The 230,686-nt window shown below is 51.9% G+C and carries 208 protein-coding genes, 1 riboswitch and 1 other annotated feature (1 of these 210 cut by a window edge); of the genes, 86 read left to right on the forward strand and 122 right to left on the reverse strand.

Translation table 11 applies throughout. The annotated features are described in order from the left end of the window. Positions 1-80: 80 nt before the first annotated feature. Positions 81-653, reverse strand: coding sequence for a D-glycero-beta-D-manno-heptose 1,7-bisphosphate 7-phosphatase (gene gmhB / locus FEK47_RS12095; protein WP_097751265.1), 573 nt, complete (start codon positions 651-653; stop codon positions 81-83). A gap of 187 nt (positions 654-840) precedes the next feature. Between gmhB and metN the strand changes: the two genes are divergently transcribed. The 7 genes from metN (at position 841) to FEK47_RS12130 (ending at position 7,305) form a co-directional block, all read left to right on the forward strand. Then, a complete protein-coding gene (gene metN / locus FEK47_RS12100) occupies positions 841-1,872 on the forward strand; it encodes a methionine ABC transporter ATP-binding protein MetN (protein ID WP_000593990.1) in 1,032 nt (343 codons plus the stop codon). After that, positions 1,865-2,518, forward strand: a complete 654-nt coding sequence (locus FEK47_RS12105; RefSeq protein ID WP_001294600.1) for a methionine ABC transporter permease MetI — start codon at positions 1,865-1,867, stop codon at positions 2,516-2,518. Before metN ends, FEK47_RS12105 begins: the two co-directional genes overlap by 8 nt. Before the next feature lie 39 nt (positions 2,519-2,557). Continuing rightward, positions 2,558-3,373, forward strand: coding sequence for a methionine ABC transporter substrate-binding lipoprotein MetQ (metQ, locus tag FEK47_RS12110; protein WP_000874226.1), 816 nt, complete (start codon positions 2,558-2,560; stop codon positions 3,371-3,373). Between the two features lie 117 nt (positions 3,374-3,490). Continuing rightward, positions 3,491-3,895, forward strand: coding sequence for an Rcs stress response system protein RcsF (gene rcsF / locus FEK47_RS12115; protein ID WP_135486633.1), 405 nt, complete (start codon positions 3,491-3,493; stop codon positions 3,893-3,895). After that, positions 3,892-4,599: a tRNA (N6-threonylcarbamoyladenosine(37)-N6)-methyltransferase TrmO gene (gene tsaA / locus FEK47_RS12120; protein WP_135486634.1), complete on the forward strand. Its 708-nt coding sequence runs from the start codon at positions 3,892-3,894 to the stop codon at positions 4,597-4,599. The genes rcsF and tsaA overlap by 4 nt, the downstream gene beginning before the upstream one ends. Positions 4,600-4,709: 110 nt before the next feature. Beyond that, the gene (gene proS / locus FEK47_RS12125; protein WP_135486635.1) at positions 4,710-6,428 is read left to right on the forward strand and encodes a proline--tRNA ligase; all 1,719 of its coding nucleotides are present in this window, start codon (positions 4,710-4,712) and stop codon (positions 6,426-6,428) included. A gap of 52 nt (positions 6,429-6,480) precedes the next feature. Continuing rightward, positions 6,481-7,305, forward strand: a complete 825-nt coding sequence (locus FEK47_RS12130; RefSeq protein WP_135486636.1) for a YaeF family permuted papain-like enzyme — start codon at positions 6,481-6,483, stop codon at positions 7,303-7,305. 155 nt (positions 7,306-7,460) lie between these two features. On the opposite strand, the gene nlpE is transcribed toward FEK47_RS12130, so the two are convergent. From nlpE to FEK47_RS12145, 3 genes are read right to left on the reverse strand one after another with little or no spacing between them, the layout of a single operon-like run. Beyond that, the gene (nlpE, locus tag FEK47_RS12135) at positions 7,461-8,171 is read right to left on the reverse strand and encodes an envelope stress response activation lipoprotein NlpE (RefSeq protein WP_135486637.1); all 711 of its coding nucleotides are present in this window, start codon (positions 8,169-8,171) and stop codon (positions 7,461-7,463) included. A gap of 13 nt (positions 8,172-8,184) precedes the next feature. Next, on the reverse strand, positions 8,185-8,607 hold the full coding sequence (arfB, locus tag FEK47_RS12140) for an alternative ribosome rescue aminoacyl-tRNA hydrolase ArfB (RefSeq protein WP_135486638.1): 423 nt from the start codon (positions 8,605-8,607) through the stop codon (positions 8,185-8,187). Further along, on the reverse strand, positions 8,604-9,149 hold the full coding sequence (locus FEK47_RS12145; protein ID WP_001185282.1) for a YaeQ family protein: 546 nt from the start codon (positions 9,147-9,149) through the stop codon (positions 8,604-8,606). The genes arfB and FEK47_RS12145 overlap by 4 nt, the downstream gene beginning before the upstream one ends. A 165-nt stretch (positions 9,150-9,314) precedes the next feature. On the opposite strand from FEK47_RS12145, the gene FEK47_RS12150 reads away from it, so the two are divergent. Both FEK47_RS12150 and rof read left to right on the forward strand, forming a co-directional pair. After that, positions 9,315-9,515 (forward strand): YaeP family protein, encoded by a 201-nt coding sequence (locus FEK47_RS12150; RefSeq protein ID WP_000417058.1) that lies wholly within the window; start codon positions 9,315-9,317, stop codon positions 9,513-9,515. Then, positions 9,502-9,762 (forward strand): Rho-binding antiterminator, encoded by a 261-nt coding sequence (rof, locus tag FEK47_RS12155; RefSeq protein WP_000062312.1) that lies wholly within the window; start codon positions 9,502-9,504, stop codon positions 9,760-9,762. The genes FEK47_RS12150 and rof overlap by 14 nt, the downstream gene beginning before the upstream one ends. Positions 9,763-9,814: 52 nt before the next feature. Here the strand turns inward: rof and tilS are convergent, their stop codons facing one another. From tilS to rpsB, 20 genes are all read right to left on the reverse strand, one after another. Further along, the gene (gene tilS, locus FEK47_RS12160; RefSeq protein ID WP_135486639.1) at positions 9,815-11,110 is read right to left on the reverse strand and encodes a tRNA lysidine(34) synthetase TilS; all 1,296 of its coding nucleotides are present in this window, start codon (positions 11,108-11,110) and stop codon (positions 9,815-9,817) included. Positions 11,111-11,174: 64 nt separating this feature from the next. Further along, complete coding sequence (locus tag FEK47_RS12165) at positions 11,175-11,564, reverse strand: VOC family protein (RefSeq protein ID WP_130205038.1); 390 nt, start codon at positions 11,562-11,564, stop codon at positions 11,175-11,177. A gap of 164 nt (positions 11,565-11,728) precedes the next feature. Next, a complete protein-coding gene (locus FEK47_RS12170) occupies positions 11,729-11,983 on the reverse strand; it encodes a DUF4282 domain-containing protein (RefSeq protein ID WP_130205036.1) in 255 nt (84 codons plus the stop codon). A gap of 221 nt (positions 11,984-12,204) precedes the next feature. Then, the gene (accA, locus tag FEK47_RS12175) at positions 12,205-13,164 is read right to left on the reverse strand and encodes an acetyl-CoA carboxylase carboxyl transferase subunit alpha (RefSeq protein WP_000055746.1); all 960 of its coding nucleotides are present in this window, start codon (positions 13,162-13,164) and stop codon (positions 12,205-12,207) included. Positions 13,165-13,176: 12 nt separating this feature from the next. Then, positions 13,177-16,659: a DNA polymerase III subunit alpha gene (gene dnaE / locus FEK47_RS12180; protein WP_135406077.1), complete on the reverse strand. Its 3,483-nt coding sequence runs from the start codon at positions 16,657-16,659 to the stop codon at positions 13,177-13,179. Between the two features lie 36 nt (positions 16,660-16,695). Further along, positions 16,696-17,292 carry a ribonuclease HII gene (rnhB, locus tag FEK47_RS12185; RefSeq protein ID WP_135404112.1) on the reverse strand — a complete coding sequence of 199 codons (597 nt, stop codon included), beginning with the start codon at positions 17,290-17,292 and terminating at the stop codon, positions 16,696-16,698. Further along, the gene (lpxB, locus tag FEK47_RS12190; protein ID WP_130221597.1) at positions 17,289-18,437 is read right to left on the reverse strand and encodes a lipid-A-disaccharide synthase; all 1,149 of its coding nucleotides are present in this window, start codon (positions 18,435-18,437) and stop codon (positions 17,289-17,291) included. The genes rnhB and lpxB overlap by 4 nt, the downstream gene beginning before the upstream one ends. Continuing rightward, positions 18,437-19,225, reverse strand: a complete 789-nt coding sequence (gene lpxA, locus FEK47_RS12195; protein WP_000565966.1) for an acyl-ACP--UDP-N-acetylglucosamine O-acyltransferase — start codon at positions 19,223-19,225, stop codon at positions 18,437-18,439. The genes lpxB and lpxA overlap by 1 nt, the downstream gene beginning before the upstream one ends. A gap of 3 nt (positions 19,226-19,228) precedes the next feature. Beyond that, positions 19,229-19,684, reverse strand: a complete 456-nt coding sequence (gene fabZ / locus FEK47_RS12200; protein ID WP_000210739.1) for a 3-hydroxyacyl-ACP dehydratase FabZ — start codon at positions 19,682-19,684, stop codon at positions 19,229-19,231. Between the two features lie 104 nt (positions 19,685-19,788). Continuing rightward, a complete protein-coding gene (lpxD, locus tag FEK47_RS12205; protein WP_064524990.1) occupies positions 19,789-20,814 on the reverse strand; it encodes a UDP-3-O-(3-hydroxymyristoyl)glucosamine N-acyltransferase in 1,026 nt (341 codons plus the stop codon). A gap of 3 nt (positions 20,815-20,817) precedes the next feature. Then, on the reverse strand, positions 20,818-21,303 hold the full coding sequence (gene skp / locus FEK47_RS12210; RefSeq protein ID WP_000758958.1) for a molecular chaperone Skp: 486 nt from the start codon (positions 21,301-21,303) through the stop codon (positions 20,818-20,820). Positions 21,304-21,424: 121 nt separating this feature from the next. Continuing rightward, on the reverse strand, positions 21,425-23,857 hold the full coding sequence (gene bamA, locus FEK47_RS12215; protein ID WP_130217324.1) for an outer membrane protein assembly factor BamA: 2,433 nt from the start codon (positions 23,855-23,857) through the stop codon (positions 21,425-21,427). 29 nt (positions 23,858-23,886) lie between these two features. Then, positions 23,887-25,239: a sigma E protease regulator RseP gene (gene rseP / locus FEK47_RS12220; protein WP_130217326.1), complete on the reverse strand. Its 1,353-nt coding sequence runs from the start codon at positions 25,237-25,239 to the stop codon at positions 23,887-23,889. 11 nt (positions 25,240-25,250) lie between these two features. Beyond that, positions 25,251-26,108 carry a phosphatidate cytidylyltransferase gene (cdsA, locus tag FEK47_RS12225; RefSeq protein ID WP_130205024.1) on the reverse strand — a complete coding sequence of 286 codons (858 nt, stop codon included), beginning with the start codon at positions 26,106-26,108 and terminating at the stop codon, positions 25,251-25,253. Positions 26,109-26,120: 12 nt separating this feature from the next. Further along, the gene (gene ispU / locus FEK47_RS12230; RefSeq protein WP_112014149.1) at positions 26,121-26,879 is read right to left on the reverse strand and encodes a (2E,6E)-farnesyl-diphosphate-specific ditrans,polycis-undecaprenyl-diphosphate synthase; all 759 of its coding nucleotides are present in this window, start codon (positions 26,877-26,879) and stop codon (positions 26,121-26,123) included. Between the two features lie 188 nt (positions 26,880-27,067). Then, the gene (gene ispC, locus FEK47_RS12235) at positions 27,068-28,264 is read right to left on the reverse strand and encodes a 1-deoxy-D-xylulose-5-phosphate reductoisomerase (RefSeq protein WP_130217328.1); all 1,197 of its coding nucleotides are present in this window, start codon (positions 28,262-28,264) and stop codon (positions 27,068-27,070) included. A 91-nt stretch (positions 28,265-28,355) separates the two neighbouring features. Continuing rightward, positions 28,356-28,913, reverse strand: coding sequence for a ribosome recycling factor (gene frr / locus FEK47_RS12240; RefSeq protein ID WP_000622419.1), 558 nt, complete (start codon positions 28,911-28,913; stop codon positions 28,356-28,358). A gap of 291 nt (positions 28,914-29,204) precedes the next feature. Beyond that, positions 29,205-29,930: a UMP kinase gene (gene pyrH, locus FEK47_RS12245; RefSeq protein WP_000224573.1), complete on the reverse strand. Its 726-nt coding sequence runs from the start codon at positions 29,928-29,930 to the stop codon at positions 29,205-29,207. 146 nt (positions 29,931-30,076) lie between these two features. Continuing rightward, positions 30,077-30,928, reverse strand: a complete 852-nt coding sequence (gene tsf / locus FEK47_RS12250; protein WP_000818112.1) for a translation elongation factor Ts — start codon at positions 30,926-30,928, stop codon at positions 30,077-30,079. A gap of 258 nt (positions 30,929-31,186) precedes the next feature. Next, the gene (gene rpsB / locus FEK47_RS12255; protein ID WP_000246884.1) at positions 31,187-31,912 is read right to left on the reverse strand and encodes a 30S ribosomal protein S2; all 726 of its coding nucleotides are present in this window, start codon (positions 31,910-31,912) and stop codon (positions 31,187-31,189) included. A gap of 367 nt (positions 31,913-32,279) precedes the next feature. Between rpsB and map the strand changes: the two genes are divergently transcribed. The 5 genes from map to FEK47_RS12285 all read left to right on the forward strand — a co-directional run bounded on the left by map (position 32,280) and on the right by FEK47_RS12285 (position 38,195). Beyond that, a complete protein-coding gene (gene map / locus FEK47_RS12260; RefSeq protein ID WP_001018190.1) occupies positions 32,280-33,074 on the forward strand; it encodes a type I methionyl aminopeptidase in 795 nt (264 codons plus the stop codon). A 179-nt stretch (positions 33,075-33,253) separates the two neighbouring features. Beyond that, entirely contained in the window at positions 33,254-35,926 is a 2,673-nt protein-coding gene (gene glnD, locus FEK47_RS12265) for a bifunctional uridylyltransferase/uridylyl-removing protein GlnD (RefSeq protein WP_138183197.1), read from the forward strand. Positions 35,927-35,956: 30 nt separating this feature from the next. After that, positions 35,957-36,781, forward strand: a complete 825-nt coding sequence (dapD, locus tag FEK47_RS12270; protein WP_001186656.1) for a 2,3,4,5-tetrahydropyridine-2,6-dicarboxylate N-succinyltransferase — start codon at positions 35,957-35,959, stop codon at positions 36,779-36,781. Between the two features lie 53 nt (positions 36,782-36,834). Further along, entirely contained in the window at positions 36,835-37,647 is an 813-nt protein-coding gene (yaeI, locus tag FEK47_RS12275) for a phosphodiesterase YaeI (RefSeq protein ID WP_138183198.1), read from the forward strand. 161 nt (positions 37,648-37,808) lie between these two features. Continuing rightward, the gene (locus FEK47_RS12285; RefSeq protein ID WP_000272188.1) at positions 37,809-38,195 is read left to right on the forward strand and encodes a DUF3461 family protein; all 387 of its coding nucleotides are present in this window, start codon (positions 37,809-37,811) and stop codon (positions 38,193-38,195) included. Positions 38,196-38,283: 88 nt separating this feature from the next. Here FEK47_RS12285 and cdaR read toward each other — a convergent pair whose 3' ends face one another. The 3 genes from cdaR to dgt all read right to left on the reverse strand — a co-directional run bounded on the left by cdaR (position 38,284) and on the right by dgt (position 42,670). Continuing rightward, positions 38,284-39,441, reverse strand: coding sequence for a DNA-binding transcriptional regulator CdaR (gene cdaR / locus FEK47_RS12290; protein WP_130235962.1), 1,158 nt, complete (start codon positions 39,439-39,441; stop codon positions 38,284-38,286). 154 nt (positions 39,442-39,595) lie between these two features. Continuing rightward, positions 39,596-41,023 carry a serine endoprotease DegP gene (gene degP / locus FEK47_RS12295; protein ID WP_130205012.1) on the reverse strand — a complete coding sequence of 476 codons (1,428 nt, stop codon included), beginning with the start codon at positions 41,021-41,023 and terminating at the stop codon, positions 39,596-39,598. A 129-nt stretch (positions 41,024-41,152) separates the two neighbouring features. Then, positions 41,153-42,670, reverse strand: coding sequence for a dGTPase (gene dgt / locus FEK47_RS12300; protein WP_130257826.1), 1,518 nt, complete (start codon positions 42,668-42,670; stop codon positions 41,153-41,155). Between the two features lie 83 nt (positions 42,671-42,753). Between dgt and mtnN the strand changes: the two genes are divergently transcribed. The 3 genes from mtnN to FEK47_RS12315 are packed head-to-tail and all read left to right on the forward strand — an operon-like array spanning position 42,754 to position 44,906. Continuing rightward, positions 42,754-43,452 (forward strand): 5'-methylthioadenosine/S-adenosylhomocysteine nucleosidase, encoded by a 699-nt coding sequence (mtnN, locus tag FEK47_RS12305; RefSeq protein ID WP_135486642.1) that lies wholly within the window; start codon positions 42,754-42,756, stop codon positions 43,450-43,452. Next, positions 43,445-44,245, forward strand: coding sequence for a vitamin B12 ABC transporter substrate-binding protein BtuF (gene btuF / locus FEK47_RS12310; protein WP_135486643.1), 801 nt, complete (start codon positions 43,445-43,447; stop codon positions 44,243-44,245). Before mtnN ends, btuF begins: the two co-directional genes overlap by 8 nt. Before the next feature lie 37 nt (positions 44,246-44,282). Continuing rightward, entirely contained in the window at positions 44,283-44,906 is a 624-nt protein-coding gene (locus tag FEK47_RS12315) for a TRIC cation channel family protein (protein WP_064525034.1), read from the forward strand. Positions 44,907-44,952: 46 nt separating this feature from the next. Here the strand turns inward: FEK47_RS12315 and erpA are convergent, their stop codons facing one another. From erpA to FEK47_RS25420, 4 genes are read right to left on the reverse strand one after another with little or no spacing between them, the layout of a single operon-like run. Further along, the gene (gene erpA / locus FEK47_RS12320) at positions 44,953-45,297 is read right to left on the reverse strand and encodes an iron-sulfur cluster insertion protein ErpA (protein ID WP_001295564.1); all 345 of its coding nucleotides are present in this window, start codon (positions 45,295-45,297) and stop codon (positions 44,953-44,955) included. After that, a complete protein-coding gene (yadW, locus tag FEK47_RS12325; protein WP_120795373.1) occupies positions 45,290-45,355 on the reverse strand; it encodes a small protein YadW in 66 nt (21 codons plus the stop codon). Before yadW ends, erpA begins: the two co-directional genes overlap by 8 nt. 23 nt (positions 45,356-45,378) lie before the next feature. Then, positions 45,379-46,800 carry a H(+)/Cl(-) exchange transporter ClcA gene (gene clcA, locus FEK47_RS12330; protein ID WP_130217336.1) on the reverse strand — a complete coding sequence of 474 codons (1,422 nt, stop codon included), beginning with the start codon at positions 46,798-46,800 and terminating at the stop codon, positions 45,379-45,381. After that, positions 46,797-46,859 carry a hypothetical protein gene (locus tag FEK47_RS25420; protein ID WP_214430084.1) on the reverse strand — a complete coding sequence of 21 codons (63 nt, stop codon included), beginning with the start codon at positions 46,857-46,859 and terminating at the stop codon, positions 46,797-46,799. The genes clcA and FEK47_RS25420 overlap by 4 nt, the downstream gene beginning before the upstream one ends. Before the next feature lie 161 nt (positions 46,860-47,020). Here FEK47_RS25420 and hemL point away from each other — a divergent pair, with 161 nt between their 5' ends. Then, positions 47,021-48,301 (forward strand): glutamate-1-semialdehyde 2,1-aminomutase, encoded by a 1,281-nt coding sequence (hemL, locus tag FEK47_RS12335; protein WP_000045305.1) that lies wholly within the window; start codon positions 47,021-47,023, stop codon positions 48,299-48,301. 348 nt (positions 48,302-48,649) lie between these two features. On the opposite strand, the gene fhuB is transcribed toward hemL, so the two are convergent. The 6 genes from fhuB to hrpB all read right to left on the reverse strand — a co-directional run bounded on the left by fhuB (position 48,650) and on the right by hrpB (position 59,943). Next, the gene (gene fhuB, locus FEK47_RS12340; protein WP_130221603.1) at positions 48,650-50,632 is read right to left on the reverse strand and encodes a Fe(3+)-hydroxamate ABC transporter permease FhuB; all 1,983 of its coding nucleotides are present in this window, start codon (positions 50,630-50,632) and stop codon (positions 48,650-48,652) included. Then, positions 50,629-51,519, reverse strand: coding sequence for a Fe(3+)-hydroxamate ABC transporter substrate-binding protein FhuD (fhuD, locus tag FEK47_RS12345; protein ID WP_130217340.1), 891 nt, complete (start codon positions 51,517-51,519; stop codon positions 50,629-50,631). The genes fhuB and fhuD overlap by 4 nt, the downstream gene beginning before the upstream one ends. Then, positions 51,519-52,316 carry a Fe3+-hydroxamate ABC transporter ATP-binding protein FhuC gene (gene fhuC / locus FEK47_RS12350; RefSeq protein ID WP_001158929.1) on the reverse strand — a complete coding sequence of 266 codons (798 nt, stop codon included), beginning with the start codon at positions 52,314-52,316 and terminating at the stop codon, positions 51,519-51,521. Before fhuC ends, fhuD begins: the two co-directional genes overlap by 1 nt. 50 nt (positions 52,317-52,366) lie before the next feature. Beyond that, positions 52,367-54,610, reverse strand: a complete 2,244-nt coding sequence (fhuA, locus tag FEK47_RS12355; protein WP_135486649.1) for a ferrichrome porin FhuA — start codon at positions 54,608-54,610, stop codon at positions 52,367-52,369. Positions 54,611-54,828: 218 nt separating this feature from the next. Then, complete coding sequence (gene mrcB / locus FEK47_RS12360) at positions 54,829-57,351, reverse strand: bifunctional glycosyl transferase/transpeptidase (RefSeq protein ID WP_130257830.1); 2,523 nt, start codon at positions 57,349-57,351, stop codon at positions 54,829-54,831. Positions 57,352-57,513: 162 nt separating this feature from the next. Beyond that, the gene (hrpB, locus tag FEK47_RS12365) at positions 57,514-59,943 is read right to left on the reverse strand and encodes an ATP-dependent helicase HrpB (protein ID WP_135486650.1); all 2,430 of its coding nucleotides are present in this window, start codon (positions 59,941-59,943) and stop codon (positions 57,514-57,516) included. A 73-nt stretch (positions 59,944-60,016) separates the two neighbouring features. Between hrpB and thpR the strand changes: the two genes are divergently transcribed. From thpR to panC, 15 genes are all read left to right on the forward strand, one after another. Beyond that, positions 60,017-60,547 (forward strand): RNA 2',3'-cyclic phosphodiesterase, encoded by a 531-nt coding sequence (gene thpR / locus FEK47_RS12370; RefSeq protein ID WP_135486651.1) that lies wholly within the window; start codon positions 60,017-60,019, stop codon positions 60,545-60,547. 14 nt (positions 60,548-60,561) lie between these two features. Then, positions 60,562-61,266, forward strand: a complete 705-nt coding sequence (sfsA, locus tag FEK47_RS12375; protein WP_135486652.1) for a DNA/RNA nuclease SfsA — start codon at positions 60,562-60,564, stop codon at positions 61,264-61,266. A gap of 177 nt (positions 61,267-61,443) precedes the next feature. Next, positions 61,444-61,899, forward strand: coding sequence for an RNA polymerase-binding protein DksA (dksA, locus tag FEK47_RS12380; protein ID WP_001155227.1), 456 nt, complete (start codon positions 61,444-61,446; stop codon positions 61,897-61,899). A gap of 66 nt (positions 61,900-61,965) precedes the next feature. Further along, positions 61,966-62,862 carry a tRNA glutamyl-Q(34) synthetase GluQRS gene (gene gluQRS, locus FEK47_RS12385; protein WP_167854646.1) on the forward strand — a complete coding sequence of 299 codons (897 nt, stop codon included), beginning with the start codon at positions 61,966-61,968 and terminating at the stop codon, positions 62,860-62,862. 59 nt (positions 62,863-62,921) lie between these two features. Continuing rightward, positions 62,922-64,319 (forward strand): polynucleotide adenylyltransferase PcnB, encoded by a 1,398-nt coding sequence (gene pcnB / locus FEK47_RS12390; protein ID WP_205712856.1) that lies wholly within the window; start codon positions 62,922-62,924, stop codon positions 64,317-64,319. Continuing rightward, complete coding sequence (gene folK / locus FEK47_RS12395; RefSeq protein WP_135486654.1) at positions 64,316-64,795, forward strand: 2-amino-4-hydroxy-6-hydroxymethyldihydropteridine diphosphokinase; 480 nt, start codon at positions 64,316-64,318, stop codon at positions 64,793-64,795. Before pcnB ends, folK begins: the two co-directional genes overlap by 4 nt. 370 nt (positions 64,796-65,165) lie before the next feature. Beyond that, positions 65,166-65,756, forward strand: coding sequence for a fimbrial protein (locus FEK47_RS12400; protein ID WP_135486655.1), 591 nt, complete (start codon positions 65,166-65,168; stop codon positions 65,754-65,756). Positions 65,757-65,860: 104 nt separating this feature from the next. After that, the gene (locus tag FEK47_RS12405) at positions 65,861-66,601 is read left to right on the forward strand and encodes a fimbrial chaperone (protein ID WP_130217354.1); all 741 of its coding nucleotides are present in this window, start codon (positions 65,861-65,863) and stop codon (positions 66,599-66,601) included. Between the two features lie 34 nt (positions 66,602-66,635). Then, positions 66,636-69,236 (forward strand): Yad fimbria usher protein HtrE, encoded by a 2,601-nt coding sequence (gene htrE, locus FEK47_RS12410; RefSeq protein WP_135486656.1) that lies wholly within the window; start codon positions 66,636-66,638, stop codon positions 69,234-69,236. Positions 69,237-69,252: 16 nt separating this feature from the next. Then, positions 69,253-69,822, forward strand: a complete 570-nt coding sequence (locus tag FEK47_RS12415) for a fimbrial protein (RefSeq protein ID WP_135486657.1) — start codon at positions 69,253-69,255, stop codon at positions 69,820-69,822. 14 nt (positions 69,823-69,836) lie between these two features. Next, positions 69,837-70,439, forward strand: a complete 603-nt coding sequence (gene yadL / locus FEK47_RS12420) for a fimbrial-like protein YadL (protein WP_135486658.1) — start codon at positions 69,837-69,839, stop codon at positions 70,437-70,439. 26 nt (positions 70,440-70,465) lie between these two features. Further along, the gene (locus tag FEK47_RS12425; protein WP_135486659.1) at positions 70,466-71,062 is read left to right on the forward strand and encodes a fimbrial-like protein; all 597 of its coding nucleotides are present in this window, start codon (positions 70,466-70,468) and stop codon (positions 71,060-71,062) included. Positions 71,063-71,111: 49 nt separating this feature from the next. After that, positions 71,112-72,368, forward strand: a complete 1,257-nt coding sequence (locus FEK47_RS12430) for a fimbrial-like adhesin (protein WP_276609630.1) — start codon at positions 71,112-71,114, stop codon at positions 72,366-72,368. A gap of 112 nt (positions 72,369-72,480) precedes the next feature. After that, complete coding sequence (panB, locus tag FEK47_RS12435; RefSeq protein WP_130204969.1) at positions 72,481-73,275, forward strand: 3-methyl-2-oxobutanoate hydroxymethyltransferase; 795 nt, start codon at positions 72,481-72,483, stop codon at positions 73,273-73,275. Positions 73,276-73,286: 11 nt separating this feature from the next. After that, complete coding sequence (gene panC / locus FEK47_RS12440) at positions 73,287-74,138, forward strand: pantoate--beta-alanine ligase (protein ID WP_000905368.1); 852 nt, start codon at positions 73,287-73,289, stop codon at positions 74,136-74,138. A gap of 81 nt (positions 74,139-74,219) precedes the next feature. Here the strand turns inward: panC and FEK47_RS12445 are convergent, their stop codons facing one another. Further along, on the reverse strand, positions 74,220-74,447 hold the full coding sequence (locus tag FEK47_RS12445; protein WP_135486660.1) for a hypothetical protein: 228 nt from the start codon (positions 74,445-74,447) through the stop codon (positions 74,220-74,222). A 68-nt stretch (positions 74,448-74,515) separates the two neighbouring features. After that, positions 74,516-75,436, reverse strand: coding sequence for a recombination-promoting nuclease RpnC (gene rpnC / locus FEK47_RS12450; protein WP_135486661.1), 921 nt, complete (start codon positions 75,434-75,436; stop codon positions 74,516-74,518). Between the two features lie 273 nt (positions 75,437-75,709). Between rpnC and panD the strand changes: the two genes are divergently transcribed. Then, a complete protein-coding gene (panD, locus tag FEK47_RS12455; RefSeq protein WP_000621508.1) occupies positions 75,710-76,090 on the forward strand; it encodes an aspartate 1-decarboxylase in 381 nt (126 codons plus the stop codon). 3 nt (positions 76,091-76,093) lie between these two features. On the opposite strand, the gene FEK47_RS12460 is transcribed toward panD, so the two are convergent. From FEK47_RS12460 to FEK47_RS12475, 4 genes are all read right to left on the reverse strand, one after another. Continuing rightward, a complete protein-coding gene (locus FEK47_RS12460) occupies positions 76,094-77,320 on the reverse strand; it encodes a polysaccharide deacetylase family protein (protein WP_135404089.1) in 1,227 nt (408 codons plus the stop codon). A 56-nt stretch (positions 77,321-77,376) separates the two neighbouring features. Continuing rightward, a complete protein-coding gene (locus FEK47_RS12465) occupies positions 77,377-77,817 on the reverse strand; it encodes a PTS sugar transporter subunit IIA (protein ID WP_130204961.1) in 441 nt (146 codons plus the stop codon). A gap of 104 nt (positions 77,818-77,921) precedes the next feature. Beyond that, the gene (locus FEK47_RS12470) at positions 77,922-78,692 is read right to left on the reverse strand and encodes an ABC transporter permease (RefSeq protein ID WP_064525104.1); all 771 of its coding nucleotides are present in this window, start codon (positions 78,690-78,692) and stop codon (positions 77,922-77,924) included. Beyond that, on the reverse strand, positions 78,689-79,615 hold the full coding sequence (locus FEK47_RS12475; RefSeq protein WP_000150637.1) for an ABC transporter ATP-binding protein: 927 nt from the start codon (positions 79,613-79,615) through the stop codon (positions 78,689-78,691). The genes FEK47_RS12470 and FEK47_RS12475 overlap by 4 nt, the downstream gene beginning before the upstream one ends. Positions 79,616-79,723: 108 nt before the next feature. On the opposite strand from FEK47_RS12475, the gene can reads away from it, so the two are divergent. Next, a complete protein-coding gene (gene can, locus FEK47_RS12480) occupies positions 79,724-80,386 on the forward strand; it encodes a carbonate dehydratase (RefSeq protein WP_130204959.1) in 663 nt (220 codons plus the stop codon). A gap of 40 nt (positions 80,387-80,426) precedes the next feature. On the opposite strand, the gene hpt is transcribed toward can, so the two are convergent. Beyond that, the gene (gene hpt, locus FEK47_RS12485; RefSeq protein ID WP_000683335.1) at positions 80,427-80,963 is read right to left on the reverse strand and encodes a hypoxanthine phosphoribosyltransferase; all 537 of its coding nucleotides are present in this window, start codon (positions 80,961-80,963) and stop codon (positions 80,427-80,429) included. 205 nt (positions 80,964-81,168) lie between these two features. Here hpt and gcd point away from each other — a divergent pair, with 205 nt between their 5' ends. Then, entirely contained in the window at positions 81,169-83,559 is a 2,391-nt protein-coding gene (gene gcd, locus FEK47_RS12490) for a quinoprotein glucose dehydrogenase (protein WP_135486662.1), read from the forward strand. A 194-nt stretch (positions 83,560-83,753) separates the two neighbouring features. Here gcd and cueO read toward each other — a convergent pair whose 3' ends face one another. Then, entirely contained in the window at positions 83,754-85,304 is a 1,551-nt protein-coding gene (gene cueO, locus FEK47_RS12495; RefSeq protein WP_138183199.1) for a multicopper oxidase CueO, read from the reverse strand. 164 nt (positions 85,305-85,468) lie between these two features. Here cueO and FEK47_RS12500 point away from each other — a divergent pair, with 164 nt between their 5' ends. From FEK47_RS12500 to speD, 3 genes are all read left to right on the forward strand, one after another. Next, the gene (locus FEK47_RS12500; protein ID WP_000846617.1) at positions 85,469-85,816 is read left to right on the forward strand and encodes a YacC family pilotin-like protein; all 348 of its coding nucleotides are present in this window, start codon (positions 85,469-85,471) and stop codon (positions 85,814-85,816) included. Positions 85,817-85,920: 104 nt separating this feature from the next. Next, positions 85,921-86,787, forward strand: coding sequence for a polyamine aminopropyltransferase (gene speE, locus FEK47_RS12505; protein ID WP_135486663.1), 867 nt, complete (start codon positions 85,921-85,923; stop codon positions 86,785-86,787). Positions 86,788-86,802: 15 nt separating this feature from the next. After that, positions 86,803-87,597 carry an adenosylmethionine decarboxylase gene (gene speD / locus FEK47_RS12510; RefSeq protein ID WP_135486664.1) on the forward strand — a complete coding sequence of 265 codons (795 nt, stop codon included), beginning with the start codon at positions 86,803-86,805 and terminating at the stop codon, positions 87,595-87,597. Between the two features lie 37 nt (positions 87,598-87,634). Here speD and yacL read toward each other — a convergent pair whose 3' ends face one another. Both yacL and acnB read right to left on the reverse strand, forming a co-directional pair. Further along, positions 87,635-87,997 (reverse strand): protein YacL, encoded by a 363-nt coding sequence (gene yacL, locus FEK47_RS12515; protein WP_000384304.1) that lies wholly within the window; start codon positions 87,995-87,997, stop codon positions 87,635-87,637. A 174-nt stretch (positions 87,998-88,171) separates the two neighbouring features. Then, the gene (gene acnB / locus FEK47_RS12520) at positions 88,172-90,769 is read right to left on the reverse strand and encodes a bifunctional aconitate hydratase 2/2-methylisocitrate dehydratase (RefSeq protein WP_130221621.1); all 2,598 of its coding nucleotides are present in this window, start codon (positions 90,767-90,769) and stop codon (positions 88,172-88,174) included. A gap of 354 nt (positions 90,770-91,123) precedes the next feature. Between acnB and FEK47_RS12525 the strand changes: the two genes are divergently transcribed. Next, entirely contained in the window at positions 91,124-92,977 is a 1,854-nt protein-coding gene (locus tag FEK47_RS12525) for a DUF3300 domain-containing protein (protein ID WP_138183200.1), read from the forward strand. Positions 92,978-93,218: 241 nt separating this feature from the next. Here FEK47_RS12525 and lpdA read toward each other — a convergent pair whose 3' ends face one another. The 4 genes from lpdA to pdhR all read right to left on the reverse strand — a co-directional run bounded on the left by lpdA (position 93,219) and on the right by pdhR (position 100,463). Continuing rightward, positions 93,219-94,643: a dihydrolipoyl dehydrogenase gene (gene lpdA / locus FEK47_RS12530; RefSeq protein WP_130205068.1), complete on the reverse strand. Its 1,425-nt coding sequence runs from the start codon at positions 94,641-94,643 to the stop codon at positions 93,219-93,221. A 324-nt stretch (positions 94,644-94,967) separates the two neighbouring features. Next, complete coding sequence (aceF, locus tag FEK47_RS12535) at positions 94,968-96,860, reverse strand: pyruvate dehydrogenase complex dihydrolipoyllysine-residue acetyltransferase (RefSeq protein ID WP_135486665.1); 1,893 nt, start codon at positions 96,858-96,860, stop codon at positions 94,968-94,970. Between the two features lie 14 nt (positions 96,861-96,874). After that, positions 96,875-99,538, reverse strand: coding sequence for a pyruvate dehydrogenase (acetyl-transferring), homodimeric type (gene aceE, locus FEK47_RS12540; RefSeq protein WP_000003822.1), 2,664 nt, complete (start codon positions 99,536-99,538; stop codon positions 96,875-96,877). Between the two features lie 160 nt (positions 99,539-99,698). Next, positions 99,699-100,463, reverse strand: coding sequence for a pyruvate dehydrogenase complex transcriptional repressor PdhR (gene pdhR, locus FEK47_RS12545; protein ID WP_000331776.1), 765 nt, complete (start codon positions 100,461-100,463; stop codon positions 99,699-99,701). A gap of 540 nt (positions 100,464-101,003) precedes the next feature. On the opposite strand from pdhR, the gene aroP reads away from it, so the two are divergent. Continuing rightward, positions 101,004-102,377, forward strand: a complete 1,374-nt coding sequence (aroP, locus tag FEK47_RS12550) for an aromatic amino acid transporter AroP (protein ID WP_165383443.1) — start codon at positions 101,004-101,006, stop codon at positions 102,375-102,377. A gap of 42 nt (positions 102,378-102,419) precedes the next feature. Here the strand turns inward: aroP and ampE are convergent, their stop codons facing one another. Together ampE and ampD are read right to left on the reverse strand one after the other, a co-directional pair. Further along, a complete protein-coding gene (gene ampE / locus FEK47_RS12555; protein WP_130217388.1) occupies positions 102,420-103,274 on the reverse strand; it encodes a beta-lactamase regulator AmpE in 855 nt (284 codons plus the stop codon). Beyond that, positions 103,271-103,822: a 1,6-anhydro-N-acetylmuramyl-L-alanine amidase AmpD gene (gene ampD / locus FEK47_RS12560; protein ID WP_130217390.1), complete on the reverse strand. Its 552-nt coding sequence runs from the start codon at positions 103,820-103,822 to the stop codon at positions 103,271-103,273. Before ampD ends, ampE begins: the two co-directional genes overlap by 4 nt. A gap of 87 nt (positions 103,823-103,909) precedes the next feature. Here ampD and nadC point away from each other — a divergent pair, with 87 nt between their 5' ends. The 4 genes from nadC (at position 103,910) to hofC (ending at position 108,032) form a co-directional block, all read left to right on the forward strand. Further along, complete coding sequence (gene nadC, locus FEK47_RS12565) at positions 103,910-104,803, forward strand: carboxylating nicotinate-nucleotide diphosphorylase (RefSeq protein ID WP_130204942.1); 894 nt, start codon at positions 103,910-103,912, stop codon at positions 104,801-104,803. 201 nt (positions 104,804-105,004) lie between these two features. After that, positions 105,005-105,445 (forward strand): prepilin peptidase-dependent pilin, encoded by a 441-nt coding sequence (ppdD, locus tag FEK47_RS12570; protein ID WP_130204940.1) that lies wholly within the window; start codon positions 105,005-105,007, stop codon positions 105,443-105,445. 9 nt (positions 105,446-105,454) lie between these two features. Further along, positions 105,455-106,840: a type II secretion system protein GspE gene (gene gspE, locus FEK47_RS12575; protein WP_135486666.1), complete on the forward strand. Its 1,386-nt coding sequence runs from the start codon at positions 105,455-105,457 to the stop codon at positions 106,838-106,840. After that, positions 106,830-108,032 carry a protein transport protein HofC gene (hofC, locus tag FEK47_RS12580; protein WP_135486667.1) on the forward strand — a complete coding sequence of 401 codons (1,203 nt, stop codon included), beginning with the start codon at positions 106,830-106,832 and terminating at the stop codon, positions 108,030-108,032. The genes gspE and hofC overlap by 11 nt, the downstream gene beginning before the upstream one ends. 34 nt (positions 108,033-108,066) lie before the next feature. On the opposite strand, the gene guaC is transcribed toward hofC, so the two are convergent. Further along, positions 108,067-109,110 (reverse strand): GMP reductase, encoded by a 1,044-nt coding sequence (gene guaC, locus FEK47_RS12585; protein ID WP_135486668.1) that lies wholly within the window; start codon positions 109,108-109,110, stop codon positions 108,067-108,069. Between the two features lie 224 nt (positions 109,111-109,334). Between guaC and coaE the strand changes: the two genes are divergently transcribed. From coaE to yacG, 3 genes are read left to right on the forward strand one after another with little or no spacing between them, the layout of a single operon-like run. After that, positions 109,335-109,955 carry a dephospho-CoA kinase gene (gene coaE, locus FEK47_RS12590; protein WP_135486669.1) on the forward strand — a complete coding sequence of 207 codons (621 nt, stop codon included), beginning with the start codon at positions 109,335-109,337 and terminating at the stop codon, positions 109,953-109,955. Further along, complete coding sequence (gene zapD / locus FEK47_RS12595) at positions 109,955-110,698, forward strand: cell division protein ZapD (protein ID WP_135486670.1); 744 nt, start codon at positions 109,955-109,957, stop codon at positions 110,696-110,698. The genes coaE and zapD overlap by 1 nt, the downstream gene beginning before the upstream one ends. A gap of 9 nt (positions 110,699-110,707) precedes the next feature. After that, positions 110,708-110,905, forward strand: coding sequence for a DNA gyrase inhibitor YacG (yacG, locus tag FEK47_RS12600; protein WP_130257847.1), 198 nt, complete (start codon positions 110,708-110,710; stop codon positions 110,903-110,905). A 438-nt stretch (positions 110,906-111,343) separates the two neighbouring features. Here yacG and mutT read toward each other — a convergent pair whose 3' ends face one another. The 24 genes from mutT to leuO form a co-directional block, all read right to left on the reverse strand. Next, positions 111,344-111,742 (reverse strand): 8-oxo-dGTP diphosphatase MutT, encoded by a 399-nt coding sequence (mutT, locus tag FEK47_RS12605; RefSeq protein WP_135404080.1) that lies wholly within the window; start codon positions 111,740-111,742, stop codon positions 111,344-111,346. 59 nt (positions 111,743-111,801) lie between these two features. Further along, the gene (secA, locus tag FEK47_RS12610; RefSeq protein ID WP_130204928.1) at positions 111,802-114,507 is read right to left on the reverse strand and encodes a preprotein translocase subunit SecA; all 2,706 of its coding nucleotides are present in this window, start codon (positions 114,505-114,507) and stop codon (positions 111,802-111,804) included. Positions 114,508-114,568: 61 nt separating this feature from the next. Then, positions 114,569-115,081: a secA translation cis-regulator SecM gene (secM, locus tag FEK47_RS12615; RefSeq protein ID WP_135486671.1), complete on the reverse strand. Its 513-nt coding sequence runs from the start codon at positions 115,079-115,081 to the stop codon at positions 114,569-114,571. Positions 115,082-115,312: 231 nt separating this feature from the next. Then, positions 115,313-116,230, reverse strand: coding sequence for a UDP-3-O-acyl-N-acetylglucosamine deacetylase (lpxC, locus tag FEK47_RS12620; protein WP_000595482.1), 918 nt, complete (start codon positions 116,228-116,230; stop codon positions 115,313-115,315). A gap of 100 nt (positions 116,231-116,330) precedes the next feature. Continuing rightward, positions 116,331-117,482, reverse strand: a complete 1,152-nt coding sequence (gene ftsZ / locus FEK47_RS12625; protein WP_064525175.1) for a cell division protein FtsZ — start codon at positions 117,480-117,482, stop codon at positions 116,331-116,333. Between the two features lie 60 nt (positions 117,483-117,542). After that, positions 117,543-118,805 carry a cell division protein FtsA gene (ftsA, locus tag FEK47_RS12630; protein ID WP_000588474.1) on the reverse strand — a complete coding sequence of 421 codons (1,263 nt, stop codon included), beginning with the start codon at positions 118,803-118,805 and terminating at the stop codon, positions 117,543-117,545. Then, positions 118,802-119,632 carry a cell division protein FtsQ gene (gene ftsQ, locus FEK47_RS12635; RefSeq protein ID WP_000075731.1) on the reverse strand — a complete coding sequence of 277 codons (831 nt, stop codon included), beginning with the start codon at positions 119,630-119,632 and terminating at the stop codon, positions 118,802-118,804. The genes ftsA and ftsQ overlap by 4 nt, the downstream gene beginning before the upstream one ends. Position 119,633: 1 nt before the next feature. After that, positions 119,634-120,554 carry a D-alanine--D-alanine ligase gene (gene ddlB / locus FEK47_RS12640; protein WP_130204924.1) on the reverse strand — a complete coding sequence of 307 codons (921 nt, stop codon included), beginning with the start codon at positions 120,552-120,554 and terminating at the stop codon, positions 119,634-119,636. Next, complete coding sequence (gene murC, locus FEK47_RS12645; protein ID WP_130217412.1) at positions 120,547-122,022, reverse strand: UDP-N-acetylmuramate--L-alanine ligase; 1,476 nt, start codon at positions 122,020-122,022, stop codon at positions 120,547-120,549. The genes ddlB and murC overlap by 8 nt, the downstream gene beginning before the upstream one ends. A gap of 53 nt (positions 122,023-122,075) precedes the next feature. Beyond that, complete coding sequence (murG, locus tag FEK47_RS12650) at positions 122,076-123,143, reverse strand: undecaprenyldiphospho-muramoylpentapeptide beta-N-acetylglucosaminyltransferase (RefSeq protein ID WP_135486672.1); 1,068 nt, start codon at positions 123,141-123,143, stop codon at positions 122,076-122,078. Further along, entirely contained in the window at positions 123,140-124,384 is a 1,245-nt protein-coding gene (ftsW, locus tag FEK47_RS12655; RefSeq protein WP_089667471.1) for a cell division protein FtsW, read from the reverse strand. Before ftsW ends, murG begins: the two co-directional genes overlap by 4 nt. Beyond that, a complete protein-coding gene (gene murD, locus FEK47_RS12660; protein WP_130221632.1) occupies positions 124,384-125,700 on the reverse strand; it encodes a UDP-N-acetylmuramoyl-L-alanine--D-glutamate ligase in 1,317 nt (438 codons plus the stop codon). Before murD ends, ftsW begins: the two co-directional genes overlap by 1 nt. Positions 125,701-125,702: 2 nt before the next feature. Beyond that, positions 125,703-126,785, reverse strand: coding sequence for a phospho-N-acetylmuramoyl-pentapeptide-transferase (gene mraY / locus FEK47_RS12665; protein WP_000964122.1), 1,083 nt, complete (start codon positions 126,783-126,785; stop codon positions 125,703-125,705). Next, positions 126,779-128,137 carry a UDP-N-acetylmuramoyl-tripeptide--D-alanyl-D-alanine ligase gene (murF, locus tag FEK47_RS12670; protein WP_130221633.1) on the reverse strand — a complete coding sequence of 453 codons (1,359 nt, stop codon included), beginning with the start codon at positions 128,135-128,137 and terminating at the stop codon, positions 126,779-126,781. Before murF ends, mraY begins: the two co-directional genes overlap by 7 nt. Next, positions 128,134-129,621: a UDP-N-acetylmuramoyl-L-alanyl-D-glutamate--2,6-diaminopimelate ligase gene (gene murE / locus FEK47_RS12675; RefSeq protein WP_130217418.1), complete on the reverse strand. Its 1,488-nt coding sequence runs from the start codon at positions 129,619-129,621 to the stop codon at positions 128,134-128,136. The genes murF and murE overlap by 4 nt, the downstream gene beginning before the upstream one ends. Continuing rightward, positions 129,608-131,374, reverse strand: a complete 1,767-nt coding sequence (gene ftsI, locus FEK47_RS12680; protein ID WP_000642222.1) for a peptidoglycan glycosyltransferase FtsI — start codon at positions 131,372-131,374, stop codon at positions 129,608-129,610. Before ftsI ends, murE begins: the two co-directional genes overlap by 14 nt. Before the next feature lie 15 nt (positions 131,375-131,389). Beyond that, positions 131,390-131,755, reverse strand: a complete 366-nt coding sequence (gene ftsL / locus FEK47_RS12685) for a cell division protein FtsL (protein ID WP_000625658.1) — start codon at positions 131,753-131,755, stop codon at positions 131,390-131,392. Continuing rightward, positions 131,752-132,693, reverse strand: coding sequence for a 16S rRNA (cytosine(1402)-N(4))-methyltransferase RsmH (rsmH, locus tag FEK47_RS12690; protein ID WP_064525204.1), 942 nt, complete (start codon positions 132,691-132,693; stop codon positions 131,752-131,754). Before rsmH ends, ftsL begins: the two co-directional genes overlap by 4 nt. 1 nt (position 132,694) lies before the next feature. Beyond that, positions 132,695-133,153 carry a division/cell wall cluster transcriptional repressor MraZ gene (mraZ, locus tag FEK47_RS12695; RefSeq protein ID WP_135486673.1) on the reverse strand — a complete coding sequence of 153 codons (459 nt, stop codon included), beginning with the start codon at positions 133,151-133,153 and terminating at the stop codon, positions 132,695-132,697. Between the two features lie 599 nt (positions 133,154-133,752). Beyond that, a complete protein-coding gene (cra, locus tag FEK47_RS12700) occupies positions 133,753-134,757 on the reverse strand; it encodes a catabolite repressor/activator (protein WP_064525210.1) in 1,005 nt (334 codons plus the stop codon). Positions 134,758-134,838: 81 nt separating this feature from the next. After that, positions 134,839-134,925 (reverse strand): hypothetical protein, encoded by an 87-nt coding sequence (locus FEK47_RS12705; protein ID WP_032160836.1) that lies wholly within the window; start codon positions 134,923-134,925, stop codon positions 134,839-134,841. 11 nt (positions 134,926-134,936) lie between these two features. Continuing rightward, a complete protein-coding gene (ilvN, locus tag FEK47_RS12710) occupies positions 134,937-135,428 on the reverse strand; it encodes an acetolactate synthase small subunit (protein ID WP_001252744.1) in 492 nt (163 codons plus the stop codon). A 2-nt stretch (positions 135,429-135,430) separates the two neighbouring features. Further along, complete coding sequence (gene ilvI / locus FEK47_RS12715) at positions 135,431-137,155, reverse strand: acetolactate synthase 3 large subunit (protein ID WP_130204910.1); 1,725 nt, start codon at positions 137,153-137,155, stop codon at positions 135,431-135,433. Between the two features lie 317 nt (positions 137,156-137,472). Next, positions 137,473-138,417 carry a transcriptional regulator LeuO gene (leuO, locus tag FEK47_RS12720; RefSeq protein WP_138183201.1) on the reverse strand — a complete coding sequence of 315 codons (945 nt, stop codon included), beginning with the start codon at positions 138,415-138,417 and terminating at the stop codon, positions 137,473-137,475. A gap of 657 nt (positions 138,418-139,074) precedes the next feature. On the opposite strand from leuO, the gene leuL reads away from it, so the two are divergent. The 5 genes from leuL (at position 139,075) to leuD (ending at position 143,933) form a co-directional block, all read left to right on the forward strand. After that, positions 139,075-139,161: a leu operon leader peptide gene (leuL, locus tag FEK47_RS12725; RefSeq protein WP_001300467.1), complete on the forward strand. Its 87-nt coding sequence runs from the start codon at positions 139,075-139,077 to the stop codon at positions 139,159-139,161. Positions 139,162-139,251: 90 nt separating this feature from the next. Beyond that, complete coding sequence (gene leuA, locus FEK47_RS12730; RefSeq protein WP_135486674.1) at positions 139,252-140,823, forward strand: 2-isopropylmalate synthase; 1,572 nt, start codon at positions 139,252-139,254, stop codon at positions 140,821-140,823. Then, a complete protein-coding gene (gene leuB / locus FEK47_RS12735; RefSeq protein WP_000042349.1) occupies positions 140,823-141,914 on the forward strand; it encodes a 3-isopropylmalate dehydrogenase in 1,092 nt (363 codons plus the stop codon). Before leuA ends, leuB begins: the two co-directional genes overlap by 1 nt. A gap of 2 nt (positions 141,915-141,916) precedes the next feature. Beyond that, positions 141,917-143,317: a 3-isopropylmalate dehydratase large subunit gene (leuC, locus tag FEK47_RS12740; protein ID WP_001140645.1), complete on the forward strand. Its 1,401-nt coding sequence runs from the start codon at positions 141,917-141,919 to the stop codon at positions 143,315-143,317. A 10-nt stretch (positions 143,318-143,327) separates the two neighbouring features. Then, a complete protein-coding gene (leuD, locus tag FEK47_RS12745) occupies positions 143,328-143,933 on the forward strand; it encodes a 3-isopropylmalate dehydratase small subunit (protein WP_130221637.1) in 606 nt (201 codons plus the stop codon). A 107-nt stretch (positions 143,934-144,040) separates the two neighbouring features. On the opposite strand, the gene sgrT is transcribed toward leuD, so the two are convergent. After that, positions 144,041-144,172 carry a glucose uptake inhibitor SgrT gene (gene sgrT, locus FEK47_RS12750; RefSeq protein ID WP_130257853.1) on the reverse strand — a complete coding sequence of 44 codons (132 nt, stop codon included), beginning with the start codon at positions 144,170-144,172 and terminating at the stop codon, positions 144,041-144,043. An 88-nt stretch (positions 144,173-144,260) separates the two neighbouring features. Here sgrT and sgrR point away from each other — a divergent pair, with 88 nt between their 5' ends. The 4 genes from sgrR (at position 144,261) to thiQ (ending at position 149,331) form a co-directional block, all read left to right on the forward strand. Further along, on the forward strand, positions 144,261-145,916 hold the full coding sequence (gene sgrR / locus FEK47_RS12755) for a DNA-binding transcriptional regulator SgrR (RefSeq protein WP_135486675.1): 1,656 nt from the start codon (positions 144,261-144,263) through the stop codon (positions 145,914-145,916). A 33-nt stretch (positions 145,917-145,949) separates the two neighbouring features. Beyond that, positions 145,950-146,049, forward strand: a riboswitch (TPP riboswitch). Between the two features lie 30 nt (positions 146,050-146,079). After that, complete coding sequence (gene thiB / locus FEK47_RS12760; protein ID WP_135486676.1) at positions 146,080-147,063, forward strand: thiamine ABC transporter substrate binding subunit; 984 nt, start codon at positions 146,080-146,082, stop codon at positions 147,061-147,063. Beyond that, on the forward strand, positions 147,039-148,649 hold the full coding sequence (gene thiP, locus FEK47_RS12765) for a thiamine/thiamine pyrophosphate ABC transporter permease ThiP (protein ID WP_135486677.1): 1,611 nt from the start codon (positions 147,039-147,041) through the stop codon (positions 148,647-148,649). The genes thiB and thiP overlap by 25 nt, the downstream gene beginning before the upstream one ends. Continuing rightward, entirely contained in the window at positions 148,633-149,331 is a 699-nt protein-coding gene (gene thiQ / locus FEK47_RS12770; RefSeq protein WP_135486678.1) for a thiamine ABC transporter ATP-binding protein ThiQ, read from the forward strand. Before thiP ends, thiQ begins: the two co-directional genes overlap by 17 nt. Before the next feature lie 86 nt (positions 149,332-149,417). Here thiQ and FEK47_RS12775 read toward each other — a convergent pair whose 3' ends face one another. Continuing rightward, positions 149,418-150,182: a DedA family protein gene (locus FEK47_RS12775; RefSeq protein ID WP_130257856.1), complete on the reverse strand. Its 765-nt coding sequence runs from the start codon at positions 150,180-150,182 to the stop codon at positions 149,418-149,420. Positions 150,183-150,267: 85 nt separating this feature from the next. Then, positions 150,268-151,146: an arabinose operon transcriptional regulator AraC gene (araC, locus tag FEK47_RS12780; RefSeq protein ID WP_130217548.1), complete on the reverse strand. Its 879-nt coding sequence runs from the start codon at positions 151,144-151,146 to the stop codon at positions 150,268-150,270. 338 nt (positions 151,147-151,484) lie between these two features. On the opposite strand from araC, the gene araB reads away from it, so the two are divergent. From araB to rluA, 6 genes are all read left to right on the forward strand, one after another. Next, a complete protein-coding gene (araB, locus tag FEK47_RS12785) occupies positions 151,485-153,185 on the forward strand; it encodes a ribulokinase (protein ID WP_135486679.1) in 1,701 nt (566 codons plus the stop codon). A 10-nt stretch (positions 153,186-153,195) separates the two neighbouring features. Then, positions 153,196-154,698 (forward strand): L-arabinose isomerase, encoded by a 1,503-nt coding sequence (gene araA / locus FEK47_RS12790; RefSeq protein WP_000151734.1) that lies wholly within the window; start codon positions 153,196-153,198, stop codon positions 154,696-154,698. 284 nt (positions 154,699-154,982) lie between these two features. Continuing rightward, on the forward strand, positions 154,983-155,678 hold the full coding sequence (gene araD, locus FEK47_RS12795) for an L-ribulose-5-phosphate 4-epimerase (protein ID WP_000888658.1): 696 nt from the start codon (positions 154,983-154,985) through the stop codon (positions 155,676-155,678). Positions 155,679-155,752: 74 nt separating this feature from the next. Continuing rightward, a complete protein-coding gene (gene polB / locus FEK47_RS12800; RefSeq protein WP_138183202.1) occupies positions 155,753-158,104 on the forward strand; it encodes a DNA polymerase II in 2,352 nt (783 codons plus the stop codon). Positions 158,105-158,267: 163 nt separating this feature from the next. Beyond that, entirely contained in the window at positions 158,268-161,174 is a 2,907-nt protein-coding gene (rapA, locus tag FEK47_RS12805) for an RNA polymerase-associated protein RapA (protein WP_135486680.1), read from the forward strand. Between the two features lie 11 nt (positions 161,175-161,185). Next, on the forward strand, positions 161,186-161,845 hold the full coding sequence (gene rluA / locus FEK47_RS12810; protein ID WP_000525176.1) for a bifunctional tRNA pseudouridine(32) synthase/23S rRNA pseudouridine(746) synthase RluA: 660 nt from the start codon (positions 161,186-161,188) through the stop codon (positions 161,843-161,845). 117 nt (positions 161,846-161,962) lie between these two features. Here rluA and djlA read toward each other — a convergent pair whose 3' ends face one another. Further along, complete coding sequence (djlA, locus tag FEK47_RS12815; RefSeq protein WP_130204881.1) at positions 161,963-162,778, reverse strand: co-chaperone DjlA; 816 nt, start codon at positions 162,776-162,778, stop codon at positions 161,963-161,965. 254 nt (positions 162,779-163,032) lie between these two features. Here djlA and lptD point away from each other — a divergent pair, with 254 nt between their 5' ends. Genes lptD through apaH form a run of 6 tightly spaced genes read left to right on the forward strand, consistent with a single transcriptional unit; the run spans position 163,033 to position 169,765 of the window. Continuing rightward, the gene (gene lptD / locus FEK47_RS12820; protein WP_130217452.1) at positions 163,033-165,390 is read left to right on the forward strand and encodes an LPS assembly protein LptD; all 2,358 of its coding nucleotides are present in this window, start codon (positions 163,033-163,035) and stop codon (positions 165,388-165,390) included. 52 nt (positions 165,391-165,442) lie between these two features. Then, positions 165,443-166,729, forward strand: a complete 1,287-nt coding sequence (surA, locus tag FEK47_RS12825; RefSeq protein ID WP_000800488.1) for a peptidylprolyl isomerase SurA — start codon at positions 165,443-165,445, stop codon at positions 166,727-166,729. After that, positions 166,729-167,718 (forward strand): 4-hydroxythreonine-4-phosphate dehydrogenase PdxA, encoded by a 990-nt coding sequence (gene pdxA, locus FEK47_RS12830; protein ID WP_135486681.1) that lies wholly within the window; start codon positions 166,729-166,731, stop codon positions 167,716-167,718. The genes surA and pdxA overlap by 1 nt, the downstream gene beginning before the upstream one ends. After that, positions 167,715-168,536: a 16S rRNA (adenine(1518)-N(6)/adenine(1519)-N(6))-dimethyltransferase RsmA gene (gene rsmA, locus FEK47_RS12835; protein WP_130204875.1), complete on the forward strand. Its 822-nt coding sequence runs from the start codon at positions 167,715-167,717 to the stop codon at positions 168,534-168,536. The genes pdxA and rsmA overlap by 4 nt, the downstream gene beginning before the upstream one ends. A gap of 2 nt (positions 168,537-168,538) precedes the next feature. Next, positions 168,539-168,916, forward strand: a complete 378-nt coding sequence (apaG, locus tag FEK47_RS12840; RefSeq protein WP_000610906.1) for a Co2+/Mg2+ efflux protein ApaG — start codon at positions 168,539-168,541, stop codon at positions 168,914-168,916. A gap of 6 nt (positions 168,917-168,922) precedes the next feature. After that, positions 168,923-169,765: a bis(5'-nucleosyl)-tetraphosphatase (symmetrical) ApaH gene (apaH, locus tag FEK47_RS12845; RefSeq protein ID WP_135486682.1), complete on the forward strand. Its 843-nt coding sequence runs from the start codon at positions 168,923-168,925 to the stop codon at positions 169,763-169,765. Between the two features lie 77 nt (positions 169,766-169,842). Here apaH and folA read toward each other — a convergent pair whose 3' ends face one another. From folA to FEK47_RS12885, 8 genes are all read right to left on the reverse strand, one after another. Then, positions 169,843-170,322, reverse strand: coding sequence for a type 3 dihydrofolate reductase (gene folA, locus FEK47_RS12850; protein ID WP_135486683.1), 480 nt, complete (start codon positions 170,320-170,322; stop codon positions 169,843-169,845). A 190-nt stretch (positions 170,323-170,512) separates the two neighbouring features. After that, positions 170,513-172,375 (reverse strand): glutathione-regulated potassium-efflux system protein KefC, encoded by a 1,863-nt coding sequence (gene kefC / locus FEK47_RS12855; protein WP_135486684.1) that lies wholly within the window; start codon positions 172,373-172,375, stop codon positions 170,513-170,515. Beyond that, positions 172,368-172,898, reverse strand: a complete 531-nt coding sequence (gene kefF, locus FEK47_RS12860; protein WP_138183203.1) for a glutathione-regulated potassium-efflux system oxidoreductase KefF — start codon at positions 172,896-172,898, stop codon at positions 172,368-172,370. Before kefF ends, kefC begins: the two co-directional genes overlap by 8 nt. A 110-nt stretch (positions 172,899-173,008) precedes the next feature. Further along, complete coding sequence (locus FEK47_RS12865; protein WP_138183204.1) at positions 173,009-174,340, reverse strand: MFS transporter; 1,332 nt, start codon at positions 174,338-174,340, stop codon at positions 173,009-173,011. A gap of 58 nt (positions 174,341-174,398) precedes the next feature. Then, a complete protein-coding gene (gene fixX, locus FEK47_RS12870) occupies positions 174,399-174,686 on the reverse strand; it encodes a ferredoxin-like protein FixX (RefSeq protein WP_115738980.1) in 288 nt (95 codons plus the stop codon). Beyond that, positions 174,683-175,969 (reverse strand): FAD-dependent oxidoreductase, encoded by a 1,287-nt coding sequence (locus FEK47_RS12875; RefSeq protein WP_135486685.1) that lies wholly within the window; start codon positions 175,967-175,969, stop codon positions 174,683-174,685. Before FEK47_RS12875 ends, fixX begins: the two co-directional genes overlap by 4 nt. Positions 175,970-176,019: 50 nt before the next feature. After that, the gene (locus FEK47_RS12880; RefSeq protein WP_135486686.1) at positions 176,020-176,961 is read right to left on the reverse strand and encodes an electron transfer flavoprotein subunit alpha/FixB family protein; all 942 of its coding nucleotides are present in this window, start codon (positions 176,959-176,961) and stop codon (positions 176,020-176,022) included. Between the two features lie 14 nt (positions 176,962-176,975). Continuing rightward, on the reverse strand, positions 176,976-177,746 hold the full coding sequence (locus FEK47_RS12885) for an electron transfer flavoprotein FixA (protein WP_135486687.1): 771 nt from the start codon (positions 177,744-177,746) through the stop codon (positions 176,976-176,978). 472 nt (positions 177,747-178,218) lie between these two features. Between FEK47_RS12885 and caiT the strand changes: the two genes are divergently transcribed. From caiT to caiE, 6 genes are all read left to right on the forward strand, one after another. Beyond that, on the forward strand, positions 178,219-179,733 hold the full coding sequence (caiT, locus tag FEK47_RS12890) for an L-carnitine/gamma-butyrobetaine antiporter (protein ID WP_135523751.1): 1,515 nt from the start codon (positions 178,219-178,221) through the stop codon (positions 179,731-179,733). Positions 179,734-179,763: 30 nt separating this feature from the next. Then, positions 179,764-180,906, forward strand: coding sequence for a crotonobetainyl-CoA dehydrogenase (caiA, locus tag FEK47_RS12895; RefSeq protein ID WP_130204853.1), 1,143 nt, complete (start codon positions 179,764-179,766; stop codon positions 180,904-180,906). A gap of 128 nt (positions 180,907-181,034) precedes the next feature. Continuing rightward, a complete protein-coding gene (gene caiB, locus FEK47_RS12900) occupies positions 181,035-182,252 on the forward strand; it encodes an L-carnitine CoA-transferase (RefSeq protein WP_135486688.1) in 1,218 nt (405 codons plus the stop codon). A 72-nt stretch (positions 182,253-182,324) separates the two neighbouring features. Continuing rightward, positions 182,325-183,878, forward strand: coding sequence for a crotonobetaine/carnitine-CoA ligase (caiC, locus tag FEK47_RS12905; protein WP_135486689.1), 1,554 nt, complete (start codon positions 182,325-182,327; stop codon positions 183,876-183,878). A 109-nt stretch (positions 183,879-183,987) separates the two neighbouring features. Then, the gene (caiD, locus tag FEK47_RS12910; protein ID WP_130217476.1) at positions 183,988-184,773 is read left to right on the forward strand and encodes a crotonobetainyl-CoA hydratase; all 786 of its coding nucleotides are present in this window, start codon (positions 183,988-183,990) and stop codon (positions 184,771-184,773) included. A 5-nt stretch (positions 184,774-184,778) separates the two neighbouring features. After that, positions 184,779-185,369, forward strand: coding sequence for a carnitine operon protein CaiE (caiE, locus tag FEK47_RS12915; protein WP_135486690.1), 591 nt, complete (start codon positions 184,779-184,781; stop codon positions 185,367-185,369). Positions 185,370-185,487: 118 nt separating this feature from the next. Here the strand turns inward: caiE and caiF are convergent, their stop codons facing one another. The 12 genes from caiF to FEK47_RS12975 form a co-directional block, all read right to left on the reverse strand. Next, positions 185,488-185,883, reverse strand: a complete 396-nt coding sequence (gene caiF / locus FEK47_RS12920; RefSeq protein ID WP_130204845.1) for a carnitine metabolism transcriptional regulator CaiF — start codon at positions 185,881-185,883, stop codon at positions 185,488-185,490. Positions 185,884-186,142: 259 nt separating this feature from the next. Next, positions 186,143-189,364 (reverse strand): carbamoyl-phosphate synthase large subunit, encoded by a 3,222-nt coding sequence (gene carB, locus FEK47_RS12925; protein WP_130259612.1) that lies wholly within the window; start codon positions 189,362-189,364, stop codon positions 186,143-186,145. A 17-nt stretch (positions 189,365-189,381) separates the two neighbouring features. Beyond that, positions 189,382-190,530, reverse strand: coding sequence for a glutamine-hydrolyzing carbamoyl-phosphate synthase small subunit (gene carA / locus FEK47_RS12930; protein WP_001589662.1), 1,149 nt, complete (start codon positions 190,528-190,530; stop codon positions 189,382-189,384). A 455-nt stretch (positions 190,531-190,985) separates the two neighbouring features. Then, entirely contained in the window at positions 190,986-191,807 is an 822-nt protein-coding gene (gene dapB / locus FEK47_RS12935) for a 4-hydroxy-tetrahydrodipicolinate reductase (protein WP_135486691.1), read from the reverse strand. Positions 191,808-191,967: 160 nt separating this feature from the next. Next, positions 191,968-192,333, reverse strand: a complete 366-nt coding sequence (locus FEK47_RS12940) for a DUF805 domain-containing protein (protein WP_135486692.1) — start codon at positions 192,331-192,333, stop codon at positions 191,968-191,970. A gap of 22 nt (positions 192,334-192,355) precedes the next feature. Then, the gene (gene rihC, locus FEK47_RS12945; RefSeq protein ID WP_135486693.1) at positions 192,356-193,270 is read right to left on the reverse strand and encodes a ribonucleoside hydrolase RihC; all 915 of its coding nucleotides are present in this window, start codon (positions 193,268-193,270) and stop codon (positions 192,356-192,358) included. Between the two features lie 65 nt (positions 193,271-193,335). Next, positions 193,336-194,286, reverse strand: a complete 951-nt coding sequence (gene ispH / locus FEK47_RS12950; protein WP_001166403.1) for a 4-hydroxy-3-methylbut-2-enyl diphosphate reductase — start codon at positions 194,284-194,286, stop codon at positions 193,336-193,338. Between the two features lies 1 nt (position 194,287). Continuing rightward, positions 194,288-194,737 (reverse strand): FKBP-type peptidyl-prolyl cis-trans isomerase, encoded by a 450-nt coding sequence (gene fkpB / locus FEK47_RS12955; protein ID WP_000004655.1) that lies wholly within the window; start codon positions 194,735-194,737, stop codon positions 194,288-194,290. Between the two features lie 87 nt (positions 194,738-194,824). Next, positions 194,825-195,319 (reverse strand): signal peptidase II, encoded by a 495-nt coding sequence (gene lspA / locus FEK47_RS12960; protein WP_000083369.1) that lies wholly within the window; start codon positions 195,317-195,319, stop codon positions 194,825-194,827. Further along, positions 195,319-198,135: an isoleucine--tRNA ligase gene (gene ileS, locus FEK47_RS12965; protein WP_001286887.1), complete on the reverse strand. Its 2,817-nt coding sequence runs from the start codon at positions 198,133-198,135 to the stop codon at positions 195,319-195,321. Before ileS ends, lspA begins: the two co-directional genes overlap by 1 nt. A gap of 42 nt (positions 198,136-198,177) precedes the next feature. Then, positions 198,178-199,119 (reverse strand): bifunctional riboflavin kinase/FAD synthetase, encoded by a 942-nt coding sequence (gene ribF / locus FEK47_RS12970; RefSeq protein ID WP_138183205.1) that lies wholly within the window; start codon positions 199,117-199,119, stop codon positions 198,178-198,180. A 7-nt stretch (positions 199,120-199,126) separates the two neighbouring features. Beyond that, positions 199,127-199,345 carry a DUF2575 family protein gene (locus tag FEK47_RS12975; protein ID WP_064525381.1) on the reverse strand — a complete coding sequence of 73 codons (219 nt, stop codon included), beginning with the start codon at positions 199,343-199,345 and terminating at the stop codon, positions 199,127-199,129. Between the two features lie 102 nt (positions 199,346-199,447). On the opposite strand from FEK47_RS12975, the gene rpsT reads away from it, so the two are divergent. Continuing rightward, the gene (rpsT, locus tag FEK47_RS12980; protein WP_001274019.1) at positions 199,448-199,711 is read left to right on the forward strand and encodes a 30S ribosomal protein S20; all 264 of its coding nucleotides are present in this window, start codon (positions 199,448-199,450) and stop codon (positions 199,709-199,711) included. 92 nt (positions 199,712-199,803) lie between these two features. Here rpsT and nhaR read toward each other — a convergent pair whose 3' ends face one another. Both nhaR and nhaA read right to left on the reverse strand, forming a co-directional pair. Next, complete coding sequence (nhaR, locus tag FEK47_RS12985) at positions 199,804-200,709, reverse strand: transcriptional activator NhaR (RefSeq protein ID WP_135486694.1); 906 nt, start codon at positions 200,707-200,709, stop codon at positions 199,804-199,806. Positions 200,710-200,768: 59 nt separating this feature from the next. Next, positions 200,769-201,935 (reverse strand): Na+/H+ antiporter NhaA, encoded by a 1,167-nt coding sequence (gene nhaA / locus FEK47_RS12990; RefSeq protein ID WP_000681376.1) that lies wholly within the window; start codon positions 201,933-201,935, stop codon positions 200,769-200,771. 584 nt (positions 201,936-202,519) lie between these two features. On the opposite strand from nhaA, the gene mokC reads away from it, so the two are divergent. After that, positions 202,520-202,672, forward strand: coding sequence for a type I toxin-antitoxin system toxin MokC (gene mokC, locus FEK47_RS12995; protein ID WP_199852567.1), 153 nt, complete (start codon positions 202,520-202,522; stop codon positions 202,670-202,672). A 105-nt stretch (positions 202,673-202,777) separates the two neighbouring features. Here the strand turns inward: mokC and dnaJ are convergent, their stop codons facing one another. Continuing rightward, positions 202,778-203,908, reverse strand: coding sequence for a molecular chaperone DnaJ (dnaJ, locus tag FEK47_RS13000; RefSeq protein ID WP_001118464.1), 1,131 nt, complete (start codon positions 203,906-203,908; stop codon positions 202,778-202,780). 88 nt (positions 203,909-203,996) lie between these two features. After that, entirely contained in the window at positions 203,997-205,913 is a 1,917-nt protein-coding gene (dnaK, locus tag FEK47_RS13005) for a molecular chaperone DnaK (RefSeq protein ID WP_000516135.1), read from the reverse strand. A 374-nt stretch (positions 205,914-206,287) separates the two neighbouring features. Here dnaK and FEK47_RS13010 point away from each other — a divergent pair, with 374 nt between their 5' ends. The 3 genes from FEK47_RS13010 (at position 206,288) to satP (ending at position 208,146) form a co-directional block, all read left to right on the forward strand. Beyond that, entirely contained in the window at positions 206,288-206,692 is a 405-nt protein-coding gene (locus tag FEK47_RS13010; RefSeq protein WP_130221672.1) for a DUF2541 family protein, read from the forward strand. Positions 206,693-206,717: 25 nt separating this feature from the next. Then, positions 206,718-207,431, forward strand: a complete 714-nt coding sequence (msyB, locus tag FEK47_RS13015) for an acidic protein MsyB (protein WP_130217496.1) — start codon at positions 206,718-206,720, stop codon at positions 207,429-207,431. 148 nt (positions 207,432-207,579) lie between these two features. Then, entirely contained in the window at positions 207,580-208,146 is a 567-nt protein-coding gene (gene satP / locus FEK47_RS13020; protein ID WP_000528538.1) for an acetate uptake transporter, read from the forward strand. Positions 208,147-208,351: 205 nt separating this feature from the next. On the opposite strand, the gene mog is transcribed toward satP, so the two are convergent. Beyond that, the gene (gene mog / locus FEK47_RS13025) at positions 208,352-208,939 is read right to left on the reverse strand and encodes a molybdopterin adenylyltransferase (protein ID WP_130204821.1); all 588 of its coding nucleotides are present in this window, start codon (positions 208,937-208,939) and stop codon (positions 208,352-208,354) included. Positions 208,940-209,053: 114 nt separating this feature from the next. Further along, entirely contained in the window at positions 209,054-210,007 is a 954-nt protein-coding gene (gene tal, locus FEK47_RS13030; RefSeq protein ID WP_000130187.1) for a transaldolase, read from the reverse strand. 279 nt (positions 210,008-210,286) lie between these two features. Between tal and FEK47_RS13035 the strand changes: the two genes are divergently transcribed. Further along, entirely contained in the window at positions 210,287-211,717 is a 1,431-nt protein-coding gene (locus FEK47_RS13035) for a sodium:alanine symporter family protein (RefSeq protein ID WP_135486696.1), read from the forward strand. A gap of 69 nt (positions 211,718-211,786) precedes the next feature. After that, a complete protein-coding gene (yaaA, locus tag FEK47_RS13040; protein WP_130204817.1) occupies positions 211,787-212,563 on the forward strand; it encodes a peroxide stress protein YaaA in 777 nt (258 codons plus the stop codon). A 38-nt stretch (positions 212,564-212,601) separates the two neighbouring features. Here the strand turns inward: yaaA and FEK47_RS13045 are convergent, their stop codons facing one another. The 7 genes from FEK47_RS13045 to yjjY form a co-directional block, all read right to left on the reverse strand. Continuing rightward, positions 212,602-212,916, reverse strand: coding sequence for a DUF2502 domain-containing protein (locus FEK47_RS13045; protein ID WP_130217502.1), 315 nt, complete (start codon positions 212,914-212,916; stop codon positions 212,602-212,604). Positions 212,917-213,121: 205 nt separating this feature from the next. Next, positions 213,122-214,408: a threonine synthase gene (gene thrC / locus FEK47_RS13050; protein ID WP_130217504.1), complete on the reverse strand. Its 1,287-nt coding sequence runs from the start codon at positions 214,406-214,408 to the stop codon at positions 213,122-213,124. Continuing rightward, positions 214,409-215,341: a homoserine kinase gene (gene thrB / locus FEK47_RS13055; protein ID WP_135486697.1), complete on the reverse strand. Its 933-nt coding sequence runs from the start codon at positions 215,339-215,341 to the stop codon at positions 214,409-214,411. Between the two features lies 1 nt (position 215,342). Further along, positions 215,343-217,805 (reverse strand): bifunctional aspartate kinase/homoserine dehydrogenase I, encoded by a 2,463-nt coding sequence (thrA, locus tag FEK47_RS13060; RefSeq protein ID WP_130204809.1) that lies wholly within the window; start codon positions 217,803-217,805, stop codon positions 215,343-215,345. 25 nt (positions 217,806-217,830) lie between these two features. After that, positions 217,831-217,950 (reverse strand) — a sequence feature (Thr leader region). Further along, positions 217,886-217,951 carry a thr operon leader peptide gene (gene thrL, locus FEK47_RS13065; RefSeq protein WP_001386572.1) on the reverse strand — a complete coding sequence of 22 codons (66 nt, stop codon included), beginning with the start codon at positions 217,949-217,951 and terminating at the stop codon, positions 217,886-217,888. It overlaps the preceding feature by 65 nt. Before the next feature lie 213 nt (positions 217,952-218,164). Continuing rightward, positions 218,165-218,851, reverse strand: coding sequence for a tRNA/rRNA methyltransferase (locus tag FEK47_RS13070; RefSeq protein ID WP_135486698.1), 687 nt, complete (start codon positions 218,849-218,851; stop codon positions 218,165-218,167). A 399-nt stretch (positions 218,852-219,250) separates the two neighbouring features. Then, the gene (gene yjjY, locus FEK47_RS13075; protein WP_001303782.1) at positions 219,251-219,391 is read right to left on the reverse strand and encodes a protein YjjY; all 141 of its coding nucleotides are present in this window, start codon (positions 219,389-219,391) and stop codon (positions 219,251-219,253) included. A 95-nt stretch (positions 219,392-219,486) separates the two neighbouring features. Here yjjY and arcA point away from each other — a divergent pair, with 95 nt between their 5' ends. Continuing rightward, positions 219,487-220,203 (forward strand): two-component system response regulator ArcA, encoded by a 717-nt coding sequence (gene arcA / locus FEK47_RS13080; RefSeq protein ID WP_001194358.1) that lies wholly within the window; start codon positions 219,487-219,489, stop codon positions 220,201-220,203. 48 nt (positions 220,204-220,251) lie between these two features. Here the strand turns inward: arcA and creD are convergent, their stop codons facing one another. Genes creD through creA form a run of 4 tightly spaced genes read right to left on the reverse strand, consistent with a single transcriptional unit; the run spans position 220,252 to position 224,261 of the window. Continuing rightward, a complete protein-coding gene (gene creD / locus FEK47_RS13085) occupies positions 220,252-221,604 on the reverse strand; it encodes a cell envelope integrity protein CreD (protein WP_135404055.1) in 1,353 nt (450 codons plus the stop codon). A gap of 57 nt (positions 221,605-221,661) precedes the next feature. Then, a complete protein-coding gene (gene creC, locus FEK47_RS13090) occupies positions 221,662-223,086 on the reverse strand; it encodes a two-component system sensor histidine kinase CreC (RefSeq protein ID WP_138183206.1) in 1,425 nt (474 codons plus the stop codon). Then, the gene (creB, locus tag FEK47_RS13095; protein ID WP_130235878.1) at positions 223,086-223,775 is read right to left on the reverse strand and encodes a two-component system response regulator CreB; all 690 of its coding nucleotides are present in this window, start codon (positions 223,773-223,775) and stop codon (positions 223,086-223,088) included. Before creB ends, creC begins: the two co-directional genes overlap by 1 nt. Positions 223,776-223,787: 12 nt before the next feature. Beyond that, a complete protein-coding gene (gene creA / locus FEK47_RS13100; protein ID WP_000875488.1) occupies positions 223,788-224,261 on the reverse strand; it encodes a protein CreA in 474 nt (157 codons plus the stop codon). A gap of 210 nt (positions 224,262-224,471) precedes the next feature. Here creA and robA point away from each other — a divergent pair, with 210 nt between their 5' ends. Continuing rightward, positions 224,472-225,341, forward strand: coding sequence for an MDR efflux pump AcrAB transcriptional activator RobA (gene robA, locus FEK47_RS13105; RefSeq protein WP_130204798.1), 870 nt, complete (start codon positions 224,472-224,474; stop codon positions 225,339-225,341). Here robA and gpmB read toward each other — a convergent pair. After that, entirely contained in the window at positions 225,338-225,985 is a 648-nt protein-coding gene (gpmB, locus tag FEK47_RS13110) for a 2,3-diphosphoglycerate-dependent phosphoglycerate mutase GpmB (protein WP_059216559.1), read from the reverse strand. The two genes, robA and gpmB, sit on opposite strands and share 4 nt — an antisense overlap. Positions 225,986-226,035: 50 nt before the next feature. On the opposite strand from gpmB, the gene yjjX reads away from it, so the two are divergent. After that, complete coding sequence (gene yjjX, locus FEK47_RS13115) at positions 226,036-226,557, forward strand: inosine/xanthosine triphosphatase (protein WP_135385075.1); 522 nt, start codon at positions 226,036-226,038, stop codon at positions 226,555-226,557. 84 nt (positions 226,558-226,641) lie between these two features. On the opposite strand, the gene trpR is transcribed toward yjjX, so the two are convergent. Next, on the reverse strand, positions 226,642-226,968 hold the full coding sequence (trpR, locus tag FEK47_RS13120; RefSeq protein WP_064530383.1) for a trp operon repressor: 327 nt from the start codon (positions 226,966-226,968) through the stop codon (positions 226,642-226,644). A gap of 89 nt (positions 226,969-227,057) precedes the next feature. Further along, positions 227,058-228,995 carry a murein transglycosylase gene (gene sltY, locus FEK47_RS13125; RefSeq protein ID WP_135486699.1) on the reverse strand — a complete coding sequence of 646 codons (1,938 nt, stop codon included), beginning with the start codon at positions 228,993-228,995 and terminating at the stop codon, positions 227,058-227,060. Positions 228,996-229,330: 335 nt separating this feature from the next. Between sltY and ettA the strand changes: the two genes are divergently transcribed. Next, positions 229,331-230,686, forward strand: the 5' portion of a protein-coding gene (gene ettA / locus FEK47_RS13130; protein ID WP_000046754.1) for an energy-dependent translational throttle protein EttA. 312 nt of this gene lie beyond the right edge of the window; the window shows 1,356 of its 1,668 coding nt (coding positions 1-1,356); it begins with the start codon at positions 229,331-229,333; the stop codon falls past the right edge of the window.

The raw sequence follows: 230,686 nt of genomic DNA on the forward strand, positions 1-230,686 counted from the left end.
TGGAGGCGCATTATAGGGAGTCGGCTCAGGAAGACAAGCGGAAAAATGCATTTTTATTTCAACCGCTCATCTTTTAGTCATTACGCCGATTTTTGCTGCTTTTTTATCGCTTGCGGCAGGTCTGCCAGGCTATTTAACACCCAATCCGCCGCGTTTTCTGCTTCAGGCGTAATAGGTTTACCCGTACGCACCAGCACTTTTGTTCCCACGTTCGCCGCAGCCGCTGCCTGCATATCTTCTAATTTATCGCCCACCATATAAGAAGCGGCCATATCAATATGCAAATAATCGCGTGCTGACAAAAGCATCCCCGGATGTGGTTTGCGGCAATCGCAGACCTGGCGAAACTCTTCGACACTACCCTGCGGATGATGCGGGCAATAATAGATACCATCCAGATCGACATCTCGGTCCGCCAGCGACCAGTCCATCCACTCGGTCAGCGTTTCAAACTGTGCTTCAGTAAATTTACCGCGAGCAATGCCAGACTGGTTGGTTACTACCACCAGCGCAAAGCCCATTTTTTTTAGCTCGCGCATGGCGTCAATAACACCGTCGATAAATTCAAAGTTGTCGATCTCATGGACATAGCCGTGATCGACATTAATGGTGCCATCACGGTCAAGAAAAATTGCGGGTACGCTCTTCGCCACCTTTTATAGCTCCTTAATAAGGCATGTGACGCTAGTATCGCATGTTTCGACCAGCAAGAAAGTGCTCTTCGCATAAACCTGATTGATTTAGACGTCTGGATGCCTTAACATCCATTTCATTGACGGCTTTGCCCGTTCCAGGCATTCGAAATGCCACGACTAACTTAATGACGATAATAAATAATCAATGATAAAACTTTCGAATATCACCAAAGTGTTCCACCAGGGCACCCGCACCATCCAGGCGTTGAACAACGTCAGCCTGCATGTGCCAGCTGGACAAATTTATGGCGTTATCGGTGCCTCAGGCGCGGGTAAGAGTACGCTTATACGTTGTGTAAACCTGCTGGAGCGCCCAACCGAGGGTAGCGTGCTGGTCGATGGCCAGGAGCTGACCACGCTGTCAGAATCTGAGTTGACTAAAGCTCGCCGCCAGATTGGTATGATTTTCCAGCATTTTAACCTGCTCTCTTCGCGTACTGTTTTTGGCAACGTGGCTCTGCCGCTGGAGCTGGACAACACACCGAAAGACGAGATCAAACGTCGCGTGACGGAATTGCTGTCATTGGTTGGTCTTGGTGATAAGCATGATAGCTATCCGTCGAACCTTTCCGGTGGGCAGAAACAGCGTGTGGCAATTGCCCGTGCGTTAGCCAGCAATCCCAAAGTATTGCTGTGTGATGAAGCCACCAGCGCGCTGGACCCGGCAACGACACGTTCTATTCTCGAACTGCTGAAAGACATCAACCGCCGTCTGGGTTTGACGATTCTGTTGATCACTCACGAAATGGACGTTGTGAAGCGCATTTGTGATTGCGTGGCGGTCATCAGCAATGGCGAACTGATCGAGCAGGACAAGGTAAGTGAAGTGTTCTCACATCCGAAAACGCCGTTGGCGCAAAAATTTATTCAGTCGACTCTGCATCTGGATATCCCGGAAGATTATCAGGAACGTCTGCAAGCGGAGCCGTTCACTGACTGCGTGCCGATGCTGCGTCTGGAGTTTACCGGTCAGTCGGTCGATGCCCCGCTGCTCTCCGAAACCGCGCGTCGTTTCAACGTTAATAACAACATTATTAGCGCGCAGATGGATTACGCCGGTGGCGTTAAGTTCGGCATCATGCTGACTGAAATGCACGGCACACAACAAGATACGCAAGCCGCCATTGCCTGGCTGCAGGAACACCATGTAAAAGTAGAGGTACTGGGTTATGTCTGAGCCGATGATGTGGCTGCTGGTTCGTGGCGTATGGGAAACGCTGGCAATGACCTTCGTATCCGGTTTTTTTGGGTTTGTGATTGGTCTGCCGGTTGGTGTTCTGCTTTATGTCACTCGTCCGGGGCAAATTATTGCTAACGCGAAGCTGTATCGTACCGTTTCTGCGATTGTGAACATTTTCCGTTCCATCCCGTTCATTATATTGCTGGTATGGATGATTCCGTTTACCCGCGTTATTGTCGGTACATCGATTGGTTTGCAGGCAGCGATTGTTCCGTTAACCGTTGGCGCAGCGCCGTTTATTGCCCGTATGGTCGAGAACGCTCTGCTGGAGATCCCAACCGGGTTAATTGAAGCTTCCCGCGCAATGGGTGCCACGCCAATGCAGATCGTCCGTAAAGTGCTGTTACCGGAAGCGCTGCCGGGTCTGGTGAATGCGGCAACTATCACCCTGATTACCCTGGTCGGCTATTCCGCGATGGGTGGTGCAGTCGGTGCCGGTGGTTTAGGTCAGATTGGCTATCAGTATGGCTACATCGGCTATAACGCGACGGTAATGAATACGGTACTGGTATTGCTGGTCATTCTGGTTTATTTAATTCAGTTCGCAGGCGACCGCATCGTCCGGGCTGTCACTCGCAAGTAACGTTCAACACAACATAAATAATTGAAGAAGGAATAAGGTATGGCGTTCAAATTCAAAACCTTTGCGGCAGTGGGAGCCCTGATCGGATCACTGGCACTGGTAGGCTGCGGTCAGGATGAAAAAGATCCAAACCACATTAAAGTCGGCGTGATTGTTGGTGCCGAACAGCAGGTTGCTGAAGTCGCGCAGAAAGTTGCGAAAGACAAATATGGCCTGGACGTTGAGCTGGTAACCTTCAACGACTATGTTCTGCCAAACGAAGCATTAAGCAAAGGCGATATCGACGCCAACGCCTTCCAGCATAAACCGTACCTTGATCAGCAACTGAAAGATCGTGGCTACAAACTGGTCGCAGTAGGCAACACTTTTGTTTATCCAATTGCTGGCTACTCCAAGAAGATCAAATCACTGGATGAATTGCAGGATGGCTCGCAGGTTGCCGTGCCAAACGACCCAACTAACCTTGGTCGTTCACTGCTGCTGCTGCAAAAAGTGGGCTTGATCAAACTGAAAGATGGCGTTGGCCTGCTGCCGACCGTTCTTGATGTTGTTGAGAACCCAAAAAATCTGAAAATTGTTGAGCTGGAAGCACCGCAACTGCCTCGCTCTCTGGACGACGCGCAAATCGCTCTGGCAGTTATCAACACCACCTATGCCAGCCAGATTGGCCTGACTCCGGCGAAAGACGGTATCTTTGTCGAAGATAAAGAGTCCCCGTACGTAAACCTGATCGTGACGCGTGAAGACAACAAAGACGCAGAGAACGTGAAGAAATTCGTCCAGGCTTATCAGTCTGACGAAGTTTACGAAGCAGCAAACAAAGTGTTTAACGGCGGCGCTGTTAAAGGCTGGTAATATTTAGGCTGTTTCCACAATTTGTAATATCATTCAGGACGGGCGCTTGCCCGTCTTGTCATTTTTACAAGCGCCTGATTCAATATTGACGTTTTGATCATACATTGAGGAAATACTATGCGTGCTTTACCGATCTGTTTATTAGCACTCATGCTAAGCGGCTGTTCCATGTCAAGCAGATCCCCTGTCGACCCCGTTCAAAGCACTGCTTCCCAGGCAAAAACGGAGCCAGCAAAACCGAAAGCGCCGCGCGCCGCGCCGGTCCGAATTTATACCAATGCAGAAGAATTAGTCGGCAAACCGTTCCGCGATCTCGGTGAAGTCAGTGGCGACTCATGCCAGGCCTCTAATCAGGACTCTCCGCCGAGCATTCCAACCGCGCGTAAGCGGATGCAAATCAATGCCTCTAAAATGAAAGCCAATGCGGTATTACTGCATAGCTGCGAAGTCACCAGCGGTACGCCAGGCTGCTATCGTCAGGCTGTATGTATCGGTTCTGCGCTTAATATTACGGCGAAATGAGCAGTTTCCAGTTCGAGCAAATAGGCGTTATTCGCTCGCCCTATAAAGAAAAATTCGCCGTTCCGCGCCAGCCAGGTCTGGTAAAAAGCGCCAACGGCGAACTGCATCTCATTGCTCCCTACAACCAGGCCGACGCCGTTCGCGGCCTGGAAGCATTCAGCCATTTATGGATCCTTTTCGTCTTTCATCAAACGATGGAAGGCGGCTGGCGTCCAACGGTGCGTCCACCGCGCCTCGGCGGTAACACCAGAATGGGGGTTTTCGCCACACGCTCTACTTTCCGCCCTAACCCGATTGGTATGTCGCTGGTAGAGCTGAAAGAAGTTGTTTGCCATAAAGACAGCGTGATTCTGAAGCTCGGCAGTTTGGATCTGGTCGATGGTACGCCGGTAGTGGATATCAAACCGTATCTCCCTTTTGCCGAATCGCTTCCCGATGCCAGTGCCAGCTATGCGCAAAGTGCGCCAGCGGCAGAGATGGCGGTGAGTTTTACCGCAGAGGTCGAAAAGCAGCTTTTGATACTGGAGAAGCGTTATCCGCAATTAACGCTGTTTATCCGCGAAGTTCTGGCGCAGGACCCGCGCCCGGCCTACCGTAAAGGTGAGGAAACGGGCAAAACCTATGCCGTCTGGCTGCATGATTTTAACGTTCGCTGGCGCGTCACCGACGCAGGTTTTGAAGTCTTTGCGCTGGAACCGCGTTAAATTCACGCCCTTCTCTTTTGACATTTCTTCTGCACTGGTAAACTAAATCACTTTTTTTGTCCCAGGCTCGCCTTGAGCCTGTTCTACCTTCCAACTGGAACCGTAACAACATGCGTACTAGCCAATACCTGCTCTCCACTCTCAAGGAGACACCTGCCGACGCCGAGGTGATCAGCCATCAGCTGATGCTACGCGCCGGGATGATCCGCAAGCTGGCCTCCGGGTTATATACCTGGCTGCCGACCGGCGTGCGCGTTCTGAAAAAAGTCGAACACATCGTGCGTGAAGAGATGAACAACGCCGGTGCGATCGAGGTGTTAATGCCGGTGGTTCAGCCATCTGAACTGTGGCAAGAGAGTGGTCGTTGGGAACAGTACGGCCCCGAACTGCTGCGCATTGCAGACCGTGGCGATCGTCCGTTCGTACTCGGCCCGACTCACGAAGAAGTTATTACCGACCTGATTCGTAACGAGCTTAGCTCTTACAAACAGCTGCCGCTGAACTTCTATCAGATCCAGACCAAGTTCCGCGATGAAGTGCGTCCGCGTTTCGGCGTCATGCGTTCCCGCGAATTCCTGATGAAAGATGCTTACTCTTTCCATACTTCTCAGGAATCGCTGCAGGAAACTTACGATGCAATGTATGCGGCCTACAGCAAAATCTTCAGCCGCATGGGGCTGGATTTCCGCGCCGTACAGGCCGACACCGGTTCTATCGGCGGCAGCGCCTCTCACGAATTCCAGGTGCTGGCGCAGAGCGGTGAAGACGATGTGGTCTTCTCCGACACCTCTGACTATGCAGCGAACATTGAGCTGGCAGAAGCTATCGCGCCGAAAGAACCGCGCGCTGCTGCTACCCAGGAAATGACGCTGGTTGATACGCCGAACGCGAAAACCATCGCGGAACTGGTTGAACAGTTCAATCTGCCGATTGAGAAAACGGTTAAGACTCTGCTGGTTAAAGCGGTTGAAGGCAGTAGCTTCCCGCTGGTTGCGCTGCTGGTGCGCGGTGACCACGAGCTGAACGAAGTTAAAGCAGAAAAACTGCCGCAGGTTGCAAGCCCGCTGACTTTCGCGACCGAAGAAGAAATTCGTGCCGTGGTTAAAGCTGGTCCGGGTTCACTGGGTCCGGTAAACATGCCGATTCCGGTGGTGATTGACCGTACCGTTGCGGCGATGAGTGATTTCGCTGCTGGTGCTAACATCGATGGTAAACACTACTTCGGTATCAACTGGGATCGCGATGTCGCTACCCCAGAAATTGCGGATATCCGTAACGTGGTGGCTGGCGATCCAAGCCCGGATGGTCAGGGTACGCTGCTGATCAAACGTGGTATCGAAGTCGGTCACATCTTCCAGCTGGGTACCAAGTACTCCGAAGCACTGAAAGCCTCCGTACAGGGTGAAGATGGTCGTAACCAAATCCTGACGATGGGTTGCTACGGTATCGGGGTAACGCGTGTGGTAGCTGCGGCGATTGAGCAGAACTACGACGAACGCGGCATCGTATGGCCTGACGCTATCGCGCCGTTCCAGGTGGCGATTCTGCCGATGAACATGCACAAATCCTTCCGCGTACAGGAACTGGCCGAGAAACTGTACAGCGAACTGCGTGCACAAGGTATCGAAGTGCTGCTGGATGACCGCAAAGAGCGTCCGGGCGTGATGTTTGCTGATATGGAACTGATCGGTATTCCGCACACTATTGTGCTGGGCGACCGTAACCTCGACAACGACGATATCGAATATAAATATCGTCGTAACGGCGAGAAACAGTTAATTAAGACTGGTGACATCGTCGATTATCTGGTGAAACAGATTAAAGGCTGATGCCAGAAAGGGTCCTGAATTTCAGGACCCTTTTTTACATGGATTGTATAAAATGGATAAACCAAAGGCGTACTGCCGCCTGCTTCTCCCCTGCTTTCTTTTACTTTCGGCCTGTACCGTTGATATCAGCCAGCCAGACTCATCAGCCACAGCGGTAGATGCCGAGGCAAAAACATGGGCAATCAAATTCCAGCATCAAAGCTCCTTCACCGAACAAGCAATAAAAGAAATAACGGAACCTGACCTCAAATCCGGCGATTTGCTGTTCTCCTCAAGCCTTGGGGTTACCTCATTTGGTATCCGCGTCTTCAGCACTTCCTCTGTGAGTCACGTTGCAATCTATTTGGGAGATAGTAACGTTGCAGAAGCGACAGGCGCTGGCGTCCAGATTGTTTCCCTGAAAAAAGCAATGAAGCACAGTGATAAGCTTTTCGTTTTACGAGTCCCGGACCTTACCCCGCAACAAGCCACAGAAATCACCGCGTTCGCCAACAAAATCAAAGATAGCGGGTATAACTATCGCGGCATTGTCGAGTTCATTCCATTTATGGTGACCCGCCAGATGTGCTCACTGAATCCTTTTTCCGCAGATTTTCGCCAACAGTGCGTCAGCGGCCTGGCGAAAGCGCAGTTAAGCAGTGTGGGCGAAGGAGACAAAAAGTCGTGGTTTTGTTCGGAATTTGTCACGGATGCATTTGCCAAAGCCGGGCATCCGCTTACGCTGGCGCAATCAGGCTGGATTAGCCCTGCCGATCTGATGCATATGCGTAGTGGTGATGTCTCTGCATTTAAACCAGAAACGCAGTTACAGTATGTTGGGCACCTGAAACCAGGGATTTATATTAAAGCAAGTCGCTTTGTTGGACTGACTCAGTGATAAAAGCCAGCCTCGTGCGCAAAATGCCGGATGCGGCGTGAACGCCTTATCCGGCCTGCAAAATCGTGCTAATTCAAAATATTGCACTGTATGCTTTAGGCCTGATAAGCGCAGCGCATGAGGCAATATTTCGTTTGTTTCTGTCTCAAGACGGGTTACAGCCCCAAACTACTGCAATCCTTGTTCGGGTAAAATTTACCCGCCGTATCGGGCGCTAATGCTTTGGTCGGCGCACCGGTATCCGGATTAGCCTCCAGCGTAAAGTGACCTTCAACTGACAGTAACACCGGTTTTTCACTGTTACCCCGCGCAGCCAGGTAGCCACGCTCCAGCTCTGCGTTATTCGCCACCATAAAACGTTTTCCGGTCGCGCAATCTGTAAAGGTCGCCGCATCAGCCATATAGAAATACATGCCACGCAGGGTCATCGGCGTCATTGGCATGCTCGATTTTGCCGGTTCCAGCGTGTAGTTGAACTGCGATTCAATGGGATTACCTTCACGATCGAGCATCTCCAGTGCATCCCCTTTCGCTCGATAATATGACTTTTCACCTTTGCTGTCGGTTAATACCAGCTTGTCGGCAGTTCGCGCCCATGTACCGTAGGAGGCAAAGGATGAAGGCTCTTCACGAGCGCCAAGATAGCGTTCGTTCATCACCCAGGTTCCATCTTTTTCGAGGAACAGAGAGGTTTCGATCCCTTCGCAATCGGCACACGGCAGCACGCCGCGCCAACTTTGCGGCATCGGTTTCAGTTCGGCAGCCTGCGCCGGAGAAAGCGTATCGACTTCGGCCCGATTGTTACATCCCATCAGAGTAAAGAGGCTGATTACAGCCATCGCTGTCACTATCGCTTTTCTCACCATCCATTCCTTCTTTTTACTCCCGACCGCTGCGCACTTTGCCGCGCATCGCCTTCACGCTTGATTTTTGTGCCTTCGATGCCAGCCTGCGCTCTTTTGATGCGCGGGTTGGCCGCGTGGGTCGTCGGGTTTTTTGTTCTGTTGTTAATTCTTTAATCACTGCCACCAACCGGGCCAGCGCCGCTTCGCGGTTGAGCTCCTGACTACGGTATTCCTGCGCCTTAATGACAATCACGCCATCGCTGCTGATTAAATGATGGCTGGCGGCGAGCAGGCGTTCTTTGTAATACTCTGGCAGGCTGGACGCCCGAATGTCAAAACGCAGATGAATAGCCGTTGAGGTCTTATTGACATGTTGCCCGCCCGCGCCCTGCGCACGAATGGCGGTGATCTCAAGCTCACCATCGGGGATAGCAACATGTCGGGAAATCACAATCATGAAGGTTGTTGCCAGGCGGTTAAGTTCACTTCCAGATTATTCTTATCATCCGATAACCAGATAACACCATCCTGAATCGTTGCCTGCAGCGTCATGGTACGATCGGCAAAGGCGCTTACTTTCGCCAGTTGTTCATCGTCCAGATACCAGACGGAAAGATTGGCAAACTGCGCACATTTGCTCTGATTTTGCTGCCACCAGATTTGCGCCGCCCGACTATTATAGGCAAACAGCGCCACTTCTGCGGCCTGGGTGCAGGCTTTCTTAATCCGCCGCTCATCCGGCAGCCCCAGTTCAATCCACAAATCAATGCCCAGGTGATCGTTACGCAGCCACGCTTCCGGCTCATCATCGGCACACAAACCTCGGGTAAATTGCAGACGTTCATCAGCATATTTCAGCCACGCCAGCAGGCGCAGCATCATACGCTCCTGGGTTTCTGAAGGGTGGCGCGCCAGCGTCAGAGAGGCATCGAGAAACTGGTTGCGGTCGAGATCGGCCACATTAACCGTCGCTTTATAAATTGTCGCTTTAAGCGCCATAAGAAAACTCCTTTCGAATCAGGAGGCCATTGTAACGGAATACGTGCAGTTGCGGCGCTGATATTGCAGAAATGAGTGTGGTATAGTCACCTTGCGAAACAGAGTTTATCTTCGTAGGCTTAGACTTGCATCCACGGTTAAGTCAGAGTGCTGACAGGAGGGCATGTGGAAAAATATTGTGAGTTAATACGCAAGCGGTACGCGGAAATCGCCAGCGGAGACTTAGGATACGTTCCGGACGCGCTGGGCTGCGTTTTGAAAGTGCTGAATGAAATGGCTGCCGACGACGCCCTTTCTGAGGCTGTCAGGGAAAAAGCAGCATACGCTGCGGCAAACTTACTGGTGAGCGATTATGTCAATGAATGATACGTATCAACCAATCAATTGTGATGATTACGATAATCTTGAGCTCGCCTGCCAGCATCATTTAATGCTGACACTTGAGCTGAAAGATGGCGAAAAATTGCAGGCGAAGGCCAGCGATTTGGTCTCCCGCAAAAATGTGGAGTATCTGGTCGTCGAGGCCGCTGGCGAAACCCGCGAGCTACGTCTGGATAAAATTACCAGCTTTAGCCACCCGGAAATCGGTACGGTGGTAGTGAGCGAGTCCTGATTGACTTTCGCCGGATGCGACGCTTAATGCGTCATATCCGGCCTTCACTTAACTAAGCGTTTCGCTGCCAGACAAAACTTACGCCCTTCTCACCTTCAGCCACACCTTCTTGCGTCACAAATACCCCTGCCGCCGCAATCAGCGTTTCGCCATAAAACAGCAGTGGCGTGGTGTCACGTAGCCACGGCGGAACGCCCAGCTCCTGCCAGATTTTCTTCAGCTTACGTCCGCCGTTGCGACCGACAATATGCAGCAATCCTGGCGCTTTGAAACGCACGCAGACTGCTTCGTCTGCACGTGGAAGGCGAATATCGTCTCCCGCAGTAAGCTGTACACTTCCCAGCCCCGCCGGTAATTCCAGCGGCTGTTGCCACGCCAGCCACGGCACAATGGTTTCGCTTTGCCCGGCAACGGATTTAATCCACCACAGTTGCGACTGATAGCGGCGGATTTCAAACGCGCCAAAACGTAAACAGGGGGAAGCATCTTCCCGCGCCAGCGCCACTTCCTGCCAGATCCTCACCAACGCGTCGCGGGAAGGCATCGGTGCATTCTGCCCTGCCAGCCAGCGGCGGATAATCGCCGCGCGACGGGCATCACTCATCGTCATCATTGGCGCAATCTGCAGCGTCCTTTGCGGCGTTTGGCAGTGCGCTAAATCATCCGCCAGCAGTTCATCCAGCAGGCTCTCTTGTTCGGCGCAAAGTGCGGCACTACGGGCCGTCGCTTCGGCAAAATGCGGCCAACGCTGCTGCAATAACGGCACCACGCGCAAGCGCAGGAAGTTACGATCGTAGCTATCATCCTGATTACTTTCGTCTTCAATCCAGCGTAAACCATGCGCCAACGCCCACTGCGCCAGTTCTCCCCGCGTGCGAGCGAGGAACGGTCGGATAAGCCGCGTTCCGGCAAACTCCGAGACTTCCCCCATAGCCGAAAGCCCGGCAGGGCCGCTACCGCGTTTAAGTGCCAGCAGAAAGGTTTCACATTGATCGTCAAGATGTTGTGCTGTGACCAGTACTTCACCAGGCAACAGGGTGCGGGCAAATGCCTGATAACGCGCCTGCCGCGCCTGGGCCTCAATGCCTAACCCCTCTTGCGCAAGTTGTACGCGCTCGACCACCAGCGGCACCTGCCACTGCTGGCAGATATTTTCACAATGTTGCACCCAGGCATCAGCATTGGCACTTAAACCGTGATGCACATGGATAGCGCGCAAAGTGACGCCCGGATTTTCCGCCCGCCACTGCACCAGCTGATGCAGCAGAACGGTAGAGTCAAGCCCGCCGCTAAAGGCCGCCAGAATCTGGCGTGAGGTGAGAAGTTGTGTATTCAGTGTGAGTGTCATGATAGCGCGATTTTACAGTAGCGATGCCCGGCACGTTACCGGGCAAATGCAGTAATGACAAGCCTTACTGCTCATACAGTTCCAGCGGCAGTCCGTCAGGGTCGTTAAAGAACGTGAAGCGTTTTTGGGTGTATGGATCGACACGTATCGCTTCACATTTCACGTTATTGCTTTCCAGGTGCGCCACTGCCGTATCGATATCATCAACGCTAAAAGCCAGATGGCGCAGGCCGCAGGCTTCCGGTCGACTGGGTCGTTGCGGCGGAAACGGAAATGAGAAAAGCTCAATCACGTACTGCCCATTAAGTGCCAAATCCCCTTTCCACGAATCTCGCGCTTCACGATAGACTTCGCTTTGCAGCGTGAAGCCGAGAATGTCGCAGTAAAAAGCTTTGCTCACCGCATAATCCGTCGCAATAATCGCAATATGGTGAACCTGTTTTAAACCCAACATAGAATCTCCTGCATTGATATGATACGCACGTGCATCGCTATATATTGATAATACGCACAAATTACAGGAAAGATGAATCAGACATTTACACTGACTTTAAAACAACATCTCAAACGCCTGTAATAGCGGTTGAGATGCGGTTTGGTGAAGCGCTTTGCGGGAGATTACTCTGCGCTATTCTTGCTAACACTCTCGGCAATGCGGCGCAAATATTCGTTATTCTTAAACGCTATCATAATTAATTCGAAAGTCATACGACAGCTTATAAGACCAATGACGGTATAAGCTAACCCTAAGATAATGTTTCCGCTAAATATGGAGAAGACACCGCCTATCAGTGTTAGCACCATAGCCAGCCAGTAAAAAAACACCAGAACACGCGGCATAAGAAGATGATCAAATCCTAAAATTGCTTTCATATTTTATCCTTAAAAATTCTATGAGATTGATAAATTTATATTATTTTTGACCACTGTGTATATTGGTATATGCCTCCGAAATCGGAGTTATCAACATGAGTTCAAGAATTTTATGGCAGGAGAAAACGAAAGTAAGATTATCTAAATGTATTTATAATATGACTAAATAAACCACATAGAAAAAAGGCCACCGAAGTGACCCTTTTCAGAATATTTGCTGATTACGCGTAGCCGTAGCTCATCAGGCGCTGATAACGACGATTTTTTAAATCTTCAGTGCTTAACACGTCGAGATCGGCCAGATCCGCCAGCAGTTGCGCTTTCAAAGACGCCGCCATCGCTTCCGGGTTACGGTGAGCGCCGCCCAGCGGTTCCGGGATGATGGAGTCGATCAGTTTCAGTTCTTTCAAACGCGGAGCGATGATACCCATCGCTTCAGCCGCCAGCGGCGCTTTGTCGGCGCTCTTCCACAGAATGGACGCGCAACCTTCCGGCGAGATAACGGAATAGGTGCTGTATTGCAGCATATTCACTTTATCGCCCACACCAATCGCCAGCGCGCCGCCAGAACCACCTTCACCGATAACGGTACAAATAGTCGGTACGCTAAGGCGAGACATTTCACGCAGGTTGCGCGCGATGGCTTCAGACTGACCACGCTCTTCTGCGCCCACGCCAGGATAAGCCCCCGGGGTGTCGATAAAGGTGATGATTGGCATCTTAAAGCGTTCAGCCATTTGCATCAGACGCAGTGCTTTGCGGTAGCCTTCAGGCGCTGGCATACCAAAGTTACGGCGAATTTTTTCTTTGGTTTCACGACCTTTTTGATGACCAATGATCATCACCGGACGACCATCGAGACGGGCGATACCACCGACGATAGCTTTATCGTCTGCATACGCGCGGTCGCCAGCCAGTTCGTCAAACTCATCAAATGCCAGGCGAACGTAATCCAGGGTATAAGGACGCTGTGGATGGCGTGCCAGTTGCGCAATCTGCCATGCACCGAGATCGGCGAAGATTTTACGCGTCAGTTCTACGCTTTTTTCACGCAGACGATGCACTTCTTCATCGATGTTAATATCCAGTTTCTCATCCTGACGGCTAACCGCAGTCAGAGAATCGATTTTCGCTTCCAGCTCTGCAATCGGCTGTTCAAAATCAAGGAAATTCAGACTCATAGTATTCCTGTATTAGTCAAACTCCAGTTCCACCTGCTCCGAACCAATGAGGCCACGGAGATCGTTTAATAAACGATCGCTCGGAGAGACACGCCACGTCGCGCCAAAACGCAACCGCGCGCGTGCATCCGCCCTCTGATAGTAGAGATGTACTGGAATTGTCCCAGAGCGGTGGGGTTCCAGAGACTGACGGAGTCGGTTTAAAAGCTGGTCATCAATTTGCCTGTCCGTCAGCGAGATAGCAAGCCCGCGAGCATATTTTTCCCGGGCTTCGTCAATATCCATCACTTCGCGAGCGGTCATTTTAAGCCCACCGCTGAAGTCATCAAAGCTGACCTGTCCGCTGACGATAAGTATGCGGTCTTTTTCCAGCAATTGCTGGTATTTATCCAGGGCGTCTGTAAACAACATCACTTCCAGGCGCCCGGAGCGGTCATCCAGCGTGCAGATACCGATACGATTGCCGCGCTTGGTGACCATAACCCGCGCGGCAACAACGAGCCCCGCAGCCGTGGTGACTTTACCACGTTCTGTCGGGTGCATGTCTTTCAGCCTTACGCCTCCGACATAACGCTCAATCTCTTTTAAATACTGGTTGATAGGGTGTCCCGTCAGGTACAGACCTAACGTTTCACGTTCCCCATCTAACACCACCTGCTCCGGCCACGGCTGGCAGCTGGCGTAGGATTGTTCAATTTGTTCCGGCTCTTCGGCCAGCACGCCGAACATATCGGCCTGACCGATAGCTTCCGCTTTCGCGTGTTGATCTGCCGCTTTTAACGCATCGCCCAGCGAGTTCATAAGCGCCGCGCGGTGTGGACCCAGACGGTCAAACGCCCCGGACATGATCAGTTTTTCCAGCACTCGCCGGTTTAACTTTTTGGTGTCGGTTCGGGCGCAGAGATCAAACAGTTCGCGGAAGTAGCCGCCTTTATTACGGGCTTCGATGATGGCCTCAATCGGACCTTCACCTACCCCTTTGATCGCGCCAATACCATACACGATTTCGCCGTCGTCGTTGACGTGGAAATGGTAAAGACCGGAGTTTATATCTGGTGGCAGGATTTTCAGCCCCATCCGCCAGCACTCATCCACCAGGCCCACCACCTTCTCGGTATTATCCATATCGGCAGTCATTACCGCCGCCATAAACTCTGCCGGATAGTGCGCTTTCAGCCATAACGTTTGATATGACACCAAAGCATAGGCCGCAGAGTGCGATTTGTTAAATCCGTAACCGGCGAATTTCTCCACCAGATCGAAGATTTTCATCGCCAGTTCGGCGTTGATCCCGTTCTTTTCTGCACCTTCAGCAAATACAGAACGCTGCTTAGCCATCTCTTCCGGCTTTTTCTTACCCATCGCACGACGCAGCATATCCGCGCCACCGAGGGTATAACCAGAAAGCACCTGGGCAATCTGCATGACCTGTTCCTGATACAGGATAATGCCGTAGGTTGGCTCCAGTACCGGTTTCAGGCTTTCATGCTGCCACTGCACGTCCGGGTAGGAAATCTCTTCGCGACCATGTTTACGGTCGATAAAGTTATCCACCATCCCTGATTGCAACGGGCCGGGGCGGAACAGTGCCACCAGTGCGATCATATCTTCGAAGCAGTCAGGTTGCAGACGCTTGATCAGGTCTTTCATGCCGCGCGATTCAAGCTGGAATACCGCCGTGGTTTCCGAGCGTTGCAGCATGTCGAAGCTTTTCTTGTCATCCAGCGGGATCGCGGCGATATCCAGCGGCGGCTCGCCATTCTTCGCCCGCCGCTTGTTGATCATCTCCAGCGCCCAGTTGATGATGGTGAGCGTACGCAAGCCGAGGAAGTCGAACTTCACCAGTCCGGCGTATTCAACGTCGCTTTTATCAAACTGGGTGACCGGATGTTTGCCCTCTTCATCGCAATAAAGTGGCGCAAAATCTGTAATTTTGGTCGGCGCGATAACCACCCCACCGGCGTGCTTACCGGCGTTACGGGTGACCCCTTCCAGTTTGCGCGCCATGTCGATCAGCGCCTTAACTTCTTCATCTGCTTCGTAGATTTCCGGCAGCTGCGGCTCGGCTTCAAACGCTTTCGCCAGCGTCATCCCCGGATCGGGCGGGATCAGTTTCGAGATACGGTCGACAAAGCCGTACGGATGCCCCAGCACGCGGCCTACGTCGCGGATCACCGCTTTCGCCGCCATCGTACCGAAGGTGATAATCTGCGATACCGCATCACGACCGTACATGTCCGCTACGTGTTCGATAACCTGGTCGCGTTTCTCCATACAGAAGTCAACGTCGAAGTCAGGCATGGAGACACGTTCCGGGTTAAGGAAACGTTCGAACAGCAGGTCAAATTCCAGCGGATCGAGGTCGGTGATTTTCAGCGCGTAGGCCACCAGTGACCCTGCACCGGAACCACGGCCCGGCCCTACCGGTACGCCGTTATCTTTCGACCACTGGATAAATTCCATAACGATGAGGAAGTAGCCCGGGAAGCCCATCTGGTTGATAACCTGAAGTTCAGTCTCCAGACGCTCGTCATATTCCGGGCGGCGCTTAAGACGTTCTTCCTCGTCAGGGAATAAAAATGCCAGACGCTCTTCCAGCCCCTCTTTCGCACGCTTGACCAGATAATCTTCAGTACTCATGTCCCCGGTCGGGAACTGCGGCAGGAAGTATTCACCAAGACGCACAGTTACGTTACAGCGTTTGGCGATCTCAACGGTGTTGGCAAGGGCTTCGGGGATGTCGGCAAACAGCTCGCACATTTCCTCTTCGCTACGCATATATTGCTGCGGCGAATAATTACGTGGGCGTTTGGGATCGTCAAGGGTAAAGCCGTCGTGGATCGCGACGCGGATTTCGTGTGCATCAAAGTCGCTGCTGTCGATAAAACGCACGTCGTTGGTCGCAACGACGGGCAAACCGCGCGCTTCCGCCAGTTCCACCGCCGCGTGCAAATAGCTTTCTTCGTCCGGCCTTCCGGTGCGGATCAGCTCGAGAAAATAGCGATCCGGGAAGTGTTCTTCATAAAACGCGACACACTCATCTACCAGCGCGCTGTTACCACGCAAAAGACTGCGCCCGACGTCGCCCATGCGCCCGCCAGAGAGCAAAATCAGCCCTTCGTTTAATTCGATAAGCCAGTCGCGATCGATGATCGGTCCGGCGGCACCGTAACCGCGCTGATACGCTTTTGAGATCAGCAACGTCAGATTCTGATAGCCAGTATTGTTCGCCGCCAGCACCGTCAGGTGGGTTAACTCATCACCCAGCAGGTCGCACTGGACATTAAAATCCGCCCCGACGATGGGCTTAATCCCTGCGCCATGTCCCGCTCCGTAGAACTTCACCAGACCGCAAAGGTTGGTGAAATCGGTGATCGCCAGCGCAGGCATACCCAACGCCGCCGCCTTTTTTACCAGCGGCGCGGTTTTGGCCAGGCCATCGATCATCGAGTAGTCGCTGTGCACCCGCAGGTGTACGAAACGTGGTTCAGACATCTTCAGATTCCGGTTTACTTAATCTCGACACAAGAATCAGGACGCAAGTCCCAGTGCGCGTTTGACAGGCCCAAAGCTGCGACGATGATGTTCAGTCGCGCCATATTCAGCCAGTTTTTCCAGATGAAAAGCGGTTGGATACCCTTTGTGTTGGGCAAAACCATATTGCGGGAAAACAATATCCAGCGCCGCCATTTCGGCGTCGCGCGTCACTTTCGCCAGGATAGACGCAGCACTGATTTCCGGTACGCGGCTATCGCCTTTCACCACTGCCATCGACGGCATCGGTAATTTCGGGCAGCGGTTACCATCAATCAACACATATTCCGGCGCAATATGCAGCCCAGCGACGGCACGCTGCATCGCCAGCATGGTCGCGTGTAAAATATTCAGTTCGTCGATTTCATGAGGTTCCGCACGGCCCAGGCTCCAGCTTAACGCTTTCTCTTTGATCTCTTCACAGAGCGCAAGACGACGTTTTTCACTTAGCTTTTTGGAATCATTCAACCCGACAATCGGGCGCGCCGGATCGAGGATCACGGCAGCGGTAACGACCGCGCCAACCAACGGCCCGCGCCCAACTTCATCCACACCTGCAACCAGATTCGTGTGCGGATAGACAAATTCGATCATTGTGCTAACTCCAGAACGGCTTGTGCCGCCTGCTCATCGGCATTGCAGCGGATCTGCTGATGCAGTTCGCGGAAGGTGTCGTGCATCGCGTGGCTGGTTTTCCCGTTCGCCAACAGCGGTAACAGCGACTCAGCCAGTTTTTGCGGCTCACACTCTTCCTGCAATAATTCTTTAACTAACTCTCTGCCCGCCAGCAGGTTTGGCAGCGAGACATAATCGGTTTTCACCAGCCGCTTCGCCAGCCAGAAGGTGAAAGGCTTCATGCGATACCCCACCACCATCGGGCATTTCGCCAGCATGCACTCCAGTGCAGCCGTACCCGACGCCAATAGCGCCGCATCGCTGGCGACCATCGCCTCACGGCCCATTCCATCCAGCATATGAACCGAAAGGTCTGGCGCGACTTCAGCTTTGATGCGTTCAAACTGCTCACGGCGTTTGGCATTTACCAGCGGCACCACGATCTCCAGATCAGGGTACGTCTGGCGCAAAAGCTGGGCAGTTTTCAGGAAATCGGCGCTAAGCATCTCCACTTCCGCGCCACGGCTTCCCGGCAACAATGCCAGACAGTGGGCATCGTGAGGGATCCCCAGCACATCACGCGCGGCGTTTTTATCTGGATCTAACGGCATGGCATCAGCCATGGTGTGACCGATAAAACGGCACGGCACGTTATATTTGTCATAAAACGCTTTTTCGAAAGGCAGAAATGCGAGCACCAGATCGGTGGCTCTGCCTATTTTGAAAACGCGTTTCTGTCGCCACGCCCAGACGGACGGACTGACATAATGAATGGTTTTGATACCCTGCTTTTTAAGGTTACCTTCAAGGGTAATATTGAAGTCAGGCGCATCAATACCGACAAAAACATCTGGCTTCAGTTCGCCAAAACGCTTTGTCAGATCGGCACGAATATGCAGTAAGCGACGCAGACGCCCGAGCACTTCAACAATGCCCATCACCGCCAGCTCTTCCATTTCGTACCAGGCTTCGCAGCCTTCGGCTTGCATTCGTGGCCCGGCAACGCCAACAAAGCGGGCATTGGGCACACGTTCTTTCAGAGCACGGATTAAACCGGCCCCCAGGATATCGCCGGAGGTTTCTCCGGCGACCAGGGCAATCGTTAATGGACGCTGTTCAGTCATTAACGAATCAGACCGCGCGTTGAGCGTGCAAAGAAATCGGTAAAGGCTTTTACTTCCGGATACGTTTCCGCAAGTTCGGCAATTTCCGGTTTCACTTCATCGAGCGTTTTACCGCTGCGATAAATCAGCTTATACGCATTGCGGATAGCGGTAATCGCCTCGCGGCTGAATCCGCGGCGCTTCAGCCCTTCGATATTGACACCGAACGGCGTTGCGTGGTTACCCTGCGCAATGACATAAGGAGGGACGTCCTGCGCCACACCGGAGCAACCGCCAACCATCACATGCGCACCAATGATGCAGAACTGATGGACTGCGGTCATGCCGCCGATGATCGCGAAGTCGTCTACCGATACGTGCCCCGCCAGCGTTGCGTTGTTGGCGAGAATGCAGCGGTTACCTACCGTACAATCGTGCGCAATGTGCGCGTTGATCATCAGTAAGTTGTCGCTGCCCACCTTCGTCAATCCACCGCCCTGGACTGTGCCACGATGAATGGTGACGCTTTCGCGAATGCGGTTACGATCGCCGATTTCCACGCGGGTCGGTTCGCCAGCATATTTCAGATCCTGGTTAACTTCACCGATGGAGGCGAACTGATAAATCTCATTGTCGCGGCCAATTTTAGTATGACCATTCACGACAACGTGAGATTTCAGTACGGTACCCTCACCAATTTCGACATGGGGTCCAACGATACAAAAAGGACCAATGTGGGCGTTGGCGCCAATCGACGCGCCCTCTTCCACAATGGCGGTTGGATGCACAAAGGCGGATTTATCAATCACGTATCAGGCCTCCCGGCTACGAGCACACATCATCGTTGCTTCGCAAACTACTTTACCGTCGACCAGAGCAACCCCTTTAAAACGGGTCAGGCCGCGGCGCGTTTTTTCGAAAGTGACTTCCATGATCATTTGATCGCCTGGCACGACCGGGCGCTTGAAGCGCGCTTCGTCAATACCGGCGAAGTAGTACAGCTCACCCGGTTCCAGTTTTCCTACGCTTTTAAACGCCAGAATACCTGTTGCCTGTGCCATTGCTTCCAGAATCAGCACACCCGGGAAAATCGGTTTTCCAGGGAAATGGCCCTGGAAGAATGGCTCATTGACAGAGACATTTTTTACTGCGCGCAGAAAACGACCTTCTTCAAAATCCAGCACGCGATCCACCAGTAAGAACGGGAAACGGTGCGGCAGAAGTTCTAAAATCTCTTCAATCTGCAGAGTATGAGTGTTAGTAGTCAAGATACTCTTCCTGTCAAAATATAAGAAACGACAATAATAACACGGCCTGCCGCAATCGTAAGAATGAGACAGGCCGTAAAGTTTGGCGAACAAAAGATGGAACGTTAGTCTTGTTGATTAACCTTGCGCTCAAGCGACTTCAGACGCTTGCTCATGTCATCAATGTTCATCACCAGTGCAGCGGTTTTGCGCCAGACTTTGTTGGGTTGCAGCGGAATGCCTGAGGAATAGACGCCTGGTTCAGTGATGGGACGCATCACCATACCCATGCCCGTAACCGTCACTTTATCGCATATTTCCATATGCCCGTTGATTACGCTGGCACCGCCGATCATGCAGTAACGACCAATTTTCAGGCTGCCCGCCATAATGACGCCACCGGCAACCGCCGTATTGTCGCCAATCACGACGTTATGTGCAATCTGGCACTGGTTATCAATGATCACGCCATTGCCAATAACGGTGTCGTCCAGCGCACCGCGATCGATGGTGGTACATGCGCCGATCTCCACGCGATCGCCAATAATTACGCGACCAATCTGCGGGATCTTCACCCAATTACCACGATCGTTGGCATAGCCAAAGCCGTCTGCGCCTACCACAGTTCCGGATTGGATCAGGCAATTCTGACCAATCTGGATCTCATGGTAAATCGTCACGTTCGCCCAAAGACGCGAACCTGCACCGATTTTGCTGTTTTTACCAACGAAGCAACCGGCGCCGATAACCACGTTATCGCCCAGTTCAACGCCGGACTCAATCACCGCGTTAGCGCCAATTGATACGTTGTTACCCAGCTTCGCCGTCGCGTCGATCACTGCACTCGGTGCAATGTTTTGAGCAGGCTGTGGCGTGGTATCTAAAATTTGCGCCATGCGCGCGTAAGTCAGGTAGGGATTCTTCACTACCAGCGCGGCACTTTTCGCGAAAGGGAGATCGTCCTGAGTCATGACAACCGCGGACGCCTGGCACAAGCCTAAATGTTCACGGTATTTAGGGTTAACCATGAACGTGATGTGACCTGTTTGTGCAGATTGCATGGACGCAACGCCGGTGATGACGATATCGCCATCACCGTGTAGTTCTGCATCCAACTGCTGCGCTAAATCAGCCAGTCGAATTGAAGGCATTACTTATTTAACCTGTTTCAGTACGTCAGCAGTGATGTCTTTTACATCGCTGCTGTTGTAAGCAACGGCGTTTGCGTCAACAACCAGATCGATGCTCTGGCTGCTGGCAACGGATTTCACAGCAGTCTGGATACGAGTAACCAGTTTACCGCGTTCTTCGTTGGAACGACGTGCGCGATCTTGCTCAAAAGCCTGCGCTTTCTGAGCAAAAGTCTGGCGCTGAGCCATCACGTCTTTTTCCAGCTTAGTGCGATCGCTGCCGGCTTTCATGGACTGCAGCTTTTTCATTTTAGCTTGCAGATCAGTTTCCATACGCTGCAGTTCGCTGGCACGGCCTTTGAACTCATTTTCCAGCGTGTTAGAAACACCGGTTTTCTGTGCTACCTGCTGAAACAGGCTGCCCATATTGACGATTGCAATTTTGTCAGCCGCCTGAGCAGAAGTTGCCAGTGCTAAACCGAGACCTGCCGCTAATAACCACTTTTTCACAATAAACTCCTTACCATCCCATTTGCACCGGAAGGTGCAGTTCTTTGCGTGGCCCGGCGATCTTATCGAGATCGCCTAAAGTCATCGCTACACTACCACTACATTCCTTTGTGGAGAACACTTACCAGGTTTTACCAATGTTAAACTGGAACTGTTCAGCCTTGTCTCCATCGTACTTTTTGAACGGCTGGGCGTAGGAGAACACCAACGGCCCCAATGGGGACATCCATTGTAATGCGATACCCGCAGACATACGGATATTGCTTGGATCACTATAGTCCGGATATCCAGAGTACTGACTTGAATCCCAGTTAGTATCCCAAACGGTACCCATATCCCAGAAGAAGGAGGTACGGACCGAGTTGGCATACTTGTCGCTAATGAACGGCGTCGGAGTGATGAGTTCCAGGCTGGCAACCGCCATAGCGTTCCCCCCAATTGCATCATCCGATTTACACAGGTCGGTTGCACCGTCCTGAGTTGCACATTCATAATCGTAGTCCGGATCATAATCACTGGCCTGATGCGGGAAGTAAACCGCTTTCGGACCGATGGTATTGGACTGGAAGCCACGCACGGTGCTGGAACCACCGGCATAGAAGTTTTCATAGAACGGCATTTCTTTGCCGCCTAAACCATCACCGTAGCCCCAACGAGTACGACCCAGAACAACCCATTTGTGATCGTCGTCGATCGGCACATAGGTCGCCGTGTCCAACGTCACTTTATAGTATTCGTTATCCGATCCCGGAATGGTCACTTTACCGGTCAGGTTGACACGGGAACCATCCGTCGGGAAATAACCACGGTCGAGCTTGTTATAGGTCCAACCATAGTTAAACGTGAAGTCGTCCGTTTTGAAGCTGTTATCCTGATCAGAGGTGTTTGGATGTTCACCCATAGAGTAGAGATAACGCCACATCGCAACCTGCGGCTGCATGTTGGACAGGGAGTTATGGACATAACCCAGACCTGCACGCAGCGAGTTATATTCGTTGATCGGGAAGCCCAATGTTACGTCTGTACCATAACTCTTGTTGGTATAGTCGGACAGGTCAGCGTCATCTGCCTGGAAGTCATTATAGAAGACACGACCGCCGAGGCTTACACCATCTACAGTGAAGTACGGGTTGGTTACCGACAATTCAGCATAGGTCTGGTAATCGTTTTTGGTCCCGTTGATACCAACAGCATAACCGGTACCTAACCAGTTATCCTGCTGCACGCCAGCCTGGAAGCTCACACCACTTTCAGTACCGTAACCAATACCAAAGTTGAAGCTACCGGTGTTGCGCTCTTTTACCTTGTAGACCACGTCAACCTGGTCCGGGCTACCCGGAACACGTTGGGTATCGGTATCAACCGTTTCAAAGAAGCCCAGACGATTCAGACGTTCTTTACCCTGATCGACCAGGTCGCTGCCTAACCAGGCACCTTCCATCTGGCGCATTTCTCGGCGCAGGACGGCATCTTTCGAGGTGTCGTTACCTTCAAAACGGATCTTACGTACGTAGAAACGGTTACCCGCATCAACGTTCACACGTAATTTAACGGTTTTGTCGGCGTCGTTGATTTCAGGCATCGACTGCACGCGCGGATAGGCATAACCGTAGCGACCGAGAAGTTTTTTAATGTCATCTTCCATTTTGGTCACTTTGGTGCCGTTATACAGCTCACCCGGCTCGATCTTAGTCAACTGTTCGATTTCCGCAGAGTGCCCGGCAAGGTTACCGCTCACTTCAACGCCAGAGAGTTTGTACTGATCGCCTTCGGTGATGTTTACCGTGACGTAGATACCTTTTTTATCTGGAGTCAGACTGACCTGGGTAGAGTCGATGTTGAAACGGGCATAACCGCGATCCAGATAGTAGCTGCGCAGGGTTTCAAGGTCGCCCGCCAGTTTCTGTTTCTGATATTTACGATCGCCTACCACGTTCCACCACGGCACTTCATCACGCAGCTGGAAATGAGAGATCAGTTCGTCGGTGGTGAAAGCATGATTACCAACAATGTTGATTTGCTGGATTTCAGCTGACACACCTTCCTGGAACACCAGTTTTAGGTCAACACGGTTACGCGGCAGTGGGGTCACGACAGCTTTTACGCTGGCGCTGTATTTACCGACGCTGTAGTAGAAGTCTTCCAGACCTTTCTCGATATCGGCAATGGTGGTGCGATCGAGGGATTCCCCCACTCGCACGCCAGAAGCCTCGAGGTTTTGCTTCAGCATGTCATCTTTCACCGATTTGTTACCGGAGAAAGTGATGCTGGCAATGGTCGGACGTTCTTTTACCTGAACCAGAAGGGTATCACCATCACGAAGGACGCGAACATCCTCAAAGTTGCCGGTAGCAAACAGAGCGCGAATGGTATTACTGATATCTTCATCATTAACCGTGTCGCCTGTGCGCACCGGCATACTGAGGAGGGCCGCACCAACGGCGACACGCTGAAGGCCTTCGAAATGAATGTCTTTCACTACGAACCCTTCAGCACCGTATACGGTGGCGCTGCTAAACAGCAGCGACGCTATGAGCAACTTTTTCATCGCCATCGTTATTATGCGTTCTTCCTAACTAACTCTCATAACCGAGAGAAATCATTGAAAAGTGCAAGCCCCATTAACAGCACCAGCAGAATCGAGCCAATGCGATAACAAAAGTCTTGAACCCGCTCGGATACCGGTCCGCCCTTGATCTTTTCGATCGCAAGGAACAGCAGATGCCCCCCGTCAAGTACGGGCAACGGAAACAGGTTAATTATCCCTAAGTTCACGCTAATAAGCGCAAGGAACGGCAGGTAATAAACAACCCCGAGTTCCGCTGTCATCCCAGCCCCCTTGGCGATAGAGATCGGCCCACTGAGGTTGTTCAGTTTCACATCACCGGTGATCAATTTTCCCAGCATACTGACCGTCAGCTTCATCAATTGCCACGTTTTGTCCGTGGCTTCAACGATGGCGTTGAACGGTCCATACTGGCGTACAACTTTATACTCATCTGGCAAAGGAATGACTTTCGGCTCAATGCCGGCAAAACCAATCGCTTTACCCTTACCCGGTTTGCTCTCCGGGATTAATGTCAAAGACAAGGGACTCCCCTGCCTTTCGATATCTAACGCTAACGGTTTATCCGGGTTATCCCGGACAAGCATCACAAACGTCAGCCATTGCGTTAATGGCTGACCATCGACTTTAACGATCCTGTCGCCTGCTTGCAAACCCGCCTTACTTGCCGCTGAGTTTGGTGACACATTTTCCAGTACAGGTTCAATTTGCGGACCACGAGGGCGAATCCCCAAAGAAGATACCGGATCTTCCTTATCAGGCTCAAACGCCCAGTTTCGCAAATCAAGCTTTACATCTCGTCGTTGATCGCTGCCAAAAGGTGCCACCGTAAGGGTGGTGCTTTCGTCGCCGATTTTGTCAACCAGTTGTAAGCGCACGGCATCCCAATCAGGCGTTTCGATACCATCTACAGCTTTTAGTTCCGTGCCAGGTACAATTTGTGCTTGTGCGGCAATCGAGTTGGCTGATATTTCACCAACAACCGGGCGAACGCCGGGAACACCAATGATAAAAACCAGCCAGTAAGCAAAGATAGCAAAAATGAAGTTTGCAACCGGACCTGCGGCGATTATCGCTGCACGCTGGCCAACAGTTTTATTGTTGAAGGCATGGTGGCGAAGCTCCGGAACAACCGGTTCTGCGCGCTCATCCAGCATTTTGACATAACCGCCCAGGGGGATCAGGGCGATGACATATTCGGTGCCGAGTTTGTCAGTGCGGCGCCAGAGCGCCTTACCAAAACCTATCGAGAAACGCTCAACGCGAACACCACAGCGCCGGGCAACCCAGAAATGACCAAATTCATGCACGGTGATAAGCACACCCAGTGCAACGATGAACGAAGCCAAATCCCAGAGAAAACTCAGCATAATACCTTCCGTTAAAGCGTCCTGAATACCAGCAACAACAGGCAAGCAAAGACCGGCACCGCAGCCGTCAGGCTATCAATACGATCTAAAATACCACCGTGTCCTGGAATTAAATGACCGCTGTCCTTAATTCCTGCTTCGCGCTTAAACATGCTCTCAGTTAAGTCGCCGAGCACAGAGGCTAGAGCTGCGACAATAGAGCAAATGAGTAAGGTGACGGGGGCGACGTCGAGATTCGCCCACATACCGTAACCCCATGAGATTACTGCTGCGGTCGCGAGTCCGCCAATAAAACCTTGCCAGGTTTTACCCGGAGAAACCTTCGGCGCCAGCTTATGTTTGCCAAATAATTTGCCAAACATATATGCCCCTGAGTCAGCTCCCCAGACCAGGATCATGACATAGAGCAGCCATATCGCGCCACTGTAATGATTCTCGTCATAGTGCCAGGCACGTAACGTCAGCATGCCCCAAAAGAAAGGAACAATAGTTAATACACCGAAAATAATGCGTAACGTTTTAGAGTTGCGCCAGATTGCCGCCGAACCGGGGTAAAATAGCACCAATAATAACGCAACACCCCACCAACCAAGCGAAGCCCAAAGTGACACTTCAACCAGTGGTTGATGAATATTCCGATGATATTCCGGCAATAGAAAAAGCATCAGCGCCAGCAATAACCCGCACAGCACCGCCAGCCATACCCGCTGCGAGCGAGTGGTAAAACCGCTAAGCTGTCCCCATTCCCACGCCGCCAGCATACAAACTACCAGCGTAACAATGGCGAACCCCACCGGCGGCAACAAAAACAGCGCCGCGATGACTACGGGTATTAAAACAAAAGCAGATATCAGGCGATACTTCAGCAAAAGCGACCCCCATCAGGCTGTTTCATCACCGGGCTCGGTGCCGCCGAAACGACGCTCACGATTAGCAAAGGCATTTAACGCCCCTTCAAAGTCTTGTTCATCGAAATCGGGCCAAAGAACATCTGTAAAGTAAAGTTCGGCATAGGCAATTTGCCAAAGCAAAAAGTTACTAATGCGATGCTCCCCCCCAGTCCTAATTACTAAATCTACAGGGGCCAGTTCATGCATACAGACATGCTGGTTAAGCATCTCTTCATCTATCTGATCCGGTTGCAGGTTTCCTTGCTGCACCTTTTCAGCCAGTTGCCTGACTCCCTGGGCAATATCCCAACGTCCACCGTAGTTCGCCGCAATATTTAGCGTCAGACCGGTATTCCCGGCAGTTAACGCTTCAGATTTACGAATACGTTCTTGCAAACGCGAGTTAAAGCGACTGGTATCGCCAATAATACGCAGACGCACGTTATGTCGGTGCAGGCTTTTTACTTCGCTATCAAGCGCCCACACAAACAGTTCCATTAACGCACTGACTTCCTGCGCTGGTCGGTTCCAGTTTTCACTACTAAAGGCATACAGCGTTAACGCCTCAATACCGTTGTTGGCCGCAAAAGAGACAGCCCGGCGGACGGATTTTGCCCCGGCTTTATGCCCAAAGGCACGAATCTTCCCTTGCTTTTTTGCCCAGCGACCATTGCCGTCCATAATGATCGCAACATGGCGACAGCCATGCGCTGGCAATTTTTCGCTAAGTGGTTGAGTAGCAGACAACATCACGCGTTTTTTATTCCCTGATAGGGTTTACGGTACTCAGGAATACTGAAGCCTATACAAAAAAAAGCCGTGTAAAACCACGGCATATCTGACCTTACAAAGCCAACTACTGACGATCAGATGGCGCAGACTATATCACTGAAGCCCTACGCTAACAAATAGCACGACTCTCTGTAGCCGGATTATCCTCAGCTTGCGAGACGCATCACCTCTTTTCTGGCGACCTCACGCGCATCGGCATCAACAGACAACACATCGTCCACACATTGTGGTTCGCGCATATCCATTTTTTCCAGCACGGATAAATTCAACGCGGCGATATCCGTAAAGCGGATTTGTTGCGCAAGAAAGGCTGCAACAGTGATTTCGTTTGCGGCATTCAACGCGGTCGTCGCTGCCTGGCCCTGTTCGAACGCCTTCATCGCCAGTTTCAGGCATGGATAACGCTCATAATCCGGTGCGGCAAATGTCAACGCACTTAATTTGCAAAAATCGAGCGGCTTCACGCCAGAGTTCACGCGATTCGGCCATGCCATGGTGTGGGCAATTGGCGTACGCATGTCGGGTTCGCCCAGTTGTGCCAGAACGCTGCCGTCCTGATAACGCACCATCGAGTGAATCACTGACTGCGGGTGAATCAGCACTTCCATCTGGCTGGCGCTGGCGTTAAACAGCCAACGCGCTTCAATGTATTCCAGACCTTTGTTCATCATGGTAGCCGAATCGACAGAAATTTTACGTCCCATCGACCAGTTCGGATGACGGCAAGCTTGATCGGGCGTCATTGTTGCCAAATCGCGCAATGGCGTCTCACGGAAAGGGCCACCAGACCCGGTAAGTAAAATGGACACCACGCCATTTTGCTCAAGGTCAGCGTATCCCAGATTATGCTGGATAGGTTGCGGTAAACTCTGAAAAATAGCGTTGTGTTCGCTATCGACCGGTAATAACTGTGCTTTACTCTGCTTTACTGCGTCCATAAACAGACGTCCGCAGGTGACCAGTGATTCTTTGTTTGCCAGCAGGATGGTTTTACCAGCGCGGATCGCTGCAAGGGTAGGTAACAGGCCAGCAGCGCCCACAATCGCCGCCATCACCTGATCAACATCTTCAAGCGCCGCCATATCGCAGGCAGCTTGTTGCCCACTTAAGACTTCGGTGCGGCTACCCTGTTGCTGTAGCATCGTTTTAAGAAGTTTCGCACTCGCTTCATCGTCCATAACAGCATAGCGGGGAGAGAACTCCAGGCACTGTTCTACCATGCGAGTGACATTTTTGCCTGCCACCAGCGCAACTACGCGGAAGTGTTCGGGATTATGGCGCACCACGTCCAGCGTGCTGCAACCAATCGAGCCGGTCGAGCCCAGAATGGTGAGTTGCTTCATGAAACATCCAGAGTTGAGACAGAATAAAAAGCAAAACGCCGCCAGCCGATCCGCAAGGATCTACTGAGCGGCGTTTTTGTCGTTCAAGAAATCAGAACTGCATCAGTTCTGCTTCTTTGTCTGCCAGCGCCGCTTCAATTTTCTTGATTGCAGCATCAGTCAGTTTCTGTACATCGTCCTGAGAACGGCGATCGTCGTCTTCGCTGATCTCTTTTTCTTTCAACAGTGCTTTCACTTTGTCGTTCGCATCACGACGCACGTTACGTACTGCAACACGCGCCTGTTCAGCTTCACCACGAACGATTTTGGTCAGATCTTTACGACGCTCTTCCGTCAGCGGCGGCAGCGGAACACGAATGTCGCTACCCGCAGAGTTCGGGTTCAGGCCGAGATCGGACGCCATAATCGCTTTTTCAACGGCCGGAGACATTGAACGGTCAAACACGTTGATTTTCAGAGTACGGGAATCTTCTACCGTTACGCTTGCCAGCTGACGCAGCGGCGTTGGCGTGCCGTAATATTCCACGACAATGCCATCCAGCAGGCTGGGAGAAGCACGACCCGTGCGTATTTTGCTGATTTGGGTTTTGAACGCTTCAACGCATTTGTCCATGCGTACTTCAGCATCTTTTCTGATATCGCTAATCACGTTACGAATCCTTGAAAACTTGTCTCAGTCAGACCAGACAGTCACACACAGTGGAAGTGTGCTAAGTATAGCCCTGATTAAACATATTACGGGTAATCGTCTGGATTATTAGGCTATTTTATTTGCCATTTTGGCCCCGGGCAGTGCTCGCCATCCTCACGTACTTATGTACGCTCCGGTTGCTGCGAGCTGGCCGTGACCAAACTGCCTGCAACAATAACGCCTTATAATCAGACTTACGCCCCCGCGATACTTATGCGGAATCTTACCCTTATTTATCCATCACGGGAATTATTCCGTGATTAATGTTCCTTCTTTTTCACCCATTACCACACGGCGCAGTGCACCCGGTTTGTTCATGTTGAAAACACGAATCGGTAATTTGTGGTCACGAGCCAGCGTAAAGGCCGCCAGGTCCATGACTTTCAGCTCTTTTTCCAGCACTTCGCTGTAAGTCAGCTGCTCATACATAGTTGCAGTTGGATCTTTCGCTGGATCAGCGGTAAACACACCATCAACTTTGGTCGCTTTCAGCACCACATCGGCTTCAATTTCGATACCACGCAGGCAAGCTGCGGAGTCAGTGGTGAAGAATGGATTACCCGTACCGGCGGAGAGGATCACCACACGGTTGTTACGCAACAGGCTGATTGCTTCTGCCCAGCTGTAACTGTCGCACACGCCATTCAACGGAATAGCGGACATCAGACGAGCGTTCACATAGGCGCGGTGCAGTGCATCACGCATTGCCAGACCGTTCATTACGGTAGCCAGCATCCCCATGTGGTCGCCCACAACGCGGTTCATACCCGCTTTCGCCAGACCAGCGCCACGGAACAGGTTACCCCCACCAATCACCACACCAACCTGAATACCCAGTTCAACCAGCTCTTTGATTTCCTGAGCCATGCGATCCAGTATGCTTGCATCAATACCGAAGCCTTCCGTGCCCTGCAGAGCTTCGCCACTCAACTTAAGCAGAATGCGTTTATAGACGGGTTTTGCATTGGTAGCCATGTTTCTTTCCTGAGACTGTCAACGATTGAAATGAATTAATACTAGCGACATTGTACGTCGCTTTTCAGCGCAGCCCCATAAGGGTTAGCTGAATTTACAAGATGGGCGCAAAAAGAAGCCGCCCTCAGGCGGCTCCTTTTCGATAATTAAGACTGCTTGGACATCGCAGCAACTTCTGCTGCAAAGTCAGTCTCAACTTTCTCGATGCCTTCACCTACTTCGAAGCGGATGAAGCCAGTCACTTCAGCGTTATGCTCTTTCAGCAGCTGACCAACAGTTTTTGCCGGTTCCATAACGAACGGCTGACCGGTCAGAGAAACTTCGCCGGTGAATTTCTTCATGCGGCCTTCAACCATTTTCTCTGCGATTTCTTTCGGTTTACCAGACTGCATCGCGATGTCCAGCTGTACCTGGTATTCTTTCTCTACCACTTCAGCGGATACGTCTTCTGGTTTGATGAATTCTGGTTTGCTTGCAGCAACGTGCATAGCGATGTGTTTAACCAGCTCTTCGTCAGCGCCTTTAGCAGCAACCAGAACGCCGATACGCGCACCGTGCTGATAAGAACCCAGAACGTCGCCTTCCAGTGCAGCAACGCGGCGAATGTTGATGTTTTCACCAATTTTCGCTACCAGCGCAACACGTTCTTCTTCGAACTGTGCTTTCAGAACTTCAACGTCAGTGATTTTGCCAGCTACAGCTGCGTCCAGAACTTTGTCTGCGAACGCCTGGAAACCAGCGTCTTTCGCTACGAAGTCAGTCTGGCAGTTAACTTCCAGAATGATGCCGTAGTTGCCGTCGATTTTGGTTTTGATCACGCCGTCAGCAGCAACGTTGCCTGCTTTTTTCGCTGCTTTAATAGCACCGGACTTACGCATGTTTTCGATTGCCAGCTCGATGTCGCCGTTAGCTTCAGTCAGTGCTTTTTTGCAATCCATCATGCCTGCGCCAGTACGCTCACGCAGCTCTTTTACCAGGGATGCGGTAATTTCAGCCATTCTAAAATCCTCGGAGATGTGATCTGCCCGGCGTTAAACCGCACAGATATAAAAGTGAAAAAGGGGGCCATATGCAGGCCCCCTAACCAAACGTGTACTACCTGGTCTATAAGGGCTCTCCCCCCTTCATATTTCGCGCCGCAGATGCGTTATCTTCGCTCGCTCATCCCGGTCACTTACTGATGTAAGCTCCCGGGAATTCTCGAGCTTGCCGCCTTTCTGCAACTCGAACTATTTTGGGGGAGTTATCAAGCCTTATTACTCAGCTTCTACGAAGCTTTCTTCCGCCTGGGAAGCCAGATCCTGAGAACGGCCTTCACGTACGGTTGCAGCAACAGCGCCCAGGTACAGGGTCACAGCACGGATTGCGTCGTCGTTACCCGGGATAACGAAGTCAACACCGTCCGGATCAGAGTTGGTATCAACGATAGCAAATACCGGAATACCCAGGTTGTTTGCTTCTTTGATAGCAATGTGTTCGTGGTCAGCATCGATTACAAACAGAGCGTCCGGCAGACCGCCCATGTCTTTGATACCGCCCAGGCTGTTTTCCAGTTTCTCCAGCTCACGAGTGCGCATCAGCGCTTCTTTCTTGGTCAGCTTTTCGAAAGTACCGTCCTGAGACTGAGTTTCCAGGTCTTTCAGACGTTTGATGGACTGACGAACGGTTTTCCAGTTAGTCAGCATACCGCCCAGCCAGCGATGGTTCACGAAGAACTGGTCGCAGCTCAGAGCAGCGTCTTTCACCGCTTCGCTTGCAGCGCGTTTAGTACCAACGAAAAGGATTTTACCTTTGCGAGAAGCAATCTTGTTCAGTTCAGCCAGAGCTTCGTTGAACATCGGTACAGTTTTCTCAAGGTTGATGATGTGAACTTTGTTACGCGCACCGAAGATGAACGGCTTCATTTTCGGGTTCCAGTAACGGGTCTGGTGACCGAAGTGAACACCAGCCTTGAGCATGTCGCGCATGGAAACAGTTGCCATGATTAAAACCTCTATATAAAAGTTGGGGTTATGCCTCCACGTATCCCATATTACCGACCCCAAAGGGCACCCCGGAATATGTGCCGATACGTGTGTGTTGTTACACAAAGTGAGATTGTCGCTTCCGTCCAGTCTGTGTATACGAAATGGATCGGAAGTCCGGCGCGCTTTATACCACAAATACGTCGCGGACACCAATAATTGTTGGCGCTGTGTACAGCACCAGACGATGAATTTTCTATTATAGAAAACGTTCAGTGGCACGTTTGGCGAAATTCAGAATGATTCTCAATTTGCCCGGGTGTGATACCATTGACAGCACTTACATATATATTGTCGGTATCACCGACGCTGATGGACAGAATTAATGGCTATCTCAATCAAGACCCCTGAAGATATCGAAAAAATGCGCGTCGCTGGCCGCTTGGCTGCCGAAGTGCTGGAGATGATCGAACCCTATGTTAAACCGGGCGTCAGCACCGGCGAGCTGGATCGCATCTGTAATGATTACATTGTTAATGAACAACACGCGGTTTCTGCCTGCCTCGGCTATCATGGTTATCCGAAATCTGTTTGCATCTCTATTAATGAAGTGGTGTGCCACGGTATTCCGGACGATGCCAAGCTACTGAAAGATGGCGACATCGTTAACATCGATGTCACCGTTATTAAGGATGGTTTCCACGGCGATACCTCGAAAATGTTTATCGTCGGTAAGCCGACCATCATGGGCGAACGCCTGTGCCGCATCACACAAGAGAGCCTGTATCTGGCGCTGCGTATGGTGAAACCAGGCATCAATCTGCGCGAAATCGGTGCAGCGATTCAGAAATTTGTCGAAGCAGAAGGCTTCTCTGTCGTTCGTGAATATTGCGGACACGGTATTGGTCGCGGCTTCCATGAAGAACCGCAAGTACTGCACTATGACTCCCCTGAAACCAACGTCGTGCTGAAACCAGGGATGACATTCACTATCGAGCCAATGGTCAACGCGGGTAAAAAAGAGATCCGCACCATGAAAGATGGCTGGACGGTAAAAACCAAAGATCGCAGCTTGTCTGCGCAATACGAGCATACTATTGTGGTGACTGATAACGGCTGCGAAATTCTGACGTTACGCAAGGATGACACCATCCCGGCGATAATCTCGCACGACGAATAAGAGGAAGACAAACGCAAAAATGCCTGATGCGTCCTACCTTCTCCATTTGCAAGGAGTTGTAGGCTGGATAAGGCGTTCACGCCGCATCCGGCATGAACAAAGCGCACTTTGTCAACAATCTGAAGCCGGCGAATGCCGGCTTTTTTAATGTGATAATGTAATCTTATGGGTGGCGCACGATGAATACCCTTCCAGAACAGTACGCAAACACCGCTCTCCCCACCCTGCCCGGTCAACCGCAAAATCCATGCGCCTGGCCCCGTGATGAATTAACTGTCTGTGGGATAAAAGCCCATATCGATACTTTCCAGCGTTGGCTGGGTGATGCCTTTGATAATGGGATTTCCGCTGAACAATTGATTGAAGCCCGCACCGAGTTTATCGACCAGCTCCTGCAACGGTTATGGATTGATTCAGGATTCAGCCAGATCGCCGATCTGGCGCTGGTTGCCGTCGGTGGTTATGGTCGTGGCGAGCTGCATCCGCTTTCAGACGTCGATTTACTGATCTTAAGCCGTAAAAAACTTCCGGACGATCAGGCGCAAAAAGTGGGCGAGCTGCTAACGCTGCTCTGGGATGTGAAGCTGGAAGTCGGTCATAGCGTGCGCACGCTTGAAGAGTGCATGCTGGAAGGGTTATCAGATTTAACCGTCGCCACCAACCTGATCGAATCCCGCTTGTTAATTGGCGATGTAGCGCTATTTCTCGAACTGCAAAAGCATATTTTCAGCGAAGGATTCTGGCCGTCCGATAAGTTTTACGCGGCGAAAGTTGAAGAACAAAACCAGCGCCACCAGCGTTATCACGGCACCAGCTACAATCTTGAACCAGACATCAAAAGCAGCCCCGGCGGCTTGCGCGATATCCACACTCTGCAATGGGTGGCCCGCCGCCATTTTGGCGCAACATCACTCGATGAAATGGTCGGATTTGGCTTCTTAACGTCTGCGGAACGTGCAGAGCTAAATGAGTGTTTGCATATTCTCTGGCGAATTCGCTTCGCCCTGCATTTGGTGGTCAACCGTTACGATAATCGCCTGTTATTTGATCGCCAGCTTAGCGTTGCCCAGCGTCTGAATTACGGTGGTGAAGGTAACGAGCCAGTCGAACAGATGATGAAGGATTATTTTCGCGTTACGCGCCGCGTTAGCGAACTTAACCATATGCTATTGCAACTGTTCGACGAGGCTATCCTCGCCCTCCCTGCCGACGAAAAACCGCGACCAATAGACGATGAATTTCAGCTACGCGGCACGCTTATCGATCTGCGCGATGAAACGCTGTTTATGCGCCAACCAGAAGCGATATTACGCATGTTCTATACGATGGTGCGCAACAGTGCGATCACCGGCATTTACTCCACCACGCTGCGCCAGTTACGTCATGCCCGTCGCCATCTGCAACAACCGCTGTGCAATATTCCTGAAGCGCGAAAGCTATTTTTGAGCATTCTGCGTCACCCTGGTTCGGTGCGTCGTGGACTGTTACCGATGCATCGCCATAGCGTGCTCGGTGCCTATATGCCGCAATGGTCGCATATCGTCGGGCAGATGCAGTTTGACCTGTTCCACGCCTACACGGTGGATGAACATACTATTCGCGTGATGTTGAAACTGGAGAGTTTTGCCAGTGAAGAAACGCGCCAGCGCCATCCGTTGTGTGTGGATGTCTGGCCGCGATTGCCGTCACCTGAGCTTATCTTTATCGCCGCATTGTTTCACGATATCGCCAAAGGGCGTGGCGGCGACCACTCGATACTCGGCGCACAAGACGTGGTGCATTTTGCCGAGCTCCACGGGCTGAACTCGCGCGAAACACAACTGGTAGCCTGGCTGGTTCGCCAGCACTTGCTGATGTCGGTCACCGCCCAACGCCGCGATATTCAGGATCCGGAAGTCATCAAGCAATTTGCCGAAGAAGTGCAAACGGAAACCCGGCTGCGCTATCTGGTATGCCTGACAGTGGCCGATATTTGCGCCACCAACGAAACACTATGGAATAGCTGGAAGCAAAGCCTGTTGCGCGAACTCTATTTCGCCACCGAAAAACAGCTACGACGCGGGATGCAAAACACGCCGGATATGCGCGAACGAGTCCGCCATCATCAGCTTCAGGCGCTGGCGCTGCTGCGTATGGATAACATCGACGAAGAGGCGCTGCACCAGATTTGGTCGCGCTGTCGCGCTAACTATTTTGTCCGCCATAGCCCAAATCAACTGGCCTGGCATGCGCGCCATTTATTACAGCATGATTTAAGCAAACCGCTGGTATTGCTTAGCCCGCAGGCTACGCGTGGAGGCACCGAGATTTTTATCTGGAGCCCGGACCGCCCCTATCTGTTTGCCGCCGTCTGTGCCGAATTAGACCGCCGCAATTTAAGCGTTCACGACGCACAAATTTTCACTACCCGCGACGGAATGGCAATGGATACCTTCATCGTGCTGGAACCAGATGGCAGCCCGCTGTCCGCAGATCGCCATGAAGTCATTCGTTTTGGACTTGAGCAGGTGCTGACGCAAAGTAGCTGGCAGCCACCACAGCCGCGTCGTCAACCGGCCAAACTACGTCACTTTACTGTTGAAACCGAAGTGACGTTTTTGCCTACCCATACCGACCGAAAATCATTCCTTGAGCTTATCGCTCTCGACCAACCGGGTCTGCTGGCCCGAGTTGGGAAAATTTTTGCCGATCTGGGAATTTCGCTTCATGGCGCTCGAATTACAACCATTGGCGAGCGAGTAGAAGATTTATTCATAATCGCCACCGCTGATCGGCGCGCACTTAATAACGAGTTGCAGCAGGAAGTGCATCAGCGGTTGACAGAGGCCCTCAATCCAAACGATAAAGGGTGATGTGTTTACTGATATGAAAAGAGTTTAACAATGCAGCAGTTACAGAACATTATTGAAACCGCTTTTGAACGCCGTGCCGAGATCACGCCAGCCAATGCAGACACCGTTACCCGCGAAGCGGTAAATCAGGTGATCGCCCTGCTGGATTCCGGCGCACTGCGTGTAGCGGAAAAAATTGACGGTCAGTGGGTGACGCATCAGTGGTTGAAAAAAGCGGTGCTGCTCTCTTTCCGTATTAATGATAATCAGGTGATCGAAGGGGCTGAAAGCCGCTACTTCGATAAAGTGCCGATGAAATTCGCTAACTACGATGAAGCACGTTTCCAGAAAGAAGGCTTCCGCGTCGTGCCACCAGCGGCAGTGCGTCAGGGCGCATTTATCGCCCGTAATACCGTGCTGATGCCATCTTATGTCAACATCGGCGCATACGTTGATGAAGGTACGATGGTTGATACCTGGGCCACCGTCGGTTCCTGTGCGCAGATTGGTAAAAACGTGCATCTGTCTGGCGGCGTAGGCATTGGTGGCGTGCTGGAGCCGCTGCAGGCTAACCCGACCATTATTGAAGATAACTGCTTCATCGGCGCACGCTCTGAAGTGGTTGAAGGGGTGATTGTCGAAGAAGGTTCTGTCATCTCTATGGGCGTATACATCGGTCAAAGCACCCGTATTTACGACCGTGAAACCGGCGAAATCCATTACGGTCGCGTACCGGCAGGTTCTGTGGTGGTATCCGGCAACCTGCCGTCGAAAGATGGCAAATACAGCCTCTACTGTGCGGTTATCGTTAAGAAAGTTGACGCGAAAACTCGCGGTAAAGTTGGTATTAACGAACTGCTGCGTACCATCGACTAAAAGTATGCACACGGGCAGCACGACGCTGCCCGATTTTTTTACAGGGATGAGCGATGATTTCACGCCGACGATTTTTGCAGGCTGCCGCCGCAACGTTAGCCGCGGGCTCAGGTTTCGGTTATATGCATTACTGGGAACCTGGCTGGCTTGAATTAATCCGTCACCGCCTCGCCTTTTTTAAAGACAACGTTGCACCTTTCAAAATCCTTTTTCTGGCAGATCTCCATTACTCTCGTTTTGTTCCTCTAAGCCTGATTTCTGACGCGATTGCTCTTGGCGTAGCACAAAAGCCCGATTTGATATTGCTGGGCGGCGATTACGTATTATTTGATATGCCGCTGAATTTTTCGGCGTTTGCTGACGTACTCTCCCCCCTTGCCGAATGTGCGCCGACGTTTGCCTGCTTCGGCAACCACGATCGCCCTGTTGGTACAGAGAAAAATCGCTTAATTGGCGAGGCGTTGCAATCGGCGGGCATCACGGTGTTGGTTAACCAGGCAACCGTGATCGCCACGCCGAACAGGCAATTCGAACTGGTAGGCACTGGTGATTTATGGGCCGGACAATGCAAACCGCCTCCCGCCAGCGAAGCCAATCTGCCACGACTGGTGTTGGCGCATAATCCCGACAGCAAAGAAGTCATGCGTAATGAAAAGTGGGATTTGATGCTTTGTGGTCACACTCACGGCGGTCAGTTACACGTGCCATTAGTTGGCGAACCTTTTGCGCCAGTTAAAGATAAACGCTATGTCGCAGGGTTAAACGCTTTTGGCGAACGACACATCTACACGACTCGAGGTGTGGGAAGTTTGTATGGCTTGCGTCTGAACTGCCGCCCGGAAGTGACAATGCTGGAACTGGTGTAGAACATGAATGATATCGCCAGAATAAAGCAGGTAATTTTTTTAATTTTACGCCATGATAGAAGTCTGGAAGAAAAAGGCTTTCTGCGATCACAGTCGAGCCGGGCGGGCCAGGCCAAATGCTAAGATAAGCACAATTTACTGACTCATTTTGAGGTAACGCTATGTACGACAATCTGAAAAGTCTGGGTATTACCAATCCTGAAGAAATTGATCGTTACAGCCTCCGGCAGGAAGCCAACAACGATATTCTGAAAATCTATTTTCAGAAAGACAAAGGCGAGTTTTTCGCTAAGAGCGTGAAGTTTAAATATCCGCGTCAGCGCAAAACAGTGGTCGCCGATGGTGTGGGTCAGGGTTATAAAGAAGTGCAGGAGATCAGCCCGAATCTGCGTTATATCATTGATGAACTTGATCAAATCTGCCAGCGTGATCGTAGCGAAGTTGATCTTAAGCGTAAGATCCTCGACGACTTACGTCATCTGGAGTCAGTAGTAACCAATAAGATCAGCGAGATTGAAGCCGATCTGGAAAAACTGACGCGTAAATAATCCCGAACTGACGGTTAGCTCAGGCAATCCCCTCTTCCCTTCGGGGTGAGGGGAACAAGCCAGCGCCGCCTCGACCTTAACGCATAACCTACCGTTCTTCATCCAGTTGCAACGCAACATACAGCAGCAACCTGTCATCAAAATTGCCCAAATCCAGCCCGGTCAGTTCCGATATACGATTAAGCCTATACTCCAGGGTATTGCGATGGATAAACAGCGCCTTTGACGTTGCCAGCGGCTGCACATTATGGCGAAACCACGCTGCCAGCGTCCGCCGCAGCAAGCCATTATTATCCATCGCTTTTAGCCGTGCCAGAGGACGCGCCAGTTCGTTGGCTTGCCAGTCGCCACGTAAACTGTCGAGTAATACTGGCAGCATCAGATCCTGATAAAAATAGCAGCGATTTTCCGGCATCCGCTGTTTACCCACTACCATCGTTGTTTTCGCCGTGCGATAAGAACGCGCAATACTGCCAGCGCCGGTAAAATAATTGCCCAGTGACACGCGAAAACGCAGCTGACCGTACTCCTTCATACGAGTAATAAGTTGCTCTACTCGCTTACGATGGTCTTCCGCATCCCAGCGCCCAAACGTATTCAACGCCGGTTTCAGCACTACCATTTCAGTTAGCGAGACTATCGCCACCAGATTATTGCGTTCCGGCGTGGTGAGTGCATTTTGCAGTTGCTGTAGTTCCGCCATCGCACTGTCCACGCCAAGTTGACCGCTGTCGACCTCGACAATGGCTACCACGCGGGGTTGATTGAGATCGATACCCAGTCGTTGCGCCCATTCAGTTAACGCTGGCGTATTTTCTTCAGCCTGAATCAGGTGCATGACTAACTCTTCACGCAGTCGGCTATCCTGCGCCAGCAGGTGCATCAACCGCGACTGTTCCAGCATCATCTCCGCCGTCATACAGACCAGTTCACCATATTTGCGCAAATGCTCCGGTTCACCGGTCAGGCCGATAACGCCGACAATCTCGCCTTCCAGCCGTAACGGCAGGTTAATCCCCTGACGTACACCGTGCAGATGGCGCGCTACCGCATCATCGATATCGACCACCCGCCCTTGCGACAGTACCAGTAATGCACCTTCGTGCAATTCACCAATACGCTCACGATCGCCGCTGCCGATAATTCGCCCGCGAGCATCCATTACGTTGATATTGGTATCGATGATGCGCATGGTACGCGCCACGATATCCTGCGCCATTTTGGTATCAAGATGCCAGCCAGCCATAAGCCCTCCGTTGTGCACGGTTTAGCATAAGGAAGTACGCAACACACAGCATTGTGCAAATGCACAAAGGACGGCGGAGAAATATGGAGTTGTGGAGGGGGTCACAAATTGAAAAGAGAACCCCTTCCCGTTTGCAGGAAGGGGTTGAGGGAGATTACTGCATTAACAGGTAGATGGTGCTATCGCCGCGCTGAATGTTCAGCGCCAGCACTGACGGCTTGCTGTCGAGAACTTTACGCAGTTCAGCGATGTTTTTCACTGTCTGCTGGTTCGCGCCAATAATCACATCACCTTTTTTCAGGCCAATCTGCGCAGCCGGAGTACCGGTTTTCACGTTGTTCACGACCACGCCCTGATCTTTGCCTTTGTTGCTCATTTCAGCGCCTTCAATACCGTTGAAGATAGAGCTGGAATCAACTTGATTCTGGCTGCTCTGCTGCAGTTCCAGATTCACGTTGACCTGCTTACCATCGCGCAGCAAGCCCAGGGTCAGTTTGCTGCCCACCGGCATAGTACCCACCTGAGCACGCAGTGCGGCAAAGCTGCTGATCGGCTTACCGTTCAGTGAGGTGATCACATCACCCGCTTTAATACCCGCTTTTGCAGCGGAGGAATTCGGCAGAACCTGGCTTACGAAAGCGCCACGCTGGGCGTCAACTTTCATCGCTTTCGCCAGTTCAGAGTTCAGCTCAGTCCCCATAATGCCCAACTCACCGCGTTTCACCTGACCGTATTCCACCATCTGTGAGGTCAGGTTTTTCACCATGTTGCTCGGGATAGCAAAACCGATACCGATGTTACCGCCGTCTGGTGCAAGGATCGCGGTGTTAATACCGATCAGTTCACCGTTCAGGTTAACCAGCGCACCACCGGAGTTACCACGGTTGATTGCTGCGTCCGTCTGGATGAAGTTTTCGTAGTTTTCGGCGTTCAGACCGCTACGCCCCAGTGCAGAGACGATACCGGAAGTTACCGTCTCGCCCAGACCAAACGGGTTACCGATAGCGACGGTGTAATCACCCACGCGCAGCGCATCGGAATCCGCCATCTTAATCGCGGTCAGGTTTTTCGGGTTCTGGATCTGGATCAGCGCGATATCAGAGCGCGGATCTTTGCCGACCATCTTCGCGTCGAACTTACGGCCATCGCTCAGTTGAACTTTAATGACCGTCGCGTTATCGACAACGTGGTTGTTAGTCACGACATAGCCTTTATCGGCATCAATGATGACGCCAGAACCCAGCGCCATGAATTTTTGTTGCTGGCCACCGCCGTTACCACCTTGTCCACCGCCCTGACAGAACGGGGAGCTCTGGAACGGAGAACCTTCCTGGCAGAACGGGGAATCATCACCGAAGAACTGCTGGAAATTACGCGGCATACGCGGCGTATTAACGGTTGTGCTACCTTCTACGTTAATGCTGACCACTGAAGGCATCACCTTTTCGAGCATCGGTGCAAGGCTTGGCATCTGCTGGGCTGTCGTTGCTGAAGAAGTCTCAGCCGCCGTTGCAGAGAGCGGAGATAACGCCAAACCTAAACTCAGAGCCAGTGCACTCAGTGCTAATGTGGTTTTTTTCATGTATTTCAGTCTCGATTAACAGATAACGCAAAATTGCTGTGTTCTTCAGATTCGTTTTATAGCGCGAAGTTCCGAACTAAAGTTTCTGCAAAAAGTAAAAATTTATTGTCCGTCTTTACAAAAGCCTGGTTATTGTTCTACGGCCATCAGACGTCGGTATTCATCCCACGCATAAAGGTCTGTCATACCGCTGATATAATCCTGTAACAGTCGGCAGCGGTAATAATATTCCCATAGCGGAAGCTCAGGTGAATCTGACGATAATTTACTGACAGCCTCAACATAGGCCAACCGATGGCGCGTTGAGAGCTTATGGAATAAACGCGTTTCAATGGGGAAACGTTTCACACGCTCTTTTTCAACAAGTTCGGTAAAGTCTGATAACGACATGTTTAACAACGGTCGATATATCTCTAATAAACCGCTAATCACCCGGTAGCCCTGCAATTCAAGCTGCTCGACATCTGGATGGCTAAACACATGTTTTACAGCGACATTTTTATATAACTTCAGCAACTGGCTACATTCGCTGGCATCTTCTAACAGTGCATGATTAAAGGTTCCGGCAAAAATTTCAGGTAAGTTATCAATAAATCGTTGTGCCGCATACGGCACCAGTTTATTTAAGGTATTTACGCGTAAATACATAAAAAACTGATCTTCCGTGCTACGACTTAAGCTATTTGAGCGCGATTTTTCCCAGGCATTTTCTACCACCTGCGCAAACAGCGAGCCGTTCTCATGCTGGCCCCACGCTTCATGCAGATGATGATAAAGCTGTTCAACGGTAAATATTCTTTTTTCTACCGCATCTTCAAGATCAGCCACACAATAAGATATATCGTCGGCAGCTTCCATAATCCACGTTAATGGGAAGCGACTGTAAAGCGCTAAATTAAGTTCTTTACGCAAACGCGCAATATAGAATTCTTCAGAAAGGTAATAGCCCGGCTTTTTCATTAAATAATCGTGAGTCGCGGGCGTTTCGCCACGCCACCACGCCGGACGGGTATATTTTAAAATACCGCCTACCTGGGCCCAGGTAAGATTCATCCGCATCAATGTATGCACCAGACGAATACCCTGTGCGTTACCTTCAAAATGACATAAGTCCTGACGAATTTTTCGCCGCAGCTCGTTGAGCGGCTCCTCCCCTTCCCTCAATCGCAACGCTGCCACGCTACAGCGATCGTCGGTTAATGGCTGACTTTCGGCATCCGCCGGGTACAAGCGCTGACGGAACCAGTCATTAATGGCTGCCTCGCCGAAATGACCAAACGGCGGATTTCCTATGTCATGCATCAGGCACGACATTTCGACAATGCTTTCAAACGGCCCGGTCAACTCGTCCAGACCGTAAGCCTCCAGCAATTTAAGCTCTTTCAGGCGGCTTAAAATTTCTTTAGCGATATAACGCCCCACCTGCTGAACTTCCATAGAATGGGTAAGACGCGTGCGCACGGCAGCATTGCGCTCAAGTGGGAAGACCTGGGTCTTTTGTTGCAGACGGCGAATCGCCGGGGAGTTGATAATACGCCCGCGATCGCTCTCGAAGATCCGCAGGATCTCATGTTCAGTTTTAACGCCCTGCGGTGAACGATAACGACGATGCCAGTTTATTTTATTTCGGAAATCAATCTGTGCCATGTCCTCTCCCGCGTGAGAAATACGCTTCCCCTCAAGCGCATGATAAACTATGCCTTCAAATCGAGCTTATCGCGAGTAAATCTATGAAAATCGGCATCATTGGTGCAATGGAAGAAGAAGTTACGCTGCTGCGTGACAAAATCGAAAACCGTCAAACTATCAGCCTGGGCGGTTGCGAAATCTATACCGGCCAACTGAACGGAACCGAGGTTGCGCTTCTGAAATCAGGCATTGGTAAAGTCGCAGCGGCGCTGGGTGCAACTCTGCTGCTGGAACACTGCAAGCCTGATGTGATTATTAACACCGGTTCCGCGGGTGGCCTGGCGCCAACGCTGAAAGTGGGCGATATCGTTGTCTCGGACGAAGCACGTTATCACGACGCGGATGTCACGGCGTTTGGCTATGAATACGGTCAACTGCCTGGCTGCCCTACGGGCTTCAAAGCTGACGATAAACTGATCGCTGCCGCCGAATCCTGCATTGCCGAACTGAATCTTAACGCTGTACGTGGCCTGATTGTTAGCGGCGACGCTTTCATCAACGGCTCTGTTGGTCTGGCGAAAATCCGCCACAATTTCCCGCAGGCCATTGCAGTCGAAATGGAAGCGACGGCTATCGCTCACGTTTGCCACAATTTTAACGTCCCGTTTGTGGTGGTGCGCGCCATCTCTGACGTCGCCGATCAACAGTCTCACCTTAGCTTCGACGAGTTCCTGGCCGTTGCTGCCAAACAGTCCAGCCTGATGGTTGAGTCACTGGTGCAGAAACTGGCTCATGGCTAAGTCACTATTCAGGGCGCTGGTCGCCCTGTCTTTTCTTGCGCCACTATGGCTCAACGCCGCGCCGCGTGTCATCACACTTTCCCCCGCTAACACCGAACTCGCATTTGCCGCCGGGATCACGCCGGTAGCGGTCAGCAGTTATTCCGACTATCCGCCAGAAGCACAGAAAATAGAGCAGGTTTCCACCTGGCAAGGGATGAATCTGGAACGTATTGTGGCGCTAAAACCCGATCTGGTCGTAGCCTGGCGCGGGGGTAACGCCGAGCGGCAAGTTGACCAGCTTGCTTCGCTGGGAATAAAAGTGATGTGGGTCGATGCGACAAGCATTGAACAAATTGCCGATGCGTTACGTCAACTGGCCCCGTGGAGTCCGCAACCTGACAAGGCCGAGAAGGCCGCGCAAACCTTGCTGGAACAGTATGCGCAACTCAAAGCTAAATTCGCCGACAAACCTAAAAAACGTGTTTTCTTACAATTCGGCATTAATCCGCCCTTCACCAGCGGAAAAGAGTCGATTCAGAACCAGGTACTGGAAGTTTGCGGTGGAGAAAACATCTTTAAAAACAGCCATGTTCCCTGGCCACAGGTGAGCCGCGAACAGGTATTAGCACGCGCGCCACAGGCAATTGTCATCACTGGCGGATCGGACCAAACTCCTAAAATCGAGCAATACTGGGGTGAACAGCTCAAAATCCCCATTATTCCTCTCACAAGTGACTGGTTTGAACGTGCAAGCCCACGTATTATCCTCGCTGCACAACAACTCTGTAATGCGCTTTCACTAGTGGATTAGCGCCTGACCTTTTCAGGTGCTCAGTGGGGATTGAACAATGCTCGTCTATTGGCTGGATATAGTCGGCACAGCGGTATTTGCCATCTCCGGCGTTTTACTTGCCGGAAAATTGCGTATGGACCCTTTTGGCGTCCTGGTATTAGGCGTGGTTACCGCAGTAGGCGGTGGAACCATTCGTGACATGGCGCTGGATCACGGTCCGGTATTTTGGGTGAAAGACCCTACCGATCTGGTCGTTGCAATGGTAACCAGCATGCTGACGATCGTCCTGGTACGCCAGCCAAGACGCTTGCCGAAATGGATGCTGCCGGTGCTGGATGCTGTTGGGTTGGCAGTATTTGTTGGCATTGGCGTCAACAAAGCCTTTAATGCGGATGCGGGTCCATTGATTGCGGTATGTATGGGTGTCATTACGGGCGTTGGCGGCGGGATCATTCGCGATGTGCTGGCGCGCGAAATCCCCATGATTTTACGTACAGAAATCTACGCAACAGCCTGTATTATCGGCGGTATTGTCCACGCTACGGCTTATTATACGTTTTCCGTCCCGTTAGAAACGGCCAGTATGATGGGGATGGTGGTAACGCTATTGATTCGACTGGCAGCTATCCGTTGGCATCTTAAACTGCCGACGTTTGCGCTGGATGAGAATGGGCGTTAAAGAGAGTAGATGTGCCGGATAGTTTATCCGGCACATTAACAGCAGATTAGATGCTAAAGGAAGAACCGCAACCGCAGGTGCTTTTCGCGTTCGGGTTGGTCACGATGAAACGCGAACCTTCCAGTCCTTCAGTATAATCAACGGAACCACCAACCAGATATTGCAGGCTCATCGGGTCAACCACCAGGCCAACGCCCTGTTTTTCGATGGTCATATCGCCTTCGTTCACCTGATCATCAAAGGTGAAACCATACTGGAAGCCGCTGCAACCGCCACCGGTGATATACACGCGTAATTTCAGATTCGGGTTATCTTCGTCAGCGATCAGGCTTTTAACTTTGTTGGCTGCTGCGTCGGTAAACTCCAGCGGCAGTGCTACGTCATCACTCATATTTTGCTCCAAACGACATCGGCAATTGGGCAAATTCTAACCCAATAATAATCGCCATTATCTAATACCCTGGTATTTCGTTCAAGTATTCTCGCTGGCGACAGCGGCCTTGCTTCGCGCCAGTTGCTCCGCTTCCTGTTTTGCCAGCGTGCGCGCAAGAATCGCCGAGTATAGCGGTTTTCCGCCGGTAAATTGTGCTAATAGTGTTGCGCCAAGACCGGTAATAATCATTGGCAAAATGAGCTGATAGTTATCTGTCATCTCTAATACCAGAATGATCCCCGTTAACGGCGCGCGAATGGACGCCGCCAGTAACGCGCCCATTCCGGCAATAGCAAAGGTGCCTGCTTCAAGGTGATATTGCGGAAACAGTTCAACGGCAACCATCCCGAACGCGGTTCCCAGCACGGTACCCAGCGCCAGCATCGGGGCAAAAATACCGCCCGGCGCGCCGGAAGAGAAACAGAGTAAGGTGGTGATGACCCGCGCGACAAAGATAAATACCAGCATTCCCATGCTGAAGTTCCCCGCCGTGGCGATAGGAATCAGGTTAAATCCACCGCCTGAGGTTTCAGGAGCGACAAAACCCAGCAGCCCACACAAACCACCAATCGCACCGCCCATCAGTACCCATTTGGTTATATTGCCGCCGTGTACGCGGTGTAGCAAATCCTGCATCCCCAGCACCCATTTATTAAAAATAGGGCCAAAGATGCCAAAAATAATACCGAGGATCAGATAAAGCCACAGCGTATTGAGCGGGGCGTCAGAAAGTTTACCGACGTCAATAAGTGCAACTTCGTGGTTAAATACCCGGTACATAATGGTCGACATAATGACGCCAATAAATACCGCTTTAATCGAAATTAGCGTATAGCGAAACTGCGGACGCATCTCTTCAATAATAAAAAGAATACCCGCCAGCGGCGCGTTAAAAGCCGCCGCCAGACCCGCCGCCGCACCGGTTGCCAGTAACGTATGGCGAGCTTCGTCACCTTTCATGCGGAAAATATCAAGCACCATCCGACCAATATTACCGCCAATCTGCACGGTTGGCCCTTCGCGCCCCAGAACCATACCGCCGCCCAGCGTCCCCAGACCACCAAAGAATTTCACTGGCAATACACGCCACCAGCGAACGGGACGTTGATCTTCCAGCGCCCCTTCAATTTCCGGGATACCCGAACCACCCGCTTCCGGCGCGTATTTGCGCACTAAGAAATAACCGAACATCGCCAGCACTGCCGAACAGAGAAAAGCAACGGTTAACAGAAGTGGATAATTATCGGCAGTATGTACCAGCGCGCCCATTCGTTGGTTCTGCAACCAGGCGACACCTTTGTCAAAAGCAACCGCTGCCAGCCCGACAAGGGTACCGACGACCGCCGCCATAAACAAAATAGCTAATGGCGTTTTATCACGCTCAAGAAGCTGGCGAATGAGTTGTCTGCGTCGCAGACGCGCAGCCTGCGGTATTTCATAAGAGGGAGTATCAGTTTTCATCCAATGATCACATATTGGTCATACAAATAAGATGACGGCATTTTACTCGTACATTCAATGAAAATCCTTTGCAAAGCGTAATGTTTCAAATTCACAAAACTTTTATACTCTACGAAGTCAAAGTTGCAGCAGTAAAAGCAACTTGTTGACGAGTATTTAACTTGTTATGAATAACCTAGAATAGCAGCCATTCACTTTTTCTACGAATCAGGAACCCTCCATGAGTAAGTCTGAAAATCTTTACAGCGCAGCGCGTGAGCTGATCCCTGGCGGTGTGAACTCTCCTGTTCGCGCCTTTACTGGCGTGGGCGGCACTCCACTGTTTATCGAAAAAGCGGACGGCGCTTATCTGTATGATGTTGATGGCAAAGCGTATATCGATTATGTCGGTTCCTGGGGGCCGATGGTGCTGGGCCATAACCATCCGGCGATCCGTAACGCAGTGATTGAAGCCGCCGAGCGCGGTCTGAGCTTTGGTGCGCCGACCGAAATGGAAGTGAAAATGGCGCAACTGGTGACCGAACTGGTGCCGACGATGGATATGGTGCGCATGGTGAACTCCGGCACCGAAGCGACAATGAGCGCCATCCGCCTGGCCCGTGGTTTTACTGGCCGTGACAAGATCATCAAATTCGAAGGTTGCTACCACGGTCATGCTGACTGCCTGCTGGTGAAAGCCGGTTCTGGCGCACTCACTTTAGGGCAGCCAAACTCACCGGGCGTTCCGGCAGATTTCGCCAAACATACCTTAACCTGTACTTATAACGATCTGGCCTCTGTACGCGCCGCGTTCGAACAGTACCCGCAAGAGATTGCCTGTATTATCGTCGAGCCGGTGGCAGGCAATATGAACTGTGTTCCACCGCTGCCAGAGTTCCTGCCAGGCCTGCGCGCGCTGTGCGACGAATTTGGCGCGTTGCTGATCATTGATGAAGTGATGACTGGCTTCCGCGTAGCGCTAGCTGGCGCACAGGATTATTACGGCGTGGTGCCAGATCTCACCTGTCTGGGCAAAATCATCGGTGGTGGAATGCCGGTAGGTGCCTTCGGCGGTCGTCGTGATGTGATGGATGCGCTGGCTCCGACGGGTCCGGTGTATCAGGCGGGTACGCTTTCCGGTAACCCGATTGCGATGGCCGCCGGTTTCGCCTGTCTGAATGAAGTCGCGCAGCCGGGCGTTCACGAGACACTGGATGAGCTGACAACACGTCTGGCAGAAGGTCTGCTGGAAGCGGCGGAAGAAGCGGGAATTCCGCTGGTTGTTAACCACGTTGGCGGCATGTTCGGCATTTTCTTTACCGACGCCGAGTCCGTGACATGCTACCAGGATGTGATGGCCTGTGACGTGGAACGCTTTAAGCGTTTCTTCCATATGATGCTGGACGAAGGTGTTTATCTGGCACCGTCAGCGTTTGAAGCGGGCTTTATGTCTGTGGCGCACAGCATGGAAGATATCAATAACACCATCGATGCTGCACGTCGGGTGTTTGCGAAGTTGTGATCCAGCATGGTTTGTCGGATGCGGCGTGAACGCCTTATCCGACCTGGAGTTCAGGGCCGTTTGTAGGCCCGATAAGGCGCACCAGCGTCGCATCGGGCATCGGTTGTCGGATGCGGCGTGAACGCCTTATCCGACCTACGGTTCGGGGCCGTTTGTAGGCCCGATAAGACGCGTCAGCGTCGCATCGGGCATTGTTTGCCGAATGCGGCATGGACGCCTTATCCGACCTGGAGTGAAGGACCGTTTGTAAGCCCTATAAGACGCGCCAGCGTCGCATCGGGTATTGTTTGTCGGATGCGGCGTGAACGCCTTATCCGACCTGGAGTTCAGCGCCATTATATGGGTAAATTAACGGCTCTGCTTTCTCAGCAAATAAATAAAATACGGTGCGCCGATAAACGTCGACAGCAGACCCGCCGGGATCTGGAATGGAAACAGCACCATCCGTCCACACCAGTCAGCGAACACCAGCAGTAATCCCCCCACCAGCGCTGAAATCACGATGTGCGGCATCGTCCGTCGAAAGCCCATCATCCGCGCAATATGCGGTGCCATCAGACCAACAAAACTCAACGGCCCGATGGTCATTGTCGCGGTCGCCGTCAGGCAAGCCGCTAACAGCAGCAGCGCAATTCGCGTCGGCGCCAGCGCCATTCCTACGGCTCGTGCGGTATCACCGCCCAGCGGTAAAATGGTCAGCCAGCGGCGACACAGCGGGGTAATCGCCAGCAAAATCACCATCACAATCCCCGTGCGCCAGACCTGCGCATCGGTCGCGTTGTAGGTCGAACCGGAAATCCAGGTCAACACTTGCGCCATTCGCGGGTCACCACTTGCCTGCAACATCATCAAAAGCATGGTGAACGCGGTACTTAAAGCCATCCCCGCCAGTAACATACGGTGTGGGGAAAATCCACCGCGTCCGGCGGCGATCATAATGATCAACAGCGTCACCGCAGCCCCGAGACTTCCCGCGGGTAACAGCCAGCCAAAGGCATTACCCGGCACCAGAAACAGCATTAACACCACGCCAAACGCCGCGCCGGAGCTAATCCCCAGCACTTCCGGGCTTGCCATCGGGTTTCCGGTCAGCCGCTGAATAATACAGCCCGCCACCGCCAGCATAACGCCCGCAAACAACGCCGCCATAATTCGCGGCCAGCGCCAGGGCATCAAATCCTCGAGCAACGCCCCGCTCGCCCACGTCCAGCCGTGCGCATCACGACCAAACGACAGCGCCACCACCACAGCCATCAACAGCAGCACGCCGCCCGCGAGGGCAAACGCCAGCACATGTTGGCGTTCAGTCGCCACCCGATCGTTCACTTTCATATCTGGCGCACTAATGCTGCGTAAACGCGGCAGCAGCCACAGTAGCAGCGGCGCACCGATCAACGCAGTGACCGAACCGGTAGAAACTTCCATCCACACGCGAGTCAGCCAGAGGATGATTTGATCAGAAAGCCACAGAATTAACGCACCAATCAGCGATGCCAGCATCAATCGTGGCAGCAGACGCCGCGCCCCCAGCATTTTCGCCAGCAGCGGCGCGAACAACCCGATAAAGCCGATAATCCCCACCGCGTTCACCAGCAGCGCACTGATGACTATCGCCAGCGACAGCGCCGCCAGACGCGCCAGCGACAAGGCCAGCCCGAGATTGCGCGCCACGCCATCATCAAGCCCCATCAGGGTTAACGGGCGAAGTAGCAGTAACGTCAGCATCACGCCGCCCAGCAGCTGCGGCCATAAACGCTCAACGCCGCCCCAGTCGGTTTGCGTCAGCGTTCCGGTGCTCCACAGGAACATGCTTTGCAACTGGTCGTGATGGAAGATGACCAGTAACTGATTGATTGCCCCGCAATAAAGGCTCACCACCAGCCCCGCGAGGATCAGCGTTACCGGCGAAAGCCGTTTCCCCCACGCGACGCCAAAAACGATTAAGCCAACGACACAAGCGCCCGCCAGCGCAGCAAACTGGCTCGCCATCGCGCCGGGGATCGCCCAGAGCGTGGTGACGGTAATCCCCAGTTGCGCGCCTGTAGCAACGCCCAACGTCGTCGGTTCCGCCAGCGGGTTACGCAGCACTTGCTGAAACAGCACACCCACCAGCCCCAGGCCCGCGCCCACCAGCAGCGAAATCGCCAGACGCGGCAACAAGCTGTAGTGAAAAATCATCTGCTCGATGACATCGATATCCGGCGACCAGGCAGCCTGCGCCCACTGGCTACGCGGCAGCGCCTGCGAAAAGTTCATCCAGGTGAGCGCCGCTGCGACAATCACCAGCAGCGCCAGCAATAACGCCGGGAAAAGCGCAATTCGTTTACTCACGCTTTACCTCCGATGGCGTTATCCAGAATACGCACAAAGTGCATTGCCGAAAGCGTCGCGCCATAGAACCAGACTGCCGGAACGCGCTGAAAACGTCCGGCGCGGACAAACGGCATGGCCTGCCACAGCGGGGTTGCCATTAGCGCGTCCATCTCCTTGCTGTTGTCATGATCAAAACAGAGCACATCAACATCTTTATACGCCGCCAGACGATCGATACTGACGGCGGTACTGCCCCAGAAGTTGGTTTCCCCTTGCCAGGCATTTGGGATGCCGTACTCATCGAGAATTTCCTGGAACAGGCTGTTTGGACCGAAGACCAGCATATGGCGCGGATCAAGAAGCGACGTCAGCAATAACGGGCGCGCTCCACGCTTCACAAAGCGGGGTTTCATGCTGCGGATAAAGTCTTCATATTGTGCTAAATGCGTTTCTGCTGCGCTTTGCAGATTAAGTAAATCCGCCATTTCCGTCAGCGATTTACGCGCCATCACCAGCGGCTGTTTTCCGTCGCTGAAGTTAAATCCGCGTCCCGGCGCAATGCGTGCCAGCATTTCTGGCGAAGGGCCATATCCCGCCGACCAGACCATAAACGATGGTTTCATTTCGGTCAGCAGTTCAAGGTTAGGTTCTGTGCGCAAACCAACGTCAATCACCGATTCTGGTAATGGTGGTTCGCTGACCCACAGGCGATAGTTGATGGTGTCCGCCACGCCGTAAGGTACGATGCCGAGCGCCAGCAGTAATTCCACCGGCAACCACTCCAGCGCCACAACGCGATGTGGATCAATAGCCGCCGCACGGGCGGTATTCATCTGCCATAGCAACGGAGAAAGCGCCATCGCCGTTAACAGTCGGCGGCGCGAAATAAGAGGTAAACCGCTCATCAATAAACAAAACTCACAGGTGCAGCACCCGCCGGATGCGGCAAAATCCCCATCGGGATGCCATAAATCATTTCGAGGGTTTCGCCGCGCATAATTTCCGCAGGCGTTCCCTGAGCAATCATTTCACCACCGCGCAGGGCGACCAGATAATCACAGTAGCGCGCAGCCATATTGATATCGTGCAGCACGGCAATGACCGTCAGGCCACGCTCCTGACTTAAACGATGCACCAGCGCCAGCACATCAACCTGGTGGGCGATATCCAGCGCCGAGGTCGGTTCGTCCAGCAGCAGGCAGCGGCTATCCTGCGCCACCAGCATGGCGATCCACGCCCGCTGACGTTCGCCGCCAGAGAGACTATCGACCAGCCGATGCGCCAGCGGTTTTAAGCCAACCAGCGAAATCGCCTCTTCGACCTTTTCGCGATCAGCTGCGCCAAAGCGCCCCAGCGCGCCATGCCACGGGTAACGACCAATCGCCACCAGTTCACGCACGGTCATCCCTTCTGCCGGAGGAAGCTGCTGCGGTAAATAAGCCACTTTGCGGGCGAACGCTTTGCTGCTCCAGCTTTCCAGCGGCTGGGCATCAAGAAGAATTTCGCCTTCCGACGGTGGCTGATGACGGCCAAGCATTTTGAGCAGAGTGGATTTACCAGAACCGTTGTGACCAATCAAACCAGTCACTTTCCCGGCAGGAAAGGTTAACGACAGCGGATGCAAAAGCGTGCGCCCGGGCACACGAAAGGAGATATTACGCAGTGCAAAAGTGGTATCGGAATGATTCGTGTATTCCTGCATAACAGCCAACTTGTGAAGCGGGCACGGAAATCCGTGCCCCAAAAGAGAAATTAGAAACGGAAGGTTGCGGTTGCAACGACCTGACGTTCTGCGCCCCAGAAGCAGCCATAAGTGTTAAAGCAGCTGGCGACGTATTCACGATCGAACAGGTTGTTAACATGCAGCGCTACGTTGGAGCCCGCCATACCGACTCGCGCCAGATCATAACGCACTAACGCATCCACGACCGTATAACTTCCCACTTTAAAGGAGTTCGCCGGATCGCCGTAGCTGGAGCCCGTATAACGACCGCCAGTACCCAGCGTCAGACCTGAAAGTGGACCGTCAAAGAAGGTGTAATCAGCCCACAGAGAAGCCATGTGTTTTGGCACCTGCGCAGGTGTATTGCCTTTATAGGTAGTATCGGTGGTGTATTCCGCATCGGTGTAAGTATAAGAACCGACTACGTTAACACTCGCCGACAGCGCCGCTTTTGCTTCGATCTCAACGCCACGCGCACGGATCTCGCCACCTTCAACCGAGAAGAAGGAACCCTCAGGATCCGCCATCAGGTTGTTGGTTTTGGTGAGATTATACAGCGCGCCAGTCACCACAATTGGGCGATCTTCCGGTACGTATTTCACGCCGACTTCGTACTGCTTACCTTTAGACGGTGCGAAAATATTACCATCCTTCCCGACCTGTGAAGAAGGTTCAAACGATTCGCTATAGCTGAAGTACGGTGTTACGCCGTTATCAAACAGGTAGTTAACGCCACCACGCCAGGTGAACTGTTTGTCATCACGTTTATCTGTCGTTCCCGCTACGCGGTTAAGAGATTCTTGATCTGCCCAGTCGTAACGACCGCCCAGGGTGACCAGCACTTTATCCCACTGCGCCTGATCCTGAACGTAAATACCCGTTTGTTTCTGCTTATTCAGAATGCGGTACGGGCCTGAGTTTGCCGGATCTTTCGCATTGAAATCGAAATCGGTATTCACCGGATTGTACAGATCGAGCAGTGGCACAGAGTCGTCGTAACCAAACCAGGCATTGATGTCATTACGCATACGCATAAAGTCGACACCGGTCAGCAGGGTATGGTCGATATCGCCAGTGGCGAATTTGCTTTGCAACTGGGTATCAACAGAGAAGTTTTGCAGCTTCTCATCATCAACGACGTATTTGCGCGCCAGATAATGGCCTTTATCCGCTGGCGCTAAAGCTGCACACTGTTGGCTGTAAGCATTCGCCGGATCGGAGCAGACGCCGTAACCATAAACGCTGTTTTGCGAGGTTTTGTTTTCAGCAAAGCGCAGGTTCTGACGCACAGTAAAGGTGTCATTAAATTCGTGGTCGAAGCTGTAGCCAACCATCTTCTCATTACGAGAATAGGTGTTGTTCTTCGCCCCTTCGTTAAAGTCAGTCGGCAGACGTTTACCGTTTGGCAGCGGCTCAACGGTCCCTTCTTTCGGCAACCAGCCGTAATAACCGGTTTCCGGCTCATTCTGGAAGTAAGAAAGGAAGGTGAAATTGGTTTTATCATCCGGACGCCAGGTGAACGCCGGTGCAATAGCATAACGCTGCTCTTCTGACCCTTTCTGCTGGGCATTGGCAGAACGCGCAAGACCGGTCAGACGATAAGAGTAAACGCCGTCATCATCCAGCGCATCGCTAAAGTCAAAACCGGTCTGGAACAGGCTGTCAGTACCGGCTTTAAACTGCACTTCTTTCAACGGTTCGGTGGTCGGGCGCTTGCTGACCATGTTCAACAGGCCGCCTGGGCTGCTTTTCCCATAAAGCACAGATACCGGGCCACGCATGATTTCAGCGCGCTCCAGCATATACGGGTCGATAACCGCATCGTTATAGAAGTTGCCCTGCATCTTCAGGCCATTCAGATAGTTGTTCTGACTTTGGCCTTCCGCAGCAAAACCACGAATGATCAGGTGGTCATAGGTGTTGGATGCACCACGCGTACCCACTGAGACACCCGGCGTGTAGCTGAGCGCCTCTTTTACTGACTTCGGCTGGTGCAGCGCCATCTCTTCAGCAGTCACAACAGAAATAGACTGTGGCACTTTTTGAATCGGCGTATCTGTTTTGGTACCGGTGGCGGACTGTCGCGCCGCAATAGTTGCAGCCGGCCCCCATGCGCTTTCTTGCGGCGCAGGTGCAGCGGTAACGGTGATAGTGTCTTCTTTCGGTTCAACCGCTGCCTGTGCATAAACAGACATGCCGCTAACCGCTGTGGCTACTACAACTGCGATTTTACGCAGTGAGTGTTTTGGCTGAGCAGTTTTGGAACGCGCCATTGGTATATCTCTGATGAAAGTGAATGATAACGTAAACGAGAATGATTATTATAAAGATAAGATAATATTCGAAACGCTGGCGGGTTCGCAAGCGGTACGCAATCTGAGCGTTCCTGAAGGGTTAATAAACAACCAGATGAAAAGAAAGGGTTAATACTTTGGGTGGGATGTTATTTTACCGGATGGCAACTCGCCATCCGGTATTTCACGTTTAGACGTTAATTACTACCAAACATATCCTTGATCCAGCCTGCCACGCCGTCGCTGTCTTTCTGCTGCTGTTGAGCAGGTTGCTGTTGCGGCTGTGAAGACTGATCAAACGGATTGCCTGACGGCTGCTGCTGTACCTCACTCTGCTGGCACAGCGATTGCGGATCGCTGGTCCAGACCGGCAAAGTACGCATACCACCGCTGCAAACAAAGTTACCGTCGTAATCCACGCCCATATCCACGATATCTTCCGGCGGTACAAGATTCAGCGGCGTTGGTGTCTGATTAGCCAGATAACGCTGGTAAATCGACATCGCCCCGCTGGCACCGTACAGCTTAGTCGGCTGGTTGTTATCGCGGCCTACCCAGGTGATGGTCACCGTGCTGCCGTCAATGCCCGCAAACCAGGTATCAACGTTGTTATTGGTAGTACCCGTTTTCCCTGCCAGATGCAGGTTCGGATATTTCGCCCCAAGCTGACGCCCTGTACCACGTTGCACCACTTGCTGCATGGTCCACAGCGTCAGATACGCCGCCTGCGCCGGAACTGCGCGTTCCGCCTGCGGGAAGCTCTGATACAGCACCTTACCATCTTCCGCGATGACTGAACGCAGTGCAGAAAGCGGCGCGCGGTTACCGCCGCTGGCGATAGTCTGGAACGCCTGCGCCACTTCGATTGGCGTTAAGTTCAGCGCTCCCAGCAACATTGCCGGAACTGGATTCAGCTGGTCTTTCGGCACGCCCAGTTTGATCCAGGTATCCGTAACCGCAGGCAGCCCCAGCGCCATCCCCAGATTCACCGTCGGCACGTTCATCGAACGGGTCAACGCATCCACCAGCATCACTCTGCCGCTTTCGCTATAGCGACGATCATCGTTCTGCGGTGACCAGACCTGACCGTTCGGCTGACGCAGCGCGATTGGCGCATCGGCAATCCACGTGTTCAGACGATAGATTTTCGGCTGGCTTAACGCCGTAAGATAAGTCGCTGGTTTTGCCAGTGAACCAATCGAACGACGTGCCTGCATCGCACGGTTGTAGCCCGCAAACTGCGGTTCAGCCCCCCCGACCATCGCACGGACTTCGCCACTAAAGCGATCAACGACGACAATCGCCGTTTCCAGATCGCTCAACTTACGCTGTTTCTTCAGTGCAGGAATGCCTTCTACGGCAGCTTTTTCTGCCGCATCCTGGGCCACTGAGTCAAAAGTAGTGAAGATCTTCACACCAGAGAGATCTTTCACCTTATCGCCCAGTTTCGCCTGCAACTCCTGACGTACCAGCTGCATAAAGGCTGGCTGAGGAGAGATGACTCCGCCGCGTGGCTGTACGCCCAGCGGTCGCGCACTCAGCATTTCATACAGTTCGCCGTCGATAATCTGCTGTTGTTGCAGCAAACGCAGCACCAGGTTACGTCGCTCCAGCGCCAGTTTCGGATTACGCCACGGGTTGTAGATCGACGCGCCTTTCACCATGCCAACTAACAGCGCCTGCTGGTCAAGGCTCAACTCTTCTACCGGGCGACCAAAGTAGTACAGGCTCGCCAGCGGGAAGCCACGAATTTCGTTGTCGCCGCTCTGACCGAGATACACCTCATTCATATACAGCTCAAGAATGCGATCTTTGCTGTAACGCGCATCCATGATCAACGCCATATAGGCTTCGTTCGCTTTACGCCAGTAAGAACGTTCGCTGGAGAGGAACAGGTTTTTCACTAACTGTTGCGTCAGTGTACTCGCCCCCTGCACCGTGCGTCCGGCTGTCAGGTTCGCCAGCACCGCACGTCCAATGGAGTAGAGGCTGATGCCATCATGCTCGTAGAAATGACGGTCTTCTGTCGCCAGCAAGGTATCTACCAGCAAGTCCGGGAAACCACTGCGCGGCACAAACAGACGCTGCTCGCCGTTTGGCGAGGAGATCATGGTGATCAGGCGCGGATCAAGACGGAAGAAACCGAACTGACGGTTGTTCTCCATATTGACGATGGTCGCCAGATGATCGCCATCAAAAGTCAGACGGGCACGCACCTGCCCTTCTTTACTGTCCGGGAAATCAAACGGACGGCGGATCATTTCAATGCTGTTGGCCTGCACGGTAAATTCGCCAGGACGGGTCATCTTCGACACCTGACGATACTGGGTTGCCTCCAGCAGTTTCACCATCTCGTTCTTGCTGATGGTCATGTCTGGTTCAAGGTTAACCATTCGGCCATAGACCGCTGCTGGCAACTGCCAGACCTTGCCATCAATACGGCTACGAATTTTTTGATCGAGATAAACGCCGTAAATGGCGATCAGCACGGCAAAAACGATAGCCAGTTTTAGCAGCAGCCATAACCAGCCGCGTTTGCCACGAGGCTTACGCCCTTTTCCTTTGCCCTTTCCTTTGCGCGGCATCGGTTCTTCGTCCTCATAGTCATCATAATCGTCGTAATCATCGTCGTCTTCGTAACGACGACGGCTTACCTTTTGTTTGACTGGACGCGTCGGTTTCCCTTTGCGTCCAATTGGCTCGCGGTCATTCCCGGCCATGCTTTTTCTCCGCAATATTCAGGCGCAAAAGCCCGATTTTCTGTTCTTCTGTTGCAATACAGAAGAAGATATCTCTCAAAATGCTTTTCTCCCTCTCCCTGTGGGAGAGGGCCGGGGTGAGGGCATCAGCGCGCACATTGCTCCTATGCCCGTTTACCAACCTTACGAATACTTTTTCGTCCGCCGCGTTGGTGCGGTATTCGCCGGGTCGTCCGGCCAGACGTGTTTGGGATAACGCCCTTTCATCTCCTTTTGCACCTCACGATACGTCCCTTTCCAGAAGGCCCCCAAATCACGCGTGATTTGCAGCGGCCTTTGGGCGGGTGAAAGTAACTCCAGCACCAGCGGCACACGCCCCTGGGCGATTGTCGGATTGGTGGCTTCGCCAAACATCTCCTGCATTCTTACTGCCAGCGCAGGTGGGTTATCTTCATGATAACGAATGGCGATCCGACTTCCCGTCGGCACAGTGTAATGCGCAGGCAGGGAACTCACCAGACGTTGCTGCATTCCCCAATCGAGTAATCCATGCAGCGCCTGGTAAATATCGACTGATTTCAGGCCACGCAGCGAATGTACACCGCTCATATGCGGCAACAACCACGTTTCAAGCGTCGCCAATAAACTCGCGTCATCGACCGCTGGCCAGTCATACTCTGGTAACCACTTCGCAGCGCACAGTAAACGCAGGCGTAGCTGTTCCGCTTCTGGCGTCCAGTTGAGGACGTTTAATCCTTTATCGCGTATACCGTTAAGCATCGCCTGATGTAATTCTTCTTCCGAAGGTTTCGCTAGTGGCTGCACTTTTACCGTGAGCTGGCCAATTTGCAGCCGACGCCAGGCTTTCAGCGTGCCTTGAGCATCGTCCCACTCCACAGTGTCAGACTGCTGCACCAGTTGCGGGCAACGTTCTACTAACGTATCAATATTGACCGGCAGCGCCAGCAAAATCCGCGCATCCGGCGAGGCGCTGCCCTGCAACAATAACGGTGCGATCAGCCATTCGTGGCGGTTTAACGCGTCGTCGGCATCCAGCATCGCCCCCATGCCGTTCGCCAGTTGATAGCGACCATCTTGCCCACGTCGACGAGCAATACGATCGGCAAACGCTCGGGTAAGTAGCGGCGCAATAAGCGAACTGTCCTCCTCACCGCCGCGTACGTTTAAGCGTTTCAACAGTTGCTGACTACGTTGCTGCCAGGCAGGTTGATTGCGCGAGAACGCCACGCCAAGATCGCCATTACCCATCCGTGGCGGTTCTTCGAGAATGGCGGCAATTTTTGCGGCGGTAGCCGCTTCATCGTCACTCTTCGCGCTCACCAGCATTGCCGCCAAACGCGGATCGTTACCCAGCGCCGCCATTTTTTGCCCTTGCGCACTAAGCCGTTCACCGTCCAGCGCCCCCAGCATTTGTAACAGGCGTTTCGCCGCCTGTAGATTCACCGCTGGCGGGTGATCCAGCCAGTTCATCTGTGCCGGATCGCTACATCCCCATTGCAGTAATTCCATCAACAAACCGGAGAGATCGCTTTGTAAGATCTCTGGTTCACTTTGCGCTGCGGCGCGTTCCGCCTGCTCTTTAGCGATTAAATGCAGGCAAATACCTGGCTCCAGACGCCCGGCGCGCCCGGCACGTTGCGTCATCGACGCCTGACTAACGCGCTGAGTGATCAACCGAGTAAGACCCGTACGCGGATCAAAGCGCGCAACCCTTTCCTGGGCGCAATCCACCACCAGACGGATACCTTCGATGGTTAGACTGGTTTCAGCGATGTTGGTCGCCAGCACCACTTTGCGCATTCCTTGCGGCGCAGGGAGGATAGCTTTTCGCTGATCGTTCAGCGACAACGCCCCATACAGTGGGCAGAGCAACACATCACTGCCGATGCGTGACGCCAGTTGTTCCTGCACGCGCTGAATTTCTCCGACGCCAGGTAAAAATAACAGTAATGACCCAGTTTCCTGGCGCAACAATTCGGCGGTAGCGGCAGCTACTGCTTCGTCAAAGCGTTGGTGTGCAGGCAACGGCAAATAGCGGCGTTCCACCGGATACGAGCGCCCTTCGGAAACAACAACGGGCGCTTCTGGCAGCATCTGCTGCAAGCGATCGTTATCCAACGTAGCCGACATAATCAGCAGCTTTAAGTCATCGCGCAGACCTTGTTGCACATCGAGTAACAACGCCAGCGCCAAATCCGCCTGCAAACTGCGTTCATGAAATTCATCGAGGATCACCAGCCCCACGCCGTTCAGTTCCGGGTCGCGCTGGATCATGCGCGTCAACACGCCTTCGGTGACCACTTCCAGACGAGTATTCGGCCCGACGCAGTTTTGCGCACGCATCCGGTAGCCAACTGTGTCGCCAGGCTTTTCGTTTAGCAGCTCCGCCAGGCGTTGCGCAACGTTACGCGCCGCCAGTCGACGTGGCTCCAGCAGGATGATTTTCCCGTGAATCCCTGAATGCGCCAGCAGTTGCAGCGGTAGCCAGGTCGATTTTCCGGCTCCGGTCGGCGCACTTAATAACACCTGCGGCGCATAATCGAGGGCGGCAAGTAATTCAGGTAAGACGGCTGCAACGGGTAACGACGACACAAAACGCTCCAGAGGGTTAACATTCTTCGCGCCACATTGTAGCATCGCGATAATTCATAACCGAGTGCCTGACATGTCTGAACCGCAACGGCTGTTCTTTGCCATTGACCTACCTGCTGAAATCCGTGAACAGATTATTCACTGGCGCGCCGCACAGTTTCCACCTGAAGCAGGCCGCCCGGTCGCTGCTGAGAATTTGCATCTGACGTTGGCGTTTTTAGGCGAAGTAAGCGCAGACAAAGAGAAGGCGCTCTCACTTCTGGCCGGGCGGATCCGTCAACCAGGTTTTACACTCACGCTTGATGACGCCGGTCAGTGGCTGCGTTCACGCGTGGTGTGGCTGGGTATGCGCCAGCCGCCGCGCCGCTTAATCCAACTGGCGAATATGCTCCGTTCGCAGGCAGCACGCAGTGGTTGTTTTCAAAGCAATCGACCATTTCATCCGCATATCACCTTATTGCGCGACGCCAGCGAGGCGGTAACAATCCCACCGCCTGGTTTTAACTGGTCGTATGAGGTGACGGAGTTCACTCTTTATGCTTCCTCGTTTGCCCGTGGACGTACACGCTACACACCACTCAAACGCTGGACGCTGACGCAATAACAAGGATTGTCATAATGGAATTTTCTCCTCCTCTACAGCGCGCCACGCTAATTCAGCGTTATAAACGCTTTTTAGCCGATGTGATCACACCTGATGGTCGTGAATTGACGCTACACTGCCCCAACACTGGCGCGATGACCGGATGTGCAACGCCTGGCGATACCGTCTGGTATTCGACTTCCGACAATACAAAACGGAAATACCCGCACACCTGGGAATTGACCCAAAACCAAAGCGGCGCATTTATTTGCGTTAATACGCTTTGGGCGAATAGATTGACGAAAGAGGCTATCCTTAATGGGGAAATTTCGGAGCTATCAGGCTATAGCTCGCTGAAAAGCGAAGTAAAATACGGTGCCGAGCGCAGTCGTATTGACCTCATGTTACAGGCGAGGTTTCGACCTGACTGCTATATTGAAGTGAAATCGGTTACGTTAGCGGAAAATGAGCAAGGTTACTTTCCCGATGCCGTTACCCAACGTGGGCAGAAACACCTTCGGGAGTTGATGAGCGTAGCGGCTGAAGGCCAACGTGCGGTGATTTTTTTCGCTGTACTGCATTCAGCCATTACACGGTTTTCACCCGCGCGCCACATCGATGAGAAATACGCGCAACTATTGTCAGAAGCACAACAGAGGGGAGTAGAAATTCTGGCTTATAAAGCAGAACTTTCTGCTGAAGGTATGGCTCTTAAAAAATCACTGCCTGTTACATTGTAGTAGTGTAAGTAACTGGTTAATTTACATTCTGGTCGCGTGCGCAAATACGCTTTTCCTCACACAGTTGTCAAGTGTTACGTTTAGATAATTGCTATCCGGAAAAGCATCTGCTATTTATAGCGGCCTCATTTTTCCCCCGAACATGGGGATCGATAGTGCGTGTTAAGGAGAAGCAACATGCAAGAAGGGCAAAACCGTAAAACATCGTCCCTGAGTATTCTCGCCATCGCTGGGGTGGAGCCATATCAGGAGAAGCCGGGCGAAGAGTATATGAACGAAGCCCAGCTGGCGCACTTCCGTCGTATTCTGGAAGCATGGCGTAATCAACTCAGGGATGAAGTCGATCGCACCGTTACACATATGCAGGATGAAGCAGCCAACTTCCCGGACCCGGTAGACCGTGCAGCCCAGGAAGAAGAGTTCAGCCTCGAACTGCGTAACCGCGATCGCGAGCGTAAGCTGATCAAAAAGATCGAGAAGACGCTGAAAAAAGTGGAAGACGAAGATTTCGGCTACTGCGAATCTTGCGGTGTTGAAATTGGTATTCGTCGTCTGGAAGCGCGCCCGACAGCCGATCTGTGCATCGACTGCAAAACGCTGGCTGAAATTCGCGAAAAACAGATGGCTGGCTAATTACAGCCGTTCCATCACGTTTACCACAGGCGGGAAATACTCCCGCCTTATTTTTTGTTCAAAGAGATGACAGACACACAGTATATTGGTCGCTTCGCCCCCTCTCCTTCCGGCGAGCTTCATTTTGGTTCTCTGATTGCCGCGCTTGGCAGCTATTTGCAGGCTCGCGCCCGGCAAGGTCGCTGGCTGGTACGCATTGAAGATATCGACCCGCCTCGTGAAGTTCCCGGTGCCGCAGAAACTATCCTGCGCCAGCTGGAACATTACGGCCTGCACTGGGACGGCGATGTTCTTTGGCAATCCCAACGTCACGACGCCTATCGCGAAGCACTCACCTGGTTACGTGAGCAAGAGCTAAGTTATTACTGCACCTGCACGCGTGCGCGTATTCAAAGCATTGGCGGTATTTACGACGGTCATTGCCGAGCATTGCATCATGGACCAGACAACGCGGCTGTGCGTATTCGGCAGTTGCATCCGGTCACGCAGTTTACTGATCAACTACGCGGAATTATTCACGCCGACGAAAAACTGGCACGAGAAGATTTTATTATTCATCGTCGTGATGGTTTGTTTGCCTATAACCTGGCGGTGGTGGTCGATGATCACTTCCAGGGCGTCACAGAAATTGTTCGTGGGGCAGATTTAATTGAACCGACAGTGCGGCAAATCTCGCTGTACCAGCTTTTTGGCTGGCGGGTGCCAGATTACATTCATTTACCGCTGGCGCTAAACGAACAAGGCGCTAAACTTTCCAAGCAGAATCATGCGCCTGCGTTACCGAAAGGCGATCCGCGCCCGGTGTTAATCGCGGCACTTCATTTTCTGGGTCAGCAGGCAGAAGCGCACTGGCAGGATTACAGCGTAGAGCAAATCCTTCAGTCAGCCGTCAAAAACTGGGCGCTGACCGCCGTGCCAGAGTCGGCAATTGTAAATTCAACATTCTCAAATGCGTCATGCTGAGCTATGATTAGCCGCTATTTTTTTGTCCTGAATGATGTTTGACACTACCGAGGTGTATTATTTTTACCCGAGTCGCTAATTTTTGCCGCAAGGTGTTGAGCCGCGAGGAGAGCGAAGCTGAACAGGCAGTCGCCCGTCCACAGGTGACGGTGATCCCGCGCGAGCAGCATGCTATTTCCCGCAAAGATATCAGTGAAAATGCCCTGAAGGTAATGTACAGGCTCAATAAAGCGGGATACGAAGCCTGGCTGGTTGGCGGCGGCGTACGCGACCTGTTACTTGGCAAAAAGCCGAAAGATTTTGACGTGACCACCAACGCCACGCCTGAGCAGGTGCGCAAATTGTTCCGTAATTGCCGCCTGGTAGGTCGCCGTTTCCGTCTGGCTCATGTGATGTTTGGCCCGGAAATTATCGAAGTCGCCACCTTCCGTGGTCACCACGAAGGCAACGTCAGCGACCGCACGACTTCTCAGCGCGGGCAAAACGGCATGTTGCTACGCGACAACATTTTCGGTTCCATCGAAGAAGACGCCCAGCGCCGCGATTTCACTATTAATAGTCTGTATTACAGCGTCGCGGATTTTACCGTCCGTGATTACGTTGGTGGCATGCAGGATCTGAAAGACGGTGTAATCCGCCTGATTGGTAACCCGGAAACGCGCTACCGTGAAGATCCGGTACGTATGCTGCGCGCAGTACGTTTTGCCGCGAAACTGGGGATGCGCATCAGCCCAGAAACCGCCGAGCCGATCCCACGCCTTGCTACTCTGCTCAACGATATTCCGCCAGCACGCCTGTTTGAAGAGTCTCTTAAACTGTTGCAAGCGGGCTACGGTTACGAAACCTATAAACTACTGTGTGAATATAATCTGTTCCAGCCGCTGTTCCCGACCATTACCCGTTACTTCACGGAAAATGGCGACAGCCCAATGGAGCGGATCATTGAGCAGGTACTGAAGAATACCGATACGCGTATTCATAACGATATGCGCGTTAACCCGGCGTTTTTGTTTGCCGCCATGTTCTGGTATCCACTGCTGGAAACAGCGCAGAAAATTGCTCAGGAAAGCGGCCTGACCTATCACGACGCTTTCGCGCTGGCGATGAACGATGTGCTGGACGAAGCCTGCCGTTCACTGGCGATCCCGAAACGTCTGACTACGCTAACTCGCGATATCTGGCAGCTGCAGCTGCGTATGTCCCGTCGTCAGGGCAAACGTGCATGGAAACTGCTGGAGCATCCGAAATTCCGCGCCGCCTACGACCTGCTGGCCCTGCGTGCTGAAGTGGAACGCAACGCCGAGCTGCAACGTCTGGCGAAATGGTGGGGTGAGTTCCAGGTTTCTGCGCCACCAGACCAAAAAGGGATGCTCAACGAGCTGGATGAAGATCCAACACCGCGCCGTCGTACTCGCCGTCCGCGCAAACGCGCGCCGCGTCGCGAGGGTACCGCATGACGGTGGCATATATTGCCATAGGCAGCAATCTGGCCTCTCCGCTGGAGCAGGTCAATGCTGCCGTGAACGCTTTAAGCAACATCCCCGCAAGCCATATCCTCGCCGTATCCTCGTTTTACCGTACTCCCCCGCTTGGCCCGCAGGATCAGCCCGACTACCTCAATGCTGCCGTAGCGCTGGAAACAACGCTCGCACCAGAAGAATTACTCAACCACACACAGCGTATCGAATTGCAACAGGGTCGTGTTCGTAAAGCTGAACGCTGGGGACCACGCACGCTGGATCTCGACATCATGCTGTTTGGTAATGAAGTGATAAATACCGAACGACTGACCGTTCCGCACTACGATATGAAGAATCGTGGATTTATGCTGTGGCCACTGTTTGAGATTGCGCCGGAGCTAGTTTTTCCTGATGGGGAGACGTTGCGTGAAACCTTACATACAAGAACATTTGACAAATTAAACAAATGGTAATTTATTTATATTGCGAATATAAATATTTTCTGAAAATCAAATTTCAACTCTTCCCTTAATACCGATTTTAGTTTAAACATTTTTTGCAGAAACATAATATAATTTCCCGCAGATAAATATCATTCCCATCGCCATACCCTAATCAATTGCACTTGTGAATTTATTTTTGCTTAATCTTGAATTAAGTAAATTTAATTTGCTCAAAACCCTCTAAAGTGCAAAATAAGCGACCTGATGAACAATGGTTGTAAATTTTGGTAACAAATATCATTGCTCATTAATATCTAATATTTGCTTCCCATATTTGTGTCATGAATAGTCATTCTTCAAACAAGTAGTCTGACTAATGGAATTTTATTCAAGGATTATTATGTCTAAAAAATTAGGTTTTGCCCTGTCTGGTCTTATGCTGGCAATGGTTGCAAGTACTGCTTCTGCTGCTAACGATATGGACGGTGGTCAGTTAAATATCAGTGGTCTGGTTGTTGATAACACCTGTGAAACCCGCGTTGACGGCGGTAATAAAGATGGTCTGATCCTGCTGCAAACTGCAACTGTTGCTGAAATCGATGCTGGCGTACTGAATGACACCGTTGGCGCTAAAGCTAAACCTTTCAGCATCACCGTTGACTGCAGCAAAGCAAATCCGAATCCAGGTAGCACGGCTAAAATGACCTTCGGTTCTGTTTTCTTTGGTAATAGCAAAGGAACGCTGAACAACGATATGTCTATTAACAACCCGTCTGACGGCGTAAATATCGCTCTGCACAATATTGATGGTTCCACTATCAAACAAGTTCAAATTAACAATCCTGGCGATGTGTATACTAAAACCATGGATGCGACGACAAAATCTGCAGTTTATGATTTTAAAGCGTCTTACGTTCGTGCTGAAGCAAGTCAGACAGCAACTGCTGGTTATGTAAAAACTAACACTGCATATACCATTACTTATCAGTAAGTATTCACCAATTAAATTGATTGAATGAATATACAGGGAATAGTATTAATAATTACTATTTTTATATTATTCCCTGTCTTAATTAACTCTGTCAGGGATGGTTTATGTTTTTTAACACCAAACATACAGCAGCTTTATGCTTCGTAACCTGTATGGCTTTTAGCTCATCGACTATTGCGGATATCGTCATTTCTGGTACTCGCGTAATATACAAAGGCGATCAAAAAAGCGTCAACGTACGTCTGGAAAATAAAGGGAATAACCCATTGCTTGTTCAGAGCTGGTTAGATACTGGCGATGACAACGCAGAACCTGGCAGTATTAAAGTCCCCTTTACCGCCACGCCGCCAGTATCGCGTATTGATGCTAAACGTGGGCAAACAATTAAATTGGTGTATACCGCCAGTACCTCGCTGCCTAAAGACAGAGAGAGCGTGTTCTGGTTTAACGTACTGGAAGTTCCTCCAAAACCAGATGCCGAAAAGGTAGCAAATCAAAGCCTACTGCAACTGGCATTTCGCACACGTATAAAACTGTTCTATCGCCCGGAAGCATTGAAGGGAAATCCCTCTGAAGCACCATTAGCCCTGAAATGGTCCTGGTCAGGTTCCGAGGGTAAAGCAGCATTACGAGTGGCCAATCCAACCCCTTACTACGTCTCTTTTAGCAGTGGTGATTTAGAAGCCAGCGGTAAACGCTATCCGATTGATGTGAAAATGATTGCACCATTCAGTGATGAAGTCATGAAAGTCACTGGCCTTAATGGCAAAGCAAATTCTGCAAAAGTGCATTTTTACGCCATTAATGACTTTGGTGGAGCCATTGAAGGTAATGCCAGTCTGTAATCAGGCAAGGATATAATTCCGCAGGAAGCATAACGTGACTATAAAACCAACTAAAAATTATCATAATCATCTGACCCGTATCGCTACGTTTTGCGCGCTGCTGTATTGCAATAGTGCTTTCTGTGCTGAACTTGTTGAATATGACCATACCTTCCTGATGGGGCAGAATGCCTCAAATATTGATCTCAGCCGGTATAGTGAAGGTAACCCTGCTATACCGGGTGTTTACGACGTCAGTGTTTATGTCAACGATCAACCAATCATTAATCAAAGTATTACATTTGTAGCGATTGAAGGAAAAAAGAACGCCCAGGCCTGTATCACACTTAAAAATTTATTGCAGTTTCATATTAATTCTCCCGATATAAACAGCGAAAAAGCTGTTCTGCTTGCCCGAGATGAAGCTCTCGGCAATTGCCTCAATTTGACGGAAATTATCCCTCAGGCTTCCGTTCGTTATGATGTTAACGATCAACGTCTGGATATAGACGTTCCTCAAGCCTGGGTAATGAAAAATTACCAAAACTATGTTGATCCATCGTTATGGGAAAACGGCATTAATGCGGCCATGTTGTCATACAACCTCAATGGATATCATAGTGAAACCCCTGGTCGAAGAAATGACAGCATTTATGCTGCTTTTAACGGTGGGATGAATTTAGGTGCATGGCGACTGCGTGCCTCAGGCAACTACAACTGGATGACCGATTCTGGCAGTAATTATGATTTTAAGAATCGGTATGTTCAACGTGATATCGCCTCGCTGCGATCTCAACTCATTATTGGTGAGTCTTATACTACGGGCGAAACCTTTGATTCCGTCAGTATCCGAGGCATTCGCTTATACAGTGACAGCCGCATGTTGCCTCCGACATTAGCCAGTTTTGCGCCTATCATTCATGGTGTTGCCAATACCAACGCCAAAGTCACTATTACGCAAGGTGGCTATAAGATTTATGAAACGACTGTGCCGCCAGGCGCTTTCGTCATTGATGATCTGAGTCCGTCAGGGTACGGCAGCGATCTTATTGTTACTGTCGAAGAATCCGATGGCTCAAAGCGGACATTCTCGCAACCTTTCTCATCAGTTGTTCAAATGTTACGCCCTGGCGTTGGACGCTGGGACATTAGCGGCGGTCAGGTCTTAAAAGATGATATTCAGGATGAGCCTAATTTATTTCAGGCCAGCTACTACTACGGTCTGAATAACTATCTGACGGGTTATACCGGTATTCAGATTACCGATAATAACTATACCGCCGGTTTGTTAGGTCTTGGCCTGAATACCTCAGTCGGTGCATTTTCTTTAGATGTGACTCACTCCAATGTTCGTATCCCGGATGATAAAACATATCAGGGGCAAAGTTATCGTGTTTCCTGGAACAAGTTATTCGAAGAAACAAGTACTTCACTGAATATCGCGGCCTATCGCTATTCGACACAGAATTATCTTGGTCTTAATGATGCACTAACTCTAATTGATGAAGTGAAACATCCCGAACAAGATCTTGAACCGAAATCCATGCGTAATTACTCGCGCATGAAAAATCAGGTTACGGTCAGTATTAACCAACCGTTGAAATTTGAGAAAAAAGATTACGGTTCATTTTATCTTTCCGGAAGTTGGTCCGATTACTGGGCTTCCGGACAAAATCGTAGCAATTATTCTATTGGCTACAGTAACAGTGCATCCTGGGGCAGCTACAGTGTCAGTGCACAGCGTTCATGGAATGAAGACGGCGACACTGACGATAGCGTTTATCTCAGTTTCACCATTCCTATTGAAAAAATACTTGGCACTGAACAACGTAATTCAGGTTTCCAGAGTATTGACACGCAACTAAGCAGTGACTTTAAGGGTAATAACCAACTCAACGTCAGTAGCAGTGGCTATAGCGATAACGCTCGCGTCAGTTATAGCGTCAATACTGGCTATACGATGAATAAAGCCAGCAAAGATTTGAGTTATATTGGGGGTTATGCCAGCTATGAGTCACCGTGGGGAACCCTGGCAGGTTCAGTTTCTGCAAATAGCGATAACAGCCGTCAAGTTTCTCTCAGCACCGACGGTGGCTTTGTATTGCATAGCGGCGGCCTGACCTTCAGTAATGACAGTTTTAGCGACTCCGATACACTGGCGATAGTTCAGGCTCCAGGTGCTCAAGGAGCGCGAATAAATTATGGCAACAGTACTATCGATCGATGGGGGTATGGTGTCACCAGTGCTCTTTCTCCTTATCATGAAAACCGTATCGCGCTGGATATTAACGATCTCGAGAACGATGTTGAATTAAAAAGTACCAGTGCTGTTGCTGTGCCGCGTCAGGGGTCAGTCGTCTTTGCTGATTTTGAAACCGTGCAAGGGCAATCAGCTATTATGAATATCACACGAAGTGATGGTAAAAATATTCCATTTGCTGCAGATATTTATGATGAGCAAGGTAATGTCATTGGGAATGTTGGACAGGGTGGACAGGCTTTTGTTCGTGGTATTGAGCAGCAAGGAAATATCAGCATTAAGTGGATAGAAGAAAGTAAACCTGTAAGTTGCCTTGCGCATTATCAACAAAGTTCAGAAGCAGAAAAAATAGCGCAATCTATTATTCTGAATGGAATTCGGTGTCAGATTCAGTAACTACAAGGGACGTCAAATGATAAAAATAACGCCATATAAAATAGCGACACTGATGGGAATATTATTATCCCCATCAGTATTAGCAACGGATATCAATGTAGAGTTTACAGCTACTGTCAAAGCGACAACCTGTAATATCACCCTTACTGGTAATAATGTCACGAATGATGGCAATAATAACTACACATTAAGAATCCCCAATATGGGCCTGGATAAGATCGCGAATAAAACTGCAGAATCTCAGGCTAACTTTAAACTGGTTGCCAGTGGATGCAGCAGTGGCATTAGCTGGATTGATACCACTCTGACCGGAAACGCATCATCAAGTTCACCCAAGCTTATTATACCGCTGTCTGGTGATACAAATTCGACGACAAGTTATATCGGTATGGGTTTCAAAAAACAGACCACTGATGATGCTACTTTCCTTAAGCCTAACAGTGCGGAAAAGATACGCTGGAGCACAGAAGAAATACAGCCAGACAAAGGTCTTGAAATGACTGTTGCGTTACGTGAAACAGAGGCAGGGAAAGGTGTACCTGGAAATTTTCGCGCCCAGGCAACGTTTAATTTCATCTATCAATAACAAGGATAATTAAGATGACATTTAAAACTTTACGTTATGGATTATCCAGCAGTGTTGTTTTGGCTGCCTCATTGTTCAGCGTACCCTCTTATGCGGCAACAGACAGCATTGGGCTGACCGTTATTACCACCGTTGACATGGGTACTTGTACAGCTACATTAGTAAATGACTCTGATCAGGACATTTCTGTTGTTGACTTTGGCGATGTATATATTTCTGAAATCAATGCCAAGACCAAAGTTAAAACATTCAAACTCAAATTCAAAGACTGTGCGGGTATCCCCAATAAAAAAGCACAAATAAAATTAACCAAGCGAGCCACATGCGAAGGGACTGCTAATGACGGTGCGGGGTTCGCAAATGGTTCCGCAGCCGCAGATAAAGCAAGTGCCGTCGCTGTTGAAGTCTGGAGCACCGAAACTCCGGCAGCCGGGAGCGCGACACAATTTAGTTGTGTGACACCAGCATCTCAAGAGGTCACTATCTCCACTGCTGCCAACGCGGTTGTTTATTACCCGATGAGTGCTCGCCTGGTCGTCGAAAAAAATAAAACCGTAAGCAATGTCACTGCGGGTAAATTTTCTGCACCTGCCACATTTACAGTAACCTATAACTAACAGACTGACAGATTCAGGAACTATATATGCATCCCACTCAACGTAAGCTGATGAAGAGAATAATTCTGTTTCTGTCATTACTGTTTCCCATTACCTGTCCAGCGATCGCTGGACAGGATATTGACCTTGTTGCTAATGTAAAAAACAGCACTTGCAAAAGCGGAATCAGTAACCAGGGTAATATTGATCTTGGCGTCGTTGGGGTGGGATATTTTTCAGGTAATGTTACTCCTGAAAGTTATCAACCAGGTGGAAAAGAGTTCACTGTCACTGTCTCAGACTGTGCATTACAGGGAACTGGCGATGTGTTAAATCAGTTACATATTGATTTTAGAGCCCTTAGCGGTGTCATGGCTGCTGGCTCCAGGCAAATATTTGCCAATGAAGTTACAACCGGGGCTAAAAATGTCGGTGTCGTTCTCTTTTCCATTCAGGATCCGGCTAATATATTCAATGTTCTTAGTTCAGCGGGAAATTCTCGTTCAGTGTATCCAGTAATGACTTCTGCCCTGAATAATTCGTCATGGAAATTTTATGCCAGAATGCAAAAAATCGATCCCGCGCTGGATGTTATATCTGGCCAGGTGATGAGTCATATATTAGTTGATGTGTACTATGAATAATAGATCAAAACAAACGACTGCTATTATGACAGCAGCGAATGGTGGGGTAATGATGAAGACATTCTTCAAATACTTTCTTTTTTTAGTACTATCCTGTTCTTGCTTTACAGCGATTGGTAATGATACAAGTTTTCTTGTTGGTAACAATGCCGGGGTAGGCGAAGGTAATTTCAATGGACCGAGTACTGCGGCTCAGGTCACTTTTAGATATGCTTCAACAGCTAATAATTTAGTTTTTTATAAACCTACGCAACTTGGCCCGACAGGTGTTAAATTGCGCTGGGAAGAATTAGATACAGCCAGCGGTGGCGGTTTTCTTTACTGTAATACCTCTGACAGGGCAAATAAAAATGGACTAACGGATATTGAAAATGCCATGGTTTATTCAGGTAAAGACTATGGTGGACATAAGTTATTTAAAACCTCTGTCCCTGGCTTGTATTACACCCTTTTTATTGCAAGACTTTGGTCTGCATATTCAACAAAAACGACTATTAGCGACTCTGGTTTATATATTGGAGATACTACACCCCAACAATTCCAGTGGATCATCACAGACCCTGACCTACAAAAACGCGGCTGCGATAACGCGATATGGTACGATAGATTCTGGGCCATCGGCGGTGTTGTACACGACCTTACGATTGAATTTTATACTGACACCGATTTTAACCCTACAACAAACCAGCAAGTATCTTTGTCAAGTTCATCGACATTTCTTTATGCGTTTAAGGCCAAAAGTCCCGGTACTCGTGTTGTAGATCACAGCCATCACCTTTATATCGACTTTAATCTACTCAATGTTAAGTTAACCAACCCCACCTGCTTTACTGCTGTACTTACCGGAAAATCAGTAAGTGGTTCGACGGTAAAAATGGGAGAATATGCACCAGGGCAGATAAAAAATGGCGCGACTCCGGTTCCTTTTGATATTTCTCTCCAAAACTGTGTTCGCGTTGGTGATATAGAGACAAAGCTATCTTCAGGGAAACTAGGTACAGAAGACAAGCAACTCCTTGGTAACACACTCACTGGCAGCAACGCAGCAAAAGGCGTTGGGGTATTGATTGAAGGATTAGCAAACAGTAAAAGTGCCCTAATGATACTGAAACCGAATGATTCAACTTCTGTTTATAAAGATAATACGGGCCAGACGCAGGATAACGATTCAGATGCGATTTACCCGAAAGCTGACGGCATAACGTATCCACTTCATTTCCAGGCGACATTAAAGCAAGACGGGAATATTGCTATCGAACCCGGGGAATTTAAAGCTACCAGTACTTTCCAGGTAACCTATCCCTGATAACATTGTGGCACCGTCTGGTAATGGCGGTGCCACAACAGAGAAATCATTGCCCCCACCAATGTGACTGATAAAATGCCAGACAGCACAACATCATTTATCAGGATACGTTATGAAACCAACCACCATCTCCTTACTGCAGAAGTACAAACAGGAAAAAAAACGTTTCGCGACCATTACCGCTTACGACTACAGCTTCGCGAAACTGTTTGCTGATGAAGGACTTAACGTCATGCTGGTAGGCGACTCACTGGGCATGACGGTTCAGGGCCATGACTCCACCCTGCCAGTTACCGTTGCTGATATCGCCTACCACACCGCTGCGGTACGTCGCGGTGCGCCAAACTGCCTGCTGCTGGCTGATCTGCCGTTTATGGCGTATGCCACACCGGAACAAGCCTTTGAAAACGCCGCAACGGTTATGCGTGCTGGCGCCAATATGGTCAAAATTGAAGGCGGTGAGTGGCTGGTTGAAACGGTACAAATGCTTACCGAGCGCGCAGTTCCTGTATGTGGTCACTTAGGTTTAACGCCGCAGTCAGTGAATATTTTCGGCGGCTACAAAGTACAGGGGCGCGGCGATGAAGCGGGAGATCGACTGCTCAGCGATGCATTAGCCTTAGAAGCCGCTGGTGCACAATTGCTGGTGCTGGAATGCGTGCCGGTTGAGCTGGCAAAACGCATTACCGAAGCGCTGGCGATCCCGGTTATCGGTATTGGTGCGGGTAACGTCACCGATGGGCAGATCCTGGTGATGCACGACGCCTTTGGTATTACCGGCGGTCACATTCCTAAATTCGCTAAAAATTTCCTCGCCGAAACGGGCGACATCCGCGCGGCTGTGCGGCAGTATATGGCTGAAGTGGAGTCCGGCGTTTATCCGGGCGAAGAACACAGTTTCCATTAAGGAGTCACGTTGTGTTAATTATCGAAACCCTGCCGCTGCTGCGTCAGCAAATTCGCCGCCTGCGCATGGAAGGTAAGCGCGTGGCGCTGGTGCCAACCATGGGTAACCTGCACGATGGCCATATGAAACTGGTCGACGAAGCCAAAGCCCGCGCCGATGTGGTGGTGGTCAGTATTTTCGTTAACCCGATGCAGTTCGACCGCCCGGAAGATCTGGCTCGCTATCCACGCACTTTGCAAGAAGACTGCGAAAAGCTAAACAAACGTAAAGTGGATTTAGTTTTCGCGCCCTCGGTAAAAGAGATCTACCCGAACGGTACCGAAACCCACACCTATGTTGATGTTCCTGGCCTTTCGACCATGCTGGAAGGTGCCAGCCGTCCGGGACATTTTCGCGGCGTGTCGACCATCGTCAGCAAGCTGTTTAACCTGGTCCAGCCGGACATCGCCTGCTTCGGCGAAAAGGACTTTCAGCAACTGGCGCTGATCCGCAAAATGGTTGCTGATATGGGCTTCGATATTGAGATTGTTGGCGTACCGATTATGCGCGCGAAAGACGGTCTGGCGCTGAGTTCCCGTAACGGTTATCTGACGGCGGAACAACGCAAAATTGCGCCAGGTCTGTACAAAGTTTTAAGTTCGATTGCCGACAAATTGCAGGCGGGAGAGCGGGATCTCGATGAGATTATTGCCATTGCAGGGCAAGAACTGAATGAAAAAGGCTTCCGCGCCGATGATATTCAGATTCGTGATGCCGATACGCTGCTGGAAGTCTCTGAAAACAGCAAACGGGCCGTGATTCTGGTAGCCGCCTGGCTTGGCGATGCTCGCCTGATCGACAACAAAATCGTCGAGCTGGCATAATACTTAACTGGCGCTACGGCTGATAGCGCCAATTATTCATTGCCACGATATTTGTAAGCGATTATTCATATCGTAGACAACTTAGTTAATCAGCTTATCAATCTCAGCAAGAGATAAATTTGTCATCTCTGCAACGTCTTCCCGAGACATCCCTTTATTCAGAAAACGTTGGGCGAATTCCTGTCTTACTTCTTGATACGCTTCTTGATACGCTTCTTGATACGCTTCTTGATACGCCTTCTGGAATCCCTTCTCTTCAAACCACTGCGCCAACGTCTGCCTGGTTTCTCTCCGTGTCTTTATTTCCATATGTTCCCTTAATTATCTGGTCAGTTAACAATAACAATTATCTGGCTATAACTGATAATACAGACAACTTAGTTAATCAGTTTATCAATCTCAGCAAGAGGTAAATTTGCCATCTCTGCAACGTCTTCCCGAGACATTCCTTTACTCAGAAGACGCTGGGCGAATTCCTGACTTACTTCCTGTCTTCCCTGCTGAATCCCCTTCTCCATTCCTTTCTCCATTCCTTTCTCAATCCCTTTCTCTTCAAACCACTGCGCCAGCGTCATCATAGACTCCCCTCCCGTTTCCCTGTCTCTCACCACACCATAAAACAAATCCGCTTGTTCAGTATGACCACGTTGCAGCATATAGTTTTGCATGGCAACTAACTGACTTCCGCTAGTGTACCCTTCGTCAATCAGCGTGACCAGTTGCTCCAGCAATAACATTAAGTCGCGTTGGCGAATATGTTTTTGCAGCAGTTCGAGAATCGCAATCCGCCGATGTTGCATGATTTCGTCATCCGGCGTAATGGTGATATCCACCAGCGGGAATGGACTGTTATAAACGCGTCGCGCCAGCTCCGGCGAGTAAAACATATCAAACCAGCACATTGAGAGCGGATAAGGTGTGGCCTCGCCCTGATAAAACAGAATCGGCACCACCAGCGGTAGTTTATCGTGATCCGCCTCCAGATGCCGGTGCATGGCAGCAATAGAATAACGCATCATGCGAAAGGCCATTTTCTTATCCGGCTTGCTTTGGTGTTCAATCACAACGTGCAGATAACCGGGATTGCCCTGCATTTGCACGGAATAGAGCACGTCCGTGCTGTGTCCTTTCAGGCTCTCTTCAATGAAACTCCCCGACTCTAAATGAAGCGTGTTGAGGTCACAAAGTTCGCGTAATTCCACTGGCAAATGGATATCCAGGAAGTCGCGAGCCGTCTCCGCATGCATTAAAAATTGTTTAAATACCGCGTCATGCGGTGTGGTACTCGGTGCGTCCATCTTCCCTGCCTTCCGTGTGGCCCTGTGTGAAGGCAGTATCCAGTCAAGGCGTGCCGTCGTCAGCCACCTCTTTGTTGTTTACCGAGCAGCGTTCAGAGAAATTTCAATTGGTTACAGGCGTTACATGGCAAGCTTCGGCGCGGTACGCAAACTGCTGGTGCAAATGCCATCAGATCAGTAGACACTTATCAAAAATCGGGCAATACTGCGTGAGAATTTCCTCAAAGCAGGCATCGCCTGCTTCGTTAACGACAGGGTAGAAAGGTAGAAGTTATGATTCGCACGATGCTGCAGGGCAAACTCCACCGCGTGAAAGTGACTCATGCGGACCTGCACTATGAAGGTTCTTGCGCCATTGACCAGGATTTTCTTGACGCAGCCGGTATTCTCGAAAACGAAGCCATTGATATCTGGAATGTTACCAACGGCAAGCGTTTCTCCACCTATGCCATCGCGGCAGAACGTGGTTCGAGAATTATTTCTGTCAACGGTGCAGCGGCCCACTGTGCCAGCGTCGGCGATATTGTCATCATCGCCAGCTTCGTCACTATGCCAGATGCAGAAGCCCGTACCTGGCGCCCCAACGTTGCCTACTTTGAAGGCGACAATGAAATGAAACGTACCGCGAAAGCGATTCCGGTACAGGTTGCCTGATAATCACCCCTGCGGCTGGTTACTCACCAGCCGCGACATCGTCTCCAGCGAATCTGTTCTTAAAATATACAACCGCTTTAATAAATACGGATTATCCCCCGGTTTTACTTTACCTTTCATGGTCGTCACCGCCAGATGAAATCCGGCATCATTTGCCGCCTTTACCGCTTTGTCATTAAATCCACCAAATGGATACGAAAGATACAAGACTCGAGGATTAAATTGGTTTAGCGCCCGGCGAGAGCGTTCAAAATCAAACAGAATATTATGCTCACTGCGGCTGAGTAATATGGGTCGGCGATATCCATCTACCCGATGCAAAAAATGAGTATGTGACTGGAAATCAAAAACATCGCTGACATCAAGCAGTTCAGAAACACTCATAAACTGTAATGACTGCGGATTCCATTTCTGTGGATGACGTTTGATGCGAGAGGTAATAATAAACGCCGTCGCCTTCATACCGTATTGTTTCAGAATGGGATATGCATAGCGACTCACTGATTTCAAGCCATCATCAAATGTCAGCACCACCGCGCGAGCCGGAAGATTCATCGAATTACGCAGATACCCTTCCAGTTGATACAAGGTTAACGTGGTATATCCACGATCGCGTAACCAGGTCATCTGGTTATTGAAAGCTCGCACCGACGTCGTGGTCGAAGTATGACGAAAACGGGTGTTCTCTTCATCGCGTAAAATATGATGGTAGGTCAACACAGGAATACCGTTATCCTGCTGCGCATCCAGTGCACTGATATAGGCCAGTCGTTCGCCGATACGAATTTGATACCAGGTTTGATTCAGGCGATCTTTTAATTTATTAATAATGGGATAACGCAAATTATCGGCCAGCACACCAAATGGCGCACTACCCGCATCAGGCGCGTTGTATATCGGAGTATCTTTCCATGTAATAAGATTTTGGTTACTCAGTGGCTTATTCAGATCCCCCAGACCATCTTCAACTTTTTGCCGCCCTTGTACAGGTTCCAGATGCCCTTTATCAATATACCCCGTAGCAAAACCAAAATTGAATTCATAATAATCGGCAGCGGTTGGGATGACCGAAATAATCTGCCCGGCGCGAATGTTGCCGACGGTTACCGTTTTGTCGCCAATTTTTCCCCAGATAGCTGCATCCTGAGTGGTTTGCATATAACGCGCGGGAAGCGCTGCGCCGACACCAAATGAAACCAGCAGCAGTAAAAAAATAATCTTTTTAATCATGAGAAAACTACCAGGCGAGAAACAGCGCCGTTAGTGTAGCAAAATCGGAATGCGATTTAATACTCGAACCAATTATGCTTGAGGACAAAGGGGGGATTTTTTTGTTGTTGGTGCCAGAGACTACTGACTTCAGGCCCACCCAGTTCGACAATTCGCTCGCGAAACTCCGCGCTGGATAACGTTTCACGGTAGGCCATCATCTGCTCAATTAACGGTAACGTGACACCCGAAATCACTTCGCAACGGGAATGTTTGTGGCTTAATAACGATGCAACACGATAAGGCGCAGCACCTGCAATATCGGTTAAAAAGATAACCCCATCGCCAGAATCTGTTTCATGCAGAGCATCGCACATCATGCGGCTGAGCATATTGGAACTTAATCCGCGCCAGAAATTCACCGCCCGGCACTGGATAAGTGCGCCATGTTTTTTTTCCAGCGCATCCAACATCTCTTGCGCCCGGTCGTCGTGACAGGTAATTACCCAACCTAACATCACCTTCCTCCTTAGCTGAAAATCAGTCTACCCTGACCATTGTTGATAAAGGGTGATAGTCGTCAAAACTCCTCTCCCCCGAATCCAGAGGAGAGGAAATAGCCTTAGCTGCGCAGACCGCGTCCACGCTGGATCAGCGACCAGCAGATCAGATAAAACGCAATAATAAAAATAACCAGCACACCAAAAGTAGTAACCAGCGGCACATCATTAATGCCGAGGAAGCCGTAGCGGAATCCACTGATCATATAAACGATTGGGTTGAGATGCGACAGCCCCTGCCAGAACGGTGGCAACAAGGTCAGTGAGTAAAACACCCCGCCCAAATAGGTGAGTGGCGTTAACACAAAGGTTGGCACCAGGCTGATGTCATCAAACGTTTTGGCAAACACACCATTAAGCAATCCGGCAAGAGAGAACAACACCGCCGTGAGCACCAGCGTTAAAGCGACAAATACCCACGAATGCACCTGAAACGGTACAAAGAACAGCGAAATTGCTGTCACCAGCATACCAACAAGCAGTCCGCGCGCTACGCCACCGCCGACATATCCGGCAATAATGACGTGAGTCGGAACCGGAGCGACCAGCAGTTCTTCAATATTACGCTGGAACTTGGCGCCAAAAAATGATGAAGCGACGTTGGCGTAGGCATTGGTGATCACCGACATCATGATCAGCCCCGGAACAATGAACTGCATATAGCTGAAGCCATGCATATCGCCAATACGCGAACCAATCAGGTTACCGAAGATGATAAAGTAAAGGGTCATGGTGATAACCGGTGGCACCAGCGTCTGTATCCAGATACGCATAAAGCGATGGATCTCTTTCGCCCAGATGCTTTTTAACGCCACCCAGTAAAGATGCATCATGCGCGATCTCCTTGTTTTTCATTAACCAGTGAAACAAACAACTCTTCCAGACGGTTAGCTTTGTTACGCATACTTAATACCTGAATGCCCTGCTCACTTAACTGCGTGAATACGCTGTTGATCCCCTGCTCACGCAGCACTTCAACTTCCAGCGTGGCGGTATCTACCAGTCGATACTGATAGCCATCGAGCTTCGGTAACGGGCTTTTCGGTGCGAGATCGAGAATAAAGGTTTCTGATTTCAGCTTCGCCAGCAGCGCCTTCATCGAGGTATTTTCCACCAGCTCACCGTGTTGAATAATGCCGATATTGCGGCACAGCATTTCTGCTTCTTCCAGGTAATGCGTGGTAAGAATGATGGTGGTGCCTTTGTCGTTTAAATCCTTCAAAAAGCCCCACATTGAGCGACGAAGCTCGATATCCACGCCTGCCGTTGGCTCGTCCAGAATCAGCAGTTTAGGTTCATGCATTAACGCACGGGCGATCATTAAACGACGTTTCATCCCGCCCGATAACATGCGCGCACGTTCGTTGCGCTTTCCCCACAAATCGAGTTGCTTAAGATACTTTTCGCTGCGGATGTACGCTTCTTTGCGCTCTACACCGTAGTACCCCGCCTGATTCACCACAATTTGCTGCACGGTTTCAAACGGGTTGAAGTTAAATTCCTGTGGCACCAGTCCCAACTGACGTTTAGCGTTGACGACATCTTTTTCAAGATCGTAACCAAATACGCTGACCCGCCCGGAGGTTTTATTTACTAGAGAGCTGATAATACCGATAGTAGTTGATTTTCCGGCCCCGTTCGGCCCGAGAAGCGCATAAAAATCACCCGCTTCGACTTGCAAATCTATTCCACGAAGCGCCTGAACGCCGCCTGGATAGGTTTTTTTAAGCTGTTGAAGTTCCAGTGCAATGGTCATAAATTTTTACTTACCTTACGTTCTTACACTTTATCTGTGGTTTAAATCGTCCCGGAGTTGCCCTATATTAGCCAAACGTAATTATTTGGTTACAGGTCGTTAACCTCCATGAAAGACATAGATACACTCATCAGCAATAATGCACTATGGTCAAAAATGCTGGTGGAAGAGGATCCCGGGTTTTTTGAGAAACTGGCACAAGCGCAAAAACCGCGCTTTCTATGGATTGGATGTTCCGACAGTCGCGTTCCTGCAGAACGTTTAACCGGTCTTGAGCCGGGCGAACTCTTTGTTCACCGTAATGTTGCTAACCTGGTCATTCACACCGACCTGAACTGCCTTTCCGTGGTTCAGTATGCAGTGGATGTTCTCGAAGTTGAACACATTATTATCTGTGGCCACTACGGTTGCGGCGGCGTACAAGCCGCAGTTGAAAACCCGGAACTGGGGCTTATCAACAACTGGCTGCTGCACATCCGCGATATCTGGTTCAAACATAGCTCATTGCTCGGCGAAATGCCGCCAGAGCGCCGTCTGGATACCTTGTGTGAACTGAACGTCATGGAACAGGTGTATAACCTGGGTCACTCCACCATTATGCAATCAGCGTGGAAACGCGGGCAGAAAGTTACCATTCACGGCTGGGCCTACGGCATTCACGACGGCTTGCTGCGTGATCTGGATGTTACTGCCACCAACCGCGAAACCCTTGAGCAACGTTACCGTCACGGGATTTCCAACCTCAAGCTGAAACACGCCAACCACAAATAAATATGCCATGCCGGATGCAACACATCCGGCAACTTCACACTTACTCGTCCAGCAGAATCACTTTGCCGATATATGGCAGATGGCGGTAACGCTGTGCGTAATCAATGCCGTAACCCACCACAAACTCATCCGGGATCGAGAAACCGATAAATTCTACCGGGACGTTCACTTCACGACGGGACGGTTTATCCAGCAGCGTACAAATCGCCAGCGACTTCGGTTCACGCAGGCTTAAGATCTCACGCACTTTCGACAGTGTATTCCCCGAGTCGATGATATCTTCAACAATCAGCACGTCCTTGCCACGGATATCTTCATCCAGATCTTTGAGGATTTTCACATCACGGGTGGTGGACATGCCGCTACCGTAGCTGGAGGCGGTCATAAAGTCGACTTCATGAGATACCTGGACTTCACGGCACAGGTCCGCCATAAACATAAATGAGCCACGCAGCAGACCTACCAGCACCATATCGCTGCCGCTGTCTTTGTAACGCTCAGTAATCTGACGACCCAGTTCGGCGATACGCGCTTTAATCTCCGCTTCGGGGATCATTACTTCTACAGTATGTTTCATATCTCTAACCATATGATTTAAAAACAAATCACTTCGCACGGGCGGGATTCAGCACCGCAACAAAGCGCAAGACATGCAGTATACCAGTAAAACTATTCATTCGCGGAATCTGTTAATAAAGCTCAAATTGTGATGACGATCACACATGTTAAAACCTATAATTAATTGCTACTAAAATATTAATGAATTGAAATGGTGTCTCTTTATGGCAATTAACAATACAGGCTCGCGACGATTACTCGTCACGCTAACAGCCCTATTTGCAGCGCTTTGCGGGCTGTATCTACTTATTGGCGGAGGCTGGCTGGTCGCGATTGGCGGCTCCTGGTATTACCCTATCGCTGGCCTTGTGATGCTCGGCGTCGCCTGGATGCTGTGGCGCAGTAAACGTGCCGCGCTTTGGCTGTACGCCGCCCTGCTGCTCGGCACCATGATTTGGGGCGTCTGGGAAGTTGGTTTCGACTTCTGGGCGCTGACTCCGCGCAGCGACATTCTGGTCTTCTTCGGCATCTGGCTGATCCTGCCGTTTGTCTGGCATCGCCTGGTCATTCCTGCCAACGGCGCAGTTGCCGCACTGGTGGTGGCACTGTTGATTAGTGGCGGTATCCTGACCTGGGCCGGATTTCACGATCCGCAGGAAATCAATGGCACTTTAAGCGCCGATGCCACACCTGCCGAAGCTATCTCACCCGTTGCCGATCAGGACTGGCCTGCCTATGGCCGCAATCAGGAAGGTCAACGCTTTTCACCACTGAAACAAATTAACGCCGATAACGTCCACAATCTGAAAGAAGCCTGGGTGTTCCGCACCGGCGATGTGAAACAGCCGAACGATCCAGGCGAAATCACCAATGAAGTGACGCCAATTAAAGTGGGCGACACCCTTTACCTGTGTACCGCTCACCAGCGCCTGTTTGCACTCGATGCCGCCAGCGGCAAAGAGAAATGGCATTACGATCCTGAGCTGAAAACCAACGAATCTTTCCAGCACGTAACCTGTCGTGGCGTCTCTTATCATGAAGCCAAAGCAGAAACCGCTTCGCCGGAAGTGATGGCGGATTGCCCGCGTCGTATCATTCTTCCGGTGAATGATGGTCGCCTGATTGCGATTAACGCTGAAAACGGCAAACTGTGCGAAACCTTCGCTAATAAAGGCGTGCTCAATCTGCAAAGCAATATGCCGGACACCAAACCGGGTCTGTATGAGCCGACTTCTCCGCCGATTATCACCGATAAAACCATCGTGATGGCCGGTTCAGTTACCGACAACTTCTCAACCCGCGAAACGTCTGGCGTGATCCGTGGTTTTGATGTCAACACTGGTGAGCTGCTGTGGGCTTTTGATCCGGGCGCAAAAGATCCGAACGCGATCCCGTCTGACGAACACACCTTTACCTTTAACTCGCCAAACTCGTGGGCACCTGCGGCCTATGACGCGAAGCTGGATCTGGTCTATCTGCCGATGGGCGTGACCACGCCGGATATCTGGGGTGGTAACCGCACACCGGAACAGGAACGTTATGCCAGCTCGATTCTGGCGCTGAATGCCACTACCGGGAAACTGGCGTGGAGCTACCAGACCGTTCACCACGACCTGTGGGATATGGATCTTCCGGCACAGCCGACGCTGGCGGATATCACCGTTAATGGTCAGAAAGTGCCGGTTATTTACGCTCCGGCGAAAACCGGCAACATTTTTGTGCTCGATCGTCGTAATGGTGAACTGGTGGTTCCGGCCCCGGAAAAACCGGTTCCCCAAGGTGCAGCGAAAGGCGATTACGTTACCCCTACTCAACCGTTCTCTGAACTGAGCTTCCGTCCGACGAAAGATTTGAGCGGTGCGGATATGTGGGGCGCCACCATGTTTGACCAGCTGGTGTGCCGCGTGATGTTCCACCAGATGCGCTATGAAGGCATTTTCACCCCGCCATCTGAACAGGGTACGCTGGTCTTCCCGGGTAACCTGGGAATGTTTGAATGGGGCGGGATTTCCGTTGATCCAAATCGTGAAGTGGCAATTGCCAACCCAATGGCACTGCCGTTTGTTTCGAAACTGATCCCACGCGGTCCGGGTAATCCGATGGAACAGCCGAAAGATGCCAAAGGCACGGGTACGGAATCCGGCATTCAGCCGCAGTACGGTGTACCGTATGGCGTCACGCTCAATCCATTCCTTTCACCGTTTGGTCTGCCGTGTAAACAGCCAGCATGGGGCTATATCTCGGCGCTGGATCTGAAAACCAACGAAGTGGTGTGGAAGAAACGTATTGGTACGCCGCAGGACAGTATGCCGTTCCCGATGCCTGTTCCAGTGCCATTCAATATGGGTATGCCGATGCTGGGCGGACCAATCTCCACAGCGGGTAACGTGCTGTTTATCGCCGCTACGGCAGATAACTACCTGCGCGCTTACAACATGAGCAACGGTGAAAAACTGTGGCAGGGCCGTTTACCAGCGGGTGGTCAGGCAACACCGATGACCTATGAAGTGAATGGCAAGCAGTATGTGGTGATCTCCGCAGGCGGTCACGGTTCATTTGGTACGAAGATGGGCGACTATATTGTGGCTTATGCGTTGCCGGATGATATGAAGTAAGACTTGCTCAGATTGCGTGCGCGTTGTTCATGCCGGATGCGGCGTAAACGCCTTATCCGGCCTACAAAACACTGCAAATTCAGTAGATTGCGGAGTTCACGTAGACCCGATAAGCGTAGCGCATCAGGCAGATTTGCGTTTGTCATCAGTTTAATGCCCGGAGAGATCCGGGCATATTTCCGAATACGGTCTTTTTATACCGTAAACCCTAACATCATCCCCGTATCTTCATGCTCCAGCAGATGGCAGTGCGCCATATAAGCATGTTCTTTCGGTGCATCGTGATTAAACTTCACCAGCACTTCACTGACATTACCTTCTACCTTAACGGTATCTTTCCAGCCCGCGCGATGCGTCGCTGGCGGTTTGCCATTTTCTGACAAGATACGGAACTGTGTGCCGTGAATATGGAACGGATGCAGCATCATGTCGCCCACGCCAGAGATAACCCAACGTTCGTACTGCCCTTTCGCCGCCGCAAACATCGGCTTGTTCATATCAAACGCCTGACCGTTGATTTTATTAGCATGGTGGAAATCGAACTTCCCGCCGTGGTTCATATGATTCATATTGCCATGCCCCATATGGCCCATCATCTGGCTGTGATCCATCCCGGCCATCGCCTGATCGCCATATTTCTCCATTAGCATCTGCATACCCATCATATCGAGCATCGGGTCCATAGAGAGTTGCAGCTTACGTACCGTCAAACCTTCCAGCGAAGGTAAAGCAGGCAGGCTACTTAACGTATCTGGCAAAGCACCGGAGGCACTAATAGCAATCGGCTGAATCCGCATTACCGGATGCGGCTTATCAAACGGCGCGATCGCCATCCCCATCTGGCTGACTGGCAGCGTCACCAGGTCAAACGGTTTGTTGTCGTTAACCTCCACCAGCACTTCGAAACGCTCGCCCATCAGCACGGGAAGCTCGTTAACCTTCACCGGTTCAGGTAGCAGACCACCGTCGCTGGCAATCACATACAGCGGGCGATTGTCGCTGGTAGCGAAATTGAGCGAGCGGGCGTTACAGCCATTGAGTAAACGTAGGCGCAGCCAGCCGCGCGGTGCGGCGTGTTGCGGGTAGATTGCACCGTTGGTCAGCAACGTATCACCAAACCAGCCCACGGCGGCGGTCATCACATCCAGTTGATAATCAATCTGTCCGTCGGCGTTAAATTTTTTATCCTGAACGATCACCGGAACATCATCGATACCCCACTGTTTTGGCAGCATTAATTTCAGGATTTCGTCATCTTCAATCACCACCAGACCAGCCAGCCCCATCGCCACCTGACGCCCGGTTTTGCCGTGCTGATGCGGATGGAACCAGCAGGTAGCGGCAGGTTGATCGACGTTCAGCGTCACCGTGCGTTGACCGCCAGGCGGAATAATCCCCTGCGGGCCGCCGTCCACTTCACCCGGTACTTCCAGTCCGTGCCAGTGCAACGTCGTCTCTTCCGTCAGTTGGTTATAGATATCAACCGTTACCGCTTTGCCACGCTGTAACTTCACCGCAGGCCCTAACAGATTACCGTTATAGCCCCAGGTGGTCGCCGTTTTCCCGGCAAAGGTGGACTGACCTGGCATTATCGATAATTTTATGCGGCCACGAACATCAGAAGTGAGGAGTTCGGGGATCGGCAGTGTTGGACGTTCGGCGGCAAAAACTGTTCGACTCCACAGCGGCAAAGCCGAAGCCACGCCCAGCGCGACGGAATATTTTAAGAAATCACGGCGTTGCATAGTTATTTCCTTATTCTCAAGCAGGCGAAACAAAATCAAACGTTGAGCATAGTCCTTCCCCTTACGGGAAGGTCAAGCCGCAGACACAATTTAATCGACAATAATGGTCGTCGCCTCGCTCACAGTGTGCTAACGTTTATCTTCTTTAAGTCCTGGTAGAAGCAATGAAGACGTTTTTCAGAACAGTGTTATTCGGCAGCCTGATGGCCGTTTGCGCAAACAGTTACGCGCTCAGCGAGTCTGAAGCCGAAGATATGGCCGATTTAACGGCAGTTTTTGTTTTTCTGAAGAACGATTGTGGTTACCAGAACTTACCTAATGGGCAAATTCGTCGCGCACTGGTCTTTTTCGCCCAGCAAAACCAGTGGGATCTCAGCAACTACGACACCTTCGACATGAAATCCCTCGGTGAAGACAGCTACCGCGATCTCAGCGGTATCGGCATTCCCGTCGCGAAAAAGTGCAAAGCCCTGGCCCGCGATTCCTTAAGCCTGCTTGCCTACGTTAAATAATCACAGCTCCTTTTTGTAGAAATATTGACCGTGCAACCACGGTCAATGTTAGCTATTATGTTGCGCTCTTTTTTTACGAGTGTTAACAAAGGAGGTATCAACCCATGGCCGAAAATAAACTGTGGCATGAAACGCTACACGACCAGTTTGGGCAGTACTTTGCAGTAGATAACGTTCTGTATCATGAAAAGACCGATCACCAGGATCTGATCATTTTTGAGAACGCTGCATTTGGTCGCGTGATGGCGCTGGATGGCGTCGTACAAACCACCGAGCGCGACGAGTTTATCTATCATGAGATGATGACCCATGTTCCGCTACTGGCCCACGGTCACGCGAAACATGTGCTGATCATCGGCGGCGGCGACGGCGCCATGCTGCGTGAAGTGACCCGACATAAAAACGTTGAGTCAATCACGATGGTGGAAATCGATGCGGGTGTCGTGTCGTTCTGCCGTCAGTATTTGCCCAACCACAACGCCGGTAGCTACGACGATCCGCGCTTTAAGCTGGTGATCGACGATGGCGTCAATTTCGTGAATCAAACCAGCCAGACCTTTGATGTCATTATCTCCGACTGCACCGATCCTATCGGCCCCGGCGAAAGTCTGTTCACCTCAGCATTTTATGAAGGTTGTAAACGCTGCCTGAATTCTGGCGGTATCTTCGTCGCACAAAACGGCGTCTGCTTTTTACAGCAGGAAGAGGCTATCGACAGTCATCGCAAACTCAGCCATTACTTCAGCGACGTTGGCTTTTATCAGGCGGCGATCCCGACCTATTACGGCGGCATCATGACCTTTGCATGGGCGACAGATAACGACGCCTTACGCCATCTCTCAACCGAAATTATTCAGGCGCGTTTTCTCGCCTCTGGCCTGAAATGCCGTTATTACAATCCGGCAGTCCATACGGCAGCTTTTGCCTTACCTCAGTATCTGCAAGACGCACTGGCTTCACAGCCGTCCTAAGGAGAAGATAAGAAATTGAAAAAACTGAAACTGCATGGCTTTAATAATCTGACCAAAAGTCTGAGTTTTTGTATTTACGATATCTGCTACGCCAAAACTGCTGAAGAGCGCGACGGTTATATTGCTTATATCGATGAACTCTATAATGCCAACCGTCTGACCGAAATCCTGTCAGAAACCTGTTCCATTATCGGGGCCAATATTCTTAACATCGCCCGCCAGGATTACGAACCACAGGGTGCCAGCGTCACTATTCTGGTGAGCGAAGAACCGGTCGACCCGAAACTTATCGACAAAACAGAACACCCCGGCCCACTGCCAGAAACGGTCGTTGCCCATCTCGATAAAAGTCATATTTGCGTACATACCTACCCGGAAAGTCATCCTGAAGGCGGTTTATGTACCTTCCGCGCCGATATTGAAGTCTCTACCTGCGGCGTGATTTCTCCGCTGAAGGCGCTGAATTACCTGATCCACCAGCTTGAGTCCGATATCGTAACCATTGATTATCGCGTGCGCGGTTTTACCCGCGACATTAACGGTATGAAGCACTTTATCGACCATGAGATTAATTCGATTCAGAACTTTATGTCTGACGATATGAAGGCGCTGTATGACATGGTGGATGTAAACGTCTATCAGGAAAATATCTTCCATACCAAGATGTTGCTTAAAGAGTTCGACCTTAAGCACTACATGTTCCACACCAAACCGGAAGATTTAACCGACAGCGAGCGCAAAGAAATTACCGCTGCGCTGTGGAAAGAAATGCGCGAGATTTATTACGGGCGCAATATGCCAGCCGTTTAACGGCTCAGGCGGAGCACGGAGGCTCCGCCTGATTTACTTACTTCTGCTGCACGAAATTACGGTACGCCGCCACCACCTGAAGAAAATCCTCAACGCCGCACAGCGACAAGCTCTCTTCGTCGTAGTAGTTCATCCCCTCTTCCATTTCATCGCCAGCGAATTCCAGTTGATTGGCGCGAACCATCACCTCTTCGCCGTCCATCCATAGCGTGTACTCATGCCCTGCCCGCTGCCAGGAACGTTCGCTACCTTTGAGCGTGCGCGCGGCGTCTTCCACTTCATCAAGCAAGGCCAGGTTTTCTTTCACCTCTTCATTAAACCAGTGCCCGACCACTTCATGCCCCATGGACATGCGCACCTTTACCACTCCGGTAATATCGCGCAGAAATTCGTAATCCATAGTGTGTTCCTCTGCTCCCGGCAATGCGCCGAAATCGCATTGCGCCATTGATGTAATTATCGCAGCCTTACCGGAGAAAAACAGCGGAACGGCGATGGTTTAGAAATAAAAAATGCCCGGGAATCTCATTCACCGGGCATTGTGTCGTTTATGCGCAGCGCGTGCGCTTACTTATTAAACCGCAGTCTGGAAAATCACCCCATCGGCTTTTTCGGTGTACTGAGAAAGCTGGTTGAAGTTCAGATAACGGTAAGTATCAACGGCAGTTTTATCCACCTGCGCAACGTAGGTCTGGTACTCTTCCGGCGTCGGCAGTTTGCCAATCAGCGCCGCAACAGCAGCCAGTTCCGCAGAAGCCAGGAAGACGTTCGCACCAGTACCCAGACGGTTCGGGAAGTTACGGGTAGAGGTGGAAACCACCGTCGCACCGTCTGCCACACGCGCCTGGTTACCCATACACAGGGAACAGCCCGGGATCTCGATACGCGCACCGCTCTTACCGAAGACGCTGTAATAGCCTTCTTCGGTCAACTGCGCGGCGTCCATACGGGTTGGCGGTGCCACCCACAGGCGGGTCGGCAACTGACCTTTGTGCGCATCCAGCAGTTTACCCGCAGCACGGAAGTGACCGATGTTAGTCATGCAAGAACCGATAAACACTTCGTCGATCTTCTCGCCCTGTACCGCAGACAGCGGACGCGCGTCGTCCGGATCGTTCGGTGCACAGAGGATTGGCTCTTTGATATCAGCCAGATCGATGTCGATCACTGCCGCGTATTCCGCATCTGCATCGGCTTCCAGCAGCTCAGGATTCGCCAGCCATTTTTCCATGCCCTGAATACGACGTTCGAGAGTACGACGATCGCCATAACCTTCCGCGATCATCCACTTCAGCAGGACGATGTTGGAGTTCAGGTATTCGATGATCGGCTCTTTGTTCAGCTTGATGGTACAACCAGCGGCAGAACGCTCGGCAGACGCATCGGTAAGCTCAAAGGCCTGCTCAACTTTCAGATCTGGCAGACCTTCAATTTCCAGAATGCGGCCAGAGAAGATGTTTTTCTTGCCTTTCTTCTCAACGGTCAGCAGACCTTGTTTGATTGCATACAGCGGAATGGCGTGTACCAGATCGCGCAGGGTAATGCCTGGCTGCATCTTACCTTTGAAGCGCACCAGAACGGATTCCGGCATATCCAGCGGCATTACGCCAGTGGCAGCAGCAAACGCCACCAGACCAGAACCCGCCGGGAAAGAGATACCGATAGGGAAACGGGTATGGGAGTCACCACCCGTACCCACGGTATCCGGCAGCAGCATACGGTTCAGCCAGGAGTGGATTACGCCGTCACCCGGACGCAGCGACACACCACCACGGTTCATAATGAAGTCCGGCAGCGTGTGGTGCGTGTTCACGTCAACTGGCTTCGGATACGCAGCTGTGTGACAGAAAGACTGCATCACCAGGTCAGCCGAGAAGCCCAGGCACGCCAGGTCTTTCAGTTCATCACGGGTCATTGGACCGGTGGTGTCCTGGGAACCTACAGAAGTCATTTTCGGTTCGCAATACGCGCCCGGACGAATGCCTTTCACGCCACAGGCACGACCTACCATTTTCTGCGCCAGCGAGAAGCCACGGTCACTTTCCGCCACATCTTTCGCCTGACGGAACACATCGCTCTGCGGCAGACCAAGTGCTTCACGCGCTTTGGTGGTCAGGCCACGACCGATAATCAGCGGAATACGACCACCGGCACGCACTTCATCAATCAGCACGTCGGTTTTCAGTTCGAAGGTTGCCAGCAGCTCGTTGGTTTCGTGGTTACGCACTTCGCCTTTGTACGGGTAAACGTCAATCACGTCGCCCATGTTCAGGTTAGAGACGTCCACTTCGATTGGCAGTGCACCTGCGTCTTCCATCGTGTTAAAGAAGATTGGTGCAATTTTACCGCCGAGGCACAGACCACCGCCGCGTTTGTTCGGCACATGTGGAATATCATCACCCATAAACCACAGAACGGAGTTGGTGGCGGATTTACGCGATGACCCCGTACCCACAACGTCACCGACGTACGCCAGCGGGAAACCTTTCTGTTGCAGAGCTTCGATTTGCTTGATCGGACCAACAACGCCTGGCTGATCTGGCTCAATACCTTCACGGGCGTTTTTCAGCATCGCCAGCGCGTGCAATGGGATATCCGGGCGCGACCACGCATCCGGTGCCGGAGAAAGGTCATCGGTGTTGGTTTCGCCAGTGACTTTGAAGACGGTAACGGTCAGTTTTTCAGCCAGCGCCGGGCGATTCAGGAACCATTCGGCATCCGCCCAGGACTGCATTACCTGCTTCGCATATTCGTTGCCTGCTTTGGCTTTCTCTTCTACGTCATAGAAGTTATCGAACATCAGCAGCGTGTGGGACAGTGCTTTGGCAGCGATCGGTGCCAGTTTGGCATCATCCAGCGCGTCGATCAGCGGATGAATGTTGTAACCACCCTGCATGGTACCCAGCAGTTCGATGGCTTTTTCCGGAGTCAGCAGAGGGGATTTGGCTTCGCCTTTGGCGACAGCAGCCAGGAAGCCTGCTTTGACATAGGCGGCTTCATCGACGCCAGGGGGAACACGGTTGGTTAACAGATCTAACAGGAATTCTTCTTCGCCCGCGGGCGGGTTTTTCAGCAGCTCTACAAGCGCGGCCATTTGGTTTGCATCCAGGGGTTTGGGCGCAATCCCCTCAGCGGCACGCTCAGCTACGTGCTTACGGTATTCTTCTAGCACGACGGTTCTCCTCGCTCTCATTGTCATAGTGCGGCAGGCGATTCTCTTCACGCTCCTGTGAGACAGCAGTTTGTAGGGTAAATGCCCAGTACCGCAACGGGCAGAATAGCAGGATTTTGACGATGTGTTAATCTGTTTACAAAAAAGCAACATAAAAAAGTGGCTGAATCGTTAAGGATGGTCTAGAGATTGTTTCCCTCCGTAAAAACTTCGTTAATTCGCATAGTGATAATCACCTTTCTCAACGAATCCCAAGATTAGTCAAAATTTAAACTACCGCCTCTTTATACTCAGATTTACAGCACCTGCGGGTGGCAGTTCGCCGACCATTGCGATTTCCTTGAGATCCGAATTATGAAAATGACTTTGCCGTTTAAACCCCATGTGCTGGCGCTAATTTGCAGTGCCGGGCTTTGTGCCGCCTCTGCCGGGCTATATATAAAAAGCCGCACAGTGGAAACGCCTATGGAACCGCAATCGACACAACAGACTGCGCCTGACATCACCGCAGTTACGTTTCCTGCAACGGTTTCCGCGCCCCCCGTAACGCCTGCCGTCGTAAAATCTACATTCAGCACTGCACAAATCGATCAATGGGTCGCGCCCGTCGCGCTATATCCCGACGCCCTGCTTTCGCAGGTGCTGATGGCATCGACCTATCCGGCAAATGTCGCCCAGGCCGTGCAGTGGTCGCACGACAACCCGCTCAAGCAAGGTGATGCCGCTATTCAGGCAGTATCCGACCAGCCGTGGGATGCCAGCGTTAAATCGCTGGTGGCTTTTCCGCAATTGATGGCGTTGATGGGGGAAAACCCGCAATGGGTGCAAAATCTTGGCGACGCATTTCTGGCGCAGCCGCAGGATGTGATGGACTCGGTACAACGTTTGCGGCAACTGGCGCAACAAACCGGGTCACTGAAGTCATCAACTGAACAAAAGGTCATCACGACAACGAAAAAAGTCGTACCGGCAAATCAGCCCGCCAGCGCCCCTGTCACACAATCAAATACCGTTTCTACGTCCAGCCCCGTCGTCGCAGAACCTGCGCCGACCGTAATAACCATTGAGCCCGCCAATCCGGATGTAGTTTATATTCCCAACTACAACCCAACCGTGGTTTACGGCAGTTGGGCCAATACCGCTTACCCGCCGGTTTACCTGCCGCCGCCAGCCGGGGAACCGTTTGTTGACAGCTTCGTGCGCGGATTTGGCTACAGCATGGGCGTTGCTACCACGTACGCACTATTCAGCAGCATAGACTGGGATGACGACGATCATGACCATCATCATCATGACGATGATGATTATAATCACCACGATGGCGGTCATCGTGACGGTAATGGCTGGCAACACAACGGCGACAACATCAATATCGACGTCAACAATTTCAACCGCATTACTGGTGAGCATCTTACTGACAAGAATATGGCATGGCGGCACAATCCGAATTACCGCGATGGTGTGCCTTATCATGATCAGGATATGGCAAAACGGTTTCACCAAACCGATGTTAAAGGCGGCATGAGTGCCACACAATTACCGGCCCCAACGCGCGACAGCCAGCGCCAGGCGGCAGCAAGCCAGTTTCAGCAACGAACACACGCGGCACCAGTCACTACGCGAGATACCCAGCGTCAGGCTGCGGCACAGCGGTTTAATGAAGCGGAACACTATGGCAATTATGACGACTTCCGCGAGTTCAGCCGCCACCAACCACTGACCCAGCAGCAAAAGGACGCCGCTCGCCAGCGTTATCAGTCTGCCTCGCCTGAGCAGCGCCAGGCGGCCCGCGAGAAAATGCAGACTAACTCACACAACCAGCAGCGAAAAGAGGCGGCGCGTCAGCGTTATCAATCTGCCTCGCCTGAACAGCGCCAGGCGGCTCGCGAGAAAATGCAGACTAACCCGCAGAACCAGCAGCGAAGAGAGGCAGCGCGTCAGCGTATCCAGTCTGCCTCTCCTGAGCAGCGCCAGGCGGCCCGTGAGAAAATGCAGACTAGCCCGCAGAATCAACAGCAAAGAGATGCAGCACGTCAGCGTATCCAGTCTGCCTCGCCTGAGCAGCGTCAGGTTGCGCGGGAGAAAATTCAGGAGAGCCGCCCGCAACGTCTGAACGACAATAACCATACTGCCCGATTGAATAATGAGCAACGGTCAGCGGTACGCGAACGGTTGTCTGAGCGTGGAGCAAGGAGACTGGAAAGGTAAATTGCAGGCATAAAAAAAGCGGCGTAGTTAGCCGCTTAAGGCTGATGACAAACATCGAATTGCCCGATGCGCAAGTTTATCGGCCTACATGGCTCCTGCAATGTATTGAATTTGCATGATTTTGTAGGTCGAATAAGGCGTTCACGCCGCATCCGGCATCAACAACGAGCACTTTATCAACAATCTGAAGCGGCCTGGTCAGCCGCTTCTTAATTTACCGGATGTTCCGGCACAAGAAGAATTACTTCTTCTTCGCTTTCGGGTTCGGCAGGTCGGTGATGCTACCTTCGAACACTTCTGCTGCCAGGCCCACAGACTCGTGCAGAGTCGGGTGCGCGTGGATGGTCAGCGCGATGTCTTCAGCGTCACAACCCATTTCGATCGCCAGACCGATTTCACCCAGCAGCTCGCCGCCGTTGGTACCGACAATCGCACCACCGATCACACGGTGAGATTCTTTGTCGAAAATCAGCTTGGTCATACCGTCTGCGCAGTCGGAAGCGATCGCACGACCAGAAGCAGCCCACGGGAAGGTGGCGGTTTCGTAGCTGATGCCTTTCTCTTTCGCTTCTTTCTCAGTCAGACCTACCCATGCAACTTCTGGTTCGGTATAGGCGATGGACGGGATAACTTTCGGATCGAAGTAGTGTTTTTGACCTGCGATAACTTCAGCGGCAACGTGACCTTCGTGAACACCTTTGTGTGCCAGCATCGGCTGACCGACGATATCGCCGATAGCAAAGATGTGCGGCACGTTGGTACGCAGCTGTTTGTCAACGCGGATGAAACCACGGTCGTCCACTTCCACGCCAGCTTTGCCTGCGTCGAGGTTTTTACCGTTCGGCACACGACCAATCGCTACCAGCACGGCGTCGTAACGCTGCGGTTCAGCTGGTGCTTTTTTGCCTTCCATCGTCACATAAATACCGTCTTCTTTCGCTTCAACGGCGGTAACTTTGGTTTCCAGCATCAGGTTGAATTTCTTGCTGATACGCTTGGTGAAGACTTTAACGATGTCTTTGTCCGCTGCCGGGATAACCTGGTCGAACATTTCAACCACGTCAATCTGTGAACCCAACGCGTGGTATACGGTACCCATTTCCAGACCGATGATACCGCCACCCATTACCAGCAGGCGTTCTGGTACTTCTTTCAGTTCCAGCGCGTCAGTGGAGTCCCAGATACGCGGATCTTCATGCGGAATAAACGGCAGTTGGATCGGACGAGAACCCGCTGCAATGATCGCGTTGTCGAAGTTGATCACGGTTTTACCGTTCTCACCTTCAACTTCCAGGGTGTTCGCCCCGGTGAATTTACCCAGACCGTTGACCACTTTGACTTTGCGGCCTTTCGCCATACCAGCCAGACCACCGGTCAGCTGATTGATCACTTTCTCTTTCCAGGTACGAATCTTGTCGATATCGGTTTTCGGTTCGCCGAAGACGATACCGTGTTCAGCCAGAGCTTTGGCTTCTTCGATAACTTTTGCTACGTGCAGCAGTGCTTTAGAAGGGATACAGCCGACGTTCAGGCAAACACCGCCGAGGGTGTTGTAACGTTCTACGATTACGGTTTCCAGACCTAAATCAGCGCAACGGAAGGCAGCAGAGTAACCTGCGGGGCCTGCCCCAAGTACCACGACCTGAGTTTTGATTTCAGTACTCATCATGACCTCTATATATTTATCTCCGGCGGTCATACCCGTCGTCTTTCAGGCCGCAGCGGCGTTAGCTTCACGCCCTCACCCCAGTCACTTACTTATGTAAGCTCCTGGGGATTCTGGCGCTTGCTACCTTGCTGCACCCAGAAATCCATAGGGTATGTGAAGTAATACCCTAACCACCACCGGGTCGTTCTATCCGTCGGTATTTTACAAAATTGTTAACAATTTTTAAACAACAAACGGCAACCGATTTGTCTATTGGCTAATAATCTCAATACATTCATGAGATTACCAGAAAAAAGCCGGCCGTTGGGCCGGCTCTTTTATTTACATCACCAGACGGCGAATGTCAGACAGCGTGTTGTTAATGATGGTAATGAAACGGGCACCATCAGCACCGTCGATCACACGGTGGTCGAAGGAAAGAGAAATCGGCAGCATCAGACGCGGCACGAACTCTTTACCATTCCACACCGGCTCCATCGCGGACTTGGAAACGCCGAGGATAGCCACTTCCGGCGCGTTCACAATCGGCGCGAAGTGGGTAGTACCCAGGCCGCCGATGCTGGAGATGGTGAAGCAACCGCCCTGCATTTCGCCCGCAGTCAGCTTACCGTCACGCGCTTTCTTAGAAATAGTCATCAGCTCGCGAGACAGCTCGATGATGCCTTTCTTGTTGACGTCTTTGAATACCGGAACAACCAGACCGTTCGGGGTATCCACCGCCACACCGATGTTGATGTACTTCTTCAGGGTCAGACGCTGACCGTCTTCCGACAGCGAACTGTTGAAGCGAGGCATCTGCTCAAGAGCTGCAGCAACGGCTTTCATGATGAAGACAACTGGGGTTATCTTCACATCCAGCTTACGTTTCGCTGCTTCTTCGTTCTGCTGTTTACGGAACGCTTCCAGCTCGGTGATATCAGTTTTGTCGAAGTGGGTAACGTGCGGGATCATCACCCAGTTACGGCTCAGGTTAGCACCAGAGATTTTCTGAATGCGGCCCAGTTCCACTTCTTCGATTTCACCAAACTTGCTGAAGTCCACCTTCGGCCACGGCAGCATGCCTGGGATACCGCCGCCAGTCGCTGCCGGAGCCGCTTCTGCACGTTTGATAGCTTCTTTCACGTAAGCCTGAACATCTTCGCGCAGGATACGACCTTTACGGCCAGTGCCCTTCACTTTCGCCAGGTTAACGCCAAACTCGCGTGCCAGACGGCGGATCAGCGGAGTCGCGTGAACGTAAGCGTCGTTTTCAGCAAATTCAGATTTGCCTTCCGCTTTTGCTGCCGAAGCTGCTGCCGGAGCTTCAGCTTTTGCTGCCGGAGCCGGCGCTGCCGCTTCCTGTTTTGCAGGAGCTGCCGCAGGCGCTGCGCCTTCAACTTCGAAGATCATAATCAGCGAACCAGTTTTCACTTTATCGCCAACGTTGACTTTCAGTTCCTTCACGACGCCTGCAAACGGAGCCGGAACTTCCATAGAAGCTTTGTCACCTTCTACGGTGATCAGTGACTGTTCAGCGGCAACTTTGTCGCCCACTTTCACCATCACTTCGGTCACTTCAACTTCGTCACCGCCGATATCCGGAACGTTAACTTCTTTCACGCCAGCTGCAGGTGCAGGGGCCGCTGCCGGAGCCGCTTCCTGTTTAGCCGCCGGAGCTGCCGCGCCTGCTTCACCCGCAACTTCGAAGACCATAATCAGCGAGCCAGTAGACACTTTGTCACCCACGTTCACTTTGATTTCTTTCACGGTGCCTGCAAACGGAGCCGGAACTTCCATAGAAGCTTTATCGCCTTCTACGGTGATCAGCGACTGTTCAGCTTCAACTTTATCGCCAACTTTCACCAGGATTTCGGTCACTTCAACTTCGTCGCTGCCGATATCCGGAACGTTAACGTCTTTTGCCGCGGCAGCCGCTGGTGCTGCTGCCGGAGCTGCTTCTTTCTTCTCTTCTGCCTGAGCAGGTGCAGCGTCTGCTGCACCGTCGGCGGAATCGAAAATCATAATCAGTGCGCCGGTCTGGGTTTTATCGCCAACAGAGACTTTGATCTCTTTAACGATACCCGCCTGCGGAGACGGAACTTCCATAGAGGCTTTGTCGCCTTCTACGGTGATCAGCGACTGTTCGGCTTCAACTTTGTCGCCCACTTTGACCAGGATCTCGGTGATTTCAACTTCATCAGCCCCGATGTCCGGTACTTTGATTTCGATAGCCATTATTCTTTTACCTCTTACGCCAGACGCGGGTTAACTTTATCTGCATCGATGTTGAATTTGGCGATTGCGTCAGCAACCACTTTCTTATCGATTTCGCCACGTTTAGCCAGTTCGCCCAGCGCCGCTACAACCACGTAGGAAGCATCAACTTCGAAGTGGTGACGCAGGTTCTCACGGCTGTCGGAACGACCGAAGCCATCAGTACCCAGTACGCGGTAGTCGTCAGCCGGTACGTAAGTACGGACCTGCTCAGCGAACAGTTTCATATAGTCGGTAGATGCCACTGCCGGAGCGTCGTTCATCACCTGAGCGATGTATGGAACGCGCGGAGTTTCCAGCGGATGCAGCATGTTCCAGCGTTCACAATCCTGACCATCACGCGCCAGTTCGGTGAAGGAAGTCACGCTATAAACGTCAGAACCTACGCCGTACTCTTTCGCCAGGATCTCTGCCGCTTCACGGACGTGACGCAGGATAGAACCGGAGCCCAGCAACTGAACTTTACCTTTGCTACCTTCAATGGTTTCGAGTTTGTAGATACCTTTACGGATACCTTCCTCAGCACCTTCCGGCATTGCCGGCATGTGGTAGTTTTCGTTCAGCGTAGTGATGTAGTAGTAAACGTTCTCTTGTTTTTCACCGTACATACGCTCCAGACCGTCATGCATGATGACAGCAACTTCGTAAGCGTAAGCCGGGTCGTAAGAGATACAGTTCGGGATAGTCAGCGACTGAATATGGCTGTGACCATCTTCGTGCTGCAGACCTTCACCGTTCAGGGTGGTACGACCGGAAGTACCGCCGATCAGGAAGCCACGCGCTTGCTGGTCGCCAGCCGCCCAGCACAGATCGCCGATACGCTGGAAGCCGAACATCGAGTAATAGATGTAGAACGGAATCATCGGCAGATTGTTGGTGCTGTAAGAGGTCGCCGCTGCCAGCCAGGAACAACCTGCGCCCAGCTCGTTGATCCCTTCCTGCAGAATCTGACCTTTCTCGTCTTCTTTATAGTAAGCAACCTGCTCGCGGTCCTGCGGGGTGTACTGCTGACCGTTCGGGCTGTAAATACCAATCTGACGGAACAGACCTTCCATACCGAAAGTACGCGCTTCGTCGGCGATGATCGGTACCAGACGATCTTTGATCGACTTGTTCTTCAGCATCACGTTCAGGGCACGAACGAAAGCGATAGTGGTAGAGATCTCTTTGCTCTGCTCTTCCAGCAGCGCGCCGAAGTCTTGCAGGCTCGGCAGCTCAAGCTTCTCGGTGAAGTTCGGCTGACGGCTTGGCAGATAACCGTGCAGTTTCTGACGCTGAGCGTGCAGATAGGTATGCTCTTCAGAACCTTCCGGGAAGGTGATGTACGGCAGTTTTTCGATATCTGCATCAGACACCGGCACATTGAAACGGTCGCGGATGTGACGCACGCCGTCCATATTCATTTTCTTAACCTGGTGCGCGATGTTTTTACCTTCAGCCGCGTCGCCCATGCCGTAACCTTTAATGGTATGAGCAAGGATTACTGTCGCTTTGCCTTTGGTTTCCTGCGCTTTCTTGAATGCAGCGTAGATTTTCTTCGGATCGTGACCACCACGGTTCAGTGCCCAGATCTGCTCATCAGTCCAGTCAGCAACCAGTGCTGCGGTTTCAGGATATTTACCGAAGAAGTGTTCACGAACGTACGCACCATCTTTCGATTTGAAGGTCTGGTAGTCGCCGTCAACGGTTTCGTTCATCAGCTGGATCAGTTTACCGCTGGTATCTTTACGCAGCAGTTCATCCCAACGGCTACCCCACATCACTTTGATCACGTTCCAGCCAGCACCTTCGAAGATGCCTTCCAGTTCGTTGATGATCTTGCCGTTACCGGTGACCGGGCCGTCAAGACGCTGCAGGTTACAGTTGATAACGAAGACCAGGTTATCCAGTTTTTCACGGGTAGCGATGGTGATCGCACCTTTGGATTCCGGTTCGTCCATTTCACCGTCGCCGAGGAACGCGTAAACGGTCTGTTTAGAGGTATCTTTCAGGCCACGGTGTTCCAGATATTTCAGGAATTTAGCCTGGTAAATAGCACCAATCGGACCCAGACCCATAGATACGGTCGGGAACTGCCAGAATTCCGGCATCAGTTTCGGGTGCGGATAGGAAGAGAGGCCATTGCCGTGAACTTCCTGACGGAAGTTATCCAGCTGCTCCTGAGTCAGACGACCTTCCAGGAAAGCACGTGCGTAAACGCCCGGGGAGATGTGGCCCTGGAAGTAAACCAGGTCGCCGCCATCCTGCTCGTTGCGTGCACGGAAGAAGTGGTTAAAGCACACATCATAAATGGTTGCGGAAGACTGGAAGGACGCCATGTGGCCGCCCAGTTCGAGGTCTTTTTTCGACGCACGCAGAACCGTCATGATGGCGTTCCAGCGGATAGCTGAACGAATACGGCGTTCCAGTTCCAGATTACCCGGATACTCCGGTTGTTCTTCAACGGGGATGGTGTTGATGTAGTTGCTGATACCGGTGCCTGCGGCTACGTTGACACCGCCTTTGCGGGCTTCAGCAAGCAGTTGGTCGATCAGATACTGAGCACGCTCAACACCTTCTTCACGGATGACCGATTCGATCGCCTGGAGCCAGTCGCGAGTTTCGATCGGATCCACGTCATTTGGGAAACGTTCTGACATGGGTTATTCCTTATCTATCTAATAACGTTGAGTTTTCTGGAACCTGTCCCATTGAACTCTCGCCGGAAAGCTCAATAAGACAGGTTCTACGTTTAGTTGCCGCGCTTTTATATGCGCTTGATTTACAACATCTTCTGGATAATTTTTACCAGAAAAATCACTAATTCTTTCGTTGCTCCAGACGGCGCAGAGAACGCTCACGGCGACTCTCTTCACGGCTTCTGTCGAGCAAAATTTCTTCGATAAAGGCCAGATGGCGATGCGATGCTTCGCGCGCTTCTTCCGGCTTACCGGCCATAATCGCTTCGAATATGCGGGTGCGGTGACTACTCACCAGCGGCAGCATCTCGCGACGCGAATAGAGCAATTCGAAGTTCTGACGGACATTCTGGGCCAACATCGGCTCCATACACCTTAGCAGATGAAGCAAAACCACATTGTGGGCCGCTTCGGTGACGGCAATCTGATACTGGAGTACGGCGTTTGATTCCGCGTCCAGATCGCCAGACTGCTGCGCCAGTTCTATGGCGTGGTGGAGTTCACGGATGCGTTCCTTGTCTTCATCGGTACTACGCAGCGCGGCGTAATAAGCGGCGATACCTTCCAGGGCGTGTCGTGTTTCGAGCAAGTCATACTGTGATTCAGGATGGTCGGAGAGCAGCTCCACCAGCGGATCGCTGAAGCTTTGCCAGAGGCTGCTCTGAACAAACGTGCCGCCACCCTGGCGACGAAGCAACAAGCCCTTCGCTTCGAGACGTTGAATCGCCTCACGCAATGAGGGACGGGATACATCGAACTGTTTTGCCAGTTCGCGTTCCGGTGGGAGTTTTTCGCCCGGGCGGAGAGTGCCTTCGAGGATCAAAAACTCCAGTTGCTGCTCAATCACATCGGAGAGTTTTGGTTGGCGGATTTTGCTGTAGGCCATGAGTTCCTGTCTTAAGCCACTTGCCGAAGTCAATTGGTCTTACCAATTTCATGTCTGTGACGCTAAAGTAACAAAGTATTCACCTTATGTCCATACAGGTTTTGATTGAAATCATGAAACTGTGCACATTTTAACAACTTGACATATATAACGTTTCAAAGTTGTAACTATGCACAAATGTAGACTTTACGTAAGAAAGGGATTTTTTAACGATTATTAAACTATAAAAATCCGAGTTGAACCGATTCACTTACCAATTTATCGGTTTTTAATTCAAAAATAATGAATTTATATTCATTTTATATATTGAGCGGATTTGAGGCTGATCTTTACAAACGGTTCCTTTTTAAGCAACTCATCTTCAACCATGCATAAAGCGGGTGCATTCGCTGCCGCATACCATTATTCTTGATCTGACGGAAGTCTTTTTGTAACAATTCAAATGTCTTTGATGTAAACAAATTAATACAACAAACGGAATTGCAAACTTACACACGCATCATTGCGTAGATCAAAAAAACAATCACCGCACGAGGTTTCATGATGGAAGGTCAACAGCACGGCGAGCAGCTAAAGCGCGGCCTTAAAAACCGCCATATTCAGCTTATCGCGCTGGGTGGCGCGATAGGGACAGGGCTATTCCTGGGTAGCGCCTCCGTAATTCAGTCCGCAGGGCCAGGGATTATCCTGGGTTATGCCATTGCTGGTTTTATCGCCTTTCTGATCATGCGTCAGCTAGGTGAAATGGTGGTCGAAGAACCTGTCGCAGGCTCCTTCAGCCACTTTGCTTATAAATACTGGGGCAGCTTTGCCGGATTCGCTTCTGGCTGGAACTATTGGGTACTGTACGTTTTAGTTGCCATGGCAGAACTTACGGCTGTCGGCAAATACATTCAGTTCTGGTATCCGGAAATCCCCACCTGGGCTTCTGCCGCCGTATTCTTTGTGGTGATAAACGCCATCAACCTGACTAACGTTAAAGTGTTTGGTGAGATGGAGTTCTGGTTTGCCATTATCAAAGTTATCGCGGTGGTAGCGATGATCATCTTCGGCGGCTGGCTGCTGTTCAGCGGCAACGGCGGCCCGCAGGCAAGTGTTAGTAACCTGTGGGATCAGGGTGGCTTCCTGCCGCACGGCTTCACCGGGCTGGTGATGATGATGGCGATTATCATGTTCTCGTTCGGTGGTCTGGAACTGGTGGGGATCACCGCTGCAGAAGCTGATAACCCGGAGCAAAGCATCCCGAAAGCAACTAATCAGGTTATCTACCGCATCCTGATTTTCTACATTGGTTCGTTAGCCGTTCTGCTCTCACTGATGCCGTGGACACGGGTTACCGCTGACACCAGCCCGTTTGTGCTGATCTTCCACGAGTTAGGCGATACCTTTGTGGCAAATGCGCTGAACATCGTGGTACTGACGGCTGCGCTCTCCGTGTACAACAGCTGCGTATATTGCAACAGCCGTATGCTGTTCGGTCTGGCACAACAGGGTAACGCACCGAAAATGCTCGCTTCCGTCGATAAACGCGGCGTACCAGTAAATACCATTCTGGTATCTGCGCTGGTTACGGCATTGTGCGTACTGATTAACTACCTTGCCCCAGAGTCCGCTTTCGGACTGTTAATGGCGCTGGTGGTTTCTGCACTGGTTATTAACTGGGCGATGATTAGCCTGGCACATATGAAGTTCCGTCGCGCTAAGCAAGAACAAGGTGTGGCAACTCGTTTCCCTGCCCTGCTCTATCCGCTGGGTAACTGGATCTGCCTGCTGTTTATGGCGGCGGTACTGGTGATAATGCTGATGACGCCGGGGATGGCGATTTCGGTTTACCTGATCCCGGTATGGCTGGTTGTGTTAGGTATCGGTTATCTGTTCAAAGAGAAAACCGCAAAAGCTGTAAAAGCACATTAATCTCTCTACGCCCTCACCCGTTCTGGGTGAGGGCAGCAATATTTACACCAATGTCCCGTAAATCGTCAGTAGCGCAATCACCACCACAACCACGAACGAGGTTTTCTTCGCCATTGAAACCGCTGCTTTCGGTGTCTCAACCTTATCGACATGCGGTTCACGCGCCAGTGAGAACTGTGCCAGACGCGTTAACACCTGGTATTGCGATGTATGGAAATCGGTCAGTGAAGCAAACCAGGCTGGTAACGCTTTCTCACCGTGACCAATCAAGGCATAAACTACGCCCGCAAGGCGAACTGGCACCCAATCCAGTACATGAAGCACGGCATCAACCCCCGACTGTAAACGATGATGCGGCGTCTGGTAGCGCGCCAGCCAGTATTGCCATGCACGCAAGAATGCATAGCCCATCAGGGTAACGGGTCCCCAGATACCGCCTACAATTAGCCAGAACAGTGGCGCAAGGTAAAAACGAAAGTTAATCCACAGCAGGGCATTTTGCAGTTCACGCAAAAACTCACGCTCATCGCAGCCTGCGGGGACGCCATGAATCATGGTTAACTCGCCAGCCATCGTGGAACGGGCATGGCTGTCGTTACGAGAAGCTGCGGTCAGATAAGCATGATAATGGAGACGAACTTTTCCTGCGCCAATACACAACAAACCAATCAACAGCCACACCACCAGCGTCGGGACGTTGAACAATAGCCCATGCAACGCGCGCAACAGTAAAAAGGTCGCTCCCATCGCGATAATGGTCATTCCTAATGTGCGCCCCAGCGAGAAATGTTTCACCCGACGGAAAAACGCCTCGAGGCGGTGATCAAGCTGCCAGTGCTCGCCCAACTTAAACAGGCGCTCGAAAATTAACACCAGTAAGGTTGTAAACAGCGTCATGTTGTCTCCTTGCTGACCAGGGCGCGAAACCGTGCCCAATCAAAGGCAGGGCCAGGATCGGTTTTCCGATCCGGCGCAATATCACAATGGCCCGTCATATTACTGGCAATGGCTGGATAGCGATGAATCAATGCCCGCGTGACCGCCGCCAGTTGCTGATACTGCGCATCGGTATACGCCAGCGTATCAGTGCCTTCCAGCTCAATCCCAATGGAGAAATCATTACAGCGTTCGCGCCCCTGATACATGGAAACACCCGCATGCCAGGCGCGTTTATCGAAAGGAACATACTGGACAATTTCACCATCACGGCGAATCAAACAGTGAGCGGAGACGCGCAAATGGGCAATCTCTGCAAAGAAGGGATGTGCCTGCGGATCAATAGTTCCGGTGAATAATGCATCAATCCACGGACCGCCAAACTCGCCTGGCGGCAGGCTAATATTGTGCACCACCAGCAAGGTGGGAGTTTCGTCATCCGGGCGACAATCGTAATGTGGTGAGGGAACGCGGCGCGCGCCGACCAGCCACCCCTGTTCTAACAACATGCAGGATCTCCTTATATGTGGTGCTAATACCCGGTTCAGAGTAGCATGTTTCTACCTTATGATTCGTTAGCTATCTGGAGTTTTAACATGCCGCCTCGCCGCTATAACCCTGACACCCGACGTGACGAGCTGCTGGAACGCATTAATCTCGATATCCCCGGCGCGGTGGCCCAGGCGCTGCGAGAAGATTTAGGCGGAACAGTCGATGCCAACAACGACATTACGGCAAAACTTTTACCGGAAAATTCACGCTCTCATGCCACGGTGATCACCCGCGAAGAGGGCGTATTTTGTGGTAAACGCTGGGTTGAAGAAGTGTTTATTCAACTGGCAGGCGACGATGTCACCATTACCTGGCATGTGGATGACGGTGATGTCATTAACGCCAATCAACTCCTTTTCGAACTCGAAGGCCCATCTCGCGTGCTGTTAACCGGCGAACGTACTGCGCTTAATTTTGTACAAACTCTTTCTGGCGTAGCCAGTAAGGTTCGCCACTATGTTGAGTTGCTGGAAGGCACCGATACGCAGTTGCTGGATACGCGAAAAACCTTACCCGGCCTGCGTTCTGCCCTGAAATACGCGGTACTTTGCGGCGGCGGGGCTAACCATCGTCTGGGGCTTTCTGACGCCTTCCTGATCAAAGAAAACCATATTATTGCCTCCGGCTCAGTGCGCCAGGCGGTCGAAAAAGCGTCCTGGCTGCACCCGGATGCGCCAGTAGAAGTTGAAGTCGAGAATCTGGAAGAACTTGATGAAGCACTGAAAGCAGGTGCCGATATCATCATGCTGGATAACTTCGACACAGAACAGATGCGCAAAGCCGTTAAACGCACCAACGGCAAGGCGCTGCTGGAAGTGTCTGGCAACGTCACCGACAAAACGCTGCGCGAGTTTGCTGAAACGGGCGTGGACTTTATCTCCGTCGGTGCGCTAACTAAACACGTACAGGCGCTCGATCTCTCAATGCGTTTTCGCTAATTGCTGACAGATTTATCCGCTCCGTAGCGGGCGGATATTCTTCCCTTCCCTCCTTTCTTCGTAACGCCTCGCAAATTTTCTGTCTTTTGCTGCAACGTAATAAAAAACCTCTGAAGCCGCCTTCCCGTTTCGTTTTTTGCCCCTCGCCTGTGCTGATGGCGTTTGCCAAAGTAGCGCCAACCAAATCAAGGAGCGAAACAGATGGACAAGCAACGCGGTTTTACACTTATCGAACTGATGGTGGTTATTGGCATCATTGCCATTTTAAGCGCCATTGGTATTCCCGCTTATCAAAACTACCTGCGCAAAGCCGCACTTACCGACATGCTACAAACCTTTGTGCCTTACCGTACCGCCGTAGAATTGTGCGCGCTGGAACATGGCGGACTGGACACCTGCGACGGCGGCAGCAATGGCATCCCCTCGCCTACCACCACCCGCTATGTTTCAGCCATGAGTGTGGCAAAGGGCGTGGTGTCGCTGACCGGGCAAGAGAGTCTCAATGGGCTAAGCATCGTTATGACACCCGGTTGGGATAACGCTAACGGTGTCACCGGCTGGACGCGCAACTGCAATATTCAAAGTGACAGCGCATTGCAGCAAGCCTGCGAAGATGTCTTCCGCTTTGATGACGCCAACTAAGGAGCGGCGATGAATATTTCACAGCTCACCGCCCTGTGTTTGCGTTACCAGGGGGTCGTACTGGATGCCAGCGAAGAAGTGGTCCATGTTGCGGTGGTCGATGCCCCCTCACATGAGTTGCTGGACGCATTGCATTTCGCTACCACCAAACGTATTGAGATCACCTGCTGGACGCGCCAACAGATGGAAGGTCATGCCAGTCGCAAACAACAGACATTGCCCGTCGCCGTTCAGGAGAAACATCAGCCTAAAGCAGAATTGCTGGCTCATACGTTGCAATCTGCACTGGAACAACGCGCATCAGATATTCATATCGAACCAGCGGACAATAGCTATCACATCCGCTTGCGTATCGACGGCGTTCTGCATCCTTTACCTGATGTTTCACTGGATGCCGGAGTCGCTTTAACCGCCAGGTTAAAAGTGCTGGGAAGCCTGGATATTGCGGAACATCGCCTGCCGCAGGACGGGCAATTCGCTGTCGAACTGGCAGGGAACGCCGTCTCATTTCGTATTGCTACCTTGCCATGTCGCGGCGGTGAAAAGGTGGTATTACGGATGTTACAGCAGGTGGACCAGGCGCTGGACGTTAACACGCTGGGAATGCAACCATCACAACTGACGGACTTTACCCACGCCTTGCAGCAACCACAGGGACTGGTGCTGGTAACTGGCCCTACCGGCAGCGGCAAAACAGTCACGCTGTATAGCGCACTGCAAACGCTGAATACTGCCGATATTAATATTTGCAGCGTGGAAGATCCGGTTGAAATCCCCATCGCTGGGCTAAACCAGACACAAATCCATCCACGTGCTGGACTCACCTTTCAGGGCGTTTTGCGTGCGTTATTGCGCCAGGATCCTGACGTCATCATGATCGGAGAGATCCGCGATGGCGAAACGGCAGAAATTGCCATTAAAGCCGCACAAACGGGTCATCTGGTATTGTCCACGCTACACACCAACTCCACCTGCGAAACGCTGGTGCGTTTACAGCAAATGGGCGTTGCTCGCTGGATGCTCTCGTCGGCCCTCACTCTGGTAATAGCCCAGCGCCTGGTACGTAAACTTTGTCCGCATTGCCGCCAGCGGCAAGGGGAACCGATCCGCCTTCCGGACAATGTATGGTCATCTCCGCTGTCCCGCTGGCAGGCACCGGGTTGTGAACATTGCTACCACGGTTTTTATGGTCGTACCGCCTTGTTTGAAGTCCTGCCCATTACACCAGCCATACGCCAGCTTATTTCCTCTAATACTGAAGTTGAATCGCTGGAAACACACGCCAGGCGGACAGGTATGCGCACACTTTTTGAAAACGGCTGCCTGGCCGTGGAACAGGGCTTAACCACCTTTGAAGAGTTAATCCGCGTGCTGGGGATGCCGCATGGCGAATAAGCAACTCTGGCGATGGCATGGCATAACCGGCGACGGGAATGCGCAAGATGGGATGCAATGGTCAGAGAGCCGTGCTTTGCTACTTTTGGCTCTACAGCAGCAAAGGGTTACCCCACTGCACCTGAAGCGAATCAATATCAGTTCTGCACAGTGGCGCGGAGATAAAAGCGCGGAAGTCATTCATCAACTGGCGACGCTACTTAAAGCCGGGTTAACGCTTTCTGAAGGGCTGGCACTGCTGGCTGAACAGCATCCAAGTAAGCAATGGCAGGCATTGTTGCAATCGCTGGCGCACGATCTCGAACAGGGCGTGGCCTTTTCTAGTGCCTTATCGCCCTGGTCAGAGGTTTTTCCGCCGCTTTACCAGTCGATGATCCGCACGGGGGAAGTGACCGGTAAGCTGGATGAATGCTGCTTTGAACTGGCGCGTCAGCAAAAAGCCCAGCGCCAGTTGGCCGACAAAGTGAAATCAGCGTTACGTTATCCCATCATCATTTTAGCGATGGCAATCATGGTGGTTGTGGCAATGCTGCATTTTGTGCTGCCGGAGTTTGCCGCTATCTATAAGACCTTCAACACCCCACTACCGGCGCTAACGCAGGGGATCATGACGCTGGCAGACTTTAGTGGCAAATGGGGCTGGCTGCTGATAGTGCTCGGCTTTCTGCTAGCGATAACCAACAAACTGCTGATGCGTCGCCCTACCTGGCTTATTGCGCGGCAGAAATGGTTATTACGCATCCCGATAATAGGAGCCCTGATGCGGGGACAAAAACTCACGCAGATCTTTACGATTCTGGCGCTGACACAAAGTGCAGGGATTACTTTTTTGCAGGGAGTGGAGAGCGTCAGGGAGACGATGCGCTGCCCGTACTGGGCGCAACTTCTGACACAAATTCAGCATGATATCAGTAACGGTCATCCCATCTGGCTGGCGCTAAAAAATGCGGGGGAGTTTAGCCCGCTCTGTTTGCAGTTAGTGAGGACAGGAGAGACATCCGGGTCGCTGGATCTCATGCTGGAGAATCTTGCCCATCATCATCGGGATAACACGCTGGCGCTGGCAGATAACCTTGCCGCCTTACTGGAACCGGCGTTGCTGGTCATTACTGGAGGAATTATCGGTACGTTGGTGGTGGCAATGTATCTGCCAATTTTCCATCTGGGCGATGCGATGAGTGGGGTGGGATAATGCTGGCGTGTTGCTCCACGCCAGCATTGGGAGATTACAGATTATTGAAGATGCGGTTTTCTTGTTCCAGTACGCGGATAAACGTGGTGCGTTTGGTCAGCTCTTTCAGGCGTGAAGCCCCAACGTAGGTGCAGGCTGAACGCAGACCGCCTAAAATATCACGCGCGGTATTTTCAACCGGACCGCGCAGAGGAAGCTTAACGGTTTTACCTTCTGCAGCGCGATATTCCGCAACGCCGCCAACGTGACGTTTCATCGCAGACTCGGAGCTCATACCGTAGAACAGCATAAATTTCTCGCCGTTCTCTTCAACAATACGGCCGCCGCTCTCTTCGTGACCAGCCAGCATTCCGCCAAGCATTACGAAATCGGCACCGCCACCAAAAGCTTTAGCCACGTCGCCCGGTGTGGTACAGCCGCCATCGCTGACGATCATCCCGCCCAGACCGTGCGCGGCATCGGCGCATTCGATCACCGCAGAAAGCTGCGGATAACCAACGCCCGTTTTCACGCGAGTTGTACAAACAGAGCCAGGACCAATGCCAACTTTAACGATATCGGCACCGGAGAGGATAAGCTCCTCACACATTTCGCCAGTTACCACATTGCCTGCACAAATAGTTTTGGTCGGCCACGCTTCACGCGCCTTCGCAACAAACTGCACGAAGTGCTCAGAATATCCATTCGCAACATCAATACAAACGAAGTTTAATGCCGGGTTCAGGTCGAGAATTTGTTTGGTTTTTTCGAAATCGGCATCCGACGTACCGGTAGAAACCATCACATGTTTCAGCACATCAGCAGAAGAATTGTTGATAAACGCTTGCCACTCTTCAACAGTGTAATGTTTATGTACAGCGGTCAAAATATCGAAAGAAGCCAGTGCCGTAGCCATACTAAAAGTGCCTACGGTGTCCATATTTGCGGCGATAATCGGCACGCCGGACCAGCTTTGACCTGAATGTTTGAAGGTGAATTGACGTTCCAGTTCAACATCGGAACGGCTTTTAAGAGTAGAGCGTTTAGGGCGGATGAGGACGTCTTTAAAACCTAACTTCAGATCTTCTTCGATACGCATGTGCAGATTCCTGGGGTTAATGGCTATAAGGGTAAGAGCGCAACTCCAGTGACGCTATCATACGCACTAATCGATATGGCGCAAGACTGCGAAATTGTCTTTTTTTACGCTACAATCCCATAAATTTACCTGGTAAATAGTGGGCGAACGTTTCATCAATTTCGCTTTCGCGCGCTCTTTATTAACATTTTGATAATCATGATGAATTCCCAGGAATATAGATTATGAGGTATACAGTTGCCTTAACAGGCGGCATTGGCAGTGGCAAGAGTACCGTTGCAAATGCATTTGCTGACCTCGGAATTAATGTCATTGATGCTGATATTATTGCGCGTCAGGTGGTTGAACCAGGTACACCTGCACTGCGTGCCATTGCTGAACACTTTGGCGCGGATATGATTGCTGCTGATGGAACATTGCAACGTCGCGCCTTGCGCGAGCGGATCTTTGCCTATCCGGAAGAGAAAAACTGGCTTAATGCCCTGCTGCATCCTCTGATTCAGCAGGAGACGCAACGCCAGATCCAGCAAGCAACTTCACCTTATGTGTTATGGGTTGTGCCATTGCTGGTAGAAAACTCACTGTATAAAAAAGCGAATCGAGTGCTGGTGGTGGATGTCAGCCCAGAAACGCAGCTTAGGCGCACCATGCAGCGCGATGATGTTACTCGCGAGCATGTCGAACAAATTCTTGCTGCCCAGGCAACGCGCGAAGCCCGTCTTGCGGTGGCAGATGACGTCATTGATAATAACGGCACACCGGATGCTATTGCATCAGATGTTGCCCGCCTGCACGCACACTATTTGCAGCTCGCGTCGCAGTTTGTCTCACAGGAAAAAACTTAATGCAGACCCAGGTACTTTTTGAACATCCACTAAATGAAAAAATGCGTACATGGCTGCGCATTGAGTTTTTAATTCAACAACTCACCGTAAATTTGCCTATTGCTGACTACGCTGGTGCTCTGCATTTCTTCCGTAATGTTAGTGAATTGCTGGATGTGTTCGAGCGTGGAGAAGTTCGTACCGAACTACTGAAAGAGCTGGAACGTCAACAGCGTAAACTCCAGACCTGGATTGGTGTGCCTGGCGTGGACCAGACCCGTATTGAAGCATTAATTCAGCAGTTGAAGGCCACAGGTAGCGTGCTGATTTCCGCGCCGCGTATCGGGCAATTTCTGCGTGAAGACAGGATGATTGCCCTGGTGCGCCAGCGCCTGAGTATTCCCGGTGGTTGTTGCAGCTTTGATTTACCTACGTTGCATATCTGGTTGCATTTACCCCAGTCGCAGCGCGACAGTCAGGTAGAAACCTGGATTGCCAGCCTGAGCCCGCTGACACAGGCACTTACAATGGTGTTGGATTTGATTCGTCAGTCGGCACCGTTCCGCAAACTGACCAGTCTGAACGGTTTTTATCAGGATAACGGCGAAGACGCCGATTTGTTACGCCTGAATCTGGCACTCGATTCACAGCTTTATCCGCAAATATCCGGTCATAAGAGCCGTTTTGCCATTCGCTTTATGCCGCTGGACAGTGAAAATGGACAAGTACCGGAACGTCTGGATTTCGAATTGGCTTGTTGCTAAGGAGTAAAAATGTCAGAAACTATTACGGTGAATTGCCCCACCTGCGGGAAAACGGTGGTGTGGGGTGAAGTCAGCCCATTTCGGCCATTTTGTTCCAAACGCTGCCAGTTGATCGACCTCGGAGAATGGGCTGCTGAAGAAAAACGAATCCCCAGCAGTGGCGATCTTTCTGAGAGCGATGACTGGAGCGAAGAGCCAAAGCCGTGACATTTGTCTGATGCCGCACGTAGTCCTGATAAGACACGGTCAGCGTCGCATCAGACATCTTGTGCAAATGTCGGATGCGGTGTAAACGCCTTATCCGACCTACAAAACCTGATTTATCAACGAGTTAATAAACCTCGTAGGCCTGATAAGACGCGCCAGCGTCGCATCAGGCATCTCGTATAAATGTCGGATGCGGCGTAAACGCCTTATCCCACCTACGAAACCTGATTTATCAACGAGTTAACAAACCACGTAGGCCTGATAAGACGCGCCAGCGTCGCATCAGGCATCTTGTGCAAATGTCGGATGCGGCGTAAACGCCTTATCCGACCTACAAAATCTAATTTATCAACGAGTTAATAAACCTCGCAGGCCTGATAAGACGCGCCAGCGTCGCATCAGGCATCGTGTGTAAATGTCGGATGCGGTATAAACGCCTTATCCGACCTCCAGACACTTAAGCTTCGCAATTACCGGTTCATTGGCTGGCGGAAAATCTTCTGCATTGAGGCTGGCCAGCGCCATCCACTCACCGGGCTGTCCCTCTTTCCCCCACGGTTCCCCTTCCCAGCTTTCGACCAACCAGAACCACAGTGTGATATGCCTGTCAGAGAACTGATATTCCAGCTTTTCAAACAGCGAAAAACATTGCGGGGTAACCCCGACTTCTTCCTGAAGCTCCCGTACCATCGCTTGTTCTGCCGTTTCTCCCGTTTCTATTTTACCGCCCGGAAACTCCAGCTTATTTGCCATGTGCGCATCTGCGGCGCGACGGGTTATAAAGATTTCGTTGTTTTCGTTGCGAATAATACCTACCGCGATTTGCAGTTTTTTCATTGTCTTAAGCCTATAAAAAAGGCGCAGAATCCTGCGCCTTTTATTTCAACACTTAGCTTTTATTGCAGGCGACCATGGCACTGCTTGTATTTTTTACCAGAACCGCATGGGCAAGGATCGTTACGTCCAACTTTACGATCGCCGGTTTGCGCTGCCAGCGCAGCCGCAGCTGCAGAGTCGTCATCCTGATGGCTAAGCTGCTGCATTTGCGCTAAACGCTCAGCTTCCATACGACGCTGCTGCTCCAGTTCTTCAACTTCTTCCGGCATGCGTACTTGTACTTTGCTTAACGTGCTGATGACTTCATATTTCAACGATTCCAGCATCGCCGCAAACATGGAGAACGATTCACGTTTGTATTCCTGCTTCGGATCTTTCTGTGCATAGCCACGCAGGTGGATACCCTGACGCAGATAGTCCATCGCCGCCAGGTGCTCTTTCCACAGGGAGTCCAGCGTTTGCAGCATCACCCCTTTCTCGAAGTGACGCATCATCTCAGCGCCAACCACTTCTTCTTTACGGTGATACACTTCGATGGACTGCTCCAGAATACGCTCACGCAGCGTCTCTTCATGCAATTCTGGCTCTTTGTCCAGCCACTCGGCAATCGGCAAATCAAGGTCGAAGTCGTTTTTCAGACGTTCTTGCAAACCTGGAATGTCCCACATTTCTTCCAGTGACTGTGGTGGAATGTAGGCATCGATGGTTGCTTTGAACACATCTTCACGAATGCTGTTGATGGTTTCGCTCACATCGCTGACATCCAGCAGTTCGTTACGCTGGGAGTAAATGGCACGACGCTGATCGTTAGCTACGTCATCGTATTCCAGCAACTGTTTACGAATGTCGAAGTTACGGCTTTCAACTTTACGCTGAGCATTGGCAATTGCTTTAGTTACCCACGGATGCTCAATGGCTTCGCCGGGTTTCATACCCAGTTTACGCATCATGCCTGATACGCGGTCAGAGGCAAAAATACGCATCAGCGCATCTTCCATCGACAGGTAGAAACGGGAAGAACCGGCATCACCCTGACGACCAGAACGGCCACGCAGCTGGTTATCGATACGACGAGATTCGTGACGCTCAGTGCCGATGATATGCAGGCCACCTGCTTCCAGTACCGCGTCGTGACGCACTTGCCAGTCGGCTTTAATTTTTTCAATTTGCTCTGCGGTCGGGTTTTCCAGCGCGGCAACTTCTGCCTGCCAGCTACCACCAAGCACGATGTCAGTACCACGACCCGCCATGTTGGTCGCGATGGTCACCGCAGCCGGATAGCCCGCCTGAGCAACGATTGCCGCTTCGTTGGCGTGGAATTTAGCGTTCAGAACGTTGTGTTTGATACCGGCTTTGGTCAGCTCGTTTGATACCAGTTCCGATTTCTCGATTGAAATAGTACCCACCAGCACTGGCTGGCCTTTCGCAGTACGTTCTTTGATATCTTCAATGATCGCCTGAATTTTTTCCGCTTCGGTCATGTAGACCAGATCCGGCAGATCTTTACGAATCATCGGGCGGTTGGTCGGAACGACTACAGTATCCAGCTTGTAGATGGAACTGAATTCGAAGGCTTCGGTATCAGCCGTACCGGTCATCCCCGCCAGTTTTTCATACAGACGGAAGTAGTTCTGGAAGGTGATCGAAGCCAGTGTCTGGTTTTCGTTCTGGATCTGTACACCTTCTTTCGCTTCCACAGCCTGGTGCAGACCATCAGACCAGCGACGGCCCTGCATGGTACGACCGGTATGTTCGTCAACGATGATAACTTCACCATCTTTAACGATGTAATCGACATCGCGAGTAAACAGCGCGTGAGCACGCAGCGCCGCCGTTACGTGGTGCATCAGCATAATATTGGCCGGAGAGTACAGCGACTCACCTTCATCCATAATGCCTTCTTTCACCAGCAGCTCTTCAATAAGCACCAGACCACGTTCGGTCAGGTTCACCTGGCGAGATTTTTCATCCACCGAGAAGTGGCCTTCGCCCTGGAAGGTTTCGGAGTCTTCTTTTTCCTGACGGATCAGGTACGGAATGATTTTGTTTACGCGCTTATACATTTCCGAACTGTCTTCCGCCGGGCCGGAAATGATCAGCGGTGTACGCGCTTCATCGATCAGGATGGAGTCCACTTCGTCCACCAGCGCATAGTGCAGTTTACGCTGTACACGTTCTTCAGGGCTGAACGCCATGTTGTCGCGCAGGTAGTCAAAGCCGTATTCGTTGTTAGTACCGTAAGTAATGTCAGCCGCGTAAGCTTCACGCTTTGCCGGTGCTGGCATGCCCGGCAGGTTGATGCCGACGGTCAAGCCGAGGAATTCAAACAGCGGACGGTTGTTTTCTGCGTCACGTTGCGCCAGGTAATCGTTGACGGTAACAACGTGCACGCCTTTACCGGTTAATGCGTTCAGGTAAGCAGGCAGCGTTGCGGTCAGGGTTTTACCTTCACCTGTACGCATTTCCGCGATGCAACGTTCATTAAGTACCATACCGCCGAGCAGCTGTACGTCGAAGTGGCGCATGCCAAAAACACGCTTACTGGCTTCACGCACGACAGCGAAGGCTTCCGGAATCAAGTTTTCCAGCACTTCGCCTTTTTCCAGACGCGCGCGGAACTCTGCCGTTTTTCCTTTCAGTTCTTCGTCGGAGAGTTTTTCAATCTCCGGTTCCATGGCATTGATAATGTTGACGACTTTGCGCATCCGGCGCAGGGTACGATCGTTACGACTACCGAAAACTTTAGTTAATAATTTGATTAGCATAATAAAATCTCAAACACCCCGCATTGCGGAGTAAATAAAATGAAGTAAAGGTTTTTCGTTGTTAGCTGAGGCGTTGAGGGCCAGCACGGATGCCCTGCGCCTGGCTTATCCAGACGGGCGTGCTGAAGTTTGCTTGAGGGGTAAAATGCTCATAATCAATGCGATAACCATTTTCAGACCGCGTGCCTTCCTGGGTCAGCAGCGCGCTGAGCGTATCCAGTAAAGCAAGATGTTGCGCCTGAAGCGGTAAAGATTCCTCGGCAACGGGCAGCGTTTGCGGCGCCATTGCAAAGGAGAGATGGCGGATTACCGTGCGAATAGCATGTTGATGCCAGTAATCAACGGAATAGTTAGAGTTCGGGCGGCGCGTGTTTGCTTCCAGCAAGGCCAACTGACTAAAGTTAACTTTGGCTGAAGGCTCGTGATTGCGCGTTGTCGCTTTTGCGGGCGCGTTTGGCTCGGCGGCGTTGCTGAGCGCAGGCAAACCTAAACTCGCCGCGACCATCCCTAATAAGAGATGCGGCCAGAAGTAGCGTCTACCTAACTGTCGCCAGCGCGTCAGTATTCCACTCACGTTATTGCCATCCCGATCGTATTCAACGTTTTTAGCGCACAAATCTTATCATTAAAGCCAGAAGTCCACAGCAGTATTCAAGATAAGTAACACGTAAAAGTGCTTAAGAAAACAGCGTTCGCACCGATTTCTTACGACGCTGTAAAAAACTCAAAAAAAAACGACTGGGTCACCTGGCCGGAGAGAGTGCCAGATTTGCCAGTCGAATTTTATACGACAGTATAGATGTCGTTATGCCAGTACGGCTGAAGGCGCTTTGAAGGCCAACGGCAGTTCTGCGTCGTCCTGGAAGGTCACATATTCCCAGGCTTCCTGTTTCGCCAGGACAGCCTGCAACAGTTTGTTATTCAGTGCATGACCGGATTTATAAGCGGTAAATGCGCCGATAATGTTGTGACCACACATGAACAAATCACCGATCGCGTCGAGCATTTTGTGACGCACAAACTCGTCTTCAAAACGCAGGCCGTCTTCGTTCAGTACGCGATAATCGTCAACAACGATGGCACAATCGAAGCTGCCGCCCAGGCACAGGCCACGGGACTGCAGATATTCGATATCACGCATGAAACCAAACGTACGCGCACGGCTGATCTGGCGCATAAACGCATCAGCAGAGAAGTTCATCGCATAGCGTTGATTGCTGGAATCGATTGCCGGATGGTTGAAATCGATGGTGAAGTCCAGCGAAAAACCATTGTACGGCTTAAATTCAGCCCACTTATCGCCATCTTCGACGCGAACAGTCTCTTTGATGCGAACAAATTTCTTGGCGCAGTTCAGCTCGTCGATACCAGCATCAAGCAGCAGGTAAACAAACGGAGCGGCACTGCCGTCCATGATTGGGATTTCCGGCGCGTTAACTTCGATAACAATGTTATCGATGCCTAAGCCCGCGAGCGCTGCGTTCAGGTGCTCAACAGTTGAAATCCGTACATCATGCTCGTTGACCAGACACGTACAGAGCATGGTATCACGCACAGATTTGGCATCGGCCGGGAAATCTACCGGTGGATTCAAGTCGGTGCGACGATAGATGACCCCGGTGTTGGCCGGCGCAGGGCGTAAGGTCAGGGTGACTTTCTTGCCGGTATGTAAACCGACACCCGTCGCCTGAACGATACGTTTAAGTGTCCTTTGTTTGATCATCGTATTATCTCGCCAAATTATCTATCCAACCGAAGTGTACTATACATTCGGCAGGCCAGTTTAGCACAAAGAGCCTCGCAACCCAAATTCCAGCTAATTCTTAGTCAGCTTGCTTACGCAGGAATGCCGGGATATCCAGATAATCCGGCTCTTTCACGGTTTGTGGCGTATTGTCGTTCACCACTTTGGCCACGGGCTTCTGCTCTTGCGTCAGCGGCGCCATACCATGCTGCTGGTAGCGATCCATCACTGGCTGTTGAACTTGCTTATTGGTCACGAGGGTGATTTCAGGACGTTTGTCCATACCGATACCGGTAGCAACCACGGTTACACGCAGTTCATCGTTCATATCCGGGTCAAGAGAAGTACCGATAACCACGGTCGCGTTGTCCGAAGCAAATGCACGGATGGTGTTACCTACGGTTTCGAACTCATCCAGACGCAGGTCGAAGCCCGCAGTGATGTTAACCAGCACGCCGCGCGCGCCAGACAGGTCGATATCTTCCAGCAGCGGAGAAGAAATTGCCATTTCGGCCGCTTCTTCCGCACGGTCTTCACCGCTCGCCACGCCAGAACCCATCATTGCGTAGCCCATTTCAGACATCACGGTACGTACGTCTGCAAAGTCCACGTTCATCAGACCCGGACGAGTAATCAGTTCGGCGATACCCTGAACCGCGCCTTTCAGCACATCGTTAGCTGCGCCAAACGCGTCCAGCAGGGAGATACCGCGGCCCAGAACTTTCAGCAGTTTGTCGTTCGGGATTGTGATCAGTGAGTCCACATGTTTGGATAATTCAGTGATCCCCTGCTCCGCAAATGCCATACGCTTCTTGCCTTCAAAGTTGAAAGGCTTGGTCACGACAGCAACGGTCAGAATACCTAAATCTTTAGCCACTTCAGCAACAACCGGCGCTGCACCTGTACCGGTACCACCGCCCATGCCCGCTGCAATAAAGACCATGTCTGCACCTTCCAGCGCCGCACGCAGTGCATCACGATCCTCATCAGCCGCATTACGGCCAACTTCTGGATTAGCGCCAGCTCCCAGTCCTTTGGTGATACCACTACCGATCTGAATCGTCTGCCCAACCGCCGTTTTACGCAGCGCCTGTGCATCGGTATTTACCGCGAAAAATTCAACACCTTCAATGCGCTCACGCACCATGTGTTCAACAGCATTACCGCCGCCGCCGCCGACGCCGATGACTTTAATCACCGCGTCGTTGGTAAGTTCCATTGGTTCAAACATAGTTTCTCTCCGATATGTGCCTGTCGCCTGAGGCCGTAATCACCGCCGGCCTCATAAAAATTAAAATTCTTTTCGCAGCCAACTATTGAGTCGCTTGATCCACGAGCCAACAGATGCTGTAACACGTTTTTCAACTTCCGCTTCACCGTTAAGATGTGACTCTTTCCCGTAATGAAGCAATCCCACTGCCGTTGAATAATACGGCTCCTGAGCGTAATCCGTTAAACCGGTGATATTCAGCGGCGCGCCGATACGCACCTGCGTATGAAACACGCGTTGAGCGCAGGCGGCAAGACCTTCGATCTGCGCCGCGCCACCGGTTAATACAATACCCGCAGCCAGGTGATGCTTTACGCCTTGTTGGCGAAGCTTTTCCTGCAGCTGCAATATCTCTTCGTTGACCAGGTTGAGCAGCTCGGTATAGCGCGGCTCAATCACCTCCGCCAGCGTCTGACGTTGCAGACTACGCGGCGGACGACCACCTACACTCGGCACTTCCACGCTCTCGTCTTTACCGACGATGGAACCCAGCGCGCAGCCATGACGAACTTTAATCGCTTCGGCGTCGCTTGGCGGTGTGCCAAAGGCATAAGCGATATCACTGGTCACGACATTGCCAGCATAAGGAATTACCTTGGTGTGACGCAATGCCCCGCCAGTATAAACGGCGATATCCATTGTACCACCACCGATATCGACGACGCAGACGCCCAGTTCACGTTCGTCTTCCGTCAATACCGAATAACTTGATGCCAGTCCGGCAAATATCAGTTGGTCAACTTTCAGGCCACAACGTTCAACGGCTTTCACAATGTTTTTTGCCATATCGTTGTGACATGTGATCAGGTGCACTTTTGCCTGCATACGCACGCCAGAAAGTCCTACCGGATTTTTGATCCCTTCCTGATAGTCAATCGCATACTCTTGCGGGATCACATGCAGCACACGATGTTCATCACGCACGCGCACCGATTTCGCGGTATGGACGACATTTTCTACATCTTCTTGTGTCACTTCTTCTTCAGAAATAGGCACCATACCAATTTCATTCTGGCAGCTGATGTGCTTACCAGAAAGCGCCAGATATACCGAAGAGATCTGACAATCTGCCATCAATTCTGCCTGGTCAATGGCGCGCTGTACGCACTTGACCACGGATTCGAGGTCGTTCACCCCGCCTTTATCCATACCACGTGACGGGCAGCTGCCCACACCAATGATATTGACCATACCGTCGGGCAGAACTTCCCCTACTAAAGCGGCAACCTTCGCGGTACCAATCTCCAGTCCTACTACCAGTTTTCTGTCCGTCGCCTTGATCATTGTTGTTCTGCCTGTGCCTGATTTTGTTGCTGAGTAGATTCCTCTGGCGGCAAGGGCGCCCAGCCGACTGCCGCACCAGAGTCATAACGCAAATCAACGTAGCTAATCCGTTTGCCATCGGTTTGCGCCTGCTGCTGTAAAACCGGATAAAGTTCTACAAAGCGAGCCAAACGTTTCATCGTATCGCCCCGGCCAAGATTGAGCTTAATATCGTTATTCAGCGTCAACTGCCAGGAACGCCGCGCGGTCATCGCCGCTTCCTTCAGAGTAAATCTGTCCTTTGCCAGCATCTGCCCCATTTCGCGATAACCCTGCAACACTTCATTTGCGCTGCCTTCCGGACCATACAACATTGGGAGCACCTGCTTGCTGGTGCGATCTGGCGGAACGCTGAAGGTGTTTCCTTCGGCGTCAACCATATGCTGATCATTCCAACGCGCAATCGGCACATATTCAACCAGATGAATCTTCAATTCATCAGGCCACTGCTTTCTGACGCTCACCTGCTTAATCCACGGCAGGCGTTGTTCAATTTGCGTCTGGATGATGTTTACATCCTGGGTCATAAAGGTACCTGGCTCACCCAATGCCAGGATCGACTGCCGGATATCGTCATTACGCGTGTAATGGCGTTCACCGGTCAACACCAGCTTTGAGAGCGGCAGGCGTTGCGCATCTTCCATCCAGCCCAACACGACCCAGCCGCTCACCAACACTGTCGTTAAAACGGTCAGCAGGAAAAGGATCCCCGCCAGACGCGTTCCATTATTGCGGTGAGAAGAAATCTCTTCTTCACTGTTTCGCGTGTTCAGAGCAGCCTGCGACATATTAGTCCGCCAGTTCCAGAATTCGTACTACCAACTGCGAGAAGCTCATACCCGCCTGACGTGCCGCCATTGGCACCAGACTGTGACTGGTCATACCCGGTGAGGTATTAGCTTCCAGCAGATAAAACTGTCCATCACTGTCCAGCATGACGTCTATACGCCCCCATCCTTTGCATCCTAAAGTCGTCCATGCTTTCAGCACTAATGCCTGCAAATTTGCCTCTTGAGCCACTTCTAAACCTGCCGGGCAGAAATACTGTGTCTCATCAGAGAGATACTTCGCCTCATAATCATAGAAGGTTCCAGCGGGTTGAATACGTATTGACGGTAAAATTTCTTCACCGAGTATCGCAACCGTGAACTCCGGCCCACTTAGCCATTTTTCAATCAATACTTCTTCATCGTGCTGAAATGCCAATCTTAATGCATCTTGCAGAGCATTTTCTGCTACTACTTTTGACATTCCCACACTGGAACCTTCGCGGCTCGGCTTGACGATAAGCGGCAAACCTAAGGCAGAAATTTCTGCTAACTGCTTATCACTAATGCCTTTTTCAAACTCTGCGCGGGTTAATGCTACCCACGGCGCTACCGGTAAACCAGCGCCCTGCCAAAGCAGTTTGCTGCGTAGTTTATCCATTGAAAGCGCAGATGCCATCACTCCACTGCCGGTATAAGGCAAGCCCATCAGCTCGAGCATACCCTGCAGCGTGCCATCTTCACCACCGCGACCGTGCAGAGCGATAAACACTTTCTGAAAGCCCATCGACTTCAGTTGCGTTACGTCGATTTCTTTCGGGTCGACAGGATACGCGTCAATACCGCCTTCACGCAGCCCAGCTAACACTGCCGCGCCAGAATTCAGAGAAACTTCCCGCTCTGCGGAGGTCCCGCCCAACAGGACCGCGATTTTATCAGTCATGTTGTTCTTCCTCCGTAGTTTGCGGCTTCAGTTTGATTTCAGCTAAAGATCGGGCAATTTTTCCGATATTTCCTGCCCCCTGAACGAGGATCAGGTCGTTACCAGTTAATACTGGAGCTAACATCTCGGCCACCTGCGCCGGGTCCGGCACCAGAATCGGATCAATTTTCCCACGGCCACGGATTGTACGACACAACGAACGACTGTCCGCTCCCGGAATAGGCGCTTCGCCTGCCGGATACACTTCCAGCATCAGCAGGGTATCCACCTGAGTCAGCACATTGGCAAAATCGTCATACAGGTCGCGCGTACGGGTGAAACGGTGCGGCTGAAACAGCATCACCAGGTTTTTATCCGGCCAACCTGCACGCGCCGCTTTAATAGTCGCGTCCACTTCGGTCGGGTGGTGACCATAGTCATCAACCAGCATTGCCGTACCGCTTTTACCATTCACGGGTTCCAATGGAAATTCACCAAGGAAATCAAAGCGGCGTCCGGTCCCCTGGAAACTCTCCAGCGCACGCAAAATAGCCTCGTCTTCAATCCCCTCTTCCGTGGCGACCGCAACGGCAGCGGCAGCATTCAGGGCATTGTGACGACCTGGCGCATTCAGTGTAACGCGCATTGGCTCTTTGTCCTGACGCAGCAGCGTAAAGTGTCCCTGCGGGCCAATCTGCTGATAATCTTCCACACGCACGTCAGCATCTTCGCTGAAGCCATAAGTGGTGGTTTGACGGCCTACACGCGGTAACAATTCGCGAATTACCGGATCGTCAACACACATCACCGCACGACCGTAAAACGGCAGGTTGTGCAGAAAATTAATAAAGGTCTGTTTTAAATTCTCAAAGTCGCCCTGGTAGGTATCCATATGGTCGGCTTCGATATTAGTGACAATCGCTACCATCGGTTGCAGATGCAGGAACGACGCATCGCTTTCATCCGCTTCAGCAATCAGGTAACGACCGTGACCTAAACGTGCATGAACACCCGCCGCTTTTACCAGCCCACCGTTCACGAAGGTCGGGTCGAGGCCCGCTTCTGCGTAGATGCTGGAAACCATCGCGGTGGTCGTGGTTTTGCCATGCGTCCCGGCAATGGCGATGCCATGACGAAAACGCATTAACTCAGCCAGCATTTCAGCACGACGAATAACCGGAATACGAGCCTCATGAGCGGCAACAATTTCCGGGTTATCGGCGGAAATCGCGCTGGAAACTACGACCACACTGGCATCACGCACGTTTTCCGGGCGATGGTTGAAGTAAATCGTCGCTCCCAGATTCGTTAACTGTTGCGTGACTGGGTTTGGCGCTAAATCGGAACCACTGATCTGATACCCTTCATTGGCCAGAACTTCGGCAATACCGCCCATACCGGCACCACCGATGCCGACAAAGTGTATGTGCCGAACGCGACGCATTTCAGGCACGATGTAACGCAGTTTTGCCAATTGTTGTGTATTCATTCTTTACGCCATTAACTTCTCAAATTCATACGATGCAAAAGGCATCGCTACGATTACGCCCGGGCAGCCCGACTCACTTCATTTGCCACTCGCTCGGTGGCATCCGGAATGGATGCAGCTCGGGCGCGTTCTGCCATGGTTAATAAGGTTTCTCGCGACCACCCGGCCAGGGTGTTGGCGACGGCATCCACAGTAAGCTGCGGCTGCTCGATAATTTTGGCCGCGCCCGCTTTTTCCAGCGGCAGCGCATTCCAGTACTGTTGGCGGTCTTTATGTTGAAACGGCACAAACAACGCCGGTAGCCCTGCCGCAGCGATTTCACTCACCGTCAACGCGCCAGAGCGGCAAACGACGACATCCGCCCACGCATAGGCCGCCGCCATATCATCAATAAATTCCGTCACTTTATGCTGCGGTTGCCCCGCTTCGGCATAAGCATGTTCAACGGTTTGTTGCGAACCTTTGCCGCTCTGATGCCAGATAGTGACTGAATCACCCAGCTTTGCTGCAACCTGCGGCATTGTCTGGTTAAGGATGCGCGCTCCCTGGGAACCACCCACCACCAGAACACGAACCGGACCTTCACGGCCAGCCATACGCTGCTGTGGCAACGGCAGCGCCAGCACATCAGTACGCACCGGGTTACCAACAACTTCGGCATCAGGGAAAGCCCCCGGAAACGCCTGCATGACTTTGGTAGCAATTTTCGCCAGCCATTTATTGGTCAAGCCAGCAATGCCGTTTTGTTCGTGAAGTACGACCGGAATGCCTAACGACCATGCTGCCAGACCACCAGGCCCGGAAACATAACCGCCCATACCGAGCACCACATCGGGCTTGTAAGCTTTCATAATCGCCCGCGCCTGACGCCAGGCGTTAAAGATCCGCAGCGGAGCCGCGAGCAACGCTTTAATACCCTTGCCGCGCAGACCAGAAATACGAATAAAGTCGATCTCGATACCGTGCTTCGGCACTAAGTCCGCTTCCATACGATCGGCAGTACCCAGCCAGCGAACTTGCCACCCCTGGGCCATTAAATGGTGTGCAACAGCCAGTCCCGGGAACACATGCCCGCCAGTACCGCCTGCCATCACCATTAATCGCTTCCCTTTACCACTCATCGAGAACCTCGTACAAACGCCTGCGCTTTCTCCAGACGTGTTTCATAATCAATACGTAACAGCATCATGATGGCTGTCGACATAATCAGTAAGCTCGAACCACCGTAACTGATCAGCGGTAATGTCAGACCTTTAGTTGGCAACATCCCCGCTGCCGCGCCTACGTTAACCAGCGCCTGGAAGCTAAACCAGATACCTATTGAACAGGCGAGAAAACCGGAAAAACGGTGGTCAATTTCTAACGCTTTACGGCCAATCGACATCGCACGAAAAGCGACGAAGAATACCATTAAAAGTGCTAGCACCACACCGACATAACCCAATTCTTCGCCGATAATGGCGAAAATGAAGTCAGTGTGCGCTTCTGGCAGATACTCCAGTTTTTGTACCGAATTGCCTAAACCTTGCCCCCACAGTTCGCCACGACCAAACGCCATCAGGGATTGCGTTAACTGATAGCCGCTACCGAAGGGATCTTCCCACGGGTTCCAGAACGCAGTAACACGGCGGATACGGTACGGTTCGGCGAGGATCAGCAACACAACTGCTGAAATCCCCATGCCGATAATGGCAATGAACTGCCACAATTTAGCCCCCGCCAGGAACAACATCGCCAGTGTGGTGACGAACAATACGACTACTGTACCAAGGTCTGGCTGTGCCAGCAGTAACACTGCAAGCACCAGAATTACGCCCATCGGTTTCAGGAAGCCGCGCAGGTTGTTACGTACTTCGTCGCCTTTGCGCACCAGATAGTTGGCGATGTAACAAAACAGCGACAGCTTGGTCAGCTCCGCAGGCTGAATACGCAGCAGGCCGAGATCGATCCAACGTGATGCCCCTTTAACTGAGCTACCTACCACCAGCACGATCATCAGCAGGATGATTGATCCAAGCAGCATCGTGGCGCTGTAACGTTGCCAGAACTCCATCGGCAGACGCAGCGTAATGATCGCCAGAATGAACGCCAGGATCAGATAGACGCCATCACGCTTCGCGAAGAAAAACGGATCGTTGGTTAAGCGCTGCCCAATGGGCATTGACGCCGAAGTCACCATGATAAAGCCGATCGCCGCGAGGCCGAAGGTCAGCCAAAGCAAGGTGCGATCGTACATGATCAGGCTGTCGGTATCTTTTTCCCGCGAGCCCATCACCCAGCCTTTAAGCGCCGTGGAGATCCAGACCAGGATACTGAGTCCTGGCAGGCGCGGCATTTTCAGGCGAGGGAGAGATAAACGCATCAACCTAACTCCTTCGCCAGACGGGCGAACTCATTGCCCCGTTGTTCAAAGTTCTTGAACTGATCGAGGCTGGCACAGGCTGGTGACAACAGCACCATATCCCCTGGCTGCACGCGTGGCGCCAGCAAGAGCATCGCCTGCTCCATGGTTTCGGTTTGCTCTGCCACTTCCGGGCGCAGTGCCGCTAACTGGGCGCCATCACGCCCAAAACAGTACAAACGCACGTTGTCGCCATTCAGATAGCGCGCCAGTGGACTGAAATCCGCCGATTTGCCATCACCACCCAGCAATAAATGCAGCGTACCGTCTACCTGCAAGCCGTTCAGCGCCGCCTCTGTACTCCCGACGTTGGTAGCTTTCGAATCGTTAATCCAGCGCACGCCGTTATGCTCCAGCACCACTTCAAAACGATGCGGCAGACCAGTAAACGTGGTTAACGCTTTCAGGCTGCTGGCGCGCGGTAACCCTGCGGCATCAGCCAGCGCCAGCGCTGCCAGCGCATTGGTATAGTTATGTTGCCCGGAAAGTTTCATCTCTTTCACGTTCAACACTTTCTCGCCTTTCACACGCAGCCAGGTTTCGCCCTGCTGATGATTCAGGTGGTAGTCACCCATGTTGACGCCAAAGCTGACGCAACGTTCATCCGCACCGCGAATCGGCATCGTTAAGGCATCATCGGCATTGACGACACAAACTTTCGCATTTTCGTAAATGCGCAGTTTTGCCGCACGATATTGCTGCAATCCAAACGGATAGCGATCCATATGATCTTCAGTCACGTTCAGAATGGTCGCCGCCACCGCCTGTAAGCTGGAGGTGGTTTCCAGCTGGAAGCTCGATAGTTCCAGCACGTACAGTTCGCACTCGGCATCCAGCAACATCAACGCAGGCAGGCCAATGTTGCCCCCCACGCCGACGTTAACACCTGCTGCTTTCGCCATTTCGCCCACTAAGGTGGTGACAGTGCTTTTGCCGTTAGAACCGGTGATCGCCACAATCGGCGCCTGCGCTTCGCGGCAGAACAGTTCGATATCGCCAACAATTTCAATTCCGGCATCGGCAGCGGCGCTTAAAGATGGATGCGCCAGCGCAATACCGGGGCTAGCGACGATCAGATCGGCTGCCATCAGCCACTCGTCATTAAGACCGCCAGTGTGACGTTCCACCGCTTCGGGTAATTTATCCAGGCCAGGCGGTGTCATACGTGTATCCATAACGCGCGGCGTCACGCCGCGAGCAAGGAAAAAGTCCACGCAGGAAAGCCCGGTGAGGCCCAGGCCGATAATAACGACATTTTTACCCTGGTAATCAGCCATGATTAACGTACCTTCAGCGTTGCCAGACCAATCAGGACCAGCATCAGCGAAATAATCCAGAAGCGCACAATGACGCGCGGTTCCGGCCAACCTTTCAGTTCATAGTGGTGATGAATCGGCGCCATGCGGAAAATACGTTGCCCGCGCAGTTTAAAGGAGCCGACCTGCAAAATAACCGACAGGGTTTCAACCACAAACACACCGCCCATAATCACCAGCAGGAATTCCTGACGCAGCAGCACAGCGATAATGCCCAGCGCGCCGCCTAATGCCAGAGAACCGACATCGCCCATAAAGACCTGCGCCGGATAGGTGTTAAACCACAAGAAGCCCAGCCCTGCCCCGACTATCGCGGTGCAAACAATAACCAGTTCCCCGGCGTGCCGCAGATACGGTATATGCAAGTAGCTGGCAAAGTTCATGTTGCCAGTTGCCCACGCCACCAGCGCAAAACCACCGGCGACAAATACGGTCGGCATAATCGCCAGCCCATCGAGGCCATCGGTCAGGTTTACCGCGTTACCGGTACCCACAATGACGAAGTAAGCCAGCAGGATGTAGAACAGCCCCAGCTGCGGCATCACATCTTTAAAGAACGGCACCACCAGCTGCGTTGCTGGCGTGTCTTTCCCGGCAAGATACAGCGCAAAGGCGACGCCCAGCGCGATCACCGACATCCAGAAATACTTCCAACGCGCAATCAGGCCTTTGGTGTCTTTACGCACCACTTTGCGATAGTCGTCGACAAAACCAATGATGCCGTAACCCACCAGCACCACAAGTACGCACCAGACGTACGGGTTGGAGGGGTAAGCCCACAGCAGTACGGAGATCACAATCGCCGTCAGGATCATAATCCCACCCATGGTCGGCGTACCGCGCTTACTAAAGTGCGATTCCGGGCCATCGTTACGAACGACCTGACCAAAGGAGAGTTTTTGCAAATGGGCAATCATACGCGGGCCCATCCACAATGAGATGAACAGCGCGGTCAGCAGGCTGACGATGGCGCGAAACGTCAGATAGGAAAAGACGTTAAAGCCGGAATAATATTTGACCAAATGTTCGGCCAGCCAAACTAGCATGTCCCATTCTCCTGTAAAGCGCGTACCACCTCTTCCATGGCGGCACTACGTGAACCCTTAACTAAAATCGTAATCACCTGTTGCTCTGCAATCAGTGATTTAAGACGCGCAATTAACGCGGATTTATCAGCAAAATGTTCGCCAACGCCGCTGGCGGTGCTGATAGCATGGCTTTGTTTACCCACGCTTAACACGCGGTCAATACCAGCCGCCTTCGCCGCTTCGCCCACCTGTACATGGCAGGCTTCGCTTTCAGCGCCCAGTTCCGCCATATCGCCCACCACCAGCACGCGGTAGCCAGGCATTTCAGCCAGAACCTGGACTGCTGCGGTCATTGAACCGACATTGGCGTTGTAGGAGTCGTCGAGCAGCAACTGGTTTTCCGCCAGTTGAATGGGGAACAGACGCCCGGGAACGGCTTTCAGATTTGCCAGCCCCGCTTTGATAGCATCAAGCGTTGCGCCCACGGACATGGAGAGCGCGGCGGCTGCCAGCGCATTCGCAATATTGTGACGCCCGGGCAACGGCAGCAGAACATCGACGCTACCCGTTGGGGTTTGTAGCGTAAATTCCGTACCGTGCGAAGTCACATGGATATTGGTGGCGGTGAAATCGCTGTTGGCGGCATTGGGTGAGAAACGCCACACTTTGCGTGAGCCAATTACGCTCTGCCAGTTCAGCCAGTCGTTGTTGTCGGCATTCATAATGGCGATACCGTTTTCCGGCAGGCCGGTAAAGATTTCGCCTTTCGCTTTTGCCACGCCAGCCAAAGAACCGAAACCTTCCAGATGCGCCGCCGCCAGGTTGTTGACCAGCGCCGCTTCTGGGCGAGTCAGGCTAACGGTCCAGGCAATTTCGCCCTGATGGTTCGCGCCAAGCTCAATTACCGCGTAATCGTATTCCGGCGTTAAGCGCAGCAGCGTCATTGGCACGCCGATGTCGTTGTTGAGATTGCCCGCGGTATAAAGCGTATTGCCGCACTGGCTTAAAATCGCCGCCGTCATCTCTTTAACGGAGGTTTTACCGGAGGAACCGGTCAGAGCAACCACGCGCGCCGGAACTTGCTGGCGAACCCATGCAGCCAGTTCACCAAATGCCAGACGCGTGTCTTTAACGATTAACTGCGGCAGGTCGATATCCAGTGGACGGCTGACCAGTAGTGCGCCCGCGCCGCCAGCTTTCGCCTGGTCGGCAAAATCGTGGGCATCGAAACGTTCGCCTTTCAGGGCAACAAACAGGCAGCCCGGCGTCAGTTTTCGCGTGTCAGTGGTTACAGCATCAAGGGTGATATCTGCCCCTTTTAGTTCACCGTTGAGAATATCGGTAAGTTGGCTAAGGGTTACGCTAATCATGCGATCACCCCCAGCAAACGCGCCACCGTGACGCGATCGGAGTAGTCCAGGCGCTGATTGCCAACAATCTGGTAATCTTCATGGCCTTTGCCCGCGACCAGCACCACATCGTTCTCTTTAGCCTGCATAACGGCGCAAGTCACCGCTTCGGCGCGGCCTTCCATCACTTTGGCATGTCCGGCATCTAACATTCCCGCCAGAATATCGTTGATGATGGCGCGCGGTTCTTCGGTACGCGGGTTATCGTCAGTTACTACCGCCACGTCAGCAAACTCTTCAGCAATCGCCCCCATCAGTGGACGCTTGCCTTTATCACGATCGCCGCCACAGCCGAAGACGCACCACAGCTTGCCTGCACAGTGCAGGCGCGCCGCCTGCAAGGCTTTTTCCAGTGCATCCGGGGTGTGAGCGTAATCCACAACCACCGTCGGTTTGCCCGGTGCAGTAAACACTTCCATACGTCCACAAACCGGTTGCAGACGCGCGGCGGTTTTTAACAGGTCAGCCAGCGGATACCCCAGTGCCAGCAGCGTCGCCAGCGCGAGCAGCAGGTTGCTGACGTTAAAAGCGCCCATCAGATGGCTTTCAATTTCGCCATCACCCCAGCTTGAGCTAAAGCGAATGGTTGCGCCGCTGTCGTGATAGTTCACGTCGGTCGCTTTCAACCAGCGGCCATGACAGTTCAGATTGATATGGTCTTCCATCGACACCGCAACTGCATCCGGCAGTTTTGCCAGCCAGCGGCGGCCTACTTCGTCATCGGCGTTGACTATCGCCTGACCGCAATGATGTTCAGAATAAAGCAGCCATTTTGCGGCTTCGTAATGTTCCATATCACCGTGATAATCAAGGTGATCGCGGCTTAAGTTGGTAAAGACCGACGCCGCGAATTTCAATGCTGCCACACGGTGTTGTACCAGCCCATGGGAGGAAACTTCCATTGCGCAAAAAGTCGCGCCCTGATCCACCAGCCCCGCCAGCTCATGCTGAACGTCGACTGCCGAACCGGTCGTGTTTTCCGTCGGAATAACTTTACCCAGCAGGCCGTTACCTACGGTCCCCATCACCGCGCTGGTTTCACCAAGCAACTGACTCCACTGCGCCAGAAGCTGGGTAGTGGTGGTTTTGCCGTTGGTACCCGTTACGCCCACGAGACGTAAATTGTCAGAGGGTTCATGGTAAAAGCGGCCCGCCAGCGCTGATAAACGCTCATTGAGCTGGCTGAGATAGATGACCGGTACGCCGTGCATTTCACGGATTTCACCATCGGTCGCCTCATCTTTCGCCTCTGCAATAATGGCAGCCACACCTTGCGCTATCGCCTGCGGGATATATCGACGCCCGTCCGCCTGATGACCTACTACAGCTACAAAAAGATCGCCCGACGCAGCCACACGGCTGTCGAGTGTCATCTCTCGCAGTGCTCTCGAAGGTGCGTTTGGCACCCACGGAGCAAGAAGGTCGCGCAAATTACGATCTGCCACCTGTCCCCTCGCCTTGATTAATCACAAATTCGTTTTTATCACCCGTTGTCAGCGCATCCGGTTCGATGTTCATGGTGCGCAATACGCCGCCCATGATGGCACCAAAGACCGGCGCGGAAACGGCGCCGCCGTAGTATTTACCCGCCTGCGGATCGTTGATAACAACAACCAGCGCGAAGCGCGGCTGACTCGCAGGCGCAACGCCTGCGGTATAAGCAATATATTTATTGATGTAGCGACCATCCGGCCCGACCTTTTTCGCGGTACCGGTTTTAATGGCGATACGATAGCCTTTAATCGCCGCCTTCACGCCACCGCCGCCCGGTAGTGCCACGCTTTCCATCATATGCACCACAGTGCGGACAATGGATTCCGGGAAGACACGTTCACCAGGAACCGGGGGGTCAACCTTGGTAATCGACAGCGGGCGATAGATGCCATAGCTGCCGATGGTTGCGTAGACTCGCGCTAACTGTAACGGTGTTACCATTAGCCCGTAGCCGAAAGAGAAGGTGGCCCTCTCTATGTCAGACCACCGTTGTTTTTGAGGATATAAGCCACTGCGTTCTCCGACCAACCCCAAATTGGTCGCTTTTCCCAACCCAAAACGTGAGTAAGTATCTACTAACGCTGAGGACGGCATCGCTAACGCCAGCTTGGAAACACCGACGTTACTCGACTTCTGTAATACCCCGGTCAGGGTTAATTCGCTATAGCGCGCCACGTCTTTAATTTCGTGGCCGTTAATTCGATAAGGAACGGTATTAAGCACCGAGTTTTCTCGCACCACACCACGTTGCAACGCGGTCATCACCACCATCGGTTTAACAGTAGAGCCCGGTTCAAACACGTCGGTAATGGTACGGTTACGCATCGCCTCTTTTGGCGTGCCACTCAGATTGTTGGGGTTGTAAGACGGGCTGTTGGCCATCGCCAGCACTTCGCCGGTGTTGACATCCACCAGCACGGCGCTACCGGATTCAGCCTTGTTAAAGGCCACGGCGTTGTTCAGTTCGCGATAAACCAGCGCCTGCAGGCGTTCATCAATACTCAATGCCAGGTTGTGCGCCGCCTGGCTGTCGGTAGAAGAAATATCTTCGATTACACGGCCATAGCGATCTTTACGCACAATACGTTCGCCCGGTTGCCCGGTAAGCCATTTATCAAAACTTTTCTCGACGCCCTCAATCCCCTGGCTATCGACGTTGGTAAAGCCAATGAGGTGAGCGGTCACTTCGCCAGACGGGTAGTAACGGCGAGATTCTTCGCGCAGATGAATCCCCGGCAGCTTCAGTTTTTTGATGTATTCAGCCATGTCAGGGTTAACCTGACGCGCCAGATAGATAAAGCGCCCTTTCGGGTTAGCATTAATGCGGGCGGAAAGTTGATCCAGCGGAATATTGAGCGCGTTAGCCAGCGCCTTCCAACGGTCGCCGACGCTGATGCCGCCGGCTTCATGCACTTCTTTCGGGTCGGCCCAGATCGCTTTTACTGGCACACTCACTGCTAACGGGCGACCAGAACGGTCGGTAATCATGCCGCGGGAGGTGGAGACTTGCTGAACGCGAAGAGAGCGCATGTCGCCCTCTTTCACCAGCATATCCGGGGAGATTACCTGCAACCAGGCAACGCGCCCCAGCAGGAAAGCCAGTGCCAATAAAATACAGCCGCATAACAACGCAAAACGCCAACTGATAAAGTTGGCATGTTCTTCCTGACGTTTTGGTTTCTGCGTTTTCGCCGCTGCTTTCATGCGTCGCGTTTATCCTTATTTTTGCACTACGATATTTTCTTGTGATGGATCAACATGCTGCATTTGCAGCTTCTCCGTGGCGATCCGTTCCACCCGGCTATGGTCGCCAAGCGCATTCTCTTCAAGAATGAGGTTGCGCCATTCAATGTCTAAAGCGTCTCGCTCCAGCACCAGTTGTTCGCGCTGAGCGGTGAGCAAACGGGTATGGTGCGCCGTGGTCACCACAGTCACCGCCGTCAAAATAATGCAAATGAACAGGCAGAGCGGCAGCTTCCCAAACCGCAAAAGATCGTCACCGATAACGCCAGGCAAGGCATGGCGCTCGTGGCTTCCCATCGATCCTTTAACTTTGCTGAGGGCTTCTGTCACTCTGCTGATCATGCGTTCGTCCTCTCTGCAATACGCAGAACTGAACTACGGGCACGAGGGTTCTCTGCCACCTCTTCTTCGCCCGGCATCAACTTACCTAGTGCTCGCAACTGACGGCCACCCAGTTTTTTGAGCTGCTCTTCAGTCATCGGTAACCCTGCCGGAACTTGTGGACCGCGACTGTTTTCACGCATAAAGCGTTTCACAATACGATCTTCCAGCGAATGAAAACTGATGATCGAAAGCCGCCCACCTGGGGCCAGCACGTTAAGCGAGCTTTTTAGCGCCTGCTCTATCTCCTCCAGTTCACTGTTCACCCAAATGCGCACCGCCTGGAAGGTACGGGTCGCGGGATGTTTGAATTTGTCTTTCACCGGCGTTGCGGCAGCAACGACTTCTGCCAATTCTTTAGTGCGGGTCATCGGCTGTTCGCGGTTACGCTCGACAATGGCGCGTGCAATACGTTTAGCAAAACGCTCTTCGCCATAGGTTTTTAATACCCAGGCAATATCGGATTCTTCTGCGGTTTGTAGCCATTCGGCGGCAGACTGACCGCGCGTCGGGTCCATACGCATGTCCAACGGGCCATCGCGCATAAAGGAAAAACCGCGTTCAGCATCATCGAGTTGCGGTGAAGAGACGCCAAGATCGAGCAGAATGCCGTCGATCTTGCCGATAAGATCGCGCTCGGCGACATATTCGCCCAGCGCAGAGAAAGGTCCATGAATGATGGAGAAGCGCGGATCATCAATAGTCTTCGCGACGGCAATAGCCTGCGGGTCGCGATCGATTGCCAACAAGCGTCCCGTTTCGCCAAGTTGCGAAAGAATCAGACGTGAGTGACCACCGCGACCAAAAGTTCCATCAATGTAGATACCGTCAGGACGGATATTGAGGCCATTTACGGCTTCGTCCAGCAGTACCGTGGTATGTTTATAGTTTTCCATCATTTTATAGAGACAAGTCCTGCAGTCGCCCCGACAAGTTTTCGGTAACAGACTGTTCAGCGTCGATATCTTCCCTGACCTGTTGATGCCAGGTCGTTTCATCCCACAGTTCGAACTTATTGAACTGCCCGACCAGCATCACTTCTTTCGTCAGCCCGGCATGCTGCCGCAACACAGGCGCGATTAATAATCGACCTGCGCTATCCAGCTGACACTCACTGGCATGCCCTAACAGAAGACGTTGAACACGACGTTCAACAGGGTTCATGCTCGAAAGACGCGATAATTTGTGCTCGATAATTTCCCATTCAGGAAGGGGGTAAAGCAGCAGGCACGGGTGATGAATGTCAATGGTACACACCATTTGACCGGCAGCGCTCCCGAGCAGTTCTTCCCGATAACGGGTAGGCACCGATAAGCGCCCTTTACTGTCGAGATTGACTAACGTTGCTCCCCGGAACATGCCAGTCTCCCCCCGATTACCACTTTATCCCACAAATTCCCACTAAAAGGAGTTTACGGAGCGGAGGAAAAGCTTGTCAAGCCAGGAACATTCCTTACCGAAGCAAAAAACCCAATGTTTACGGCTAATATCTGCATTGTTTAAAAATCGCACAACAAACGAAGCAAATTAACGTCATGAATAGTTGTAAGAAAAAATCCCATTCATCATTACCGTTTTAAAAACGACTCGATTTTCCTTAATGGAAATATAAAGTGTCAGTTTGCGACGCGAGCGGCATTTTAGGACATATCTCCCCCGGATAACAGTCCCTGTTGCACGTGCGCCATGCCTGATGCCAGCGACTTTGGACAAAAGTTTAGAAAAGTGTTTGTTTAATCGGCAATTGCCGATTTGCTTGTAACAAAATAATGCAATTGCAATCTACCGTTACGAGTTAATTATCATTCAGCGCAGCGAATGGAGTTAATTGGCAGGATATTCAGGAGGGCTTATGGATAATTGTCCAGAATAGTCTTATTTACATTATGGATATCGATGTCCAATTACGTACTCAATGCGCCAGAGGTAAAATCCACTGGCGCATCTTTTCGTAATGTTTATCTCCGGCTTAGTACACCACGACGATAAAGATTACGTTTAATGCGTGTTAAGCCTGGTTTTGGTTTGCGCGGCTCGTCCAGACTGGCGAGCACAATCTCCAGTACGCGTTCCGCAACGTCGCGATGACGCTGGGCTACCGCCAATACCGGACACTGTAAGAAGTCGAGCAATTCGTTGTCACCAAAGGTCGCAATTGCCAAATCAGAAGGCAGTTTGCCATCGCGGCGCAGCGTGACATCCATAACGCCTTGCAACAACGCAAATGAGGTGGTGAACAGCGCCTGCGGCATCGGATGCGTTTCCAGCCATTTTTCGAACAACTGGGCAGCGGTTTCTCGCTCATAACTGTTGGCATAAAGGAAATGCACTTCGCGTGGATCATCTTTCCAGGCGGTACGGAAACCCTGCTCGCGCAGGAAGCTGACAGAAAGCTCCGGCAACGCGCCAAGATAAAGCACCGTCTCAGCAGGAAACTTACGTAACTCTTCGGCCAGCATTTCTGCATCATCCTGGTCGGCACCCACAACGCTGGTGAAGTGTTCACGATCGAGGGCGCGGTCCAGGGCGACGATCGGGAACGGGTCGTTAGCCCAGCGTTGATAAAAAGGATGCTCCGGCGGCAGCGACGTCGAAACAATGATGGCATCGACCTGACGCTGCAAAAGATGCTCAATACAGCGCATTTCGTTGTCTGGCTGATCTTCGGAACAAGCAATCAGTAGTTGATAGCCCCGTTGCCGCGCCTGACGTTCAAGATAATTAGCGATACGGGTGTAACTTGTGTTCTCCAGATCGGGGATCACAAGACCAATCGAACGTGTGCGTCCAGCACGAAGCCCAGCAGCCACGGCATTTGGGTGGTAATTGTGCTCACGCACCACTGCCATGACTTTTTCAACGGTTTTGTCGCTCACACGGTATTGCTTCGCTTTGCCGTTAATAACATAGCTTGCAGTGGTCCGCGACACTCCCGCCAGCCGAGCGATTTCATCCAGTTTCACAATTGCCCCTTGAGTAAAATGTAAAAACCATACCCATTGTACTGGCATGGGTTAAATTCATTAACATCTAAGCGCAGAAAATTAACTGCGGCAACTGCTTTTATTCCAGGTTCCCACTGAATTCGCAAAAAAAGCCCAACGTGACATGTTGGGCTGTAAATTGCGTATTGAGATCATTCTCAACGCATTATTTTATCGCCGCGCGAAAGTCCTACTACGCCGGAACGAGCAACCTCCACAATTTTCGCCACATCGCGAATCGATGCTAAAAATGCATCAAGCTTATCGCTGGTTCCCGCCAATTGAACGGTATAAAGCGATGGCGTGACATCAATGATTTGCCCACGGAATATTTCCGTATTGCGCTTCACTTCGTCACGTCCGTAGCCACTGGCCTGAATTTTCACCAGCATGATTTCCCGCTCAACATGCGCCCCCTGCCCCAGTTCGCTAACACGCAGCACATCGACCAGCTTGTGTAATTGCTTTTCAATCTGCTCCAACACTTTTTCATCGCCCACGGTCTGGATAGTCATACGCGATAATGTCGGATCGTCGGTTGGCGCAACGGTCAGGCTTTCAATGTTATAGCCCCGTTGGGAAAAGAGGCCGATCACACGGGATAACGCGCCTGATTCATTTTCGAGTAATACGGATAATATCCGGCGCATAATCAGGTCCTCTCCGTTTTGCTTAACCACATTTCATCCATTCCGCCGCCACGAATCTGCATCGGGTAGACGTGCTCGCTGCCATCAACAGTGACATCAACAAACACCAGGCGATTATTGCGGACCTGTTCTAGTGCCTCGCTAAGTTTGTTTTCCAGCTCTTGCGGATGAGAGATCTGGATCCCAACATGGCCATAGGCTTCCGCCAGACGAACGAAATCCGGTAGCGACTGCATATAAGATTGAGAATGGCGGCCGGAATAGATCATGTCCTGCCACTGCTTCACCATCCCCAGATAGCGGTTATTGAGATTCACCACCAGCACCGGCAGTTCATATTGCAAAGCGGTAGACAGTTCCTGAATGTTCATCTGAATGCTGCCGTCGCCAGTGACACAGACCACGGTTTCTTCTGGCAATGCCATTTTGACACCCAGCGCCGCAGGCAAACCAAAGCCCATAGTGCCGAGGCCACCGGAGTTGATCCAGCGACGCGGTTTGTCGAAAGGATAATAAAGCGCGGCGAACATCTGGTGCTGCCCGACGTCGGACGTGACATATGCATCGCCTTTCGTCAGCCGCCAGAGTGTCTCGATCACCGCTTGCGGTTTAATCTTTTCGCTCTGAGTGTCGTATTTAAGGCACTGCCGAGCGCGCCACTGTTCAATCTGTTGCCACCAGTCACGAATTTCATCCAACGGTTGGTGAGCCGTTTCTTGTGCCAGCAACTCCAGCATTTGATCCAGCACCAACCGCGCGTCACCAACGATCGGAATGTCGGCGGTAACGGTTTTTGAGATCGACGTAGGATCGATATCAATATGTAAAACCGTTGCATTCGGGCAGTACTTGGCCAGATTGTTAGTGGTGCGATCGTCAAAGCGCACGCCGACCGCAAAAATAACATCGGCATTATGCATGGTCATATTGGCTTCGTAAGTGCCATGCATTCCCAGCATTCCCAACGCCTGACGATGCGTTGCCGGAAACGCCCCCAGCCCCATTAATGAAGAGACGACGGGAAGATTAAGCTGCTCAATAATCTGTTTGAGTTGTTGATGGCAACTCGCAGTCACGGCGCCGCCGCCAACGTAAACTACCGGTTTTTTCGCTGCCGCCAGTGTCTGCAATGCGCGTTTAATCTGCCCCTTATGACCCAGCGTTGTCGGGTTATAAGAGCGCATACTGACCGACTCCGGCCAGACGTAGGGTAATTTGTTAGCCGGATTAAGAATATCTTTCGGTAAATCAACCACCACTGGCCCAGGACGACCACTTGCCGCCAGCCAGAATGCCTTTTTCAGCACCTGAGGAATGTCTTCCGTTTGCTTAACCAGGAAACTGTGCTTGACCACCGGGCGGGAAATTCCCACCATGTCGCACTCCTGAAAGGCATCGTAGCCTATCAGCGAGGTCGCTACCTGACCAGAAAGGACAACCAAGGGAATGGAGTCCATATAAGCAGTAGCGATACCAGTAATCGCGTTAGTCGCCCCAGGACCCGACGTCACCAGCACGACCCCCACTTCCCCGGTTGCACGTGCAAGACCATCGGCCATATGCACAGCCGCTTGCTCATGACGAACTAATACGTGATCGATACCCCCCACGGTATGCAATGCATCGTAAATATCAAGGACCGCGCCTCCGGGATAACCGAATACTTGTTTAACGCCCTGATCGATAAGCGATCGGACGACCATCTCGGCTCCAGACAACATCTCCATGGCCTGCCTCACTGTTTGGCGGAAAAAATGTGTAAAACACATTAACCGTCCGATCTTGCTTAAGCAATTGGCAGACAGAGTCACAAACGTGAAGAAATAAGAATAAACAGGAGGAAAGGAGAAAAGAAACGATAAAATACTCCAGAATGAAGACGTAAATTGATAATAAATTGGCTAGATTCGGCTACTTACAGCAATTTCTCTATTTTTTTAATTATTCATGAAATCTGGCGCACATGCATTTAGAACAAAATTCTACATTTAATAAAAAAAGCAGAATAAACCAGAAAGGAATGCCTGATTTATTCTGCTTTTGTTTAGCGTTTACATATAGAGACTAATTGCTCTTCCATCCACTGATGGCCTTTATCGCGCCCGGCAGCTTCATGCCAGGAGAGATAACAGGTTCTGCTATTCTGTTTTAATGGCAGCGGTAATACCTGCAACTCTAAAGATTCAGCAAACTCCTCTGCCAGCCAACGAGGTGCAATGGCAACCAGTTGCGTTTGAGAAACCACGCTAAGGACGCTCATCATTGCCATGCCCTGATAAGCAATACTGGCTTGCTTATCTACTGTGTCGTACCACGGTTGACTAAATGAGGCGAAACGATCGAGCGAAACCGCCGCATGTTGCTCGTTATAAACATCATGTTTCAGTAATGGACCTTTAATATGCGGATGGTTCTTACTGGCTACCAGCACCATTTCATCTTTAAATAACGGCACACTGGTAAATTCAGGACGGTGGAAATCTTCATAACTTATGACGAACTCCGTTTCCTGATAGCGCAACTGATGTTCAGTGTTCTGATTTAATGAAGACTTGAACATAACATGTATATTTGGCGCAATCTGCTCAATGTGATTATAAATCTGCGAGGTCAGAATGCTGTCTAACGGGCTACAAACACAGAGATGGAATACCCGCTCGCTACTGGCTGGCTCAAAACCTGAACCTGGTAATTCGTTTTGCACTAATTGCAGCGCCTGGCGCACAGAACCAAAAAGTTGAAATGCGCGAGCGGTCGGCTGGATGCCACGGCCATAACGAACAAACAATTCGTCATTAAACATCACCTTCAGGCGTGCAACAGCGTTACTGACTGCAGGCTGCGACATTCCCAGAACATGCGCAGCACGAGTTATGTTCTGCTCCTGCATCACTGCATCAAAAACGGTTAATAAATTCAAATCGACCATACGCAGCTGTGGCTTGCTTAACTCTGCAATCTCTGGCTGTTCTGTTTTTACCTCTGACATACTTAACTCCACTGTCACACTTAACTCCCTTTCCCTTATTGGAATGCAGAGAAATAATCCTGAATAATATGATTTACCATGCATATAAAATAAGAAAAAGGGAAATACGTAAAATTAGGAAAACATAAAGATACGGGTTCTGATAAAAACAGAATCCACTGCCGTACGGAGAGTTATTCACCACAGCATAATAATCCATAATGTTTTTGTTGCGTAAACAATCTAATCATAACTACCGCGAATACTCAATCATCCACAAAATGGATTAAACGTGCTAATTTAATCATTGTTTTATATATTTAATGCGTTAATTCTTAACATCAATTGCACATTAATATTCATCGGATAAATATAAAATATTCATAAAGCAAATAATTCAAAACAAATCATCAGGATAAGAGTGTTTTCGCCCACGCTTTACCCTCTTTTAGTCCGTTGATTAAATGCAATAATCTATGCGGAAGTATGTCCATCTATGAAAAGTGTATGTCGTTAAGCAGAAATTAATATCGACTGTTATTGATTGCGCAGCACAATTAGCTAATTTGATACATGCAAAATTACCGCTGAAAAGCCGCTTTTCTTACTACAGGGTTGACATCCGTTTTTGTATCCAGTAACTCTAAAAGCATATCGCATTCATCTGGAGCTGATTTAATGACTCACATCGTTCGCTTTATCGGTCTACTACTACTAAACGCATCTTCTTTGCGCGGTAGACGAGTGAGCGGCATCCAGCATTAAGCCAGCACGCAGTCAAAAAAAACCCGCGCCATTGCGCGGGTTTTTTTATGCCCGAAGCGAGGCGCTCTAAAAGAGACAAGGACCTAAACCATGAGCCAGCAAGTTATTATTTTCGATACCACATTACGCGACGGTGAACAGGCGTTACAGGCAAGTCTGAGTGCGAAAGAAAAACTGCAAATTGCGCTGGCCCTTGAGCGTATGGGTGTTGACGTAATGGAAGTTGGTTTCCCCGTCTCTTCGCCGGGCGATTTTGAATCGGTGCAAACCATCGCCCGCCAGGTCAAAAATAGCCGCGTATGTGCGTTAGCCCGCTGCGTGGAAAAAGATATCGATGTGGCAGCTGAATCTCTGAAAGTCGCCGAAGCCTTCCGTATTCATACCTTTATTGCTACCTCCCCAATGCACATCGCCACCAAGCTGCGCAGCACGCTGGATGAAGTGATCGAACGCGCTATCTATATGGTGAAGCGCGCCCGTAATCACACCGATGACGTTGAATTTTCTTGCGAAGATGCCGGGCGTACCCCGATTGCCGATCTGGCGCGAGTGGTCGAAGCGGCGATTAACGCCGGTGCCACCACCATCAACATTCCGGACACCGTGGGCTACACCATGCCGTTTGAGTTCGCCGGAATCATCAGCGGCCTGTATGAACGCGTGCCTAACATCGACAAAGCCATTATTTCCGTACACACCCACGACGATTTAGGCCTGGCAGTCGGTAACTCACTGGCGGCGGTACATGCCGGAGCACGGCAGGTAGAAGGCGCAATGAACGGGATCGGCGAACGCGCCGGAAACTGTTCGCTGGAAGAAGTGATCATGGCGATCAAAGTTCGTAAGGATATCCTCAACGTCCACACCGCCATTAATCACCAGGAGATATGGCGCACCAGCCAGTTAGTTAGCCAGATTTGTAATATGCCGATCCCGGCAAACAAAGCCATTGTTGGCAGCGGCGCGTTCGCACACTCCTCCGGTATCCACCAGGATGGCGTGCTGAAAAATCGCGAAAACTACGAAATCATGACACCAGAATCTATTGGTCTGAACCAAATCCAGCTGAATCTGACCTCTCGTTCGGGGCGTGCGGCGGTGAAACATCGCATGGATGAGATGGGTTATAAAGAAAGTGAATATAATTTAGACAATTTGTACGACGCTTTCCTGAAGCTGGCGGACAAAAAAGGTCAGGTGTTTGATTACGATCTGGAGGCGCTGGCCTTTATCGGTAAACAGCAAGAAGAACCGGAGCATTTCCGTCTGGATTATTTCAGCGTGCAGTCTGGTTCTAACGATATCGCCACTGCCGCCGTCAAACTGGTCTGTGGCGAAGAAGTCAAAGCGGAAGCCGCCAACGGTAACGGTCCGGTCGATGCCATCTACCAGGCAATTAACCGCATCACTGACTATAACGTCGAACTGGTGAAATACAGCCTGACCGCCAAAGGCCATGGAAAAGATGCGCTGGGTCAGGTGGATATCGTCGCCAACTACAACGGTCGCCGCTTCCACGGCGTCGGCCTGGCCACCGATATTGTCGAGTCCTCCGCCAAAGCCATGGTGCACGTACTGAACAATATCTGGCGCGCCGCAGAAGTCGAAAAAGAGTTGCAACGCAAAGCTCAACACAACGAAAACAACAAGGAAACCGTGTGATGTCGAAGAATTACCATATTGCCGTATTGCCGGGGGACGGTATTGGTCCGGAAGTGATGACCCAGGCGCTGAAAGTGCTGGATGCCGTGCGCAACCGCTTTGCAATGCGCATCACCACCAGCCATTACGATGTAGGCGGCGCAGCCATCGATAACCACGGGCAACCGCTGCCACCTGCAACGGTTGAAGGCTGTGAGCAAGCCGATGCCGTGCTGTTTGGCTCGGTAGGCGGCCCGAAGTGGGAACATTTACCGCCGGATCAGCAACCAGAACGCGGCGCGCTGTTGCCTTTGCGTAAGCACTTCAAATTATTCAGCAACCTGCGTCCGGCAAAACTGTATCAGGGGCTGGAAGCATTCTGTCCGCTGCGTGCTGACATTGCCGCTAACGGCTTCGACATCCTGTGCGTGCGCGAACTGACCGGCGGCATCTATTTCGGTCAGCCAAAAGGCCGCGAAGGTAGCGGACAATATGAAAAAGCGTTTGATACCGAGGTGTATCACCGTTTTGAGATCGAGCGTATTGCCCGCATCGCGTTTGAATCTGCTCGTAAACGTCGCCATAAAGTGACGTCGATCGATAAAGCCAACGTGCTGCAATCCTCTATTTTATGGCGGGAAATCGTTAATGAGATCGCCATTGAATATCCGGATGTCGAACTGGCGCATATGTACATCGACAACGCCACCATGCAGCTGATTAAAGATCCATCACAGTTTGACGTTCTGCTGTGCTCCAACCTGTTTGGCGACATTCTGTCTGACGAGTGCGCAATGATCACTGGCTCGATGGGGATGTTGCCTTCCGCTAGCCTGAACGAGCAAGGTTTTGGTCTGTATGAACCGGCGGGCGGCTCGGCACCAGATATCGCAGGCAAAAACATCGCCAACCCGATTGCGCAAATTCTGTCGCTGGCGCTGCTGTTGCGCTACAGCCTGGATGCCGATGATGCGGCTTCCGCCATTGAACGCGCCATTAACCGCGCATTAGAAGAAGGCATTCGCACCGGGGATTTAGCCCGTGGCGCTGCCGCCGTTAGTACCGATGAAATGGGCGATATCATTGCCCGCTATGTGGCAGAAGGGGTGTAATCATGGCTAAGACGTTATACGAAAAATTGTTCGACGCTCACGTAGTGTACGAAGCCGAAAACGAAACCCCGCTGTTATATATCGACCGCCACCTGGTGCATGAAGTGACCTCACCGCAGGCGTTCGATGGCCTGCGCGCCCACGGACGCCCAGTGCGTCAGCCAGGGAAAACCTTCGCCACTATGGATCACAACGTCTCAACTCAGACCAAAGACATTAATGCCTGCGGTGAAATGGCGCGGATCCAGATGCAGGAGCTGATCAAAAACTGCAAAGAATTTGGCGTCGAGCTGTATGACCTGAATCACCCGTATCAGGGGATCGTCCACGTAATGGGGCCAGAACAGGGCGTCACCTTGCCGGGGATGACCATTGTCTGTGGCGACTCGCACACCGCCACCCACGGCGCATTTGGCGCACTGGCCTTTGGTATCGGCACTTCCGAAGTTGAACACGTACTGGCAACGCAAACCCTGAAACAGGGTCGAGCGAAGACCATGAAAATTGAAGTCCAGGGCAAAGCCGCACCGGGCATTACCGCGAAAGATATCGTGCTGGCGATCATTGGTAAAACCGGCAGCGCTGGCGGCACCGGGCATGTGGTGGAGTTTTGCGGCGAAGCAATCCGTGATTTAAGCATGGAAGGTCGTATGACCCTGTGCAATATGGCAATCGAAATGGGCGCGAAAGCCGGTCTGGTTGCACCTGACGAAACCACCTTTAACTATGTCAAAGGCCGTCTGCATGCGCCGAAAGGCAAAGATTTTGACGATGCCGTCGCCTACTGGAAAACCCTGCAAACCGACGAAGGCGCAACTTTCGATACCGTTGTCACTCTGCAAGCAGAAGAGATCGCCCCGCAGGTCACCTGGGGAACGAACCCCGGTCAGGTGATCTCCGTGAACGACAATATTCCCGACCCGGCTTCGTTTGCTGATCCTGTTGAACGCGCGTCGGCAGAAAAAGCGCTGGCCTATATGGGGCTGAAACCGGGTATTCCGCTGACCGAAGTCGCTATCGATAAAGTGTTTATCGGTTCTTGCACCAACTCGCGCATTGAAGATTTACGTGCGGCAGCGGAAATCGCCAAAGGGCGAAAAGTCGCGCCAGGCGTACAGGCACTGGTGGTTCCCGGCTCTGGCCCGGTAAAAGCTCAGGCGGAAGCGGAAGGTCTGGACAAAATCTTTATTGAAGCCGGTTTTGAATGGCGTTTGCCTGGCTGCTCAATGTGTCTGGCGATGAACAACGACCGTCTGAATCCGGGCGAACGTTGCGCCTCCACCAGCAACCGTAACTTTGAAGGCCGCCAGGGGCGCGGCGGTCGCACGCATCTGGTCAGCCCGGCAATGGCTGCCGCCGCTGCTGTGACCGGACATTTCGCCGACATTCGCAACATTAAATAAGGAGCACACCATGGCAGAGAAATTTATCAAACATACAGGCCTGGTGGTTCCACTGGATGCCGCCAATGTCGATACCGATGCGATTATCCCGAAACAGTTTTTGCAGAAAGTGACGCGTACTGGTTTTGGCGCGCATCTGTTTAATGACTGGCGTTTTCTGGATGAAAAAGGCCAACAGCCAAACCCGGACTTCGTGCTGAACTTCCCGCAATATCAGGGCGCATCGATTTTGCTGGCACGAGAAAACTTCGGCTGCGGCTCCTCGCGTGAGCACGCGCCGTGGGCATTGACCGACTACGGTTTTAAAGTGGTGATTGCGCCGAGTTTCGCTGACATCTTCTATGGCAACAGCTTTAACAACCAACTGCTGCCGGTGAAATTAAGCGATGCAGAAGTGGATGAGTTGTTTGCACTGGTGCAAGCCAATCCAGGGATTCATTTCGCCGTGGATCTGGAAGCGCAAGAGGTGAAAGCGGGTGATAAAACGTATCGTTTTTCTATCGATGCCTTCCGCCGCCACTGCATGATGAATGGTCTGGACAGCATCGGTCTGACCCTGCAGCACGACGACGCTATTGCCACTTATGAAGAGAAGCAACCGGCGTTTATGCGTTAATTTGTACGCCGTCCGGCACTCAATCGCCAAAAAGAAAAAAGCCAGCAGGTATTCACTGCTGGCGTGGCGATTAACACCAATACTCAGTCACACATGATGTCCGCAAATCAGTATTCAGAATCACTCCCCTCCCACTGCATCAGTTCTTCAAGCATGGCTAAACGCTGTGGAACGCTTAACCAACGCAGCCAGCACAACGTCGCTATCGCGGTAAAATAGTGCTGATAAAACTGACGCATGGGGCACCTCCTTGCTTCATCGTTAGGAATTATTGACTTAATATAGGGAAAATAAAATTGCTGACTTTTGCGCAGGAGTTCCCCTTTTATGCCATCTGCTCGTCTGCAACAACAGTTCATCCGCCTGTGGCAATGCTGCGAGGGTAAATCGCAGGACACGACGCTCAACGAACTGGCGGAGTTATTGAGCTGCTCCCGTCGTCATATGCGCACCCTGCTCAACACCATGCAAGATCGCGGCTGGTTAACATGGGAAGCAGAAGTCGGGCGCGGTAAACGCTCGCGTCTGACATTCCTCTACACCGGGCTGGCGCTTCAGCAACAGCGGGCGGAAGACCTGCTGGAACAGGATCGCATCGACCAGTTGGTGCAGTTAGTCGGTGATAAAACTGCCGTGCGGCAAATGCTGGTTTCTCATCTGGGCCGCAGCTTCCGCCAGGGGCGGCACATCCTGCGCGTGCTCTACTATCGCCCGTTGCGCAATCTGCTGCCTGGCAGCGCATTACGCCGTTCCGAAACGCATATCGCCCGGCAAATCTTCAGTGCGTTAACCCGAATAAATGAGGAAAATGGGGAACTGGAGGCGGACATCGCCCACCACTGGCAGCAAATTTCCCCACTCCACTGGCGCTTCTTTTTACGTCCGGGGATCCATTTTCATCATGGTCGTGAACTGGAAATGGACGACGTCATCGCCTCGTTGAAGCGGATCAATACGCTGCCGCTCTATTCGCATATTGCTGAAATTGTGTCGCCGACGCCCTGGACGCTGGATATTCATCTCACTCAGCCAGATCGCTGGTTGCCGTTACTGCTGGCGCAAGTTCCGGCGATGATCCTGCCGCGTGAATGGGAAACCCTCAGCAACTTTGCCAGCCACCCTATCGGTACCGGTCCGTATGCGGTAATGCGTAACAGCACTAACCAACTGAAAATTCAGGCATTCGATGATTTCTTCGGTTATCGGGCATTAATCGACGAAGTTAACGTCTGGGTCTTGCCGGAAATTGCCGACGAGCCAGCCGGAGGACTGATGCTGAAAGGGCCGCAGGGCGAGGAAAAAGAGATTGAAAGTCGCCTTGAAGAAGGTTGCTACTATCTACTGTTCGACAGTCGCACCCATCGCGGGGCGAATCAGCAAGTCAGAGACTGGATAAGCTATGTACTTTCGCCGACCAATCTGGTTTATTTCGCCGAGGAACAGTACCAGCAACTGTGGTTTCCGGCCTATGGGTTGCTCCCCCGCTGGCACCATGCCCGCCCAACACATTGCGAAAAACCTGCCGGGCTGGAACATCTCACCCTGACCTTTTATCAGGATCATATTGAACATCGGGTGATTGCCAGGATCATGCAGCAGATTCTGGCAAGTCACCAGGTCACGCTGGAAATCAAAGAGATCAGCTACGATCAGTGGCACGAAGGTGAGATCGAAAGCGACATCTGGCTTAACAGCGCCAACTTTACGCTGCCGCTGGATTTTTCGCTGTTCGCGCACTTGTGCGAGGTACCGCTGCTACAACACTGTATTCCTCTCGACTGGCAAGCCGACGCCGCCCGCTGGCGTAATGGCGAGATGAATCTGGCGAACTGGTGCCAGCAACTGGTTGCCAGTAAAGCAATGGTGCCGCTGATCCACCACTGGCTGATTATTCAGGGACAACGCAGTATGCGCGGCCTGCGCATGAACACCCTCGGCTGGTTCGATTTTAAATCAGCGTGGTTTGCGCCACCGGATCCATGATTGCTGGTTGATAACAAAATCACTACACTAACGCCGTTCTCAACGGGGTGCCACGCAGACGCGTGCGCTGAGAAAATACCCGTCGAACCTGATCCGGATAACGCCGGCGAAGGGATTTGAGGCTCCTTCTCAAGTCCTTTGCCACTCTTTTTTGAGGTGCAAAGTGTTAAAAAAATGTCTTCCCCTGCTGTTGCTGTGCACAGCGCCTGTTTTTGCTAAACCCGTTCTGACTGTTTATACCTACGACTCCTTCGCCGCCGACTGGGGGCCTGGTCCGGTGGTCAAAAAAGCCTTTGAAGCCGACTGTAATTGCGAACTGAAACTGGTGGCGCTGGAAGATGGCGTTTCGCTTCTCAACCGTCTACGAATGGAAGGCAAAAACAGCAAAGCCGATGTAGTACTGGGGCTGGATAACAACCTGTTAGACGCCGCCAGCAAAACTGGATTGTTTGCCAAAAGCGGTGTGGCAGCGGATGCCGTAAACGTTCCCGGCGGCTGGAATAATGACACTTTCGTCCCGTTTGATTACGGCTACTTCGCCTTCGTCTATGACAAGAACAAACTGAAAAATCCGCCGCAAAGCCTGAAGGAGCTGGTTGAGAGTGATCAAAACTGGCGGGTGATTTATCAGGATCCGCGCACCAGTACGCCGGGGCTGGGTCTGCTGTTGTGGATGCAAAAAGTCTATGGCGATGACGCCCCGCAGGCCTGGCAGAAACTGGCGAAGAAAACTGTCACGGTCACCAAAGGCTGGAGCGAAGCCTACGGCCTGTTTTTAAAAGGTGAAAGCGATCTGGTACTGAGTTACACCACCTCTCCGGCTTATCACATTCTTGAAGAGAAAAAAGATAACTACGCCGCCGCGAACTTCAGCGAAGGTCACTATCTGCAAGTGGAAGTTGCCGCCCGCACCGCTGCCAGCAAGCAGCCGGAGCTGGCGCAAAAATTCCTCCAGTTTATGGTTTCTCCGGCTTTCCAGAATGCGATTCCAACCGGCAACTGGATGTATCCGGTGGCAAACGTCACGCTGCCTGCCGGGTTTGAACAATTGACCAAACCGGCAACCACGCTGGAGTTCACGCCAGCCGAAGTGGCAGCACAACGTCAGGTATGGATTAGCGAATGGCAACGCGCCGTCAGCCGTTAATTCCCGGCTGGTTAATTCCAGGTGTAAGCGCCGCTACGCTTGTGGTGGCGGTTGCACTGGCGGCGTTTCTCGCCCTGTGGTGGAACGCGCCGCAGGGTGACTGGGTGGCAATCTGGCAGGACAGCTACCTGTGGCATGTGGTGCGCTTCTCCTTCTGGCAGGCGTTTCTCTCGGCGCTGCTCTCTGTCGTACCCGCAATATTCCTTGCCCGCGCGCTTTATCGCAGGCGCTTTCCGGGGCGGCTGGCGCTGTTGCGTCTGTGCGCAATGACCTTGATCCTCCCGGTGCTGGTTGCCGTTTTTGGCATTCTTAGCGTCTATGGTCGCCAGGGCTGGCTGGCATCGCTCTGGCAATCGCTTGGTCTGGAGTGGACGTTTTCGCCCTACGGCCTGCAAGGCATTTTGCTGGCGCATGTATTTTTTAATCTGCCGATGGCGAGCCGCTTATTACTCCAGGCACTGGAAAACATTCCCGGCGAACAACGTCAGCTTGCCGCCCAGCTTGGGATGCGCGGCTGGCATTTTTTCCGCTTCGTCGAATGGCCGTGGTTACGGCGACAAATCCCGCCGGTTGCCGCGCTTATCTTTATGCTCTGTTTCGCCAGCTTCGCCACCGTGTTGTCGCTGGGCGGCGGTCCGCAAGCGACGACTATCGAGCTGGCTATTTATCAGGCGCTAAGTTACGACTACGATCCCGCCCGCGCGGCGATGCTGGCGCTGATCCAGATGGTGTGCTGTCTCGGTCTGGTGCTGCTGAGTCAGCGATTGAGTAAGGCCATTGCACCTGGCACCACGCTGCTGCAAGGTTGGCGCGACCCGGACGATCGTCTGCATAGCCGCATTTGCGACACTGTGTTAATTGTGCTGGCGCTGCTGCTGTTGCTGCCACCGTTACTGGCGGTGATCGTCGATGGGGTAAATCGCCAGTTGCCGGAAGTGCTGGCACAACCGGTGCTGTGGCAGGCGCTGTGGACCTCGTTGCGTATTGCGCTGGCGGCAGGCGTATTGTGCGTAGTGCTGACCATGATGCTGCTATGGAGCAGTCGCGAACTGCGGGCGCGGCAAAAAATGCTGGCGGGTCAGGCGCTGGAGATGAGCGGCATGTTGATCCTCGCCATGCCGGGGATTGTGCTGGCAACGGGCTTCTTTTTACTGCTCAACAACACTATCGGCCTGCCGCAATCTGCTGACGGCATTGTGATTTTCACCAATGCGTTAATGGCGATCCCTTACGCGCTGAAAGTACTGGAAAACCCAATGCGCGATATCACCACGCGTTACAGCATGTTGTGTCAGTCGCTGGGTATTGAAGGCTGGTCGCGCTTAAAAGTGGTGGAGCTGCGCGCTCTGAAACGTCCGCTGGCGCAGGCGCTGGCCTTTGCCTGCGTGTTGTCGATTGGTGATTTTGGCGTGGTGGCGTTGTTCGGTAACGATGATTTCCGTACCCTGCCGTTTTATCTCTACCAGCAAATTGGCTCTTATCGCAGCCAGGACGGCGCGGTCACCGCGTTAATTCTGCTGCTGCTCTGTTTTCTGCTGTTTACCGTGATTGAAAAACTACCGGGGCGAAATGTTAAAACTGACTGATATCACCTGGCTTTACCACCATTTGCCGATGCGTTTTAGCTTAACGGTGGAACGCGGCGAGCAGGTGGCGATCCTCGGGCCAAGCGGCGCGGGTAAAAGTACCCTACTGAATTTGGTCGCCGGTTTTTTGACGCCTGCCAGCGGTTCGCTGACTATCGACGGCGTTGATCACACCACGACGCCGCCGTCACGCCGTCCGGTATCGATGCTGTTTCAGGAGAACAACCTGTTCAGTCACCTGACGGTCGCGCAGAACATCGGGCTGGGGCTTAATCCAGGACTGAAGCTGAACGCGGTACAGCAGGAGAAAATGCACGCTATCGCCCGCCAGATGGGGATTGATAATTTAATGGCGCGGTTACCTGGCGAGCTTTCCGGCGGTCAGCGACAGCGCGTGGCGTTAGCGCGTTGTCTGGTACGCGAACAGCCGATTTTATTGCTCGATGAACCGTTCTCTGCGCTCGACCCGGCGCTACGCCAGGAGATGCTGACGCTGGTGAGTACGAGCTGCCAGCAGCAAAAAATGACGTTATTGATGGTGTCGCACAGTGTGGAAGATGCGGCGCGGATCGCCACGCGCTCGGTGGTGGTCGCCGACGGGCGCATCGCCTGGCAGGGTAAAACCGATGAGTTGTTAAGCGGTAAGGCGAGTGCTTCGGCGCTGTTGGGAATTACAGGTTAGTATGCACTGTCGGATGCGGCGTGAATGCCTTATCCGACCTTCGGGTGCGTTTTGTCCGCATCAGGCAACCCGCACAAGACTATGCCCTAAACCCCAACCACTTTACGCAATATATCGATATACATCGGCATTAACGGATGGCGAATTAACACCACCAGCGCCACCACGCCAATGGCAGAAATCAACGGTGCCAGCCACAGCAAATGACCACGCGACAAATAATGACTTAAACGATCGGTTACCTTGCCGCTGCGCCATAATCGCCAGCACAACCAACCGCCAACCCACAAAAACACCGCCGTCGCCAGCAGCAACCATTTAAACTCGCCACTCTGCATTCCGGCAGGAATATCGATCGCCGCGCCTGCCAGAATCCCCGGCAGGAAGTAAAATGGCGGCCACAGCAGGCAGCCGATAATATTTGGCGTGATAAATTTTGCCACCGGGAGATCCAGCATTCCCGCCACCATTGGCACTAGCGGACGCGTCGGCCCGACAAAACGACCAACCAGAATGGTGAACATGCTGTGTTGATGCAGCGCATGCTCGGTTTTATCGAGTAGCGCTTTGTTTTTCTTCAGAAAGGACCAGCGATGCAGCGGCTTTTTAAACCGCCAGCCCAGCCAGAAGGAGATCCAGTCGCCCATCAGGCAGCCAACAATCCCCGCCAGCCAGGCGTGCCAGAAACTTAACTCGCCGCTACCTATCAGCGCCCCCAGCCCCGCCATCAGCACCGTACCGGGCAGAATCAAACCGACCAGCGCCAGTGACTCCAGAAAGGCCACCAACACCACCGCCATCAATGAATACACAGTGGATTGGGTAATAAAGTGTTCCAGCAATGCTTGCATAATGTGCCTGTCAAATGGACGAAGCAGGGATTCTGCAAACCCAATGCTACTCCGTCAAGCCGTCAATCGTCTGATTCGTTACCAATTATGACAACCTGAGAGCTACATCATTCACTTTTTCTTCACAACCGGCACGGAACTCGCTCGGGCTGGCGCCTGTACATTTTTTAAATACCCGCGAGAAATAGAGCTGATCGTCAAAGCCAACATTGCGTCCGACGGTGGCGATAGGCATACGAGTCGTGCTCAATAGCAGCTTCGCCTGACTGATGCGTTGATCCTCGCGCCAGCTTAAGACGCTAATCCCTAATTGCTGGCGGAACAGATGCGACAGACGCGACGGAGACAGGCAAACATGCTGTGCGACACTGGCGATATCAAAATTGCTGTCCGCCAGGTGATCGCTGATGTACTGACAAGCCTCGCGTACCCGATTATCCATTGGCGGATGTAGCGACTCATTAATGACTTCCATGCGCCGCAGTAACAATTGCTCAAGAAGATTTATCGCCAGCAACTCCGAATAGCGCCCTTCCCCTTGTCCGGCATTGATAATTTGCCCGAACAAATCGCTGAAATGCGGCTGATGCGCTTCGTTCGGGCGAAAGAAACCGGTATTGGCAAATATCGACGGCCAGTTAAGCCATTCGTGCCAGTAAGCGCGGGGGCGAAAGTAAACCCACTGGTGATACCATTCGCGGGCCTCCGGATGACGACCGTAGTGATGAATTTCTCCCGGCGGGAATAGCAAAATATCGCCTGGCCGGCAGACAAATTCTCGCCCCTGGTTTTTCACTATGCCCTGTCCGCGAATGGTGAGATTGAGAATATAGCCTTTCATTCCCAGCGGTCGGTCGATAAAAAAATCGAGATAACCGTTGGCCTCAATCGGCGTTAAACCCGCCACCAGATGGGCGTTGAACGAGTAACCCGGCAGCAAGGGATCATTTTGCGCTTCAGCCATACTTTTCATACTCCCGCCATTCAGAGAAGAAACCAATTGTCCATATTGCATCAGACATTGCCGTCACTGCGTCTTTTACTGACTCTTCTCGCTAATCCAACCGGCAACCCCGCTTGTGAAAAGCATTTTGTAACAAAGGGGGGCAAAAGCCATGACAAAAACGCGTAACAAAAGTGTCTATAATCACGGCAGAAAAGTCCACATTGATTATTTGCACGGCGTCACACTTTGCTATGCCATAGCATTTTTATCCATAAGATTAGCGGATCCTGCCTGACGCTTTTTTTCGCAACTCTCTACTGTTTCTCCATACCCGTTTTTTTGGATGGAGTGAAACGATGGCGATTGCAATTGGCCTCGATTTTGGCAGTGATTCTGTGCGAGCTTTGGCGGTGGAATGCGCCACCGGTGAAGAGATCGCCACCAGCGTAGAGTGGTATCCCCGTTGGCAGGAAGGGCAATATTGTGATGCCCCGAATAACCAGTTCCGTCATCATCCGCGTGACTATATCGAGTCAATGGAAGCGGCGCTGAAAACCGTGCTGGCCGCGCTTAGCGCCGAACAACGCGCTGACGTGGTCGGCATTGGCGTCGACAGTACCGGCTCCACACCTGCACCAATCGACGCCGACGGCAACGTGCTGGCGCTACGCCCGGAGTTTGCCGAAAACCCGAACGCGATGTTCGTTTTGTGGAAAGACCACACGGCGGTTGAAGAAGCGGAAGAGATCACCCGCTTGTGTCATACACCGGGCAAAACTGACTACTCTCGCTATATTGGCGGTATTTATTCCAGCGAATGGTTCTGGGCAAAAATCCTGCATGTGACTCGCCAGGATAGCGCCGTGGCGCAATCTGCCGCATCGTGGATTGAACTGTGCGACTGGGTACCCGCCCTGCTCTCCGGCACCACCCGCCCGCAGGATATTCGCCGCGGACGCTGTAGCGCCGGGCATAAATCGCTATGGCACGAAAGCTGGGGCGGCCTGCCGCCAGCCAGTTTCTTTGACGAACTGGACCCGATCCTCAACCGTCATTTACCTTCCCCGCTGTTCACTGACACCTGGACTGCCGATATTCCGGTGGGCACCTTATGCCCGGAATGGGCGCAGCGTCTCGGTCTGCCTGAAAGCGTGGTGATTTCCGGCGGCGCGTTTGACTGCCATATGGGCGCAGTCGGCGCGGGCGCACAGCCTAACGCACTGGTAAAAGTTATCGGTACTTCCACCTGCGACATTCTGATTGCCGACAAACAGAGCGTTGGCGAGCGGGCAGTTAAAGGCATTTGCGGTCAGGTTGATGGCAGCGTGGTTCCTGGATTTATCGGTCTGGAAGCAGGTCAGTCGGCGTTTGGTGATATCTACGCCTGGTTTGGTCGCGTACTCGGCTGGCCGCTGGAACAGCTTGCCGCCCAGCATCCGGAACTGAAAGAGCAAATCAAAGCCAGCCAGAAACAACTGCTTCCGGCGCTGACCGAAGCATGGGCTCAAAACCCGTCTCTGGATCACCTGCCGGTAGTACTCGACTGGTTTAACGGTCGTCGCACGCCAAACGCTAACCAACGCCTGAAAGGAGTGATTACCGACCTGAACCTCGCTACCGACGCTCCGCTACTGTTCGGCGGTTTAATTGCCGCTACCGCTTTTGGCGCGCGCGCAATTCAGGAGTGCTTCACCAACCAGGGGATCACCGTAAACAACGTGATGGCGCTGGGCGGCATCGCGCGGAAAAACCAGGTGATTATGCAAGCCTGCTGCGACGTACTGAATCGCCCGCTGCAAATTGTTGCCTCTGACCAATGCTGTGCGCTCGGTGCGGCGATTTTTGCTGCCGTCGCCGCAAAAGTGCACGCAGACATCCCATCAGCCCAGCAAAAAATGGCCAGTGCGGTAGAGAAAACCCTGCAACCGTGCAGCGAACAGGCACAACGCTTTGAACAGCTTTATCGCCGCTATCAGCAATGGGCGGTAAGCGCCGAACAACATTATCTTCCAACTTCCGCCCCGGCACAGGCTGCCCAGGCCGTTCCGACTCTATAAGGACACGACAATGACGATTTTTGATAATTATGAAGTGTGGTTTGTAATTGGCAGCCAGCATTTGTATGGCCCGGAAACCCTGCGTCAGGTCACCCAACATGCCGAGCACGTCGTTAATGCGCTGAATACGGAAGCGAAACTGCCCTGCAAACTGGTGCTAAAACCGCTGGGTACCACGCCGGACGAAATCACCGCAATTTGCCGCGATGCCAATTACGACGATCGTTGCGCGGGTCTGGTGGTGTGGCTGCACACCTTCTCCCCGGCAAAAATGTGGATCAACGGCCTGACCATGCTCAACAAACCGTTGCTGCAATTCCACACCCAGTTTAACGCGGCGCTACCGTGGGACAGCATCGACATGGACTTTATGAACCTGAACCAGACTGCACACGGCGGTCGCGAGTTCGGTTTCATCGGCGCGCGTATGCGTCAGCAACATGCCGTCGTTACCGGTCACTGGCAGGATAAACAAGCACATGAGCGTATCGGCTCCTGGATGCGTCAGGCGGTATCTAAACAGGATACCCGTCATCTGAAAGTCTGCCGTTTTGGCGATAACATGCGTGAAGTGGCGGTCACTGACGGCGATAAAGTTGCCGCACAGATCAAGTTCGGTTTCTCCGTCAATACCTGGGCGGTTGGCGATCTGGTGCAGGTAGTAAACTCCATCAGCGACGGCGATGTTAACGCGCTGGTCGATGAGTACGAAAGCTGCTACACCATGACGCCTGCCACTCAAATCCACGGCGAAAAACGACAGAACGTGCTGGAAGCGGCGCGTATTGAGCTGGGGATGAAGCGTTTCCTGGAACAAGGTGGCTTCCACGCGTTCACCACCACCTTTGAAGATTTGCACGGTCTGAAACAGCTTCCTGGTCTGGCCGTACAGCGTCTGATGCAGCAGGGTTACGGCTTTGCGGGCGAAGGCGACTGGAAAACTGCCGCCCTGCTTCGCATCATGAAGGTGATGTCAACCGGTCTGCAGGGCGGCACCTCCTTTATGGAGGACTACACCTATCACTTCGAGAAAGGTAATGACCTGGTGCTCGGCTCCCATATGCTGGAAGTCTGCCCGTCGATTGCCGTAGAAGAGAAACCGATCCTCGACGTTCAGCACCTCGGTATTGGCGGTAAAGATGATCCAGCCCGCCTGATCTTCAATACCCAAACCGGTCCAGCGATTGTCGCCAGCCTGATTGATCTCGGCGATCGTTATCGTCTGTTGGTTAACTGCATCGACACGGTGAAAACACCGCACTCCCTGCCGAAACTGCCGGTGGCGAATGCGCTGTGGAAAGCGCAACCGGATCTGCCAACTGCTTCCGAAGCGTGGATCCTTGCTGGTGGCGCGCACCATACCGTCTTCAGCCATGCGCTGAACCTCAACGATATGCGCCAGTTCGCCGAGATGCACGACATTGAAATCACGGTAATTGATAACGACACCCGCCTGCCAGCGTTTAAAGACGCGCTGCGCTGGAACGAAGTGTATTACGGATTTCGTCGCTAAGTAGCCGCATCAGGTATGTAACGCCTGATGCGACGCTGGCGCGTCTTATCAGGCCTACGTGCTGCGATTTTGTAGACCGGATAAGCAACGCGCATCCGGCATTCAGCGCCTGATGCGACGCTGACGCGTCTTATCAGGCCTACGCGCTGTGATTTTGTAGGCCGGATAAGCAAAGCGCATCCGGCATTCAGCGCCTGATGCGACGCTGACGCGTCTTATCTGACCTACGCGCTGCGATTTTGTAGGCCGGAGAAGCAACGCGCATCCGGCACGAAGGAGTCAACATGTTAGAAGATCTCAAACGTCAGGTTTTAGAAGCCAACCTGGCGCTCCCAAAACACAACCTGGTCACTCTGACCTGGGGCAACGTCAGCGCCGTTGATCGCGAGCGCGGCGTCTTTGTGATCAAACCTTCCGGCGTCGATTACAGCATCATGACCGCTGACGATATGGTTGTGGTCAGCATCGAAACCGGTGAAGTGGTTGAAGGTACGAAAAAGCCCTCCTCCGACACGCCAACTCACCGGCTGCTCTATCAGGCATTCCCGTCCATTGGCGGCATTGTGCATACGCACTCGCGCCACGCCACCATCTGGGCGCAGGCGGGCCAGTCAATTCCGGCAACCGGCACCACCCACGCCGACTATTTCTACGGCACCATTCCCTGCACCCGCAAAATGACCGACGCAGAAATCAACGGTGAATATGAGTGGGAAACCGGTAACGTCATCGTAGAAACCTTTGAAAAACAGGGTATCGATGCGGCGCAAATGCCTGGCGTACTGGTCCATTCTCACGGTCCGTTTGCGTGGGGTAAAAACGCCGAAGATGCGGTGCATAACGCTATCGTGCTGGAAGAGGTCGCTTATATGGGGATTTTCTGCCGCCAGCTGGCCCCGCAGCTCCCTGATATGCAGCAAACCTTGCTGGATAAACACTATCTGCGTAAGCATGGTGCAAAGGCGTATTACGGGCAGTAATGACTGTATAAAACCACAGCCAGTCAAACGAAACCAGGCTATACTCAAGCCTGGTTTTTTATTGGATTTTCAGCGTGGCGCAGGCAGGTTTTATCTTAACCCGACACTGGCGGGATACCCCTCAAGGGACCGAAGTTTCTTTCTGGCTAGCAACGGACAACGGGCCGTTGCACGTTACGCTTGCACCGCAAGAGTCCGTGGCGTTTATTCCCGCCGATCAGATTCCCCGCGCTCAGCATATTCTGCAGGGTGAACAAGGCTTTCGCCTGACGCCGCTGGCGTTAAAGGATTTTCACCGTCAGCCGGTGTATGGCCTTTACTGTCGCGCCCATCGCCAGTTGATGAATTACGAAAAGCGCCTGCGTGAAGGTGGCGTTACCGTTTACGAGGCTGATGTGCGCCCGCCAGAACGCTATCTGATGGAGCGTTTTATCACCGCTCCGGTGTGGGTCGAGGGAGATATGCGCAATGGCGCTATCGTCAATGCTCGCCTGAAACCGCATCCCGACTATCGTCCGCCGCTCAAGTGGGTTTCTATTGATATTGAAACCACCCGCCACGGTGAGCTGTACTGCATCGGCCTGGAAGGTTGCGGGCAGCGCATCGTTTATATGCTGGGGCCAGAGAATGGCGACGCCTCCGCGCTCGATTTCGAACTGGAATACGTTGCCAGCCGCCCGCTGCTGCTGGAAAAACTTAACGCCTGGTTTGCAAACCACGATCCCGATGTGATCATCGGCTGGAACGTGGTGCAGTTCGATCTGCGAATGCTGCAAAAACATGCCGAGCGTTACCGTATTCCACTGCGTCTGGGGCGCGATAACAGCGAGCTGGAGTGGCGCGAGCACGGCTTTAAAGACGGCGTCTTTTTCGCCCAGGCTAAAGGTCGGCTAATTATCGACGGTATCGAGGCGCTGAAATCCGCGTTCTGGAATTTCTCTTCATTCTCACTGGAAACTGTTGCTCAGGAGCTATTAGGCGAAGGAAAATCTATCGATAATCCGTGGGATCGGATGGACGAAATTGACCGCCGTTTCGCCGAAGATAAGCCCGCGCTGGCGACTTATAACCTGAAAGATTGCGAACTGGTGACGCAGATTTTCCATAAAACAGAAATCATGCCATTTTTGCTCGAACGAGCAACGGTGAACGGCCTGCCAGTAGATCGGCACGGGGGATCGGTGGCGGCGTTTGGTCATCTCTATTTTCCCCGTATGCACCGCGCTGGTTATGTCGCGCCTAATCTCGGCGAAGTGCCGCCACACGCCAGCCCTGGCGGCTACGTGATGGATTCGCGGCCAGGGCTTTATGATTCGGTGCTGGTGCTGGACTACAAAAGCCTGTATCCGTCGATCATCCGCACTTTTCTGATTGATCCCGTCGGGCTGGTAGAAGGCATGGCGCAGCCTGATCCAGAGCACAGCACCGAAGGTTTTCTTGATGCCTGGTTCTCGCGGGAAAAACATTGCCTGCCGGAGATTGTGACTAACATCTGGCACGGGCGCGATGAAGCCAAACGTCAGGGCAACAAGCCGCTGTCGCAGGCGCTGAAGATCATCATGAATGCCTTTTATGGCGTGCTCGGCACCACCGCCTGCCGCTTTTTCGATCCGCGCCTGGCCTCGTCGATCACCATGCGTGGTCATCAGATCATGCGGCAAACCAAAGCATTGATTGAAGCGCAGGGCTACGACGTGATCTACGGCGATACCGACTCAACGTTTGTTTGGCTGAAAGGCGCACATTCGGAAGAAGAGGCGGCGAAAATCGGTCGTGCACTGGTGCAGCACGTTAACGCCTGGTGGGCGGAAACGCTGCAAAAACAACGGCTGACCAGCGCATTAGAACTGGAGTATGAAACTCATTTCTGCCGTTTTCTGATGCCAACCATTCGCGGAGCCGATACCGGCAGCAAAAAACGCTACGCCGGGCTGATTCAGGAGGGTGACAAACAGCGGATGGTGTTTAAAGGGCTGGAAACCGTGCGCACCGACTGGACGCCGCTGGCCCAGCAGTTTCAGCAGGAACTTTACCTGCGCATCTTCCGCAACGAGCCATATCAGGAATACGTACGCGAAACCATCGACAAACTGATGGCGGGTGAACTGGATGCCCAACTGGTTTACCGTAAACGGCTGCGCCGTCCGCTGAGCGAATATCAGCGTAATGTACCGCCACATGTACGCGCTGCACGCCTTGCCGATGAAGAAAACCAAACACGCGGTCGCCCCTTGCAATACCAGAACCGTGGCACCATTAAGTACGTATGGACCACCAACGGCCCGGAGCCGCTGGACTACCAACGTTCACCGCTGGATTACGAACACTATCTGACCCGCCAGCTTCAGCCAGTGGCGGAAGGAATACTCCCCTTTATTGAGGATAATTTTGCTACACTTATGACCGGGCAACTTGGGCTATTTTGAGCAAAAAAAGAGTTCGTCAGATACCATTTTGATGCGTGACGAATGCCTTGCCATCCAGTACCATAGCGCCCTTTCCATTCCTGGACCTGAATAACACCACTACCACATTAGCCTGGTAGCGGGTAGTTATTGCCTGCAATTAAAGATATAGAGCCAAACACATATGCCTTTTACACTTGGTCAACGCTGGATCAGCGATACAGAAAGCGAATTAGGACTTGGAACCGTTGTCGCGGTGGATGCGCGAACTGTCACATTACTTTTCCCATCTACTGGTGAAAACCGTCTGTACGCACGCAGTGATTCCCCCGTGACCCGCGTGATGTTCAACCCTGGTGATACCATTACCAGCCATGACGGCTGGCAGATGCAAGTCGAAGAAGTAAAAGAAGAAAATGGCTTGCTGACCTATATCGGTATTCGCCTGGATAATGAAGAGTCCGGCGTAGCCCTGCGTGAAGTTTTCCTTGATAGCAAACTGGTGTTCAGCAAACCGCAGGACCGTCTGTTTGCCGGGCAGATTGACCGTATGGACCGCTTTGCGCTGCGTTATCGCGCGCGTAAGTATTCCAGCGAACAGTTCCGTATGCCGTACAGCGGCCTGCGCGGTCAGCGTACCAGTCTGATCCCGCACCAGCTCAACATCGCTCATGATGTTGGTCGCCGCCACGCGCCGCGCGTTCTGCTGGCTGACGAAGTGGGTTTAGGGAAAACCATTGAAGCTGGGATGATCCTGCATCAGCAGTTGCTCTCTGGCGCTGCTGAACGTGTGCTGATTATCGTACCGGAAACTTTACAGCATCAGTGGCTGGTGGAAATGCTGCGCCGTTTCAACCTGCGCTTTGCTCTGTTTGATGATGAGCGTTATGCCGAAGCTCAGCACGATGCTTACAACCCGTTCGATACCGAACAGCTGGTGATTTGCTCTCTGGATTTTGCCCGTCGTAGCAAACAGCGTCTGGAACACCTCTGTGAAGCCGAGTGGGATCTGCTGGTGGTCGATGAAGCGCATCACCTGGTGTGGAGCGAAGACGCGCCGAGCCGTGAATATCAGGCTATTGAACAACTGGCAGAGCACGTGCCGGGCGTTCTGCTGCTGACCGCAACCCCGGAACAGCTGGGAATGGAAAGCCACTTCGCCCGTCTGCGTCTGCTGGACCCGAACCGTTTCCACGATTTTGCGCAATTCGTTGAAGAGCAGAAAAATTATCGTCCGGTTGCGGACGCCGTTGCCATGCTGCTGGCAGGTAACAAACTGAGCAATGACGAACTGAACATGCTCGGTGAGATGATCGGCGAGCAGGATATTGAGCCGCTGTTGCAAGCAGCAAACAGCGACAGCGAAGATGCACAGAGCGCCCGTCAGGAACTGGTTTCGATGCTGATGGATCGCCACGGCACCAGCCGCGTGCTGTTCCGTAACACGCGTAACGGTGTGAAAGGCTTCCCGAAACGCGAACTGCACACTATTAAGCTGCCGCTGCCGACGCAGTATCAGACCGCAATTAAAGTGTCCGGCATTATGGGCGCACGCAAAAGTGCGGAAGATCGCGCTCGCGATATGCTCTACCCGGAGCGTATTTATCAGGAATTTGAAGGTGATAACGCTACCTGGTGGAACTTCGATCCGCGCGTTGAGTGGCTGATGGGCTACCTGACCAGCCATCGCTCTCAGAAAGTGCTGGTGATCTGCGCCAAAGCTGCCACTGCGCTGCAACTGGAGCAAGTACTGCGCGAACGTGAAGGTATTCGCGCCGCAGTGTTCCACGAAGGCATGTCGATTATCGAACGTGACCGCGCTGCCGCCTGGTTTGCCGAAGAAGACACCGGCGCACAGGTACTGCTGTGCTCGGAAATCGGTTCTGAAGGACGTAACTTCCAGTTCGCCAGCCACATGGTGATGTTTGACCTGCCATTCAACCCGGATCTGCTGGAGCAGCGTATTGGTCGTCTGGATCGTATTGGTCAGGCGCACGATATTCAGATCCATGTGCCTTATCTGGAGAAAACCGCTCAGTCGGTGCTGGTGCGCTGGTATCACGAAGGTCTGGATGCATTCGAGCACACCTGCCCGACCGGACGCACTATTTACGATAGCGTATACAACGATCTGATTAACTATCTGGCTTCACCGGATCAAACCGAAGGCTTTGACGATCTGATCAAAAACTGCCGCGAGCAGCATGAAGCGCTGAAAGCACAGCTGGAACAGGGTCGTGACCGCCTGCTGGAAATCCATTCCAACGGTGGCGAAAAAGCCCAGGCACTGGCAGAAAGCATTGAAGAGCAGGATGACGATACCAACCTGATCGCCTTCGCCATGAACCTGTTCGATATCATCGGTATCAATCAGGACGATCGCGGCGACAACATGATCGTGCTGACGCCGTCCGACCATATGCTGGTGCCGGACTTCCCTGGCCTGTCGGAAGACGGTATTACCATCACCTTCGACCGTGAAGTGGCGCTGGCGCGTGAAGATGCACAGTTTATTACCTGGGAGCATCCGCTCATCCGCAACGGTCTGGATCTGATCCTCTCTGGCGATACTGGTAGCAGCACGATTTCACTGTTGAAAAACAAAGCATTGCCGGTAGGTACACTGTTGGTAGAGCTGATTTACGTGGTTGAAGCCCAGGCGCCGAAGCAGTTGCAGCTTAACCGCTTCCTGCCACCGACGCCGGTACGTATGCTGCTGGATAAAAACGGCAACAACCTGGCGGCGCAGGTAGAGTTTGAAACCTTTAACCGTCAGCTTAACGCGGTTAACCGTCACACCGGCAGCAAACTGGTTAACGCCGTGCAGCAGGATGTTCACGCTATCCTCCAGTTGGGTGAAGCGCAGATCGAGAAATCTGCCCGTGCATTGATTGATGCAGCGCGTAACGAAGCCGACGAAAAACTGTCTGCCGAGCTGTCTCGTCTGGAAGCGCTGCGCGCAGTGAACCCGAACATTCGTGACGACGAACTGACCGCCATTGAAAGCAACCGTCAGCAGGTAATGGAAAGCCTGGATCAGGCAGGCTGGCGTCTGGATGCCCTGCGTTTGATCGTTGTAACGCATCAGTAACGGAGCCGAAAATGGGGATGGAAAACTACAATCCACCGCAGGAGCCCTGGTTGGTTATCCTGTATCAGGATGACCACATTATGGTGGTCAACAAGCCGAGCGGTTTATTGTCTGTGCCAGGTCGTCTGGAAGAGCACAAAGATAGCGTGATGACGCGCATTCAGCGTGATTATCCGCAGGCAGAATCGGTGCATCGTCTGGATATGGCTACCAGCGGCGTGATTGTAGTGGCGCTGACCAAAGCCGCGGAGCGGGAGTTAAAACGCCAGTTCCGCGAGCGCGAGCCGAAAAAGCAGTATGTGGCCCGCGTCTGGGGGCATCCATCCCCTGCGGAAGGTCTGGTGGATCTGCCGCTGATTTGCGACTGGCCAAACCGCCCGAAACAGAAAGTCTGTTACGAAACTGGCAAGCCTGCGCAGACGGAATATGAAGTGGTGGAGTATGCGGCGGATAACACGGCAAGAGTGGTGTTAAAACCGATTACCGGGCGTTCGCATCAGTTGCGTGTGCATATGCTGGCGCTGGGTCATCCGATTCTCGGCGATCGTTTTTATGCATCACCAGAAGCGAGAGCAATGGCACCGCGTTTGTTGCTGCATGCGGAGATGCTGACAATTACTCATCCGGCGTATGGCAATAGTATGACGTTTAAAGCGCCAGCGGATTTTTAATCGTCACGCTGGCGAAGTTCGGTAGGCCGGAGAAGGCGTTCACGCCGCATCCGGCAATTTTGCGCCGATTGCCTGATGCGACGCGGGTCGCGTCTTATCAGGCCTACACTTTGAAACTTATTTAAATCCTTTCTGCTGCTTAATCAGCTCATACGCCTGCTGAATTTCCTGCGCTTTTTGCTTCGCCATCTCCATCATCTCTGGCGGTAAACCTTTCGCCACCAGCTTATCCGGATGGTGTTCACTCATCAGCTTACGGTAGGCGCGTTTAATGGTGGTCGCCTCATCCGTTGGCTTCACGCCCAGCACATTACAGGCATCTTCCAGCGTCGGGCCACGCTGCGCTTGCTGCCAGTTACCACCGCCGGACTGCTGCTGATAACCGCCGCCAAACTGTGCACCGCCCTGCATCATGCGCAGAAACTGATCAAACTGGGCGCGGGAGATGCCTAATTCTTCAGCAATGACATACAGCACCGCTCGCTCATTCGGATGCAGCGAACCATCAGCAAATGCCGCCTGAATCTGGATCTCCAGAAACATGCGAATTAAATCAAAACGCCCGAAGCAGACACTGCGGAACTGACGCATCTTTTCGCGCAGTGGGTAATTGTCTGATTTTCCCACCCGGAACGCATTTTGTGCCGCAGTACGGGAAGCACCATGAAGATTCATTCGCTCCATCAGCTGGCTGGCGATATGAATATCAGCCTCGGTAACGCGACCTTTGGATTTGGTTAAATGCCCCATCACTTCAAAAGTGGTGGCAAAAAACAGCGCCTGACGCTCGCGCTGGTTGGCGAACCACGCCATCTTGCGGCTACGGGCTTTATCAAACATATGGCCAATTAACAGGCCTAACACAACGCCCCAAAAGCCGCCGCCCATCAGTAAGGCCACGGCCACGCCAATGATTTTTCCCCAATACTGCATATATTCCCCAAATGGACTTACGGAAACCAGCGCTATCTCCCACAATATAAAGGTGCTTTTACCGTTTTCCGGCTGCGGTCAATTGTGGGACATCGCCTATAATTTGCATTATCATACCTGTCATTCAATGCCGTGCCTAACACCACAGACGCTATTCGGACAGGATTAACACTAGCGTAGAGATGACGAGTACGTTAGTCTCTGACCGTTTGTCACGCGCAACGTTACCGATGATGGAACAATAAAATCAACGTATGAAAAAACGTATCCCCACTCTCCTGGCCACCATGATTGCCACCGCCCTTTATAGTCAACAGGGACTGGCAGCCGACCTCGCCTCACAGTGCATGTTGGGCGTGCCAAGCTATGACCGTCCTCTGGTACAGGGCGATACCAATGACCTACCCGTGACGATTAATGCTGACCATGCAAAGGGGAACTACCCCGATGACGCCGTGTTTAGCGGCAGCGTGGATATCATGCAGGGTAACAGCCGTCTGCAGGCCGATGAAGTACAGCTTCATCAAAAAGAGGCGCCAGGACAACCGGAGCCGATACGTACCGTCGATGCGCTCGGTAATGTCCATTACGACGATAACCAGGTGATCCTCAAAGGGCCAAAAGGCTGGACGAATCTGAACACCAAAGACACCAACGTCTGGGAAGGTGATTATCAGATGGTGGGGCGTCAGGGGCGCGGTAAAGCAGACCTGATGAAACAGCGTGGCGAAAACCGCTACACCATTCTGGATAACGGTTCTTTTACCTCCTGTCTGCCAGGTTCTGATACCTGGAGCGTGGTGGGTAGCGAAATTATTCATGACCGCGAAGAACAAGTCGCGGAGATCTGGAACGCCCGTTTTAAAGTGGGTCCGGTTCCGATCTTTTACAGCCCCTATTTACAGTTGCCGGTGGGTGACAAACGCCGTTCTGGTTTCTTGATCCCGAACGCCAAGTACACCACCACCAACTACTTTGAGTTCTACCTGCCGTATTACTGGAACATCGCGCCAAATATGGATGCCACCATAACGCCGCATTATATGCATCGTCGTGGCAACATTATGTGGGAAAACGAATTCCGTTATCTCACCCAGGCCGGCGCAGGCTTGATGGAACTAGACTATCTGCCTTCGGATAAAGTCTATGAAGATGAACATCCAGAAGATAGCAATTCACGCCGTTGGTTGTTCTACTGGCAACACTCTGGAGTGATGGACCAGGTTTGGCGCTTTAACATCGACTACACCAAAGTCAGCGACCCGACCTATTTCAATGATTTTGATAATAAATATGGTTCCAGTACCGATGGTTATGCCACGCAAAAATTCAGCGTGGGCTATGCGGTGCAGAACTTTGACGCCACGCTTTCGACTAAACAATTCCAGGTTTTTGATGATACCAGTGGCAACAGCTATGCCGCTGAACCACAGTTAGACGTCAACTACTACCATAACGATCTCGGCCCGTTTGATACCCGAGTTTATGGTCAGGCAGTGCATTTTGTTAATACAAACAGCAATATGCCGGAGGCTACCCGCGTTCATCTGGAGCCGACGATCAACCTGCCGTTATCTAACACCTGGGGCAGTATCAATACCGAAGCGAAGCTACTGGCTACCCATTATCAGCAGACCAATCTCGACTGGTATAACAGCAACCCACAAAACAATAAGTTGGCAGATTCTGTTAACCGCGTAATGCCGCAATTTAAAGTTGACGGCAAAATGGTCTTCGAACGTGATATGGAAATGCTGGCGCCGGGTTACACCCAGACGCTGGAGCCGCGCGCACAATACCTGTATGTGCCGTATCGCGATCAGAGCGACATCTATAACTATGACTCCTCATTGCTGCAATCCGACTACTCGGGCCTGTTCCGGGACCGGACTTATGGCGGTCTTGACCGTATTGCTTCCGCGAACCAGGTCACGACCGGTATCACAACTCGCGTATATGATGATGCAGCCGTTGAACGTTTTAATATTTCCGTTGGTCAAATCTACTATTTCACGGAGTCTCGCACCGGCGATGACAACATAACATGGGAGAATGACGACAAAACGGGCTCACTGGTATGGGCAGGCGATACCTACTGGCGCATCTCCGAGCGCTGGGGATTGCGTGGCGGTATTCAGTACGATACTCGTCTGGATAACGTAGCCACCAGTAACACCAGCATTGAATACCGTCGGGATGAAGACCGTCTGGTACAGCTGAACTATCGCTACGCCAGCCCGGAATATATTCAGGCTACACTGCCTAAATACTATTCCACTGCCGAGCAGTATAAGAATGGCATTTCGCAGGTGGGTGCAGTCGCTAGCTGGCCAATCGCCGATCGTTGGTCGATTGTCGGGGCGTACTACTACGACACCAACGCGAACAAGCAAGCCGACTCAATGTTAGGTGTGCAATACAGCTCCTGCTGCTATGCGATTCGCGTCGGTTATGAGCGTAAGCTGAACGGTTGGGATAACGATAAACAACATGCGATATATGACAACGCAATCGGCTTTAACATCGAACTTCGTGGCCTGAGTTCCAACTACGGTCTGGGTACGCAAGAGATGCTGCGTTCGAACATTCTGCCGTATCAAAACTCTTTGTGATTTGTTGATTTACCACGTAATCCGCAGTGCGGTTAATTGAAATGGAAAAAGTATGAAGAACTGGAAAACGCTGCTTCTCGGTATCGCCATGATTGCGAATACCAGTTTCGCTGCCCCCCAGGTAGTCGATAAAGTCGCAGCCGTCGTCAATAACGGCGTCGTGCTGGAAAGCGACGTTGATGGATTAATGCAGTCGGTAAAAATGAACGCTGCCCAGGCAAGGCAGCAACTTCCTGATGACGCTACGCTGCGCCACCAAATCATGGAACGTTTGATCATGGATCAAATTCTCCTGCAGATGGGGCAGAAAATGGGGGTTAAAATCTCCGATGAGCAGCTTGATCAGGCGATTGCCAACATTGCCAAACAGAACAACATGACGCTGGATCAGATGCGCAGCCGTCTGGCTTACGATGGTCTGAACTACAACACCTATCGTAATCAGATCCGCAAAGAGATGATTATCTCGGAAGTGCGCAACAACGAAGTGCGTCGTCGCATCACTATCCTGCCACAGGAAGTTGAAGCTCTGGCGCAGCAAGTCGGTAATCAAAATGATGCCAGCACTGAACTGAACTTAAGCCACATCCTGATCCCGCTGCCGGAAAACCCGTCTTCTGAACAGGTGAATGAGGCGGAAACTCAGGCGCGTGCCATTGTCGATCAGGCACGTAACGGTGCAGACTTCGGCAAACTGGCTATCGCTCACTCTGCCGATCAGCAAGCGCTGAACGGCGGCCAAATGGGCTGGGGTCGCATTCAGGAGCTGCCGGGGATCTTCGCCCAGGCATTAAGCACCGCGAAGAAAGGCGACATTGTTGGCCCAATTCGTTCCGGCGTTGGCTTCCATATTCTGAAAGTTAACGACCTGCGCGGCGAAAGCAAAAATATCTCGGTGACCGAAGTTCATGCTCGCCATATTCTGCTGAAACCGTCGCCTATCATGACTGACGAACAGGCCCGCGTGAAACTGGAACAAATTGCTGCGGATATCAAGAGCGGTAAAACCACATTTGCTGCCGCAGCAAAAGAGTTCTCTCAGGATCCTGGCTCTGCAAATCAGGGCGGCGATCTCGGTTGGGCTACGCCAGATATTTTCGATCCGGCCTTCCGTGATGCGTTGACCCGCCTGAACAAAGGCCAAATGAGTGCACCGGTTCACTCTTCATTCGGCTGGCATTTAATCGAACTGCTGGACACCCGTAACGTCGATAAAACCGATGCGGCGCAAAAAGATCGTGCATACCGCATGCTGATGAACCGTAAGTTCTCGGAAGAAGCAGCAAGCTGGATGCAGGAACAACGCGCCAGCGCTTATGTGAAAATTTTGAGCAACTAATGGTTAAACCCCAACGTGTTGTGATCACTCCCGGCGAACCCGCCGGGATTGGCCCGGACTTAGTTGTCCAGCTTGCACAACGAGAGTGGCCGGTAGAACTGGTTGTTTGTGCCGATGCCACTCTCCTTACCGACCGGGCAGCGATGCTCGGTTTACCGCTTAACCTCCGCCCTTATTCCCCCGACTCCCCTGCGCAACCGCAATCTGCGGGAACGCTGACGCTACTTCCCATTGCACTACGTGTACCTGCCACTGCGGGACAATTAGCAGTTGAGAATGGGCATTATGTGGTGGAGACGCTGGCACGCGCGTGCGACGGTTGCCTTAACGGCGAATTTGCCGCGCTGATCACAGGTCCGGTGCATAAAGGCGTCATTAATGACGCAGGCATTCCGTTTACCGGTCATACCGAGTTTTTTGAAGAACGCTCGCAGGCGAAAAAAGTGGTGATGATGCTGGCAACCGAAGAACTTCGCGTGGCGCTGGCAACAACGCATTTACCGCTGCGCGATATTGCAGACGCCATCACCCCTGCGCTTCTGCACGAAGTGATTGCTATTTTGCATCACGATTTGCGAACCAAATTTGGTATTGCCGAACCGCGCATTCTGGTCTGTGGCCTGAATCCGCACGCGGGCGAAGGCGGTCATATGGGCACGGAAGAGATAGATACCATCATTCCCGTTCTCGACGAACTGCGGGCGCAGGGAATGAAACTCAACGGGCCGTTGCCTGCCGATACCCTGTTTCAGCCGAAATATCTCGACAACGCCGACGCTGTGCTGGCGATGTACCACGATCAGGGTCTTCCCGTGCTAAAATACCAGGGCTTCGGGCGCGGTGTGAACATTACGCTGGGCCTGCCCTTTATTCGCACATCAGTGGACCACGGCACCGCGCTTGAACTGGCGGGACGTGGCAAAGCCGATGTCGGCAGTTTTATTACGGCGCTTAATCTCGCCATCAAAATGATTGTTAATACCCAATGAATAATCGAGTCCACCAGGGCCATTTAGCCCGTAAACGCTTCGGGCAAAACTTTCTCAACGATCAGTTCGTGATCGACAGTATTGTTTCTGCCATTAACCCGCAAAAGGGCCAGGCAATGGTCGAAATCGGCCCCGGTCTGGCAGCTTTAACCGAACCGGTTGGCGAACGACTGGACCAGCTGACAGTCATCGAACTTGACCGCGATCTGGCAGCGCGCCTGCAAACGCATCCGTTCTTAGGCCCGAAACTGACGATTTATCAGCAGGATGCGATGACCTTCAACTTCGGTGAACTGGCAGAGAAAATGGGCCAGCCGCTGCGTGTTTTCGGCAACCTGCCGTATAACATTTCCACGCCGTTGATGTTCCATCTGTTTAGCTATACTGATGCCATTGCCGACATGCACTTTATGTTGCAAAAAGAGGTGGTGAATCGTCTGGTTGCAGGACCGAACAGCAAGGCGTATGGTCGATTAAGCGTCATGGCGCAATACTATTGCAACGTGATCCCGGTGCTGGAAGTGCCGCCATCAGCCTTTACACCACCACCCAAAGTGGATTCCGCCGTCGTACGTCTGGTTCCGCACACGACGATGCCTTATCCGGTTAAAGATATTCGCGTGCTGAGTCGTATCACCACTGAAGCCTTTAACCAGCGTCGTAAAACCATTCGTAATAGCCTCGGCAACTTGTTTAGCGCCGATGTGTTAACGGGAATGGGGATCGACCCAGCGATGCGAGCGGAAAATATCTCTGTCGCGCAATATTGCCAGATGGCGAACTATCTGGCGGAGAACGCGCCTTTGCAGGAGAGTTAACAATGATCAATTCGCCCCGAGTGTGTATTCAGGTTCAAAGCGTCTACATTGAGGCACAATCTTCACCTGATAATGAACGTTACGTTTTTTCTTATACCGTAACCATACGCAACCTGGGGCGAGCGCCAGTGCAGTTGTTGGGGCGTTACTGGCTGATCACCAACGGCAATGGCCGTGAAACAGAAGTCCAGGGCGAAGGTGTCGTTGGCGTTCAGCCGCTTATCGCCCCTGGCGAAGAGTACCAGTACACCAGCGGGGCAATCATTGAAACCCCGCTGGGCACCATGCAGGGTCACTACGAAATGATCGATGAAAACGGCGTCCCATTCAGCATCGACATTCCCGTATTCCGACTCGCCGTTCCCACACTCATTCATTAAAAAAATATGGCAACATACCTTATTGGCGATATTCATGGCTGTTACGATGAACTTATCGCATTGCTGCATAAAGTAGAATTTACCCCTGGGAAAGATACCCTCTGGCTGACGGGCGATCTGGTTGCGCGCGGTCCTGGTTCGCTTGATGTACTGCGCTATGTGAAATCCTTAGGCGACAGCGTACGTCTGGTGCTGGGCAATCACGATCTGCATCTGCTGGCAGTATTTTCAGGCATAAGCCGCAACAAACCAAAAGATCGTCTCACGCCACTACTGGAAGCGCCTGATGCCGATGAACTGCTTAACTGGCTACGTCGTCAGCCTTTGTTGCAAATCGATGAAGAGAAAAAGCTGGTGATGGCCCACGCGGGGATCACGCCGCAGTGGGACTTACCGACCGCGAAAGAGTGCGCACGTGACGTAGAAGCGGTACTGTCAAGCGACTCTTACCCTTTCTTCCTCGATGCCATGTACGGCGATATGCCGAACAACTGGTCACCAGATTTGCGAGGTCTGGCGCGATTACGTTTTATCACCAACGCCTTTACCCGTATGCGCTTTTGCTTTCCAAACGGTCAACTGGATATGTACAGCAAAGAATCGCCGGAAGAAGCCCCTGCCCCGCTGAAACCGTGGTTTGCGATTCCTGGCCCTGTCGCTGAAGAGTACAGCATCGCTTTTGGTCACTGGGCATCGCTGGAAGGCAAAGGTACGCCGGAAGGTATTTACGCGCTGGATACCGGCTGCTGCTGGGGTGGTACATTAACCTGCCTGCGCTGGGAAGATAAACAGTATTTTGTCCAGCCGTCGAACAGACATAAGGATATGGGCGAAGCGGCGGCGTCTTAAACACAGCCTGATACAGGAAGGCCGGATAAGACGCGACCGGCGTCGCATCCGGCACTAGCCGTAAATTCTATACAAACTTACCGCCGCTCCAGAATCTCAAAGCAATAGCTGTGAGAGTTCTGCGCATCAGCGTCGTGGAATTCGCTGAATACCGATTCCCAGTCATCCGGCTCGTAATCCGGGAAATGGGTGTCGCCTTCCACTTCCGCGTCGATATGCGTCAGATACATTTTCTGCGCTTTTGGCAGGAACTGCTCATAAACGCGACCGCCGCCAATCACCATAATTTCTGGTACGTCACCACACGCCGCAATGGCTTCATCAACCGACTTCACCCACGTCACGCGATCGTCCGTGCCAGGCTTGCTGCTGATGATAATGTTTTTGCGCCCCGGCAGCGGGCGGCCAATCGATTCCCAGGTATGGCGGCCCATAACTACGGGTTTATTTAAGGTGTTGCGTTTAAACCAGGCGAGATCGGCAGGCAGGTTCCACGGCATGGCGTTTTCCATGCCGATAACGCGATCTACCGCTAACGCCGCAATCAGACTGATCATTGGGGTATCCTGATAAAAAAAATTGTCGCCACTATACGTAAAGCGTAAACCTTCGTCGACTGGCGAAAGGATGATGTTGAAGAAAATTTTTATTTTGCTGGCGAGTCCATAATCTGTTCGTGGACTCGCCGCATTACAATGAAATAAAAACAAATAGTTAGCTGTAAAGCGTGATTTACGTCACTCTTTATTAGGATAAGGGTTTCGTTTCCGGTTCATCCGCCATGTTGCCGGTATGTTTCCCCTCTTCAGTACCCTGCCAGCCATGCCGTTGGATGAGTGACAGATGTTCCCGGTCCTCGGTGATAATCTCACTTAACATCGCGCTGGTTCGTTTATAGACCGCCGCGCGGGCTTTGGTATCGTTCTCAACCATTGCCATCTCTTCCACCATCTGAATATTAAAGCGGCGGAACACATCGGCGCGTTCTCGCGCTTCATATGGCCCCAGCCCTAAACTTTCCAGCGCCAGACGCCCGATTTTCAGCGCTCCTTCGAAGGTTTCACGTTCCGGCTTTTCAACACCTGCCTGGCGCAAACGAATGTAGTGGTCGACATCGCGGGCGCGGGCAATAATCTGCAAATGCGGGAAATGTTCTTTCACCATCTCCGTCAGTTGCAGGTTGGTTTGCGGATCGTCGATGGCGTTAATCAGCACTTCCGCTTTCGCCGCACCCGCAGATTCCAGTAAATCCATCCGCGTGGCATCGCCATAAAACACTTTCATGCCGAATTTACGCAGCGTTTCGATATGGTCCGGGTCGTGATCGAGCACCACCATTTTCACCCCGCTGGAGAGCAGTAAACGCCCGGTTATCTGCCCAAAACGACCGAATCCGGCAATGATTACCCGCGGCTGTTCTTCGTCGATCTCATCGGCTTCACGCGCTTCTTCAGTAGAAGATTGCTCAAGGCGATTGAGGATCACCAACAGAATCGGCGTTGCCGCCATCGACAGCGCCACCGCCAGGGTCAGCGATTTCGCCCACTCTGGCTCCAGCACATTCGCCATCTGCGCCGCACCAAATACCACAAAGGCAAACTCACTGCCCTGCCCTAATAACACCGCAAACCAGCGACGCTGTTTATTTGGTACCTGCAACGGTCGGGCAATCAGCCACAGCATGGCGATTTTGATGATGAGGAAACCAAGCAGCAAAATAACAATGCGCAATGGGTTTTCAAGCAGCGTGCCAAAGTCTATCGACATGCCAACGCCGATGAAAAACAGCCCCAGTAGCAAACCTTTAAATGGTTCGATATCGCTTTCCAGCGCATGACGATATTCCGAGCTTGCCAGCAGTACGCCCGCCAGAAACGCGCCCATCGCCATCGACAAGCCGACCTCTTCCAGCAGCAAACCAAAGCCAAACACGAGGAATAAAGCCACGGCACTAAACACTTCCCGCAAGCCAGAGCGAGCAACAAAACGCAGTGCCGGACGCGTGACATAGCGCCCCAGCAGTACCACCAGCACCAGCGCGCCCGCCACTTTTAACGCCGACAGGGCAAATGCGCCCATCGTCGTTGAGGCACTGCTCGCCGCCAGTAGCGGGATCATCGCCACCAGCGGGATCGCCGCGATATCCTGGAACAGCAGCACCGCAAAGGCACTGCGGCCCATCTGCGTCATCATCAGATTGCGCTCATTCATCGCCTGCATGGCAATTGCCGTAGAGGAGAGCGCCAGCGTCATGCCGATCAGTTCCGCTACCTGCCAGCGCAGTCCAAGTAACATGCAGAACAGCCCCAGCAGGCCGCCGCAAATCACCATCTGCAATGCGCCACCGCCGAACACTGCCGCACGCAGCTTCCACAGCCTTTGTGGATCGAGTTCGAGGCCGATAATAAACAACATCAGCACCACGCCGATTTCAGCAAAGTGCAGGATAGATTCGGCATCGGTCACCAGTCGCAGCCCCCACGGGCCAATAATACAACCCGCGATCAGGTAGCCAAGTACCGATCCCAGACCAAGACGTACCGCAATGGGGACAATCAGCGCCGCCGAACCGAGATAAATCAGCGCCTGAATCAGCGTATGGCTATCCATGATGTGCCTCCTGCCATTCCAGCAGACGTTGCTTATAGTGACGCGCCTGCCCTTCGAGGGTTTCGTCGTCACAAATAAAGGTGCAGTGCATGGCAAACGGTGGCAGCCAGTTCAGCCCGCAGTAGATTGCCGTCGCCTGTAGCGGCTGCGACAGCACATCAAAGCCCGGATGCGCACCAATCTCAAAATGGCTTTCCCCGCCGCCGGTCGTCACCGCCCACAGCAAATGTTTGCCATGCAGCGCCGTGCCGCCATGACCGTAAGCCCAGCCGTGGGAGAAAACTTTATCGATCCAAAGTTTAAGGAGCGGTGGAATGCTGTACCACTGCATCGGGTGCTGCCAGACGATCAGATCGGCGCGAGACAGCGCCTCCTGCTCGGCGGCAATGTCGATATTGAAGTCAGGATAGAGTTGATAAAGAGAGCGAAATTCGACGCCTTCCAGCGTCCTTGCCTGTTCAAGCATCCGTTTATTCGCATGGGAATGATGCGGATACGGATGCGCATAAATTATAAGAATCATAGTTATTAGCCCGCGTGTTTACGCCTTTGTTTTCCCACAAAGTGTAGTCACATATTCACGCGGCTTATAGTCAATAATATTGATTCAGAAAAGAGAGAAATCTGAATAAATTACCCCGCTCGCTGCCTGCGAATCGTCATATTGCTGGTCTGCGCCAGTGACATCCCACGTGTTTCCGGGGCAAACGCTACGGAAATCAACAAGCCAAATAGCGAGATCCCCGCCCCCATCAGCATCGTGTTACTGATACCGTAATTATTGATAAAGATTGGCAGCGCCCAGGTTGAGATAATCGTACCGATACGGCTCAGAGACATAATTACGCCCACGGCTGAAGCACGGATATCCGTCGGGAAGAGTTCATTAGGATAAAGCCACTGCAAATTACCTGGCCCGCCAGAGAAAAAGGCATACACCGCAAATGCCATCACTACCAGCCAGATCCCCATATCCGGGATCAGCCCCAAAACCGCCAGCGCCAGCGTCATCATGGCAAAGCTGCCAATCAACAATGGACGCCGTCCGGCAGTGTTTAACCACAGCATCGGCGGAATACAGCCGAGCATAAAGAACAGGCTAATCACCACATTCCCCAGCGCCGCGTTTTTGCCAACCCCCAATCCCAACAAACCAACGATTTGCGGGCCAAAGGTGTAAATGGCGAACATCGGGATCACCTGGCAGGTCCAGATGGCGGCAACAAACAGGACAAAAGGAAAATGGCGGCGATTAAACAGATCGCGAAAACGGGTTTGCTGCGGCTGCTCTTCATCGAAAGCCACCGGTTCGCCAAACAGTTTGATCATCATCTCTTCGCACTCTTTTACTCGCCCTTTGCGTAACAACCAGCGGGGAGATTCTGGCAGTTCGAATCGACCAATCAAAATCGACAAACAGGGGATCGCCGCGCTACCCAGCATCCAACGCCAGCCGCCTTCCACATCATAAAGCCAGTAGCCGACCAGATCGGCGCAGGTCGCGCCGACATACCACATCGCGGCGATAAAGCTGATGGAAAACGCCCGCTGACGGGTACTGGAGAACTCGGTGATCATTGAGGTAGCGATGGGATAATCTGCACCAATGACAATGCCGATAAGTACCCGCATCACCAACAGTTCGACAGGGGATGAGACAAACATCGTCGCCACCGATATCACGCCGATGGCGATGATATCAATGAGGAACATTTTGCGCCGTCCGACTTTATCGGAAATATAGCCAAACAGCGATGTGCCAACGAACAGCCCGGCGAGCGTTCCCGCACCCAGCAAGCCAATCCAGTCAGCGTCCAGCTTCAGCGCCGGAGTCAGTTGCTCCAGCGCCACGCCAATCATTACCAGTACATAACCATCCAGAAACGGACCACCGCTTCCCCACAGCAAAATGCGGCGGTGAATAGAGGAAAATTTAAGATCGTCAAAGTTTCTGGACGGTTGCATGGGTTATTCCTGTTTTTTTGCAATGAGAGTCAGTACGGCGTTACGTATCAAACCAACATCAGCCGTAACGGAACTCCACACCAAAGGTGCCGCGCGGGTATTCCCACTGTTCCAGCGCCGACCCCAGCCCCAGAATGCGACAGGTGCCGCACTCCAGACATCCGGCGTAATCGAAGCGCACACTGCCGTCATCCTGCTTCTTGTACAGAGCTGCGGGGCACGCTTTCACCAGCAGCTCCAGGGCCTGTTTATCGGCATCGGCCTTCACAACAATGTGCGGATGCTCTTCATCGACATTGAATTTATTGACGCCCAGTTTGACGTCCACATTGACGGGAGAAGTCATAAAACGGTCACTCCTTTCATGCCATCCTTGATCAGATTGATGAAGCCCACTTTCTTGCCGTGGCGGAGGATTTTCTTGCGCATCAGTTCCGGCGCGCTGCCGTCAATGGTGAACAGGTCACGCGCCACACCCACCGCCAGTTCCGGGTAGCCGCTAAACATGCGTGGATTATCAAGGAACGCCGGTAGTTTCTTGTACATTCGCATATCGCGCAGCGGGCCACTCTCAAGATGCTGACGATATTCCGCCAGTTTTTGCTTACTGAAATCGTCGCTTTTCATCGCTGAAAGCACGGTTTTTGCTGCTGCTTCCCCGGCGGCAATCGCCAGATCCATACCGCGAATGGTAAAACCGAGGTTCATACACATTCCGGCGGCATCACCGGCAATCAATACGCCGTCACCAACCAACTCCGGCAGCATGTTGATGCCTGCTTCCGGCACTACGTGAGCGGAATATTCCACCAGCTTGCCGCCCGCGATCAGCGGTGCAACTGCCGGATGCTGTTTGAAATCTTCCAGCATTTGCGGCACCGATTTTTTCGCGTCATGCAGATGATGCAGACCACAAACCAGCCCCAGCGACAGAGTGTTTTCATTGGTATAAAGAAAACCGCCGCCCATCAGGCCATCGGTGGGTGATCCCGCAAACAGGCAAGCCGCACCCTGATTACCCTGCAACTGAAAACGGTCTTCGATAACCGACTGCGGTAACTCGATCAGTTCCTTCACGCCAACCGCCACATCCGTCGGTTTAACGCGTTTTGCCATCCCCAGTTTTTCGGCAAGGATGGAATTCACCCCGTCAGCAAGGATCACCGTTTTCGCTTCAATCACATCGCCATCGGCTTCTACGCCGACAACTTTGCCATCACGCTGTACGAGGTTATCGACGCGAATCCCGGTAATTAACTGCGCGCCCGCTTCTTCGGCCTGCTCCATCAGCCAGGCATCAAATTTACTGCGCAAAACGGAGTAAGAACGCTGGGATGGCGATGTTTCGTCACCATTGCAGTAGTCCATGGTCATCGCTGACTTTTCCGTCATAAACGCGAGTTTTTCATGGGTGATCAGGCGTTCTACGGGGGCGGATTCGGCGAAACCAGGAATAATGTGTTCCAGACTGTGGGCATAGAGACGCCCGCCGGTGACGTTCTTGGCACCTGCGGAATTGCCACGCTCGATAACTAACACTTGCGCCCCTTCGCGGGCGAGCACCAGTGCGGCAACCGAACCGGCAAGCCCTGCACCGACGATGATGGCGTCAAAGATATCTTCGGACATAAGAGCTCCCTGTCAGCGGCAGGGCCGAAATGCAGCCCTGCCAGAGTGGATCAACGCGCTAAAGCTGCGGTCAGTGCCGGAAGGATCTTCACGGCGTCGCCAACAATGCCGTAATCCGCGTACTGGAAGATCGGCGCATTTTTATCTTTGTTGATGGCGAAAATGGTTTGCGACGCGTTAGCGCCAACCATGTGCTGGATCTGCCCGGAGATCCCCACCGCCAGGTACAGTTCAGGTTTCAGCATCAGGTTGGAGATACCGACATAGCGTTCGTGCTCCATCCATTTTTCGTTTTCCGCCACCGGACGAGAACAGGCCAACTCCGCACCTATTGCCTTGCAAAGCTGTTCTGCCAGCACAATGTTCTCTTTGCTGCCAATGCCGCGACCGACGCTGACCACCAGACGGGCTTTGTCGAGATCGACGCTGTTGCTCTGGCGCGCCTGGGTTGCCGTGCGGGTAATCGCCACAGCCGGAGCCTGCCACTCCACGGTGTGCGTTTCGCCAGTACGTGACGCGTCTGGCTGAGCCGCATCGAACGTGCCGCTGCTGATGGTCAATACCGCATACGGCGTGGCAATGCGTTCTTCGCCAATCGCCAGACCACCGTAAACCATGTGTTTCACTGTCGCTTTACCGTCCTGTACGCTGACGGTGCAGGCATCGTTAGACACCGCCGCTTTAAGGCGATAACCCAGTTTTGCCGCCAGTAATTTGCCGCGACGAGTATTCGGCAACAGCACCAGACCGTCTGCGCCGTGCTGGCGAATAGTGTCAGCCATGACACCGGCGTAATCTTCGATCATCCGATCGTCCGGTTTGCCGTTTAATTTCCAGACATGATTAGCGCCGAGCTGGATTGCCTGTGCGCCATCGGCATCATTGAGGACAAAGGTGTTGATTTGATTAGCTAAAGCCTGCGCACCGTTCATCAGTTCCGGCAGACGAGAAGGGGTATCGCTGAATACCCAGACTTGAGAAAACGTGTTCATAGCATCCCCTGTAATTAAATGACTTTGCGAAGATTTTCAGCAAATGCGGCGATCTGTTCTTCGCCGTCGCCTTCAATCACGATGCGCTGACGCTCGCGCTGTTTCGGCGCGGCAACCTGTTGTTCAGACCAGGCTGACTCTGCGTTAAAACCGATATCCGCCGCCGACCATACCTGGACTGGCTTTTTCGCCGCGCCGAGAATGGCTTTCATCGAAGGAATTTGTGGGGAGTTGATATCAGTGGAAACAGCAACAACCGCAGGCAGCGGAATGCTTAAGGTTTCTGTTTCATCTTCCAGTTCGCGCTCAACGGTGAGGGTATCTGCCGTCAGGGAGATAATTTTGCTGACGCCGTTAACTGCCGGAATATTGAGGATTTCGCCTACCAGCAAACCAACCTGCTGGGCATAAAGGTCGGAAGAACCATCGCCACAGAGGATCAAATCAAAGCCTGCTTTCTGGGCGGCGGCAGCCAGTGCGCTCGCCGTTTGTTGCGGCAGTGCCTGCTCAAACTGGTCATCAATCACCACAATCAGTTCATCCGGGCCGCGCGATAGCACATCTTTACGCCCTTTGGCGTTGGTCAGGGCTTTACCGCCCACACTTAAGGCCGTCACCTGCGCCTCTGCCGCCTGCTGTTTTAACTGGCAAGCCGCTTCAATAGCGTTGAGATCGTATTGGCTTATTTTGGCATCGGCTTTGCTGAGATCTAATGAACCATCAGCATTATTGATCGCAATATCCTGTTCATCAGGCACGCACTTATAGCAAGTAATAATCTTCATTGCATCTCCAGAAATCATGAAGGAAACGTCGTTCATATCGGTGGTGTTAATTACAGATATCACGTCCTTTAATTCGGGAATAAAACTTTAATCACCAATATTGAAAATGTCACACGCAGATAAATCCAACTTTCAATATTGTTAAGTTCCTCACCAATATTGAAAACATGGCGTAGCAAAAAGAAATTTTCAATATTGTTTTATGGATCACCAATATTGAAAGTCAGATGCTATTTTTTTACTCACAATCAAACTCATCATATTGATTGATAATGGATATTTACACAAAGACACTCTGTTTTTACCCGATAAAAAACTGTGGTTTACATCACAGAATGCAGCCAGTTGAATACCCATTATGAGTTAGCCATTAACGCGTCCACGAGGTTAATAATAATTATATTAAATGTTAACAAAAATAAAACAAACGGGAACGCTAAATAAATATTTATTTTTACAGTGGAATTAACTCATGACAAAAGAAAAGAGAAAAACGGGAATAGAACCGAAGGTGTTCTTTCCGCCATTAATAATCGTTGGCATACTTTGTTGGCTTACAGTCAGAGATCTGGATGCGGCGAATGTCGTTATTAATGCTGTATTCAGTTACGTCACCAATGTATGGGGATGGGCATTTGAATGGTATATGGTGGTGATGCTTTTTGGTTGGTTCTGGCTGGTATTTGGCCCGTATGCCAAAAAGCGTTTAGGTAACGAACCCCCTGAGTTCAGCACCGCCAGTTGGATCTTTATGATGTTTGCCTCCTGTACGTCTGCTGCCGTACTGTTCTGGGGGTCGATTGAGATCTACTACTACATCTCCACGCCGCCATTTGCTTTAGCGCCAAACTCCACTGGCGCGAAAGAACTGGGGCTGGCCTACAGTTTGTTCCACTGGGGACCGCTACCGTGGGCCACTTACAGCTTCCTTTCCGTCGCCTTCGCGTACTTCTTCTTTGTCCGCAAAATGGATGTGATTCGCCCCAGCTCCACTCTGGTGCCGCTGGTCGGTGAAAAACATGCCAAAGGCTTGTTTGGCACTATCGTCGATAACTTCTATCTGGTGGCGCTGATCTTCGCAATGGGAACCAGTCTGGGTCTTGCCACGCCGCTGGTGACCGAGTGTATGCAGTATCTGTTTGGTATTCCGCATACCCTGCAACTGGACGCTATTATCATTACCTGCTGGATCATCCTCAACGCTATCTGCGTAGCCTGTGGTCTGCAAAAAGGGGTAAAAATCGCCAGCGATGTGCGCAGCTATCTGAGTTTCCTGATGCTTGGCTGGGTATTCATCGTCAGCGGCGCCAGCTTCATCATGAACTACTTCACCGACTCGGTGGGGATGTTGCTGATGTATCTGCCGCGCATGTTGTTCTATACCGATGCCGTTGGCAAAGGCGGCTTCCCGCAGGGCTGGACCGTGTTCTACTGGGCATGGTGGGTAATTTACGCCATCCAGATGAGTATCTTCCTGGCGCGTATTTCCCGTGGTCGTACCGTGCGTGAACTGTGCTTCGGTATGGTGATGGGGCTGACAGCATCCACCTGGATCCTGTGGACCGTGCTCGGCAGTAACACTCTGCTGTTGATGGATAAAAACATCATCAACATTCCAAACCTGATCGAACAGTACGGTGTGGCGCGCGCCATCATCGAAACCTGGGCCGCTCTGCCGCTCAGCACTGCCACCATGTGGGGCTTCTTCATTCTCTGCTTTATTGCCACCGTTACCCTGATTAACGCCTGCTCTTACACCCTGGCGATGTCCACCTGCCGCGAAGTGCGCGACGGTGAAGAACCGCCACTGCTGGTGCGTATCGGCTGGTCAGTGTTGGTTGGCATTATCGGTATTGTTCTGCTGGCGCTCGGCGGCCTGAAACCGATTCAAACCGCGATTATCGCCGGAGGATGCCCGCTGTTCTTCGTCAACATTATGGTGACGCTCTCCTTTATTAAAGACGCGAAACAGAACTGGAAAGATTAATTAACCCCCAAAATATCAAGAGGTTGAAAGATGGATTTTAATTTAAATGATGAGCAGGAACTGTTTGTCGCCGGTATCCGCGAACTGATGGCCAGCGAAAACTGGGAGGCCTATTTTGCCGAGTGCGACCGTGACAGCGTCTACCCGGAACGTTTTGTCAAAGCACTGGCGGATATGGATATCGACAGCCTGCTGATCCCGGAAGAGCACGGTGGTCTGGACGCGGGGTTCGTTACCCTCGCCGCCGTGTGGATGGAGCTGGGACGCCTGGGGGCGCCAACCTATGTGCTGTACCAGTTGCCGGGCGGGTTTAACACCATCCTGCGTGAAGGCACACAAGAGCAGATCGACAAGATTATGGCATTCCGCGGCACCGGTAAGCAGATGTGGAACTCCGCGATTACCGAACCGGGCGCGGGCTCTGACGTGGGTAGCCTGAAAACGACTTATACCCGTAGAAATGGTAAGATTTATCTTAATGGTAGTAAGTGTTTTATTACCAGCAGCGCCTACACCCCGTACATCGTGGTGATGGCGCGCGACGGGGCTTCTCCGGACAAACCTGTCTACACCGAATGGTTTGTTGATATGAGCAAACCGGGCATCAAAGTGACCAAACTTGAGAAGCTCGGTCTGCGTATGGATAGCTGCTGTGAAATCACCTTTGACGATGTGGAACTGGACGAGAAAGACATGTTCGGTCGGGAAGGTAACGGCTTTAACCGCGTCAAAGAAGAGTTCGACCATGAACGTTTCCTGGTAGCCCTGACCAACTATGGTACAGCGATGTGCGCCTTTGAAGATGCGGCGCGCTACGCCAACCAACGCGTGCAGTTTGGCGAGGCGATTGGTCGTTTCCAGTTGATTCAGGAAAAATTCGCCCACATGGCGATCAAATTAAACTCCATGAAAAACATGCTGTATGAAGCAGCGTGGAAAGCAGACAACGGCACCATCACCTCTGGTGATGCGGCAATGTGCAAATACTTCTGCGCCAATGCGGCATTTGAAGTGGTGGATAGCGCAATGCAGGTGCTGGGCGGTGTCGGGATTGCGGGCAACCACCGCATCAGCCGCTTCTGGCGTGATCTGCGTGTAGACCGCGTCTCCGGCGGATCTGACGAAATGCAGATCCTGACGCTGGGTCGTGCGGTACTGAAGCAATACCGCTAAGTCCGTGCGCTGCCTGATGCGACGCTGATGCGTCTTATCAGGCCTACGGGAGCACGAATGTAGGCCGGATAAGGCGTTTACGCCGCATCCGGCAGTCATGCGCTACACAAATTTTTCAGGAGCTAATAATGGATCATCTACCCATGCCGAAATTCGGGCCGCTGGCCGGATTGCGCGTTGTCTTCTCCGGTATCGAAATCGCCGGACCGTTCGCCGGGCAAATGTTCGCAGAATGGGGTGCGGAAGTTATCTGGATCGAGAACGTCGCCTGGGCCGACACCATTCGCGTTCAACCTAACTACCCGCAGCTCTCCCGCCGCAATTTGCACGCGCTGTCGTTAAATATTTTCAAAGATGAAGGCCGCGAAGCGTTTCTGAAATTAATGGAAACCACCGATATCTTCATCGAAGCCAGTAAAGGTCCGGCCTTTGCCCGTCGTGGCATTACCGATGAAGTACTGTGGCAGCACAACCCGAAACTGGTTATCGCTCACCTGTCCGGTTTTGGTCAGTACGGCACCGAGGAGTACACCAATCTTCCGGCCTATAACACCATCGCCCAGGCCTTCAGTGGTTACCTGATTCAGAACGGTGATGTTGACCAGCCAATGCCTGCCTTCCCGTATACCGCCGATTACTTTTCTGGCCTGACTGCCACCACGGCGGCGCTGGCAGCACTGCATAAAGTGCGCGAAACCGGAAAAGGCGAAAGTATCGACATCGCCATGTATGAAGTGATGCTGCGTATGGGCCAGTACTTCATGATGGATTACTTCAACGGCGGCGAAATGTGCCCGCGCATGACCAAAGGGAAAGATCCCTACTACGCCGGTTGCGGTCTGTACAAATGCGCCGACGGCTACATCGTGATGGAACTGGTGGGCATTACTCAGATTGCAGAATGCTTTAAAGATATTGGACTCGTACATCTGCTCGGTACGCCGGAAATCCCGGAAGGCACCCAGCTTATTCACCGTATCGAATGCCCTTACGGCCCGCTGGTTGAAGAGAAACTCGATGCCTGGCTGGCGGCACATACCATCGCAGAAGTTAAAGAACGCTTTGCTGAACTGAATATCGCCTGCGCCAAAGTACTGACCGTACCGGAACTGGAAAGCAATCCACAGTATGTGGCCCGTGAATCAATCACCCAGTGGCAAACGATGGATGGTCGCACCTGCAAAGGGCCGAACGTGATGCCGAAATTCAAAAATAACCCCGGCCAAATCTGGCGTGGAATGCCATCACATGGCATGGACACGGCTGCCATTTTGAAAACTATCGGCTACAGCGAAAACGACATTCAGGAGTTGGTCAGCAAAGGTCTGGCCAAAGTTGAGGACTAAACGCGTGGCGCCAGTCGGCTTGCCTGACTAGCGCCCGCCCAATAACAAACGAACAAAATGGATAGAGGTGCAATGGATATCATTGGCGGACAACATCTACGTCAAATGTGGGACGATCTGGCGGACGTTTACGGTCATAAAACGGCGCTGATTTGTGAATCCAGCGGCGGAGTCGTTAACCGGTATAGTTATCTTGAGTTAAATCAGGAGATTAACCGCACGGCAAACCTGTTTTATACGCTGGGGATTCGCAAAGGCGACAAGGTTGCTCTACATCTCGACAACTGCCCGGAATTTATCTTTTGCTGGTTCGGGCTGGCAAAAATTGGCGCAATTATGGTGCCGATTAACGCCCGCCTGTTGCGCGAAGAAAGCGCGTGGATCCTGCAAAATAGCCAGGCGTGCCTGCTGGTAACCAGTGCACAATTCTATCCTATGTATCAACAGATTCAGCAGGAAGATGCCTCGCAGTTGCGGCACATTTGCCTGACAGATGTGGAGCTTCCCGCTGATGATGGCGTGAGTTCGTTTACTCAACTGAAAAATCAACAACCTGTAACCTTGTGCTATGCACCGCCGCTATCGACCGACGATACGGCGGAAATTCTCTTTACCTCCGGTACCACTTCCCGACCGAAAGGTGTGGTGATTACCCATTACAACCTGCGCTTCGCTGGATATTACTCCGCCTGGCAGTGCGCACTGCGTGACGATGACGTCTACCTGACGGTAATGCCTGCGTTTCATATCGATTGCCAGTGTACTGCGGCGATGGCGGCGTTTTCTGCCGGAGCCACCTTTGTGCTGGTCGAGAAATACAGCGCCCGCGCCTTCTGGGGACAGGTACAGAAGTACCGCGCCACCATTACCGAATGTATTCCGATGATGATCCGTACCTTGATGGTGCAGCCGCCTTCAGCGAACGATCAGCAACACCGCCTGCGGGAAGTGATGTTTTATCTCAACCTGTCGGAGCAGGAAAAAGATGCGTTTTGTGAACGCTTCGGCGTTCGCTTGCTGACGTCTTATGGGATGACAGAAACCATTGTGGGCATTATCGGCGATCGCCCTGGCGATAAACGACGCTGGCCGTCGATTGGTCGGGCGGGTTTTTGCTACGAAGCGGAGATTCGCGACGATCACAATCGTCTGCTCCCGGCAGGTGAGATCGGTGAAATCTGCATTAAAGGCGTACCTGGGAAAACCATCTTCAAAGAGTACTTTCTCAACCCACAAGCCACTGCGAAAGTGCTGGAAGCCGATGGCTGGCTGCATACCGGCGATACCGGATACCGCGACGAAGAGGGCTTTTTTTATTTCGTCGATCGCCGCTGCAATATGATCAAACGCGGTGGGGAGAATGTCTCCTGCGTGGAGCTGGAAAATATTATCGCCGCGCACCCGAAAATTCAGGACATCGTGGTTGTTGGTATTAACGATTCGATTCGCGATGAAGCCATCAAAGCGTTTGTGGTGCTGAATGAAGGTGAAATATTGAGCGAAGAGGAATTCTTCTACTTTTGCGAACAGAATATGGCGAAATTTAAAGTGCCTTCTTATCTGGAGATCAGAAAAGATCTACCGCGTAATTGCTCGGGGAAAATAATCAGAAAGGCGCTGAAATAAACACTACAGCAGGGTACTACTCTGTCTGGTAATAATCACGTTCAACAATAATATGCATTTTTTTGCAGGGCCGTTGTCGTCCCTGAAAAAGCAAAAATGGAGAAAAGGAATGAGTGAATCATTACATCTGACCCGCAATGGATCAATTCTGGAAATTACCCTTGATCGACCAAAAGCGAATGCTATTGATGCGAAAACCAGCTTTGAAATGGGCGAAGTATTTCTAAATTTCCGTGACGACCCGCAATTACGTGTCGCCATTATTACCGGTGCCGGAGAGAAATTCTTTTCCGCAGGCTGGGATTTAAAAGCAGCAGCAGAAGGCGAAGCACCGGATGCTGACTTTGGTCCGGGTGGTTTTGCGGGCTTAACCGAAATTTTCAATCTGGATAAACCGGTCATCGCAGCCGTGAATGGCTACGCCTTTGGCGGCGGCTTTGAACTGGCGCTGGCGGCAGATTTTATTGTTTGTGCCGATAACGCCAGCTTCGCCCTGCCGGAAGCCAAACTGGGCATCGTTCCTGACAGCGGCGGTGTGCTGCGTCTGCCGAAGATCCTGCCGCCTGCCATCGTCAATGAAATGGTAATGACTGGCAGAAGAATGGGCGCAGAAGAGGCGCTGCGTTGGGGGGTAGTCAACCGAGTGGTTAGCCAGGCGGAATTGATGGATAACGCCCGCGAACTGGCGCAGCAACTGGTTGACAGCGCCCCGCTGGCAATTGCGGCGCTGAAAGAGATCTACCGCACCACCAGCGAAATGCCAGTAGAAGAAGCGTATCGCTATATTCGCAGCGGCGTGTTGAAACACTATCCATCGGTTCTGCATTCGGAAGATGCCCTTGAAGGGCCGCTGGCGTTTGCCGAGAAGCGCGATCCGGTGTGGAAAGGACGTTAACAACCGTGAGCTATTACGCCTTTGAGGGGTTAATTCCGGTGGTTCACCCGACGGCGTTTGTCCATCCCAGTGCAGTCTTGATTGGCGATGTGATTGTGGGGGCCGGAGTCTACATCGGCCCCCTCGCCTCACTGCGTGGTGATTACGGGCGGTTGATCGTGCAAGCGGGAGCCAATATTCAGGATGGCTGCATTATGCATGGCTACTGCGACACTGACACCATCGTTGGAGAAAACGGCCATATCGGGCACGGAGCGATCCTACATGGCTGCATGATTGGTCGCGATACATTGGTCGGGATGAACAGCGTGATTATGGATGGCGCGGTCATTGGCGAAGAGAGCATTGTTGCCGCCATGAGCTTTGTCAAAGCGGGCTTTAGCGGCGAGAAACGCCAGTTGTTGATGGGCACGCCAGCCCGCGCTGTGCGCAGTGTGAGTGACGACGAGTTACACTGGAAGCGGTTGAATACCAAAGAATATCAGGATCTTGTCGGGCGCTGTCATGCATCGTTACATGAAACGCAGCCGTTGAGGCAAATGGAGGAAAATCGCCCCCGTTTGCAGGGGACGACGGATGTGACGCCGAAACGGTAACATCGTCGGATGCGGCATAAACGCCTTATCCAACCCGGCTGGAGAGCAACCGTAGGCCGGATAAGATGCGCCAGCATCGCATCCGGCGACCAGGTCGCACGGTATCATCGAAATGACATTAACGACGCATACTCTTTGACAACATCATCTGCCACTTCTGCTCGCGGTTAAGTTCCGTGAGCGGAACGGCAGGAATACGCGGCGTCTTTCTTACACCGACTAATTTATCTCGGCTGTTATTGCGCAGGCGCGCGTAAATTTGCTCATCGATATCGACCACTTTTACCAGTCGCTGGCACTGGCATCCCCGCCCTTCCAGCTTATTAGGGATCATCTTAACTTCGCAGCTTATTTCTGCGACTTCCGACAGAATATAAGTCAGGGTATTAACCGCCTTGCTGTGTTCAATATCGAAATGAATAGAGATCTCTCTTGCTATCACCCACCGGTTTTCAGCCATCATCCATTCGGCGATTAACAAATAGAGTGGTTTTTCAACACATCCTTCACACATACGAACTCCAGTTTCACAAATTAAAAGACTGGCTATGACTCGTTTTGCAGCAATTAAACAAGGCCATATTAAAATTGTGGATATATCGATAGTATGCAACCTAACGAAGGATTAGTGTGAGCAAAATCCTGCTTACGCCATCAAAAATATGAATTCCAACAAAGTTTTGTCTTACAGGTAAAAAAACGGTCCTCTTTCGAGAACCGTATTAGTTATTCGATCAAATTGGCGAATAAAACATATCCGCCATCACACGCTATTATTTGATCTGTGCGTGCATTTCCTGCACCGAAATTACTTTTTCAGTCGCATCGGCATTCAGCGCCATCGCGGTAGCGAAACCACCGTTCAGGGTGGTGTCATAATGCACTTTATATTGCAGCGCACTGCGACGGATCACGCGGGAGTCTTCAATCGCACGACGGCCTGAGGTGGTGTTGATGATGTAGGTATATTCGCCATTCTTGATGCGGTCCTGAATGTGCGGACGACCTTCATGCACCTTGTTCACCAGACGCGGATTAATGCCTGCTTCGCCCAGCACAATCGCCGTGCCGTGGGTCGCATCCAGCTCGAAGCCCTGTTTCAGCAGTTTTGCCGCCAGGTCCACCACGCGTTCTTTATCGCCTTCGCGCACGGAGAGCAGCGCACGGCCCTGTTTCTTCATGGTGGAGTTACTGCCCAGCTGCGCTTTGGCGAACGCTTCCGCGAAGGTGCGACCGACGCCCATCACTTCCCCGGTAGAGCGCATTTCTGGCCCTAACAGCGGGTCAACGCCCGGGAATTTATTGAACGGCAGCACCACTTCTTTCACCGAGTAGTACGGCGGGATAACTTCTTTGGTTACGCCCTGCTCAGCCAGCGATTTGCCAGCCATCACACGCGCCGCCACTTTTGCCAGCGGCACGCCGGTGGCTTTGGAGACGAACGGAACGGTACGCGCCGCACGCGGGTTAACTTCAATCAGGTAGACTTCGTTGTTTTTCACCGCAAACTGCACGTTCATCAGGCCGCGCACCTGCAATTCGAAGGCCAGTTTCTGCACCTGCTGGCGCATCACATCCTGAATTTCCTGACTTAAGGTGTAGGCTGGCAGAGAACATGCGGAGTCACCGGAGTGCACGCCCGCCTGCTCGATGTGCTCCATGATGCCGCCAATCAGCACCATTTCGCCGTCGCAGATGGCGTCCACATCCACTTCTACCGCGTCATCGAGGAAGTGATCCAGCAACACTGGCGCATCGTTAGAGACACTCACCGCCGTCTGGAAGTAGCGACGCAGGTCTGCTTCGTCGTAGACGATTTCCATCGCCCGACCGCCGAGAACGTAAGACGGACGCACCACCAGCGGGTAGCCAATCTCTTTTGCCTTCTCAACCGCCATTTCAATAGCGGTAACGGTGGCGTTCGCCGGTTGTTTCAGTTTCAGACGATCAACCGCATGCTGGAAACGTTCACGGTCTTCTGCACGGTCGATAGCATCCGGGCTGGTGCCGATAACCGGTACACCAGCGGCTTCCAGTGCACGCGCCAGTTTCAGCGGGGTCTGACCGCCGTACTGAACGATAACGCCTTTCGGCTTCTCGATACGCACGATTTCCAGCACATCCTCCAGAGTTACCGGCTCGAAGTAGAGGCGATCGGACGTGTCGTAGTCGGTGGAGACGGTTTCCGGGTTACAGTTAACCATAATGGTTTCGTAACCGTCTTCGCGTAGCGCCAGCGAGGCGTGTACGCAGCAGTAGTCGAATTCGATACCCTGACCGATACGGTTTGGACCGCCGCCAAGCACCATGATTTTTTCACGGTCGGTAGACGGATTCGCTTCGCACTCTTCTTCATAAGTGGAGTACATGTAAGCGGTGTCGGTGGCAAATTCTGCCGCACAGGTATCCACGCGCTTGTAGACCGGGTGCAGGTCATACTGGTCACGCAGCTTACGGATTTCCGCTTCGCGTACGCCTGCCAGTTTTGCCAGACGCGCATCGGCAAAGCCTTTGCGTTTCAACTGACGCAGGAAGTCAGCGTTCAGGCCAGTGATGCCCACTTCCGCCACTTTCTCTTCCAGACGCACCAGTTCTTCAATCTGCACCAGGAACCAGCGGTCAATGTTGGTCAGGTTGAAGACGCCGTCCACAGACAGGCCCGCACGGAAAGCATCGGCGATGTACCAGATACGCTCTGCGCCTGCGTCTTTCAGTTCGCGACGGATTTTGGTTAACGCTTCCGGGTCATCGAGGCTCACTTTCGGGTCGAATCCAGTCGCACCGACTTCCAGGCCGCGCAGCGCTTTTTGCAGGGATTCCTGCTGCGTGCGACCAATCGCCATCACTTCACCAACCGATTTCATCTGAGTGGTCAGACGGTCGTTAGCACCGGCGAATTTTTCGAAGTTGAAGCGAGGAATTTTGGTGACCACGTAGTCGATGGACGGCTCGAAGGAGGCCGGAGTACGCCCGCCGGTGATGTCGTTCATCAGTTCGTCGAGGGTGTAACCCACCGCCAGTTTCGCCGCTACTTTAGCAATCGGGAAGCCGGTGGCTTTCGACGCCAGCGCCGAAGAACGGGACACGCGCGGGTTCATTTCGATAACAATCAGGCGACCGTTTTTCGGGTTCACCGCAAACTGAACGTTGGAACCACCGGTTTCAACGCCGATTTCACGCAGCACCGCCATCGAGGCGTTACGCATGATTTGATATTCTTTGTCGGTCAGCGTTTGCGCTGGCGCGACAGTGATGGAGTCACCGGTGTGGATGCCCATCGCATCAAAGTTTTCGATAGAGCAGACGATGATGCAGTTGTCGTTTTTATCACGCACCACTTCCATCTCGTACTCTTTCCAGCCGATCAGCGACTCATCAATCAGCAGCTCTTTGGTTGGGGAGAGATCCAGACCGCGGGCGCAAATTTCTTCAAACTCTTCACGGTTATAAGCGATACCGCCACCGCTACCGCCCATTGTGAAGGATGGGCGAATAATGCACGGGAAGCCCACGTCAGCGGCAACCGCCAGCGCTTCTTCCATCGTGTGTGCGATACCGGAACGCGCAGTTTCCAGACCGATTTTCTTCATCGCTACGTCGAAACGACGGCGGTCTTCTGCTTTATCAATCGCATCGGCGGTCGCACCAATCATAGTCACGCCGAACTCTTCCAACACGCCCTGACGCTCCAGCTCCAGCGCGCAGTTCAGCGCCGTCTGACCGCCCATCGTTGGCAGCACCGCATCCGGGCGCTCTTTTTCAATAATCTTGCGTACCACTTCCCAGTGAATCGGCTCGATGTAGGTCGCATCAGCCATTTCCGGGTCGGTCATGATGGTCGCCGGGTTAGAGTTCACCAGAATGACGCGGTAACCTTCTTCGCGCAGGGCTTTACATGCTTGCGCGCCAGAGTAGTCAAACTCACACGCCTGACCGATAACAATCGGGCCCGCACCCAGAATCAGGATACTTTTTATATCTGTACGTTTTGGCATGGCTCTTTTACTCCTGATTACTTAGCGGTTTTACGGTACTGCTCAATTAACTCGATAAAGTGGTCGAACAACGGCGCTGCGTCGTGCGGACCAGGGCTGGCTTCAGGGTGCCCCTGGAAGCTGAACGCCGGTTTATCGGTGCGATGAATGCCCTGTAACGTACCGTCGAACAGGGATTTATGCGTGACACGCAGGTTTGCAGGTAATGTTGCTTCGTCCACCGCAAAACCGTGGTTCTGGGCGGTGATCATCACCACGTTTTTCTCCACATCTTTAACCGGATGGTTGCCGCCGTGGTGACCAAATTTCATTTTGATGGTCTTCGCACCGCTCGCCAGCGCCAGCAGCTGATGACCGAGGCAGATGCCGAATACCGGGATGTCGGTTTCGAGGAATTTCTGGATGGCGGTAATGGCGTAATCACACGGGGCCGGGTCGCCAGGACCGTTGGAGAGGAAGATGCCGTCTGGATTCATTTTCAGCACATCTTCCGCAGAAGTTTGCGCTGGAACGATGGTCAGGCGACAGCCTCTGTCCACCAGCATCCGCAGGATGTTGCGCTTGGCACCAAAATCATAAGCCACGACGTGGAACGGCAGCTCGTCTTCTTTTTTCGCTTCTGGCAGGCCTCCGGTCAGCGTCCAGCTCCCTTGTGTCCAGCTATAGGCTTCTGCGGTGGTGACTTCTTTTGCCAGATCCATGCCGTTCAGACCTGGGAACGCGCGGGCTTTTTCTAACGCCAGCGCCGCATCCGGGTTATCGCCTGCGATAATGCAGCCATTCTGTGCGCCTTTCTCGCGCAGTAAACGCGTCAGCTTACGGGTATCGATATCGGCAATCGCCACGATGTTATGGCGTTTCAGGTAAGAAGAGAGGTCTTCGGTGTTGCGGAAGTTGCTGGCAATCAGCGGCAGGTCGCGAATCACCAGACCTTGTGCATGTACCTGAGAGGATTCTTCATCGGCGTCATTAGTGCCGACATTGCCAATATGGGGATAAGTAAGAGTAACGATTTGACGAGAATAGGAAGGATCAGTGAGGATTTCTTGATAACCGGTCATTGAAGTATTGAAAACGACTTCCCCAACCGCCGAACCTGTTGCCCCTATGGCCCGACCGTGAAACTGGGTTCCGTCTTCCAGAACCAATAGCGCTGACTTAATCAAAACACCCTCCAGAGAATATTCACTCACTTTATTTGCATATTAATTCACAATGATGACGTAAATCAATGCAAATCTGCTTACCGACGAATTTCTGGCAAACGGCGGCATTCTGGAGATATGGGAGCTAAAAGTCAACTTAATGGCGGGATTTTTTATATTATTTTGTGGCTCATGCATGTTTTACAGGCATTAAGCGGCAAAAACATCATCTAACCCGTTCTGGAAAACGCTTGCGCAGCAAGAAAATTGCATAAAACCAAAACCATTAGAAAAAAGTGGACCAGATGGTCAAAATTTACATTAAAACAACAAAAACAGGCAACTAAACTTTAATTTTTAGCCATTTTTTAATTATTAATAAACGAAACAAGAAAAATAAAAGGGCCAAAAATTAAAGCCCTTTATAATCAATAGATTGGATGTGTTATTTTTGCATCAACACAAATGTTTTGTGGTTATAATCTATTGAGATCCAGCACATCTCGCATATCAAAAAGACCACTTTCCTTACCATTTAGCCACAATGCCGATCTTACCGCACCGTTAGCAAATGTCATGCGGCTGGACGCCTTATGGGTAATCTCCAGACGTTCGCCGATATCGGCGAACATGGCGGTATGTTCCCCCACGATGTCACCCGCACGTACAGTGGCAAAACCAATGGTGCCAGGAACACGTTCACCAGTATGGCCTTCACGACTGTAGACTGCGCAATCTTTCAGGTCTTTATCAAGAGCGTGGGCAATCGCCTCCCCCATTGCCAGCGCAGTGCCTGACGGCGCATCGACTTTATGTCTATGATGTGCTTCGATAATTTCAATATCGGTGTAGTCACCCATTACCTGAGCGGCTTTCTCCAGCAGCTTAAGCATGACGTTAACGCCAACGCTAAAATTGGCGGCAAAGACAATCGCAATATCTGTGGCAGCGTCACGAATCGCTTGTTTGCCAGCGTCATCAAAACCCGTTGTACCAATCACCATCCCTTTGCCATGCTGGCGACAAAAAGCGAGATGGTTCAGCGTACCTTCCGGACGGGTAAAATCGATAAACACATCAAAATCATCTTTTACCGCGTCGAGGCTGCTTTGCACGGTAACGCCTGTTTTTCCGACGCCGGCCAGTTCACCAGCATCGCTGCCCAGTAAAGAAGATCCTTCGCGCTCCAGCGCCGCGCCCAGCTGTACGCCTTCTAATGCCAGCGCCGCCTGAATCAACTGGCGGCCCATACGCCCCCCGGCTCCCGCGATGGCAACGCGGATGTTTGCATCATGCATAGCTATTCTCTTTTGTTAATTTGCATAGACCGTTTTCAGAGTAACCAGCGCATCGCTACGCTGCCAGCCGAAAACGCTGATAATTAGAAATTAATGATAAACAGGGAGGGATATCAGTGAAAGGCATGACGCAGAAAGTGATGCGTCATGCCATCTGTCATTATGCCTGGTCTTGTGACTTTGACGGCAGGCAGCAAAGTATAAGCAGAATTACGCCCGTAACAGGGATCAACACGACAATGATAACCCACCACCCTGGATATCCGATATCGTGCATCCTTCTGACGGCTAGCGCCATCGCCGGTACGGCAAAAATCAACGTTAAAATAAATGACGCGGGCAGCGCAAAAAAAATGAAAGCACCATAGTCATTGTTCATTGTTACCGCAAACCACCAGCATAAAAGCGGTAGCAGACAGATAACGCCACTACCGATCATAAACGACCAGAACTCGAAGCGGTTGGCAACACCTTCATAATTAAAGATGTTTTTCCACCCTTCGAAATACGCTTCTCCATACGTCATAGAACACTTCCTTGTTTTCTGATTAGAGCGCCAGGGCCAGCACTTCCGCCACCCACTGCTGGAAGCCTTTCACATCCAGATCCAGCGCCACCTGCACGTTTGCAGGTTTACTCAGGCAACCGTCGATATCAACAACCGTAGTACCTGAGGTAAATTCGCCCTGCGTTTCTACCGCCACAAAACACGGCTTGAGAGTGAATAAGTCCGGGCGCACCAGCCAGGCGATAGCGCAGAGATCGTGCATTCGCAGGCCGCTTTGCATACTGCCGCTACGGTAGTGGCTAAACAGTGCATGAAGCATTTTTCCGGTGCGATTCAACTCCGGCAATGTAGCAAGATAATCAGGAGTTAACACCGCCTGATTGGTGACATCCAGACCGCACATGACGATTTCGATGCCACTACGGAAGACACAGGCTGCCGCTTCTGGATCGGCAGCGATATTAAACTCGGCGTTTGGTGTGCAGTTGCCGCGACCGGCAGAACCACCCATGATCACCAGACGGCGAATATGCGGTTTGCATTCCGGGCATTGTGAAAGTAACAGCGCAATATTGGTTAACGGGCCGATGGCCACTAGGGTAACAGGCTCTGGTGCACGCAGCAGGGCATCACGAATCGCCAGAAATGCGGGTTTGTCCAGTGGGCTTCTGTTGTGCTCGACAAAGTCGTAGCCAGCCATTCCCGATTCACCGTGCACAGAAGCTGCATTACGCGGTGCGCGTACCAGCGGCACAGCGGCTCCCTGGGCGAGCGGAATCTCCGCATTCCAGAAATGCAGCAGTTGCAGGGCGTTGCGGGTAGTTTTCTCAACCGAGACATTACCCGCGACGGTGGTCATCAGTTGCAGGTCGAGCTCGGGGGCAAAAATCGCGGCGGCAATGGCGACGGCATCGTCAATGCCGGGGTCAGTATCGAGGAAGATAGGTAAACGCATGTTTTCTCCATAAAAAATGCCGGTAACAAGACCGGCATTTTCGCATAACTTAGGCTGCTAATGACTTAATCGACTTCACGAATATCGACACGCAGCTCTTTCGGCACTTCGAAAACGATATTTTCTTCGCGGCCTTCCAGCGGAATGGCTTCGCCACCGCCAAGCTGCTGTAAACGTGCGACTACGTTCTGTACCAGAATATCCGGAGCTGATGCGCCAGCAGTCACGCCGACGCATTTCGCCTCTTTCACCCACTCTTCCTGGATATCTGTCGCATCGTCAATCAAAAACGCACGCTTGCCCATTCGCTGGGCCAGTTCCGCCAGACGGTTGGAGTTGGAGGAGTTTTTCGATCCTACCACCAGTACCACTTCCGCCTGTTCTGCCAGGGCGCGTACCGCTTCCTGACGGTTAGTGGTGGCGTAGCAGATATCATCTTTGCGCGGACCGACAATTTTCGGGAAGCGTTTACGCAGTGCGTCAATGACATCAGACGTGTCATCCACCGATAGCGTGGTCTGGGTCATAAAGGAGAGTTTCTCTTCGTTTTTGACCGTCAGTTTCCACACATCGTCCGGCGATTCGACCAGATACATTCCCCCTTCCGGGTTACTGTACTGGCCCATCGTACCTTCCACTTCCGGATGCCCGGCGTGGCCGATGAGAATAGATTCTTCGCCACGACGGCTGGCGCGCGCAACTTCCATATGCACTTTGGTCACCAGCGGACAGGTGGCATCAAACACTGTGAGATCGCGGCTTTTCGCTTCGTTGCGGACTGCCTGGGAAACACCATGTGCGGAGAAAATCAGGATCGCGCCGTCCGGCACTTCGCTGATCTGCTCAATAAAGATAGCCCCGCGCTCACGCAGGCTATCGACCACGTAGCGGTTATGCACCACTTCGTGACGGACATAAATCGGTGCGCCGTAAATGGCCAGCGCGTTTTCAACAATGCTGATAGCGCGGTCTACCCCGGCACAAAAACCACGCGGGTTGGCCAACAGGATCTGCATGTTACGCCTCCAGTGCCGGATCGATTTCCAGCACTTCAATATCAAAATGAACGGTCTGCCCGGCCAGCGGATGGTTGAAATCAACGGTAATGGAGTCGCCGTTAATTTCGCGGATCACACCAGGCATCTCACTGCCATCCATTGCGGTAAAAAGCATGATTGCGCCAATTTCTGGCTCGCCTGCATCCATAAATTCACGGCGGGAGAAGTACTGAATCAGGTCCGGTGACGGCACGCCAAACGCCGCATCTGGCTCCAGCGAGAAGGTGGTTTTATCGCCCACTTTCAGCCCCAGCAGGTGTTGCTCCAGCCCTTCAGAAAGAGAAGCATCGCCCAGGCGGAACAGCGCCGGTTTACCGTTGTTGCGGGTAGACTCGGCGGTGGTGCCATCATCGAGTTTTAGCGTGAAGTGCACCAGGACGGCGCTATTGCTCTGTACAGATTCAGACATGCAGGTTTGCTCTTATATTTTGAGGATTTTTGCCGGATGCGGCCTACGATTTCGCAGCAATCTGTAGGCCTTATCCGGCAGGGTTTATTATTGTTTTTTCGCTTTAGAAGGTAAAAAACCTTCCAGCACAATCAGTGCCGCACCGACACAAATGGCAGTATCGGCAAGGTTGAAGGTGGCGAAGTGCCAGTCGCCGACGTAGAAGTCGATCATATCGACAACGAAGCCGTGCCACAGGCGGTCGAACAGGTTGCCCAGCGCACCGCCAATAATCAGCGCGTAAGCGATATTGTTTAGCTTCTGCGTGGCCTTCGAGCGATACATCATCACTGCAAGGATCACGCTAATACCAATCGCAATACCGGCAAAGAACCAACGCTGCCAGCCGCCGCTATCGGCAAGGAAACTAAACGCCGCGCCATAGTTACGCGCATAATGCAGATTAAGCGACGGGAACAGCGGGACCGTATCCCCCAGAGCAAAGTTCTGGAGGATCAGGTATTTGCTGCCCAGATCGATAATCAGCACGACTACCACCAGCCACAGCCAGCGTAGCCCTGTTGAACAGATCGATTGACTCATCAGGCAAACTTACGTTTTTCACCGTCACCGGCGACGTTGCTGACACAGCGGCCGCAGATTTCTGCGTGTTCCGCCACCTTGCCGACATCCTGGGTGTAGTGCCAGCAGCGTGGGCACTTCTCACCTTCGGCTTTACTCAACGCGACTTTCAGCCCTTTGAGTACTTCGCTCTGCTGAGCATCAGCAGGTGCGTCGTTATAGTCTGCAACGGTAGCGCCGGAGGTCAACAGGACAAATCGTAATTCATCGCCCAGCGCGGTCAGTTTCGCCGCCAGTTCCGGTTCTGCATACAAGGTTACTGCCGCTTCCAGCGAGCCACCCACTTTCTTATCGGCACGCGCTTGCTCAATGACTTTGTTCACTTCGCCACGCACTTTCAACAGCTCGTCCCAGAACGCATCGTTCATCGCTTCACTGTCTGCCAGACCAAACAGGCCTTCGTACCACTCGCCGGTGAAGACGTATTTTTCACGTTCGCCCGGCAGGTAGCCCCACACTTCATCAGCGGTGAAGGAGAGGATTGGTGCCATCCAGCGCACCAGCGCTTCAGCGATGTGATACAGCGCAGTCTGGCAGCTACGACGCGCCACGCTGTCCGCTTTGGCGGTGTACTGACGGTCTTTGATGATGTCGAGGTAGAAGGATCCCATCTCAACGGAGCAGAAGCGCATCAGACGCTGTACCACTTCGTGGAAATCGTATGCTTCGTACGCCTTGAGGATGTCTTCCTGTGCCGCTTTCGCACAACCTACGGCCCAGCGATCCAGTACCACCATCTCTTCCGGTTTCACCATATCTTTTGCCGGATCGAAACCATTGAGGTTTGCCAGCAGGAAGCGTGCGGTGTTACGGATACGACGATAGCTGTCGGCAGCACGTTTCAGGATCTCGTCAGAAACGGCCATTTCACCGGTGTAGTCAGTTGATGCCACCCACAGACGCAGAATATCCGCGCCCAGTTTGTTCATCACATCCTGCGGCGAAACGGTGTTGCCGATGGATTTAGACATCTTGCGACCCTGACCATCCACGGTAAAGCCGTGGGTCAGTACCTGACGATACGGCGCTTTGCCCTTCATCGCGGTGGAGATCATCAGGGAAGACATGAACCAACCACGGTGCTGGTCAGAACCTTCCAGATACATGTCCGCTGCGTGACCGGCAAATTCAGGACGCACGTCAACAACGGAAGAGTGGGTAGATCCGGAGTCAAACCATACGTCGAGAGTATCCGGCACTTTCACATACTGGTCAGCTTCGTCGCCGAGGATCTCTTTCGCATCGAGATCCCACCACGCCTGGATGCCGTCAACTTCAACGCGTTTAGCCACTTCTTCCATCAGTTCGAGGGTACGCGGATGCAGCTCTTCCGTGTCTTTGTGCACGAACAGTGACATCGGTACGCCCCAGGTGCGCTGACGGGAGATACACCAATCAGGACGGTTAGCAACCATCGACTCGATACGCGCCTGGCCCCAGTCCGGGATCCACTGCACGCCTTTGATCTCTTTCAGTGACTGCGCACGCAGACCTTTCTGATCCATGCTGACGAACCACTGCGGCGTCGCGCGGAAGATGATCGGCGTTTTGTGACGCCAGCAGCACGGATAGCTGTGCTGCATTTTCTCAACGTGCAGCAGCGCACCTTTTTCCTGCAGCAGCGCAACGACGATGTCGTTCGCTTTGAAGACGTTCACGCCATCCAGCGTCGGGTAAGTACCCGGCAGATAAGTGCCGTCCGGGCCAACCGGGTTAGCGGTTTCCAGACCGTATTTCTGACCGATCACATAGTCGTCCGGGCCGTGGCCAGGCGCGGTGTGAACGGCACCGGTACCGGCATCCAGGGTAACGTGATCGCCGAGGATTGCCGGAACGTCGAAGCCCATAAACGGATGGGTAAAGCGCAGCAGTTCAAGCTCCGCACCTTTTACCGTGCCGAGAATGGTGTAATCGGTAACGCCGATACGCTGCATCACGCTTTCAACCAGATCTTTCGCCAGAATCACGGCCTGACCGTCGATCTGCACCAGCGCATAGTCGAAATCCGGTGCAATAGAGATTGCGCGGTTCGCAGGCAGAGTCCACGGCGTAGTGGTCCAGATCACCAGCGAGATTGGGCCGTTAACGTTGCTGACGCCAAATTTTGCTTTCAGCGCATCCTGATCGACCGCCTGGAAAGCGACGTCGATGGACGGAGAAGTTTTGTCGTAATACTCAACTTCCGCTTCTGCCAGTGCAGAACGGCAGTCAACGCACCAGTGCACTGGCTTCGCGCCTTTGTGCAGGTGACCGTTGCCTATGATTTTGCCCAGCGCGCGGATGATGTTGGCTTCAGTTTTGAAGTCCATGGTCAGGTACGGGTGCGACCAGTCGCCCAGCACACCCAGACGGATAAAGTCTTTACGCTGACCGTCAACCTGGGTCGCCGCGTATTCGCGGCACTTAGCGCGGAACTCGGCAGCAGTGAATTTCTCACCCGGCTTACCGTATTCTTGCTCTACTTTCAGCTCGATCGGCAGACCGTGGCAGTCCCAGCCAGGCACATACGGCGAGTCATAACCGGAAAGCCCTTTGGACTTCACGATAATGTCTTTCAGAATCTTGTTAACCGAGTGACCAATATGAATGCTGCCATTCGCATAAGGAGGGCCATCATGCAGAATGAAGGTTTTTTTGCCTTTTTTAGCCGCACGAATGATGCCGTACAGGTCATCATCAGTCCAACGCGCCAGCATTCCCGGTTCGCGCTTGGCGAGATCGCCACGCATCGGGAACCCTGTTTCCGGCAAATTCAGGGTTGATTTATAGTCACTCATCAGATTCTCGGTTCCGTATTTCGGTTTGATTACATAACAGGCTTAAGCCGGTTTTGTTAGCCCAAAAAATTCGCGGGCGGTTAATTCATCACGCGCAATCTGCGCTTTCAGTTCGTCCAGCGACGCAAATCGCTGCTCATTGCGTATTTTTTTACGCAGCACTACTTGTATATGGCGACCGTAAAGGTCCATTGCAACATCTAACAAATGCACTTCCAGCTGCTGGCGAATACCGGCAACCGTTGGGCGTGTTCCGATGTTTGCCACGCCGGGTAACGGCTTTTCACCGAGGCCCAGCACTTCTACCGCATAAACCCCTTTCACCGGGGAAACCTGACGGCGTAGCGGTACATTCGCCGTTGGGAAACCTATAGTGCGCCCTAATTCATCACCGTGGACCACACGCCCGGAGATGGCAAACGGGTGCCCCAGTAAACTTTCTGCCAGAGCCAGATTATCGTCTGCCAGCGCCTGACGCACAGCGGTGCTGCTGATACGCACGCCACCTTCGCAAAAAGTTTGCGTACTGGTAATGTCAAAGCCGTATTCCACGCCAGCTTTCTGTAATAACAAGAAATCGCCTTCACGACCAGCGCCAAAGCGGAAATCGTCACCCACGGCGAGAAATTTTACCCGCAAATGCTTCACCAGAAGATCGCTGATGAAGTTTTGCGCAGTCAGCGCCGCAAAGCGCCTGTCGAAACGCACGCACAGCACGTAATCTACGCCACACTCTGCAAGGTAACGCAGTTTTTCCCGCAGTCGGGTCAGTCTTGCCGGGGCTTTATCGGTAGCAAACAGTTCCAGTGGTTGAGGTTCAAAAAGCATCACCATCACCGGTAAGTGTCGCCTGCGCCCTTCTTCCTGCAAGCCCTGTAACAACGCGCGATGACCGCGATGCACGCCGTCGAAATTACCAATAGTCAGCACACACCCTTCTTGCGGGGCCTGGCTGAGATTATGTATGCCGCGTATCAGCTTCATGTCTGGCTCAAAACAGTGAAAATCGTCCGAGTATACCTTGTACAGCGGTCAAGGTTAACCGGCGATTGAGTACCGAAATCAGAAAGAAGTGGCTTTTCATTGCCATGGCGCAAATCACGGGCAGAAACTCACGGCCTGATGCAATTTTTATCGCGGAAAAGCTGTATTCACACCCCGCAAGCTGGTAGAATCCTGCGCCATCACTACGTAACGAGCGCCGGCACATTAACGGCGCTTATTTGCACAAATCCATTGACAAAAGAAGGCTAAAAGGGCATATTCCTCGGCCTTTGAATTGTCCATATAGAACACATTTGGGAGTTGGACCTTGGCTAATATCAAATCAGCTAAGAAGCGCGCCATTCAGTCTGAAAAGGCTCGTAAGCACAACGCAAGCCGTCGCTCTATGATGCGTACTTTCATCAAGAAAGTATACGCAGCTATCGAAGCTGGCGACAAAGCTGCTGCACTGAAAGCATTTAACGAAATGCAACCGATCGTGGACCGTCAGGCTGCTAAAGGTCTGATCCACAAAAACAAAGCTGCACGTCATAAGGCTAACCTGACTGCACAGATCAACAAACTGGCTTAATTGCCTGTTGTTGTCAGCTTTGTAAAAAAGCCCGCGCAAGCGGGTTTTTTTATGTCTGCAGGCCCAAACTGCAGCCTGCAAAGTACAAATGGTTATTTCGCGACAGGCATAAACAGCGCAGAGTAATCGGCATTGCAAATACGCTGTACCGCAGGGTGTTGAATCATCCTTTCGGCAAAAATGGCGTGGTACTCTTCCATGACGTTCTCAACTCGCCCTATCTCCACAACCGAATTATCATTATAAAAATCATTGGCGTACAGCGAAGGGGCAACGAAAATAGCGTTATGCGTCGCCCCAAAGGCTTTCATCAACGCCGCATCATCAAACTCCCCCAGAATTTCAACGTTTAAGCCCTGAGAGTTAAACCAGTTTAATAGCTTGCGTCCCAACATTGAGCGACGCCCCGGAATAAGTAAGCGACGCTCTTCCAGACAGGCAGGAAACGGCTTTTCTGGCAGCGGGTTAGTGCACCAGAAACTGACACCACACTCGCCAATTTTCATGGAAAACAGCCCTTCCTGCTGAGTGGAATCGATCGGACAGTCAGAGATGATCATATCCAGTTTATGCTGACTCAACTGCTCTAAAAGCATCTCGTGCGTCGATTCGAAACAGCGTAGATGGATCTGCTCGTCTTCCACAACTGCGGCATCCAGAACACTGCTGACCAGGCGTTTGGAAAGTGCATCTGCCACACCAACATCAAACAATAAGTTGGACTCTTTGCGATAGTTGACGATATCCAGCATTTCCTGGCTTAAGGTGAACATTTTATCGGCGTAGCGATAGACCAGTTCCCCCAGTTCGCTGGGTTCCAGACCACGTCCTTTACGTTTAAATAGTTTCCCTTGCAGGCGCTCTTCCAGCGCCCGGATCTGCCCGGTAATGGTTTGTGGTGTTAAATAAAGCGCCTCCGCTGCGCCAACCACAGAACCTTCTTTGTAGACATGCCAGAAGTAATACAAGTGGTTGTAATTGATATGAGACATGCTCATTTCTCTCCCTGATAAGAATGAAAAGGGAGCCATTTATGGCTCCCCGGTACATCGTCCTGTCAAACTGATGGACGTAAACGAATGCGTAACCAGCTATATCCAATTACCGCCGAAGAGATTGAGCCAACCAGAATGCCCAATTTCGCCCAGTTAATCAGTTCTGGATCTACGCTACCAAAAGCCAGGCTGGCGATAAAGATAGACATAGTAAAACCGATACCGCACAAGATCCCAACCGCCATAATTTGCTGATAAGTGGTTCCCTCTGGCAAATGAGCCAGTTTCAAACGCAGCGCCAACCAGCAGAACAAACTAATACCCAACGGCTTGCCAATCAGCAAACCGGCGATGATCCCTAATGGCAGGATGGAGGTCAGGCCATCCAACGTCACGCCTTGCAGAGAAACGCCGGCATTGGCAAAAGCAAACAGCGGCAAAATCAGATAAGCCACCCATGGATGCAATACATGCTCCAGGCGCTTCGCCGGAGAACGGCCATGCTTCTCTTTCAATGGAATAAAGAAACCGACAATGACACCTGCCAGCGTTGCGTGGACACCTGATTTCAACACTGCGGTCCACAGCACCACGCCGACCAGAATATAAACTCCCGTACGGCGAACACCACAAATGTTGAGCACCGCGAGCACCGCAATTGCTACAGCTGCAACGCCAAGAGAAGCCATCGACAAGTCATTAGTGTAAAACAAGGCGATGATTATGATGGCTCCAAGATCGTCGATAATAGCCAGCGCCATCAGAAAGATCTTCAGTGCTAACGGTACACGACTTCCCAATAACGCCAGCACACCAAGGGCAAAGGCAATGTCAGTCGCAGCCGGGATTGCCCACCCTTCACGTGTGATAGGATCGGCGTAGTTAAAGGCCAAATAGAGCAATGCCGGGACAATCATCCCGCCGATTGCGGCAATAACCGGAAACGCAGCCTGGCGCAAGCTGGCCAGCGATCCTTGCATCAGCTCGCGTTTAACTTCCAGACCAACTAACAGGAAAAATATCGCCATTAGCGCGTCATTTATCCATAACAGCATGTTTTTATTGATTTCAAGAGAACCTACCCGGAGCTGAACCGGCGTCTCAAGAAAGTCGTGATACCATCCACTGGTTGCGCCGCTGTTGGCCATAATCATCGCCAGAACAGCGGCAATGATGAGAATAATGCCTCCCGAGGCATCACTGCTAAAGAATCGATGCAGATGTTTCACTTTTTATTTCTCTTTCAGGTGAATAGATCGTTTTAACTATTTTACCCCGCACAAATCATCGTTAAAATCAGATTATAGTGTAGGAATAATTCGCTTTTTACGATCTATAAAGAAGATTAAGTCACCAGCAGAGGAAGTGTTTTTGGCGCTCGAAAGCGGTGGCTGATGACCTTAAGCCATGATAATCATAGCTTAAGGTCAAGATTTCTGAGGGATTAATTCGGAAAAGTAATAATTAATTTGTTGTCAGTCGGCGTTGTTTGTTAGGACAATATTTCAAAAATAATCCAGCTTATCGTCAATAATTGCGATAAAGAGATAAATTAAAGTTAAATAATTAAATCCCTAAAAAATTACGCCATAAAAATGCGAGGCGTCTTCAGGATTAGAATCGATAAAACTGAGTGGGTTAAAGAGAGCGGTATAATAGCGGCGGGTGCTTGAGGCTGTCTGTCTCAGGCATTAGCTGAACGGCAGATAGAGAAAAGCCCCGAGTGATATTTTACCATCAACCCGAGGCCCCCTATATGCAGAACACATGTAGAGTGCCTCTTACTGACCGTAAGGTCAAGGAGAAGAGAGCAATGAAGCAGCATAAGGCGATGATTGTCGCCCTGATCGTCATCTGTATCACCGCCATAGTGGCGGCGCTGGTAACGAGAAAAGACCTCTGTGAGGTTCACATCCGAACTGGCCAGACGGAGGTTGCTGTTTTCACGGCTTACGAATCCGAGTAAGAGCAACGGCGGGGAGCGATCCCCGCCACTTTACAGGTGCTCGCATATCTTCAACGCACCCTATTTTTTTACCCAGGCCTGCCCACGGGCAGGCTTTTGGGGAGGTTAACGAGTCAGGTCGTCGAAAAACTTCTTCACGCCATCAAAGAAGCTCTTTGAGCGCGGGCTGTTGTGCTCGCCGGTTGGGCCACCGAAGCTTTCTTGCAGCTCTTGCAGCAGCTGTTTCTGCTTCTCGTTCAGGCCTACCGGTGTTTCGACAACAACGCGGCACAGCAAGTCACCTTGCGCACCGCCGCGGACAGACTTGACGCCTTTACCGCGCATACGGAACAACTTACCGGTCTGGGTTTCGCCAGGCACTTTCAGTTTGACGCGACCATCAAGGGTCGGCACTTCGATTTCGCCACCCAGCGCCGCCATAGCGAAGTTGATCGGGACTTCGCAATACAGGTTGTTGCCTTCACGCTCGAAAATCGGGTGCTGTTTAACCTGTACCTGAACGTACAGATCGCCTGCCGGTGCGCCGTGTTCGCCCGCTTCACCTTCGCCCGCAAGACGGATGCGGTCCCCGGTGTCCACCCCTGCCGGGATTTTAACGGACAGCGTTTTGCTGCGCTCAACACGACCATGACCATGACATTTGTTGCACGGATCTTTGATCAGCGTACCGCGGCCCTGACAGTGTGGACAGGTCTGCTGCACGGCAAAGAAGCCCTGGCGCATCTGCACCTGACCAGAACCATGACAGGTCGGACAGGTCTGCGGCTGCGTACCTGGTTTTGCACCGCTACCGTGGCAAACGTCACACTCTTCCAGAGTCGGAATGCGGATCTCTTTGGTCACGCCACGTACAGCTTCTTCGAGGGTGAGCTCCATGTTATAGCGTAAATCAGCACCGCGCGCCGCACGTTGACGACCACGCCCACCGCCAAAAATATCGCCGAAAACGTCACCAAAAATATCGCTGAAGTCTGCGCCGCCGCCAAAACCGCCACCGCCCATGCCGCCTTGCTCAAACGCCGCATGACCATACTGATCGTATGCCGCACGCTTTTGCGAGTCGGTCAGAACTTCATAAGCTTCCTTGATCTCTTTAAATTTCGCCTCGGCCTCTTTGTCACCCTGGTTACGGTCCGGGTGGTATTTCATGGCCAGGCGTTTGTAGGCCTTTTTGATTTCACGCTCTTCCGCTGTTTTGGAAACGCCTAAAATCTCGTAATAATCTTGCTTAGCCATCTTTTTTTAATTGCCCCTAGATGAATGCACGGGCGGAGAGGAAATTCCCCTTCGCCCGTGTCAGTATAATTACCCGTTTATAGGGCGATTATTTTTTGTCTTTGACTTCTTCAAACTCGGCGTCGACAACATCGTCATCTTTCGCGTTGTTTGCAGAAGCATCAGCACCGGCAGTCTGCTGCTGGGCATGTTGTTGCTGGGCGATTTCCATCAGTTTCTGGGAAACCTGTGCCAGTTCCTGCATTTTCGCTTCGATAGCGGCTTTGTCTTCACCTTTCAGAGCAGTTTCCAGTGCAGTCAGCGCAGACTCGATAGCAGTTTTGTCGTCAGCCGGCAGTTTGTCGCCTGCTTCTTCAACCTGCTTACGGGTGCTGTGCAGCAGATGGTCGCCCTGGTTGCGAGTCTGTACCAGCTCTTCAAACTTACGGTCAGCTTCGGCGTTCGCTTCTGCGTCGCGTACCATTTTCTGGATTTCATCTTCGTTCAGACCAGAAGACGCCTTGATGGTGATCTTCTGCTCTTTACCGCTGTTTTTATCTTTCGCGGAAACGTGCAGGATACCGTCAGCATCGATATCGAAGGTAACTTCGATCTGCGGCATACCGCGCGGTGCCGGGTTGATACCATCCAGGTTGAACTGACCCAGAGATTTGTTATCAGCCGCACGTTTACGTTCACCCTGCAGCACATGGATGGTTACCGCAGACTGGTTGTCTTCAGCGGTAGAGAACACCTGGCTGTGCTTGGTCGGGATAGTGGTGTTTTTCGCGATCAGCGTCGTCATCACACCGCCCATGGTTTCGATACCCAGAGACAGCGGGGTAACGTCCAGCAGCAGTACGTCTTTTACGTCACCAGTCAGAACACCACCCTGAACAGCAGCACCGATTGCTACAGCTTCGTCCGGGTTAACGTCTTTACGCGGCTCTTTACCAAAGAACTCAGCAACTTTCTTCTGAACCATTGGCATACGAGTCTGACCACCAACGAGGATAACGTCGTCGATATCAGATACGGACAGGCCAGCGTCCTGCAGTGCAACTTTCAGCGGCTCGATGGAACGGTTTACCAGGTCTTCAACCAGGCTTTCCAGTTTCGCACGAGTCACTTTGATGTTCATGTGTTTCGGACCGGTCGCATCTGCAGTGATGTACGGCAGGTTAACATCGGTCTGCTGAGCGGAAGACAGCTCGATTTTCGCTTTTTCTGCCGCTTCTTTCAGGCGCTGCATTGCCAGCGGGTCGTTGCGCAGGTCAATGCCCTGATCTTTCTTGAATTCTTCAACCAGGTAGTTGATCAGGCGGCTGTCAAAGTCTTCACCACCCAAGTGGGTATCACCGTTAGTAGCCAGAACTTCGAAGGTTTTTTCGCCGTCAACTTCGTCGATTTCGATAATAGAAATATCGAAAGTACCACCACCCAGGTCATAAACCGCGATAGTACGGTTACCAGTACCTTTGTCCAGACCGTAAGCCAGCGCAGCTGCGGTCGGTTCGTTGATGATACGTTTTACTTCCAGACCAGCGATACGGCCTGCGTCTTTGGTTGCCTGACGCTGAGCATCGTTAAAGTATGCCGGTACGGTAATAACAGCTTCAGTTACCGGTTCGCCCAGGTAATCTTCCGCGGTTTTCTTCATTTTTTTCAGCACTTCAGCAGAGATCTGCGGCGGTGCCATTTTCTGGCCTTTAACTTCGACCCATGCGTCGCCGTTATCAGCAGCAATAATTTTGAACGGCATGATGGAAACATCACGCTGTACTTCTTCGTCCTGGAAGCGGCGGCCAATCAGGCGTTTAATCGCAAACAGGGTGTTTTGCGGGTTCGTCACTGCCTGACGTTTAGCCGGCTGACCAACCAGAGTTTCACCATCCTGGGTATAGGCAATGATAGAAGGCGTGGTGCGATCGCCTTCGGCGTTCTCCAGCACACGAGGAGTGGTGCCATCCATAATCGCTACACAAGAGTTGGTAGTACCCAGGTCGATACCAATAATTTTACCCATCTAAACGTCTCCACTATATATTCGGTCATCATGTGGTATGAGTCTGTAATAGGGGCGAAACGTCTGGTTTCAACTGCCCAATTTCATTTTTTTGCAGACTCACTCACTGCGGTTGACTACTAAATGGGGTCGTAACCCACGTCATCAAGGGGGAGATGCAAAAATTTTTTGTGCTTTTGCGCAGAAATTTCGTGATATGCCAAAAGAAGACATGAAACAGACGGCAATTTCATTCATATAAAGAATGAATTCAATACAAGGCATTCACCAAAAAATTGTAATAAAAAGAAAAGATTACATACCTGAATCTTCTTTTCGTCAGCAGTAAACTAGTGGTTATTCATCCCCTACAGCTCCCCGCTAAGAGAATCTTTATGAAATCCGTTTTTACGATTTCCGCCAGCCTGGTACTTGGCCTTATGTTGTGCTGCACGGCGCAAGCTAACGACCATAAAATCCTCGGCGTCATTGCGATGCCGCGTAACGAAACCAACGATCTGGCGCTGAAACTCCCCGTTTGCCGCATCGTAAAACGTATCCAGCTCACCGCCGACCACGGCGATTTACAGTTGAGCGGCGCGTCGGTTTATTTCAAAGCCGCCCGTAGCGCCAGTCAAAGCCTGAATGTTCCCGCCGAAATTAAAGAAGGGCAAACCACCAACTGGATCAACATTAACAGCGATAACGACAACAAACGTTGCGTGTCAAAAATCACCTTTTCCGGTCATACCGTGAACTCGTCCGATATGGCCACGCTGAAAATTATCGGCGACGATTAACGCTTGAACAGAGAAGCCACAATAAATGAATGTTAATTACCTGAATGATTCAGATCTGGATTTTCTCCAACATTGTAGTGAGGAGCAACTGACCAATTTCGCCCGTTTGCTCACCCATAACGAAAAAGGCAAAACTCGACTCTCCAGCGTTCTGATGCGTAATGAACTGTTCAAATCGATGGAAGGGCATCCCGAGCAACATCGCCGCAACTGGCAGCTAATTGCCGGAGAATTACAGCATTTTGGCGGCGATAGTATCGCTAACAAACTTCGCGGACACGGCAAACTGTACCGGGCCATTTTGCTCGACGTCTCAAAACGGCTGAAGCTAAAAGCCGACAAAGAGATGTCTACGTTTGAAATTGAGCAACAGTTACTGGAGCAATTTCTGCGCAATACCTGGAAGAAAATGGACGAGGAACATAAGCAGGAATTTCTCAAGGCAGTCGATGCCAGAGTCAACGAGCTGGAAGAGCTATTACCGCTGCTGATGAAAGACAAATTATTGGCAAAAGGCGTGTCGCATCTGCTTTCCAGCCAACTTACCCGCATTTTACGCACCCACGCAGCAATGAGCGTTCTCGGGCATGGTTTGCTGCGCGGCGCGGGGCTAGGAGGCCCGGTGGGCGCGGCATTAAACGGAGTTAAAGCTGTCAGCGGTAGCGCCTATCGCGTTACTATTCCGGCGGTCCTGCAAATTGCCTGCCTGCGTCGAATTGTCAGCGCCACTCAGGCCTAATCCCTCACATCGGGGAAAATTTTCATTTTCCCCTCAAAAGATCATGGACACTACTCCATTGGCTGATTATTATGCCGCGCCCTGAAATCACTACAGTTATTCAGGGAAATTATTTCACCATTCATTCAATGATGATTTTTGAGGAATTATGGGCAACACTAAGTTGGCTAATCCGGCACCGCTGGGCCTGATGGGCTTCGGCATGACCACCATTCTACTTAACCTGCACAACGTGGGTTATTTCGCTCTGGACGGTATTATTCTTGCCATGGGCATCTTCTACGGCGGCATCGCGCAAATTTTCGCTGGTCTGCTGGAGTATAAAAAAGGCAACACTTTCGGGTTAACCGCCTTCACCTCTTACGGTTCTTTCTGGCTGACGCTGGTTGCGATTCTGCTGATGCCGAAACTGGGCCTGACCGATGCGCCAAATGCGCAGTTCCTTGGTGTCTACCTGGGTCTGTGGGGCGTGTTTACGCTGTTTATGTTCTTCGGCACGCTGAAAGGCGCACGCGTTCTGCAATTCGTTTTCTTTAGCCTGACCGTGCTGTTTGCCCTGCTGGCGATCGGTAACATTGCCGGTAACGCCGCGATCATCCACTTTGCCGGCTGGATTGGTCTGATCTGCGGTGCCAGCGCAATCTATCTGGCGATGGGCGAAGTGCTGAACGAGCAGTTTGGTCGCACCGTTCTGCCGATTGGTGAATCCCACTAATTGCTTGATATCCCCCGCTCGGGGGATATCAGATTGTTGACAACGTGCGCTTTATTCATGCCGGAAGCGGCGTGAACGCCTTACCAGGCCTACAAAATCGTGCAAATTCAATATATTGCAGGAAGATCGTAGGCCTGATAAGCGTAGCGCATCAGGCAGTTTTGCGTTTGTCATCAGTCTGATCCCCCCGCCTGGGGGGATTTTTTTATTCGCTAACTTCTCGTCTTGCGCTCTTCGGTCTGAATGCTGCAACCACTTCCGGTGCCGTTTCAACATATGGCCCTTCCAGCAACTGAATGCAGTACGGTACGCTGGCAAAAATACCGTGCACCACGACCTTACCCTCGGCATCCTTCACGCCTTCCAGCGTCTCTTTAATAGACTTCGGCTGACCGGGTAAGTTAAGGATCAGTGCCTGTTTGCGGATCACGCCCACCTGGCGCGAAAGGATCGCAGTTGGCACAAAATGCAGGCTAATCTGGCGCATCTGTTCACCAAAGCCAGGCATCTCGCGGTCCGCTACTGCCAGCGTCGCATCGGGCGTTACGTCACGGCGCGCCGGGCCAGTACCGCCGGTTGTCAGCACCAGATGGCAACTCATTTCATCCACCAGCTCACACAACGTTTGCTCAATGATCGCCTGCTCATCGGGGATTAAGCGAGTTTCCAGTTCAAACGGCGTGGTTAGCGCCGATGTCAGCCATTCTTCCAGCGCAGGGATGCCTTTATCCTGATAAACGCCGCTGGACGCGCGATCAGAGATGGAAACTAAGCCAATACGTAAAGTATTCATCAAGATTTTTCCGTTTAAACAGTCTCGTTAAACAGAATGATACACTGCGAAGGGAGTGACAGACAGGCTTCAGAAGAGGTAGCGTGACCGACTTCCCGGTCACGCTAAGAATGATTACAGCAGATCGCCGATCATTTTTTCCAGTTTTTCCTGGTCAACAGCAAACTTACGGATACCTTCCGCCAGTTTATCTACTGCCATTGGATCCTGGTTGTGCTGCCACAGGAACTCGGACTCAGTGATACGCGCCGGACGCGCTTTCACTTCACCAGTGTAAGACAGTTTACGTTCGATAGCCCCTTCGCTCTCAGCCAGCTCTTTCAGCAGTGCCGGTGCGATGGTCAGACGGTCGCAGCCTGCCAGTTCCAGAATTTCGCCGATGTTACGGAAGCTTGCGCCCATAACCACGGTTTCATAACCGTGTTCTTTGTAGTACTGGTAGATTTCAGATACAGAAACGACACCCGGATCTTCTGCCGGAGCGTACTCTTTCTTATCGGTATTGGCTTTGTACCAGTCAAGAATACGGCCAACAAACGGAGAAATCAGGAACACGCCCGCTTCCGCACAAGCACGTGCCTGAGCGAAGGAGAACAGCAGAGTCAGGTTACAGTTGATACCTTCTTTTTCCAGCTGTTCTGCAGCACGGATACCCTGCCAGGTAGAAGCCAGTTTGATCAGAATACGATCGTTGCTAATACCTGCATCGTTGTAGAGCTTAATCAGGCGTTTTGCTTTCGCAATTGACGCTTCGGTGTCATAGGAAAGACGCGCATCAACTTCAGTTGAGATACGGCCCGGAACCAGTTTCAGGATTTCCAGACCAATATTTACTGCCAGTTTGTCGGTCGCGTCCACGATCTGCTGCGCGCGATCGTTGCTCTGCTGTTTCGCCCAGGCGACAGCATCATCAATCAACTTACGGTATTCCGGAATTTGCGCTGCGTTAAGAATGAGAGAAGGGTTGGTTGTGGCATCCTGCGGTTGATACAGCTTCATTGCCGCGATGTCCCCAGTGTCGGCCACTACGGTGGTGTACTGACGAAGGGAGGTCAATTTGTCCGTCATGATAGTATTTCTCTTTAAACAGCTTGTTAGGGGGATGTAACCGGTCTGCCCTGATGATATCACGACGTAACGACAGCGCAACCGCAGACAAGAGGGTTATCACCAGGCAAGACTGTTTCGGATTTCTGACATGGCGTTGATATCACCCGCCATTTTTAAACAAAACCTCATGTATGCTACACAGACGTTATCAACCAATGCACATCGTATATAATTCTTAATCAATTGGTAACGTTTACACAGGAATGTAACCGCGCGCCGGCGACAAGAGGGATACGAATGCCTGATTTTTTCTCTTTTATTAACAACGTACTATGGGGATCAGTGATGATCTACCTGCTCTTCGGCGCAGGCTGTTGGTTCACTTTTCGTTCTGGGTTCGTTCAATTTCGCTATATTCGTCAGTTTGGCAAAAGTCTTAAAAATAGCATTCATCCGCAACGAGGCGGTTTAACTTCTTTTCAATCATTGTGTACCAGTCTCGCCGCACGTGTCGGCAGCGGCAACCTGGCAGGCGTTGCGCTGGCTATCACCGCAGGTGGGCCGGGTGCCGTTTTCTGGATGTGGGTTGCCGCATTTATTGGCATGGCGACCTCTTTTGCCGAATGTTCCCTTGCCCAGCTTTATAAAGAACGTGACGTCAATGGGCAGTTTCGCGGCGGACCGGCATGGTATATGGCGCGTGGGTTAGGGATGCGCTGGATGGGCGTTCTGTTCGCCGTCTTTTTGCTCATCGCCTACGGACTGATTTTCAGCGGAGTTCAGGCAAATGCTGTCGCGCGCGCGATGAGTTTTGCATTTGATTTCCCTCCGTTAGTAACGGGTGTCATTCTCGCCATTTTTACTCTGTTGGCGATAACTCACGGCATTCATGGCGTCGCCCGGCTAATGCAATGGTTTGTCCCTATTATGGCGTTAATCTGGGTACTCACCAGCCTGGTCATTTGCGCAATGAATATCGGGCAACTTCCACACGTTATTTGGTCTATTTTTGAAAGCGCCTTTGGCTGGCAGGAAGCGGCAGGCGGCGCGGCGGGTTATACCCTGAGTCAGGCGATTACTAACGGCTTTCAGCGCAGTATGTTTTCCAATGAGGCGGGGATGGGATCAACACCGAACGCAGCAGCGGCGGCGGCATCATGGCCACCGCATCCGGCAGCGCAAGGTATTGTCCAGATGATCGGCATCTTTATCGACACGATGGTGATTTGTACGGCAAGCGCCATGCTGATATTGCTGGCTGGTAACGGCACCACCTATTTGCCACTGGAAGGTATCCAACTCATTCAGAAAGCGATGCGTGTATTAATGGGTTCCTGGGGGGCAGAATTTGTCACGATAGTGGTGATTCTATTTGCCTTCAGCTCGATCGTCGCCAACTACATTTATGCCGAAAATAATCTCTTCTTTTTACGGCTGAACAACCGGAAAGCTATCTGGAGTCTGCGTATCTGTATCTTTGTTACGGTCATTGGCGGTACCCTACTGAGCCTTCCTCTAATGTGGCAACTGGCCGATATTATTATGGCCTGCATGGCAATCACCAATTTGACAGCGATTTTGCTGCTTTCCCCCGTGGTGCATATCATTGCCAGCGATTATCTGCGCCAACGTAAACTCGGCGTACGTCCGGTGTTTGATCCGCTGCGCTACCCGGATATCAGTCAGCAACTGTCCCCTGATGCGTGGGATGATTTGTCGCAGGAGTAATCACAACTATCGATCAACTCATCCACTTTTTTTGCTACAGTCGCAGTAAATTTCCTGCAAGGACTGGATATGTTGATTCTGATTTCACCTGCTAAAACACTTGATTATCAAAGCCCTTTGGCCACCACACGCTACACGCTGCCGGAGCTGTTAGACAACTCCCAACAGCTTATCCATGAAGCGCGAAAACTAACGGCACCGCAGATTGGCAAGCTGATGAAAATCAGTGACAAGCTGGCCGATCTCAACGCTACCCGCTTTCATGACTGGCAGCCAGATTTCACGCCAGAGAATGCCCGGCAGGCAATTCTGGCATTTAAAGGCGATGTCTATACCGGCTTGCAAGCCGAAACCTTTAGTGAAGAAGATTTCGCTTTTGCCCAGCAGCATTTACGTATGCTTTCCGGTTTGTACGGCGTACTGCGCCCGCTCGATTTAATGCAGCCATACCGTCTGGAGATGGGGATCCGGCTTGAGAATGCGCGGGGTAAAGACCTGTACCAGTTCTGGGGGGATGTGATCACCAACAAGCTAAACGAAGCGCTCGAAGCACAAGGCGATCAGGTGGTGATTAACCTGGCGTCAGATGAGTATTTTAAATCAGTGAAACCGAAGAAATTAAATGCCGAGATAATCAAGCCGGTATTCCTCGATGAGAAGAACGGCAAGTTTAAGGTCATCAGCTTCCATGCTAAAAAAGCGCGTGGCCTGATGAGTCGGTTTATCATTAAAAATCGCCTGACCAAGCCAGAGCAACTGACAGGTTTTAACAGTGAAGGTTACTTCTTCGATGAAGCCTCTTCCAGCAATGGCGAACTGGTGTTTAAACGCTACGAACTGCGTTAAGTTTGCGGTAAATGCCGGAGGTCATCCGGCATTTATATTTAGCGGTGATGTCTGCCAGGCCCCGGATAATGATCATCCCGGTGATCATGACGATGATCGTCACGATGATCGCGATGATTATTATAGTGCGGCTGCAGTCCGTATGGGTGCCAGCGATTGCCTCGCCATTCATAATTTCTGTGCCACCAGTCGTGGTCACGCCAGTAACCGCCATCCCAGTAGAAACCGCGATAATCACGATCGCCAATCTGTAACTTTACTGATGGCACCAGCATTATTTCCTCAGCCTGCGCTGCCATAGGAGCAACCAGAATCAGGGAAAATGCGAGTAAGAGAGATTGCATCTTTTTCACAGGTGACTCCTTATTATCATTGCCAGTTATGGGCCGATATAAGGAGCTTACGGTAAAAGAATCCTCGTTGTCATTATCCAATCTAAGTTACCGCATTTATTGAAAATTTCTCCTTTTTTTCTGTCGATTTTTCTCATATTTTCTCCACAAAAAAGCCGAGCTGTATAAACACAAGCCCGGCTATTTTTTCGGAATTTAATGGATATTAATTATGATTCATCATGAGGTTGCGCAGCGCAGCAAAATCGGCAGGCAGACTATGTGAAAGTAAGGGTAAATCAGCACGTTCTGCCAGCTCTTTTGGCAGTTCCAGCGTTTCACCAAGAATCACTTCCACGCTCTCTTTAAACTTCGCCGGGTGCGCGGTGCCGAGGAACAGGCCATATTCTCCCGGATGAAGTTGGTCACGCAGCGCACGGTAAGCCACGGCAGCATGCGGTTCCGAGGTATAGCCCAGTGCTTTTAACTCACGCATTGTCTGCCGGGTGGTTTCATCATCCACCGCCGCATAACCCAGCTCCTTCAGTTGCCAGATTTTACGGCGGAACAACTCTTCCACTCGCGGCCAGTTGTTTGGCTGGCTGACATCCATCGCATTGGATAATGTCGCCTGGGTAGCTTTAGGCGCCCACTGCCCGTCGTGCAGGAAACGCGGCACCGTATCGTTAACGTTAGTGGCAGCAATAAAACGTTTCACCGGCAGACCGAGTGATTTCGCCAGCAATCCTGCCGTCAAATCGCCGAAGTTTCCGCTCGGCACTGAAACAACTAGCTGGTTACGCGCTTCCTGTGGCAACTGCGCCACGGCTTCAAAGTAATAGCAAATCTGCGCCAGCAAACGACTGATGTTAATAGAGTTAGCAGAGTTCAGTCCCAACGCCACTTTTAGTTCTTCATCATCGAACGCCTGTTTAACAAGAGCCTGGCAAGCATCAAAATCGCCGTCGATGGCGACGGTTTCAATATTGCCACCCAGCGTACAGAACAGTTTTTCTTGCAGTGGACTGATTTTGCCGTGCGGGTAAAGGATGACCACTTTAACGTTCGGTAAACCGTAGAAAGCGTGAGCCACTGCTGCTCCGGTGTCGCCGGAAGTCGCAGTCAGAATAGTCACTGGCTTATCGCCCGCAATATGGGTCAGCATTTGCGCCATAAAGCGACCGCCGAAATCTTTAAATGCTAGCGTTGGCCCGTGGAACAACTCCAGACAACCGACGTCATTTTCAACTTTGGCAACCGGAGCCGGGAAAGCGAATGCCGCACGCACGCGCTCTTCCAGAACTTCCTGTGGGATCTCATCACCAATAAACGCCGAGAGGATCTTCGCGCTGCGAGTGACGAAATCCAGTTTCAGCATCTCATCAATTTCGGTCAGGCTGAATTCCGGTAGCTCATGAGGGAAAAACAACCCCTGATTTTTGCCCAATCCCTGCGTTACGGCTTGCGCAAAACTGACCTGCTCATTGTGATCTTTCAGATTGTAGAGTTTCATTTAGTTTTCCAGTACTCGTGCGCCCGCCGTATCCAGCCGGCAAATATGAACAAAACCTTCCTGATTTTGCAGGTAATTCTTACCTAACCAGTCGGCAACTCGCTGGGCGGTATCCAGTTTATCGCACAGGGCGAACAAGGTCGGCCCCGAGCCGGAGATACCGCTCGCTACCGCACCGATTTCCGCGACCGCCTGACGTGCTTCCCTGAAGCCTGGCAATAAACGTTCACGATAGGGTTCAGCGATAACATCTTTCATCAGCTTCGCGGCAAGTTCAGGCTGGCGGGAATAGCAGGCGTGAATGAAGCCTGCCAGATGTCGCCCGTGAGCAATGCAATCCTGGCGGCGATACTGCGCCGGTAAAATAGCCCGTGCTTCTGCCGTCGAGACTTTAATCCCCGGATACGCCAGCACCCATAACCACTCATCAAATCCTGGTACCTGCTGGCTGATGATGCCGTTTTCTTCGATCATCAACTGCATGCCGCCAAGAAAGCACGGTGCCACGTTGTCGTAATGAATGCTGCCGGAGATACGCCCTTCCAGTTCGCCCATCAAGGCCAGCAGGCGGGTATCATTGAGCGGCTTACCGCAGTGTTCATTCATCGCCACCAGCGCCGCGACCACCGAACAGGCGCTGGAACCTAAGCCAGAACCGATCGGCATATTCTTTTCCAGGGTCATCGCCACCGGAATTTGCTTACCCACTTCCTGGCAAAAACGCTCCCAGCACTGATAAACGATATTTTCCTGCGGTTCTGACGGTAGCTTGCCTGCAAACCGTCCAAGATTGTTGAGACTGAAGCGTTCTGCTGACTCAACCGTCACTACATCTCCCAGCAAGGAACCATCAACAGGCACCACCGCCGCCCCGAGCACATCAAACCCGACGCTCATATTGGCACTGGAAGCCGGAGCATAAACCTTAACCATTTTAGACTCCTAACTTCCATGAGAGGGTGCGTAGCAGATCGGCAAAGACACCGGCAGCTGTAACGTCATTACCCGCACCGTATCCGCGCAGGACCAGCGGCAGTGGCTGATAATAGTGGCTATAGAAGGCCAATGCGTTTTCGCCGTTTTTCACTTTGAACAGCGGATCGTTGCCATCCACTTCAGCAATCTTCACGCGGCAGACGCCATCTTCATCAATATTGCCAACATAGCGCAAAACTTTTCCTTCATCACGGGCCTTCGCCACGCGCGCGGCAAAGAGATCGTCAAGCTGTGATAGATTCGCCATAAAAGTCGCAACATCGCCTTCCGCGTTAAACTCTGCGGGCAGCACAGATTCGATTTCGATATCCGCCAGTTCCAGTGATCGTCCTGTTTCACGGGCGAGAATCAACAGCTTGCGCGCCACATCCATACCAGAAAGATCATCTCGCGGGTCCGGTTCGGTATAGCCCATTTCTCTTGCCAGCGTGGTGGCCTCGGAGAAGCTCATCCCTTCGTCTAACTTACCGAAGATGAAAGAAAGCGAACCAGAAAGAATGCCAGAGAATTTCATCAATTCATCACCCGCGTTGAGCAGGTTTTGCAAGTTCTCAATGACCGGCAACCCCGCACCGACGTTGGTGTCATAAAGGAATTTACGCCGTGATTTTTCCGCCGCGTAACGCAGCTGATGGTAGTAATCCATCGACGAGGTGTTGGCCTTTTTGTTCGGGGTCACCACGTGGAAACCTTCGCGCAGGAAGTCGGCATATTGATCCGCCACCGCCTGGCTGGAAGTGCAATCGACAATCACCGGATTCAGCAAATGATATTCTTTCACCAGGCGAATTAAGCGCCCAAGGTTGAACGGCTCTTTGGCTTGCGCCAGTTCTTCCTGCCAGTTATCCAGGTTAAGGCCATGCACATTAGTCAGCAGCGCCTTCGAGTTAGCAACGCCGCAAACGCGTAAATCGATGTGTTTGTTCTTCAGCCAGCTTTGCTGACGTTTCAGTTGCTCCAGCAGCGCGCCGCCAACGCCACCGACGCCAATCACAAACACTTCGATAACCTGATCGGTATTGAACAGCATCTGGTGGGTAACGCGTACACCAGTGGTCGCATCATCGTTATTTACCACGACAGAGATTGAGCGTTCAGAAGACCCTTGAGCAATGGCGACAATGTTGATATTGGCGCGGGCCAGTGCGGCAAAGAATTTCGCCGAGATCCCACGCAAGGTGCGCATACCATCGCCCACCACCGAGATAATGGCCAGCCGTTCAGTAACCGCCAGCGGCTCCAGCAAACCTTCTTTCAGTTCCAGGTAGAACTCTTCCTGCATCGCGCGTTCAGCACGCGCACAGTCGCTTTGTGGTACGCAGAAACTGATACTGTATTCGGAAGATGATTGCGTAATCAGCACCACTGAAATGCGGGCGCGTGACATTGCCGCAAAGACGCGCGCCGCCATGCCGACCATTCCTTTCATCCCCGGACCAGAAACGCTGAACATTGCCATGTTATTCAGATTGGAAATGCCCTTGACCGGTAATTCATCTTCATCACGGCTGGCGCCAATGAGCGTACCTGGTGCTTGAGGATTTCCGGTATTTTTAATCAGGCAAGGGATCTGGAACTGAGCGATAGGGGTAATGGTGCGAGGGTGAAGAACTTTAGCGCCGAAGTAGGAAAGCTCCATCGCTTCCTGGTACGACATCGACTTCAACAGCCTCGCATCGGGCACCTGACGCGGGTCGCAAGTATAGACACCATCGACATCCGTCCAGATCTCGCAACAATCGGCGCGTAAACAGGCGGCCAGTACCGCGGCGGAGTAGTCAGAACCGTTACGTCCCAGCACCACCAGCTCACCTTTTTCATTACCGGCGGTAAAACCAGCCATCAGCACCATATGGTCAGCCGGAATGCGGCTTGCCGCAATACGGCGGGTGGACTCAGCAATATCGACCGTAGATTCGAGGTAATGACCGATTGCCAGCAGCTTTTCGACCGGATCGATAACGGTAACGTTGTGACCACGCGCTTCCAGTACCCCGGCCATAATGGCGATCGACATTTTTTCTCCACGGCAAATCAGCGCGGCGTTGATGCTGTCCGGGCATTGCCCCAATAAGCTAATGCCATGCAGGACATGTTTGATTTGGGCAAATTCTTGATCAACGAACGCTTTCAATTGCGCCAGTGGAAATCCCGGCTGGGCGGCGGCGAGTCCCGTCAGAAGTTCGGCAAAAATACGTTCGGCATCGCTGATATTGGGTAAAGCATCCTGACCGCTAATGGTTTTTTCAATCATTGCGACCAGATGGTTGGTAATTTTGGCGGGGGCAGAGAGGACGGTGGCCACCTGCCCCTGCCTGGCATTGCTCTCCAGAATATCGGCAACCCGCAGAAAACGTTCTGCATTTGCCACTGATGTACCGCCGAACTTCAACACTCGCATGGTTGTTACCTCGTTACCTTTGGTCGAAAAAAAAGCCCGCACTGTCAGGTGCGGGCTTTTTTCTGTGTTTCCTGTACGCGTCAGCCCGCACCGTTACCTGTGGTAATGGTGATGGTGGTGGTAATGGTGGTACTGATGCGTTTCATGGATGTTGTGTACTCTGTAATTTTTATCTGTCTGTGCGCTATGCCTATATTGGTTAAAGTATTTAGTGACCTAAGTCAATAAAATTTTAATTTGCTCACGGCAGGTTACCAGTTCATAGAGTGCTGGTAGATGCTCTTTTTTTAATCCACACAGAGACATATTGCCCATTGCAGTCAGAATAAAAATCTGAAAACGCCCTTCCTTGTCGTTTTTTATTTGGTGATATTTTTTTCAATATCATGCAATAAACGATGCAACATGGCCGTGTCTCGTTGCTCCAACAGCCCGATGCGTTGTTGTAACCAGTCGACCAGTTTGGTGTCATCTGCCACCGCCAGAGTCGTTAACAATGACATGGCTCGTTCACGTAAAACCTGCAGTTGAAATGGGTCCGCCGTTGCGGCAGATTCCACCGGTTGTTGTATTAATGTTGCTAATTGATAGCAATAGACCATCACCGCCTGCCCCAAATTCAGTGATGGATAATCCGCCACCATTGGCACGCCGGTGAGGACATCAGCAAGCGCCAACTCTTCGTTAGTCAAGCCGGAATCTTCGCGACCAAAGACCAGCGCCGCATGGTTCATCCATGTCGATTTTTCCTCCAGTAGCGGCACCAGTTCTATTGGCGTGGCGTAGTAATGGTATTTCGCCCGACTGCGCGCAGTGGTAGCAACGGTAAAATCAACGTCGTGTAGCGATTCAGCCAGCGTTGGAAAAACTTTAATATTATCAATAATATCACCAGAACCATGCGCCACCCAGCGGGTAGCTGGTTCCAGGTGTGCCTGGCTATCGACAATGCGCAGCTCGCTAAATCCCATTGTTTTCATCGCCCGAGCCGCTGCACCAATATTTTCAGCTCTGGCTGGTGCTACCAGAATGATCGTTATACGCATGTTGCCACTCTTCTTGATCAAATAACCGCGAACAGGGTGATGAATGTCAACTTATTACGCGGAGAGAATTTACAAATTCGTAACGTAAGTCGCAGAAAAAGCCCTTCACTTAACTTAAAAAAAGCTAAACTATTTCTTGACTATACTAACGGTATAATTGTTAAAAATTGCTACATATCCTTCTGTTTACTTAGGATAATTTTATAAAAAATAAATCTCGACAATTGGATTCACCACGTTTATTAGTTGTATAAGGCAACTAGTTGTATTATTAAAATAATGTGACGAAAGCTAGCATTTAGATACGATGATTTCATCAAACTGTTAACGTGCTACAATTGAACTTGATATATGTCAACGAAGCGTAGTTTTATTGGGTGTCCGGCACGTCTTAGCCTGTTATGTTGCTGTTAAAATGGTTAGGATGACAGCCGTTTTTGACACTGTCGGGTCCTGAGGGAAAGTACCCACGACCAAGCTAATGATGTTGTTGACGTTGATGGAAAGTGCATCAAGAACGCAATTACGTACTTTAGTCATGTTACGCCGATCATGTTAATTTGCAGCATGCATCAGGCAGGTCAGGGACTTTTGTACTTCCTGTTTCGATTTAGTTGGCAATTTAGGTAGCAAACATGCAGACCCCGCACATTCTTATCGTTGAAGACGAGTTGGTAACACGCAACACGTTGAAAAGTATTTTCGAAGCGGAAGGCTATGATGTTTTCGAAGCGACAGATGGCGCGGAAATGCATCAGATCCTCTCTGAATATGACATCAACCTGGTGATCATGGATATCAATCTGCCGGGTAAGAACGGTCTTCTGTTAGCGCGTGAACTGCGCGAGCAGGCGAATGTTGCGTTGATGTTTCTGACTGGCCGTGACAACGAAGTCGATAAAATTCTCGGCCTCGAAATCGGCGCAGATGACTACATCACCAAACCGTTCAACCCGCGTGAACTGACCATCCGTGCACGCAACCTGCTGTCCCGTACCATGAACCTGGGTACAGTCAGCGAAGAACGTCGTAGCGTTGAAAGCTATAAGTTCAATGGTTGGGAACTGGACATCAACAGCCGTTCATTGATCGGTCCTGATGGCGAGCAGTACAAACTGCCGCGCAGCGAGTTCCGCGCCATGCTTCACTTCTGTGAAAACCCAGGCAAAATTCAGTCTCGTGCTGAACTGCTGAAGAAAATGACCGGCCGTGAGCTGAAACCGCACGACCGTACTGTAGACGTGACGATCCGTCGTATTCGTAAACACTTCGAATCTACGCCGGATACGCCGGAAATCATCGCCACCATTCACGGTGAAGGTTATCGCTTCTGCGGTGATCTGGAAGATTAATCGGCTTTACCACCGTCCAAAAAAACGGCGCTTTTTAGCGCCGTTTTTTTATTTCCAGATACGTAACTCATCGTCCGTTGTGACTTCTTTACTGGCTTTCATTTTCGGCAGTGAAAACGCATACCAGTCGATATTCCGCGTCACAAACATCATGCCGGCCAGCGCCACCACCAGCACACTGGTTCCCAACAACAGTGCGCTATCGGCAGAGTTGAGTAGTCCCCACATCACACCATCCAGCAACAACAGCGCGAGGGTAAACAACATGCTATTGCGCCAACCTTTTAATACCGCCTGCAAGTAAATACCGTTCATTAATGCCCCTATCAAGCTGGCAATTACCCATGCCACGGTAAAACCGGTATGTTCAGAAAGCGCCAGCAAGAGCAAATAAAACATCACCAATGACAGCCCCACCAGCAAATATTGCATCGGGTGCAAACGTTGCGCGGTGAGCGTTTCAAAAACAAAGAAGGCCATAAAAGTCAGCGCAATCAGCAAAATAGCGTACTTAGTCGCCCTGTCCGTTAATTGATACTGATCGGCAGGCGTAGTGACTGCGACGCTAAACGCCGGGAAGTTTTCCCAGCCGGTATCATTGCCTGAAGCAAAACGCTCACCGAGATTATTGGCAAACCAGCTACTTTGCCATTGCGCCTGAAAACCGGATGCACTTATTTCTCGTTTCGCAGGCAAAAAATCACCTAAAAAACTGGGATGCGGCCAGTTGCTGGTTAAGGTCATTTCGCTATTACGCCCGGCAGGCACCACAGAAAGATCGCCGGTACCGCTTAAGTTCAGCGCCATATTCAGCTTCAGGTTCTGCTTCCGCCAGTCCCCTTCGGGTAAAGGGATATGCACGCCCTGCCCGCCTTGCTCTAACCCGGTACCGGGTTCAATGGTCAGCGCTGTTCCGTTAACTTCAGGCGCTTTCACCACACCAATACCACGCGCATCCCCGACGCTAATCACAATAAATGGCTTGCCTAAGGTGATATTTGGCGCGTCGAGTTCGCTAAGACGCGAAACATCAAAATCGGCTTTTAGCGTTAAATCACTGTGCCAGACCTGACCGGTATAAATACCAATCTTGCGTTCTTCCACATTCTGATTACCATCAACCATCAACGACTCAGGTAACCAAAAATGGATAAAACTTCGTTTCCGCTCCACGGTTTTATCCTCTTCCTGCACCGTATAAAGCTCGGTCACAGGAATAGCGATGAGCGGCCCAACGAGTTTTTGCGGCCCGCTGGTACTTTGGCGAATCGCATCTTCCACATCGCTACGGTAATCGGCACGTTCGACAATCACCTGCCGAATCAGCATTATCGGAATCAACAACAGCAATACTGCACCAAACAGAGTGGTCATTTTCCAGAACAGGGGGGATTTCAACATAGTCTTCTCCTTTGCAATGGCGACAGGATATGAAGGCTATGTGGGAAGAATTTGAAGTTATGTGAAGTGACGGTGAAGTCGAAGCAAGGCCAATACGCCGCCTTCCGGCACGTTGTGCAACGTGACTTCGCCATTAAGCAAACGGGCAACTTCACTGACAAACGCCAGCCCCAGCCCACTACTTTTTTGCCCATTCGCACGCGGCAAAGAGTAGAAACGCTCAAAAATACGTGACAGCGCGTAGTCAGGAATACCACTACCGGTATCCAGCACATTAAGCGTGACGTGTTCCTGATCCACTTCGGCGCTTAGCGTTATGCAGCCATTCTCGGGAGTAAAATCAATAGCATTATCCAGCAAATTCCCCAGCGCCTGCTCCAGTAACGCCGGTTCAGCAGCAACGTTAACCTCGGTGGGCATAACATTAAGAGTGATATTTTTTTCTGCCAACTGCACGGTGCGAGCTTCGCTGACGCGGCGAAATAATGCCGCCACATCAACCGCAGAAAGAACGACCTCCTGGCGATTCTCCAGTCTTGCCTGGCGTAGTAGCGTTTCCACCAGCGCCTGCATTCGCGCGTTTTGCGTCAGAATATTGTCGGTAAAACGGGCTACCACTTCCGGTGGCGGACCTTCGCGTAAAATTTCCGCCGCGCCACGAATTGCCGCCAGCGGACTTTTCAACTCATGAGTTAACGCGTAGACATACTGCTCAATATAGTTTTTCCCCTCCAGTTTCACGCGCATACTTTCCAGCGCCTGCGCTAACTTACGCAGCTCGCTACTGCCGAGTTCAGGAAGCGGAACGGGCTTATTGTCGGTAACGGAATCAGCATAACGAGTGAGCCGGGCAATGGAGCGGTTGATCCACCAAACCATTCCTGCGCCGATTACCAGCGCAATTCCCAGCAAAATGGCGCTCGCCCATAAAATTCGCCGCTCGCTGCGTTTAATCACCGGTGCCATCGCCGCGTTCGGTTTGCCTACGCTCAAAACGCCAACCAGCCGCGTGCCGTCCATAATAGGTGCGGCAACATACATCACAGAACTTTCGGGATCGGCAGGATTTTGCAACGTACTGCGCGCACCATACTGACCACGCAACGTTAGCCAGACATCATTCCAGCGGGAATAATCCTGCCCGACGGCTTTATTGGCCGAATCAAACAATACTTTGCCCTGCGCATCAGTCATATAGACATGATATTCGTTGCGCACTTTGTTGATGCCGCTGATATTGGCGCGAAACGGGCGATTTTGTAGCTGGTTAAATGCCTGCGCCAACTGCCCATGCGTTGGGTCACCAGAGAGCAAATCGGCACGCGCCAGCTCCGCCAGCAACGTTGCCGTATCGATCAACGTCCCTTCCGTCGCCCTTCGCACGCCCGGTTTAACTTCTTTGACAAAAATAGCCAGTACGAACCAGGCGGCTACCGCCACCAGTAAAAAATACCCCAGCAACAGCCGCATGCCGATACGCATTACAGGCTCCTCAGGCTGTATCCCATGCCGCGATGGGTATTGATCGGCGAAAGCTCGGGATTAATAGCGCGCAGTTTGGCACGCAGCGTTTTAATGTGAGTATCGACAGTGCGATCGTAGGTGTCCTGCGCATCTTCCCAGACGCTATCCATCAGTTGCTGACGGGACCAGACGCGGCCCGGCGACTTAAGTAACGTTTTCAGCAACAAAAACTCATACCGTGTTAGCGTTAACGGCGTGTCAAACCAGCTTATCTGCGCCGCAGGTTCATTCAGTTCAAAATGACCAATACGGATGACGGGAGACGGCGTAGAAAACTTCTTCACCCGACGCAGTAAGGTGCGCACTCTGGCGCACACTTCGCGGGGTGAAAACGGTTTAGCCACGTAGTCATCAGCGCCAATTTCCAGTCCAAGCAGGCGATCCACCTCTTCACTACGGGCTGTCAGGAACAGTACAGGTAGCGCCGGATGGATCGCCAGCAACTGACGGCACAATTCAAAGCCGCTGATATCCGGCAGACCTACATCGAGAATAATGACGTCGGGAACCTGCTGGCGTGCTTTATCCAGCACCGGTAAGCCTCGCTCAAAGACCTCGACGGCAAAACCTTCCTGCTGCAACATGTAGACCAGCGTGTCGGCTATCCCTTGCTCGTCTTCCACTAACCAGACCGTTTCCCGTTGCATATATCGCCTCTGTTATTGCCGCCACGGCATGACAGGCACCGCGCTAATCGCGTTTTTCGGCGACCCATCTACAACTTTGTCGGAGTAGGCCAGGTAAGCGAGCGCGTTGCGTTTGGCGTCATAGAAGCGTACGACCTGTAACGACTTAAAGACCAGCGACGTACGTTTTTTGAATACCACTTCGCCCTGAGCTTTGCCGTTTTTAATGCGCTCTGACAGTTCAATCGGCCCGACTTGCTGGCAGGAAATAGCCGCATCGGAAGTATCTTCCGCCAGGCCCAATCCCCCTTTAATACCGCCGGTTTTTGCCCGACTCACATAACAGGTGACATTTTTAACATCGGGATCGTCAAAGGCTTCTACGACAATTTTGTGATCCGGGCCGATCATTTTAAATACGGTATCGACCGAACCAATTTCTTCCGCATGTGCCAATGGCCCCAGCATTATCAGGCTTAAAGACAGGATCAAATGCTTGTATTTCATATTGTTACCATTTTTATAAGTTACACAGAGCAATTAGTTCGTCACGGTAAATAACATATTGATTAAGAACAAAATCTCAACACTTTTATTTCCGTCAAGACCTAAAACATACTCTGCTAAGAAAAAAACACTGAATGCTAAAACAGCAAAAAATGCTATTATCCAATTACCTGATGTCAGGTGCTCGTTGTGAAAGGATGAGGATATTTTATGGATCAGGCCGGCATTATTCGCGACCTTTTAATCTGGTTGGAAGGTCATCTGGATCAGCCACTGTCGCTCGACAATGTAGCGGCGAAAGCAGGTTATTCCAAGTGGCACTTACAGAGAATGTTTAAAGATGTCACTGGCCATGCTATTGGCGCGTATATTCGTGCTCGTCGTTTGTCGAAATCGGCGGTTGCACTACGCCTGACCGCGCGCCCAATTCTGGATATTGCGCTGCAATACCGCTTCGACTCTCAACAGACATTTACTCGTGCATTCAAGAAGCAGTTTGCCCAGACTCCCGCACTTTACCGCCGTTCTCCTGAATGGAGCGCCTTTGGTATTCGCCCGCCGCTGCGTCTGGGTGAATTCACCATGCCAGAGCACAAATTTGTCACGCTGGAAGACACGCCGCTGATTGGTGTAACTCAGAGTTACTCCTGTTCACTGGAGCAAATCTCGGATTTCCGCCATGAAATGCGTTATCAGTTCTGGCACGATTTTCTCGGTAATGCGCCGACTATTCCGCCAGTACTTTACGGCCTGAATGAAACGCGTCCAAGCCAGGATAAAGACGACGAGCAAGAGGTGTTCTACACGACTGCATTGGCTCAGGAGCAAGCAGACGGCTATGTACTGACGGGGCATCCGGTGCTGTTGCAGGGCGGCGAATATGTGATGTTTACCTATGAAGGGCTGGGTACAGGCGTGCAGGAATTTATCCTGACGGTGTACGGAACCTGTATGCCGATGCTGAACCTGACGCGCCGTAAAGGTCAGGATATTGAGCGATACTATCCGGCAGAAGATGCCAAAGCGGGAGATCGCCCAATTAATCTGCGCTGCGAACTGCTGATTCCAGTACGTCGTTAACGTTGCAGCTCGTCTAATGCAGGGGCGTCCAGATGCGAGATGTCCCCTGCTGTTTCAACTACCCAACCAGACGCCAGCCACAGGCTTTCCTGATAATCCACGCGCGAAATAGAACAGTTACGCAGACGTAAGCGGCGTTCTGCCCATGCAGGTAGGCCCAGAATAGTACTCACCAGGCATCCCAGCGCGATACCGTGGCTCACCAGTAGCGGTCGACTTCCCTGCGGCAAATCCCGACAAGATTCCAGTGCAGCATTGACGCGCTCACTCAGTTCCTGCATTGACTCGCCTTCAGGAATACGCCCGTCGACAGTGCCATTTACCAGTTGGCGACGCCAGTTCTCTTCTTCTTCGGTCAGAGAGTCGATATGTCTTTTTTCCAGCACGCCCATATTTAATTCACGCAGGCGGGAATCAAAGATTATGTCACAGCCGCAAGCCTGAGCGATGATTTCCGCCGTGCGCCGGGTGCGACCTAAATCGCTACTGATGATATGTGTGATGCCAAGCTCTTTGGCTCGCGCCGCCACCTGCATTGCTTGTTGCTCACCTTTGGCAGTCAGTGGGCTATCAGACTGGCCCTGAATACGTCGCTCGGCGTTCCACTGCGTTTCACCGTGGCGGACAAGGTATACCTGTAACATGCTTTTTTTCCGTATACTGCTGTAACGTTAATTTTTGAGTAATGCTGATTATGCACCATGTTGTCTGTGCAACCACCAATCCCGCTAAAATTCAGGCCATTCTGCAGGCATTTCACGAGATATTCGGCGAAGGATCCTGCCACATTGAGTCCGTTGCCGTCGAGAGCGGCGTACCGGAACAACCCTTTGGCAGTGAGGAAACGCGCGCTGGCGCACGAAATCGGGTAGAAAATGCCCGCCGTTTACATCCAGAGGCTGATTTTTGGGTAGCGATTGAAGCGGGCATTGATGGTGACAGCACCTTCAGTTGGGTGGTCATTGAAAGCACCAACCAACGTGGCGAAGCACGTTCGGCTACTTTGCCGTTACCTGCGGTGATTCTGCAGAAAGTGCGTGAAGGCGAGGCGCTTGGCCCCGTGATGTCGCGTTATACCGGTATTGATGAGATTGGTCGTAAGGAAGGAGCCATCGGCGTGTTTACCGCCGGGAAACTCACTCGCGCCAGCGTCTATCACCAGGCGGTGATCCTGGCGCTGAGTCCGTTTCATAATGCCGTGTATCAGTCATTGTAAACCGGATAAGGCGTTCACGCCGCATCCGGCATTCGGTGCACGGTGCCTGATGCGACGCTGACGCGTCTTATCAGGCCTACAAAATCAATCGCTTTTCAGCAACACGTCTTCCAGCCACTGGCGCAGCTCAACGGGGGCGGCTTTCAGGCTGTTAGATCCACGCGTAATGGTCGCGATGCCCGCGCCGAGTTCATTTTTTAACTCGCGCTGGCTCATTTCACCACGCAACAGCTCTTCGACAATACGCACGCGAGTCCCCAATGCTTCGCGCTCATCTGGCGTCAGCATCAGATTTAACAACGGTAAATGGAGATCGTTTTCGTAGGCATTCTTAAGCAGGTCGACAAAACGTAACCACTCCTGGTGACGCTGTTCTGCCATCGCTGCTGAATAGGGTGATTGCTGGGCCATAGTGTGTCGCCATTGTTAGCGGGGGAAGCAAAATGCCTCCCCCGGTTGTACTCGCTAAAGAGTACGATAGCATATCATAAAGGTTCAAATCAGTAACGACGTCCCCATTCCGTAGCGCTCAAAAGCGTGGGCTTATCGCCCATGAAATAGCGATAGTACGCGTCATAAGCCAGCACATTTTTCACATAACCGCGCGTCTCGGAAAACGGAATACTCTCGACAAACGCCACCGCATCGATACGCCCGGCGCTGTTACCAAGCCACGTGCGCACCCGCCCTGGACCGGCGTTATAAGCTGCCGAGGAAAAAATGCGGTTATTGCCAAATTGCTGATAAACATATTGCAGGTAACTGGTGCCAATGTTGATGTTCGTTTCCGGATCCAGCAATTGCCCAGGGCTGCTATAACCAGGAATAGAGAACATCTTCACCGTCTGAGTCGCCGTACCGGGCATAATCTGCATCAGACCGCTGGCTCCTACCGGTGATTTCACTTTCGGATTCCAGGCGCTCTCCTGACGGGCAATCGCCATTGCATAGCTTTGCGGGATATCTTTCCCACTGGTGTAACGTTTGAAGAGATCGTTGTAAGCCAGCGGGAATCGTTCTTCCAGATGATCCCACAATTTCCCGGCGATCGTCGCCTGAACACTGAGATCCCACCAGTGATTATTAAAGGCATAGCGTGCCAATTGCGCCTGCTCTGTTTTTGACTTGCTCTTCACCAGATTGGCCCACTCGCTACGTGCGGTGTTATCCATATTCCAGTACATCAACTCGCGCACGCGCGCCATCTCCGGCCCCTGGGTCAGGGCGCTGTCAACGTTCTGCGGCGCTTTATCAATCTTTAGTTGATACTCTTCGCCAATACGTTGCGCAGCGACCATCGGGTAAAATCCACGCTGTTGCATGAGTTGATGCAAAATCTCTTTTGCTTCAGCTTCACGCCCGCGTTCCAGCAGTATATCCGCCTGCCAGTAACGCCATTCATCTTTATCTTTCGCCTCTATTGGCAGACGCGCCAGCCAGGTATTCAGACCACGGCGATCGCCAGTGCCAAGCGCCATCCGCACGCGGCGTTCAATTAACGACGTGGATTGCGAACGCATAATCGCGTCATCACGCCATTTCGCCTGCTCATCGGTGACATCGTTGCCCATCAAACGCCAGGCGACGATATCGCGCAACTCCTGAATCTGATCTTCATTAAGCTGCTGCGCCTGGGCAAGTGAAGGGATCATCAGCCGTGCATTTTCAGCATCCTGACGTGCCACGCTGGCAAATGCCACCGCCGCCATCTGACGGGTAAAATCGGTCGCGCCGGTGGAACGCGCGAAAGTCAGCACAGTATTAGGATCATTCGCCAGCGAAATAATTGCCGAAGCAATAGTCTGGTAATCGGCAGGCATTTGCCCTGCCAGCACCGTCACCAGCCCGGTATTGCCTGCTTTCATCGCAAGGCGGATACGCTCTAAATAAGCCAGGGGTTCTTGTTTGCCGGACGCTCGCCAGACGCTAAATAACTTGTCACAAGCGTTAGGCTGGCTCTTTCCGGTTAGCCACAGCTCTTTCGCCCCCTGCCAGGCTTCTTCACTCTGCCCGGTGTTCCATTTTGCATAGTAGTAATTACACTGGGCTTCGGTTGTGCCAGGCTTTTCCGGGCTAAAGGCTAACAAGCCACGCCAGTCTTCGCGTCGCGCCAGTTCATTGACGAAACGTGATTGCAGCGTGCGAGCAGGAGGAAGCGTGGGGTTAGCGCGAACAAAGTTAGTAACCGTCACCGCCGGTTGATTCATCAGGTCATCGGTGATCTGGCGGTATTCCAGATAGGGATAAAGCGGATAATCCTTCAGGGATGGCATCATTTGTTCGACCACATCCATTTGTCGATTATCCCAGGCCTGCTTGATTTGCGCGTAACGGCTACGCTGCTCATCCAGTGAGTCGGCTCGCGCCACGCTGCTGACCGTCAGCAGACAGACACCGGCAGCCAACAGCCGCCAGGTAACTTGTTTGGCTTTTTCCACAAGCGCACCCTCTAAGTGTAAATACATCAATGCAGCATCATGCCGCGTAATAGATTTATGCTAACCAGTCATTGCCGTTTACGCCACGTTACGGACACTTTTTTACTTTTATACTCTAAATAATTCGAGTTGCAGGAAGGCGATAAGTGAGTGAGTCCCCAGGAGCTTACAGAAGTAAGTGACTGGGGTGAGCGAGCGTAAGCGCAGCACATGCAACTTGAAGTATGACGAGTATACTGCGAAGGTGATCGACCAACTGGGATTAGGCGGGGAAAAAGGCTACACTTCGCCTTTGAAAACTCATCATCACGATAAACATAGAGGCGAAGTCCAACGTGGCTCAATTCGTTTATACCATGCATCGTGTCGGCAAAGTTGTTCCGCCGAAACGTCATATTTTGAAAAACATCTCTCTGAGTTTCTTCCCTGGGGCAAAAATTGGTGTCCTGGGCCTGAACGGCGCCGGTAAGTCCACCCTGCTGCGCATTATGGCGGGCATTGATAAAGACATCGAAGGTGAAGCGCGTCCGCAGCCAGACATCAAGATTGGTTACCTGCCGCAAGAGCCGCAGCTGAACCCGGAACACACCGTGCGTGAGTCCATTGAAGAAGCGGTTTCTGAAGTGGTTAACGCCCTGAAACGTCTGGATGAAGTGTACGCGTTGTATGCCGATCCGGATGCCGATTTTGACAAACTGGCCGCGGAACAAGGCCGTCTGGAAGAGATCATTCAGGCTCACGACGGTCACAACCTGAACGTACAGCTGGAGCGTGCGGCGGATGCGCTGCGTCTACCGGACTGGGACGCGAAAATCGCTAACCTCTCTGGTGGTGAGCGTCGTCGCGTGGCGTTGTGCCGCCTGCTGCTGGAAAAACCAGACATGCTGCTGCTCGACGAACCGACCAACCACCTGGATGCCGAATCCGTGGCCTGGCTGGAACGCTTCCTGCACGACTTCGAAGGCACCGTTGTGGCGATTACTCACGACCGTTACTTCCTCGATAACGTTGCAGGCTGGATCCTCGAACTTGACCGCGGTGAAGGTATTCCATGGGAAGGCAACTACTCCTCCTGGCTGGAGCAAAAAGATCAGCGTCTGGCACAGGAAGCTTCTCAAGAAGCGGCGCGTCGTAAGTCGATCGAGAAAGAGCTGGAGTGGGTACGTCAGGGTACGAAAGGCCGTCAGTCGAAAGGTAAAGCACGTCTGGCGCGCTTTGAAGAGCTGAACAGCACCGAATATCAGAAACGTAACGAAACCAACGAACTGTTTATTCCACCTGGACCGCGTCTGGGCGATAAAGTGCTGGAAGTCAGCAACCTGCGTAAATCCTATGGCGATCGTCTGCTTATTGACTCCCTGAGTTTCTCGATCCCGAAAGGGGCGATCGTCGGGATCATCGGTCCGAACGGTGCGGGTAAATCGACTCTGTTCCGTATGATCTCTGGTCAGGAACAACCGGACAGCGGCACCATCACTTTAGGTGAAACGGTGAAACTGGCGTCTGTCGATCAGTTCCGTGACTCAATGGATAACAGCAAAACCGTTTGGGAAGAAGTTTCCGGCGGGCTGGATATCATGAAGATCGGCAACACCGAGATGCCAAGCCGCGCCTACGTTGGCCGCTTTAACTTTAAAGGGGTTGATCAGGGTAAACGCGTTGGCGAACTCTCCGGTGGTGAGCGCGGTCGT

The sequence above is a fragment of the Escherichia sp. E3659 genome, from assembly GCF_005781135.1.
In the GTDB taxonomy this organism is placed as follows: domain Bacteria; phylum Pseudomonadota; class Gammaproteobacteria; order Enterobacterales; family Enterobacteriaceae; genus Escherichia.

Coding starts and splice junctions, on each gene's coding strand:
- FEK47_RS12170 (WP_130205036.1), bottom strand. CDS start 11,983: ATGAAAGCAATTTTAGGATTTGATCATCTTCTTATGCCGCGTGTTCTG.
- mraY (WP_000964122.1), bottom strand. CDS start 126,785: ATGCTAGTTTGGCTGGCCGAACATTTGGTCAAATATTATTCCGGCTTT.
- ppdD (WP_130204940.1), top strand. CDS start 105,005: ATGGACAAGCAACGCGGTTTTACACTTATCGAACTGATGGTGGTTATT.
- ispC (WP_130217328.1), bottom strand. CDS start 28,264: ATGAAGCAACTCACCATTCTGGGCTCGACCGGCTCGATTGGTTGCAGC.
- ampD (WP_130217390.1), bottom strand. CDS start 103,822: ATGTTGTTAGAACAGGGGTGGCTGGTCGGCGCGCGCCGCGTTCCCTCA.
- zapD (WP_135486670.1), top strand. CDS start 109,955: ATGCAGACCCAGGTACTTTTTGAACATCCACTAAATGAAAAAATGCGT.
- rnhB (WP_135404112.1), bottom strand. CDS start 17,292: ATGATCGAATTTGTCTATCCGCACACGAATCTGGTTGCAGGTGTGGAT.
- tal (WP_000130187.1), bottom strand. CDS start 210,007: ATGACGGACAAATTGACCTCCCTTCGTCAGTACACCACCGTAGTGGCC.
- ileS (WP_001286887.1), bottom strand. CDS start 198,135: ATGAGTGACTATAAATCAACCCTGAATTTGCCGGAAACAGGGTTCCCG.
- thrA (WP_130204809.1), bottom strand. CDS start 217,805: ATGCGAGTGTTGAAGTTCGGCGGTACATCAGTGGCAAATGCAGAACGT.
- rihC (WP_135486693.1), bottom strand. CDS start 193,270: ATGCGTTTACCTATCTTCCTCGATACTGACCCCGGCATTGACGATGCC.
- lpxC (WP_000595482.1), bottom strand. CDS start 116,230: ATGATCAAACAAAGGACACTTAAACGTATCGTTCAGGCGACGGGTGTC.
- sgrT (WP_130257853.1), bottom strand. CDS start 144,172: ATGCGTCAGTTTTATCAGCACTATTTTACCGCGATAGCGACGTTGTGC.
- dgt (WP_130257826.1), bottom strand. CDS start 42,670: ATGGCACAGATTGATTTCCGAAATAAAATAAACTGGCATCGTCGTTAT.
- FEK47_RS12165 (WP_130205038.1), bottom strand. CDS start 11,564: ATGTTGGGTTTAAAACAGGTTCACCATATTGCGATTATTGCGACGGAT.
- rsmH (WP_064525204.1), bottom strand. CDS start 132,693: ATGATGGAAAACTATAAACATACCACGGTACTGCTGGACGAAGCCGTA.
- rpsB (WP_000246884.1), bottom strand. CDS start 31,912: ATGGCAACTGTTTCCATGCGCGACATGCTCAAGGCTGGTGTTCACTTC.
- FEK47_RS12430 (WP_276609630.1), top strand. CDS start 71,112: ATGATGAAGACATTCTTCAAATACTTTCTTTTTTTAGTACTATCCTGT.
- rcsF (WP_135486633.1), top strand. CDS start 3,491: ATGCGTGCTTTACCGATCTGTTTATTAGCACTCATGCTAAGCGGCTGT.
- araB (WP_135486679.1), top strand. CDS start 151,485: ATGGCGATTGCAATTGGCCTCGATTTTGGCAGTGATTCTGTGCGAGCT.
- proS (WP_135486635.1), top strand. CDS start 4,710: ATGCGTACTAGCCAATACCTGCTCTCCACTCTCAAGGAGACACCTGCC.
- arfB (WP_135486638.1), bottom strand. CDS start 8,607: ATGATTGTGATTTCCCGACATGTTGCTATCCCCGATGGTGAGCTTGAG.
- accA (WP_000055746.1), bottom strand. CDS start 13,164: ATGAGTCTGAATTTCCTTGATTTTGAACAGCCGATTGCAGAGCTGGAA.
- aceE (WP_000003822.1), bottom strand. CDS start 99,538: ATGTCAGAACGTTTCCCAAATGACGTGGATCCGATCGAAACTCGCGAC.
- murF (WP_130221633.1), bottom strand. CDS start 128,137: ATGATTAGCGTAACCCTTAGCCAACTTACCGATATTCTCAACGGTGAA.
- yacL (WP_000384304.1), bottom strand. CDS start 87,997: ATGGATTACGAATTTCTGCGCGATATTACCGGAGTGGTAAAGGTGCGC.
- dnaJ (WP_001118464.1), bottom strand. CDS start 203,908: ATGGCTAAGCAAGATTATTACGAGATTTTAGGCGTTTCCAAAACAGCG.
- lspA (WP_000083369.1), bottom strand. CDS start 195,319: ATGAGTCAATCGATCTGTTCAACAGGGCTACGCTGGCTGTGGCTGGTG.
- rseP (WP_130217326.1), bottom strand. CDS start 25,239: ATGCTGAGTTTTCTCTGGGATTTGGCTTCGTTCATCGTTGCACTGGGT.
- rluA (WP_000525176.1), top strand. CDS start 161,186: ATGGGGATGGAAAACTACAATCCACCGCAGGAGCCCTGGTTGGTTATC.
- FEK47_RS12885 (WP_135486687.1), bottom strand. CDS start 177,746: ATGAAGATTATTACTTGCTATAAGTGCGTGCCTGATGAACAGGATATT.
- leuC (WP_001140645.1), top strand. CDS start 141,917: ATGGCTAAGACGTTATACGAAAAATTGTTCGACGCTCACGTAGTGTAC.
- map (WP_001018190.1), top strand. CDS start 32,280: ATGGCTATCTCAATCAAGACCCCTGAAGATATCGAAAAAATGCGCGTC.
- msyB (WP_130217496.1), top strand. CDS start 206,718: ATGAATGTTAATTACCTGAATGATTCAGATCTGGATTTTCTCCAACAT.
- arcA (WP_001194358.1), top strand. CDS start 219,487: ATGCAGACCCCGCACATTCTTATCGTTGAAGACGAGTTGGTAACACGC.
- bamA (WP_130217324.1), bottom strand. CDS start 23,857: ATGGCGATGAAAAAGTTGCTCATAGCGTCGCTGCTGTTTAGCAGCGCC.
- satP (WP_000528538.1), top strand. CDS start 207,580: ATGGGCAACACTAAGTTGGCTAATCCGGCACCGCTGGGCCTGATGGGC.
- dapD (WP_001186656.1), top strand. CDS start 35,957: ATGCAGCAGTTACAGAACATTATTGAAACCGCTTTTGAACGCCGTGCC.
- guaC (WP_135486668.1), bottom strand. CDS start 109,110: ATGCGTATCGAAGAAGATCTGAAGTTAGGTTTTAAAGACGTCCTCATC.
- creC (WP_138183206.1), bottom strand. CDS start 223,086: ATGCGTATCGGCATGCGGCTGTTGCTGGGGTATTTTTTACTGGTGGCG.
- ftsA (WP_000588474.1), bottom strand. CDS start 118,805: ATGATCAAGGCGACGGACAGAAAACTGGTAGTAGGACTGGAGATTGGT.
- mrcB (WP_130257830.1), bottom strand. CDS start 57,351: ATGGCCGGGAATGACCGCGAGCCAATTGGACGCAAAGGGAAACCGACG.
- thrC (WP_130217504.1), bottom strand. CDS start 214,408: ATGAAACTCTACAATCTGAAAGATCACAATGAGCAGGTCAGTTTTGCG.
- ilvI (WP_130204910.1), bottom strand. CDS start 137,155: ATGGAGATGTTGTCTGGAGCCGAGATGGTCGTCCGATCGCTTATCGAT.
- ispU (WP_112014149.1), bottom strand. CDS start 26,879: ATGTTGTCTGCTACTCAACCACTTAGCGAAAAATTGCCAGCGCATGGC.
- fixX (WP_115738980.1), bottom strand. CDS start 174,686: ATGACTTCTCCCGTCAATGTGGACGTCAAACTGGGCGTCAATAAATTC.
- FEK47_RS12445 (WP_135486660.1), bottom strand. CDS start 74,447: ATGGAAATAAAGACACGGAGAGAAACCAGGCAGACGTTGGCGCAGTGG.
- surA (WP_000800488.1), top strand. CDS start 165,443: ATGAAGAACTGGAAAACGCTGCTTCTCGGTATCGCCATGATTGCGAAT.
- thiP (WP_135486677.1), top strand. CDS start 147,039: ATGGCAACGCGCCGTCAGCCGTTAATTCCCGGCTGGTTAATTCCAGGT.
- lpdA (WP_130205068.1), bottom strand. CDS start 94,643: ATGAGTACTGAAATCAAAACTCAGGTCGTGGTACTTGGGGCAGGCCCC.
- pdxA (WP_135486681.1), top strand. CDS start 166,729: ATGGTTAAACCCCAACGTGTTGTGATCACTCCCGGCGAACCCGCCGGG.
- FEK47_RS12315 (WP_064525034.1), top strand. CDS start 44,283: ATGCTCGTCTATTGGCTGGATATAGTCGGCACAGCGGTATTTGCCATC.
- ilvN (WP_001252744.1), bottom strand. CDS start 135,428: ATGCGCCGGATATTATCCGTATTACTCGAAAATGAATCAGGCGCGTTA.
- ribF (WP_138183205.1), bottom strand. CDS start 199,119: ATGAAGCTGATACGCGGCATACATAATCTCAGCCAGGCCCCGCAAGAA.
- trpR (WP_064530383.1), bottom strand. CDS start 226,968: ATGGCCCAGCAATCACCCTATTCAGCAGCGATGGCAGAACAGCGTCAC.
- mog (WP_130204821.1), bottom strand. CDS start 208,939: ATGAATACTTTACGTATTGGCTTAGTTTCCATCTCTGATCGCGCGTCC.
- ampE (WP_130217388.1), bottom strand. CDS start 103,274: ATGACGCTGTTTACAACCTTACTGGTGTTAATTTTCGAGCGCCTGTTT.
- FEK47_RS12400 (WP_135486655.1), top strand. CDS start 65,166: ATGTCTAAAAAATTAGGTTTTGCCCTGTCTGGTCTTATGCTGGCAATG.
- FEK47_RS12875 (WP_135486685.1), bottom strand. CDS start 175,969: ATGTCCGAAGATATCTTTGACGCCATCATCGTCGGTGCAGGGCTTGCC.
- dksA (WP_001155227.1), top strand. CDS start 61,444: ATGCAAGAAGGGCAAAACCGTAAAACATCGTCCCTGAGTATTCTCGCC.
- yjjX (WP_135385075.1), top strand. CDS start 226,036: ATGCACCATGTTGTCTGTGCAACCACCAATCCCGCTAAAATTCAGGCC.
- fhuA (WP_135486649.1), bottom strand. CDS start 54,610: ATGGCGCGTTCCAAAACTGCTCAGCCAAAACACTCACTGCGTAAAATC.
- murC (WP_130217412.1), bottom strand. CDS start 122,022: ATGAATACACAACAATTGGCAAAACTGCGTTACATCGTGCCTGAAATG.
- hofC (WP_135486667.1), top strand. CDS start 106,830: ATGGCGAATAAGCAACTCTGGCGATGGCATGGCATAACCGGCGACGGG.
- glnD (WP_138183197.1), top strand. CDS start 33,254: ATGAATACCCTTCCAGAACAGTACGCAAACACCGCTCTCCCCACCCTG.
- caiD (WP_130217476.1), top strand. CDS start 183,988: ATGAGTGAATCATTACATCTGACCCGCAATGGATCAATTCTGGAAATT.
- tsaA (WP_135486634.1), top strand. CDS start 3,892: ATGAGCAGTTTCCAGTTCGAGCAAATAGGCGTTATTCGCTCGCCCTAT.
- thiQ (WP_135486678.1), top strand. CDS start 148,633: ATGTTAAAACTGACTGATATCACCTGGCTTTACCACCATTTGCCGATG.
- thpR (WP_135486651.1), top strand. CDS start 60,017: ATGTCTGAACCGCAACGGCTGTTCTTTGCCATTGACCTACCTGCTGAA.
- aroP (WP_165383443.1), top strand. CDS start 101,004: ATGATGGAAGGTCAACAGCACGGCGAGCAGCTAAAGCGCGGCCTTAAA.
- creB (WP_130235878.1), bottom strand. CDS start 223,775: ATGCAACGGGAAACGGTCTGGTTAGTGGAAGACGAGCAAGGGATAGCC.
- robA (WP_130204798.1), top strand. CDS start 224,472: ATGGATCAGGCCGGCATTATTCGCGACCTTTTAATCTGGTTGGAAGGT.
- lptD (WP_130217452.1), top strand. CDS start 163,033: ATGAAAAAACGTATCCCCACTCTCCTGGCCACCATGATTGCCACCGCC.
- ddlB (WP_130204924.1), bottom strand. CDS start 120,554: ATGACTGATAAAATCGCGGTCCTGTTGGGCGGGACCTCCGCAGAGCGG.
- apaH (WP_135486682.1), top strand. CDS start 168,923: ATGGCAACATACCTTATTGGCGATATTCATGGCTGTTACGATGAACTT.
- panD (WP_000621508.1), top strand. CDS start 75,710: ATGATTCGCACGATGCTGCAGGGCAAACTCCACCGCGTGAAAGTGACT.
- mokC (WP_199852567.1), top strand. CDS start 202,520: ATGAAGCAGCATAAGGCGATGATTGTCGCCCTGATCGTCATCTGTATC.
- FEK47_RS12425 (WP_135486659.1), top strand. CDS start 70,466: ATGCATCCCACTCAACGTAAGCTGATGAAGAGAATAATTCTGTTTCTG.
- ftsW (WP_089667471.1), bottom strand. CDS start 124,384: ATGCGTTTATCTCTCCCTCGCCTGAAAATGCCGCGCCTGCCAGGACTC.
- ispH (WP_001166403.1), bottom strand. CDS start 194,286: ATGCAGATCCTGTTGGCCAACCCGCGTGGTTTTTGTGCCGGGGTAGAC.
- leuB (WP_000042349.1), top strand. CDS start 140,823: ATGTCGAAGAATTACCATATTGCCGTATTGCCGGGGGACGGTATTGGT.
- aceF (WP_135486665.1), bottom strand. CDS start 96,860: ATGGCTATCGAAATCAAAGTACCGGACATCGGGGCTGATGAAGTTGAA.
- hemL (WP_000045305.1), top strand. CDS start 47,021: ATGAGTAAGTCTGAAAATCTTTACAGCGCAGCGCGTGAGCTGATCCCT.
- FEK47_RS12145 (WP_001185282.1), bottom strand. CDS start 9,149: ATGGCGCTTAAAGCGACAATTTATAAAGCGACGGTTAATGTGGCCGAT.
- fhuD (WP_130217340.1), bottom strand. CDS start 51,519: ATGAGCGGTTTACCTCTTATTTCGCGCCGCCGACTGTTAACGGCGATG.
- nhaR (WP_135486694.1), bottom strand. CDS start 200,709: ATGAGCATGTCTCATATCAATTACAACCACTTGTATTACTTCTGGCAT.
- gpmB (WP_059216559.1), bottom strand. CDS start 225,985: ATGTTACAGGTATACCTTGTCCGCCACGGTGAAACGCAGTGGAACGCC.
- FEK47_RS12975 (WP_064525381.1), bottom strand. CDS start 199,345: ATGTGCCGGCGCTCGTTACGTAGTGATGGCGCAGGATTCTACCAGCTT.
- FEK47_RS12105 (WP_001294600.1), top strand. CDS start 1,865: ATGTCTGAGCCGATGATGTGGCTGCTGGTTCGTGGCGTATGGGAAACG.
- coaE (WP_135486669.1), top strand. CDS start 109,335: ATGAGGTATACAGTTGCCTTAACAGGCGGCATTGGCAGTGGCAAGAGT.
- tsf (WP_000818112.1), bottom strand. CDS start 30,928: ATGGCTGAAATTACCGCATCCCTGGTAAAAGAGCTGCGTGAGCGTACT.
- thrB (WP_135486697.1), bottom strand. CDS start 215,341: ATGGTTAAGGTTTATGCTCCGGCTTCCAGTGCCAATATGAGCGTCGGG.
- dnaK (WP_000516135.1), bottom strand. CDS start 205,913: ATGGGTAAAATTATTGGTATCGACCTGGGTACTACCAACTCTTGTGTA.
- creA (WP_000875488.1), bottom strand. CDS start 224,261: ATGAAATACAAGCATTTGATCCTGTCTTTAAGCCTGATAATGCTGGGG.
- caiF (WP_130204845.1), bottom strand. CDS start 185,883: ATGTGTGAAGGATGTGTTGAAAAACCACTCTATTTGTTAATCGCCGAA.
- leuD (WP_130221637.1), top strand. CDS start 143,328: ATGGCAGAGAAATTTATCAAACATACAGGCCTGGTGGTTCCACTGGAT.
- apaG (WP_000610906.1), top strand. CDS start 168,539: ATGATCAATTCGCCCCGAGTGTGTATTCAGGTTCAAAGCGTCTACATT.
- dnaE (WP_135406077.1), bottom strand. CDS start 16,659: ATGTCTGAACCACGTTTCGTACACCTGCGGGTGCACAGCGACTACTCG.
- leuO (WP_138183201.1), bottom strand. CDS start 138,417: ATGTCAGAGGTAAAAACAGAACAGCCAGAGATTGCAGAGTTAAGCAAG.
- secA (WP_130204928.1), bottom strand. CDS start 114,507: ATGCTAATCAAATTATTAACTAAAGTTTTCGGTAGTCGTAACGATCGT.
- metQ (WP_000874226.1), top strand. CDS start 2,558: ATGGCGTTCAAATTCAAAACCTTTGCGGCAGTGGGAGCCCTGATCGGA.
- mutT (WP_135404080.1), bottom strand. CDS start 111,742: ATGAAAAAACTGCAAATCGCGGTAGGTATTATTCGCAACGAAAACAAC.
- FEK47_RS13010 (WP_130221672.1), top strand. CDS start 206,288: ATGAAATCCGTTTTTACGATTTCCGCCAGCCTGGTACTTGGCCTTATG.
- caiB (WP_135486688.1), top strand. CDS start 181,035: ATGGATCATCTACCCATGCCGAAATTCGGGCCGCTGGCCGGATTGCGC.
- caiT (WP_135523751.1), top strand. CDS start 178,219: ATGACAAAAGAAAAGAGAAAAACGGGAATAGAACCGAAGGTGTTCTTT.
- folA (WP_135486683.1), bottom strand. CDS start 170,322: ATGATCAGTCTGATTGCGGCGTTAGCGGTAGATCGCGTTATCGGCATG.
- leuL (WP_001300467.1), top strand. CDS start 139,075: ATGACTCACATCGTTCGCTTTATCGGTCTACTACTACTAAACGCATCT.
- FEK47_RS12285 (WP_000272188.1), top strand. CDS start 37,809: ATGTACGACAATCTGAAAAGTCTGGGTATTACCAATCCTGAAGAAATT.
- araD (WP_000888658.1), top strand. CDS start 154,983: ATGTTAGAAGATCTCAAACGTCAGGTTTTAGAAGCCAACCTGGCGCTC.
- yaeI (WP_138183198.1), top strand. CDS start 36,835: ATGATTTCACGCCGACGATTTTTGCAGGCTGCCGCCGCAACGTTAGCC.
- FEK47_RS12470 (WP_064525104.1), bottom strand. CDS start 78,692: ATGATGCATCTTTACTGGGTGGCGTTAAAAAGCATCTGGGCGAAAGAG.
- murG (WP_135486672.1), bottom strand. CDS start 123,143: ATGAGTGGTAAAGGGAAGCGATTAATGGTGATGGCAGGCGGTACTGGC.
- araC (WP_130217548.1), bottom strand. CDS start 151,146: ATGGCTGAAGCGCAAAATGATCCCTTGCTGCCGGGTTACTCGTTCAAC.
- FEK47_RS12415 (WP_135486657.1), top strand. CDS start 69,253: ATGATAAAAATAACGCCATATAAAATAGCGACACTGATGGGAATATTA.
- FEK47_RS12500 (WP_000846617.1), top strand. CDS start 85,469: ATGAAGACGTTTTTCAGAACAGTGTTATTCGGCAGCCTGATGGCCGTT.
- djlA (WP_130204881.1), bottom strand. CDS start 162,778: ATGCAGTATTGGGGAAAAATCATTGGCGTGGCCGTGGCCTTACTGATG.
- FEK47_RS12465 (WP_130204961.1), bottom strand. CDS start 77,817: ATGTTAGGTTGGGTAATTACCTGTCACGACGACCGGGCGCAAGAGATG.
- gspE (WP_135486666.1), top strand. CDS start 105,455: ATGAATATTTCACAGCTCACCGCCCTGTGTTTGCGTTACCAGGGGGTC.
- btuF (WP_135486643.1), top strand. CDS start 43,445: ATGGCTAAGTCACTATTCAGGGCGCTGGTCGCCCTGTCTTTTCTTGCG.
- FEK47_RS12940 (WP_135486692.1), bottom strand. CDS start 192,333: ATGACGTATGGAGAAGCGTATTTCGAAGGGTGGAAAAACATCTTTAAT.
- rof (WP_000062312.1), top strand. CDS start 9,502: ATGTCAATGAATGATACGTATCAACCAATCAATTGTGATGATTACGAT.
- yaaA (WP_130204817.1), top strand. CDS start 211,787: ATGTTGATTCTGATTTCACCTGCTAAAACACTTGATTATCAAAGCCCT.
- FEK47_RS12880 (WP_135486686.1), bottom strand. CDS start 176,961: ATGAACACGTTTTCTCAAGTCTGGGTATTCAGCGATACCCCTTCTCGT.
- folK (WP_135486654.1), top strand. CDS start 64,316: ATGACGGTGGCATATATTGCCATAGGCAGCAATCTGGCCTCTCCGCTG.
- carB (WP_130259612.1), bottom strand. CDS start 189,364: ATGCCAAAACGTACAGATATAAAAAGTATCCTGATTCTGGGTGCGGGC.
- sfsA (WP_135486652.1), top strand. CDS start 60,562: ATGGAATTTTCTCCTCCTCTACAGCGCGCCACGCTAATTCAGCGTTAT.
- rsmA (WP_130204875.1), top strand. CDS start 167,715: ATGAATAATCGAGTCCACCAGGGCCATTTAGCCCGTAAACGCTTCGGG.
- FEK47_RS13070 (WP_135486698.1), bottom strand. CDS start 218,851: ATGCGTATAACGATCATTCTGGTAGCACCAGCCAGAGCTGAAAATATT.
- gluQRS (WP_167854646.1), top strand. CDS start 61,966: ATGACAGACACACAGTATATTGGTCGCTTCGCCCCCTCTCCTTCCGGC.
- murD (WP_130221632.1), bottom strand. CDS start 125,700: ATGGCTGATTACCAGGGTAAAAATGTCGTTATTATCGGCCTGGGCCTC.
- rapA (WP_135486680.1), top strand. CDS start 158,268: ATGCCTTTTACACTTGGTCAACGCTGGATCAGCGATACAGAAAGCGAA.
- lpxB (WP_130221597.1), bottom strand. CDS start 18,437: ATGACTGAACAGCGTCCATTAACGATTGCCCTGGTCGCCGGAGAAACC.
- caiA (WP_130204853.1), top strand. CDS start 179,764: ATGGATTTTAATTTAAATGATGAGCAGGAACTGTTTGTCGCCGGTATC.
- cdaR (WP_130235962.1), bottom strand. CDS start 39,441: ATGGCTGGCTGGCATCTTGATACCAAAATGGCGCAGGATATCGTGGCG.
- creD (WP_135404055.1), bottom strand. CDS start 221,604: ATGTTGAAATCCCCCCTGTTCTGGAAAATGACCACTCTGTTTGGTGCA.
- FEK47_RS13035 (WP_135486696.1), top strand. CDS start 210,287: ATGCCTGATTTTTTCTCTTTTATTAACAACGTACTATGGGGATCAGTG.
- leuA (WP_135486674.1), top strand. CDS start 139,252: ATGAGCCAGCAAGTTATTATTTTCGATACCACATTACGCGACGGTGAA.
- ftsZ (WP_064525175.1), bottom strand. CDS start 117,482: ATGTTTGAACCAATGGAACTTACCAACGACGCGGTGATTAAAGTCATC.
- kefF (WP_138183203.1), bottom strand. CDS start 172,898: ATGATTCTTATAATTTATGCGCATCCGTATCCGCATCATTCCCATGCG.
- fhuC (WP_001158929.1), bottom strand. CDS start 52,316: ATGCAGGAATACACGAATCATTCCGATACCACTTTTGCACTGCGTAAT.
- tilS (WP_135486639.1), bottom strand. CDS start 11,110: ATGACACTCACACTGAATACACAACTTCTCACCTCACGCCAGATTCTG.
- sgrR (WP_135486675.1), top strand. CDS start 144,261: ATGCCATCTGCTCGTCTGCAACAACAGTTCATCCGCCTGTGGCAATGC.
- clcA (WP_130217336.1), bottom strand. CDS start 46,800: ATGAAAACTGATACTCCCTCTTATGAAATACCGCAGGCTGCGCGTCTG.
- kefC (WP_135486684.1), bottom strand. CDS start 172,375: ATGGATAGCCATACGCTGATTCAGGCGCTGATTTATCTCGGTTCGGCG.
- FEK47_RS12460 (WP_135404089.1), bottom strand. CDS start 77,320: ATGATTAAAAAGATTATTTTTTTACTGCTGCTGGTTTCATTTGGTGTC.
- degP (WP_130205012.1), bottom strand. CDS start 41,023: ATGAAAAAAACCACATTAGCACTGAGTGCACTGGCTCTGAGTTTAGGT.
- metN (WP_000593990.1), top strand. CDS start 841: ATGATAAAACTTTCGAATATCACCAAAGTGTTCCACCAGGGCACCCGC.
- dapB (WP_135486691.1), bottom strand. CDS start 191,807: ATGCATGATGCAAACATCCGCGTTGCCATCGCGGGAGCCGGGGGGCGT.
- FEK47_RS12405 (WP_130217354.1), top strand. CDS start 65,861: ATGTTTTTTAACACCAAACATACAGCAGCTTTATGCTTCGTAACCTGT.
- ftsL (WP_000625658.1), bottom strand. CDS start 131,755: ATGATCAGCAGAGTGACAGAAGCCCTCAGCAAAGTTAAAGGATCGATG.
- erpA (WP_001295564.1), bottom strand. CDS start 45,297: ATGAGTGATGACGTAGCACTGCCGCTGGAGTTTACCGACGCAGCAGCC.
- ftsQ (WP_000075731.1), bottom strand. CDS start 119,632: ATGTCGCAGGCTGCTCTGAACACGCGAAACAGTGAAGAAGAGATTTCT.
- lpxD (WP_064524990.1), bottom strand. CDS start 20,814: ATGCCTTCAATTCGACTGGCTGATTTAGCGCAGCAGTTGGATGCAGAA.
- nadC (WP_130204942.1), top strand. CDS start 103,910: ATGCCGCCTCGCCGCTATAACCCTGACACCCGACGTGACGAGCTGCTG.
- mtnN (WP_135486642.1), top strand. CDS start 42,754: ATGAAAATCGGCATCATTGGTGCAATGGAAGAAGAAGTTACGCTGCTG.
- yadL (WP_135486658.1), top strand. CDS start 69,837: ATGACATTTAAAACTTTACGTTATGGATTATCCAGCAGTGTTGTTTTG.
- mraZ (WP_135486673.1), bottom strand. CDS start 133,153: ATGTTCCGGGGAGCAACGTTAGTCAATCTCGACAGTAAAGGGCGCTTA.
- araA (WP_000151734.1), top strand. CDS start 153,196: ATGACGATTTTTGATAATTATGAAGTGTGGTTTGTAATTGGCAGCCAG.
- yjjY (WP_001303782.1), bottom strand. CDS start 219,391: ATGACTAAAGTACGTAATTGCGTTCTTGATGCACTTTCCATCAACGTC.
- rpnC (WP_135486661.1), bottom strand. CDS start 75,436: ATGGACGCACCGAGTACCACACCGCATGACGCGGTATTTAAACAATTT.
- nlpE (WP_135486637.1), bottom strand. CDS start 8,171: ATGGTGAGAAAAGCGATAGTGACAGCGATGGCTGTAATCAGCCTCTTT.
- pyrH (WP_000224573.1), bottom strand. CDS start 29,930: ATGGCTACCAATGCAAAACCCGTCTATAAACGCATTCTGCTTAAGTTG.
- hpt (WP_000683335.1), bottom strand. CDS start 80,963: ATGAAACATACTGTAGAAGTAATGATCCCCGAAGCGGAGATTAAAGCG.
- FEK47_RS12475 (WP_000150637.1), bottom strand. CDS start 79,615: ATGACCATTGCACTGGAACTTCAACAGCTTAAAAAAACCTATCCAGGC.
- gcd (WP_135486662.1), top strand. CDS start 81,169: ATGGCAATTAACAATACAGGCTCGCGACGATTACTCGTCACGCTAACA.
- pdhR (WP_000331776.1), bottom strand. CDS start 100,463: ATGGCCTACAGCAAAATCCGCCAACCAAAACTCTCCGATGTGATTGAG.
- FEK47_RS12865 (WP_138183204.1), bottom strand. CDS start 174,340: ATGCAACCGTCCAGAAACTTTGACGATCTTAAATTTTCCTCTATTCAC.
- speE (WP_135486663.1), top strand. CDS start 85,921: ATGGCCGAAAATAAACTGTGGCATGAAACGCTACACGACCAGTTTGGG.
- FEK47_RS12775 (WP_130257856.1), bottom strand. CDS start 150,182: ATGCAAGCATTGCTGGAACACTTTATTACCCAATCCACTGTGTATTCA.
- fkpB (WP_000004655.1), bottom strand. CDS start 194,737: ATGTCTGAATCTGTACAGAGCAATAGCGCCGTCCTGGTGCACTTCACG.
- FEK47_RS12525 (WP_138183200.1), top strand. CDS start 91,124: ATGAAAATGACTTTGCCGTTTAAACCCCATGTGCTGGCGCTAATTTGC.
- FEK47_RS12130 (WP_135486636.1), top strand. CDS start 6,481: ATGGATAAACCAAAGGCGTACTGCCGCCTGCTTCTCCCCTGCTTTCTT.
- caiC (WP_135486689.1), top strand. CDS start 182,325: ATGGATATCATTGGCGGACAACATCTACGTCAAATGTGGGACGATCTG.
- ftsI (WP_000642222.1), bottom strand. CDS start 131,374: ATGAAAGCAGCGGCGAAAACGCAGAAACCAAAACGTCAGGAAGAACAT.
- yacG (WP_130257847.1), top strand. CDS start 110,708: ATGTCAGAAACTATTACGGTGAATTGCCCCACCTGCGGGAAAACGGTG.
- cueO (WP_138183199.1), bottom strand. CDS start 85,304: ATGCAACGCCGTGATTTCTTAAAATATTCCGTCGCGCTGGGCGTGGCT.
- can (WP_130204959.1), top strand. CDS start 79,724: ATGAAAGACATAGATACACTCATCAGCAATAATGCACTATGGTCAAAA.
- panB (WP_130204969.1), top strand. CDS start 72,481: ATGAAACCAACCACCATCTCCTTACTGCAGAAGTACAAACAGGAAAAA.